The 193,014-nt window shown below is 60.0% G+C and carries 161 protein-coding genes, 1 other RNA gene, 4 pseudogenes and 1 riboswitch (1 of these 167 only partly in view); of the genes and pseudogenes, 103 read left to right on the forward strand and 63 right to left on the reverse strand.

Annotated features, from left to right (window positions below; genetic code table 11):
* The 23 genes and pseudogenes from GJT30_12595 to GJT30_12705 form a co-directional block, all read left to right on the forward strand.
* On the forward strand, nt 1-24 hold the end of the coding sequence (locus tag GJT30_12595) for a Nif3-like dinuclear metal center hexameric protein (protein MSM40448.1). The gene continues 1,095 nt to the left of window position 1, outside the view; 24 of the gene's 1,119 nt are visible here — the last part of the coding sequence; the start codon falls outside the window, past its left edge; its stop codon occupies nt 22-24.
* Between the two features lie 55 nt (nt 25-79).
* A complete protein-coding gene (locus GJT30_12600; GenBank protein MSM40449.1) occupies nt 80-796 on the forward strand; it encodes a hypothetical protein in 717 nt (238 codons plus the stop codon).
* Nucleotides 797-898: 102 nt separating this feature from the next.
* Nucleotides 899-1,264, forward strand: an RNA gene (rnpB, locus tag GJT30_12605) — RNase P RNA component class A.
* Nucleotides 1,265-1,327: 63 nt separating this feature from the next.
* Entirely contained in the window at nt 1,328-1,903 is a 576-nt protein-coding gene (locus GJT30_12610) for a hypothetical protein (protein MSM40450.1), read from the forward strand.
* Nucleotides 1,903-2,127: pseudogene (locus GJT30_12615) on the forward strand (hypothetical protein). The gene GJT30_12610 and the pseudogene GJT30_12615 overlap by 1 nt, the downstream one beginning before the upstream one ends.
* Before the next feature lie 380 nt (nt 2,128-2,507).
* Entirely contained in the window at nt 2,508-2,984 is a 477-nt protein-coding gene (gene mraZ / locus GJT30_12620) for a division/cell wall cluster transcriptional repressor MraZ (GenBank protein MSM40451.1), read from the forward strand.
* Nucleotides 2,984-3,922: a 16S rRNA (cytosine(1402)-N(4))-methyltransferase RsmH gene (gene rsmH / locus GJT30_12625; GenBank protein ID MSM40452.1), complete on the forward strand. Its 939-nt coding sequence runs from the start codon at nt 2,984-2,986 to the stop codon at nt 3,920-3,922. Before mraZ ends, rsmH begins: the two co-directional genes overlap by 1 nt.
* A gap of 19 nt (nt 3,923-3,941) precedes the next feature.
* Entirely contained in the window at nt 3,942-4,280 is a 339-nt protein-coding gene (gene ftsL / locus GJT30_12630; GenBank protein ID MSM40453.1) for a cell division protein FtsL, read from the forward strand.
* Entirely contained in the window at nt 4,277-6,259 is a 1,983-nt protein-coding gene (locus GJT30_12635; GenBank protein MSM40454.1) for a PASTA domain-containing protein, read from the forward strand. The genes ftsL and GJT30_12635 overlap by 4 nt, the downstream gene beginning before the upstream one ends.
* Nucleotides 6,260-6,300: 41 nt before the next feature.
* Entirely contained in the window at nt 6,301-7,818 is a 1,518-nt protein-coding gene (locus tag GJT30_12640) for a UDP-N-acetylmuramoyl-L-alanyl-D-glutamate--2,6-diaminopimelate ligase (GenBank protein MSM40455.1), read from the forward strand.
* Nucleotides 7,819-7,850: 32 nt separating this feature from the next.
* Complete coding sequence (murF, locus tag GJT30_12645) at nt 7,851-9,254, forward strand: UDP-N-acetylmuramoyl-tripeptide--D-alanyl-D-alanine ligase (GenBank protein ID MSM40456.1); 1,404 nt, start codon at nt 7,851-7,853, stop codon at nt 9,252-9,254.
* A complete protein-coding gene (locus tag GJT30_12650; GenBank protein MSM40457.1) occupies nt 9,254-10,330 on the forward strand; it encodes a phospho-N-acetylmuramoyl-pentapeptide-transferase in 1,077 nt (358 codons plus the stop codon). The genes murF and GJT30_12650 overlap by 1 nt, the downstream gene beginning before the upstream one ends.
* 3 nt (nt 10,331-10,333) lie before the next feature.
* A complete protein-coding gene (murD, locus tag GJT30_12655) occupies nt 10,334-11,692 on the forward strand; it encodes a UDP-N-acetylmuramoyl-L-alanine--D-glutamate ligase (protein MSM40458.1) in 1,359 nt (452 codons plus the stop codon).
* Nucleotides 11,689-12,792: a putative lipid II flippase FtsW gene (gene ftsW / locus GJT30_12660; protein ID MSM40459.1), complete on the forward strand. Its 1,104-nt coding sequence runs from the start codon at nt 11,689-11,691 to the stop codon at nt 12,790-12,792. The genes murD and ftsW overlap by 4 nt, the downstream gene beginning before the upstream one ends.
* Nucleotides 12,789-13,868, forward strand: coding sequence for an undecaprenyldiphospho-muramoylpentapeptide beta-N-acetylglucosaminyltransferase (murG, locus tag GJT30_12665; protein MSM40460.1), 1,080 nt, complete (start codon nt 12,789-12,791; stop codon nt 13,866-13,868). The genes ftsW and murG overlap by 4 nt, the downstream gene beginning before the upstream one ends.
* Before the next feature lie 33 nt (nt 13,869-13,901).
* Complete coding sequence (locus GJT30_12670; protein MSM40461.1) at nt 13,902-15,284, forward strand: UDP-N-acetylmuramate--L-alanine ligase; 1,383 nt, start codon at nt 13,902-13,904, stop codon at nt 15,282-15,284.
* Nucleotides 15,281-16,192, forward strand: a complete 912-nt coding sequence (gene murB / locus GJT30_12675) for a UDP-N-acetylmuramate dehydrogenase (GenBank protein MSM40462.1) — start codon at nt 15,281-15,283, stop codon at nt 16,190-16,192. Before GJT30_12670 ends, murB begins: the two co-directional genes overlap by 4 nt.
* Entirely contained in the window at nt 16,189-17,121 is a 933-nt protein-coding gene (locus GJT30_12680; GenBank protein MSM40463.1) for a D-alanine--D-alanine ligase, read from the forward strand. Before murB ends, GJT30_12680 begins: the two co-directional genes overlap by 4 nt.
* A 13-nt stretch (nt 17,122-17,134) precedes the next feature.
* Nucleotides 17,135-17,980 carry an FtsQ-type POTRA domain-containing protein gene (locus GJT30_12685; protein MSM40464.1) on the forward strand — a complete coding sequence of 282 codons (846 nt, stop codon included), beginning with the start codon at nt 17,135-17,137 and terminating at the stop codon, nt 17,978-17,980.
* A 12-nt stretch (nt 17,981-17,992) separates the two neighbouring features.
* Nucleotides 17,993-18,205 carry a hypothetical protein gene (locus GJT30_12690; GenBank protein ID MSM40465.1) on the forward strand — a complete coding sequence of 71 codons (213 nt, stop codon included), beginning with the start codon at nt 17,993-17,995 and terminating at the stop codon, nt 18,203-18,205.
* Nucleotides 18,195-19,430, forward strand: a complete 1,236-nt coding sequence (ftsA, locus tag GJT30_12695; protein MSM40466.1) for a cell division protein FtsA — start codon at nt 18,195-18,197, stop codon at nt 19,428-19,430. Before GJT30_12690 ends, ftsA begins: the two co-directional genes overlap by 11 nt.
* A 60-nt stretch (nt 19,431-19,490) precedes the next feature.
* Nucleotides 19,491-20,639, forward strand: coding sequence for a cell division protein FtsZ (gene ftsZ / locus GJT30_12700; protein ID MSM40467.1), 1,149 nt, complete (start codon nt 19,491-19,493; stop codon nt 20,637-20,639).
* Between the two features lie 198 nt (nt 20,640-20,837).
* Nucleotides 20,838-22,532, forward strand: coding sequence for a radical SAM protein (locus GJT30_12705; protein ID MSM40468.1), 1,695 nt, complete (start codon nt 20,838-20,840; stop codon nt 22,530-22,532).
* A gap of 29 nt (nt 22,533-22,561) precedes the next feature.
* Here the strand turns inward: GJT30_12705 and GJT30_12710 are convergent, their stop codons facing one another.
* The 6 genes from GJT30_12710 to pcnB all read right to left on the reverse strand — a co-directional run bounded on the left by GJT30_12710 (nt 22,562) and on the right by pcnB (nt 29,822).
* The gene (locus GJT30_12710; protein MSM40469.1) at nt 22,562-22,837 is read right to left on the reverse strand and encodes a hypothetical protein; all 276 of its coding nucleotides are present in this window, start codon (nt 22,835-22,837) and stop codon (nt 22,562-22,564) included.
* 8 nt (nt 22,838-22,845) lie between these two features.
* On the reverse strand, nt 22,846-23,430 hold the full coding sequence (locus GJT30_12715) for a hypothetical protein (GenBank protein ID MSM40470.1): 585 nt from the start codon (nt 23,428-23,430) through the stop codon (nt 22,846-22,848).
* A gap of 266 nt (nt 23,431-23,696) precedes the next feature.
* Nucleotides 23,697-24,965 carry a diguanylate cyclase gene (locus GJT30_12720; GenBank protein MSM40471.1) on the reverse strand — a complete coding sequence of 423 codons (1,269 nt, stop codon included), beginning with the start codon at nt 24,963-24,965 and terminating at the stop codon, nt 23,697-23,699.
* Nucleotides 24,965-26,182 (reverse strand): HD domain-containing protein, encoded by a 1,218-nt coding sequence (locus GJT30_12725; protein ID MSM40472.1) that lies wholly within the window; start codon nt 26,180-26,182, stop codon nt 24,965-24,967. The genes GJT30_12720 and GJT30_12725 overlap by 1 nt, the downstream gene beginning before the upstream one ends.
* Nucleotides 26,172-28,406: a hypothetical protein gene (locus tag GJT30_12730; GenBank protein MSM40473.1), complete on the reverse strand. Its 2,235-nt coding sequence runs from the start codon at nt 28,404-28,406 to the stop codon at nt 26,172-26,174. The genes GJT30_12725 and GJT30_12730 overlap by 11 nt, the downstream gene beginning before the upstream one ends.
* A 63-nt stretch (nt 28,407-28,469) precedes the next feature.
* On the reverse strand, nt 28,470-29,822 hold the full coding sequence (gene pcnB / locus GJT30_12735) for a polynucleotide adenylyltransferase PcnB (GenBank protein ID MSM40474.1): 1,353 nt from the start codon (nt 29,820-29,822) through the stop codon (nt 28,470-28,472).
* Nucleotides 29,823-29,922: 100 nt separating this feature from the next.
* Between pcnB and GJT30_12740 the strand changes: the two genes are divergently transcribed.
* The 6 genes from GJT30_12740 to GJT30_12765 all read left to right on the forward strand — a co-directional run bounded on the left by GJT30_12740 (nt 29,923) and on the right by GJT30_12765 (nt 33,191).
* The gene (locus tag GJT30_12740) at nt 29,923-30,348 is read left to right on the forward strand and encodes a hypothetical protein (protein MSM40475.1); all 426 of its coding nucleotides are present in this window, start codon (nt 29,923-29,925) and stop codon (nt 30,346-30,348) included.
* 69 nt (nt 30,349-30,417) lie between these two features.
* On the forward strand, nt 30,418-30,777 hold the full coding sequence (locus tag GJT30_12745) for a nitrous oxide-stimulated promoter family protein (protein MSM40476.1): 360 nt from the start codon (nt 30,418-30,420) through the stop codon (nt 30,775-30,777).
* Nucleotides 30,778-30,810: 33 nt separating this feature from the next.
* Complete coding sequence (locus GJT30_12750) at nt 30,811-31,563, forward strand: 4Fe-4S ferredoxin (GenBank protein MSM40477.1); 753 nt, start codon at nt 30,811-30,813, stop codon at nt 31,561-31,563.
* Nucleotides 31,564-31,681: 118 nt separating this feature from the next.
* A complete protein-coding gene (locus GJT30_12755) occupies nt 31,682-32,281 on the forward strand; it encodes a redoxin domain-containing protein (GenBank protein MSM40478.1) in 600 nt (199 codons plus the stop codon).
* A 141-nt stretch (nt 32,282-32,422) separates the two neighbouring features.
* Nucleotides 32,423-32,809 carry an exosortase system-associated protein, TIGR04073 family gene (locus GJT30_12760; protein ID MSM40479.1) on the forward strand — a complete coding sequence of 129 codons (387 nt, stop codon included), beginning with the start codon at nt 32,423-32,425 and terminating at the stop codon, nt 32,807-32,809.
* A 4-nt stretch (nt 32,810-32,813) separates the two neighbouring features.
* Entirely contained in the window at nt 32,814-33,191 is a 378-nt protein-coding gene (locus GJT30_12765; protein ID MSM40480.1) for an exosortase system-associated protein, TIGR04073 family, read from the forward strand.
* Nucleotides 33,192-33,274: 83 nt separating this feature from the next.
* Here GJT30_12765 and GJT30_12770 read toward each other — a convergent pair whose 3' ends face one another.
* Complete coding sequence (locus tag GJT30_12770; protein MSM40481.1) at nt 33,275-33,517, reverse strand: hypothetical protein; 243 nt, start codon at nt 33,515-33,517, stop codon at nt 33,275-33,277.
* Nucleotides 33,518-33,859: 342 nt separating this feature from the next.
* Here GJT30_12770 and GJT30_12775 point away from each other — a divergent pair, with 342 nt between their 5' ends.
* From GJT30_12775 to obgE, 6 genes are all read left to right on the forward strand, one after another.
* Nucleotides 33,860-36,331 carry a TIGR03960 family B12-binding radical SAM protein gene (locus tag GJT30_12775; protein MSM40482.1) on the forward strand — a complete coding sequence of 824 codons (2,472 nt, stop codon included), beginning with the start codon at nt 33,860-33,862 and terminating at the stop codon, nt 36,329-36,331.
* 9 nt (nt 36,332-36,340) lie between these two features.
* On the forward strand, nt 36,341-37,867 hold the full coding sequence (locus tag GJT30_12780) for an Rne/Rng family ribonuclease (GenBank protein MSM40483.1): 1,527 nt from the start codon (nt 36,341-36,343) through the stop codon (nt 37,865-37,867).
* Between the two features lie 58 nt (nt 37,868-37,925).
* On the forward strand, nt 37,926-38,228 hold the full coding sequence (locus GJT30_12785) for a Rieske 2Fe-2S domain-containing protein (GenBank protein ID MSM40484.1): 303 nt from the start codon (nt 37,926-37,928) through the stop codon (nt 38,226-38,228).
* Between the two features lie 76 nt (nt 38,229-38,304).
* Entirely contained in the window at nt 38,305-38,613 is a 309-nt protein-coding gene (rplU, locus tag GJT30_12790) for a 50S ribosomal protein L21 (protein MSM40485.1), read from the forward strand.
* Between the two features lie 69 nt (nt 38,614-38,682).
* On the forward strand, nt 38,683-38,940 hold the full coding sequence (gene rpmA, locus GJT30_12795) for a 50S ribosomal protein L27 (protein ID MSM40486.1): 258 nt from the start codon (nt 38,683-38,685) through the stop codon (nt 38,938-38,940).
* Nucleotides 38,941-39,092: 152 nt separating this feature from the next.
* Nucleotides 39,093-40,097 (forward strand): GTPase ObgE, encoded by a 1,005-nt coding sequence (gene obgE / locus GJT30_12800; GenBank protein MSM40487.1) that lies wholly within the window; start codon nt 39,093-39,095, stop codon nt 40,095-40,097.
* Nucleotides 40,098-40,111: 14 nt separating this feature from the next.
* On the opposite strand, the gene GJT30_12805 is transcribed toward obgE, so the two are convergent.
* On the reverse strand, nt 40,112-40,435 hold the full coding sequence (locus tag GJT30_12805) for a hypothetical protein (GenBank protein ID MSM40488.1): 324 nt from the start codon (nt 40,433-40,435) through the stop codon (nt 40,112-40,114).
* Between the two features lie 213 nt (nt 40,436-40,648).
* Here GJT30_12805 and proB point away from each other — a divergent pair, with 213 nt between their 5' ends.
* From proB to GJT30_12845, 8 genes are all read left to right on the forward strand, one after another.
* On the forward strand, nt 40,649-41,779 hold the full coding sequence (gene proB / locus GJT30_12810) for a glutamate 5-kinase (protein MSM40489.1): 1,131 nt from the start codon (nt 40,649-40,651) through the stop codon (nt 41,777-41,779).
* Nucleotides 41,780-41,968: 189 nt separating this feature from the next.
* Nucleotides 41,969-43,225 (forward strand): glutamate-5-semialdehyde dehydrogenase, encoded by a 1,257-nt coding sequence (locus GJT30_12815; GenBank protein ID MSM40490.1) that lies wholly within the window; start codon nt 41,969-41,971, stop codon nt 43,223-43,225.
* A gap of 54 nt (nt 43,226-43,279) precedes the next feature.
* The gene (nadD, locus tag GJT30_12820; GenBank protein ID MSM40491.1) at nt 43,280-43,930 is read left to right on the forward strand and encodes a nicotinate (nicotinamide) nucleotide adenylyltransferase; all 651 of its coding nucleotides are present in this window, start codon (nt 43,280-43,282) and stop codon (nt 43,928-43,930) included.
* Nucleotides 43,920-44,315: a ribosome silencing factor gene (gene rsfS, locus GJT30_12825; protein ID MSM40492.1), complete on the forward strand. Its 396-nt coding sequence runs from the start codon at nt 43,920-43,922 to the stop codon at nt 44,313-44,315. The genes nadD and rsfS overlap by 11 nt, the downstream gene beginning before the upstream one ends.
* On the forward strand, nt 44,305-44,766 hold the full coding sequence (locus tag GJT30_12830; protein ID MSM40493.1) for a ribosomal RNA large subunit methyltransferase H: 462 nt from the start codon (nt 44,305-44,307) through the stop codon (nt 44,764-44,766). The genes rsfS and GJT30_12830 overlap by 11 nt, the downstream gene beginning before the upstream one ends.
* A gap of 164 nt (nt 44,767-44,930) precedes the next feature.
* Nucleotides 44,931-47,483, forward strand: coding sequence for an EAL domain-containing protein (locus GJT30_12835; protein ID MSM40494.1), 2,553 nt, complete (start codon nt 44,931-44,933; stop codon nt 47,481-47,483).
* Nucleotides 47,484-47,541: 58 nt separating this feature from the next.
* On the forward strand, nt 47,542-49,083 hold the full coding sequence (locus GJT30_12840) for a 2,3-bisphosphoglycerate-independent phosphoglycerate mutase (GenBank protein MSM40495.1): 1,542 nt from the start codon (nt 47,542-47,544) through the stop codon (nt 49,081-49,083).
* 173 nt (nt 49,084-49,256) lie between these two features.
* On the forward strand, nt 49,257-49,775 hold the full coding sequence (locus GJT30_12845; GenBank protein ID MSM40496.1) for a peptidoglycan DD-metalloendopeptidase family protein: 519 nt from the start codon (nt 49,257-49,259) through the stop codon (nt 49,773-49,775).
* A 56-nt stretch (nt 49,776-49,831) separates the two neighbouring features.
* Here the strand turns inward: GJT30_12845 and GJT30_12850 are convergent, their stop codons facing one another.
* The 3 genes from GJT30_12850 to GJT30_12860 are packed head-to-tail and all read right to left on the reverse strand — an operon-like array spanning nt 49,832 to nt 51,425.
* A complete protein-coding gene (locus GJT30_12850) occupies nt 49,832-50,431 on the reverse strand; it encodes a nucleoside deaminase (GenBank protein ID MSM40497.1) in 600 nt (199 codons plus the stop codon).
* A gap of 14 nt (nt 50,432-50,445) precedes the next feature.
* On the reverse strand, nt 50,446-51,021 hold the full coding sequence (locus GJT30_12855) for a hypothetical protein (GenBank protein ID MSM40498.1): 576 nt from the start codon (nt 51,019-51,021) through the stop codon (nt 50,446-50,448).
* Between the two features lie 26 nt (nt 51,022-51,047).
* On the reverse strand, nt 51,048-51,425 hold the full coding sequence (locus tag GJT30_12860) for a hypothetical protein (GenBank protein MSM40499.1): 378 nt from the start codon (nt 51,423-51,425) through the stop codon (nt 51,048-51,050).
* A gap of 179 nt (nt 51,426-51,604) precedes the next feature.
* Between GJT30_12860 and GJT30_12865 the strand changes: the two genes are divergently transcribed.
* Genes GJT30_12865 through GJT30_12875 form a run of 3 tightly spaced genes read left to right on the forward strand, consistent with a single transcriptional unit; the run spans nt 51,605 to nt 54,263 of the window.
* Nucleotides 51,605-52,663 (forward strand): hypothetical protein, encoded by a 1,059-nt coding sequence (locus tag GJT30_12865; GenBank protein MSM40500.1) that lies wholly within the window; start codon nt 51,605-51,607, stop codon nt 52,661-52,663.
* A gap of 12 nt (nt 52,664-52,675) precedes the next feature.
* Nucleotides 52,676-53,854: a hypothetical protein gene (locus GJT30_12870; GenBank protein ID MSM40501.1), complete on the forward strand. Its 1,179-nt coding sequence runs from the start codon at nt 52,676-52,678 to the stop codon at nt 53,852-53,854.
* A 22-nt stretch (nt 53,855-53,876) separates the two neighbouring features.
* The gene (locus tag GJT30_12875; GenBank protein MSM40502.1) at nt 53,877-54,263 is read left to right on the forward strand and encodes a hypothetical protein; all 387 of its coding nucleotides are present in this window, start codon (nt 53,877-53,879) and stop codon (nt 54,261-54,263) included.
* 9 nt (nt 54,264-54,272) lie between these two features.
* Here the strand turns inward: GJT30_12875 and GJT30_12880 are convergent, their stop codons facing one another.
* From GJT30_12880 to GJT30_12905, 6 genes are all read right to left on the reverse strand, one after another.
* The gene (locus tag GJT30_12880; protein MSM40503.1) at nt 54,273-55,493 is read right to left on the reverse strand and encodes an NCS2 family permease; all 1,221 of its coding nucleotides are present in this window, start codon (nt 55,491-55,493) and stop codon (nt 54,273-54,275) included.
* A 110-nt stretch (nt 55,494-55,603) separates the two neighbouring features.
* Entirely contained in the window at nt 55,604-56,116 is a 513-nt protein-coding gene (mobB, locus tag GJT30_12885) for a molybdopterin-guanine dinucleotide biosynthesis protein B (protein MSM40504.1), read from the reverse strand.
* 19 nt (nt 56,117-56,135) lie between these two features.
* Entirely contained in the window at nt 56,136-56,720 is a 585-nt protein-coding gene (locus tag GJT30_12890) for a hypothetical protein (GenBank protein MSM40505.1), read from the reverse strand.
* Nucleotides 56,721-57,008, reverse strand: a complete 288-nt coding sequence (locus tag GJT30_12895; GenBank protein ID MSM40506.1) for a cytochrome C — start codon at nt 57,006-57,008, stop codon at nt 56,721-56,723. It lies immediately after the preceding gene.
* A 96-nt stretch (nt 57,009-57,104) separates the two neighbouring features.
* The gene (locus GJT30_12900; protein MSM40507.1) at nt 57,105-57,446 is read right to left on the reverse strand and encodes a hypothetical protein; all 342 of its coding nucleotides are present in this window, start codon (nt 57,444-57,446) and stop codon (nt 57,105-57,107) included.
* Nucleotides 57,425-57,646, reverse strand: a complete 222-nt coding sequence (locus GJT30_12905; protein ID MSM40508.1) for a hypothetical protein — start codon at nt 57,644-57,646, stop codon at nt 57,425-57,427. The genes GJT30_12900 and GJT30_12905 overlap by 22 nt, the downstream gene beginning before the upstream one ends.
* Nucleotides 57,647-57,699: 53 nt before the next feature.
* Between GJT30_12905 and GJT30_12910 the strand changes: the two genes are divergently transcribed.
* From GJT30_12910 to GJT30_13050, 29 genes and pseudogenes are all read left to right on the forward strand, one after another.
* The gene (locus GJT30_12910; GenBank protein ID MSM40509.1) at nt 57,700-58,539 is read left to right on the forward strand and encodes a glutamate racemase; all 840 of its coding nucleotides are present in this window, start codon (nt 57,700-57,702) and stop codon (nt 58,537-58,539) included.
* Entirely contained in the window at nt 58,529-59,149 is a 621-nt protein-coding gene (locus tag GJT30_12915) for a sporulation protein (protein ID MSM40510.1), read from the forward strand. The genes GJT30_12910 and GJT30_12915 overlap by 11 nt, the downstream gene beginning before the upstream one ends.
* Nucleotides 59,146-61,563, forward strand: coding sequence for a 5-methyltetrahydrofolate--homocysteine methyltransferase (locus tag GJT30_12920; protein MSM40511.1), 2,418 nt, complete (start codon nt 59,146-59,148; stop codon nt 61,561-61,563). The genes GJT30_12915 and GJT30_12920 overlap by 4 nt, the downstream gene beginning before the upstream one ends.
* Before the next feature lie 98 nt (nt 61,564-61,661).
* Nucleotides 61,662-61,982 (forward strand): hypothetical protein, encoded by a 321-nt coding sequence (locus GJT30_12925; protein MSM40512.1) that lies wholly within the window; start codon nt 61,662-61,664, stop codon nt 61,980-61,982.
* Nucleotides 61,983-62,056: 74 nt separating this feature from the next.
* A complete protein-coding gene (locus GJT30_12930; protein ID MSM40513.1) occupies nt 62,057-62,902 on the forward strand; it encodes a transketolase in 846 nt (281 codons plus the stop codon).
* A gap of 27 nt (nt 62,903-62,929) precedes the next feature.
* Nucleotides 62,930-63,868, forward strand: a complete 939-nt coding sequence (locus tag GJT30_12935) for a transketolase family protein (protein ID MSM40514.1) — start codon at nt 62,930-62,932, stop codon at nt 63,866-63,868.
* Nucleotides 63,868-64,377, forward strand: a pseudogene (locus GJT30_12940) (type II secretion system protein). The gene GJT30_12935 and the pseudogene GJT30_12940 overlap by 1 nt, the downstream one beginning before the upstream one ends.
* A 142-nt stretch (nt 64,378-64,519) precedes the next feature.
* On the forward strand, nt 64,520-66,037 hold the full coding sequence (locus tag GJT30_12945) for a HAMP domain-containing protein (protein ID MSM40515.1): 1,518 nt from the start codon (nt 64,520-64,522) through the stop codon (nt 66,035-66,037).
* Nucleotides 66,034-67,407, forward strand: a complete 1,374-nt coding sequence (locus GJT30_12950; GenBank protein ID MSM40516.1) for a response regulator — start codon at nt 66,034-66,036, stop codon at nt 67,405-67,407. The genes GJT30_12945 and GJT30_12950 overlap by 4 nt, the downstream gene beginning before the upstream one ends.
* Nucleotides 67,408-67,603: 196 nt before the next feature.
* Complete coding sequence (locus tag GJT30_12955; GenBank protein ID MSM40517.1) at nt 67,604-70,267, forward strand: hypothetical protein; 2,664 nt, start codon at nt 67,604-67,606, stop codon at nt 70,265-70,267.
* A 49-nt stretch (nt 70,268-70,316) separates the two neighbouring features.
* Nucleotides 70,317-73,496 carry a CxxxxCH/CxxCH domain-containing protein gene (locus GJT30_12960; protein ID MSM40518.1) on the forward strand — a complete coding sequence of 1,060 codons (3,180 nt, stop codon included), beginning with the start codon at nt 70,317-70,319 and terminating at the stop codon, nt 73,494-73,496.
* Nucleotides 73,497-73,874: 378 nt separating this feature from the next.
* Complete coding sequence (locus GJT30_12965; protein ID MSM40519.1) at nt 73,875-79,223, forward strand: CxxxxCH/CxxCH domain-containing protein; 5,349 nt, start codon at nt 73,875-73,877, stop codon at nt 79,221-79,223.
* A gap of 182 nt (nt 79,224-79,405) precedes the next feature.
* Complete coding sequence (locus tag GJT30_12970; protein ID MSM40520.1) at nt 79,406-83,674, forward strand: CxxxxCH/CxxCH domain-containing protein; 4,269 nt, start codon at nt 79,406-79,408, stop codon at nt 83,672-83,674.
* An 88-nt stretch (nt 83,675-83,762) separates the two neighbouring features.
* Nucleotides 83,763-89,648 carry a CxxxxCH/CxxCH domain-containing protein gene (locus GJT30_12975; GenBank protein ID MSM40521.1) on the forward strand — a complete coding sequence of 1,962 codons (5,886 nt, stop codon included), beginning with the start codon at nt 83,763-83,765 and terminating at the stop codon, nt 89,646-89,648.
* Between the two features lie 277 nt (nt 89,649-89,925).
* Nucleotides 89,926-91,236: a hypothetical protein gene (locus GJT30_12980; GenBank protein ID MSM40522.1), complete on the forward strand. Its 1,311-nt coding sequence runs from the start codon at nt 89,926-89,928 to the stop codon at nt 91,234-91,236.
* Nucleotides 91,233-92,060 (forward strand): cytochrome C biogenesis protein ResC, encoded by an 828-nt coding sequence (locus GJT30_12985; protein MSM40523.1) that lies wholly within the window; start codon nt 91,233-91,235, stop codon nt 92,058-92,060. The genes GJT30_12980 and GJT30_12985 overlap by 4 nt, the downstream gene beginning before the upstream one ends.
* Nucleotides 92,057-92,644 (forward strand): hypothetical protein, encoded by a 588-nt coding sequence (locus tag GJT30_12990; protein ID MSM40524.1) that lies wholly within the window; start codon nt 92,057-92,059, stop codon nt 92,642-92,644. Before GJT30_12985 ends, GJT30_12990 begins: the two co-directional genes overlap by 4 nt.
* Nucleotides 92,645-92,666: 22 nt before the next feature.
* Complete coding sequence (locus GJT30_12995; protein MSM40525.1) at nt 92,667-93,449, forward strand: hypothetical protein; 783 nt, start codon at nt 92,667-92,669, stop codon at nt 93,447-93,449.
* Nucleotides 93,446-94,744 carry a phospholipid carrier-dependent glycosyltransferase gene (locus tag GJT30_13000; protein MSM40526.1) on the forward strand — a complete coding sequence of 433 codons (1,299 nt, stop codon included), beginning with the start codon at nt 93,446-93,448 and terminating at the stop codon, nt 94,742-94,744. The genes GJT30_12995 and GJT30_13000 overlap by 4 nt, the downstream gene beginning before the upstream one ends.
* Before the next feature lie 10 nt (nt 94,745-94,754).
* Nucleotides 94,755-96,155: a phospholipid carrier-dependent glycosyltransferase gene (locus GJT30_13005; GenBank protein ID MSM40527.1), complete on the forward strand. Its 1,401-nt coding sequence runs from the start codon at nt 94,755-94,757 to the stop codon at nt 96,153-96,155.
* Nucleotides 96,097-97,263 (forward strand): NAD-dependent epimerase/dehydratase family protein, encoded by a 1,167-nt coding sequence (locus tag GJT30_13010; protein MSM40528.1) that lies wholly within the window; start codon nt 96,097-96,099, stop codon nt 97,261-97,263. The genes GJT30_13005 and GJT30_13010 overlap by 59 nt, the downstream gene beginning before the upstream one ends.
* A 142-nt stretch (nt 97,264-97,405) precedes the next feature.
* Nucleotides 97,406-98,473: a radical SAM protein gene (locus GJT30_13015; GenBank protein ID MSM40529.1), complete on the forward strand. Its 1,068-nt coding sequence runs from the start codon at nt 97,406-97,408 to the stop codon at nt 98,471-98,473.
* An 88-nt stretch (nt 98,474-98,561) separates the two neighbouring features.
* The gene (locus tag GJT30_13020) at nt 98,562-99,998 is read left to right on the forward strand and encodes an NAD(P)-binding protein (GenBank protein ID MSM40530.1); all 1,437 of its coding nucleotides are present in this window, start codon (nt 98,562-98,564) and stop codon (nt 99,996-99,998) included.
* A gap of 47 nt (nt 99,999-100,045) precedes the next feature.
* Nucleotides 100,046-101,371, forward strand: coding sequence for a ResB-like family cytochrome C biogenesis protein (locus tag GJT30_13025; protein ID MSM40531.1), 1,326 nt, complete (start codon nt 100,046-100,048; stop codon nt 101,369-101,371).
* Nucleotides 101,364-102,194 carry a cytochrome C biogenesis protein ResC gene (locus GJT30_13030; protein ID MSM40532.1) on the forward strand — a complete coding sequence of 277 codons (831 nt, stop codon included), beginning with the start codon at nt 101,364-101,366 and terminating at the stop codon, nt 102,192-102,194. Before GJT30_13025 ends, GJT30_13030 begins: the two co-directional genes overlap by 8 nt.
* Nucleotides 102,195-102,227: 33 nt before the next feature.
* Nucleotides 102,228-103,226 carry a hypothetical protein gene (locus GJT30_13035; protein ID MSM40533.1) on the forward strand — a complete coding sequence of 333 codons (999 nt, stop codon included), beginning with the start codon at nt 102,228-102,230 and terminating at the stop codon, nt 103,224-103,226.
* Complete coding sequence (locus tag GJT30_13040; protein MSM40534.1) at nt 103,186-103,953, forward strand: sel1 repeat family protein; 768 nt, start codon at nt 103,186-103,188, stop codon at nt 103,951-103,953. The genes GJT30_13035 and GJT30_13040 overlap by 41 nt, the downstream gene beginning before the upstream one ends.
* Before the next feature lie 23 nt (nt 103,954-103,976).
* The gene (locus GJT30_13045) at nt 103,977-104,327 is read left to right on the forward strand and encodes a hypothetical protein (GenBank protein MSM40535.1); all 351 of its coding nucleotides are present in this window, start codon (nt 103,977-103,979) and stop codon (nt 104,325-104,327) included.
* Between the two features lie 159 nt (nt 104,328-104,486).
* Complete coding sequence (locus tag GJT30_13050) at nt 104,487-105,998, forward strand: radical SAM protein (GenBank protein ID MSM40536.1); 1,512 nt, start codon at nt 104,487-104,489, stop codon at nt 105,996-105,998.
* 111 nt (nt 105,999-106,109) lie between these two features.
* On the opposite strand, the gene GJT30_13055 is transcribed toward GJT30_13050, so the two are convergent.
* A complete protein-coding gene (locus GJT30_13055) occupies nt 106,110-107,291 on the reverse strand; it encodes a hypothetical protein (protein MSM40537.1) in 1,182 nt (393 codons plus the stop codon).
* Between the two features lie 561 nt (nt 107,292-107,852).
* On the opposite strand from GJT30_13055, the gene GJT30_13060 reads away from it, so the two are divergent.
* On the forward strand, nt 107,853-108,149 hold the full coding sequence (locus tag GJT30_13060; protein ID MSM40538.1) for a hypothetical protein: 297 nt from the start codon (nt 107,853-107,855) through the stop codon (nt 108,147-108,149).
* 158 nt (nt 108,150-108,307) lie between these two features.
* A complete protein-coding gene (locus GJT30_13065; GenBank protein ID MSM40539.1) occupies nt 108,308-108,640 on the forward strand; it encodes a hypothetical protein in 333 nt (110 codons plus the stop codon).
* Between the two features lie 13 nt (nt 108,641-108,653).
* On the opposite strand, the gene GJT30_13070 is transcribed toward GJT30_13065, so the two are convergent.
* Nucleotides 108,654-109,760: a DUF362 domain-containing protein gene (locus GJT30_13070; protein ID MSM40540.1), complete on the reverse strand. Its 1,107-nt coding sequence runs from the start codon at nt 109,758-109,760 to the stop codon at nt 108,654-108,656.
* A gap of 245 nt (nt 109,761-110,005) precedes the next feature.
* Here GJT30_13070 and GJT30_13075 point away from each other — a divergent pair, with 245 nt between their 5' ends.
* Nucleotides 110,006-110,743 (forward strand): response regulator, encoded by a 738-nt coding sequence (locus GJT30_13075; GenBank protein ID MSM40541.1) that lies wholly within the window; start codon nt 110,006-110,008, stop codon nt 110,741-110,743.
* 215 nt (nt 110,744-110,958) lie between these two features.
* Here the strand turns inward: GJT30_13075 and GJT30_13080 are convergent, their stop codons facing one another.
* From GJT30_13080 to sucC, 7 genes are all read right to left on the reverse strand, one after another.
* Nucleotides 110,959-113,775: a GAF domain-containing protein gene (locus GJT30_13080; protein MSM40542.1), complete on the reverse strand. Its 2,817-nt coding sequence runs from the start codon at nt 113,773-113,775 to the stop codon at nt 110,959-110,961.
* A gap of 246 nt (nt 113,776-114,021) precedes the next feature.
* Entirely contained in the window at nt 114,022-115,866 is a 1,845-nt protein-coding gene (locus tag GJT30_13085) for a TIGR04442 family protein (protein MSM40543.1), read from the reverse strand.
* A 66-nt stretch (nt 115,867-115,932) separates the two neighbouring features.
* Nucleotides 115,933-116,691 carry an MBL fold metallo-hydrolase gene (locus tag GJT30_13090; protein ID MSM40544.1) on the reverse strand — a complete coding sequence of 253 codons (759 nt, stop codon included), beginning with the start codon at nt 116,689-116,691 and terminating at the stop codon, nt 115,933-115,935.
* 128 nt (nt 116,692-116,819) lie between these two features.
* Nucleotides 116,820-119,789, reverse strand: coding sequence for an amino acid dehydrogenase (locus GJT30_13095; GenBank protein MSM40545.1), 2,970 nt, complete (start codon nt 119,787-119,789; stop codon nt 116,820-116,822).
* Between the two features lie 18 nt (nt 119,790-119,807).
* Nucleotides 119,808-120,917: a homoserine O-acetyltransferase gene (locus tag GJT30_13100; protein MSM40546.1), complete on the reverse strand. Its 1,110-nt coding sequence runs from the start codon at nt 120,915-120,917 to the stop codon at nt 119,808-119,810.
* Nucleotides 120,918-120,997: 80 nt separating this feature from the next.
* A riboswitch (SAM riboswitch) is annotated at nt 120,998-121,089 on the reverse strand.
* A gap of 209 nt (nt 121,090-121,298) precedes the next feature.
* A complete protein-coding gene (gene sucD, locus GJT30_13105) occupies nt 121,299-122,183 on the reverse strand; it encodes a succinate--CoA ligase subunit alpha (GenBank protein ID MSM40547.1) in 885 nt (294 codons plus the stop codon).
* 90 nt (nt 122,184-122,273) lie between these two features.
* A complete protein-coding gene (sucC, locus tag GJT30_13110; protein MSM40548.1) occupies nt 122,274-123,431 on the reverse strand; it encodes an ADP-forming succinate--CoA ligase subunit beta in 1,158 nt (385 codons plus the stop codon).
* Nucleotides 123,432-124,001: 570 nt separating this feature from the next.
* Here sucC and GJT30_13115 point away from each other — a divergent pair.
* Together GJT30_13115 and GJT30_13120 are read left to right on the forward strand one after the other, a co-directional pair.
* Nucleotides 124,002-125,609: an ammonia-forming cytochrome c nitrite reductase subunit c552 gene (locus tag GJT30_13115; GenBank protein MSM40549.1), complete on the forward strand. Its 1,608-nt coding sequence runs from the start codon at nt 124,002-124,004 to the stop codon at nt 125,607-125,609.
* A gap of 171 nt (nt 125,610-125,780) precedes the next feature.
* Nucleotides 125,781-127,064: a diguanylate cyclase gene (locus GJT30_13120; protein ID MSM40550.1), complete on the forward strand. Its 1,284-nt coding sequence runs from the start codon at nt 125,781-125,783 to the stop codon at nt 127,062-127,064.
* 288 nt (nt 127,065-127,352) lie between these two features.
* Here the strand turns inward: GJT30_13120 and bamD are convergent, their stop codons facing one another.
* From bamD to GJT30_13135, 3 genes are all read right to left on the reverse strand, one after another.
* Entirely contained in the window at nt 127,353-128,093 is a 741-nt protein-coding gene (gene bamD, locus GJT30_13125; protein MSM40551.1) for an outer membrane protein assembly factor BamD, read from the reverse strand.
* 125 nt (nt 128,094-128,218) lie between these two features.
* On the reverse strand, nt 128,219-130,015 hold the full coding sequence (typA, locus tag GJT30_13130) for a translational GTPase TypA (GenBank protein ID MSM40552.1): 1,797 nt from the start codon (nt 130,013-130,015) through the stop codon (nt 128,219-128,221).
* A gap of 289 nt (nt 130,016-130,304) precedes the next feature.
* Complete coding sequence (locus tag GJT30_13135; GenBank protein MSM40553.1) at nt 130,305-131,165, reverse strand: TIGR02757 family protein; 861 nt, start codon at nt 131,163-131,165, stop codon at nt 130,305-130,307.
* Nucleotides 131,166-131,257: 92 nt separating this feature from the next.
* On the opposite strand from GJT30_13135, the gene GJT30_13140 reads away from it, so the two are divergent.
* Nucleotides 131,258-131,629, forward strand: a complete 372-nt coding sequence (locus tag GJT30_13140; GenBank protein ID MSM40554.1) for a pyridoxamine 5'-phosphate oxidase family protein — start codon at nt 131,258-131,260, stop codon at nt 131,627-131,629.
* Nucleotides 131,630-131,683: 54 nt separating this feature from the next.
* Here the strand turns inward: GJT30_13140 and GJT30_13145 are convergent, their stop codons facing one another.
* From GJT30_13145 to GJT30_13155, 3 genes are all read right to left on the reverse strand, one after another.
* Entirely contained in the window at nt 131,684-132,727 is a 1,044-nt protein-coding gene (locus tag GJT30_13145) for an acyl-CoA thioesterase (GenBank protein ID MSM40555.1), read from the reverse strand.
* A gap of 57 nt (nt 132,728-132,784) precedes the next feature.
* Nucleotides 132,785-134,506, reverse strand: a complete 1,722-nt coding sequence (locus GJT30_13150) for an STAS domain-containing protein (GenBank protein ID MSM40556.1) — start codon at nt 134,504-134,506, stop codon at nt 132,785-132,787.
* An 84-nt stretch (nt 134,507-134,590) separates the two neighbouring features.
* The gene (locus GJT30_13155) at nt 134,591-135,487 is read right to left on the reverse strand and encodes a hypothetical protein (GenBank protein ID MSM40557.1); all 897 of its coding nucleotides are present in this window, start codon (nt 135,485-135,487) and stop codon (nt 134,591-134,593) included.
* Nucleotides 135,488-135,894: 407 nt separating this feature from the next.
* Between GJT30_13155 and GJT30_13160 the strand changes: the two genes are divergently transcribed.
* Both GJT30_13160 and GJT30_13165 read left to right on the forward strand, forming a co-directional pair.
* Entirely contained in the window at nt 135,895-136,233 is a 339-nt protein-coding gene (locus GJT30_13160; protein ID MSM40558.1) for a transcriptional regulator, read from the forward strand.
* A complete protein-coding gene (locus tag GJT30_13165) occupies nt 136,220-136,531 on the forward strand; it encodes a helix-turn-helix domain-containing protein (protein ID MSM40559.1) in 312 nt (103 codons plus the stop codon). The genes GJT30_13160 and GJT30_13165 overlap by 14 nt, the downstream gene beginning before the upstream one ends.
* 744 nt (nt 136,532-137,275) lie before the next feature.
* Here the strand turns inward: GJT30_13165 and GJT30_13170 are convergent.
* The 8 genes from GJT30_13170 to GJT30_13205 form a co-directional block, all read right to left on the reverse strand.
* On the reverse strand, nt 137,276-137,734 hold the full coding sequence (locus tag GJT30_13170) for a hypothetical protein (protein MSM40560.1): 459 nt from the start codon (nt 137,732-137,734) through the stop codon (nt 137,276-137,278).
* An 83-nt stretch (nt 137,735-137,817) separates the two neighbouring features.
* The gene (locus GJT30_13175; protein ID MSM40561.1) at nt 137,818-138,567 is read right to left on the reverse strand and encodes a hypothetical protein; all 750 of its coding nucleotides are present in this window, start codon (nt 138,565-138,567) and stop codon (nt 137,818-137,820) included.
* A 177-nt stretch (nt 138,568-138,744) separates the two neighbouring features.
* Entirely contained in the window at nt 138,745-139,659 is a 915-nt protein-coding gene (locus tag GJT30_13180) for a hypothetical protein (GenBank protein ID MSM40562.1), read from the reverse strand.
* 656 nt (nt 139,660-140,315) lie between these two features.
* Nucleotides 140,316-140,756 (reverse strand): D-tyrosyl-tRNA(Tyr) deacylase, encoded by a 441-nt coding sequence (locus GJT30_13185; protein MSM40563.1) that lies wholly within the window; start codon nt 140,754-140,756, stop codon nt 140,316-140,318.
* Nucleotides 140,753-141,589: a prolyl oligopeptidase family serine peptidase gene (locus GJT30_13190; protein MSM40564.1), complete on the reverse strand. Its 837-nt coding sequence runs from the start codon at nt 141,587-141,589 to the stop codon at nt 140,753-140,755. The genes GJT30_13185 and GJT30_13190 overlap by 4 nt, the downstream gene beginning before the upstream one ends.
* 43 nt (nt 141,590-141,632) lie before the next feature.
* On the reverse strand, nt 141,633-142,151 hold the full coding sequence (locus GJT30_13195) for an O-acetyl-ADP-ribose deacetylase (GenBank protein MSM40565.1): 519 nt from the start codon (nt 142,149-142,151) through the stop codon (nt 141,633-141,635).
* Between the two features lie 45 nt (nt 142,152-142,196).
* Nucleotides 142,197-144,554: a U32 family peptidase gene (locus GJT30_13200; protein MSM40566.1), complete on the reverse strand. Its 2,358-nt coding sequence runs from the start codon at nt 144,552-144,554 to the stop codon at nt 142,197-142,199.
* A gap of 92 nt (nt 144,555-144,646) precedes the next feature.
* Nucleotides 144,647-145,096 (reverse strand): hypothetical protein, encoded by a 450-nt coding sequence (locus tag GJT30_13205; GenBank protein ID MSM40567.1) that lies wholly within the window; start codon nt 145,094-145,096, stop codon nt 144,647-144,649.
* Between the two features lie 126 nt (nt 145,097-145,222).
* On the opposite strand from GJT30_13205, the gene GJT30_13210 reads away from it, so the two are divergent.
* The 4 genes from GJT30_13210 to GJT30_13225 are packed head-to-tail and all read left to right on the forward strand — an operon-like array spanning nt 145,223 to nt 149,200.
* Nucleotides 145,223-145,681, forward strand: a complete 459-nt coding sequence (locus tag GJT30_13210) for a 2Fe-2S iron-sulfur cluster binding domain-containing protein (protein ID MSM40568.1) — start codon at nt 145,223-145,225, stop codon at nt 145,679-145,681.
* The gene (locus GJT30_13215; protein ID MSM40569.1) at nt 145,678-147,816 is read left to right on the forward strand and encodes a molybdopterin-dependent oxidoreductase; all 2,139 of its coding nucleotides are present in this window, start codon (nt 145,678-145,680) and stop codon (nt 147,814-147,816) included. The genes GJT30_13210 and GJT30_13215 overlap by 4 nt, the downstream gene beginning before the upstream one ends.
* A gap of 39 nt (nt 147,817-147,855) precedes the next feature.
* A complete protein-coding gene (locus GJT30_13220) occupies nt 147,856-148,698 on the forward strand; it encodes a dehydrogenase (GenBank protein ID MSM40570.1) in 843 nt (280 codons plus the stop codon).
* On the forward strand, nt 148,496-149,200 hold the full coding sequence (locus tag GJT30_13225; protein MSM40571.1) for an NTP transferase domain-containing protein: 705 nt from the start codon (nt 148,496-148,498) through the stop codon (nt 149,198-149,200). The genes GJT30_13220 and GJT30_13225 overlap by 203 nt, the downstream gene beginning before the upstream one ends.
* On the opposite strand, the gene aroF is transcribed toward GJT30_13225, so the two are convergent.
* The 5 genes and pseudogenes from aroF to def form a co-directional block, all read right to left on the reverse strand.
* Nucleotides 149,201-150,220 (reverse strand): 3-deoxy-7-phosphoheptulonate synthase, encoded by a 1,020-nt coding sequence (gene aroF, locus GJT30_13230; GenBank protein ID MSM40572.1) that lies wholly within the window; start codon nt 150,218-150,220, stop codon nt 149,201-149,203. It lies immediately after the preceding gene.
* Nucleotides 150,221-150,592: 372 nt separating this feature from the next.
* Nucleotides 150,593-151,537, reverse strand: a pseudogene (locus tag GJT30_13235) (polysaccharide deacetylase).
* Between the two features lie 4 nt (nt 151,538-151,541).
* Nucleotides 151,542-152,261 carry a DUF116 domain-containing protein gene (locus tag GJT30_13240; GenBank protein ID MSM40573.1) on the reverse strand — a complete coding sequence of 240 codons (720 nt, stop codon included), beginning with the start codon at nt 152,259-152,261 and terminating at the stop codon, nt 151,542-151,544.
* 53 nt (nt 152,262-152,314) lie between these two features.
* Complete coding sequence (locus GJT30_13245) at nt 152,315-153,265, reverse strand: methionyl-tRNA formyltransferase (GenBank protein MSM40574.1); 951 nt, start codon at nt 153,263-153,265, stop codon at nt 152,315-152,317.
* Nucleotides 153,265-153,780 carry a peptide deformylase gene (gene def, locus GJT30_13250; GenBank protein MSM40575.1) on the reverse strand — a complete coding sequence of 172 codons (516 nt, stop codon included), beginning with the start codon at nt 153,778-153,780 and terminating at the stop codon, nt 153,265-153,267. The genes GJT30_13245 and def overlap by 1 nt, the downstream gene beginning before the upstream one ends.
* A 171-nt stretch (nt 153,781-153,951) precedes the next feature.
* Between def and GJT30_13255 the strand changes: the two genes are divergently transcribed.
* From GJT30_13255 to GJT30_13280, 6 genes are all read left to right on the forward strand, one after another.
* Nucleotides 153,952-154,584 (forward strand): TetR family transcriptional regulator, encoded by a 633-nt coding sequence (locus GJT30_13255; GenBank protein ID MSM40576.1) that lies wholly within the window; start codon nt 153,952-153,954, stop codon nt 154,582-154,584.
* A complete protein-coding gene (locus tag GJT30_13260) occupies nt 154,578-155,747 on the forward strand; it encodes an efflux RND transporter periplasmic adaptor subunit (protein ID MSM40577.1) in 1,170 nt (389 codons plus the stop codon). Before GJT30_13255 ends, GJT30_13260 begins: the two co-directional genes overlap by 7 nt.
* Before the next feature lie 46 nt (nt 155,748-155,793).
* A complete protein-coding gene (locus GJT30_13265) occupies nt 155,794-156,231 on the forward strand; it encodes an EamA-like transporter family protein (GenBank protein ID MSM40578.1) in 438 nt (145 codons plus the stop codon).
* Nucleotides 156,232-156,443: 212 nt separating this feature from the next.
* Entirely contained in the window at nt 156,444-159,542 is a 3,099-nt protein-coding gene (locus GJT30_13270; protein MSM40579.1) for an MMPL family transporter, read from the forward strand.
* On the forward strand, nt 159,535-161,346 hold the full coding sequence (gene pabB / locus GJT30_13275) for an aminodeoxychorismate synthase component I (GenBank protein MSM40580.1): 1,812 nt from the start codon (nt 159,535-159,537) through the stop codon (nt 161,344-161,346). Before GJT30_13270 ends, pabB begins: the two co-directional genes overlap by 8 nt.
* A 5-nt stretch (nt 161,347-161,351) precedes the next feature.
* Complete coding sequence (locus GJT30_13280; GenBank protein ID MSM40581.1) at nt 161,352-162,701, forward strand: TolC family protein; 1,350 nt, start codon at nt 161,352-161,354, stop codon at nt 162,699-162,701.
* A 17-nt stretch (nt 162,702-162,718) separates the two neighbouring features.
* Here GJT30_13280 and GJT30_13285 read toward each other — a convergent pair whose 3' ends face one another.
* The gene (locus tag GJT30_13285; GenBank protein MSM40582.1) at nt 162,719-163,366 is read right to left on the reverse strand and encodes a hypothetical protein; all 648 of its coding nucleotides are present in this window, start codon (nt 163,364-163,366) and stop codon (nt 162,719-162,721) included.
* Between the two features lie 225 nt (nt 163,367-163,591).
* On the opposite strand from GJT30_13285, the gene GJT30_13290 reads away from it, so the two are divergent.
* A complete protein-coding gene (locus tag GJT30_13290; protein ID MSM40583.1) occupies nt 163,592-164,587 on the forward strand; it encodes a WYL domain-containing protein in 996 nt (331 codons plus the stop codon).
* A 93-nt stretch (nt 164,588-164,680) separates the two neighbouring features.
* On the opposite strand, the gene GJT30_13295 is transcribed toward GJT30_13290, so the two are convergent.
* Genes GJT30_13295 through GJT30_13310 form a run of 4 tightly spaced genes read right to left on the reverse strand, consistent with a single transcriptional unit; the run spans nt 164,681 to nt 169,558 of the window.
* On the reverse strand, nt 164,681-167,128 hold the full coding sequence (locus GJT30_13295) for a HAMP domain-containing protein (GenBank protein ID MSM40584.1): 2,448 nt from the start codon (nt 167,126-167,128) through the stop codon (nt 164,681-164,683).
* Between the two features lie 25 nt (nt 167,129-167,153).
* On the reverse strand, nt 167,154-167,954 hold the full coding sequence (locus GJT30_13300; protein ID MSM40585.1) for a hypothetical protein: 801 nt from the start codon (nt 167,952-167,954) through the stop codon (nt 167,154-167,156).
* Nucleotides 167,955-167,989: 35 nt separating this feature from the next.
* Nucleotides 167,990-168,751 carry a phosphate ABC transporter substrate-binding protein gene (locus GJT30_13305; protein ID MSM40586.1) on the reverse strand — a complete coding sequence of 254 codons (762 nt, stop codon included), beginning with the start codon at nt 168,749-168,751 and terminating at the stop codon, nt 167,990-167,992.
* Between the two features lie 45 nt (nt 168,752-168,796).
* A complete protein-coding gene (locus GJT30_13310) occupies nt 168,797-169,558 on the reverse strand; it encodes a phosphate ABC transporter substrate-binding protein (GenBank protein ID MSM40587.1) in 762 nt (253 codons plus the stop codon).
* Between the two features lie 235 nt (nt 169,559-169,793).
* Here GJT30_13310 and GJT30_13315 point away from each other — a divergent pair, with 235 nt between their 5' ends.
* The 6 genes from GJT30_13315 (at nt 169,794) to GJT30_13340 (ending at nt 176,300) form a co-directional block, all read left to right on the forward strand.
* Nucleotides 169,794-170,951, forward strand: a complete 1,158-nt coding sequence (locus GJT30_13315) for an SAM-dependent methyltransferase (GenBank protein MSM40588.1) — start codon at nt 169,794-169,796, stop codon at nt 170,949-170,951.
* Between the two features lie 59 nt (nt 170,952-171,010).
* Nucleotides 171,011-172,102: an HAD hydrolase-like protein gene (locus GJT30_13320; protein MSM40589.1), complete on the forward strand. Its 1,092-nt coding sequence runs from the start codon at nt 171,011-171,013 to the stop codon at nt 172,100-172,102.
* A gap of 48 nt (nt 172,103-172,150) precedes the next feature.
* Nucleotides 172,151-173,551 carry an aspartate ammonia-lyase gene (locus GJT30_13325; protein MSM40590.1) on the forward strand — a complete coding sequence of 467 codons (1,401 nt, stop codon included), beginning with the start codon at nt 172,151-172,153 and terminating at the stop codon, nt 173,549-173,551.
* A 225-nt stretch (nt 173,552-173,776) separates the two neighbouring features.
* On the forward strand, nt 173,777-173,998 hold the full coding sequence (locus GJT30_13330; GenBank protein ID MSM40591.1) for a NifU family protein: 222 nt from the start codon (nt 173,777-173,779) through the stop codon (nt 173,996-173,998).
* A gap of 109 nt (nt 173,999-174,107) precedes the next feature.
* Entirely contained in the window at nt 174,108-175,298 is a 1,191-nt protein-coding gene (gene cls, locus GJT30_13335; GenBank protein MSM40592.1) for a cardiolipin synthase, read from the forward strand.
* A gap of 165 nt (nt 175,299-175,463) precedes the next feature.
* Nucleotides 175,464-176,300, forward strand: coding sequence for a response regulator (locus GJT30_13340; protein ID MSM40593.1), 837 nt, complete (start codon nt 175,464-175,466; stop codon nt 176,298-176,300).
* Between the two features lie 65 nt (nt 176,301-176,365).
* Here GJT30_13340 and GJT30_13345 read toward each other — a convergent pair whose 3' ends face one another.
* The 4 genes from GJT30_13345 to GJT30_13360 form a co-directional block, all read right to left on the reverse strand.
* Complete coding sequence (locus GJT30_13345; GenBank protein MSM40594.1) at nt 176,366-177,592, reverse strand: FtsX-like permease family protein; 1,227 nt, start codon at nt 177,590-177,592, stop codon at nt 176,366-176,368.
* A 3-nt stretch (nt 177,593-177,595) separates the two neighbouring features.
* Entirely contained in the window at nt 177,596-178,279 is a 684-nt protein-coding gene (locus GJT30_13350; protein MSM40595.1) for an ATP-binding cassette domain-containing protein, read from the reverse strand.
* A gap of 19 nt (nt 178,280-178,298) precedes the next feature.
* Nucleotides 178,299-179,525 carry an efflux RND transporter periplasmic adaptor subunit gene (locus GJT30_13355; protein ID MSM40596.1) on the reverse strand — a complete coding sequence of 409 codons (1,227 nt, stop codon included), beginning with the start codon at nt 179,523-179,525 and terminating at the stop codon, nt 178,299-178,301.
* Nucleotides 179,526-179,863: 338 nt separating this feature from the next.
* Nucleotides 179,864-180,991: a DUF362 domain-containing protein gene (locus GJT30_13360; protein ID MSM40597.1), complete on the reverse strand. Its 1,128-nt coding sequence runs from the start codon at nt 180,989-180,991 to the stop codon at nt 179,864-179,866.
* Nucleotides 180,992-181,105: 114 nt separating this feature from the next.
* Between GJT30_13360 and GJT30_13365 the strand changes: the two genes are divergently transcribed.
* The 3 genes from GJT30_13365 to xerC are packed head-to-tail and all read left to right on the forward strand — an operon-like array spanning nt 181,106 to nt 183,049.
* Complete coding sequence (locus GJT30_13365; GenBank protein MSM40598.1) at nt 181,106-181,411, forward strand: MTH1187 family thiamine-binding protein; 306 nt, start codon at nt 181,106-181,108, stop codon at nt 181,409-181,411.
* Nucleotides 181,401-182,159, forward strand: coding sequence for a response regulator (locus GJT30_13370; protein MSM40599.1), 759 nt, complete (start codon nt 181,401-181,403; stop codon nt 182,157-182,159). The genes GJT30_13365 and GJT30_13370 overlap by 11 nt, the downstream gene beginning before the upstream one ends.
* 5 nt (nt 182,160-182,164) lie before the next feature.
* A complete protein-coding gene (gene xerC, locus GJT30_13375; GenBank protein MSM40600.1) occupies nt 182,165-183,049 on the forward strand; it encodes a tyrosine recombinase XerC in 885 nt (294 codons plus the stop codon).
* Between the two features lie 24 nt (nt 183,050-183,073).
* Here the strand turns inward: xerC and GJT30_13380 are convergent, their stop codons facing one another.
* The 9 genes and pseudogenes from GJT30_13380 to GJT30_13420 form a co-directional block, all read right to left on the reverse strand.
* A complete protein-coding gene (locus GJT30_13380) occupies nt 183,074-184,534 on the reverse strand; it encodes a Ni/Fe hydrogenase subunit alpha (GenBank protein MSM40601.1) in 1,461 nt (486 codons plus the stop codon).
* A complete protein-coding gene (locus GJT30_13385) occupies nt 184,535-185,530 on the reverse strand; it encodes an oxidoreductase (GenBank protein MSM40602.1) in 996 nt (331 codons plus the stop codon). It abuts the gene before it with no gap.
* Nucleotides 185,527-185,937, reverse strand: a complete 411-nt coding sequence (locus GJT30_13390) for a hydrogenase iron-sulfur subunit (protein ID MSM40603.1) — start codon at nt 185,935-185,937, stop codon at nt 185,527-185,529. Before GJT30_13390 ends, GJT30_13385 begins: the two co-directional genes overlap by 4 nt.
* Nucleotides 185,934-187,760: an FAD-dependent oxidoreductase gene (locus GJT30_13395; GenBank protein MSM40604.1), complete on the reverse strand. Its 1,827-nt coding sequence runs from the start codon at nt 187,758-187,760 to the stop codon at nt 185,934-185,936. Before GJT30_13395 ends, GJT30_13390 begins: the two co-directional genes overlap by 4 nt.
* Nucleotides 187,757-189,004: an FAD-dependent oxidoreductase gene (locus GJT30_13400; protein MSM40605.1), complete on the reverse strand. Its 1,248-nt coding sequence runs from the start codon at nt 189,002-189,004 to the stop codon at nt 187,757-187,759. The genes GJT30_13395 and GJT30_13400 overlap by 4 nt, the downstream gene beginning before the upstream one ends.
* A gap of 118 nt (nt 189,005-189,122) precedes the next feature.
* Complete coding sequence (locus GJT30_13405; protein ID MSM40606.1) at nt 189,123-190,709, reverse strand: acetyl-CoA hydrolase; 1,587 nt, start codon at nt 190,707-190,709, stop codon at nt 189,123-189,125.
* Between the two features lie 205 nt (nt 190,710-190,914).
* Nucleotides 190,915-191,643, reverse strand: a complete 729-nt coding sequence (locus GJT30_13410; GenBank protein MSM40607.1) for a 4'-phosphopantetheinyl transferase superfamily protein — start codon at nt 191,641-191,643, stop codon at nt 190,915-190,917.
* A 77-nt stretch (nt 191,644-191,720) separates the two neighbouring features.
* A pseudogene (locus tag GJT30_13415) lies at nt 191,721-192,623 on the reverse strand (hypothetical protein).
* A 200-nt stretch (nt 192,624-192,823) separates the two neighbouring features.
* A partial coding sequence (locus GJT30_13420) for a hypothetical protein (protein MSM40608.1) occupies nt 192,824-193,014 on the reverse strand: 191 nt, incomplete at its 5' end.

The following is a 193,014-nucleotide window of genomic DNA, read 5'->3' on the forward strand; positions in this document are numbered from 1 at the left end:
GAGGATCCATTCAGTTATATGTGACTAGGGTATGGTTTGACGGTACGGGAAGATATCAACGGCGGAAAGGGGAGTAGAAGTGCACAAGAATTTACTGACGCTTGACGAGCTGCAGGAGATCGATCTGAAGCTCGATGGGGTTGCAAACGCGAGAGAAGTACTGATGGCAGAGATCACGGAGCTGGACCGGACGGTCACTGCTGCGCGCCAGGAGCTTCTTCTGAAGCAGGAAGAGCAGGCTCAGTTGGAAGATGAGAAGGCGAGCTTGGATGTTACCCTGGCTGCCGAGTCGGAGAATATCGTCCGTTCCGAGTCGCGATTGAAGGAGATCAAGACGCAGAAGGAGTATCAGGCTGTTTCCAAAGAGATCTCCATGGCCCGCAAGATGAAAGCTGAGCTGGAAGAACAGCTTCTGCAGAAGATCGGCCAGATCGAGGAGCTCAAGGGGGAGATTGCCGAGCGTGAAGGGAATCTCGCCCAGCTGGAAGAGAACGTCTCTTCCCAGCAGTCCGAGGTCCAGGGCAAGATCGATGCGCTGGAGAAGGATGTTGCCGGAGACCGCAAAAGCCGCGAGGAAAAGGTACGCAGCCTTCCGGCCAATATCGTGAAACGCTATGGGACGCTCAGGGAACTCAGGCGGGGCATCGCAGTGGTTGAGGCGCGCGATGGCAGCTGTCTCGGCTGCAACATGAATCTCCCTCCTCAACTCTATAACACCCTGTTCCGTGGTAATGAGCTTATTACCTGCCCGCATTGCCAGCGTATCCTGGTGCTGCGTCAGCAAACGCAAGGGTAGCGGGGACTTACCGATCCGTCTGCAGAATGCGGTAGTGCGCCGATGGATTTTCGCCGGCTTCCGAAGCTTTTGCAGCCGGATTATGGGTATATCGGTTTGGTCAAAGCAGGACAGGTGGCCGCCGCCTGCTTGCAGGGGGAGGAAAGTCCGGGCTCCACAGGGCATGGTGCTGGATAACGTCCAGCGGGGGTGACCCCAGGGAAAGTGCCACAGAGAGAAGTCCGCCCGCTTTGGCGGGTAAGGGTGAAAGGGTGAGGTAAGAGCTCACCGGGTTCGACGGTGACGTCGGATGCCAGGTAAACCCCACCAGGAGCAAGGCCGAATAGGGAAGCGCCAAGGACGGCCCGTCCGTGCTTCCGGGTTGGCTGCTTGAGGCCGTTGGCAACGACGGTCCTAGATGAATGGCCATCGCTTTTTTGCAGGTAACTGCAAGGGAGAACAGAACCCGGCTTACGTGCTGCTTTGACCAATTTTTTATTGACGGATGCCCGGCCTGTCTGCGGGTTTCCCGACGACATGGCAGGAAATCACGTGACAGATGACGAGAAGTGGCGGATCGGGCTTGCCGCTGTCGTAGAGGAGTTTGCTGCTCTTGACGAGGCGCGACGCTGTGCAGTGGTTGCGCTGGTACATCAGATAATGGCAGTCAAGGGAGAGATTGCTGCCTGCTTCTCCCTGGTGGACGGTGCCGCAGTCTGCGCGCAGTGTGGTGGCGAATGTTGCCGGGCCGGACGCTATCATTTTACCGTGATCGATCTGCTCGCCTATCTGGTGGCTCAGCGAAAATTGTTCACCCCGTCTTTCGATTCCGGGGCATGCCCCTTTATCGGTGGGGATGGATGCCTGATGGAGCCGCAGTTCAGACCCTACAACTGTGTGACCTTTGTCTGTGACCGCGTGGAACTGGAGATGGCGCCAGGCCCGCGGCAGGACTTCAATTCCCTGTGCGACAGGCTTCTTACATGCTATCTCGAAATGGAAGCGCTGTTGGCAAACCGCTTCCGTTCCGGGCTCCTTATCAACTGTGAACGATATCTGGATGGCAAGGCTGCCATGCTCGGCGCTGTCGACCGGTTCTCGCCGCCCAGGGAACTAGAGGAAAAGTAATGGCTACGATACGTGACCTTGTGCTCGTTCATGTGGACAACCGCCCCGGTTTCTTCGCCCGGATCGAAGAGATTGTCCCCGACGTCAAGCCGGGCTGGTGGCAGGTGCGGCTCCTGGTGCTCACCTTGCCGCTGCAGGTCTATACCTGGATACTCGATGAGAGCCAGATCAATGGCGCCCCCTTTACCATGGGGGGGACGCCAATGGTTCTGGAGAACGTGGTCTGCCCCCCCCAGACAAAAGAGAGGCATCAACCCTTCCCCACCTCTTCGAACGAGGAAGAGCCCACTCCCTCTCCGTCCGCCAGCGATGCCCCTTCACCGGCCAAGGTGGTCTTTCTGGCCGACCGCAAGAAAAAGGACTGAATGCCGTTTCCCCATACCGGTTTCTCCGCGGATCTGTGACTGTTTCCCCCCTGCAGTTCCAATCACCGGCCCACCCGGTTTCCCTCCCCTGGTTTATGCAGATAACCATCTAATAATTAAGTAGAAAAAAGGCAAGATTAGAGGGTTTTTTTGCCTTGACAACCCATGGGGCGGCTAGTATAGTTTGTCCACAAGGTGGGGAAAAGTGGCAATAAGTGGCAAAATTTCCCTGGGGGCGCATGTTTAGAGGGGAGCATTACAACTCGATTGACGGCAAGGGGCGCACCAGCATCCCCTCCCGCCTGAGAAGCGTCTTTGTCGAGACGTTCGGTGACGAGCGTTTCGTTGTCACGAAAAACATCCCGGTCTGTACGGATGCCGGCGAGGTCTGTCACGGCCTGGCCGTTTTTCCGCTTGTGGAGTTCCAGGAGTTTGAAAAGAAGATTGAGCGGGGAGACGGTTTTACGGTCAAGGAGCTCAACAGCATCAGGAGGTTGGTGCTGGCCCCCGCGGTGGAGTGTGTTGCGGACCGGCAGGGGCGGGTCCTGATACCGCCATCGCTGCGAGGGTATGCTGCTTTGGAAAAAGAGATCATCTTTGTCGGGATGCAACGCAAGATCGAGATCTGGGATGTGGCAACTTGGGACAAGGTCTGTGCCCAGGCAGAGAAGGATTTCCCCGGCGATAGCGTCGCGCTGGCCGGCCTTGGACTCTGATGAGCAGTTTCGGCCATCTCTCGGTCATGGCCCGGGAAGTGATCGATCTCTTGGCGCCGCGTCCCGGCGGGGTTTATGTCGATGGGACCGTGGGAGGGGGCGGGCATTCACGCCTCATCCTCGAAGCGTCGGCGCCCGACGGTCGATTGATCGGATTTGACCGGGATGGCGATGCGCTTGCCGCAGCAGAGCTTTTGCTGGCACCCTATGGCGGGCGGGTGACGCTGTTGCGGAGAAATTTTTCGCAGATCGGAGCGGCGCTGGCCGAATCGGGCGTCACATCGATCGACGGGCTTCTTGTTGACCTGGGCGTCTCCTCGTTTCAGCTCGATACGCCGGAGCGGGGCTTCAGCTTTCAGCACGATGCGCCGCTGGACATGAGAATGGACCAGTCTGCCGCTGTCACCGCCGCTGACCTGGTCAACCGGCTCCCGGAGGAAGACCTGGCACGGATCATCCGTGAGTATGGGGAAGAGCGATGGGCGAAGCGGATTGCCGGGCGGATCGTGGCTGCTAGAGAGGAGTCGACGCTGGAGACGACCGGGCAGCTGGTTTCACTGATCAAGGGTGCGATACCGCGGGGCGCATGGGAAGAGCGGCTTCATCCGGCCACCCGGACCTTTCAGGCTCTGCGCATCGCCGTAAATGAGGAGCTGACGAGCATTGAAGAGTGTCTGGCGGATGCTGTCCCGCTGTTGAATCCGGGGGGGCGGATCGCGGTCATCTCTTTTCATTCGCTGGAAGACCGGATCGTAAAGCGGTTCTTTCGCGAGCAGGCATCCGGATGCGATTGCCCACGGGATCTTCCGGTCTGTGTCTGCAACAAGGTGCCGCTTTTGCGGATAGTGACAAGCCGCCCACTTATTCCCCAGGCCGAAGAAGTCGCCAACAACCCGAGAGCCCGGAGCGCCAGGCTCAGGGCTGCGGAACGATGCTGAACGACTAAGGAAGCAGAACATGGCAAACGCAAAGACCGCACATAGTAAAATAGTTGCTCCCCGTCGGCTGGAAGCCGTGCTGACGGGAAAGCGCGATGAATTCCTTCCGTCGCTTCTGATCATCCTTCTCGTCCTGACTGCCGTTTCGATCTTCCATGTCTGGTCACGGGTCAAGATCATCGAGCTCAATCTCCAGCAGGGAGAGGCATTGCGGCACTTCAAGGAGCTCAGCCAGGAGCAGAGCCGGTTGAAGCTTGAAGTGGCTTCCCTGAAGACACCAGCCCGCATCGAGGCAGTTGCCCGCCAGGAATTGGGGCTGGACCTGCCTACCAACCAACAGGTGGTGAACGTGCGGTGAGGGATCGTCGTGAGCATTGGACCAGGGTTAGAATAAGGCTTGTCGGGGGTCTTTTTGTCTTTTTCTTCCTGGTCACCTCGGCGAGAGCCTTTTATCTGCAGGTCATCAAGGCAGAGCAGCTTCAAAAGCTGGCAGAGCGGCAGCATCAGAAAACGGTGCCGCTGACCCCTGGCAGGGGGACCATCTACGATGCCAACAATGCTGCTCTGGCCGTCTCCATCGAAATGGATTCATGTTTTGCCGAGCCCCGCAACATCGAAAATCCGCGGGAGGTTGCCACAAGTCTTGCCCCGCTCCTGGGGGTTCCGGTATCCCAGTTGGAGCGGCGACTGAGTGGCAGCAAGGGCTTTGTCTGGTTGCAGCGGCAGATAACCCCGGATGTGACGGCAAAAATCAAAAAGCTGGAGCTTGAAGGGATCGGTTTCGTCAAGGAGAGCAAGCGCTACTATCCGAATCTGGAAGTGGCCGGGAGCGTCATAGGGTTTACCGGAGTCGATCCCGAGGGGCTCGAAGGCGTTGAACTGAAGTACAATTCGACGATTCTCGGCAGCACCGGTTACATGGTTACCGAGCGGGATGCCCTGGGGCGCGACATTGCCCTGAAAGAGGGGGTTGTCAAAGGCCCGTCCAAAGGGAACAACGTCACCCTTACCCTGGACAAGAATATCCAGTACCTGGCAGAAAAGGAACTGGCCAAGGCTGTCACCGAGAGCGGGGCCAAGGCAGGGATTGCGCTGGTTATGGAACCCCAGACCGGCAGGATACTGGCCATGGCCAATTATCCGGGCTTCAATCCCAATGTCTACTACAAGTACCAGCCAGCACAGTTGCGCAATCGGAGCATTGCCGACAGCTTCGAACCCGGTTCGACCTTCAAGGTCTTTCTCATGGCGGCCGCCCTTGATGAAGGGGTTATCAACCCGCGTGATACCTTTGATTGCGAGATGGGTTCCTACAACATCGGCGGCAGGACCATCCATGATACGCACAAGTATGGCAGGATATCCATAGCCGACATACTCAAATATTCCAGCAATATCGGAGCAGCAAAGATCGGCAGCCGCCTCGGACAGGAGCGGCTCTATCGCTATTTGAAAGGCTTCGGTTTCGGGCAGAAATCAGGTATCGACCTCCCCGGCGAAGTTGCCGGCAACCTGCGCGACCGGAGCCAGTGGTACGGCGTCGATCTGGCGACCATCTCTTTCGGTCAGGGGGTCTCGGCAACCGCTGTACAGCTTGCCTCAGCATTCTCGGCTGTTGCCAACGGCGGGGTGCTGATGAAACCCTACCTGGTCGAAAGGATCTCCGATACCGAAGGGAATGTGCTCAAGGAAGTTGCGCCGCAGGAACGCCAGCGGGTGATCTCCCCGACAACGGCAAAGGCCCTGGCCACCATGATGGAGGGGGTTACCGTAGAGGGAGGCACCGGGACCAACGCTTCGGTCGAGGGCTATCGGGTGGCGGGGAAGACGGGGACGGCGCAGAAGGTCGACCCGGTGACGCATGGATATTCGGTCGACAAGCGGACGGCATCGTTCATCGGCTTCGTTCCCCTCAACAAACCGCGGCTGACCATACTGGTCGTCATTGACGAACCGAAGACCAGCCCCTATGGGGGGGTAGTAGCCGCTCCGGCGTTCAGTGCCATTGCACAACAGGCGCTCTGCTATCTCAAGGTGCCGCCCGACGGGCTGGCAAAGGCAGGCAAAGGGAAGGACGCAGGCGCAATACCGCAGAAGTCGCCGTCAGTCGAAGAAGTCGCCGGGGCTGAGGGTGGCGCCTTCATTGACGTGGGAGAAGGAACGGCAATGCCCGATTTTAGGGGCTTGAGCATGCGGGAAGTTTTGCGCCGCATGGAGAAGAGAAATCTGAATGTGAGAATAATCGGGAGCGGCAGGGCAATCGAGCAACATCCACTGCCGGGACATCGTATAGGGCCAACCGATCAGGTCTGGGTAAAGTTCATGCCATCGGCCTGATCGAAACGACACGGGAGGGGACAGCCTTCCCCAGAGGGTACATGCAGCTCAGTGACCTGTTACAAGCCGTCTCTCCGCTGGAAATCGGCGCATGGAGCGACCAAGAGATCCAGGGGCTCTCCTATGATTCACGTACGGTGCAGCCTGGGGGTCTCTTTTTCGCTTTAAAGGGTGCAGCGGTCGACGGCCACCGCTTTATCGATGCGGCCATCGAACGGGGCGCCTGCGCGATTGTCCTTGAGGACCGCGACCAGATCCGCAGCCAGCTGCCGTGCATAGTGGTCAAAGATGCCCGGCAGGCCATGGCACGAATGGCGTCGCGTTTCTATGGGGAACCGACCGCACAGGTCCCCCTAGTCGGCATTACCGGGACCAATGGCAAGACCACCACGACCTATCTGGTTGAAGGGATTCTCGCCGCTGCCGGTCTTCCTGCTGCGGTACTCGGCACGGTCAGTTACCGATTCGGCGATTTAGAAATCCCTGCCCCGCACACGACCCCCGAATCGGTGGATCTCCAGGAGACCCTGCGAGCCCTTTTGGACAAGGGCGCTGCGAGCATCGTCATGGAGGTGTCGTCCCATGCCCTGGAACAGCGCCGGGTAGATGGCTGCTCCTTCGATGTGGGGGTCTTTACCAACCTGACCAGGGACCATCTCGACTATCATGGCGACATGGAAACCTACCTCGGCGCAAAGAGCCGGTTGTTCAGCGAGCTGCTCGCAGCGGACTCGATCAAGACGAGGCGCTATGCAGTGATCAACACGGACGATCCAGCCGGACCGCGGATCGCGGACGGTTCGTCTGCTCCGGTGCTGACTTACGGACTCGGTCCTGCGGCGCAGGTAACGGCAACGGACGTGCAGTTCACCGTGGATGGGATCAAGGCAATGCTCTGTACCCCGGCAGGGAACGTGGCGTTCCATTCCCGGCTGCTGGGTCGGTTCAACCTCTATAATATCCTTGCTGCCGCCGCGGTGGGAGTCGCCCTGGGGTTTGCCCCGGAGACCATCAGGGCAGGCATCGAGAAACATCGCACCGTACCGGGCAGGCTGGAGCGGGTGGAGAACGCCAGGGGGGTCACCGTGCTGGTGGACTACGCCCATACCGGCGATGCCCTGGAGAATGTGTTGCAGACGCTCACTGAACTGAAAACGGGGCGTATCATAACCGTTTTTGGTTGCGGGGGGGATCGGGACCGCGGCAAGCGGCCGATCATGGGTGCGGTTGCCGGGCGGTTCAGCGACCTGGCCGTGGTGACCTCGGACAATCCGCGTACCGAGGAGCCCCTGGGGATCATTGCCGAGATACGTGAAGGGCTGATCGCGCAGGATGCGCTCGAGTACCGGCCGGCAGACCTGCAGGGTGGGTTTCCTGCTGCAGGGTTCGTGACCATTCCGGACCGTCGCGAGGCGATCAGGCTGGCCATCGGGCTGGCACGACAGGGAGACATTGTCCTTTTGGCCGGCAAGGGGCATGAGGACTATCAGATCATAGGGAAAACCAAGCACCATTTCGACGATCGTGAGGAGGCTGCTGCGGCTCTCGGCGCATGCTGAGAAGGGAATGCCGTGGTGGCCAAAGGACTGTCATGTTCACCAGCAGCGAGATTACAGCGGCAACCGGTGGAAGGCTGATCGGGACGGGCACTGCACACGTTGCCGGTGTCTCCACGGACTCCCGTTCCGTCCGTCCGGGGGAGCTCTTCGTCCCTCTGCGCGGAGCCCGCTTCAATGGACATGAATTCATCGCCGCGGTTGCAGCGCAAGGGGTGACAACAGTTCTTGCCGATGAACGCTGGATTGCCGAACAAGACGCTCCGGTCGGGATCGACTGTATCGTGGTCGCAGATACGGAGCGGGCGCTCGGGGATCTTGCCGCCAGCTACCGGCGTCGTTTCGCCATTCCGGTTGTCGGCGTGACCGGCAGCAACGGCAAGACAACCACCAAGGAGATGCTGGCAACGATCCTGGAGCAAACCGGACCCGGTCTCAAGACAGCGGGAAACCTGAATAACCTGATCGGACTGCCGCAGATGGTCTTCCTGCTACGGCCAGAGCACTGCTGGGTAGTGCTTGAAATGGGGATGAGCGAGCCGGGAGAGATCGACCGGCTGGCGGAAATCGCCGATCCGACGGTAGGGGTGATCACCAATGCGTTCCCGGCGCATCTCCAGAGCATGGGAAGCGTCGAAGCGGTGGCAAGGGCCAAAGGGGAGCTGTTCATGCGCCTGAGCAGAGGAGCCAAAGCGATCTACAACGCCGATGACCAGCTCATCGCGGCGTTGCCGGCTCCCGAAGGGGTAGAGCGCATATCCTTCGGCCTGCATGGCGCAGAGATCGCTGCCGTCAATCTTGAACGGAGCGACCGGGGGGGAGAGCGATTCACCCTCGTCGTGCCGGGAGGTGAGGCAAAGGTTCATCTCAAGGCACATGGCCGGCACAATATCTACAACGCCCTGGCTGCGGCAGCCGCAGCCAGGGCGCTGGACGTGCCGCTTAACCTGATTGTGTCCGGGCTTGAGGCTTTTGTGCCGGTCGACAAGCGCTTCCGCCTGGAGGAACTCGACGGGGTGACCCTGATCGATGACAGCTACAACGCGAATCCGGGTTCAATGGCTGCGGCCCTGGTTACCCTGTCCGAGGTGCGCGGCGAAGGTCGTGCCATCGCGGTGCTGGGAGACATGCTGGAACTGGGGAGTGTGGCCATGGATGCCCATCGGGGGGTCGGCCGGCTGGCCGCTACCTGTGTCAGCCGACTCTATCTGCTGGGGCGATTTGCCGAGACGGTGAAGGCCGGTGCCCTGGAGGGGGGGCTTGCGGAAGAGGCCATCGTGGTGGGGGAGAGTCACGAACAGATTCTCGTCGATCTGCGCGGCAGCCTCCAGAGCGGTGATAGCGTGCTCGTCAAGGGGTCGCGCGGCATGCGGATGGAAACCGTAGCCGAGGGGATTCGCATCTGGTGGGCAGGATCTGCCGGGAAGGGGGCTCACTGATGCTCTACCACCTCTTCTACCCGCTCGCCAGCGACATCAAGCTCTTCAATGTCTTCAAATACCTGACCTTCAGGTCGATCTATGCCATGATCACCGCTCTGGTGGTCTGTTTCATTATCGGGCCGTGGGTGATCCGCAAGCTCGAAGGGCTGCAGGCGCGCCAGGTCATCCGAACCGACGGTCCGGAATCGCATCTGAAGAAACAGGGGACCCCGACCATGGGGGGAGTGCTCATCCTGGCGGCCATCATCGTGCCGACGCTCCTCTGGGCTGATCTTACCAATCAGTATGTCTGGCTGACCATCTTCATTATCGTCGGCTATGGCCTGATCGGTTTTGTGGACGACTATAAAAAGGTCGTGGAAAAGAACCCCAAAGGGCTTTCACCGCGGCAGAAGATGTTCTGGCAGGTCCTCCTGGGAGGCGTTGTCGGGGTGGCCCTCTACTCGCTCCCCGGTTTCTCCACCGATGTCTATTTCCCCTTCTTCAAGAGGATCCATCCGGATCTGGGGATGTTCTACATCCCGTTCGCCATGCTGGTCATCGTCGGCGCGAGCAATGCCGTGAACCTGACCGACGGGCTGGACGGCCTTGCCATCGGGCCGGTGGCGATCAATGCCGCGACGTACCTGCTTTTCTCCTACATAGCCGGCAATGTCAGGCTGTCCGGCTATCTGCAGATACCCTATGTAGCGGGAAGCGGCGAACTCGCCGTGCTCTGCGGGGCCATGGTCGGCGCTGGGCTGGGATTCCTCTGGTACAACTCCTACCCTGCCGAGGTGTTCATGGGGGATGTGGGCTCGCTCTCCCTGGGGGGCGGCCTGGGCACGCTGGCGGTGATCACCAAACAGGAGATCCTGCTGGTCATCGTGGGGGGAATCTTCGTCATCGAGGCGCTGTCGGTGATCTTCCAGGTCGGGTCGTACAAATACCGGGGGAAGCGGATATTCCGCATGGCGCCGATCCACCATCATTTCGAACTCAAGGGCGTTGCCGAGCCGAAGATCATAGTCCGTTTCTGGATCATCACGATCATTCTGGCACTGGTGGCGATCTCTACATTGAAGCTGCGGTGACCTATGGAACTTGCGGATAAGCGGATAGTGGTTGTCGGACTGGCCCGTACTGGGGTTGCAGTGGCGCGATTCGTCGCGTCGCGCGGCGCCCGGACGATCATCACCGACATGAAGGACGAATCCGCCCTGGCTCCCTTCCTGGAGCAGCTGGCAGGCACTGAAGTCGCCCTGGAGCTCGGTGGGCACTCCGACGCGACATTCCTTGGGGCAGACCTGATCGTGGTCAGCCCAGGCGTGCCGATGGACATCAAACCGCTGGTACTGGCGCGGGCACACGGTCGCACCATCATCAGCGAGATCGAACTGGCCAGCCGTTTCATCACCGCACCCCTGATCGCTATCACCGGTACCAACGGCAAGACGACCACCACGACACTGACCGGCGAGATCTGTGCCGGCTGCGGGTTCACGACCTTTGTCGGCGGCAACATCGGCAACCCGCTCATCGAACTGGTGGAGAGCGGACAGAGCGTGGAGCGGGTGGTGGTGGAGCTTTCCTCCTTTCAACTGGAGGGAATCGAACAATTCAGGCCCCGGGTGGCCGTGCTCCTGAACATCAGCGAAGACCATCTGGACCGTTATACCAACTACCAGGAATATATCGATGCCAAGGTAAGGATCTTTGAAAACCAGACCGGTGAAGACTTTGCGGTCATGAACATGGACGACCCGATCGTTGCCGGCATTGCCGAGCGACTGGCTGCACGGGTGATTCCGATGAGCCAGCGCCGGGAGCTTTCCCAGGGGATCTACCATCGCGAAGGCGAGATCGTCTTTCGCTGGGAAGGGCGCGAAGAGATCATTCCCACGACAGCGTTTCGCATCAAGGGGGTCCACAACATCGAGAACATCATGGCCAGCCTGGCCGCTACCCTGATCACCGGCTGTCCCGCCGACCGCGCCCGGTTGGCGGTGGAGAATTTCCGCGGCCTCCCTCACCGGATGGAGTTGGTGCGGGAACTGGACGGTGTTGCCTGGTACGAGGACAGCAAGGCGACCAACGTCGGGAGCGTGGAAAAGGCCCTGGCGAGTTTCAACGATATTACGTTGATCGCAGGAGGCAAGGACAAGGGTGGATCCTATGCCCCCCTGGCCGATCTCGTGCGGGAGCGGGTCCGCTGCATGATCCTGATCGGCGAGGCCAAAGAGCGGATGGCGCATGAACTGGGCGGGCTCACCGATACGAAGCTGGCAGGCAGCCTGGAAGAGGCGGTCGGCATGGCGGCCCGGGTAACCGGGCGCGGTGGGGTAGTACTGTTTTCCCCGGCCTGCTCCAGTTTCGACATGTTCCGCGATTACGAAGAGCGGGCCGAGCGCTACAAGGCTCTGGTCAGAGCCCTGGCTGCCGGAGGAGGCGCATGAAGCGACTTGCCGCCTGCGACATAGTCATTCTCCTGATGGTGGTGGCGCTCACCTGCTTCGGCATCGTGATGGTCTATTCAGCTTCATCGGTTATGGCAACGAAACGGTATCATGACAGCTTTTATTTCCTCAAGCGGCAAGGGGTCTTTGCCCTGATCGGGTTCGGCCTCATGTATGCCGCCATGAGCCTCGACTATCACGTCTGGCGCAAGGCTGCCGTGCCGATACTGCTGTCATGCCTGGCCTTGCTGGTGCTGGTTCTCATTCCGGGTATCGGCGGGAGTGCCGGCGGCGCGGCCCGCTGGATCCGCCTGCCGGGGTTTTCCCTGCAGCCCTCGGAAATGGCGAAGATCGCACTGATCATGTACATGGCCTACTCACTGGACAAGAAGCAGGACAAGGTCAGGTTCTTCTCCAGCGGCTTCCTCCCCTATATGGTGGTGCTGGCGGTCCTGCTCGGACTGCTGCTCAAGCAGCCCGATCTTGGCGCGGCGTTGACGCTGGCAGTGGTTTCCATCGTGATGCTCTTTGCCGCCGGGACCCGGCCGACCTACATAATTTCCATGTTCCTGATGGTATTGCCGTTCCTCTATTTCCTGGTGATGAACGTGGATTACCGCCGCCGGCGAATCCTGGCGTTTCTCAACCCGTGGGAAGACCCGAGTAACAGTGGTTTCCAGATCATCCAGTCGTGGCTCGCCTTCGGCACCGGCGGCGTGCTGGGCCAGGGTCTGGGAGAGGGGAAGCAGAAACTCTTCTACCTGCCCGAAGCCCATACCGATTTCATCCTCTCGGTTGTGGGTGAAGAGCTCGGCTTCATCGGGGTGATCGTGATTGCCGCCATGTTCTTTCTCCTGGTCTGGCGGACCATCAGGGTGGCGATCAATGCCGAGGATCTGTTCGGCAGGTTTCTGGCCTTCGGTATTGCCGTGCTGCTCGGTATCGAGGCGTTTGTCAACATAGGGGTTGTGACCGGTCTGCTGCCGACCAAAGGCCTGGCACTCCCCTTTATCAGTTACGGTGGGAGTTCGCTGCTCATCAGCCTGTTTGCTGTGGGAATCGTGCTCAATATCTCGTCACGTATGCGGGGGCTGGCATGAAACTCATAATCGCGGGAGGCGGAACCGGTGGGCATCTTTTTCCCGGCATCTCGGTGGCAGAGGAGTTTCTCTCCCGCGACCCGAGAAACGAAATCCTGTTTGTCGGCACGGAGCGGGGGATCGAGGCGCGGGTGCTGCCCAGGCTCGGCATGCCTCTTGAGTGCATCCCGGCGTCAGGCGTGCGCGGCAAGAACGGCCTGGCGAAGATCAAAGGCCTTGCCCTGTTTGCCTATGGCTATGCCGAGTCGCGCAAGATCCTGAAACGATTCCAGCCCGACCTGGTGCTCGGAGTGGGTGGGTATGCCTCCGCGCCGCTCTGTATGGCGGCTCGCGGCATGCAGATCGGCTATTTCGTCCACGAGCAGAATGCCATACCAGGGCTCACCAACCGGCTGCTGGCCAGATTCGCCGACCAGATCTTCATCTCGTTCGACGAGGCGGAAAAATTCTTCCCCGAGGGCAGGACCACCATGACCGGCAACCCGGTGCGCAAGGAGATCGTTGCGGGGGATGCAGGCGAGCCGGCCGGGGGGGACAAGGTCCTGAACCTGCTGGTATTCGGCGGCAGCCAGGGGGCTCACAGCATCAACCAGGCGTGCATTGCCGCTGCATCCCACCTTGCCGACCTGCGCGAAAGGGTCGTTGTGCTTCACCAGACCGGCGACAAGGATCTGGCAGAGGTACGGGCGGCGTATGAACAGGCCGGGATCCGGGCAACGGTGCTTCCGTTCATCGACGACATGGCAGCAGCATACCGCCGGGCGGATCTGCTGGTCTGCAGGGCAGGCGCGACCACCCTGGCCGAGGTGACGGCCTGCGGCAAGGCATGCCTGTTCATCCCGTTTCCCCATGCGGTGGACGACCATCAGCGCCGTAATGCAGAGGCAATGCTCAAGAAGGATGCGGGCTTCATGCTGTTGGAGCGAGAACTGTCCGGGGAGCGGCTGGCTGGCACGATACGGGAACTCGCCGCCGACCCGGAGCGTCTTGCCGCGGTGGGAAGCAACGCCCGGAGTCTGGCACTGCCGGATGCGGCAAAGATGATCGTCGACGAGATGCTGAAAATGAAAGGTTGAGAAAACCTCAGCCTGGCGACCAGAGGGAGCCATATGTACGGTAAGATCGAGAAAATCCATTTCGTCGGCATCGGCGGCATCGGCATGAGCGGCATCGCGGAAGTGCTTCTCAACCTGGGGTATCAGGTTTCGGGCTCGGACCTGCGGCAGTCGGAAACGACCGAACGGCTGGCCATGCTGGGTGGAGAGATTTACATCGGCCATGCGAGGGAAAACCTAACCAATGTGGATGTGGTGGTAACCTCTACGGCGGTGCACGACGATAACCCCGAGGTGATCGAAGCGAAGAGCCAGCTGATTCCGGTCATCCCCCGTGCGGAGATGCTCGCCGAGCTGATGCGGATGAAATACGGCATCGCCATCGCCGGGACGCACGGCAAGACCACCACCACCTCCATGGTCGCCACGGTTCTGACCCAGGGGGGGATCGATCCGACCATCGTGATCGGCGGCAAGCTGAATACCCTGGGGAGCAACGCCAAGCTGGGGCAGGGGAAATTCCTGGTGGCCGAGGCCGACGAGTCCGACGGCTCGTTTCTCAAGCTCTCACCCACCATTGCGGTGGTGACCAATATCGATGCGGATCATCTCGATTTTTACAGTGGTGGAATCGAGCAGATCAAGGAAACCTTTGTCGATTTCATCAACAAAATCCCCTTTTACGGCCTGGCTGTCCTCTGCCTGGAGGATCGGAACATTGCCGAGATACTGCCGCTGGTGAAGAAACGGTTCGTGACCTATGGTCTCACCTCCCAGGCCGATATCCGGGCGACCCATATCAGGCTGGTCGGCAACACCACGTCGTTCATAGCCCATTACAAGGGGTACCGCATGGGCGAGGTGACCTTCAAGATGCCCGGCGCCCACAACGTCCTGAACGCCCTGGCCTGCATCGCGGTGGCCATGGAGTTGGACGTGCCGTTCGGCCAGATCCAGGAGGGTTTTGCCAAGTTCGGCGGGGTCGGTCGGCGCTTCCAGGTGAAGGGTGAGGTCGACGGCATCATGATCGTCGACGATTACGGCCATCACCCTGCGGAGATCCGTGCTACCCTGTCGGCGGCAAAGAACGGCTGGCCCGAGCGGCGGCTGGTGGTGGCATTCCAGCCTCACCGCTATACCCGGACCAAGGAGCTGTTCAGCGAATTCGTCACCTGCTTCTACGACGCCGATCTGCTGCTTCTGACCGATATCTACCCTGCAGGGGAGACGCCGATCCCCGGCATCTCCGCGGAGAAGCTCGCCGCGAGCATCAAGCAGCACGGGCAGAAGGACGTGACCTACATCGCCGACCGCGATCTGCTCTGTGAGCAGCTGCAGGAGGTGGTCCGCGACGGTGACATCGTGCTGACGCTGGGGGCGGGGAATCTCTGGCAGACCGGCGAAGAGCTACTGAAACGGTTGATGGCTGCCCAGTGAGAGATCTCTTTGCCGCGGAGTTGCGCGCCAACCTGCGGGGAGAGGTGCTGGAGAATGAACCGCTTGCCGGCCACACCTCGTTGAAGGTCGGCGGACCGGCAGACTGGTTCGCGATCCCGGCAGATCGGGACGATCTGCTGGGGCTTTTGGCCCTGGCCACCAGGACCGAAACGCCGCTGCTGGTCGTCGGCGGGGGGTACAACCTGCTGGTGCGGGACGGAGGGTTTCGCGGTCTGGTCGTCTCGCTGGCCCGGCTCGGAAAGGTTGAGCGCTTGACGGGAAGCAGGATCAGGGTCGAGGCCGGGCTGGACAACCGCGAGCTGGTCCGGTTCTGCCGGCATGAGGCGCTGGCAGGGCTTGAGTTCCTCGGCATGATTCCTGGCACGGTCGGCGGAGCCCTGGCGGTCAATGCCGGGGCGCACGGCTCGTCGGTGATGGAGCTGGTGGAGCGGCTTTTCACCTGGTGCGGCGGTCAGATGCGGGAGTGGGACGGCACGCAACGCAGCTTCGGCTACCGGTACCACCGGCTTGCCGAGGGAGAGGTGATTGTGGCTGCGGAACTCGGGCTCTCCCCCGGCGATACCAGGGCCATCGACCAGCTGCTTGAGGTCTACCGGGAGCATCGCCAGACGAGCCAGCGGGTCGGTTTTCCCAATGCCGGATCGTTTTTCAAGAATCCTGCCGGCACAGAGGCATGGCGCCTGATCGAGGCGGCTGGCCTCAGAGGCGCCAGGATCGGCGGCGCCCAGGTTTCCGAGGTGCACTGCAATTTTCTGGTTAACCGGGGCGGCGCAACGGCAGGGGATTTCCTGGAGCTTGCCGGGATGATCAAGCAGCGGGTCAGCGTGGGGAGCGGCATCATGCTGGAGGAAGAGGTCAAGATCGTCGGCGAGGATACAGTCATATGACTCGTGAAGATATGAAAAGAAAGCGGATCGGCGTGTTGATGGGGGGGCTTTCGGCAGAACGGGAGGTTTCCCTCAACAGCGGCCGGGCAGTCCTCGGTGCCCTCCTGGAAATGGGCTACCAGGCAGTGGCCGTGGATGTGGGAAGGGACATTGCCGAACGCCTGGCATCCGAGCGGATCGAGGTGGCCTTCATCTGCCTGCATGGCCGGCTCGGGGAGGATGGCACCATCCAGGGGCTCCTGGAGGTCATGGGGATTCCCTACACCGGTTCTGGCGTCCTGGCCAGCGCGCTGGCCATGAACAAGGTCGTGGCCAAGGTGGTGTTCGCAGCCAGCGGTTTGACGGTCGCCCCCTACCGGGTCCTCCGCTCCGGCGATTCGTTCGACCCGGAAGAGGCGGGATTCGGTCTGCCGGTGGTGGTGAAGCCGTCGCAGGAAGGATCGTCCGTCGGCGTGAGCATCGTCCGGGCCGACCTGGAGCTGGCTCCGGCCCTGACCCTGGCCTGGACGTACGATGATGAGATCCTGGTGGAGAAATATATCAAGGGGCGGGAGATCCAGGTGGGAATCCTCAACGACCGTGCCCTGGGCGCGATCGAAATCGTTCCGAAGCGGGAATTCTACGATTTCGAGGCAAAGTACACCGCGGGCATGGCCGAGCATATCCTCCCCGCGCCCCTGCCGCAGCCGCTGTACGATTCGGTGCTGCGCCAGGGTGAAAGAGCCCATTGTTGCCTGGGGTGCGCCGGCTACAGCCGGGTCGATTTCCTGGTGACCGAAGAGGCCGAGTGTTACCTCTTGGAGGTCAACACCCTGCCGGGAATGACTGCCCTGTCGCTGTTGCCGGAGATTGCCCAGGGTGCAGGATACGGATTCACCACGCTGGTCGAGGAAATCGTCAGCTCGGCAGCACTGAAGATCAAAGGCTAGGGGCGGGAGAACGATGGCGGTACCGGCAAGTCGCAAGCTGAACGGATCGCAGCACCGGGGGAAACCGACCCGCGTGGCGCAGAACCGTATGAAGCGCGAACGTCGGCCACTCAATATCCGCGGATTTCTCAAAAAGGGTGCCCGTGTTGCCGGAGGTCTGGTGGTGGCGACGCTGGCAGGGGTGATCGGATACGAGGCATACAGCCTCATTGCCAGGACCTCCTTTTTCAAGCTGGAGCGTATCGAGGTCAGCGCGCTCAAACGTCTCTCCCGCGAGGATGTCATAGACCAGGCCGGCATAAAGGTCGGTGACGATCTGCTCAGGCTCCGCCTCGGCAGGATGGGTGAGCAGCTGGCGAAAAACCCCTGGATCGAGAAGGTGCGTATCCGACGGTATCTGCCGCACACTATTGCCATCGAGGTAGTTGAACAGGAGCCGGTGGCAGTGGCAAGCATGGGCTATCTCTACTACCTGAACGCTAAGGGGGAGATCTTCAAGCCGCTGATGGAAGGAGACCGGCTCGATTTCCCGATCTTCACCGGCATCAATGAAGAAGAGCTGGCCAAGGACCAGGCAGGTACCAAAGAGGCCATCAAGGCGATGCTGGAGATCGTTGCACTGCTTAGAAAGGGTGCAGCGTTCAAACTGGAGGATGTGTCGGAGATACATTACGACAAGGGATACGGATTCACACTCTTTACGGTGCAGCGGGGAGTTCCCGTGCGACTCGGCAGAACTGACTTTGTCGCCAAGCTGGAGCGTCTGGCAAGGATATATGGAACTGTGCAGGCCCAGATGCAGACTCTGGAGTATATCGATCTGGATTACAATGACAAGATCGTCGTGAAAACCAGTTAAAGGGGGGAAGTGATGTCCAGCAAACAGGAAGAGGTCATTGATGGCTTCGATATTGGTACTGCCCGGATCTGTGCACTGGTCGGCAGTTTCAGCGACGGAGGGCTCGATATCGTCTATCGGGACCTGCAGGGACACCGGTTTGAACTGGACAACATAGACCTCGACTTTACGGATCGAACTATAGTAAAAAAGCAGAAATCTAAGGGGGGGAGCTATGTCCGGTAAACGGGAAAACCTGCTGGTCGGACTCGACATTGGGACCACAAAAATCTGTGCCATTGTCGGAAATGTGACCGAAGACGGCATCGAGATCGTCGGGATCGGCACAAGTCCGTCACGGGGGCTCCGCAAAGGAGTGGTGATCAATATCGAGAGCACGGTGGCGGCCATTCGCAAGGCGGTGGAAGAGGCCGAACTGATGGCTGGTTGCGAGATCAAGTCGGTCTATGCCGGGATCGCCGGCGGGCATATCCGAGGCTTCAACTCGCAGGGGATCATCGCCATCAAGAACCGCGAAGTGACGCCCGACGATGTGAAGCGGGTGATCGATGCCGCCAAGGCCGTGGCGATTCCCATGGATCGCGAGGTGATCCATATCCTCCCCCAGGAGTTCATCATCGATGATCAGGACGGCATCCGCGAACCTCTGGGGATGAGCGGGGTCCGCCTGGAGGCAAAGGTCCATATTGTTACGGGTGCCGTTGCCAGCGCGCAGAACATCATCAAGTCGTGTAACCGCGCAGGGCTCGATGTGGCGGATATCGTCCTGGAGCAGCTCGCCTCATCCGAGGCGGTCCTTTCCCCGGACGAGAAGGAGCTGGGGGTCGCCCTGATCGACGTGGGGGGCGGGACCACCGATATCGCCATCTTTGTGGACGGTGCCATCAAGCATACCTCGGTGCTTTCCCTGGGGGGCAATCACCTGACCAACGATATCGCTGTGGGTTTGCGTACTCCCATGGCTGAAGCCGAGAAGATCAAGCAGAAATACGGTTGTTGCATGGCCTCGCTGGTGGGGAAGGACGAAACCATCGAAGTGCCGAGCGTGGGGGGCCGCAAGCCGCGCATCCTGTCGCGGCAGCTTCTGGCGGAGATCCTGGAGCCGCGGGTGGAGGAGATCTTCTCCCTGGTCAACCGGGAACTGGTAAAAAGCGGTTTCGAGGACCTGATCGCCTCCGGCGTGGTCATTACCGGAGGCAGCACCATCCTTGAGGGGATGCCGGAACTGGCGGAGCAGGTCTTCAATCTCCCGGTGCGCCGCGGCCTGCCGCAGCAGATCGGCGGCCTGGTTGACGTGGTCAACACGCCGGCCTACGCAACCGGTGTCGGACTGGTCATCTACGGGAGCAAGAACCTGGGAATCCGCGAGTTTCCAACCTCCCAAAGCGATGACAACCTGTTCCGAAGGGTCAGCAGGAGGATGAAGGAGTGGTTCGGGGAGTTTTTCTAGGGGATTGAGGTTTTGTTCAATAAACTGTCTGTGGTGGCAGATCACAAAAGGGGGTAGGGTATGTTCATGTTCGATGAGAGTATTGACCAGAACGCAAAGATCAAGGTGATCGGGGTTGGCGGTGGTGGGGGAAACGCTGTCAATACGATGATTGCCCAAAACATGCACGGTGTTGATTTCATTGTTGCAAACACCGATGCACAGGCACTCCGGACCAATCAGGCACCGACCAAGGTTCAGCTCGGCAGCCAGCTGACCAAGGGGCTCGGAGCAGGCGCCAATCCCAACGTCGGCCGTGATGCCGCCATGGAAGACCGGGACAGGCTCTCCGCAACCCTTGCCGGCGCGGACATGATCTTCATCGCCGCCGGTATGGGTGGCGGTACCGGCACCGGTGCGGCACCGATCATCGCCGAGGCGGCCCGCGAGGCGGGTGCTCTTACCGTTGGCGTGGTGACCAAGCCGTTCAGCCGGGAAGGGAAGCAGCGGCTGGCCAAGGCCGAAGAGGGTATCCGCGATCTCAAGAAGCACGTCGATTCCCTGATCGTGATCCCCAACGACAGGCTGCTGGGGCTTGCCGGCAAGTCGATGTCGATTCTCGATGCCTTCAAGCCGTCCGATGACGTCCTGCGCCAGGCCGTGCAGGGTATCTCCGACCTCATCACCACCCATGGCATGATCAACGTGGACTTTGCCGATGTTCGCGCCATCATGAGCGAGCGCGGCATGGCCATGATGGGTATCGGCATGGCCTCGGGCGAGAACCGGGCAGTGGATGCGGCAACTCGCGCCATCTCCAGCCCGCTTCTGGAAGATATCGACATCTCCGGGGCAAAGGGGGTGCTGGTCAATATCTCCGGGTCCTCTTCCATGACCATGGAGGAGTTCGACGCTGCCAGCCGGGTCATCCACGAAAAGGTCCATGAAGATGCCAACATCATCGTCGGTCTGGTGATCGACGAGGACCTGGGAGATACCATCAAGATAACTGCCATTGCCACCGGCTTCGGTGACCGTTTCGACATCGAGAAGAGCCGGCAGGAAATGCGGAAGGTGTCGCCCATCGCTGCCAGGGGCGAAAGCCGAGAAGTGCCGACCTTCATGCGGGAGCGGCGCGATGTTGCCACCCCCCGGCAGAGCAGTTTTCTCGTAGACGAGTATGACGAGCAGTACGATATCCCGACGTTCCTGCGCAAGTCGGTAGACTGACGCAACACCCATAGATACGCCGTGCGAAGGGTGCCGAGCACCCTGTTAGCCCCCTATTCCCATCTGCCAGATGTTCTGGTCCATGTGCCGGGAGTCCCCACCACCTTCCGGCAGTCAGATGCCCGGTCCCTCTTTCCCCGAGAGGTGACCGGGTTTTTTTCTGTTGGGACTCCATTCCCCGCCATGGTACGATGCGGCATGTCCTGGAAAATAGCTGAAAAATACCGCCGGATCCTGGCCGGGGAAGAGGGCTCGGTGGTCAAGGGGTGGGGGGGGAAGCTGACCGTCTGCCTGGTTTATCCCAACCACTACCGGACCGGGATGAGCAACCTGGGATTCCAGGCTGTCTATGCCCTGCTCAACGATTGCCAGGATGTGGTCTGCGAACGCGCCTTTCTCCCCGAACCCACCGATCTCGCCGAATATGCGGCAAGCAATACCAGACTGCTTTCCCTAGAGACCCAACGGCCGCTGGCCGATTTCGACCTGATCGCCTTTTCCGTCTCCTTTGAAACCGATTACCTGCACATCCCCCAACTGCTGGCATTGGCAAACATCCCCCCCCTGGCATCGGAACGTTCGAGCGCCTTTCCGTTGGTCATTGCCGGCGGAGCGGCGCTGTTTCTCAACCCGGAGCCGGTTGCCGAGTTCATTGATCTGATCTGTCTCGGCGAGGGGGAGGTCCTGATACCCAAACTCCTCGACCTGCTCAGAACCAGCAGTGATGGCGAGCGCTCTGCCTTTCTCCGCACTGCGGCCACCTGTCCGGGGATGTATGTCCCCTCGTTCTACACGGTCAGTTATGACGGAGATGCGGTGACCGCGATCCGGCCTGCGGAGGGGCTGTCACCCTGTGTCCAGCGGCAGTGGGCCGCTGAACTCGATACGGCGCAGACCGGTTCGCAGCTATTTACTCCTGAGACCGAATTCGGCGACATGTACCTGGTAGAGCTTTCCCGGGGGTGCCCGCGCGGCTGCCGGTTCTGCGCGGCAGGCTTCATCTACGAGCCGTACCGGCAGCGTTCGCTGGAATCGGTGCGGGAACAGGTCAGAAAAGCCCTTGAGCGGCATCAGCGCATCGGCCTGGTGGGGGCGGCAGTGGGAGATTTCCGCAAGATCGGCCAGCTTTGCCGCTTCATCCGGGACGAAGGGGGCAAGGTATCGGTCGCATCCCTCCGGATCGATGCCCTGGATGACGAGATGATCCGGGTCCTGGTCGAAAGCGGGCACAAAACTGTGAGCCTCGCACCGGAAGGGGCTTCACAGAGGTTGCGGACGATGATCCGCAAAGGGATAACCCGGGAACAGATCCTCGATGCAGCAGAGCGGCTGATCAGCCACGATATCCTCAACCTGAAGCTCTACTTTATCGTCGGGTTTCCCGGCGAAACCATGGCAGACCTTGAGGAGATGGTGCAGCTCGTGGAGGATATCCGCAGCCAGATGGCCGCCACGGCACGGGGGAACCGCCGCCTCGGTCAGCTCACCCTGTCGGTCAACCCCTTTGTCCCCAAGCCGTTCACCCCGTTCCAGTGGTGCGGCATGGAGCGAGCGGCAATCCTGGAAAAGAAGGCGGCCTTTCTCCGCAAGACCTGCGGCAGGCTGCCGAATGTGCGGGTACAGTTCGAGGGGATCAAGGAGGCGGTGTTTCAGGCACTTCTGTCACGGGGAGACCGACGGCTTGCATCGTTGCTGCTCAAGGCCGGCGAGACGGGAAGCTGGCGCAGGGCCGCACGGGACCTGGGAGTGGATCTGGAGCGCCAGGTCTGTCGAACGATCCCGCTGGATGAGGTCCTGCCGTGGGATATTATCTGCTGCGACAAACGGGAGCGCCTGCTGCACGAATACCGGCTGGCGCTGGACGGGACGCCCCCCGAAGGGGTGGAGAGCTGACCTGCTTCAGTGCTGTTGGCACTGCTGCGTCATGCATCGGGAGAATGGTGGTGAAGACCGCATTGCGACATGTCTGCGGCCAACTGGGTCCGGGTTATGCCGAGAAGGGAACAGACTGTGTCGTGATCGCCGTTACACTGTTTCAGGGTCAGGAGAATCATTGCCTTTTTCAGAGATCTGGAGAGGGTACAGAGCAGGTTGTCGGGTCTGGAAGCCGATATGACTGTAAAGAACGGTTCCAGCCCTTGCTGGAAGAGCATGGCGTGTTCATCGCCGGATGTTTGCATTTTGATGGACTGTTTCATGATGCTCCTCACTTGATATGGCAGCCGAGGCAGAGGTTTTTGCTCGCAAGGTGTTTTTTGTTGGGGTTGAGTGGATTGTGACAGGAGAGGCATCCGACTTTGCCGTCCACAAGCACCATTTCTTCATTGAGCTCGGTTAGCCCGCGTAAATGGTTGCTGGTGTATGCGTAGCTGCCGTAGTGCATGCCTATTGGGTGGCTGCCGCGGACAGTTTCCATGCTGCTGGTCCGATCCATGACATTGTTTTTGTAGCGGATATTATGGATTCGGGCATTGATTCCATCATGGCATCCCAGGCAATCGAGAGAAAAGGTGTCGATCTCCATAGGTTCCCCGGTATTGTCGCTGTAGGTGGCGGCATAGCGCGTACGTTCCCCGTAGGGAGAGGATGCCGCTTCCCTGGCTGCATTGAGCCGGGCTGAGAATTCCATTCTGTTGTTCGGGTCCTGGAGCTGCTTCGTAAAGGCGCAAGTGCTTTCGTCAATGAGGTTCTCCTCCATCGCTTCCAGACGTGCCGAAAACAGTTGAAGTGCGAGAATCATCGCTCCGCCTGCCAGTGTCATCCGCGTAGTTGCTATTCTGATCCGTTTCATACGGTAGCCCCCTTGTTGCCCATATCGAGCTGATTACAAGGTGGATACCAAACTTCATCTAACGAAATAATAATCGTAACACCTTAAAACTGCGCGTCTAATGCGGCGGCATGGCAAGAAAGCACAATGATCTGATCTGGTGATTCCCTGAACACGTTTTTCCTGATTCGGATGAAAGTTTAGGAAGGTCAATATGTTGAGGGATAAACGGGGATGTCCCCGGTGGTGACGCTCTGAACAGCGGGGTATGATGCGCGAGGGTGCGGTCAGGCGACCATGACCTGATCGCGACCATTCTGTTTTGCTGCATACAGGGCGTTGTCTGCCCGCTTTATGAGGGTTGTAACGTGCTTGTCAGAAGCTGTGAGCATGGATACACCGGCGCTGACGGTCAGAGAGAAGGTATTCTGTCCGTCGCTGAAGCTTTCGTTGCGGATGGTGTGCAGCTGGCGTTCGGCAAGGGTCCGGGCATCTTCAAGAAAAGCTCCCGGCATGACAATCATGAACTCTTCACCGCCGATCCTGCCGACACTGTCGTAACGGCGGAGGCTGTCACTGATTCTGAGCGCTACCTGCTTGAGAACCTGATCTCCGCAGGGGTGGCCAAAGGTGTCATTGACCCGTTTGAAATGATCGATATCCAGGATTATGATGCAGAGCGGCTCATCGAGTCTCGTGGAACGCTCAAACTCCTCGCCGAGCCGTTGCATGATCTGGCGTCTATTTTTCAGGCCGGTCAACTCATCGGTTGATGCCAACTTTTTCAGCTGTTTCTGTGCGTCATCGAGCTTGATAACCAGCCGCCAGGTCAGGAAGTAGACGATTCCCACCAGCAGGGTAATGGTTAGAACTGCCGCTGCTATGACCAGTTTCTTGTTTGTACCGATCTCGTCCATCATCTGAGTTGCGGGAGTTGATACGCTGATGGCTCCGATCACGCTTCCCACATGGTAGCCCTGGCTCCGGTGGCATTCCATGCAGCTTGCTTCAACGAACAGGGGCAGGAGATAGCGGAAGCGTGGTTTCCCCGAAGCATCTACCTCAATACGTGAAAATTCTCGCGATCCCTGTTCAAATTGACGCAGGGCGGTTTTTTCGGTTTCGTCAGGGACATTCCCCGGTGACAGCGGTTTTCGACTGACCGCCCGAAATCGTGTTCCGTCATTTCGTTCACTAAGCCGGGAAATTTCATCCATCATAATGGCGTGGTTGCGCAAGGTCAAAACCCTGCCATATTCAGCGTGGACGTCAGGATTGACGCCGAGCCCGAGCAGGTAACGGTTCGATTCTACCCCTGCCCCTTTTTCAACATAGACTCCGCCGTAATCATAGTTCCAGTTTTTCATGTGGAGCAGAAGATCGGCGTATGTGCTCGCCTGTTCTCGCATGCGTTCTGAGAGCAGGTCGGTGGTTTTTGCGTACAGCAGGTAGAAAATGCCGCATAGAAAGAGTGCGATGATCACGCAGAGGCTGATCAGGAACATCTTGACGTTGCGGAAATACTGAAACGATCTGGGCCAGATCTGTTGGGGCATCAGGGTGTTCCTTGCTCGGGCGTCGACGAAGGGGGTGTCGGCGTGTCGGGTTTAGGAGAAGCAGAGGAGACTGCGTCGGACAGCCTGGAAATGATCTGGAGAAAATTGCGGGTCAGGAGGGGGTGCAGGTCGGTTCCCGACAGGTCCAGCATGATAGCGGAAATATTTGCAAATTCCATGGCCTCGCGATAGGACCGCTTTGTCCGCAGAGCATCGAAAAAATCGGAGATGGTGGTCATCTGGCTGCAGAGATTCTGCTGCCATCCTTCCTGGACACGGGGATACCCGGTGAGATTGAATTTCAGATGATGTTCATAGGCTGTTACCACTGCCAGACGGGGAACTCCCGGCGTGTCGAGGAGTCGTTGTGCCCCCCGGAGCGGGTGCTGTTTGATCATGTCCCATTCGCTGTCGTCAAGTTTACCCGGTTTAGTGAGAATCTCCTCAGGGACGTAGAGCTTGCCGATATCGTGGAGCATGGCAGCTATACCGATGTCATGGAGGAGCGCTCCATCGATACCCAGCGACATGGCCTGGGCGAGATTGAGGATGCAGACATTGGTAGAATGGGTAAAGGTATATTCGTCCAGAGCCCGAAGGGGAGCCAGAGCCAGGATCGGGTCTGCAACCTGTTTAAAGGCGTTGATGAAACAGCCGACGATCTCGGAAATTCCGGAGACATTGAGCTTTTTGTTGCCGCGTGCCTCTTCGTAAATCTCCATGAAGGTGGAAAGTTCCTCCAGGGGGACATCCGCCAGAGACCGGATCTTTCGGTGACCTGCGTCTTCTGCAGACGCTTCGGAGCTGTCCTCAGACTGCCTGACTTCTACCCGACCGAAACGAATATGTTCCGAAGAGCGGATTTCATCGTTGGGCAAAGGGGGTTTACTTAGGAGTCGGACCATCTGTCGCAATTCCTGGGGCGTAACCTCCCTGAGCAGGCGGAGATGGCCAATACCGCGAATCTTGAGCGCCTGGCAGAACCGGTTGACGTACATGCTTGTTTCAAGTGGCCGATCCCAGGCAACCAGTTCATCGTCGATAACCAGCAGGGAAAGCCCCGGTTCATCACCCAGGGCCAGGGCCAGGTTTTGCGCTGCCCCGGCACAGAGTCGCTGCACCTGCTCATGGTCAAGCGAGTAGAGAAGCGCGGTGGAAACGGCAGTGGTCAGTTGGCGTATGAATGCATATAGGGATGTTGCCTGCTCAGGATGCATTGTCACCCCCCTGCAGCAGACGGTAGATTTCTTCGGCGTGCCGGCGGACTTCGCTCTGGCCTGATTTGGCCAGGGTCTTCAAGAGAGCAACCACCTCGGTTTTGGGATAAAACTTGAGTGATTGTACCGCTTCCTCCTTGAGACGGCTTAACTGTCCTGAACGGAAGAGTGATCGGGACGAGAGCAGTCGCTCGAGCTCCGGGAGCGTCGCTGGGTTGCCGATTATGCCGAGGGAGTGAATGGCCGCACTCTTCAGCTCGCATTCGTTTCCGGAGAACCCTCCATGCTTGAGGATTTCCACCAGTTTCTTCTGGATATCGGGGTGGCTGCTCCCCTCGGCAAGGCGTACGGCATTGAGGAGCGTTTCCTGGTCGGTACTCGCCAGGGCGCGCATGAGCAACCGGTCTGCTTCGGCATCCCGGAAGTGGAGCAGAGCCCGAATGGCTTCCTGGCGGACCTTGGGGTGTGGGTGGCCGGTCAGCCGGCGCAACGGAGCGACAACGCCGGGATCTTCCAGGTTCCGTAACAACAGGATCAGGTTACGGGTGAAATACCAGCGGTTGTCACGCAGCCTCTCGAGGGCGGCATTCTTGGCAGCGACACCGATGGTCTGGAGTCGTTCCATGTAGTAGCGGCGAAGGGACATGCTCTGCTCTTCGGCCAGCCTTTCCAGGAGAGGCTCGACAAAAGGCTCGCCGACCATGTCGATTAACGAGCCGATCTCAAAATATTTGGTTTTTCCCCAGAATCTCAGCCCGTTGAGGACCTCTTCGACGAATTCTTTTTTGGCGAAAACACCGAGAATTTCCTGCTGCAAGTGGTCCTGGCTGGCGGAAGCCTGCTGTAGCATGCGCGAATAGATGTTTACCAGCGCCGTGAAGTCTCCCAAACCGAGAAAATAGGCGCAGAGATCGACAAGGTTCCTCTCCATGACCACCAGATCGCAGTCGGCCGGCGATGCATGAAGGATGTCGAGAATGATGCTGCTGATCCGTTCCTCGATGATGTGGCTGGAGAGGGTCTGTTTCAGTTCCTCGATTTCCGATTGGTCTGCCGCAGTAACCACCATGCCTTGTGCCACTATCGATTGAAGCTGTTGCTGGTAGTTTTCCGGTAGAAACTTGTCCAGACTGTCTTCCTTGAAAATGGTCCGGAGCCGTTCTTCGACGCTGTCTCCAGCGTCAGTCGCCGTTTCCGGGGGCATGAGAGCGACCTTCTCCGCCAGGTTGCCGGAAAGCCGGCCGATGATCCCCAGCATCATCTGGGGAAGGCTCTCCTGTCGGGAATTCAGCTCTTCGAGGGCACTGATGACCGCCTCTTCGGGGATCCTGGAAAGTACCGATTCTGCGAGCCCCGGACTGTTGGCCAGGGAAGAGAAGACGCTGTTGATAAACTGGCTGCGTAATTCAGGGGAGAGGCGGGAAATGAAGGTGGCAAGGCGGCGGATCATTTCCTGCCGCGTGCCGCTACGCCTCTCCTTTTCCAATTGCTGGATGAAACGGGTAATGGTGTCGGCATAGTCTTGGAAATCACGGCCCGTTTTGGCTCCCTGCCCCTGTTCATGCCCGCGGTTCAGCAGTTCGGCGAGTACCGCCGGATCGATGTCGACCAGTTGGCCTTCCTGGCCAAGGCTTCCCGCCATGAGACCGCGGGCGAAGTTTTCCCACAGGAATGATGGCTGCTCTTGGGCAATTGGCTGTCGCGTTCCGTCGAGGAGTTCCTCTTCGGTGGTCTGAAACGCGCGGTAGTCGATGGTTTGTACCTGGATGCCGGTAATTTCTCTTCGTGCCAGGGCTTCGGTCAGGCCACCTTCTTCCTCAACCTGTTCCCGCTTGAGAATGATGAGACCGTAAAAGGCGAGGAGTTCTTTCGGAGTCAGCTGTTTGTGAAAGGTAACGGCGGCAATGCCATGGCCGAAGAGGAGATTGGCCAGGTCACAGTAGACCGGGTTGCTCCGGTCGAGAAAGGTTTCTCCGACAAGGAGGGCATTCTTTGCTATGCCGAGGGTAAAAGTGTTTCTGTTGGAGAGCAGTGCGGTGAGAAGCTGCAGAACCTTTTCGACGGCTGTGCCGATAATGGGGTGATTGCTGGGGTAGGAGGTGACATGGCGGCGGGCGATGTTCAGCTCATAGATGAAGTTGGAGAGCAGCCTGGTATCCAGATCCGCTATGGTATTGTCAGGAACAGGTGCCTCCACCACCACCTCCAGAGTATCGCTATACATTACAGTTTCATTAATAATTGTTCCAGAAAGATGACGACAATGCAACGGGAATTCAACGATCCTTCAGTCGATTGCGTCGGCGGGACGCCGTTTTCTGTTTCGCCGCCGTTTCCTCTTCCTTTTTGGAGCGGGATTTTGTCCGGTCTCCTCATGTTCGATCAGAAGGAGTTCTTTTCCGGCAAGGAAATCATCCCACCAGGAACGGGCGTTCTGATTTTTCCCCGTAGCATCGGCATTGAGGCGAAGATAGGCGATGCCGTCGCTGAACTCTGATCGAGATGCCAGGGTGTGGGGTTTGCGAGGCGGGACCTTGTGCAGGGTATGCTGAATGGAGTGAATGGCACGGACCTGACTGCCGATACGGACAGGGATGCGGATGGTTCGTGCCAGGTCTTCCAAAAGCCCGGCGCATGCGGCATCCAGGGCCTGCTGACGTGGAAGGCCCTCCAGATGGGTGGACAAAGAGTTCTCTTCGAGGTATTGACCAAAAAAGGCCGACAAGAAAAACGGTGGGGACGGCGATTTCCCCCCGTGCACCATCCTGTCCAGGCCTTCAAGAATGGCAAGCATCTGGGCCTTGCGGACATCGGTTTCTTCAGTTGCAAGCCAGCAGCAATATTGGGGGCAGAGTGCCTGGAGCAGGCCACTTTCATCAAGCAGTTCACAGGTTTTGCGCGATGAGCCGAGCAGGAACAGCTTGAGCATCTCATCGTAGAGCCGTGCCGGAGCGGCACGGGTTATGGTTGTGGAGAGTGATCGAAGTACCTTCCAGGTTGTCGGTTCGATGGCAAACTCAAGGGATGCGGCAAAGCGGATTGCCCGCAGCATCCGTACCGGGTCTTCGGTGAAGCGGGCCAAGGGGTCGCCAATAGGGCGGATGAGTTTCTGCTGCAGGTCGGGCAGGCCACTGGCGTAGTCGATTATCGTGAAATCGGCAATGTTATAGGCCAGGGCATTGATGGTAAAATCCCTGCGCAATGCATCCTCTTCAGGGGTTCCGAAGACATTGTCCCTGAGCACCATGCCGTCATCGTCCTTGAGATGGCGGGGAGGGCGGTTGGGCCGTGCCGGGTCATCCGGATTGGCTCCGTCGTCATCCGGATCTTCGCTGGGGGCGGCGGCCCGGAACGTTGCCACTTCGATAATTTCGTCCTGAAAGTGGAGGTGGGCAAGCCGGAAGCGTCTGCCAACCAGCCGGCAATTGCGGAAGAGCCGTTTGATCTGGCCGGGGGTGGCGTTGGTGGCGATGTCAAAGTCTTTGGGGGTCCTTCCCAGCAGAAGATCCCTGACGCAGCCGCCTACCAGGTAGGCAATGAAGCCGTTGTCCCTGAGCCGGTAGAGAATCCGCAGGGCATTGGGGCTCAACTGTTTGCGGGAGATGCCATGTTCCTGTCTCGGTATGACGCGTGGTTGCATGATGTCTCACCATAACATACCCATCAATAAAAGCAAAACAGAGACAACGGGGTATACTGTCTCGAAACAGCTGTTTCTGGAAAGATCGGGGGATCAGACCATGTTCGAATGGTTCAAACGAAAAATGAGCAATGAGCCGCGGGTCTTTGCCGGCAACCGCGAAGCCTTTGCCTATGCCTGCGAGGAACTGGACAATGCCATTCTGCTTGAGGCGGTGATCCCTGCCCTGGTGGAAGAGGAAGGGGAGATCGGCCCCGAAGGTGAACGCTGGTTTCGCCTGTTGCTTGCGGCAAAAGGGGGAGGCCGCGAACACTGGGGCTGTACCCTGAAGGAAGCCACCACCTTCCCCAGTCCCGGAGACCTGGTTGGCTTCCGCATCGTGCAGATAGCGCCCGACCTCCCGGAGGGGATGAACATCGTCGGCTACATTGCCGTAAGGCTGGAGCCGGTCCTGGTGGGCAAAAAGGGGTGGCGTATCGCGCAGAACCTCACCCCGGACAACATCAGGACAACGGTCAGGTGGTAACGGAGAAATATGCCGCTTTCTTGACCTATGTCATGGGGCACGGCAACGGTTTCAGATAGGCTTGCATCCATGGAGAGATCTTTTACGGCAGATCAGGTTCGGGACCTGAAGGTCTTGGTGGCGTTTGTCCGGCTTTATTGCCATGCCCATCACTGCCAGAGCCCACAGCAGGAGGTTGCCCTGCCGGAAGAACTGCGCAAGCGCTTTTCTGGCACAGTTCTTCTCTGCCCGGAGTGTGCCGCCTTGGTGACGCATGGCATCCAGAAGCGGAGCAGATGTCCGCTCGATCCCAAGCCCTCCTGCAAGAAATGTCATATCCACTGTTACAGCAAGGAATACCGGGCCGAGATCAGAAAGATCATGGCATATTCCGGGAAACGGATGATCCTGAAAGGACGGCTGGATTACCTCTGGCACTACCTCTTCTGAATTGATGACAGTAAAGCCAACGGAGATTGAACGATGAAGCGAAAGATTGTACAGATTGATCAGGAGAAGTGTAACGGCTGCGGCATCTGTGTGCCGGCATGCGCGGAGGGGGCCATCAGGATGGAAAACGGCAAGGCGGTCCTCTCTGCCGACAACCTCTGTGATGGGCTGGGAGCCTGTCTCGGTGAGTGCCCCCAGGATGCCATCCGGATCATCGAACGGGATGCGGATGCGTTCGATGAATCGGCGGTAGAGGAACATCTGCAGGCAAGCGGCCGTGTTCATCATGCCCCGGTCCAGCCCGTTCCTGTTGCAGCACCGCATGCTGCCGGAGGGGGATGCCCCGGCTCCAGGGTCATGCATATGGCCCCGGCGCAGGTGCCCGAGGTCGGCGAGGCCGGCCGCCAGCCGAGTCAGCTGCAGCAGTGGCCTGTTCAACTGCATCTTGTGCCGGTGACCGCTCCGTATCTGCAGGATGCCGACCTTCTCATTGCCGCGGATTGCGTCCCCTTTGCCTACCCGAATTTCCACCAGGATTTTCTCCGCGGCAAGGCGGTTGTCGTGGGTTGCCCGAAACTGGACGACAATCGCGCCTATCTCGACAAGCTGACTGAACTGTTCGGTACGGGCAGCATCAAGAGCATTACCGTGGTGCGGATGGAGGTGCCATGCTGCGGCGGTATCGTCATGGCTGCCCGGCAGGCCCTGGCAGCCAGCGGCAGAACCATCCCGTTCCGCGAGGTAACCATCGGCATACAGGGCGAAATCAAAGGAGATATTGGCTAGCAGACAAAAAAGATAATTTTTATCTTTTTTGTATTGACAAGCAATCGGCCGGCTGTTATGGTTTCTCCGTTACGATCAACTTTATCGCCAAAGGAGAATACCTATGAGTGACAACAGCATGTGTGTCAGCACTCTCGTTACGCAGCAGGCCCCTGATTTCACCGCCGATGCGATCATGCCTGATAACAGCTTCGGCCAGATTACCCTGTCGTCGTTTCGGGGCAAGTATGTCATCCTCTTTTTCTACCCCCTGGACTTTACCTTTGTCTGCCCGTCGGAGATCATTGCCTTTGACAAGCGGATCGAGGCATTCCGCAGCAAGAACTGCGAAGTGGTCGGCGTTTCGGTGGATTCGAAGTTTACCCATTTTGCCTGGAAGAACACGACGGTGGAGAATGGCGGCATCGGCAATATCCAGTATCCGCTGGTTGCCGACCTGAACAAGAACATCTCACGTTCCTACGGCATCCTCTTCAATGAAGCGGTCGCCCTGCGCGGACTTTTCCTCATCGACACCAAGGGGGTCATCCGCCACTCCATCATCAATGACCTCCCCTTGGGACGTAGCGTCGACGAGGCGCTCAGGATGCTCGACGCGCTTCAGTTCGTCGAAACCCATGGGGACCAGGTCTGTCCTGCAAACTGGAGAGAAGGCGACGATGCCATGAAACCGACAGCCGAGGGGGTTGCCAGTTACCTGGCCAAGCACGGCAAGTAAGCCGATACGCTGTTTAGTGAAAAAGGCGCGCCATCCGGACGCGCCTTTTTTTATATCTTGCGGCAGCGACAGTTGCGGGGGGGTATGCTTTGTGGTACATAGATTCAGAATGCACTTCGTTTGCTCGTGAAAGGAGAACCCATGCGCATTTTTGCTGCACTGCTTCCGCTCTTATTCTGCCTTGTCTGCACCGTGCCTGCAGTTGCCCAGGAATCCCAGCCTCCGGAAGCCGTGGTTGAAAAGATGGCATTTAAGCTGGGACGGGGAGTGACCAATGTCTTCACCAGCGTTGCCGAACTCCCCAAGCAGACCTATATCACCGTCCGCGACCGGGGGGCGGTGGGGTATGTCATCGGTCCCCTCAAGGGGCTCGGAATGACTCTGTACCGGGGAGTTGTCGGTAGTGTTGAAGCGATCTTCTTCATGGTTCCGCAACCGGGGTACTATGATCCGATGGTCGAACCGGAATATGTCTGGCAGGGCTGGGAGGATAAGCATAGTGAACAGAAGACTTCGAAGACTGAGTAAGCTGATGCCGGGGAAAGGACTTCGGATTCAGGTTGCGATGCTGCTTGCGGCACTGCTGTTCACCCCTGTGCTGGCACAGGCCGACCGCTACAAGGACGTGGATAGTTCAACACCCCAGGAGATCGCCGACGGGATGGGAACCAAGCTGGCGCGAGGGGTAGCCAACGTCACCACCGGCTGGGGGGAGCTCCCTAAGCAGATTTACTATACGACAAAGCAGGATGGCTGGGCAAAGGGTCTCATCGTCGGGCCGGTCAAGGGGGTCGTGATGACGCTTGTCCGTACCGCATCGGGACTGGGAGAGGTCCTGACCTTTTTCGTCCCGTATCCCGGTTTTTATGACCCCTATTTCGACCCTGCCTATGTCTGGCAGAAGGAGTGATGACCCGAGACGGAAAGGGCGGAAATTAAAAAAAAGAGCCGCATCGTGAGATGCGGCTCTTTTCGTTTCAACCGGTGAAGATATTACTTCGCGGCCGGAGCAGCAGCCGGAGCAGCAGCTTCTTCTTTTTTCATTTCTTTTTTGGCTTTCTTGGCTTTCTTCACTTTCTTGGCTTTCTTTACTTCTTTCTTCTCAGCAGCCGGAGCAGCAGCAGCCGGAGCGGCAGCAGCCGGAGCGGCTTCTTTCTTGGCTTCGGTGGCGAAGCAGGTACCAGCGAAAGCTACTGCTACGAGGGCGGCGAGAACAGTGGAAAGAACTTTTTTCATTGTGTTTCTCCTTTTACAGAATGAATTGATATCATCCCAAATGCAGCCAGCATGCCAATAGTGCTAAAATTCCTAACATGTCGGAAAACTGAATGAAATAAGACGTTAATGGAATGAGTGGCCATTGACTCTACCCTAAATCGGCAATTGCCTGCCTCATTTGCGGTAGATATGCCCGGAGTGGGGCCATGCCGGCCCAACTGTCCCGAACCGGCAATCTTCTTGCCACGGTATGCTCCCATCTGTTAGTATCCATGCCGGTCATGGCCTGGAAGCCGTGACCTTTTTTCTGGAGGATCTGTGCAGGAGCATCTGCTGGGAGTCGAAAAACCCGCCCGTTACATGGGGCATGAGATGGGCGCAGTGATAAAGCCCGATGCCGAGCTGCGCATTGCCCTGGCATTCCCCGACGTGTACGAGGTGGGGATGAGTCATCTGGGGCTCAAGATACTCTACGCCATACTCAATGCATTGCCATGGGTCGCGGCGGAGCGTGTCTATGCGCCCTGGCCGGATATGGAAGAGCTGCTTCGCCGGGAAGGGCTGCCGCTGGTGACCCTGGAGACGGCCAGATCGCTGGCCGATGTTCAGATTGTCGGGTTCACGCTCCAGTACGAGCTTTCCTATACCAATATCCTGAACATGCTGGACCTGGCCGGCATACCTCTTTGTGCTGCCGATCGCACCGAGCGTGACCCGCTGGTTATAGGGGGTGGACCTTGCGCGGCCAATCCCGAACCGTTGGCTGATTTTTTCGATGCATTCGTGCTGGGAGACGGGGAAGAGGTTGTCATCGAGCTGGTCGTTGCCGTCAGGGAGGGGCGCCGCGCCGGTCTGTCGCGGGAGCAGATACTGGATCGCCTGGCCGGAATCCCCGGCGTCTATGTGCCCTCGCTCTTCGAGATTGCCTATGATCCCTCTGGCAGGGTCAGCGGAATCAAGGCGAAAAAGGCCGGCTACGAACGGGTACAGCGCCGCTGTCTGCCCGATCTGGAACATGCTCCCTTTCCCGTAGCCCCGGTCGTCCCTTTTTTGAAGACGGTGCACGACCGGGTGAGTATCGAGATAGCCCGCGGCTGCACCCGCGGGTGCCGGTTCTGCCAGGCAGGATACCTCTATCGCCCGGTGCGCGAGCGCTCGCCGGAACGGGTGCTCTCCTGCGTGGCTGATTCGCTTCGTGCGTCAGGCTACGAGGAGATCTCCCTTCTTTCCCTCTCTGCCGGCGATTACAGCTGTATCGAACCGCTGCTCAAGGCCTTGATGGGCCGCTATGCCGAAGATCGGATCGCGGTGTCGCTGCCGTCGCTTCGGGTGGGGACACTTACCCAGGAGCTGGTGGATGAGATAAAAAAGGTACGTAAAACAGGGTTTACCCTTGCTCCCGAAGCCGGCAGCGAACGTATGCGGCAGGCTATCAACAAAGGGATCAGCGAGCAGGACCTGCTGGACAACGCCTATGCCGCCTATGCCGCCGGGTGGCGGCTCATCAAGCTCTACTTCATGATCGGTCTGCCCGGAGAGACCGATGATGACGTGCTGGCCATAGTCGATCTGGCACGGAAGGTCAAGGTGCAGGGGAAGCGGGCCGGCCGGGGTGGCGAGGTGAATGTTTCCGTCTCCAATTTTGTCCCCAAGTCCCATACCCCGTTTCAATGGTCTGCCCAGATCGACGAGTCCGAGATCCTTGCCCGCCAGAAGTTGCTGCGGGGGGAATTGCGGCGGGGAAAGCTCAACTTCAAATGGCACGATGCTCCCCTCTCTTCCCTGGAAGGGGTGTTTGCCAGGGGGGATCGCCGCCTTGGCAAGGTGCTGCTGCGTGCCCATGCCGCGGGCTGCCGGTTCGATGGCTGGGGCGAGCACTTCAGGAGTGACCTCTGGCAGCAGGTCTTTGCCGAGTGCATGGTTGAGCCGGGGTGGTATCTGCGGCAGCGCGATCCGGACGAACTGCTCCCCTGGGATCATCTGGATTACGGTGTTACCAAGGAGTTTCTCAAGGCCGAGTGGGAGCGGTCGCAGCAGGGTATTTACACCAGGGACTGCCGCAATGGAGACTGCAGCGGTTGTGGTGCCTGTGATTTCAGCCGGGTCAGGCCGCAGCTCGTGGAACATGCTGCAGATGCCACGATATCGGCTGCACTTCCTCCCCAGGCTATTGACATGGCTGACAGCGGGCATGCGCGGGTCAGGCTCCGTTTCGAGAAGCGGGGCTCCATGCGCTTTCTCAGCCATCTCGAAATGCTGAACCTTTTCACCAGGGCGGTCAGCCGGGCCGGCATTCCGATCCGGTTTTCCCAGGGATTCCACCCCCATCCCCGCTTTTCTTTTGCGACAGCGCTCTCTGTCGGCGTCGAATCGTACTGCGAATACATGGATCTCGACATCAACGGCGGCTGTACGGCGCAGCAGGTCATGGATGGTCTCAATAGTGTGCTCCCCTCCGGCGTGCTGGTTGTTGTTGCGGAAGAAATTCCATTGAACAGCCCCTCACTGTCGGTTATCATTAAGGCTGTGCGCTATCGGGTGACCCTGCCGGGAGCATTGGCTCAAGGGCTGGATGCGCAGGTGGCCGCATTCCTTGCACTGGACTCCCTCCCCTACAGACGCGAGAAGCGGGGCAAGGTCACCGAGTTCGACCTGCGTCATGAGGCCCGCTCGATTGTCGTGACCGCTGCCGGGGAGTTGGACCTGGTGATCTCCCGGGGAAAGCCGCTCGAGTTTGTGGCGGCGATTACCGGGCTCCCCCTGGAGCAGCTGGCTGACTGCAAGATAGAAAAACTCGACTGCATATTTACCGATTCTCTCGGATTGGATTAGGAAGAACGTATGGCAAACGAACTGGTAATCAATACCGCCCCCCACGAAACCCGGATTGCCCTCATCGAGAATGGCACCATTGCCGAGCTCTATATCGAGCGGAGCAAGGTGAAGGGCATTGTCGGGAACATCTACAAGGGGAAGGTCGTCAGGGTGCTGCCGGGGATGCAGGCGGCATTCGTGGACATCGGTCTGGAAAAGGCCGCGTTTCTCTATGTGGCTGACGTTTTCGACGCCATTGACGAGTATGAATCGTTCATGGAGGGGAATGGCGGCAAGAAGGAGGACAGCCGGGATACGGGTGATGCCGACGGCTCGACTCCACTCCATCCCATGCACCCCATCGAGGAGTTGCTTCAGGAAGGGCAGGAACTCCTGGTGCAGGTTTCCAAGGAACCGATCGGCACCAAGGGTGCGCGGATCACGTCGCACATCTCCCTGCCCGGCCGTCACCTGGTCTACATTCCAACGGTGGACCATGTCGGCATTTCCCGCAGGATCGAGGACGAGGAAGAACGAGAGCGGCTGAAGGGGATCGTGGAGCGGATCAAGCCCGTTGGCAGCGGCTTTATCGTCCGGACCGTTTCCGAGGGGAAGAGCGAAGACGATCTCATGGCCGACATGAAGTACCTGCTCAAGCTCTGGGAAGAGGTTGCCAAAAAGAAGGACAAGGTGAACGCTCCGGCCCTGATCCACTCCGATCTCGACGTGACACAGAAGGTGGTGCGGGACATCCTGACCGAGCAGGTGGACCGGATCGTGGTCGATTCGAAGCCGGAATACGACCGGATCGTCCAGTTCATCAGCACCTTCATGCCCAAGATGAAATACTCCATCGAGCTCTATGACGAAGAAGAGCCGATCTTCGATCACTTCGGCCTGGAGGTGGAGATCAGCAGGGCCTTGGGCCGCAAGGTCTGGCTGAAGAGCGGCGGCTACATCATCATCGAACAGACCGAGGCGCTCACGGCCATCGACGTGAACACCGGCCGTTTCGTCGGCAAGCATAACCTGGAAGACACCATCCTCAAGACCAACCTGGAAGCGGTGAAAGAGATTGCCTATCAGTTGCGGTTGCGCAACATCGGCGGCATTATCATCATCGATTTCATCGACATGGAGAAAGAGGTCAACCGGGAGAAGGTCTTCACCGCCCTCGAAGAGGCCATGAAGTCGGACAAGTCCAAGACCAACATCCTGAAGATCTCCGATCTTGGCCTGGTGGAGATGACCCGCAAGCGGGTGCGGGAGAGCATGGGGCGGATGATGTGCGAGCCGTGTCCGTACTGCGAGGGGCGCGGCTACGTCAAGTCCAAGACCACCATCTGCCATGAGATATTCCGGGAACTGCGGCGGGAGATGCTCGATATCCGGGGGACCAAGGCGATGCTGACCGTCCACCCCCAGGTGGCGGACCTGCTCTATGACGAGGAGCGCAAAGGCCTTGAAGAGCTGGAGCGCAGGTTCAAGAAGCGGATCACGGTCCGTGCCAAGCCCGGTTTCCATCAGGAACAGTTCGAGATCCTTATCAATTGACGATGCGCGGGACGGGCTGCCCTGGTGGCGAGCGAGTCCGTCCGTGGGAGGTGGTGTCATGCAGTTTGCCTGCAAGGTAGCGGAAATCCCCAACTGGGGAAAGAAAGTGGTGACGGTGGGGGGGCAGCAGGTGCTGCTGGTCAACGTGAAGGGCGCTCTCTACGCCTGTGAAAACGAATGCCCCCATCAGGGCAGCCCCCTGAACGGCGGGATCGTCAAGGATGGTCCGATCCTCTCCTGCCCCCGCCACGGCTACCGCTTCAATCTGCAGTCCGGCGCATGCAGCGACTATCCGGAATATACGCTCAAGACCTACGCGGTGCAGGTCGTCGGCGATGACGTGATGGTGGACGTCGAATAGAAAAAAAGCTTGACATGCTGGTCTTTTGTGAGATATCGTCTGATGCTCATCCAAACAATAAAGGTGGTGAAGGTATATGTACGCAGTTGTGAAAACCGGAGGGAAGCAGTATAAAGTTTCCGAAGGCGACCTGCTGAGGGTCGAAAAGCTTGAGGGCGCGGTGGGTGATACCATCGAGCTCAATGACGTCCTGATGGTTGGCGGCGACACGGTAAAGATCGGAACACCGTTAGTGCCCAGCGCGTCCGTGGTCGGCACCATTGTCGAGCAGGGGAAGGACAAGAAGATCCTGGTCTTCAAATCCAAGCGCCGCAAGAACTCCCGTAAGCTGAATGGTCACCGCCAGATGCGGACCATTCTCAAGATTGACAAGATTAACGCCTAGCGAATAACGACCAGGGCTGCGTGCAGAATACTCTGTCCAAGCAGTATACGGTTGCTGGAGGAAGAACAGATGGCACACAAAAAAGGGGTCGGCAGTTCCAGGAACGGCCGCGATTCAGATGGACAGAGGCTTGGCTGCAAGAAGTTCGGCGGCGAAAATGTCCGGGCTGGCAACATCATCTACCGTCAGCGTGGCACCAAGATCCATCCCGGTAACAACGTGGGGTGCGGCAAGGACTACACCCTGTTCGCCCTTGTCGATGGCATCGTGAAATACGAGCGGATGGGACGGGACAGAAAAAAGGTGTCGGTCTACCCGGCCAACTAGACGCGTAGCGCATATCTACACGAGAAAGCCCGGAACTCGAGAGTTCCGGGCTTTTTGTTCGTGGTGATGCGTCGTGCCGGCCATGCCGGTCCTGGGTGAAACCGGGCGTCTCCCCTCTATACCTTCAGTTTCTGAGAGCAGGTAACAGCACCATGCAATTTGTCGACGAAGTCAAAATATATGCCCGTTCGGGTGATGGTGGCGCCGGTTGTGTGTCGTTTCGCCGAGAAAAGTTCGTTCCCCTTGGTGGACCCGATGGCGGTGACGGCGGGCGGGGCGGCGACGTGATCATCGAGGCCGATGCCGGTCTTTCAACGCTCCTGGATCTGAAGCAGAGGCCGCACCAGAAGGCCGATCGCGGCAGACACGGCATGGGCAAGGACCGTCACGGCGCTTCGGGCAAGGACCTGACGATTCGGGTACCGGTCGGTACGGTGATCAAGGATGTGGAAAGCGGTGAGCCGCTGGCAGACCTGACCGAGGCCGGCCAGCGGGTGGTCATTCTCAAGGGGGGGCGCGGCGGCCAGGGGAATGCCCGTTTCAGCTCTTCGACCCATCGGGCACCGCGTTTCGCCCAGCCTGGCGAGCCGGGTGAAGAGCGCTGGATCAGGCTCGAACTGAAGCTTCTGGCCGATGTGGGGCTCCTCGGGATGCCGAGTGTGGGTAAATCGTCCCTGATCACCAAGGTTTCTGCTGCGCGACCCAAGATCGCCGACTACCCCTTTACGACTCTGGTTCCCAACCTGGGGGTGGTGCAGTACAAGGATTACCGCTCCTTTGTCATTGCCGACATTCCCGGACTGATCGAAGGCGCCCATCAGGGTGCCGGGCTGGGGCATCGTTTCCTGAGGCATCTGGAGCGGACCAGGGTACTGGTCCATCTTCTCGACCTCCAGCGTCTGGCTGATTCCGATCCGGTCGACGACTTTGATACCATAAATCGCGAACTGGGCCTGTTCAACGAGGCACTGGCCGACAAGCCCCAGATCGTGGTGATCAACAAGGTGGATATCCCGGAGGTAAAGGCCCGGGTGCCGGAGATGACGGCCCTTTTTGCCAGCCGCGGGCTCATGGTTCTGCCGATCTCCGCAGTGACGGGTGAGGGTGTCCCGGCCCTGCTCGACGAGATTGCACGTCTGCTCTGGCCGCATCCATAAGCAGGGGAGTGGCGTCAACGCTGCTTTTTCGCAGCAATGCGCGCCTGGATCTCGCTGACCATCTGTTCGGCCAGTTTGTCTTCGTCCGCTCCGGTCATGGCCTTTTTCTCGCCGGAAACGAGTCGTTCCTTGAGCAGATCGACCATGGCCTCCCGTTCCCTGATGCGGTGTTCCTTAACCTCCGAATGGATCTTCATATAGAGGCGGATCTCCTCAAAGACCATGATGAAGATGCTGATCAGGAACAATATGAGCCAGAGCAGCGTCGAGTCGGGCATGGTGTCCCGGAACAGGACTGCCATGACGATACCGGTAAAAGATATGGCAAGTGCGAACATGCTGCGGAATTCCCGTGGTCTGTTAGAAGGGGTGATCAACCGGTCAGTGGTGCCCCGATGGCACTGCTGTCCCCTGCCGGTTTCCCTGCAGGTGTCAGGACTCTATTTTAGTGAAATGCCCGAGATTTGCAAGGTGCAAGGTTTGCCTTGTTCCGGCAATCATGGTACGATGCCTTCTTGTTTGCAGTTTTCCCTCCGGAGTGTCATGTCTACATGAACAGTCGCAGTCAGATCCTCAGCAAGGTCAGGCGCCTGGTCGTCAAGATCGGCAGCCGTGTCCTGACCTGTGAAGATAACGGCCTCGATCTGCAGGTAATTGCCAGGGTTGCCGAGCAGGTTGCCCGGTTCCTCCGGGAGGGCCGCGAGGTGATCATCGTGACCTCCGGAGCCGTAGCCGCGGGTCGGGGTGCCCTCGGCCTTCAGAGCAGCAGGCCTCGCACGATTCCCCAGAAGCAGGCTGCGGCAGCGGTGGGACAGACGCGGTTGATGCGGGCTTACGAAGACGCCTTTGCCGAGCAGGGGTTCACCACGGCCCAGCTCCTCCTTACCCAGGCCGACCTTGCCGACCGGACCCGGTTTCTGAATGCGCGGGCCACCATCGAAACCCTGCTGGAGTGTTCCGCCGTGCCGATCATCAACGAGAACGACACGGTGGTGGTCGATGAGATCAAATTCGGCGACAACGACAACCTTTCCGCCCTGGTCACCAATCTGGTGGATGCCCAGCTCCTGGTCATACTGACCGACATCGACGGTTTCTACGATGCCGATCCCCGCAGTAACCCCGATGCCCGGCTCGTTCCGCTCGTCAGGAGCATCACCAGGGAGATGGAGCGTGCCGCCGGCGGTGCCGGTTCCGCGGTCGGTACCGGCGGCATGGCAACCAAGCTGGCTGCCGCCAAGAAGGCGGGCAAATCCGGCGTTGCAACCCTCATCATCAATGGCAAGGCCGGTTCGACGCTTGCGCGGGCCTTGGCCGGCGAAGAAGTCGGGACACTCTTTCTCCCCGCGCGCGAGAGCCTGACCAGCCGCAAGCACTGGATCGCCTACACCCTGCGCCCCCGTGGCCGGGTCCTGGTCGATGACGGCGCCTGTAGTGTCCTGCGTCAACATGGCCGCAGCCTTCTGCCGTCCGGCGTCATCACCGTGGACGGCGAGTTCGAGCGCGGTGCCTGCGTTCGGGTCTGCAGCCCGGATGGAGCGGAATTCGGCCGGGGCCTGATCGATTATTCCAGCCGGGAGCTCGAACGGATCATGGGGCACAGGAGCGGCGATATCGAAGCGATTCTCGGCTACCGTTACGGAGACGAGGTGATCCACCGGGACAATCTGGTGCTGCTGTGACAAAGGATCGTAAATCGAATTAACACGGAGGCACGGAGTACACAGAGAAATCAACCACGATCTTGATCCCTGTCGCTGTCTGCCCGACCCGGTTTTAGCAATAAGGTGAAGCATCATGTCGAGAGATTGCTCCGTGTCCACTGTGCCTCTCTGGTTAGAATTTCGTTTTCGAGATAAACGGAGGTTCCCATGACCATTGCCGAACAGGTGAAAAAGCTTGCCAGCGATGCCCGCCAGGCCTCTCATGCTATGGCTAGGCTTTCGACCGGGATCAAGAACGAACTGCTCATAGCCATGGCCGATGCCCTCATTGCCGCAACTCCCGTGCTTATAGACGAAAACCGCAAGGACCTGGCAACGGGGGAGCAGAAGGGGCTTTCCAGTGCCATGCTCGACCGTCTGATGCTGGACGAGAAGCGGATCAAGGGGATGGCGGATGGGTTGCGCGAAGTGGCTGCCCTTCCCGACCCGGTGGGTGAGGTGACCAGGATGTGGAAGCGCCCCAACGACCTGATGGTCGGGAAGATGCGTATCCCGCTCGGCGTCATCGGCATCATCTACGAGGCGCGTCCCAACGTCACCGCGGATGCCGCTGCCCTCTGCCTCAAGGCGGGCAACAGCGTGATCCTGCGCGGCGGCTCCGAGGCGATTCACTCCAACCTGGCCATTGCCGGCGTCCTCCAGGCCGAGATGGCTAAGGCCGGCATCCCCATTGCCGCGCTTGCCGTGGTCCCTTTTACGGAACGGGAGGGGGTGCTGGAGCTTCTCAAGCAGGAAGAGTCCATCGACCTGATCATTCCCCGTGGTGGGGAAGGGTTGATCCGCTTCGTGGTGGAACACTCGAAAATACCGGTCATCAAGCATTACAAGGGGGTCTGTCACCTGTTCGTGGATGCCGCGGCCGATTACGACATGGCAGAGCGGATCATCGTCAACGGCAAGACCCAGCGTCCCGGTGTCTGCAATGCACTGGAAACCCTGCTCATCCATCAGGATGCGGCCGAGACTTTCATCCCGCGCATCGCCGCCACATTGGCAGGGCTCGGGGTGGAGCTTCGCGGCGATGAGCGCTTCTGCGAACTGGCCTCGCAGGCTCAGCCTGCCACTGAAGAGGACTGGGCCGCGGAATACCTGGAACTGATTCTTTCCTGCCGGGTGGTCGATGACATGGACCAGGCCATGGACCATATCAACCGCTACGGTTCGCTGCACACTGAGGCCATCGTGACCAGGGACTATGCCAATGCCCAGCGGTTCATCCGCGAGGTGAATTCAAGCTGCGTGCTGGTCAATGCCTCGACCCGTTTCTCGGACGGTAACCAGCTCGGGCTCGGAGCCGAGATCGGCATCTCCACCACCAAGCTGCATTCCTTCGGTCCCATGGGGCTGGAAGACCTCACCACGACGAAATTCATCGTCTATGGCGACGGCCAGGTCCGGCCGTAGGGGCGGTTCTGCAGGCCCTGGCCGGCGCCGTGCCGGACAGGCAATGACGAGCGTATGAAGATAGGCATCCTCGGGGGAACTTTCAATCCGATCCATCTGGCGCACCTCCGCATCGCAGAGGTGGTGCGGGACCGGCTCGCCCTGGAACAGGTGCTGTTCATACCGGCTGCGACACCCCCACACAAGCCGATGACCGGCGAGTTGCCATTTGCCGCACGCCTTGCCATGGTGGGGCTGGCCATTGCCGATAATCCTGCGTTTGCCCTGTCTGCCATGGAAGGGGAGCGCACCGGGGCCTCCTACTCCATCGACACCCTCCGGGCGTTGCGTGCCGCGCAGCCGGACGACGAGTTCTTCTTCATCATCGGCAGCGACTCGTTTCTGGAGTTCGGCCTCTGGCATGACTATGCGGCGCTCTTTGCCTGTTGTAACATCGTGGTGCTGGAGCGGCCCGGTGCAAGGATCGGCGACCTGGGGACTGCGGTTCCCGCAGCCGTGGCCGGAGAATTCAGCTTCTTCCCTGCCGAACATCGGCTGGCCCATTGTTCCGGCTATTCGGTCTACTATCTCAAGGAGTGTCTGCTCGACATCTCCTCTACCCGCATCCGTCAGATGGTGCGCCAGGGGCGGTCCATTCGCTACCTGGTGCCGGCTGCGGTGGAGCGGTACATCATTGAACAGGAGTTATACGTTGATGCGCGTTAAACAAAAACCTGGCGGGCTCGAACGCGCCATGAAGTGTGCTGAACTGGCACTGGACAAGAAGGCATTTGCCGTAAAGATCCTCGAAATTACCAGGCTTTCCAGTATTGCCGATTATCTGGTGATCGCCACGGGTACTTCCGACAAGCAGGTGCAGGCCATTGCCGAATCGGTCCGGACCGGGATGAAAGCGATCGACAGGGCCCTGGATGTCGAGGGGATGGAAGAGGGGAAATGGGTGGTCATCGATTTTGGTGACGTGCTGGTCCATGTCTTCATCGAGGAATTCCGGCGCTACTACGATCTCGATGGGCTCTGGGATGCAGCCCCGCAGATGCCGATCCCCGAAGAGTACCAGTGGGAGGGGAAGGCGACCCGTGAGGCTTAGGGTCCTTTGGGTCGGCAAGACCCAGGAGGAATGGGTCCGCAAGGGGGGGGATGAATATGCCGGCCGGATCAGGCGCTATCTCCCCTTGGAGATCGGCGAGGTGCGCGAGGAAAAGGGTGCACCCCCCGAACTCATGAGAACCAGGGAGGCAGAACGTCTCCTGAAAAACATGCCGAAAGGTGCCAGGCTGGTTCTCCTGGACGAACTGGGGGAGCAGTACACCTCTGCCGGGTTTGCCGCCTTTCTCGGACGGGAACGTGATGCTGGGACCCAGGAACTCGTCTTTGCCATAGGCGGTGCCTACGGCGTTGATGAGACCGTCCGCAGCCGGGCTCACCGCACCATTGCCCTTTCCACGATGACCTTTACCCACCAGATGGTCCGGGTCTTCCTCCTGGAGCAACTCTACCGGGGCCTCACCATCCTCAACAACGAATCGTACCACCATTAGCCTTCTCTCCCTATCCCCTAGAGACCGTTTCTCCCGCTGTTGCCTTCTGGCTGCCGATCTTCCGGCAGCGAACACTCCATAAATCATTTAAGTTTTTCCCCTGTTTGGCCGTTAACATACAAAGTGGGTAGTGCTCTCCGGGTTCGTGTATTCAGGAAGCTGTTATGAGAATTTTGAATAAAATGTTGCTGGGGTACGCGATCATTGCCGTTCTTGCGGGAATCGTCGGCTTTGTTGGCGTCAATGGGCTGAAAAAGGTCAATCGGGAATTCCGCGAAGTAGCCGGCGAGGTCCTTCCGCTGAATCGAGCCCTTGAGGAACTCCGTTTCGGCGGCATGCGCATCATTTCCTCGACCATGGAGCTGGCATTTCTCCTTGATGCCGGCAGTGAAGAGCTGGCGATACAGGGTCGGGCGGGAGAAGAACTGGAAATCCTGGAGTCCGGCTACCTGTACCATGACAAAGCACTGGCGGAATGCCGGAGATTCATGGAACGGGTGCCCGGAGAGGTGGGGTTGTTGCGGCAGATGGAGGGTGCTGGAGCAGAACTCAAGGCGGCAAGCGCGGCATTCATCGCAACGAAGAGGGGCCGGGCTCCCAGGGGCCGACTGTTGCTCGCCAAAGAACGGTTCGAGTCTGCCGAACACGGGTTTCTGCTGGCCGTGCAGAAGTCGCGGGATTGGGAGATGATGGAGCTTGAGCAGAGCAAGGGGAAGGTGAACAGGGAGATCGCCTTCACCATGATGTCGATCCTCGCGATTGCGGTGGTGACCTTTGCCATGGCGCTCACCAGCGGGGGCCTGATATCCGCAACGATCTCCCGGCGGGTCGGGCGGCTCAATCAGGGCTTGCGTTGCATTGCCGACGGGGATCTGGGTACCCGCCTGCAGGTCGAGACCAGCGACGAACTGGGTGACCTGGCGCTGTCGTTCAATGCCATGGCCGGTCAGTTGCGCAGCTCGAAAGAGGAGATCACTTCCACTACTGCCTTTCTTGACAGGGTGATCAATTCGATGGTCGATTCCCTGGTGGTCGTGGCGGAAAACGGGCTCATCCATAGTGTTAACCATGCCACCTGCGGACTGCTGGGATATGACAGGGGTGCACTCGTGGGGATGCCCTTTGCCACCCTGTTCAAGGATGAACGGCAGTGCGGGGTGCTGCTCGATGCGGCAGCCGAAGGTGGCTCGGTCAGGGAGGAGGAACTAGATTACCGTACCTGTGACGATGAAGCCATTCCGGTGCTCTTGTCCGTATCGGTCATGGAAAATCCCGTCGGCAGAACGAACTTCCGGATCTGCATTGCCCACAATATCAGCCTGCGTAAACAGGCAGAACACGAGATCAAATACCTTGCCTACAATGACCAGCTGACCAACCTGCCCAACCGGATACTCTTCACCGACCGTCTGCAGCAGGCCATGGCCCAGGCGGACCGGGAAGCGGGTATTCTTGCTCTGCTCTTTTTCGACCTGGATCGCTTCAAGGACATTAACGATACCAGGGGGCATTCTTCCGGGGATCTGCTCTTGTGGCTCGTTGCCCACCGCTTCGAGAGCATGGTGCGCAAAAGCGATACCCTGGCGCGATTCGGTGGGGATGAGTTCGTGCTGCTCTGTACCGGTCTCACTGGTCCGCAGGACGCCGCGCGGATCGCGGAAAAGCTGCTCGAACTGCTGGAGGTCCCGTTCAATCTGGAGGGGAGCGATATCTTCACTACTGCCAGCATCGGCATCGTCTGTTATCCTGCTGACGGAAAGGATGTCACCTCGCTGCTGAAGAACGCCGATCTTGCCATGTACGCGGCCAAGGAGCGGGGGCGCAATACCTATCAGTTCTTCTCCGTCGAGATGAATAACCAGGTGCAGGAGCGCAATTACCTCGAAGCGGGTTTGCGGACGGCCCTCCACACCGACCAACTGTTCCTGCAGTACCAGCCGCAGGTCGATATCAAGACCGGCCGGATCTATGGTGTGGAGGCGCTGCTTCGCTGGAACCATCCCGAGCATGGCATGATCTCGCCGGACCGCTTCATCCCGGTTGCCGAACATACCGGACTGATTCGTCCCCTTGGCGATTGGGTGCTGGAAACGGCCTGCCGGCAGGTAAAGCACTGGATCGATGCGGGGTATCCGGCGCTGAACATTGCTGTCAACGTATCGGGGAGTCAATTTCAGCATCCGGGGTTCATGGACCAGGTGGAAAGAACCCTGCGCGAAGTGGGGCTTGATGCGTCGCTGCTGGAGTTGGAGATCACCGAGAGCGTTCTGATGGCCGATCCCCAGGGGACAGCCCAGTTTCTTGCACGGCTCAAGGATCTCAAGGTGCAGATCGCCATCGATGATTTCGGGACCGGTTACTCCTCCTTGAGTTACTTGATGGATTTCCCCATTGACCGGTTGAAGATCGACAAATCGTTCATCCGGAACATTTCCAGTGGAACGGACATGGCGATTATCGTAGATGCCGTTGTTGCCCTCGGGCACAGCCTCGGTTTGCGGGTTCTGGCAGAAGGGGTCGAAACGGTCACCGAACTCGAATACCTCATGAGGCTCGGGTGCGACGAAGCACAGGGCTACTATTTCGCTCGACCCATGCCTGCCGGCGACATCGTGCAGCTTCTGGCGCGCCACGCGCAGGCTGAGATCCCGGTTCTCTGGCCCTGCTTCGAGATGATTGGTCTTCCCGGCATTGACGTTCAGCCCCCTTCCTGCTAGATTCATCCTGTTTTGACATTTCATGGCGTGCGGTGCGCGCCGTTTTCCGGAGGCACGCATGGCCAAGCAACCGTTACTCCTGATGATCCTCGATGGCTGGGGGCTCAACCCCGCTGTCGAGAACAACGCCATTGCCCAGGCCAGGACGCCCAACATGACGCGGCTCTGCCGGGAGTACCCCTGTACCGACATCGGGACTTCGGGGATGTCGGTGGGGCTGCCGGAAGGGCAGATGGGCAATTCCGAAGTGGGGCACCTGAACATCGGCGCGGGCAGGATCGTCTACCAGGATCTCACCAGGATCAGCAAGGCGATTGACGACGGAGACTTCTTCACGAACCCGGCCATCCTCGAATGTTTCGCAAAGACCCGGCAGGCCGGCGGCCGGCTCCACCTGGCCGGGCTCCTTTCCGATGGCGGTGTCCATTCCCACAATACCCATCTCTACGGCCTGTTGGAACTGGCCCGGCAGCAGGGCTTCACCGAGGTCTTTGTCCACTGTCTCCTGGATGGCCGCGATACCCCGCCCAAGAGCGGTGCCGATTATCTCTTCCAGCTGGAGGAAGAGATGGCGAAGATTGGTGTCGGCAGGGTGGCAACGGTCATTGGCCGTTACTACGCCATGGACCGGGACAACCGCTGGGATCGGGTGGAGAAGGCCTATGTCGCCATGGTTTGCGGAGAAGGCGAAACAGCGACCTCTGCCAGTGCTGCCATTGCCGCAAGTTATGCGGCCGGCATCAACGACGAGTTTGTTCTGCCAACGGTCATGACTCGCGACGGCGCCCCGGTGGGGACGGTCCGGGATGGCGACGGCTTCATCTTTTTCAACTTCCGCTCCGACCGGGCTCGCGAGATAACCCGCGCCCTGGCCCTGGCCGACTGCCCCGGTTTCAACCGCGGTTCCCGGCCCCAGCTCTCCTCCTATGTCTGCATGACCGAGTACGATGCGACCTTTGGCCTTCCGATCGCTTTTGGACAGGAATCGTTGACCAATATTCTCGGCGACGTACTGGCGGCAGCAGGCAAGGTGCAGCTCAGGATTGCCGAAACCGAGAAATATGCCCATGTCACCTTCTTTTTCAATGGCGGGGTCGAGGAGCCGTTTCCCGGCGAGGTCCGCTGCCTGATCCCCTCTCCGAAGGAGGTGGCCACCTACGACCAGAAACCGGAGATGAGCGCCTATCCGGTGACCGAGGAGCTGTTGAAGCGGCTCGACTCGGATGCCTACGATGTGGTCGTCCTCAACTTCGCCAATGCCGACATGGTGGGGCATACCGGTATCCTTCCCGCTGCGGTGAAGGCGATCGAGACCGTGGACGACTGTGTCGGCCGCCTTGTGGCAAAGGTTCTGGAGAAGAGAGGGAAGGTGATCATCACCGCGGACCATGGCAATGCCGAGGTGATGGTGGATGAGAGCGGCGGTCCGCATACCGCCCATACCACCGACCGGGTGCCGCTGATCCTGGTGGACGATTCCCGCAAGGGAGGAGCGCTCCGTTCCGGCGGGATACTGGCGGATATTGCGCCGACCATGCTGGAACTGCTGGGGTTGCCCCAGCCCAAGGAGATGACCGGCAAGAGCCTTCTCCCGAAGTGAGGAGTGAATCCTTCGTTGCGGAAAATGGCATTAAACGTGTATGATCTTCCTCATATGGAACGATTGACAAAGGTGTGGGAATGCCAGATGCCATCCGCAGCGATCTGCGGGGTGGTGGGCAGGTGACAGCCATGAAATTTTTTCAGAGCCTCTGCATAGTTTTGCTGCTTGCCATGCCGGCAGTGGCATCGGCATCCCGGCAGTCGCCGGTCGACGGCGGCACCGTGACTTCCGGCGTGGGGTGGCGTATCGATCCCTTCGGCAGTGGCCGGACGGTCTGGCACAACGGCTACGACATCGCCGTCCCCGCAGGGACACCGGTACATCCCACCCAGAGCGGCACGGTCTATTTCGCAGGCACCTACAAAGGGTATGGCAATCTGGTGGCAGTGGAGCATGGCAAGGGGTACATAACCCTCTATGGCCACAATTCCGAGATACTGGTGAAACCGGGACAGGAAGTCGACACGAAGACGGTCATCGCCCTATCGGGAAGCACCGGGCGCTCCACCGGCCCCCATGTCCACTACGAGATCCGGCAGATCCCGCAGCTCGCCAAACAGCGGCGGGAGCAGATGGAGCAGGATCTGAAGGTTGCCATTGAACGGTCGGTGGGGGAGATGGTTGAAGGGTATGCCACCGGCAAAGGGGGGCCGGAGCAGGAACTTCTTATCCCTGATCTCAACGAATAGGGCAATTGGCGGGGAAAATCGTTATGACCGGCATGGCAGCGAGCCATGCCGGTTTTTTATTGTTTCCGGCTGACCGGGAGAGACTGCCGGCCATTGTAGATAATGCCCCCCTGGGCGGCGTACTCGGCAAGCACTGCCATCCCCTTGTCCCTGAGGACGTCGCGGATGACCCTGATCTCCCGCCGGAGCAGGCCATCGGCCCAGGAGATCGGCTTGGCCCCTTCGTCGAAGCCGATTTTCTCGGCATCTTCTCCCCGCGCTGAACTGGCGATGCTGCGGACGCCGGACCACGGGACTGCACCCAGGCACATGGCGCACGGTTCGGTGCTCGTGACCAGCTGCAGAGCAGGCATGCCGGACATGCCCAGATCGAAGGTCCCGGCCTGCTTTTGGGCAATACCGATGGCAACCATCTCGGCATGAGCCAGGGAGCAGTTGAGCGGGACGACCAGGTTGACCCCTGGAGCGACCAGCCGGCCGGTCTGCTCCTCAAAGATGGCGGCAGCGAACGGTCCGCCGCCGCGTCGCATGTTCTCCCCGGCCAATGCCAGCACGAGATCCATCCGCTCTTCCACCGTGGGGCAGGTGGTGGGTCGCTGGCTCAGGAAAGGGGCTACCCAGTCGGGGAGCATGATGGTAAGGGTGGGAAAGCTCATGCGGATACTCCTGGTCAGCCCCGGCAGAGGCCGATGATTGCCCGCTCCATTGCCCGCAGGGCCATGAAGAAGAGCTCGTGCAGGGGGCTTGAGGCAAGGTCGACATACGGTGCCGTGATGTAGGTTATCCTGGTTCCGGCAATGCCGGCTGCCAGGACCCCGGTGAGGAGCCGGTCGTCGAGCAGCATCACTTCGTCCGGTTTTGACCCTGCCAGTCCGGCGACCTGCAGCAGCCCGTCGGGATACGGCTTCTTGCGCACTCCGGAAATGAAGCGGACAGCGGGATGGTGGCGGCGAAACCATTCGATGCGCACCGGTGCCGGTTTATTGGAGAGGATGAAGAGCCGCTCTTCGCCAAAGACCCGGCAGCAGCGGTTCAGCCATTCCCGGATGGCCGGCAGCGGTTCGGGCTGGCCGTGGCAGGCCAGGACGCCGTCGAAGTCGAGGGCCAGCGTAGTAACGCCCGATTCCCTCAACTCTTCGGGAACAATGGCCTCTGTAGCGAGGCCTTGTGGGGTTGTAAGGAGAATTTCCGCCAGGAAGCGGCGGTGACGGAATCCGGCGCCGAAGCCGTACAGGACATGGTTCATGGGAATGCCGGCGGAGGCTGGACGCCTCAGCCGAGCAGCTCCTTTTTCATGGCATCGTCCATCAGGCTCTCCTCGATGGCCTCTCGCACCCACGGCTCCTTGCAGCGGGCCAGAACCCTTCCCGCTCCTTCGGCTATGGCCGGTATGTCGCTCCAGAGCGCATTGCGGAGCGAGCGGAGCTCGTTGGCATCGGCAGGTGCGCCGTCGGCAAGGTCGCGGCAGCGGCGGCAGAGGAGCGCCAGGCAGCTTTCGTCCGGCTCCCGCTCGGGCCGGTGGTCCCACGGCCGGAGTTCTTCCTTGCCGCCGCACCATTCGCAGGCAAAGCCGGCCCGTTTCGCCAGCGTCTTGCCAAGGGAGGCGATCTGTTCCTGTCGCTCCCGGTTGGCCTGGTACCCTTTTGCCATGGTCTCCTCCGTGTCGGTCTCTCGTCGTGGCTCCGTATAGTATATCACGGAGGTCGTATTGTGAAGCCGCTTCTGTTCCTGGCCGGCGTAAAATTGGTTGACGCCCGTTGCGGGAAGTGGCTAACCTGTTCTGTGCCGCTCCAGCGAGCGGCAAGTGCCAGGAAAGAGGGATGGAGCGGATGAACGTCGAACAGATGAAGACCGTGCTGCGGGAGATTGTCACCAAAACGGATCTCACCCCCTGTGTCGTGGGACATCGCGGGGTGGGAAAGACTGCCGGGATCATCCAGGTCTGCCGGGAGATCGGATTCCGCTATATGCCGCTTCGCCTGGGGCAGATGGAGGTGGGGGACCTGGTCGGGATCCCCTACCGCGATGGCGTTACCATGCACTGGTCGCGTCCCTGCTGGTGGCCCGGCGACGAAGAGCCCGCCACGATGGTCCATTGCGACGAGCTGAACCGGGCACAGCAGGAGGATACGCTGCAGGCGATTTTCCAGTTCGTGGAACCGCCGTCCGAGGGGCAGAGCCGGGCGCTGCACACCCACAAACTCTCTCCCCGGCACCGGGTGGTGGTGACCATCAACCCGCCCGATGGGACCTATCAGGTCGCTCCGCTCGACCGGGCGCTCATCGACCGGATGGTGATGCTCTATGTCGAGACCGACTATGCCTGCTGGGCTCGCTATGCACGGAGCCGGGACCTGGACGGTTCAGTCCAGCAGTTCGTCGCTGCCAACCCCGGATTCCTGGCCAAGGCGGGCAACCCCCTGGAGATGCAGGCAGAGCCGACGGAACGGGGCTGGGAGATGGTGAGCCGCCTGCGCGAGAGCTGCCGCTTCCCCAAGGAGTTGGAGATGGAGGTCTATGCCGGGGTGGTGGGGCAGGAGGCGGCCATCGCCTTTCTCCGCTGGTGCTCGGATCAGCGCAACCGGCCCGTTGCTGCCATGGATGTGCTCGACCACTGGAGTGAGGTGGCGCAGCGGGTGCGCCAGCAGCGCGACGACCTGCAGGCAGCCACCATGAACGAGCTGGTCAGCCTGCTGGGTGATGGACTCCCCTTGGAGGCCTCCCGCGAGGACCACCTGGTTGCCTATATCGATGTTCTGCCACGCGACCGCCGTTTCGGCCTGGTCAAATCGCTCCTCAAGATCCCGCCGGTGGCGCAGGTTCTCTCCCAGGACCGCTATGACGCCGTGGTGCTCGATGCCATCCAGGCGATCAGCGGCGAGGCATAGCCCCCCATCGCCATGACCGGCCGTGTCCTGGAAAACGCCGTAGTCCGCCTGTTGAAGGATCGCCCCTTCTATGGCCAGTTCATCCTCAACCTGCACCGGGAGGGAGGAGGGGGCGAATACCCGCTCGGCGTCACGATCCGCGACGGCGCCCCCACCCTGACGGTGAACGAGGAGCGCTTTTCCCTGCTGGCATCGGGCGTCCAGGAAGCGCTCCTGGAGCACTGCGTCAAGCACCTGCTGCACCTCCACATGGCTCGCCGCAAGGGACGTAACCTGCACGGGTGGGATATCTGCTGCGACCTGGCCATCAACCCCTCCATCGACGGGATGCCGGCGGATGCCCCCCGACCCGCGGATTACCGCCAGCCGGAAGGGATGGCCGCGGAAGAGTATTATGCCCTGCTGGTTCCGTTGTTCGATACCGGCAATCTCTCCGGCAAGGGGATCGGCACTGCCGACCGGGATACGGGGGGGCACACCGGCCCCGGAGCGGGCAGCCTACCCGTGCGGCACGGTGAAGGGCTGGACGACCACGCCTGCTGGCAGGATGCCGAGAGCACACCCTTGCGTCTGGCCGAGGAAATGGTCCGCGGCGTTACCCGCGAGGCGTACCAGAAGAGCGACGGCGAGGTCCCTGCCGATCTGAAGGACCTGGTGGGGTCGCTGCTGCGGCCGGCAGTGATCCCCTGGCGGCAGATTCTGCGCCAGTTCGTGGCCACGGCGGGCCGGGTGGGGCGGCGTTCCACCTGGCAGCGCGAACACCGCCGCTTTCAGCACGATACGCCGGGCGTGCGCAAGCGGCACCGTCTCAATCTCTTGGTCGGCATCGATGTTAGCGATTCCACCAACAGTGCAGAGCTTCGCGAATCCTTTGCCCTGGAGCTGATGCAGATCGCCCGGGGGCGGGATGCCCAGATCACGGCGGTCTATGCCAACAGCCGGGTCCAGCGGGTCGAAAACCTGCGGGGAAGCGGCGTGCAGGTGGCAAGCTACCACGGCGGGGGATTCACCGATCTCCGTCCCCTGTTCGATTATGCGAAAACCATGCGGCCGCCCCCTGCGGCCGTTATCTACCTGACCGACGGCATCGGCCCGGCACCCGAGAGCATGGAATTCCCCACGCTTTGGGCGCTGACCGCCGAGGGGGAGAAACCGGTGCCGTGGGGAGTGGAATTACGTCTGGAGGTATAGTTCCGTGAGCGAATTCATTGCCATGACCGCTGAAAGCGTCAGCGAGATGCTGACACTGGCCGGTGCGCAGGTGGCGGTACGTGCCGGCCGCACCGACAGCTACGGCGCGCCCCGCGACTTCTCGTTCGAGGTGCGGGCAGTTTTTCCCAACGGCATGGGTCTCAATGTGGTGGCGCGTCAGTTCAACTATCGCGATCCCTGGGAAGGGGGGGGGCGGGTGAACGACCTGGTGGATGTGGCCCTGCTGCGGGATGGCGGTTTTTCGCCGCTGCCCAAGGGGTACCCGTTCTTTCAGGGGGAGGACCAGGAAGAGGGGGTTGATGCCGAAAGGCTCGGCGAGATCATTGCCGTGGTCAGGGAGCTCAATACGAAGGTTTACCTGCTGCAGGAGCTGACCGGCGACCTCTGACCGGGGCCGCTACCGGTAGGGATAGAACAGGTAGAACGACAGGGCCATGGCCGCAAGCAGCCAGAGCGGCGGCGGCACTTCGCCGACCCGGCCGGTAACCAGCTTGAGCAGCGGATAGACGAGCAGCCCGGCGGTCATGCCGACGCCGATATTGTAGGTGAAGCTGATCAGGACGATGGTGAGGACGGCTGGGATCAGCTCGGTATAGTCGGTGAAGTCGAGTTGTGTTACCGGGGTAATCATCAGGATGCCGATCGCTACCAGGGCGATCCCATAGGCATGGGGCGGGACAGCCGTGAAGAGCGGGGCGAGAAAAAGCGAAGCGAGAAAGAGCATGGCCACCACCAGGGCGGTGAAACCGGTTTTGCCCCCCTCCTCGATCCCTGCGGCCGATTCGATGTAGGCGCCGGTCGTGGTGGTTCCCATCAGGGGGGCCACCATGTTTGCCAGGGCATCGGCCAGCATCGGCTTCTCTATCTCAGGCAGATCCCCCCGCTCGTCGAGCAGGCCGGCCCGGGCAGAAAGCCCGATCAGGGTGCCGATGGTGTCGACGAACGCCATGACGAAGACGATCAGAACTACCGGCAGCGCCTTGGGGGAGAGCGCCGCGGCGATGTCGAGCTTCCCCATGATCGGCAGAGGGTTCGGGGGGAGACTGAAGAGCTCCCTGGGGAGCGGCGTCACACCGCTGACCATGGAGAGCAGGGTGGTCGCCAGGATGCCGATGATCAGGGCGCCATGGATGCGTTTCACCAGGAGCCAGGCGATCACCATGAATCCCGCCACGGCCAGGAGTGTTGCCGGGCTGGTCACCTTCCCCAGGCAGACTGGCGCGCCCGGCACCCCGAGCGTGACGACCCCTGTTTCGTTCAGGCCGATGAAGATCAGGAACAGCCCGATGCCCACGGCAAAGCTGTATTTGAGCGACCGGGGGATGGCGTCTGCCAGCCAGCCCCTGACCTTGAAGAGCGTCAGCAGCGTGAAGAGAAAGCCGGCAAGGAAAATGGCGCCCAGCGCGGTCTGCCAGGGATAGCCCATCCCCTTGACCACGGTGAAGGCGATGAAGGCGTTTTCTCCCATGTAGGGGGCGATGGCAAAGGGCCTTTTGGCGTAAATCCCCATGACCGCGGTGCCAAAGGCGGCCGAGACGATGGTGGCGGTGATGGACGGCCCCTTGGGGATGCCGGCAGCTTCCAGGATCGCCGGATTGACGATGATGATGTAGGCCATGGTCAGGAAGGTGGCGACCCCTGCCAGGATCTCCTGCCGGAAGCCTGTCCTGTTGCCGGCAAAGTCGAAATAGTGCGCTACGAACCCCCGATTCCCCTCAGCACTTCCCTTCACGCACCTATCCCCATGATCCCCTGTTCGATGAAATCGGCCACCTGGCCGGGATTGTTGATATCCAGAACCGGCACGTCCAGTTCCAGCGGTGCATCGGAGGCGACCGCCACTAGCGTCGGATCGAACTCTTCGTCCCGGCAGAGGAGCCTGGCGCTACGCTCCTGGCGATGGACCTCGATCTTGGGGAGGGAGCTTCGCTTGAATCCTTCGGTCAGGACGATGTCCAGATCCGCGCAGTAGGTTGCCAGCAACTCCTCGATGGCTGGCTGTTCCTGGTGGCGTTTGATCAGGGCGAGCTTTTCCGGGGAGGTGATCAGCATGGTATCGGCACCGGCAGCAGTGAGGCGGTGGCTGTCTTTGCCCGGATGGTCGATGTCGAACCGGTGGGCATCGTGCTTGATGGCGCCTACCCGGTGCCCCCGGCGTTTCAGCTCGGCGATCACCTTTTCCAGCAGGGTCGTCTTGCCGGTGCCGGATTTGGCTACAAATGAAACAACATGCACGTCCATAACGGGTACTCCTGTCGTGTCAACCGGCGACAATGGCGATACGCGGCGCTTTCATCTTCCGTCCCACCAGTGCCCGGTAGCGGCCGCGCAGGACATTCAGATCATCCCTGAGGAAGGAGACGACGCTGTCGTCGGACAGTCGCGCCAGGTAGCGGTCTGCAAGACCGGCCATGGCGGCATTGTATTTTCTGGTCGAGCCGCCATGGGCGTAGTTTCGCCCCGGAAAACGACGGATGTCGCCATTGAACTCGGGCGCGATGTGATAGAGCTCGTGAAAGACCGTGATCAGCTTTTCGCGGAAGGGGAGATCGAAAAAGCGGGGGAAGAGAAAATAGACCACGTAGAGGATTTCCGTATCCCGCTGCCGGATATCAGGCATGGTGCAGGTGAAGGTCCGCCTGCCACGGCGCACCTGGCAGGTGCGGTTCCCTCCGGAGAAGCGGAGCGGATGGATCTTCGCATAGACGCCATGCACGCCGCTGCCGCGGGTGGTGGAGAGGCAGATCATGATTTTCTGCGGGTCGATATGAGAGAATTCTTCCATCCGCCTGGTTATGTCGGCCGCCAGTTGCTCCAGCGCGGCGGTCAGGTTCAGGGTGGACATCTATTTCGTCTGTTGTAGTTTGTGGCAGAAGAGGCAGCGCATCGGCCCGTCCTTCGGTTTCACCGGGTGCTTGACCGGGAACGGCACCCCACCCTGCTCATTGTGACAGGCAGGACACCCTTTGTCCGCTTCCATCTTGCCCTGCTTCTGCACGATCTCGTAGAACGGTTTATGCTGGTCGTCGAGAGGGACCTTCTTGGTCTTCTCTTTGCCGGAAATGGCAAAAAAGACCAACAGGACGATGGCGACAAGACCGATGAACATCCAGTCCTTTTTTCCTATCTGCATTGATTTCCTCCTGGGTATGCTTCAGCCGGTGCCTGTGCGGAGCAAAGGGGCGGGAAACGGCTGGCGGGCTTGATTGTCAGATACGGGCGGAGACGGTCAGTCTCCCTTGATAAAGGTAAAGTAGATAAGAACGCCGCCGATGAGCAGTCCGCCGAAGGCGAACGGCAGCGTCGATGACAGCGTCAGTTCATTCCCCTCCTGGCCGGACAGTGTGAAACGGATCAGCAGCATGATGGAGATGGCGGCGAAGAGGAAGAGCAGTACCGGCTTGGAGCGCTTGATGACGGCATAGAAAAAAAACAGCAGGAAAATCCCGATGACCCAGGGGTTCTCCATGGCGGATTTGAAGGTCAGATTCTTGATGAACTGGATGATATGTTCGGTTTCAAAGGGGGAAAAGGCCTCCTCGGTCTTTTTCAGGAGTTCCTGTTTTTCCATTGAACCTCCAGCGGCGCCTCGCCTGCTGTTGCCCCGGTATGGCAGACAGCCATGGTGCCGGTCAGGATGCGGATTTGACTGCCAAAGTAGTGCAAGAGTAGCAGAATTACAAGGCTTGTAAATGCCTTGACTTGCAGAAGTGCATACAATATCATTTCTTTTTCATTTTTTCCAGTCGATCGATTGCGGAAAATCTTCATGTTCCGGCCATGCCGCGCAGAAGAGAAGATCGGGGAGCAGAAGGCGGTTTTGGATGTCGTGGAAAGCGATCGGGGTATTTGATTCAGGCGTGGGGGGGTTGACGGTCTTGAAGGAGATCGTCAAGGCGCTTCCCCAGGAGGACACGGTCTATCTCGGCGATACGGCGCGGGTTCCCTATGGGACCAAGTCTCCCGAGACGGTGGTCCGCTATGCCCACCAGATTGCCGAGTTCCTGGTGAGCCGGGATATCAAGCTCCTGGTGGTGGCATGCAATACGGCGTCTGCCGTGGCGCTTGATTCCCTGAAAGAGTCGTTCTCCATCCCTATTGTCGGGGTGATCGAGCCGGGTGCACGCCGGGCGGTCAGCGTGACCGGAACCGGCAAGGTGGCGGTGATCGGCACCGAGGGGACGGTCAAGAGCAGCGCCTATACCAAGGCGATCAAGCGCCTTGCCCCAGAGGTCCAGGTGGTTACCCGGGCCTGCCCGCTCTTTGTCCCGCTGGCAGAGGAGGGGTGGGTGGACAACGAGGTGGCGCGGCTCACGGCCCGCACCTATCTGCAGGGGCTCACCGATGAGGGGATCGACACCCTGGTCCTGGGATGTACCCATTATCCCCTCCTGAAAGCGGTTATCGCCGAGGTGATGGGGCCGTCGGTGACGCTGGTTGATTCGGCCGAGGAGACTGCTCGCACCGTTGCGGAGATCCTCGGCGAAAACTCACTGCTTCGCCCCGCTGCAGAGCAGGGGAACCACCATTATTTCGTGACCGACATCCCGGCCGGATTCATCCGGGTCGGCAACCGCTTCCTCGGCGGCAGGCTGGGGGATGTGTACCAGGTAAGCCTGGATGCGTATCATGTGGAAAAAGGGGGGGCGGAAAATGGAGCGTAACCGGTCCCAGCGGCACACGGCATGGTTGGTTGCCGCGATTGCCGTGTTAGCGGTACTTTTAGTCGGGTTGATCATTAAGAAGTACATCGCCAAGGAGGCGCCTCCGCATGTGACCCCCCCGCCCGTGCACCAGGAAGGGGTCCGTACGGTAATCCTGTTCTTTGCTGCGCCGGATGGCAGCGGGCTGGTGCGCGAGGCCCGCGATATCGATCCTTGCAGCGGTCTGGTCGAGTGCGCGGAAGAGGTGGTGGGCGAATTGATAAACGGGCCCCTGGGCGACCTGACGCCGACTTTGCCGGAAACCGCCACGTTCCGCGGGGTCTCGCAGGAGGGTGACACCCTGACGGTCGACTTCGGCAGCGAGCTGCCGGCAGGACTCCCCGCCGGCAGCAACGCCGAGATGGCGGCGGTCTATTCGGTGGTCGATTCGCTGGCAGTCAACTTCCCCCAGATTAGGCAGGTGCGGATTCTCGTCGAAGGGAAGCCGGTGGATACCCTCAAGGGGCATCTCGACCTGCGCGAACCTCTGGAGCCCGACTTTTCCCTGGAAAAGAAGTCGGAAGCGACAAAAGAAGAGTCGACGCCGGGGCCGCAAAGGAGACAGCAATGAAACAGCCGATACTGCAGGCGCTCAAGGAGCGGGTGCTGATCCTTGACGGGGCCATGGGGACCATGCTCCAGGAGCGGGGTCTGAAGCCCGGCCAGTCGCCGGAAGAGCTGAATCTCCTTTTGCCCGAGGTGGTTGCCGGCGTGCATCGCGAGTATTTGGCCGCTGGAGCGGACATCATCGTTACCAACACCTTTGGCGGCAGCCGGGAGAAGCTCTCCCATTTCGGTCTCAAAGGGCGGGTGGCGGAGATCAATGCCGCAGCGGTGCGGATCGCCCGCGAGGTTGCGGGAGAAACCGCCTATGTGGGGGGCTCCATCGGCCCGACCGGCCGTTTTGTCGAGCCGGTGGGGGATCTCACCTTCGACGAGATGGCGGATATCTTTCGCGAACAGGCGACTGCCCTGGTTGCTGCAGGTGCCGACCTGATCACCCTGGAAACCTTCCTGGACATCAAGGAGATCAGGGCCGCCCTGATCTCCATCAGGGAGATCGCTCCGGAGATCCCGGTCATTGCCATGCTGACCTTCGACGACAATGGGCGAAGCGTGCTGGGGACCCCCCCCGAGGCGGCTGCCATCACCCTGGAGGCGGCAGGAGCGGATATCATCGGCTCCAACTGCGGTCTGGGCGTGGAAGGGATGTATGAGGTCCTGGTCGCGATGCGCCGGGTGACCCGGCTGCCGCTCATCTGCCAGGCCAATGCGGGTCTGCCGCTCCTGCATGACGGGGTGACGGTCTTTCCGGCTTCCCCGGAGGAGATGGCCTCCTACCACGACCGGCTGCTGGAGCTGGGGGTGAGGATCATCGGCGGCTGCTGCGGCACCACACCCCGGCATATTCGCGCCATGAAGGATGCACTTGCCGGCAAAGACCAGACCTGCCGTCCCGTCGGCCCGGACAAGGGGACGCTGTTCCTTTCCAGCCGCACCGGCTTTGTCGCGCTGGGGGGCGGCCAACCGGTGGCGATCATCGGCGAGCGGATCAACCCCACCGGCAAGAAGGCGTTTGCCGCGGAACTGCAGGAGGGAAAAGTCTCCTACATCAGGCGGGAGGCCATGGAACAGGCGGCTGCAGGAGCGCACCTGCTCGACGTCAATGTGGGCGCTCCCGGTATCGACGAGCCCGCTGCCATGGAGCAGGCGGTCTTCTGCGTAACCGGGGCGGTTCAGTTGCCCCTGGTGCTCGACTCCTCCAGTCCGGCTGCCCTGGAGCGGGGCTTGAAGGCTGCCGACGGGAAGGTGCTGGTCAATTCGGTTTCGGGCGAGGAAAAGAGCCTTACCCGGGTCCTGCCTCTGGTGAAAAAGTATGGTGCTGCCGTGATCGGCCTCACCCTCGACGAGCAGGGCATCCCCGAGAGTGCCGACCAGCGCCTTGCCGTGGCGGAGCGGATCGTGGCCGCAGCCGCGAGGCAGGGGATCGCGGCCGGCAATGTGGTGGCGGACTGCCTCACCCTGACGGTCAGCGCGGAACAGAAACGGGCCATGGAATCCCTGCGGGCGGTTCGGCTGGTAAAGGAACGGCTCGGTCTGAATACGGTCTTGGGGGTGAGCAACATCTCCTTCGGCCTGCCGGCCCGGCCGGTGATCTCCTCCAGCTTTTTCGCCATGGCCATTGCTGCCGGGCTCGATGCGGCGATCATCAACCCCAAGGAACAGCCGATGATGGATGCCTATCGTTCCGCCATGGTGCTGCTCAATCGCGACGTCAACGCGGCAGCCTACATCGAGGCGTACAAAGGGGCGGGCGCAGCAGCGCAAGCCCCTGCCCCAAGCGAGGCGCCCAAGGACATCAGGGGACGGCTGGCAGCCGCGATCATCGGCGGCGACCGGGAAGGGATCGAGAGCCTTGTCGGTGCGGCCCTGGCTGAAGGGCTGGACCCTCTTGCCATCAGCAACGAGGGGTTGATCCCCGGCCTGGAAGAGGTTGGCCGCCGTTTCGAGAAGAACCAGGTCTTTCTCCCCCAGGTGATGCGCTCGGCCGAGACCATGCAGGCCGCCTTTGCCCGGCTCAAGCAGGAGCTGGCCGGTGCGGCCATGGAGAGCAAGGGGCGCATCCTCATGGCAACCGTCGAGGGTGACATCCACGACATCGGCAAGAACATCGTCTGCACCCTGTTGGAGAACCACGGCTTCGAGGTGATCGACCTGGGGAAAAACGTCCCGGCAGACCGGATCATTGCAGAGGCACTGGAGCAAAAGGCCGACGCTGTCGGGCTCTCTGCCCTGATGACCACGACCATGGCCGAGATGGAGAATGTCCTGAACCGCCTGCGGGATGCCGGCGTCAAGACCTTCACCATGGTGGGGGGGGCGGTCGTTACCAGGGAATACGCCGACCGGATCGGCGCCGACCTCTATGCCAAGGATGCCATGGAGGCGGTGACCAGGATCAAGGAGCTGCTCTGTAAAGGGTGATGATGGGGCAAACAGCCCGCCCTGCGTACAGTATTGCAATTTATGCCGTTGGTATGATACGTTACTCTGTCTACGTGATTTGACGGACGGTGGTGACAATGGTCGTCGGCTTCAATCATAACGTTGTCTACAAACGAGAAGTTTTCCATGTCCAGACCGAGGACAGCGGCAGAGTAAACCCGCAGATCACAACCCTCCTCTATCGTGGCGGGACCATCATCGCGTCCAAGAAGGTCAGCTACGCGGATATAATCAAGATCGACAACCTGGAAGCGGTTGTCGAAGACCTAATGAAGGAGCAGCATAAGGAGATGCTGCGCCGGCTCAAAAATGGCGAGTTCGACGACCGGCTTGCCGCCATCCCTTCTTCCCCATCACCTGTCGAGACATCTCCTGCCGGAAAAATCGAGGGTCGATGATGTTCTCCCCGATCGCCCCGTTTCCCTCCGGGAGTGGTAGCACCCCAACCTGAACGAGAAAGGATCAGCCTTCAGTGAACGAAACCATTGCGCAGCTTGAGGAAAAAGCCCGTAATCTGCGTGTAGCCGTCGTCAAGGCCCTGCACAAATCACAGTCCGGCCATACCGGTGGATCGCTCTCTGCCATCGACATGGTAACGGTTCTCTATTTCCATACCATGCGGCACGATTCTGCCAACCCCCGCTGGGAAGGGCGCGATCGTTTCGTGCTCTGCAAGGGGCATGCGGCCCCTGCCCAGTATGTGGCGCTGGCCGAGGCCGGCTACTTTCCCCGTGAGGATCTGATGATGCTCCGTCGCCTCGGGAGCCATCTCCAGGGACATCCCGACAGCAAGGGTACTCCCGGTGTGGAGGTCTGTACCGGGTCTCTGGGGCAGGGGCTCTCCATGGCCAACGGCATGGCGCTCGGGCTCAGGCTCGACGGGAAGGATAACCGGGTCTACGCACTCCTGGGTGACGGCGAACTCCAGGAAGGGCAGGTCTGGGAGGCAGCCATGGCGGCCAGTCACTACCGGCTCGACAACCTCTGCGCGCTGATAGACTGCAACGGTCTGCAGATCGACGGCGAGGTTGCCCGGGTAATGGGGGTTGAGTCGGTACCCGACAAGTTCCGCGCCTTTGGCTGGCATGTCCTGGAGATCGACGGTCATGATATCGGGGCAATTATCGCCGCCCTCAGCCAGGCCAAGGTGACCAAGGGGCAGCCGACGGCCATTGTTGCCAGGACCGTCAAGGGGAAGGGGGTCTCCTTCTTCGAGAACAAGGCGTCCTACCATGGTGTCCCCCCCAGCGACGAGGAGCTTCCCCGTGCTCTGGAATGCCTCGGTTGTTTCGAGGATTGCGAGAAAATCTCCCATTAACGCGGTTACTGAAAGGATATACGAGCTATGAGCGGCATGATAGCCACCAGGGATGCCTATGGCGAGGTTCTGGCGGAACTGGGGACGGAAAACGAACAGATTGTGGTCTTGGACGCCGATCTTTCCGGTTCGACAAAGACAGGGGTATTCGGCAAGAAGTTTCCGCAGCGATTCTTCAACATGGGGATCGCCGAGGCCAACATGGTCGGCACGGCGGCCGGTCTAGCGGCAGTGGGGAAGATCCCGTTCCTCTCCACCTTTGCCATTTTCGCGGCTGGCAGGGCCTGGGAGCAGGTCCGCCAGTCGGTTGCCTATCCCAAGGCCAACGTGAAGATCGTGGCGACCCACGGCGGGGTGACGGTCGGTGAGGATGGGGGCTCCCACCAGTCGGTGGAGGATATCGCCATCATGAGGGCAATCCCCAACATGACGGTGATGGTGCCTGCCGACGGCGTCGAGACCCGTGCCGCGATCAGGGCTGCTGCGGAGTATCACGGACCGGTCTATATCCGGCTCGGGCGCAACAAGGTGCCGACCGTGATCCCTGCTGACCATCCGTTTGCGATCGGCAAGGGGGTCGAACTGGTTGCCGGCACGGACCTGACCTTCGTCACTACCGGACTGATGACCGCCCAGGCGGTCAAGGCTGCCGAACTTCTGCTGGGCCAAGGCATCAGTGCCAGGGTTGTGCATCTCGGGACCATCAAGCCACTCGATCAGGATATCCTCCTCAAGGCAGCCCGTGAGACCAGGGCGATCGTGACCGCGGAGGAGCATTCCATCGTCGGTGGGCTGGGCGGCGCGGTGACGGAGTACCTTGCCGGTGTCTGCCCGGTTCCGGTCTACCGCGTCGGCGTGCGGGACCGTTTCGGCACTTCAGGCAAGGCCGAGGAACTTCTCAAGTACTTCGGCCTGATGCCCGACGACTTGGTGGACGCGGCACGCGGAGCCCTGGCGAAGAGCTGATGGCCGACCTGTCCCGTCATCGCTGCGGGGGATTCACCTACCTGGCAGCCCTCATCATCATTGTCATCATGGGGATCATGCTGGGGATGATGGGGCAGACCTGGACTACGATCATGAAGCGTGAGCGGGAAGAGGAGCTCCTCTTCCGCGGCTTGCAGATCCGCAATGCCATCGAGCGATGGCAATCGCCTCGGGCAGGGCAAACCGTTGTTACCCCGTTGAAGGACCTGAAGGATCTGATTAAAGATCCGCGCTCTTTATCAACGGTGCGCTACCTGCGCCAGGATCCGAACAAGGATTTCCTCGATCCGATCACCGGCAAGGAGTGGGTCGTCATCAAAGACCCAGTCAAGGGGATCATCGGTGTTGCCAGTTCCAGCGAAGAGACCCCCTTGCGGCAGAAGAATTTTGCCGACAAGTTTGCTGTTCCGGATAGTGACACGAAATTAAAGGCCATGTTCGACTCCTTCGAGGGGAAGACCAAGTACAGCGACTGGCTTTTTGTCTATGGGCCGGCCCCGCAGCAGCTCAGCGTCAGCGGGGCCTCCGGTGGCGGGAGCGTGACCACCCTCGGCGGTACGTCAGCCCGCTAGTGAACGACACCGGGTTCGGTCTCTTGAGCTGAACATCCCTTATGGTGCTGGAGGTTGGTTGATATTCCGGAGTCTTACAACCAGGGTTATCTTTATTTCGATCAGCCTGCTGGCGTTCGGCATCAGTTTCTTTGCCTTTCTGAACCTCCGCAAGGAACAGACCCAGCTTATCAACTCTGCCCGCGAAACCACTGACCTGCTGCTCAGGACCGTTGAGGCAAGCATCTACAACTCCATGCGTATCGGGAATACCGACGATGTCCAGGTCATCCTGGAGATGGTCGGCCAGAATCCGAAACTCACTGGAGTTCGCATTTTCCATCCCCATGGGATGGTGCTCCGTTCGTCTCATCCGATCGAGGTCGGCCGGCCGGTGGATAACGTTGATTACCAGATGTTTCTGCAGAACCGGAAAGAGGGCGTTTTTACCGTGCAGGGGCTCGGCGATGTCCTGCGGATGATCAAGCCGATCTATAACGACGAGCCCTGTCACATCTGCCATGGACATAAGGCACGGATCATCGGCGTCCTCAACGTCAATTATTCACTGTCCGAAACCCAGAAACGGATGATCGAGGCTACCAAGCTCTTTTTTGTTTCCACGACGGCGATCATTGCCTTTCTGTCGGTGACCATCTCTCTGGTCCTTCTCAAGTTTGTCCGCAAACCCTTGCGGCTCCTGGTGGAAAACATGGCCAGAGTCGAAGAGGGTGATCTTACGGTACGGATGAACTACAAGGGGCAGGACGAAGTCGGGCAGCTGGTTGCGAGCTTTGACTCCATGGTCGACCGCTTGGACAAGGCGAAACAGGAGCTGGAACAGCTACATTTCCAGCAAATGGAGCGTGCCGATCGGCTTGCATCGGTCGGCGAAATGGCTGCCGGGATCGCCCATGAAATCAAGAATCCGTTGACCGGGATAGCCGCTGCCATAAGCATTATCAAGGAAGATTTCCAGGCGGATGACCCTCGCTCAGACATACTTGTCGAGGTGCTCGACCAGGTGAAGCGGATGGACAAGACGGTAAACGACCTGCTGTTTTTCGGCAAGCCGTCACCTCCCGAGTTTGTCTATGCCGATCTCAATGCAATCCTCCAGAAGACGGTTGTCTTTGCGTCGCAATACAAAGGCGGCAAACACATCGAGAAAAAGCTGGAGCTGTGTGAGGATCTCCCCCCTGTCTATGTGGATCCAAAGCAGATCCAGCAGGTCTTGCTTAATATAATCCTTAATGCGTTCCAGGCCATGCCGGGTGGTGGAGAACTCTCGATCGTCACGAAGACAACGGCCAGGGACGGAGTGACCTTTGTGCGGGCAATTATCGGTGACACCGGCTACGGCATCCCCCCGCAGGTCCTGGGTAAACTGTTCACACCCTTCTTTACCACCAAGGCCCAAGGGACCGGGCTGGGACTGGCAATCTGCCACAACATCATCAGCCAACACAACGGCGATATTTCCGTAGTCAGTGAAAACGGAAAAGGGACCGAATTCACCATTGACCTTCCTGCAGTGACGGGCCGACTCGATGAAGGCCCCTCTGAAACGACCCACGATGTAAAGGAGCAGCAATGAGAAAAACACGTATCCTCGTGGTTGACGACGAGCACCTGATTCGCTGGTCTCTGGAGCAGAATCTCAAGAAGCAGGGGTATGAGGTTCTGACTGCGGGAACCGGTGAGGATGCACTGAAAATGGTTCGTGAGGACCAGCCCGATCTGATGCTCCTCGACGTGCAACTTCCGGGCATCAATGGTCTGCAGGTCCTGGAGAAGGTCAAGGAAGGCGACGAGGATATCGTCGTGATCATGGTGACCGCGCAAGGTGCTCTGGAAACTGCCGTTACGGCCATGCGTCTTGGTGCCTACGATTATATCAACAAGCCATTCAACCTTGAGGAAATGGCCATTGTCATAAAGAAAGCACTGGAAACCTCCGACCTGCGCCGGGAGGTCGCAAGTCTGCGAAGCGAGCACAAGAAGTTCGGGCCGCCTAACATTATCGGCAAGAGTAAGCACATGGGCAATGTTCTGGAGATGATGAACAAGGTTGCCAAGAGTGAGGCATCCACAGTTCTGATCCAGGGTGAGTCCGGCACCGGGAAAGAGCTTGTGGCAAAGTGGATTCACTATGCATCGAGCCGGGCCGAAAAGCCGTTCGTTGCAATCAACTGCGCTGCCGTCCCTTCGACGTTGCTGGAAAGCGAACTTTTTGGCCATGAAAAAGGTTCATTCACCGACGCAAAAGTCACCAAGAAAGGGCTTTTTGAACTCGCCGATGGCGGCACTGTCTTTCTGGACGAGATTGGCGACATGGAAGTAGGGATGCAGGCCAAACTGCTCAGGTTCCTGGAGGACCGCAACTTCCGCCGGATTGGTGGCACCAAGGCGATCTCCGTTGATGTCAGGATTATCTCCGCAACCAACAAGGACCTGTTGAAGGCGATTGAAGACAAGCACTTCCGCAATGATCTGTATTATCGCCTCCAGGTCATACCGATCTACCTACCCCCGTTACGTGAACGCAAGGATGATATTCTCCTGCTGGTGCAGCATTTTATTGAGGTCTTTAACAGAGAATTCAACAAATGTGTCAAGGGTGTTTCCAGCATGGCGGAAAAGATGCTTGTTGACTATGGCTGGCCGGGTAACATCAGGGAATTGAAGAACGTGGTTGAACGGGCCATAATCCTTGGTAATGAAGATACGCTGCTCCTTGAACACCTTCCCCTTGAGATCGTTGCAAAATCGTCTTCTTCCGTTACTCCACCGACTACCACGTTCAAACTTCCCCCTGAAGGTGTTGATATTGAGGAGGTTGAGAAAGAACTGATTCGTCAAGCATTGGAGAATTGCGACTGGAATCAGTCAAAGGCGGCAAAAAAGCTCAGCCTGGGTATTGATGCATTTCGTTACCGGATGAAAAAATTTGGCTTTCTTAAATGAAAGACATTAAATAATATTGTGTGTGAATTGAACATCCAGCGGATGGATTTGCTGCGGTAAAGGCGTAAATTATCAATGAATACTGACTGGTTACGCTGTGTCGTAGAGTGGGCACTTAAGTTGCATATAGTATTCTTAACTGATCGAAACATTACATCACAAGTGACAAATCTCCAATAAATCCGGAGGAAATAATATGGCGGCACATGTTCAGAGGAAAATGGCACTGCTGGTCATCTCGCTGTTTGTAGCGGTCATTTCGCTACCCATGGCTGCCGCAGATGTGCTTGCCTTACAAGCTACTCCGTTGCAGCCGATTACCCAAGCGGTCAGGACACCGATTCGCATCGCCATGAATAGCGATGGGAGCGGGGGCTTTTTTGTTACTGACCCGCGTAGTGGCGGTGTGTTGAAATTCAATGCTGCCGGCGAGTTTTTGCAGAAAATTGGTACGGCCGGGGTGCCGCAAGGTATCGCAGTCAAGAGCAATGGCGATTTGGTAGTGAGCCAGGGAAGCTTTGCTGCGATTATCGATGCGGTTTCGGGTGTGGAAAAGAAGCGGCTTGGGCTTTCCGGGGTGGCAACGCAGTTTCAATTTGCCGATGGGGTAGCTGTAGATAACGAAGGTAATATTTATGTTGTTGATTCTAAAGGGTGTAATGTCAAGAAATATGATGCGTCCGGAGAGTATCTTCTGCAATTCGGTTCGGCAGGGACAGGCAGTACGCAGTTTTCCTATCCGTCGGGCATAGCGTACGAGCAGAACTCGCAGCTTTTGGCAGTTGTTGATACGCTGAACAAGAAAATCAAATTTTACAGCAAAGCGGGTGTCTATCAGAGCGTCATAGGAATTTCCCAGATTGGCTCTCTTGGCGCTTTGGAGTTTCAGTCGCCGCAAGGCGTGGCATTTGAGTACTCTACCGGCACTCCGCGCATGTATGTGGCTGATGCCTATAACAGCACTGTCCAGGCCATAGATGTGGTGGGCACGGGGTCGTTCGTTGCCTTTATCGGTGACTACGGGACCTCAAACGGCCAGTTGATGATACCGTCTGATGTTGCTTTTGACCAGGTCAACAAGCGGTTGATCGTGGCCAATGGGTACGGCAATGTAACGCTGTACGGGATCGATGGGGGCTCGACACCGATTTCCTCAGTAATCGCCGCTCCGGTGCTGTCAGTGAATCCGCCGCTTTCGATTGTGAACACTGCGACTGCCGCGCTGGATGGGACTGTGACTTCCGGATCGTATGTGTCATGTGTCCTGAATGGTGCTCAGGCGTTTTCAGCCAGTGTTGTCGGGACTTCGTGGAGTTGCACGGTAACCGGGCTGCAGTCCGGGGCTAATGCCATCGAAGTGGTGGCCAGGAATGCCTCTCCCGTTGCAGTAAGCAAGCAGTACAGTATCTCATATCTCGCCGGCGGGCCTTCGCTTCGCGTAAATCCCCTTTCTGAGTATGTCAGTGCCAGTCCCCTGACTATAGACGGTACGGTCGATCCTGGCGCTACCGTTCAGGTGTGCAATGCCACGACATCCGTGTGCGGTTCAGCCGTAGTTACCAGCGGGAACTGGAGTTACAACCAGCTTGCCCTGGTCCCTGGTGTGAACAGTATTCAGGTGTCTGCGGTACTTGGTGGTACTTCCATGAAGGCAGTCAGCACCAAATTTGATAACGTAGCGCCGGTCGTTGTGCTGTCGACGGTGACCAATGCGGCAACGGTCAATAATCAGGTTGTCAACGTGACCGGCACGGTTCAGGATTCGTACCTGAAGGATGTGCAGGTGAACGGACAGACCGTATCGGTCAATAATGGTGTATTCAGCGCTGCTGTTGCTGGAGTGACTGAACTGCATGTTGTCGCAACTGACTTGGCGAACAATGTGACCACAATCGATCGCACTGGAATAATTTATGACAGTAGCAAGACGAAACTGAGCGTGACTTCACATGCAGATGGGGCCATAGTCACGGCATCTTCGCAAATGGTTTCTGGCACTGCGGACAAAGGGGCAACCGTAACGGTTGGTTCCACCAGTGTACCGGTCTCCAGTGGTGTCTGGTCTTCGAACGTTACTCTTAGTTCTGGGATGAACGATATCCAGATAGTTGCAGCAGATGGATGCAGAACCAAGCTCACTTTGTTCCTTGATGCTGCAAAGCCTGCCCTTGCAGTGTCGGCGCCAAGGGTTGACGTTGCAACAAACCAGGCTGTTTATCAGGTTGCCGGGAAGGTTGATGCCGCAGCGAGTCTTTCCTACAATGGCACCACTCAGACCAGCGAAGTTCCCTTTGCGCTTTCCTTTAGCCAGGAAGGGCCTTACTCTGTACTGTTGGCTGCAGATGACGGTAATGGCAACGTGAGTTACTCGGTAAGAAATATTCTGTACGACGTGACTCCTCCATCACTGACCGTCAGCAGCGCGACAGCTCAGACAACAACTTTGAGCGGGACTGCTGAACCGGGGGCTTCTGTTGTTGTCAGGGCGCTTGATACCGGTGCCATTGTCGGAACGGTTACTGCGGTGAACAACAACTGGACTGCTAACCTCGGTTCTGCCAGGGATCCGTTGAATCTCATCGTTTCTGCGACGGATGCCGCTGGGAATATAATGAAGAAAACCTCCTTTGCTCCCGATGGAAATATTAACTACCCGGTTGACCTTGTTGTGACCTTTGAAGATGCACGTTATTGTAATGATAAGGTTGTAGGAGTTGGTGCTGCACCTACCGATCTCGAAATTGCCCATGGTGATATTGGGCCGCTGCTGAACGGCCTGCCGAGCCCCAATGGGAAAATTGACATGAGCGATTGCGTCCTGATCCTCAGAAAAGCTGCTGGACTAACCGTGCCATTCTAAATTGTGTAGGATGTAGAGGCGTTAGGCAAGAATCGCGTAAGGAATATTCATGCTTTTTCAGGAGCGTGCTATGAACAATACGGCAGCCAGGAATCTTATCATTGCAGTAGCTATCTTGGTGTTATTACCATGTATAGCCTATGCAGATCACGTGGGGCAGTACACAGGCGGAGTATGCGGTGATTGCCATACTGCTCACAAGACTCTTGGCGGCATGTGGCAGAACAACATCTGCTTGAGCTGTCACAGGCTCGGGCGAACAGACCGATATGCCGATCAGCCCCAGATTACACCGTTCAGCCCATTGGATATGGCCGTAGCAGAAGGCCCCAGCAAGGGGACAGTGGAGGCGCGGAAAACCAAGTCTTCTCACAATTGGGAAGCATCTGATGATAACCCGCGTGCCGGCGCCCAACCTCCAACGAATACCGTCCTGAATTCGGGCAAGCATACAAGTACGCAGTATATTTATATCGGTAACTTGTACTGCTCGCGCTGCCATTCAGTACACGAAATTACGCAGCGACCTTTCCTTGCGGTCTCGAATGCCAATGATGCCCTCTGCGTTGACTGCCACAAGCCGAGAAACGTTACGAGCCACACCTACGGCTCGCACCCTGTTAATGTAGACTATGCAACGATCGCGACCCAGTATCCGAGTGAATATAACAACCCGCCAATAAATTCCAATCCCTTGAATGCTTCTTCCGCGATGAAACTGTCTCAGAACAAGGTTCAGTGTACGACATGTCACGGTGTTCACTTTGCCGATTCGAACAGTAGGACGTTCGATAACTGGACAAGTGCAATATTTAACGGGCTTTCCAGTTCTAAAGGTTTCCTCCTCAGAACTGATCTCAATGGCCAGACATCTGCCGACAGGAATATCTGTACCAACTGCCACCGGACCACGGACGAAAACGGGATTACGAATTCCAACCCCAATGCAAAGGTAAAAAATCATAACGGGAAAAAACAACAAAACATCCAGTGTGCCGACTGTCACGGTGGTCACGTCGATGAGGCAGATGGCTCTACGCCCAACCTGTTCCTTGTGCGCCGATACATGAATGTTTCGTCTGCGAGTGGCAGAACTCCGATGGTTGCCTACACCTCAGCTACCAACAAAAACTGGAACAAGAACCGTTTCGGGGTGTGCGTTGCCTGTCACCCGACACTTCCTCCCACTGTCTCACAGCACACGAGTACGGATGCGAATGTTTGTGTAACCTGCCATACGCACAAGCAGGGCTTCTCTGCTGATTGCACGACCTGCCACGGCTTCCCTCCCAAGGAGAATGTGGTTGGCGGTCCTTATGGCTATGGTGATGGTTATCAAAATCTGGCAGGCTATGTCGATGAGTCTCTGTCACCACACATGAGTCATGCCGGGGGGACCGTAGCTTCCCAGTATTCGGCATTTGTCTGCGACCAGTGCCATAAAGGGAACAACCACAATTCGATTCCCAATCTCACCTTCCAGGACGTATTCGTCGATAAAACCGGGATCATTGCCGGTGGATCGGCAACGTACAATGCAACTACACGCGAATGCTCCAACGTTTACTGTCACAGTAATGGGGCGCCAACTGGCGGAGCTCTTGTCTATCAGCCCGTAACATGGGCTAACAACAAAGGTTCTATCATTGATCAGCCCGGACGTTGCGGATCATGCCATAGCGCTACTCCTGCAACGAACGCTCACACCAAGCACCTGAGCTACAGTTATGGTTGTCAGAACTGCCATGCCACCACTGCTGCTACGAATACCACACTTGTCCCGGCAGCCCGTCTTACTGGTGGAGCTCATGTGAACTCTGTGAAGGACGTCCAGTTCTCCGGTACCATCGGCAGCAGCATCCTGTCCGGCTCCAACTGCTCAGCTGTCTACTGTCACAGTAACGGCAAAGGGGTATACTCCGCCTCTCCGGTCTGGACCGATCCGACAACAGGTCAGTGCGGTACGTGTCACACGACCGATACCATTGCAACCGGTGCACACCAGGCTCACCTCGCCACAGTTTACGGTCCAGTGCTGAACAACTCGGGAGCCCCGACATCCTGTAACAGCTGTCACACCTATCCGACTCAGCACGTTGATGGTACGGTGCAGGCCCCGCCGGTTGTCAACTGTACCGCATCATGCCATAAGAATGGCCTCGGAGTAGCTACCTGGCTCACCGGCAGAACTGGGGTGACGTGCGAAAGCTGCCACTCCGGTAATCTTTCGGTTATTTACAACATAACTGCTCCTGACAAGGGAATGGCAGCGACGACCGGCCATGGTAAACCGACAGGTGCAAACAAAGCATGTACCGAATGCCACGATAATACTTCTGCTCATATTGGTAGTGATCCTGCCTCACATACCAACAGGCTCGTAGCCAACCTGACAGGTCCCCTCAATACTGAGTGCAACTACTGCCACAATAACTTGGCGCGGGTGAACAACAAGACACAGTTCCTGAACATGAGTACCCATTTCAAGGTTAAGGGTGGTACGCAGGAGATGGAATGCTGGCAGTGTCATGAACTGCATGGCACATCGAATCTTTCCATGATAAAGTCGTCGATTGCATATCTCAATACGACAACGTGGACCATTACCTATACGAACCGGGATAATGGCTGGGTGAACCTTGACACAAATCGCGGTCTTTGCCAGGTTTGCCACACACATACCAAGTACTATCGTGCCGGTGTTGCTGAAACAGGGCACCCAATCAGTAACTGCTATAATTGCCACCCCCACAATGCCAAAGGTGGGGCATTTGCTCCGAGCGGCGCTTGCGACGCGTGTCACGGATATCCGCCCGTTCCGAAATCAGCTGTGCGCGGTCCGTACGATCCGGCTCTCTACAAGGCCACCTTTGGTACGTTCAACAATTACACGAATGCTCGCTTTGAAGATTACTCCGGTGGCGGTGGCGCTCACCTCAACCATGTACCGACCTATGCCAAAGCTACGGAAGGCTGGTCTAATTGTGCGATCTGCCATACTGGAGGCGATGCGAACAACTCGTCCTACCATGTCACCAGGATGCCGATTCGTAACTATATCAGTAATGTCACCATCAAGATTGACCAGCGTGTGAATTTCAACAATTCGCTACAAATTATCTACTCTGGTGCCAGACTGGTTAATCCGCCGCTTGTAAACAGCACGGGGAGTTGTATCAACGTCGGTTGTCACTTCCAGCCGACTCCTCGTTGGAGTAAAGATCGGTAATTATCCGCATATAATGGTCAACAGGGGGGGAGCGGGCAACCGCTCCCCCTATCTTTTTTCCCCTCCAACTACCCGATATCACCTGAGTTAATTCTAAAGTTTCTTTCATCCCCGGCGATATAAAGAATACTCATGCCCCTGATTTGGTTTCCTGTTTGCATAGATAACAGAAACGTAATCTTCCTATAATGAATTGTGTAGCAATAACCCAAAGGGTGTATGAAACCAGGTAATGATATCAATTTGTTGGGTCATGCGAATGCTTGCTGATTAAAAACTATTTAACTGTGATATCACTAGGTTATCGCTATATCACCGTTAGAAAGCCTGAATATTCAAGTAGTGGACTTGAGCCAGCTACCGCTGTGAAAGAAGGAGATGTGCATGAAAAATTTGAGAAGTGTTGGATGGCTGTTCATATTGACGTTTGTATGTTCATTCGTTATGCAGCATGCTGTCGGTTCGGATGCGCTTGCTGCGCCCCAGTATAATTTTACTTGCAGTTCGTGTCACAGTATGCCGCCAATCGATGCAACGAGTCGTGATCCGAACACGGGAGGCTTCGTCGGGAGTCACCAGACGCACCAGCCGGCAGGTGCGGTGATAGAAAACTGCGCCGTCTGCCATAATGCCTCGGGCTACACCACGAGTCACATGAATGGGCAGATCTCTTTCAAGAAGACCATCAATGGTTCGCCGAAGGCGGGAGCCACCTACACCTCAGCCGGACTGACCGACGCCGGCACCTACACGTTCAAGAACCAGACCTCGGTACCGACACTGGGGAGCTGCACCAACGTCAACTGTCACTTTGAAGCCACCACCCCGACTTGGGGCGGTACCCTCTACAGCTACACCAGCAGCACGGTCAACGACTGCGACCAGTGCCACGGCATGCCACCGGCCGGGACCTCACCCAGCTTCAGCGGTGGTGCCGCCGGCAGCCACGGCAAGCACGACAGCTACTACAGCGGCGCCGCCAACTGCGTCAAGTGCCACATCGACCACCTCGCCGAAGGGAGCAAATTCGCCCACGCCACCAGCGCCGGCAACCGCGGCCTCATCGTCACCGTCAAAGACCCGGCCAACATCGCCGGCGGCAGCTACAGCGGCGCCGTCAACGACTACCTGCCGAGTCAGACCAATGCCTTCGGCAGCTGCAGCAACCTCTACTGCCACAGCGATGGCACCAAAGCCAGCGGCACCTTCACCGCCAAAACCACCGCCACCTGGGGTGGCAGCGTCACCTGCCAGAGCTGCCACGGCTACGATATCAGTGCCGGCGCCAACGCCATGAGCAGCGGAGTCCATACTCAGCACATCAACAACACCGGCAACGTCGGCCGCGCCATCGCCTGCCAGGAATGCCACGCCGCCACCACCACCAACGGCACCAGCATCAGCACCGTCGCCAACCACGTCGACAAAAACGTCAACGTCAAATTCGATAACCTCTACAACCTCAACACCGACAACCCCACCTACAACGGCAGCAGCACCACCGGCACCGCCGGCGCCGTAAAAGCCCCCGGCAGCGCCGTCGGCAGCTGCTCTAACGTCTACTGCCACAGTAACGGCAACATCAGCGGGACCACCCCCAGCTACAAAACCATTGCCTGGAACGCAGCCGCCATCGGCTGCGACGGCTGCCATGGCGGCAGCGGTGCCTCCTATCCCACCTACGTATCCGGCGCCGCCGGCAGCACCACCGCCAACAGCCACCTCATCCACGTCCAGGGCAAAGGGCTCGCCTGCGACAGCTGCCACACCACCACTGTCAGCGGCTCCACCACCCTCATCAACAACGGCAGCCACCTGAACCGCATCGAAAACGTCGACTTCGCCACCTTCGGCGGCGCCACCGGCACCTACAACGCCAGCAAGCAATGCTCCAACACCTACTGTCACTCAAACGGCGCCAGCGGTGCAGCCCTCGTCACCGCCCAGTGGGGCGGTCAGCTCGACTGCCGCGGCTGCCACGGAGGCGACGCCGCCCATAGCAACGTCATCAACACCAACAAACACCGCATCCACGTCGACCCGAGCGCAGCCGGCTCCATCCTCGGCACCGGCACCGGCTTCCAGTGCGCCGCCTGTCACGTCAAAACCATCAACACCTTCGCCAACAACACCACCATCACCGGTCCGGCACTGCACGTCAACACCCTCAAAGACTACTCCGGCGCGCGCGCCGGCAAAATCATCGCCACTGCCCAATGCGCCAACGTCTACTGCCACAGCTCCGGTGCCAAAGCACCCACCTTCCGGAACATGACCGGCAGCAAACTCTGGACCGGCAGCGGCACCGTCACCTGCAAGAGCTGCCATGGCTACGGCCCCGGTGCCTTCACCTCCAGCCTCGGCGAGCCCAACTACGTAAACGGCGGCATCGGCAGCACCACCGCCAACAACCACGACAAACACGTCTCCGGGGCCGGCCTCACCAACACCACCCAGTGCGCCGCCTGCCACGATCACACCGTCGACGCCGCCGTCGCCAACAAACTCAAGAACTACACCACCCAGCACCTCGACGGCACCCGCGACGTCATCTTCTCCGCCAAGGTCAGTGGCAGCTACACGGCTGCCAGCCAGACCTGCAACAACACCAAATGCCACGGCTCCGGCAACCCGCAGTGGGGCGGCAGCGCCCTGGCCTGCAACGCTTGCCACGGCGCCTCCTTTACCAGCTTCTCCTCCGCCACCAAGAAAGGCGCCCACAAGCAGCACTACGAAACCAACACCTACAGCACCTACGCCCAGGCCCCCGGCAACTACGGCAGCAGCAGCGCCTACCAGTTCGCCTGTGCCAGCTGCCACGCCACGCCGGCCGCCCATGCCGATCTCACCTACCCGACTAGCTATGGTGTCGCCCAGGTCTACTTCGGCTACACCAGCGCCGGCAAAAAGCCGAGCTACAACTACGGCGCCGCCACCGCCGGCACCGACAGCGGCACCTTCACCTGGACCGCCGGCGGCAGCACCAGCTGCAACAACACCTACTGCCACTCTAACGGCCGCGGCGGAGCGGGTGCGACTGCTGTCACCTGGGCAAGCGGGGAAGGCTCGCTCGGGACCCAGTGCGCCGGCTGTCACGGCAACGCCAGCAGCGACACCCTGTCCGGGCGTCACAACAGCCACGTCAACAATGCCGGCTACCTCGGCACCAACTTCGGCTGCGTCGACTGCCACGCCAAGACCGTCAGCGGCAACCTGACGCTCGCCGACAAGCGCCAGCACGTCAACAAATTCCGCGACTACTCCGGCCTGCGCGCCGGCCGCCAGGCGAACTTCAACAGCGCGACCGGCAGCTGCTCCGGCATCTACTGCCACAGCGACGGCAAAGGGACCACGGTCGTCACACCGTCGTGGACCGCCGCGGCAGCGCCGCTGGCCTGCAATGCCTGCCATGCCAATACCAGCCTTAGCCATCCGAAACACCTGGCCCTTGCGACCATAACCTGCGCAAGCTGCCACAGTAATACGGCAGCAAGCAGCAGCGCACTTGCGCCTGGTACCAGGACGCACATCAATGGCACCTACAGTGTCAACAAGATAGATGTGCGCTTTGCCGCATTCGGCGGGTACACCGGATCATTTAGGGCAGACAAAACCTGCAGTAATACCTACTGCCACGGCGCAAGTCCGTCGCCGGCATGGGGGACCACAAATCTTGCCTGTAACGCCTGCCATGCCAACCAGGGGGCAGGGACGCAGACTGCTGCCTATACCGTACCCCACCTGAAGCATACGAATGTTGCCGGTTACAAATTTGCCTGCGATAACTGCCACACGGTGAAGTCTGCTACCAATACGACACATGCCGGTGGGCAGGTTTCGGCAAACCAGTTTGCCCAGGTTGTCTTCAATACCGGCGCCTTCTCCACCTGGTCGACCACTACCTATGGTGGCGATACGGCAAACAGGGTGAGGTTCCGTGCCATGAACCAGAACCCCTATGGTGCCTCCGCAACTCCTGTCTATGTTGCCGGTGGGACCTCTGTCGGTGCGGACAATGGTTTTAGTTGGACTGCCGGCACATGTTCCAATGTCTGGTGTCACTCCAACGCGGCTCCTGTGGGTGGAACCAACACCTATCAGGCTTCCCTCACCTGGTCGGGGACACTCGGCTGTACTGCCTGCCATGGTGGTTCGTCAGGGACCGGCGGCACCGGCCTTTCGGCGGTCCACGGCAAGCACATCTCCGGCGGAGCCGGCCAGTTCAGCTATACCTGCGACAAGTGTCACGTAAATACCGTTGCAGCAGGCACGAGTTCGTCACTCAACGCTTCAAGTGGTCTTCAGTACCACTTGAACGCTGCCAAAGACGTCAATTTCGACACCTTTAACCCCGGAAGTACCTATACTGCAGCAAGCTATACCTGTTCGACCAACTACTGTCACAGTAACGGCAAAGGCGTGTATGCATCACCGCAATGGAACACCGCATCGACTGGCGCCTGCGGCACCTGTCATGCCACTACCCCTGCGATTGGCGGCAGCCTGATCAGTTCCAATGCCCACTTCGAACATTTCAGTACTTCCTACGGTCCGAAACTTACCGCCGCAACGGTGGCAGGCTGCCAGCAATGCCATACCTACACGGGTGAGAATGCGGTAACTCACGTAGACAAGGCCATCGAGGCGCCGCTTGCAACCTGTACGACCAACTGTCACAAGCAGATGGCATCCATTCAGTGGAACAACAGCCGGGTCGCCTGTGAAAGCTGCCACACCGGCGCACTTTCGGTGATAAATGGTGTTACGGCTCCGGACAAATCTCCCTTTGCCACCTGGGGACATGGAAAGATCAGCTTCGGCCTGCCGGGCAAGGCTTGTTCCGACTGCCATAATCCGGATTCCCGGCATATCAGTGGTGTACTCGGTGACACGAACCGAACGATCGCCGGCCTCGGAGATGGTACGACCAATGTCGCCTGTACCTATTGCCACAATGACCCGACCAAGGTCACCAATGCCCGCTTCCGCAACATGAGCACCCATTCGAGCAGCTATCCCGATGGGCCACAGGACATGGCGTGCCGTGAATGCCATGATCCGCACGGTGCAACCAATAACCTTTCCATGATCCGTGGCAGCATTAACTTCATCAACACCACGACCTGGGTCATTACCTATACCAACCGCGACACCGGTTGGATCAATACAACCAGTAATCGTGGCCTCTGCCAGGTATGCCACACCAAAACCAAGTACTATCGTGCAGGCCGGGCCGAGTCTTCGCACCCGACCACCAACTGTTACAGCTGCCATACCCACAATGCACAAGGTGGTGCATTCAGGGCCAGTGGTGCCTGCGATTCCTGCCATGGCTACCCGCCGGTTCCACGCAATATTGCCGGTCTGACCTTCGGAACGATGGGTAACTACTCCAGTGCCCGTTTCGAGGATTACTCAGGTGGTGGCGGTGCACATACCGTTGCCGCGCACGTGCCGCCCACAGTCAAGGCAACCGATGGCTGGTCGTCCACGTGTACCAGCTGTCACTTCGGCGGGGAGTCTACCCATAAGCGGATCATACCTGTCCGCAGCAATGTGGCGAATATCTCCGTACAGCCGAAGCCGAGCTACAAGCGGTTTAATCCTGCAATCCTGAATGTTTACACTGGTGCCAAACGGCTGAATCCGCCGGCAAACGAAACTGGTACCTGCTACAACATTAGCTGTCACTTCCAGAAATCTCCAAAATGGAGCAATATTAAATAAAATCACATCTGTATGGGGGGCGGCACCTGTCGCCTCCCATGACCTAAATCCCGTGATCTCATGCGTATTTGCCGAGCAAACTGCATTGACATTGTTCAGTCAAGAGCTGTACAATAACTCAATTTTGAGGCACGCTGGCTATTGCATTACCCCTGTGTTCAGTGATTGATAAGGAGCAGACAATGGAAAGAGATTTCAAGGTGGGATACGGCAAACAACCAGGATTGACCTGGTTTATCTCACTGTTATCTGCACTATTGTGGACCGGTGTGGCGTTTGCGGCACCGCAGTTTCCCCTGACTTGCAGTTCGTGTCACAGTATGCCGCCAATCGATGCAACGAGTCGTGATCCGAACACGGGAGGCTTCGTCGGGAGTCACCAGACGCACCAGCCGGCAGGTGCGGTGATAGAAAACTGCGCCGTCTGCCATAATGCCTCGGGCTACACCACGAGTCACATGAATGGGCAGATCTCTTTCAAGAAGACCATCAATGGTTCGCCGAAGGCGGGAGCCACCTACACCTCAGCCGGACTGACCGACGCCGGCACCTACACGTTCAAGAACCAGACCTCGGTACCGACACTGGGGAGCTGCACCAACGTCAACTGTCACTTTGAAGCCACCACCCCGACTTGGGGCGGTACCCTCTACAGCTACACCAGCAGCACGGTCAACGACTGCGACCAGTGCCACGGCATGCCACCGGCCGGGACCTCACCCAGCTTCAGCGGTGGTGCCGCCGGCAGCCACGGCAAGCACGACAGCTACTACAGCGGCGCCGCCAACTGCGTCAAGTGCCACATCGACCACCTCGCCGAAGGGAGCAAATTCGCCCACGCCACCAGCGCCGGCAACCGCGGCCTCATCGTCACCGTCAAAGACCCGGCCAACATCGCCGGCGGCAGCTACAGCGGCGCCGTCAACGACTACCTGCCGAGTCAGACCAATGCCTTCGGCAGCTGCAGCAACCTCTACTGCCACAGCGATGGCACCAAAGCCAGCGGCACCTTCACCGCCAAAACCACCGCCACCTGGGGTGGCAGCGTCACCTGCCAGAGCTGCCACGGCTACGATATCAGTGCCGGCGCCAACGCCATGAGCAGCGGAGTCCATACTCAGCACATCAACAACACCGGCAACGTCGGCCGCGCCATCGCCTGCCAGGAATGCCACGCCGCCACCACCACCAACGGCACCAGCATCAGCACCGTCGCCAACCACGTCGACAAAAACGTCAACGTCAAATTCGATAACCTCTACAACCTCAACACCGACAACCCCACCTACAACGGCAGCAGCACCACCGGCACCGCCGGCGCCGTAAAAGCCCCCGGCAGCGCCGTCGGCAGCTGCTCTAACGTCTACTGCCACAGTAACGGCAACATCAGCGGGACCACCCCCAGCTACAAAACCATTGCCTGGAACGCAGCCGCCATCGGCTGCGACGGCTGCCATGGCGGCAGCGGTGCCTCCTATCCCACCTACGTATCCGGCGCCGCCGGCAGCACCACCGCCAACAGCCACCTCATCCACGTCCAGGGCAAAGGGCTCGCCTGCGACAGCTGCCACACCACCACTGTCAGCGGCTCCACCACCCTCATCAACAACGGCAGCCACCTGAACCGCATCGAAAACGTCGACTTCGCCACCTTCGGCGGCGCCACCGGCACCTACAACGCCAGCAAGCAATGCTCCAACACCTACTGTCACTCAAACGGCGCCAGCGGTGCAGCCCTCGTCACCGCCCAGTGGGGCGGTCAGCTCGACTGCCGCGGCTGCCACGGAGGCGACGCCGCCCATAGCAACGTCATCAACACCAACAAACACCGCATCCACGTCGACCCGAGCGCAGCCGGCTCCATCCTCGGCACCGGCACCGGCTTCCAGTGCGCCGCCTGTCACGTCAAAACCATCAACACCTTCGCCAACAACACCACCATCACCGGTCCGGCACTGCACGTCAACACCCTCAAAGACTACTCCGGCGCGCGCGCCGGCAAAATCATCGCCACTGCCCAATGCGCCAACGTCTACTGCCACAGCTCCGGTGCCAAAGCACCCACCTTCCGGAACATGACCGGCAGCAAACTCTGGACCGGCAGCGGCACCGTCACCTGCAAGAGCTGCCATGGCTACGGCCCCGGTGCCTTCACCTCCAGCCTCGGCGAGCCCAACTACGTAAACGGCGGCATCGGCAGCACCACCGCCAACAACCACGACAAACACGTCTCCGGGGCCGGCCTCACCAACACCACCCAGTGCGCCGCCTGCCACGATCACACCGTCGACGCCGCCGTCGCCAACAAACTCAAGAACTACACCACCCAGCACCTCGACGGCACCCGCGACGTCATCTTCTCCGCCAAGGTCAGTGGCAGCTACACGGCTGCCAGCCAGACCTGCAACAACACCAAATGCCACGGCTCCGGCAACCCGCAGTGGGGCGGCAGCGCCCTGGCCTGCAACGCTTGCCACGGCGCCTCCTTTACCAGCTTCTCCTCCGCCACCAAGAAAGGCGCCCACAAGCAGCACTACGAAACCAACACCTACAGCACCTACGCCCAGGCCCCCGGCAACTACGGCAGCAGCAGCGCCTACCAGTTCGCCTGTGCCAGCTGCCACGCCACGCCGGCCGCCCATGCCGATCTCACCTACCCGACTAGCTATGGTGTCGCCCAGGTCTACTTCGGCTACACCAGCGCCGGCAAAAAGCCGAGCTACAACTACGGCGCCGCCACCGCCGGCACCGACAGCGGCACCTTCACCTGGACCGCCGGCGGCAGCACCAGCTGCAACAACACCTACTGCCACTCTAACGGCCGCGGCGGAGCGGGTGCGACTGCTGTCACCTGGGCAAGCGGGGAAGGCTCGCTCGGGACCCAGTGCGCCGGCTGTCACGGCAACGCCAGCAGCGACACCCTGTCCGGGCGTCACAACAGCCACGTCAACAATGCCGGCTACCTCGGCACCAACTTCGGCTGCGTCGACTGCCACGCCAAGACCGTCAGCGGCAACCTGACGCTCGCCGACAAGCGCCAGCACGTCAACAAATTCCGCGACTACTCCGGCCTGCGCGCCGGCCGCCAGGCGAACTTCAACAGCGCGACCGGCAGCTGCTCCGGCATCTACTGCCACAGCGACGGCAAAGGGACCACGGTCGTCACACCGTCGTGGACCGCCGCGGCAGCGCCGCTGGCCTGCAATGCCTGCCATGCCAATACCAGCCTTAGCCATCCGAAACATATCGTGACGGAAGGTGTCAGCTGCGCAACGTGCCATAGCAATACGGCTGCGAGCCCGACTGCACTCAAGGCCGCTACCACCACGCACATCAACGGCAGCTACAACGTCAACGGCACCGACGTGCGGTTTGCCGGTATCAGCTCTGCATGGAAGGCAACTTATACCTCTGCTTCAAAGGTTTGCTCCAACATCTTCTGTCACTCCAACGGTAAAGGCTCATACCAGAACGCCACCTGGGGCGGGGCCATGAACTGTACTTCTTGCCACCCGACTCTCGGTGGCGCCCATGCGCGCCACATGGGGAGCATTGCCCTTGCGACGATTCCGTTCTACCAGTACACGGCCAACAAATCGACCGGTTCCGATCCGACCACGACAACGACCTGGACCAATTATGGGCTTGGCTGCGCCAACTGCCATCCGGTCGATCCGAACCTCCACGGAAACGGTATCATTGAGGTGCAGTTGAACAGCGTTACCGGCGCCGGCACGCTTAGGACAAAGAACTCCACAGCATCGATCTCGGCCGTCGGCGGCAACACCGGTACCTGTGCCAATGTCTACTGCCACAGCGACGGCAAGGGGAACTACATCACCACCCTGGCTTGGAACGCCACCTACGGCGCCGACCGCTGTGCGCGCTGCCACGGCAACGCCCCGGCATCGGGAGCCCATGCTGCGCACGCCGTTGGCATCCATTCCGATGACATCTTCAATGGCACCAGCGGCAAGCTCACCTTCACCGGCACCGCTGGCCAGCCGTCCGCGCACGGCATTGCAACGCAGGCGACGACCATCAGCTGTAACATCTGCCATTACGACACCACCAGCTTCTCGCGCAACAAGCTGAACAGTCAGTGCAGCAGCTGCCACACCGAGGCCGATGCCACGGGAGTCGCCAGAATCACCAACCTTGGCCGCCACGTCAACGGCACCGTCGAGATATCCTTTGCCCCGGTCAATGTCGTCTCCAAGGCCCAACTCCGGCCCGGATCGTTCGCCGATTACACCGCTGCCGGCGGGTACTGGAACCGAAACGCCGGCAACTACAAGAACGGCGCGGCTGCGTACGACACTGCCAAGGTGCAGTTGAGCAACACCATGTGGAATGCCGGCACCTGTTCCAACATTGCCTGCCACATGGGCAAGCCGGTGAATTGGAATGCCGGAAGCCTCAGCTGCGAGGCTTGCCACAGCAAGCTCTGATAGGATGAAATGTTGCCCCTCCCGTGCTTCGGGAGGGGCAAACCTGCCGGGGTTACGATTACATACAATTCAATAAGGTGAGGTCACCATGGGAAAGGTTATAGCAAGGAAAGTTTGTGGCATGAATCTATGGACGAAAGTGGCATTGACCCTGCTCTTCACGTTTGCCCTTTCAGTGTTCATGTATGAAGGGTGGTACAAGCCTCTGGAACTCAAGGCTGCCACCACTGCCACGAAATACGGGGGAACCGCGACCCAAAGTGGCTCCGGATGGAGCAACCTCACCTCTGCCCAGGGGAGCACCAGTGGCACTTACGCGACATACAGCGGGACGGCTCAGTCATACCTGAGACTGACCAACTACGGCTTTACGACGACCGACATCCCCACGGGATCGACCATCAACGGGATAACGGTCAATGTCCGGGGCAGAAACTCCCAGGGAAGCCAGTCGATGAACGTCGCGCTTACCAAGAACGGCACAACCGCCCTTGGTTCCAAGACGTTCACGATTTCATCATCCTATGCGAACAACACCCAAGGGAGTACCTCCGATCTCTGGGGGCAGACCTGGGCCGTTTCCGACATCACTGCATCCACGTTTGGCGTCATGTTGCGGGACAGCAACACGACCGCATCCGGTACCTTTGAAATCGACTACATCACCGTAACGGTCACTTACACCCCACCAGCTGCAGCGCCAACAGTAACGTCGGCCAGCCCGAGCAGCAGAGGGCAGGGGGCGACCAGCCAGACCATCACCATCAACGGCACAAACTTCCAGAGCGGCGCTACGGTGGCCTTCAGTGGGACGGGGATTACCCTGAACGGCACTGCCACGTTTGTAAACGCCACACAATTGACCCAGAACATCTCGGTCGCCTCCAATGCAACAATCGGCGCACGCGACGTCACTGTCACCAATCCTGATGCGCAGAGCGGAACAGGTACCGGAGATTTCACCGTCAATGCTGCTCCGACGGTCACCACTGCCAGCCCGAACAGCGGCACCCAGGGAGCTACCAACCTGACGGTTACCGTCAACGGGACCGGTTTCCAGAGCGGTGCAACGGTAGCCTTCAGCGGAACGGGGATCACCCTGAACGGTGCCGCTACCTTTGTGAGTGCTACCCAGTTGACCCAAAGCATTTCCATTGCATCAAATGCAACAAGCGGTGCCCGTGACATCACGGTGACCAACCCTGACGGTGGCACACCGGGCATCGGCACCGGGGATTTCACGGTCAATGCGGCGATCGTGAATCCTACGGTTACTTCTGCTTCTCCTAACGCCATGACGCAGGGAACCGGGCCGACTACGGTAACCCTTACCGGCACCGGATTCCAGAGCGGAGCAGCAGTCACGTTCAGTGGGACCGGCATTACAACGGGAAGTGCCACGGTGGTGAATGCCACGACCATTACCGTCCCGGTGACTGTTGCCGCTGATGCAACGACCGGCGCCCGCAATGTGACGGTCACCAATTCTGATACCGGGACAGGGACAGGCATCGGCATCTTCACGGTCAATGCGGCAGCGGTCTGTACTGCCGCCACCCCGACCCTGAGTGTGACCCCGACCTCGTCGACAGTTTCTCCCGGTAGCGGCACCCTCTACACGGTAACGCTCACCAACAATGATTCGGCTGCCTGCACGGCAACGACCTTCACCCTCTCCAAGTCCGACAGCAATCCGACCGGCAACTTCACCATCACTGGTCTCAGCCAGGGTTCCCTGAACCTCTCTCCTGGCGCCAGCGGTACTTCGACTTTCACTGCTACCGCTTCTGCAGCAGCAGCTTCCGGTAACAGCACCAGCTCCACGGTCAATGCCTCGGCCAGCGGACATGCGGCGCCTCCTGCGGTTGTCGCCACTACCACCGTGGGGAGCGGGCTGATCTCTCCGCTCATGCACAACAGCGATAACACCAGCACCACCTACGGCACCTGGGGCCTGAACCGCAACTGCTCCTGGTGCCACTCCGCCACGACCAGCAACGTCAAGCGGATCGCCAACCAGATCAACACTCCGACCGGCATCCGCACTGTTATCTTCACCCGCATGACCGCTTCGAACAACAATATTCAGGGGGTCTTCGGCAACGACGAGCGGACCTATGCCCTGGAAGGCTCAACCAATGTCTGTGAAGTCTGCCATCACCAGACAAAGTATCACCAGTACAGCGCCAGCAAAATCGCCCTGAAGAACAACCCGGCCCATGCCAACAACCGGAAGGACTGTACTGCCTGTCACGTTCACGAAAAAGGATTCAAGGCGGGGTGCAATACCTGTCATGGCTATCCGCCCATCGCCACCACCCTGGGTGGCCCGTCCGGTCTTGCTTCCCCTGCGACTCTGGCGCTTGGTGCCAGCCCGACCAATGCCGGTGCCCATGCCGCCCATGATGCCCTTGGCATGCTCTGCGCCACCTGCCATAACAATTACAGTAACGGCGTGGCCCACCCGAGCACGAGCATCCAGATCGACTTTGCCATGAATACTGGCAACTGGCCAGGATTCTCCGGCAGTGCAGCCTTCGGCACCTTCAGCGGCAACGCCCCCACTGGCGGTTCATCCGCAGTTGCCAGCATTGGCGGCACCACCATCGTCCGGACCACTGCCAACAACACCAATAACTCCTGCAATGTCTACTGCCACGGCAATTGGCAGGGTAGCAACGGCAGCACCAACCCGCGTTGGGCAGGCGGCGCAAGCCAGGCAAACTGCGGCACCTGCCACGGTGCCAGCAACACGCAGGCTCCGGGAACCGGGAGCCACACTGTTCATGCCAGCAACAGTGCGGGCAATTACGGCTTCTCCTGCACCAAGTGCCACCCGCGGGTCACAGCCGGGAGTGATGGTCACGTCAATGGCAGCGTCCAGTGGCGTCTCTCCACCAGCTCCAACCTGATCGGGGCCAGCGCCACCTACCGTAGCGCCGCCAGTGGCGCAACCGGTACAGTGGCTCCCAGCACCAGTTTTGGCGACTGCTCCAACATCTACTGCCACTCAAACGGCCTTGCCAGTGGGGCAACATACGTCAGCAACCTCACCTGGGGCACTGCCAGCGACGGGAACTGCGGCACCTGCCACGGCGTCACCGCAGCCAGTCTCCCTGCCTCTGCCGCCCATGCCCGTCACGTCGGTCAGGCAGCCGGCCAGTACACCTATGCCTGCGTCAAGTGCCACAGCAGCGTTGTCAGTGCGACGGCAAATTCCACCACGGCACCGGGCGTTACCAGTACTGCCCTGCACGTCAACAAGGCATTCGATATTGCCTATGACAGTTTCAACACCGGCGCTACCTCTTGCCAGACCACCTACTGCCACAGCGAAGGGACCGGCGGCACCACCCAGACCGGCGACACCAGACCGATCGACCAGCCCGTCACGGCTCCCACTTGGAGCAGCACAGCCAGTTGCACCATGTGCCACACTGGTGGCACCAGCACCGGCCCGACTTACACCAGCGGCACTCCCAAGGCCAACAGCCATGCCGGGCACACCGCATCCGGCTTCACCTGCGATGTCTGCCACTTTGCCACCACCAGTACCGGCACCACCATCACCGACGTCACCAAGCACGTGAACAAGGTCTATGACATCTCTGCCAATACAACCAAGACCGGCAGTTTCACCTACACCTACAACGCTAGTGGCGGCAGTTGCGCCAGCAGCTACTGCCACGGCACCACCTCACCTGCCTGGGGTGCCAACACTGCAGCCCCTGAGTGTGAAAAATGCCACGGGTCTGCGTCGACAGCAACAGCCGGCTCCTTCAAGATCACCAATGGCACCTCCAACACCGCAGCATCTACGATCCATGTCAGCCACCTGGCATCGACGCACAACTACTCCAGCGACATCACTTGCGAACAGTGCCACGCGGTTCCTGCTCTTTCCAGCTCGGCTGGACACGTCGATACTGCCCTTCCGGCCGAAGTGCCGATGAGCGGTGCTCTGGCAACAGCCAAAGGAGTTACCCCTGCGTATAACAGCAGCACCGACACCTGCACCGCCTCCTACTGCCATGGCACATCCCTGGCTGACGGCAGCACGGCGACCAAGGTGATCCCGACCTGGACCGCAACCATCCTGACCGGCACGGCTGCCGACTGCGGCAAGTGCCACGGCAATCCGCCCAACACCGGCGGCCATAACGGGGTTGCTGCAAACCAGTGCAATAGCTGCCACAGTCATGTCAACAACACCGCCCCGTATTTCAATGACATAACCAAGCATATCAACGGTGTGCTCGACGGCGGCATCTCCAGTGGCGGTCAGGCCTGCTACGGTTGCCACGGCACCTACAGCGCCATGAACAGCACCACCACCTCCTACCACCACGTGCTCGACGACGCCGCTCCCGATCAGGCTCCAAACACCGGAACCTATCCGACCAGCACCACGGTTCTGGCCTGCGTCAGCTGCCACACCGATCATAACTACTTCAACAGCAACCAGGCGAGCAACCTCCGCTCCGGCATTGCAGTGGCCGGTTCGACAACGGCCGCAACCGATTTCTCGGCAACGGCCCCCAACGGCATCTGCATCTCCTGCCACAGCACCAGCATGACCAAGAGCACGGCGCAGAAAACCGGCGGGACCACGACGACACCGGCCATCACCGGGGCTGTCTTCAGCGCGTCAGCCCATAACTATGGCGTGGCATCCAGCTTCGGTACCAGCACCTTTACCGCTAACTGCTCCAAGTGCCACACCGACGAGCAGGTCAAGGACAAGCAGACCTCCACCACCAAGTTCGGCACCCACTACAGCGCCCAGCGGAGCATCCTCAGTGCCCTGGGGATCACGACCCCGACCGAGACGCTCGGCGCCGACTTCTGTTTCCGCTGCCACAGCAAGACCAGCGATACCACCCCCGGCGGCGGTCCGGCCAAGACCACGGCAAGCAGGGACTATTTTGGTACCCAGACCATGACCGCTGCGGCCGAGGACACCTTCACCACCTTCCAGAAGACCTACGAGCATAACGTGACCGGCTACAAGGGTCTGCACAAGGATACCGAGACCCGCGCCGACATTGCCGCCACCAAGCACGTGGAGTGCAGCGACTGCCACGATGCGCACCAGGCAAAGACTGGCAACCATACCCAGGGGAACGCCGCCCTGGCCGGCGTCCTCACCGGAGCCAAGGGGGTGACCGTCACCACTTGGGCTGCCAACTGGACCGGCGTCACCACCTGGGGCCAGACGACCACGACCGCGCTGCCGGCAGCGACCGCCGAATGGCAGATCTGCCTCAAGTGCCACTCCTCGGCCAACGCCAACTATGCTGCGTGGGGCGGGACCACCGCTGCCGCCTGGACCGACCTGGCACTGGAGATCAACCCGAACAACGTCTCGCGTCACCCGATCGGGACGGCATTGTCGGCCGGCACACAGTTGACCGCTGCAAAGCTTACCGGCGGCTGGACCCCCGGCAGCGTCATGACCTGTTCCGATTGCCATGCCACCGATTCCACCGCCTCCAAGGGGCCGCACGGCTCCAGCGTCAAGTGGATGCTGACTGGCCCCAACCGCGCCTGGCCGTATACTCAGGCATCCTTAAACGGCACCAGCAACACGACCACGACAAACTACTTTACTCTCGATGCTACGGTAGGGGGGACTCAGGCATACAACCGAAATGTAGGCACGACAAATGGCCTCTTCTGTCTGAATTGCCATCCGATCCTGAACACCAACACCTTCCACTCCAGCAGTGCGACGAAGCGTACTTCGCACCGCAGCTTCAACATGGCGTGCGTCAACTGTCACATCCGGGTGCCGCACGGCGGCAAGATCGGGCGACTCCTCATCACCACCAACGCACCGGCTCGCTACAAGGCCAACGGTAACGGTGGTTACTCGGGCACCAACACCATTACCAAGATGCCGGCCCAGGGTGGTTCCATAAGCTCCTTCAGCTGCAGTGGCGGCGAGCATACCGGCGGTACCCAGAGCTGGTAGCGCATGCTGGTGAGATAACTTTGCCGGGGGCTCTGCCCCCGGTTTTTTTTTGGATATCGGCAAGGGTCTATGGTACATTCTGAACACGCGAATTTGTGCGATAATGCAGTCGTTTTTACCAATCCGGGTACATGAACGGCGTTGGATCAGAGGAGCGGGAGTGGCTGCAATTCTTTACCTGCACCGGGAATGCTGCACTGTTGATCCTGTGTGGAAATCTGCGAGCGTGTGCACCACAGCTCTTTGCATCAACCGCTCACTGCGAGACTGATCTGTCATGTGGTTGAAACGGTTCGTCACCAACAGAAAATTCATTACCGTCGTTTTTGTTCTCCTCATTGCGTCACTGCTACTGTCCAATTTTCTACCGCGGCCGGGGAGTATGCCGAGCGAACAGCCGCTCTGGTATACCCAATTCCCGGCCATTGCGCGACTGATTCATCTTCTCGGATTGAATGCTCTGCAAACCTCGATCTGGTTTTCCCTGCTCGGGGGATTGTTTCTCGTTTCACTGGCCTGTTCCACCTTTGATCAGGGACGACGCAGCTATCGACTTACCCGACAATTGCCGCCGGAGTTGGGTGACGGCGGTCAGACGCTGCTGGTTGCTCCTGATGAGTTTCGTGCCTGTCTTCAGAGTGAGGGATATCTGCTGCTGGCGGATAATGGCAGTGTCAGTCGGCATGTGAAGGCCCCGTGGGGGTATTGGGGGAATTTCCTGCTCCATCTGGGCATTACCCTGGTGGTCCTGTTCTCGTTCGTGCGCGTTCTTACTGAACAGAGGACGCTCCTCAGGATTGTCGAAGGGATTGATGTCTCGCGTTCAGACAGTGTTGCCGGCGAGATGGCCGGTCTCCTCGCCGGCAGGATGTCCTACCCGGCATCCGTCCGTCTTGAGCGTCTTGCACCGGCATTCTGGGACAATGACCAGTTACGGTCGCTTTCTGCCGACATGGTGCTGCGTGACGAACAGGGCCGGTCCGACAGGCTTGACCTCAAGGCGTTCGAGGGGAAGAATTTCCGCGGTCAGATGTTCTACCTGAGCCCGAAGTTCGGCACGGTCTTTTTCCTCCAGCTATACAGTGGTGTCGCCCCGCCGTTTGACGCTGTCCTCGCCATTGACAGGCCTCAGCGCAGAGACAAGGCCGGCTATGGCCAACTGTCACTGCCGGACGGGCACATGCACCTGAAGGCCAAGTACTACGCCGATGCCGAAAAAAAGGGGATGCTCTCGACGAACCCGCTGTTGGTGCTACGCCTGTATGAGGGCGAACGGCTTTTGAACGAGATTGAACTGCTTCGCGGGGAAAGCAGGTCGCTCGGCCCTTACCTGGTGCGTCTGGACGATGTGCGCAGTAAGGCCGAGCTGCTTACTGTTGCAGGGTTCGGCGTATCCGGGATCTATTGCGGGTTTGCTGTCATCTTCATCGGCGCGGTGCTGGTCTATTGCTCGACCCCGCGCGAGGTAGTACTGCGAGAGACAAATGGCGCGGTCAGGGTGAACTGGAGCTCGGTCCGGTTCCGCGATCTCTACCGTGGTGAGGAGGAACGAATCATGTCGTGCTGCAGGGGAGAGACGAAACCATGAACAGCCAGTTTGCCTTGGTCACCGGTCTGCACTGGGGAGCGGTGGCCTTTTATGTCATTGCGACGATCTGCGCCGCATCGGGAGTGATCTTCGCCAACAGCCGCCTGGAGCGCTACGGGATGTACAGCGCCATTCCGGGCCTTGTGCTGCATGGTATCGCCCTGCTCGTCTGGTGGCGCGTGGTCGGTCATGGTCCGTACATGGACCGGTTCGAGATCCTCTCTTCCAACGCCTGGGTGATGCTCTCCCTCTTTCTCCTGGCGACCCGCTTCTACCCCCGTCTCCGCTCGGCAGCCATAGCGGTCTTTCCCGCGACCTTTTTTCTTGTGGCCCTCGGTCTCTTCTTCCGGCCCGAGATCAAGAATCTCCCGGCAAGTTACCGGGGATTCTGGTTGATCCTGCACATTATCTTCTACAAGATCTCCTTTGCCGCCACCCTGATCGCTGTGACCTTTTCCCTGTTCTACCTGATCTCCACCGGCAGCCGCCCCCGCAGGTATTCGTATCTTCCCGAACCTGACATCATGGACCTGTATGCCTACCGGTTTGCCGGGTTCAGCTTCACCTTCTGGGTCATCGGCATGCTGGCCGGCTCCATCTGGGCCTATCAGTCGCTGAACATGTTCTGGAGCTGGGAGCCGGTGCAGATCTGGTCTCTGGTGACCTGGGTGGTCTTCGGCTTTTACCTGCATATGCGGCGTTTTTACGGCTGGGCAGGTCGCAAGGCAGCCTGGCTCTATGTTTTCTGCTTTCTCCTGGCGGTTTTTTCCCTGTTCGTCACCCCGTTCATCAACTCAACCATCCATTCGGAGTATTTCAAATGATCCGCACCGTTCACTGGACCGTTCTCATTGCACTGCTGCTTTCTCTTCCGCTTGCCGGCTGCACGGAAAAATCTCCTGCACCGAAGCAGGGTGCTGCGGAGCGCACCGGAGGGGGAGCGGCAGGCACCATCCCCGATACCATGGTCAAGCAGATCATCGAGCGCTACAACCAGCTCCTGATCGGCGGGTACATGAGCATGAACATGACTCCCCTCCAAGAGGTTGCTTCACAGGAAGTGGCAATGAAGGCCTACTACCACATGGCTGCCCTGGGAGAGGGGAACAACCGGCTCGTATCGCAGCTGAAGAAGATCGATTTCAAGGAGATCGTTTCCCCTGCAGCCGGAACCTATCAGGCGATCACCAGGGAGGTCTGGGACTTTGCCCATGTGAACATCAAGACCGGGGCCACGAGCAACGAGCAGAAAAACTACGTCTATGACGTCGTCTACACGCTGGAGAACAAGAAGGGGCGCTGGCTTTTGACCTCCATCTCGGCTGTCGGCGAGGAGCGCGACAAGGGGAAGTCGCCGAAGCGCACCCTGCCGGGCGGACCGGCCGCTCACCAGGGGATGAGCCGGTGAGCAGGTATTGGAACCGACGGCAATGAAAACCATGCAACGGCACCTCATAACGACAGTTGCCATTGTCCTGGCACTGGTGCTGACCGTGACGCTTCTTGACCGTTACGGCCGGAATGCGCGGGTTTTCGCACGGGTCGGCGGCATCGACGACCGCTCAATTGCCCGCTACCTGGTGGCCACGCCCCGCGAAGCCTATGCCATCTGGAAGGGGATGGGGGTGAAGGGGCGAACCATCCTCTTCATCTCCGACGCCTGGGAGCGGCTGGATGTCTCCAATGTCGGCGACATCCCCCTGTCGCGGGCATATCCGCTCAAGCTCTACCACATCCCCACGGAAATGGAGACGAAAGGGCTCAACGACTCCAATTTCCTCTATGTCGCCGCGCTCAACGGCATTGCCCGGGGGATCGTCGCCATCCTCTCGCCGACCGGGTTCCAGCAGATGACGGAAATGGCCCGACAGGCGAACAACAAGCGGATCACCCCGACCGAGGTCTATCTCACCCACCAGGGGTTTCCTCGCTGGTTCACCACCGCTGAGCATTTCAAAGGGCCAGGGGAGCCTCTGCTCGTCTATGTCAGCGCCACCTACTTCAGGAATGCCGAGCCGGAGCTGCTGCTGCAGCAGTTGCGCGCCTCAGGGATCGTCACCGATTGCATCGTCCTCTGCGAGGTAGTGGAGAATGACCGGGTCACGGCGCTTGAACGGGAAAAGCTGCTCCGGTTCGCCCGGCTCATCGGGGTGGACGTCGCCCGGACAGAGGCGCTGCCCGGCACCATGCCGGGAAACGGGGTGCGGCCATGAGCGCCGGACTCCTGACGACGCCCGACCTGCCGGATCGACGCTTCCTTGCCGGGATGCTCGTTGTAACCCTTGTCGCCCTCGGCCTGCGGGTCTTCCTGCTTCCTTCCCAGCCGGTATCCTACGACGACTATTCCATGGGGGTGACCGCGATCAACTACATGGAATCGGGCCAACTCGGGCCGATCATGTGGAACCACCCGGAGTTGGGCAACATCCTGGTCTACGGTTGCATGAAGCTGTTCGGCACCGGGGTACTGGGGCTCAAGGGGCCGAGCGTCGCCATCGGTACCCTCTCGGTCCTGATGGTCGGCCTCGTTGCCAGAAGGGTTGCAGGAGACAGCCGCGTGGCGCTCCTGGCGGCGCTCTTCTGGGCGCTCGATCCGCTTGCCATCGATCTCTCCCGCCAGGCCGTGCATGAGATCTACATGTCGTTCTTCCCCCTGGCAGGGATCTGGTGCATCTGCCGTTACCGTGCAACCGAGCGTTCCCGGTGGCTCTTCGGCGCGGGTATCCTCTTCGGGCTCGGCCTGGCTGCCAAATGGAGCATGCTCTTCCCGCTCGTTGTTTCGCTTGCCTTTGTCGCGTATGCCATTTGGAGGCGCCAGGAAAGCCTGTCGACACGGATTGCCGCCATGGCCGGAGCAAGCGCGCAACTGCTCCTTCTGCCGCTGCTCGTCTACCTGCTCACCTTCATCCCCTGGTTCGGCAGGGGCTACTCGATGCCGGAATGGCTGGCGCTGCAGCGGAGCATGTACCAGGAGACAAAGCTGCACAGCGGGCTCGGGCAGGTGGAGCAGCGGGATCACCGAGCTCTGGCCTGGTTCGTCCGACCGGTCAGCTGGACCGATACCATGATCAACCGGGTCGACGAGGAAGACCCCGCACCAATAGAGAATGCCATGGCGGACAAGCGGGTAACCCTCCTGGTCGCCCTCTCCAACCCGTTTGTCTGGCTACTGGTGCTGCCGGCGGTATTCTTCACGGCCCGACGGGGGATCGGGGAGAGGAACGAGGGGCTGCTCTTCGCGGTGACGCTCTTTCTCGCCGCCTATCTCCCCCTGGCGTTCACCCACAGCCGGCCCATATTCGTCAATGCCGCGCTGTCGGTGCTGCCGTTCGCCCTGGTGCCGGTGGCGTACCTCCTTGTCTCCATCCTCAGCACCACCCCGGCCCGGAGGAGGATTTTCACCCTCTACCTGGCCCTTGTGGTGCTTGCATCCATCCCCCTCTATCTGCTCGCCATCGGCAAGGTGGCAGAAGTCCCATTTCTGAGAGACTATTTCCTGCAGATCTGAGCGACGTGCCATGAGATCTCCCGCCAACAGAATGAACAGCGAGAAATCGAGCCCCAGCGGGCCGGCAGAGGCCACGGTCCTGCCCGCAGCAGAGCGGCACTTCGTGGCAGGGCTTTTCCTTCTCACGGTCGCGGGGTTCATCCTCCGGGTTTTCCTCCTCCAGGCCCAGCCGGTGTCGGTGGATGATTTCGGCGTGGCGCTCACCGCCATCAATTACACGGAATCGGGGCAGTTGGGGCCGACCATGTGGAATCACCCGAACCTGTGCGGGATACTGGTCTATGGCGCGCTGAAGCTGTTCGGCACCGGAGTTGTCGGTCTGAAGGGGGTGAGTATCCTGTTCGGCACCCTCACCATCCCCCTCGTGGGGCTCGTGGCGCGGCGGATCATGGATGAGCGCGCGGCGCTGCTCGCCACCCTGCTCTGGGTGGTCGAGCCGCTGGCCATCGATTTTTCCCGCCAGGCGATCGGCGATATCTATCTGGCCTTCTTTCCCCTTCTGGGGATTTACGCTGCCCTGCGGCACAGGGAGACCGGCCGGGCCGCGTGGCTTTTTGCCGCCGGTGCGAGTTTCGGCTGCGGCCTCTCCACCAAGTGGAGTGTCCTCTTCCCCCTGTTGGTCACGTTCGTTCTGATCGTCCAGGCCATCCGGCAGGAGCGGGGGGAAGGGCAATGGGACCGGCCCGTTGCCATTGCCCATGCCTGTGCGCTCCTGATCCTTCTCCCCCTGACTATCTATCTCCTCACCTTCATCCCCTGGTTCGGCCGCGGCTACGACGCCGGCGAATGGCCGGCCCTGCAGCGGGCCATGTACGGCGAGACCGCCCACCATACCGGCTACCGTCCCCTGGCAGAGGACAAGCGGGATCACTGGGCATACGAGTGGTTCGCCCGTCCTGCCGTGACCTATGAGGACATCTACATCAATCTGCCGGCAGAGGGCCCGGCAGGAGTGAACGACAACCTGGAAGGGCATCTCACCATCCTCTTAGCGATAGCCAATCCGTTGGTTTGGCTGCTGGTGCTGCCGGCCGCCTTCTTTACCGCCTGGCAGGGGATTAGGAAGCGCCAGGGGATGCTCTGCTACCTGGCCGGACTCTTTTTCTGCGCCTATCTGCCGCTCGCGCTGACGCGCAGGCCGATCTGGGCGAATACGGCCCTTTCCGTGCTCCCCTTCGCCTTCATGGCTGTGGCCTATTTCGTCTCGTCCCTTGCCCGGAAACCGGCAGTACGGCGCCGGATCATGGCCGTCTATGCAGCAGCTGTGGTGGCGGCCACTGCGCCGCTTTATCCACTGGTCATCGGCAAGGGGGGAGAGGTCCCGTTTCTGAAGGAGTACCTGCAGCAGAACTATGTCGGCAAGGCCTTCCAGTTGCGCAACAGCGGGGCGACCCCGCAGCCGGGGAAATAGGGTGCCGGACAGCTTCACCGGGATAGCCACAAGGAGCCGGGCTCCGGGAGAAGGGGGTGTGCCGCCGGAGCAGCGCACGGTCCTCATCACCGGAGGAGCCGGTTTCTATGGTGAATCGCTCAAGGCGTTCCTGCTGGAGCGTGGCATCGGCTGCGTATCCCTCGACCTGGAGGAAGACAACTCCGACCATCCGCTGCTGACCAGGGTGCGGGGCGACATCCGGGACCGGGAGCTGCTGGCCCGTCTGGCCGAAACGTACCGGTTCGATGCGGTCATCCATCTGGCAGCAGTCCTTGCCCATGCCGTGAAGGACGAGGACCTGCTCTGGTCGGTCAATGTGGAAGGGACGCGGAACATCGCCGGGATGGCGAAGGAATTCCGGATACCCAAGGTCGTCTTTACCTCGTCCAACTGCCTCTGGGGGGAGGATCTGGGCCGGCCGGTCAGCGAAGAGGAGCTGCCGCGACCGGTGGAGATCTACGGCCGCTCCAAATGGGAGGCGGAAAAGATCCTGCTCGCCTGCGCCGATTCCTTCGATGCGGTGATCTTCCGCTGTCCGACCATTGTCGGTGCCGGCCGCCTGGGGCTGTTGGCGATCCTCTTCGAATTTATCGACGAAGGGCGCCGGGTCTGGGTGGTGGATGGGGGGCGTAACCGCTACCAGTTCATCGCGGCTGCCGATCTGCACGACGCCTGTCTGCGTGCGCTCGCCTACCGGGGGGGCGGCATCTTCAATGTCGGCTCTGCCGCGGTCCCCACCTTGGCGGAAACATACCGGCATGTCATCGAAAAGGCCGGAACCGGGGCGCGAGTCGCCAGCCTGCCGGGGTGGGCAGTCCTGCCGCTCATGAAGCTGGCGTACCGGCTCGGTCTTTCTCCGCTCGGGCCGTACCAGTACCGGATGATTGCCGCCAGTTTCATGTTCGACACGACCAAGGCAGAGAACCTGCTCGGTTGGAAACCTGTCTTTACCAACGGGGAGATGCTCTGGGACGCCTATCGCTATTACCATGAGCATGCAGCGGAGATCCGGCAACGCACAGGGGTTTCGGCGCACAGGAAGTCTGCCGGCCAGGGGATCATCAGGTTGCTGAAATGGCTCTCCTGAAGGGCGTTTTCGACCCGCCACAGCACCGGCCGTCCGGTGGTGCGGGGAAAGAGCCGGCCATGGCCGTTTCGCAACATAGAACGGGCAGGTACTGTCCGCATGCCGCGCACCATACCGGGGACGCGAGCAGGAGGTTGTCATCTTGACCGGTCCCACCGTCATCTTGAAACTGATCAGGGTCTTCTGGCGCATGCGGCGGCTGAAGCCGACATTCGTCAGTTTCAATTCCCTGAACGCCTGCAACCAGGCCTGCCCGATGTGTGCGGTCTGGCGCCGCGGCGGCGAGATGCTGACCGTGCAGGAGATGGCACCGATCTTTGCCGACCTGAAGTGTTTCGGGTTTTTGGTGACGGAAATATCGGGCGGCGAGCCGTTTCTCCGTGAGGATATCTATGACATCTTTGCCATGCTGGACCGGCTCGGTTTCCTCTATACCACGGCGACCAACGGCACCCTCTTCACGCCGGAGGGGATAGAGCGGTTGAGCAGGGCGCACGGGCTCCTGCAACTGGCCGTCAGCATCGATTCCCTCGACCGGGAAACCTATGCGCGCCTGCGCGGACGCGACCTGCTGCCGACCGCGATGCAGAACCTGGATCTGCTCATCGCCGCCGGCCTGCATGTTCCCCTGAAGGTCAACCTGGTCATGAATCGCATCAATTACCGGGAGACCTTCGATTTCCTTGCGTTTGCCAGGGAGCGGGGGATCTATTTGTCGGTCTTTCCGGTCAACCAGGGGGAAGGGTTCTTCCACCGCCACAGCGATGCCCAGTACAAGGCATCGCCGGAGGAGCAGCAGGAGATGGCCGCCATCTTCAGGGAGCTGGCCAGGCTGCGTCGCGCCGGGGAGCCGTTGTGGGAGTATAGCGGCTTCTACGAGCAGGCCGCGGATTATCTGCTCGGGCTGCCGGTCGGCTCCTGCGATGCCGCCGGGCTCTATATCGATCTGAACGCCGACGGGCAGGTCGCGGTTTGCCTCGACCGCGAAGGAGTGGGGGATGTCCGCAGCACGAGCATCGCGGAACTCTGGCAGACCCTGCAGGGCGAACGGGGGCAGATCAGGGCCTGCCAGGAAGAGACCCCCTGTTTCTACACCTGTACCTATAATATCTCCATTACCGCCCGCAACGAGGCGGCGTTCCTCTGGGAAACGGCCCGAGTCAGGCTGCGTCGGGCCATGGCGAAGCGTTTCCGGCGCCGGCAGCCATGAGGCCGGGAAACCATTTGCTGCTACTGGACGGCTGCTCCGGCCGGGGTGCCACAAGGAAGCCATGAACAAGGTGCAACTGCGCAAAGGAATGGAGGTGGTGGTCATCGGCGCCGGGCCGGCCGGTTTGACTGCCGCCCATGCGCTGACCGCCAGGGAGGTCCCGGCCGTCGTTTACGAACAGGACGGCCAGGTGGGGGGGATCGCCAGGACGGTGGAGTACAAGGGGTTCCGCTTCGATCTCGGCGGACACCGGTTCTTTACCAAGCAGCCCCTGATCCGCAACCTCTGGCAGTCGCTCCTGGGGGACGAGCTCCTCACCCGGCCGCGGTTGTCGCGGATCTACTTTGAAGGCCGTTTCTACGACTATCCGCTCAAGCCCCTCAATGTGCTGCGCAACCTCGGGGTAAGCACCAGCCTGCGGGCCATTGGCAGCTATCTCCGGCGCAAGGTTCGGCCGATCACCCCGGAGACGAGCTTTGCCGACTGGGTCACCAATCGCTTCGGCGACTGCCTGTTCGAGCTGTTTTTCCGGGCCTATACCGAGAAGGTCTGGGGGGTTCCGTGCACGGCCATCGGTGCCCAGTGGGCTGCCCAGCGTATCCGGGGACTGTCGCTTCGGACCGCGGTGCAAAACATGTTTGCGCCGCGGCGCGCGGGTACCATACGCTCGCTGGTGGAAGAATTCCTCTATCCGCGCCTGGGGCCGGGGCAGATGTGGGAGGCCCTGGAGGAAAGGATCAGAGCACAGGGCGGGACGGTTTGTCTCGATAGCAGGGTGACGGGGATACACCATGATGGCAGTAAAATCACTGCCCTGGAGGTTGGACGGGCAGGGGGAAGAGACCTGCGACGGGTCGATGCGGTGATTTCCACCATGCCGCTACGGCACCTGATCACCGCCTTTCAGCCCGAACCGCCGGTAGCGGTGGTTGCTGCTGCGCTGCGGCTCAAGTATCGGGACTTCCTCACCGTGGCGCTCATCGTCGATGCGGCCGAGCTGTTTCCTGACAACTGGCTCTACATCCACGACCCGTCCCTGCGGGTCGGGCGGGTCCAGAACTATAAGAACTGGAGTCCGGCGATGGTTCCCGATCCGTCCCTGACCTGCGTGGGGATGGAGTACTTCTGTCGTGCCGGCGATGACCTCTGGCGCATGGACGACGACGGACTGGTCGATCTGGCGACGCGGGAGCTGGAGCGGATCGGTATTGCAGAGGGCGGCCTGGTCCGGGAAGGTGTGGTGGTGCGGATGCCGAAGGCCTATCCCATCTACGACGAAGGGTTCGATGCCGCGCTCGCGACAATAAGGGAGTACCTGGAGCGGTTCGGGAACCTGCAGGTGGTCGGCAGGAACGGCATGCACCGCTACAACAACATGGATCATTCCATGTTGACAGCCGAGCTGGCTGTGCGTAATCTGTTCGGAGAGCGGCACGACCTGTGGGGTGTCAATGCGGATGATGATTACCACGAGCTACAGAGCGACTTCACGGCAGGTGCTGCGGGTGGGGTCGATGACCCATAACTCCCTTTTCTCTACCGGCAGGGCTTGCCGGGTTTCTGCCGCATGACATGAATTCCATCAAGCGATTTTTCCTCTCCAGGATTACGGTCCTTTGCCTCATCTGTCTGGCGCTCGCAGCCATCACCCTTGCGGCACTCGTCCCCCAGTCCTTCATGACCTCCCCGGCGGATATGGAAACGTGGCAGGCTGCCCACCCGCTGCTCGGCCGCTGGAGCGACAGCCTGGGGTTGCACCGGATCTACACCCACCCCGGCTTTGCGTTCATCCTGGCCGGTGTCGTGATGTCTCTGGCCTTTTCTACCTGGGAACAGTTCATGAAGGCGTGGCGGCTGAGCTTTGCCCGGCGGGAGATGGCCGACGGCGCCATTTTGCGGACAGCCCTTGCCGGGGATCTGGCAACGAAGAGGCTCCGTAGTCAGGGGTATCTCCCCGTGGGGGAAAACGCAGGCGTCAGCTACCTGGTTCGGCATCCCTGGGGGTATTGGGGGAACTCCCTCTTTCATCTGGGCATGGTGCTGGTCATTGCCGCCTCCCTGCTGGTCGCTCTCACCCAGCAGCGGGGCGTTCTGCAACTCGGCGAGGCAGAGACGCACGAACCGACGGCTCCCTGGACCGATGAAGAAAAGGGGCTTTTGGCCCGCAACTTCACGCTGCCCTGTCCGATCCGTCTCGATCGGGTCACCTACAGCTTCTGGCCGAACCATGGGGTGAAAGAGGTGGCCTCCACGCTCACCTTCCTGCCGGGCAACAATGTCGAAGACGTGCGATCCGTGCACATCAACTCCATCCTCACCTATCAGGGGATACGGATCTACCAGGGGATGGAATTCGGGCATGCCTTCTACGTGGAAGTGGAAGGGCCGGGCATCCGAAAGGAGGTTTTCCAGCTTATGCTGGAGCGGCAGAAGGCCCCAGAATTCCCCAGTTACAACAGGTTCAGGAATGTGCTCGGCAATGATGCCCTGCTGCGGGCCAAATACTACGTCGATGCTGAGAAAAAATCCTTTGCGCGGGTCGATCCGCTGCTGGTGCTCAGGGTTGATCAGGGGGGCCGTGAAGTGGGCCAGTTGCCGCTGCAGATCGGCGGCGAGGGGAGCATCGGTCCCTACCGGTTCCGCCTCATCAGGTTCAGTCCCTGGTCGCGATTGATCTTCGTCAACCTCTCCGGCATGCCGGGCGTCTTCCTGGGGTTCCTGGTGATCTGTCTCGGCGGGATCTTCCATTATTTCACCCCTCCCCGCGAGGTAATGGTCTGCCCATGCCCTGACGGAGGGTCTGAGATCAGGTGGCGGGCCACCAGGTTCGCGACGTTTTACACCGACGAGTTTGCGGCGATACGAGCCTCTCTGGAGGCGGAGGAGCGGAATGGATAGGCAGACGGCAGCATATGTTCTCCTTACCTGGCTGGCTGTTTTCTGCTACGTGGTGGGAACCATCACCAATACGGTCGGGGTGATCTTCGAAAAGAAACGGGCCGAGCGGGGCAGTTACGGCGCGGCGCTCGTCGGGTTGGCACTCCACGGAGCAGCGCTCCTCTACTGGTGGCAGGTCGTCGGACATGGACCCTATATGGCACCGAGCGAGGTTCTCTCCTCGGATGCCTGGATAACCATGGCTCTGTTCCTGTTCTTTCTCCGGGTCTATCCACGGGTGAAGCCTGCCAGCATCATTGTCTTCCCGGCGGTTTTCCTCATGATTGCCCTCTCCACCATGTACAATCCCGGCATCAGGTCGCTGCCGCCGACCTTCGGCAGCATCTGGCTGGTGTTCCATATCGCCTTCTACAAGATTTCCCTGGCAACACTGGTCGTGGCCCTTGCGTTTTCCCTGTTTTATCTCAAAAAGGGCGCCCGGTCATCGGCCCCCTGGCTTGAGCGCCTTCCCGAACCGGCGAGCCTGGACCTGTACGCCTACCGTTTTGCCGGATTCGGGTTCATCTTCTGGGGAATCGCCATGTTGGCAGGCTCCATCTGGGCTTACAAATCCTGGGGGCGGTACTGGGGGTGGGACCCGGTGGAGACCTGGTCGCTCATCACCTGGCTCATCTTCGGCGTCTATCTCCACATGCGCCGCTTCTTCCGCCTGAGCGGCACGCGCGCAGCATGGTTTTTCGTTTTCTGTTTCGTGATGGCGCTGGTATCCCTGTTCGTTACCTCACACATGGGGAGTTCGATCCATGCGGAGTATTTCAAGTAGCGGCGCGACAGCCCTCAGGGCGTGGTGGTCGCCATGAAGCGCAGCTTCTGGATTATCGGGTTTCTGCTGTTTGTTGCCGGCGGTGCAGCGGGATTTTTCCTTGCCAGGAGCCTGGGAAGCGAAGCGGCATCCCACCGGCACCACACGTTGCGTCAGGCCGGGTACCGATACACAAACCCCCTCCTGGAGTGCGAAATCGCCCAGGAGTATATCCAGTCGGGACCGCTGGGCTCCATGAAGCAGAAAGTCGCGGCCCTGATCAGGGAAAAGGTCGCTGCGGGGGATGTCCAGGACGTTGCGGTCTATTTCCGCGACCTGCATGACGGCCCCTGGTTTGGCATCAACGAGCAGGCGGAATTTTCCCCGGCAAGCCTGATGAAGATACCGGTCATGATCGGCTATCTGAAGATGGCCGAAACAGACCCCGGTCTGTTGCACCGCCGGTTCACCTTTGACGGCGGCGAGGACTGGACCGCCATGCAGAACATCAAACCGTCTGTGACCATAGAACGGGGAAAAAGTTACACGGTCGATGACCTGTTGTTCCGGATGATGGCTTACTCGGACAATAATGCCTGGCATCTGCTCTTCGAAAACATCGATTACCACTACCTGGACAGGATCCTGTCGGAAGTTGGCGTCAGTTACGACCCTGACAAGGAAGAGGACCTGATGACGGTGAAGTCGTACTCTTCTCTGCTGCGTGTGCTCTATAATGCCTCGTATCTCAGCAAGCCGCTGTCGGAAAAGGCCCTGGAACTCCTTGCCCACGTGGAATTCAAGGATGGGATCGTTGCCGGAATTCCCGCCGGGGTGCCGGTGGTCAGCAAATATGGCGAGCGGACGCTGGGGAGCGGCAATGAGGTCAAGCAGCTTCATGAGTTCGGGATCGTCTATTACCCGAACAACCATTATCTCCTCGGCATCATGACCAGGGGGAACGATTTCGCCCGACTTGCCGGTGTTCTGAGCGACATTTCCAGATTGATCTATGCAGAGGTGGACCACAATGCCCATACGACCCGCAACTAGCCTGCCCGGACTGCTCGCCTGCCTGCTGGCGGCGATTCCGGCGGTATCTCCCGGCGTTGCCGATGCAGGCGTCTACGAAGGGGTGCGGTATTACCAGCAGGGGCGCTACAGCAGCGCCCAGCGGGAGTTCTCCAAGGTGAAGTCCCCTGCTGAACTCCACGGGCTCGCAACGGTCTATTACATGGGACAGGGGATACCCAAGGATCGTGCCGAGGCCTTCCGCCTCTATCTGAAGGCTGCCGAGAAAGGGCACGCCCCTGCCATGGTGAGCGTTGCCAGCATGTGCTACTATGGCGAGGGGGTGGCAAAGGATGTCAGGGCTGCCTTTATCTGGTACCTGAAGGCTGCCGGCCAGGGGGTGGCCAAGGCCCAGTACAATGTGGGCTATCTCTACCAGAATGGCGAAGGGACGGCGCGCAACCTGGCAGAGGCCGCCCGTTGGTACCGGAAGGCGGCGGACCAGGGGTATGCGGCGGCACAGAACAATCTTGGCCTTATGTATTTCAATGGCGAGGGTGTCAAACAGGACAGGAAGCTGGCAGCAGAGTGGTACAGCCGTTCTGCGGAAAAGGGGTATGCCCGGGCCCAGTACAACCTGGGGCTCATGTACGCAAGCGGCGACGGGGTAAAGAAAGACAGGGCAAAGGCAAAAACCTTGCTGCGCAAGGCAGGGGAGCAGGGAGTTTCAGAGGCGTCAAGTGCCCTGAAGAGCCTTGGCGGCCAGTGACCGACAGATACAAGGAGAACGGCGTGAAGTTTTCAAAGGCAGCGATCGTCCTGAACGGGTTCATTCACGATTTTACCACCGGCTACTGGCTTTCGTGCATCATCGCCATCTATCTGCTGGACGGTTTCCAGGCACAGTACCCGGCCGTTGCGCCAATCCTCAACCATCTCGAACGTTTTTTCTTCTGGAACTCCATCGGAGCGGTGGTGGTTATCCTTGCCACCGGAGCTGGCCGGACCTTTACCTATGTTGACAATGTCTATGGTGAAACCACCGAGAAGGTGCGGCGGAACATGCTCATCCTCAAGCATGTGATCTTGCTCTCGCTCTTTGGCGCCGGTGGCTACTGGGCGTACCTGATGACCTTCCGGTAATGCCGCGGCCCCTGTTTTACCGCGATCTGTCATTGTTTCTGAAAAATGCAGACAAAACAGGATAAATACTTTAAACTGATACGCATTATGCCGATACGGGCATGAAGCTGGCGTAAAAATTGCTTTATGGCGGTGGAACCGCAAACCATAAAGGAGAAGTTGATGAGTATCAAGCGTATTGCCCTGATAACCCCTCCGTACCATTCCGGTGTGGTTGAATCTGCCGGCACCTGGCTGAATGTGGGATTTGTCTACATTGCCGGTGCTCTCAGGGCAGCAGGTTTCGAGGTCGATTATTACGATGCCATGTCGCTCTGGCACAAGTGGCCGGAAATCAGGAAGCGGATCGAGGATTTCCGACCGCATGCCATTGCCACCACTGCCTATACCGCCTCCATCGTTGATGCGATCAAACTCTGCCATTTTGCCAAAGAGATTGACCCTGCCATTGTCACGGTTGTGGGGAATGTGCATGCGACCTTTGCCTATGACGAGATGCTCTTGGCCGATCATGCCGGCATCGATTTCATTGTGCGGGGTGAGGGTGAGGTAACGCTCCCTGAGCTCCTTACCTGCCTCAATGCCGGAGACGACCCGGCCAAGGTCGAGGGATTGGCCTTCTGGCGCGATGGTGGTGTTGTCGTGACTCCGAAGCGCGCCTACATCCATGACCTGGATGCTCTCCCCACTGCGTGGGATCTGGTGGAGTGGCCCATCTATACGTACCGGGCCAAGAAAAACGCACGTCTTGCCATCGTCTCCTCATCCCGCGGCTGTCAGCAGCAATGTTCATTCTGTTCCCAGCAACTCTTCTGGTCCCAGTCCTGGCGGGCGCGCTCTGCTGAGAATTTCGTTGCCGAACTGGAGATGCTCAGCCAGCGGTTTGGCGTCGAGGTGGCCATGCTCTCCGATGAGATCCCGACCTTTGACCGGCAGCGCTGGGACAGGATCCTCGATCTCATGATACAGCGGCAGGTTCCGGTGAAGCTCTTGATGGAGACACGGGTGGATGACATCCTTCGTGATGCCGATATCATGGACAAATACCGCCTGGGTGGGGTCGAGCATATCTATGTCGGCGTCGAGGCGGGCAACCAGGAGACCCTGGACCTGTTCAAGAAGGACACCAAGGTCGAGCAGTCAAAGCAGGCCATCGATCTAATCAACAATGCGGATATCGTGTCTGAGACCTCTTTTGTCCTCGGCATGCCCAACGATACGCCGGAAACCATAGCCGAAACCGTAGAACTGGCCAAGCACTACAACCCGGACATGGGGTTCTTCCTGGCCATTGCGCCGTGGCCGTACTCCGAGCTCTACCCTGACCTGGAGCCCTATGTGGCGACCAGGGACTATCGGAAGTACAATCTGGTGGAGCCGGTCATCAAGCCGAAGAACATGACCCTGCAGGAGCTTGAGCGGGAGCTGGGGCGGGCATCGCAACAGTTTTACATGCACAAGTTCAAGCATCTGCACGAACTCTCCCCGTGGAAGCAGGAGTTCATGCTGGCAGTGCTCGACCTGCTGATCAACCATTCCTATCTTGCCGGTCAGATGAAGGCAGCGATGAAGGATGGGCAGGAGATGCCCGAAGAGGTGAAGCAGCTCCTCAGGGCTGTCAAGGGGTACCGTGCTACCCAGGCTCCCCAGACCATTGCGCCGATCCCCTGAAGCTGCCTGTCTGCGGCAATCCCGAACGAAAACCCCCATCACTATACGAGTGATGGGGGTTTTTTGTCGGCTATGCCTGGAGATGACCTGTTCGAGTTGAGGCAGTAAGATTCATGGGGTTGTCATGATGGTGTGTATGTCTGCCCAGTCGACGCTGACCTTCGGTTTCCGGGGCATGCCATCGCGCTGACCCTTGTCTGCCATGCCGATGGCAAGCACAATGGTCTCTGTCTGCGCCGGCATGAGCTGGCGCGGTCCCCATTGAAGGAACATGACCCGGTTGTCGCGGCTGGAGAGGGGAATCCTGGCAGATTCGTCGCTGATCTCCCCTTCCTTGTTGGAAAAGTAGACCAGGTCCGGTCGCAGATCGCCGAGCCATTCGATAAAATTGGCCATTTCGGAAAAGGGGCCGTGTTCTCCCAGAACGACCGGATTGCCATGATCGTACATGCCGGCGAAGTTGTGGCGTGTGGGGTCCACCGTTGCCTCGTAGTGATACAGCCGATCCTGTACCCAGCCGACATTTCCCATCGATGATCCGTAATCCCCTACCCATGGCTCGTCTCCGTAAACAAAGAAGTAACCGGTCGGTTGCGTGCCGATATTCCGTATCCTGGTGACCAGGATGAAATAACGGTCGCCGGCGCGATAGAGCATGAAACGTTCGATTTGCACCGGCACATGGTCGATCACGGTCCGGTGGCTACTTTGCAGCATGATCTTTTTGCTGGTTGCATAGCGTATTTTCGAGTCGAGGTACTCCCAGTTGGAGGGGAACTGAAGCCTGTCGGGCGAGTTGCTGCCGGCAATGGCCTCATTGGCATTGCACCAGATATGGTACCAGTGCGAGTTGTTGTAATAGGCGACCCCGGTTTCGTTGAGCTGTACCTTGCTGCTTTCATAGCGGGAATAGGGGAGCCCGCCCCCGACGAATAGTCCGCGCGGGACCGTGTCGTTGCTGTCGCGAAACCTGCTGAAGCAGACAATGAACCGCGATCCGTCCGCGGCAAAGCTCTGGACAAAGCCATGCCCCCATTTCCGGTTCCACTGGTATGTAAGATATGCCTCGTGCGAGGATGATTCCGGCAGATGGCGGGAGAGGAGGTGGAACGTGCGCAGGTCGGCCTTGAACAGTACCCGCTCAAACTCTCCCAAAAGCACATCGTCTTTCAGCTCCAGAAGCTTGCCGTGGGTGCCCTTGAGGATATAGATCCCTTCCAGGTCTCCATGAATAGTGATGCGAACCGTTGCCGCAAGGGCTGCCAACAGCAGCGACAGGCCAACCAGGCTCATCAGCAATGGTTTTTTGGAAAATGATTGCAAGCGGCGCATTAATTTCTATCAGGTTCTGTGGCGGTGGGGTGTTTTGATCCATATACAATAATGTGGGTGTTTTGATCTGTAAAGCAGATTCTCCTGTCGTCCCGCTTCCTCTCCCCCAAATTAATTCAATTGGTTGGGAGCTCATTATCGCTTTTAAATTAGTAATATATAATTGAATGTGGTCAAAGGGGCTACGCGATTTAACGAAGGTCTCCGTCACCCTTTGAGGGATATCGCGACCATTGCTGGCGACCGGTCGGGGATTCTCTTCTGGCATGGCAGAGACACGAGGCGGAATCGCATGTAATTCCGAGTCCCGATAAATAATGGTTTGCTGTGCAAAGAAATAATGATTTCAGGTGATTGTTGGGAGTACCACCCCGGGGGGGTGCCCCGTGCAGTCCGGTTGCCGGTTGCATCTCGCGTGCAGTCTGTTGTCGGCGTGGCACTTTAACTGCTTAGTTATTTCTGCGGCAAAGTATTTTGCGCGAAATGGCGGGCTATGGTTTGCGATCTAATGTGTGCTTGATAATGAAAGGGCGGTTTTTCAGACCACTGGTCTCCCTGGCCGTGGTGTTCTCCATCTCCTTCGGCATGTTGGGGCAGGTAGCCACAGATGCCGACGGCATCAGGCATATCGAGCGTACGTGCGCTGCAATTGAAGAAGGGATCAATCAGCTTTCTCCTGCGCCGGCGATTCTCGTCGGTAATCTCGTCAAGGTTGTCTACTCTCCCCGTTTTGACAGACTGCTGCAGCACCGCGCTCAGGAGGACGGTTCGAGTGTTGCCGTAGCCTGCCGTTTGGCTCGCGCCTCTCCGCTTGGTTGACAATCAAGGCGTGAGGCGTCGGGACTGATACGGTGGGCCATTCTGGGAGCGCCCGCCGTTTTCAGTGTCTGCTGAATGGGAAATCCGGGATACGGAGCCGAAGGGAACATACGCAGCTTCGGTGGATTTGGCTGACAGAGCCAAAAAGGAGCAGCGCGATGAGCAACAAACATAGTGCAATCATCATAAAGAGTCAGACACTGTCGATTATCGAGGATACCTATCTGCTGGCGGCACTGCTCACCTTTGATCCAAGTATTTCCTATTATCCGAAAAAGGACAGTACCGGGAACGTTTCATTCGAAGTAAAAGGGAAGATATCCGACAAGATGGAACTCCTCTATGCCGGGGAGACGGCACCGCTGAAGACCTATATAGCCAATCTGAAGAGTCTCCGTTCGGCGATCTTCGCCCTGAAAAACAGCCGTGACAAGAAATCGGAGAGGAATGATCGGTCCCAATTCAGGGAAAAGGCCATTGCCTCTGAATGAGCGGGACTGGGGATCAGATCCTGACCAGTTCGTAGGTCCGGCTCCCCAGCCCCATCTTCTCGGCATGGTTCAGCTGCGTCTTCCAGTCGATATCGGGATAGACGCCGTTGAACTTGTCGCCGCCCGGTTCGTGACCGCTCTTCAGCGCGGTGCCGGCGTTCCCCTGGGCGTTGTTCACCAGGTCGGCGCAGGCCTGGTCGATCGCCACCGGGTCGGTGGAGGCGCAGATGCCGATGTCGTTGACGATGGGGGCATCGGCAAAGCCATAGCAATCGCAGGCCGGTGAAACCTGGGTGATGAAGTTGAGGAAGACGGTTTTGTCCTGTTTTCCCGTGACGGCGCCCAGGGCATGCTCGGCCATCTTCTGCATGACTAGGTCGGACGCCTCATTCCACTGGATGTTGATCGCCTTCTGCAGGCAGGCGGTGATACAGCGGCTGCAGCCGACGCATTTCTCCGCATCGATCCGCGCCTTTCCCTCGATAATGGCAATGGCGTCGTGGGCACAGGATTTGAGACAGACGCCGCAGGCATTGCAAAACCGCTCCGCCACCTTCGGTGCAACCGTCGAGTGTTGCACCATCTTTCCCATTCTGCTGGAACATCCCATCCCCAGGTTCTTGAGTGCGCCGCCGAAGCCGGTCAGTTCGTGGCACTTGAAGTGGGAAACCGCCACCAGGGCATTTGCCTCGACGATCTCGGCCCCGATGCTGACCTTTTTGAGGATCTCCCCGGGGATGGGTACATCGACGGCCGTCTGGCCGCGCAGACCGTCGCACATGATCAGGGGAGCATTGACCACGGCATAGGCAAAGCCGTTTTCAATGGCGCAGGTAAGTGCTGAAACCGCTTCCTTCCGTTCGCCGGGATAAAGGGTAGAAGAATCGGTGAGGAAGGGGAGCGCGCCGCATTTTCTGATCTCGTCCACCACCCGGCGCAGAAAGATCGGACGGACAAAGGCGTGGTTTCCCCGTTCGCCGAAATGGACCTTCACCGCAACCAGGTCGCCCGTAGCGACCCGCTCCTGCAGCCCTGCCTGGGCCAAAAGCCTGGCGATCTTGCCGAGAAGATTCTCCTTGTGGCTGGTTCGCATATCCGCAAAAAATACCGTGCTCGCCATGATGCCTCCTTCGAGTGACGTAGCGAATCCGCAGATGCCCCGATTTGCTGGAAGAAACGTGTAATCTGCCTGCTATCCCATGAAGGGAACGCTACCACAAGGCGTGGCAATTTACAACGGTTCCCCTGCGGCCTCTAAAGTATGGTGGCGTCACGGCGATAAATATGGTAAGAGAGAGTCTATAGTCATGGGCCAGTCTTGAGTTTTCAGGGCTGCCCACATCTTGAGGGCAACAGGAGCGGTTCATGGAGCAGGTCACCGACCAGCGGGAACTCTGGATCATGGGGCTTGGAGAACGGCACGAGCGCGGTTCGATCGTCAGCGGCTATCTGCGTGCTGCCGGTTACGCTTCCCGGATCGCCGGCCCCGACGAACTGAAGGTGGAGCGACCGCTCGGCATTCTGCTCGATCTTTCCCCGTCATCTGCCGATGGCTGGGGGATACTGCTCGACCTGAAGAGCGACCCGTCAACACGCGACATCCCCATACTCCCCATGTTTCTCAGCGAGCTCGGCAAGGTGGGGGGGGTATTCCCCGTGGCCGGCTTCTTTACGCTCCCCCTCGATGAGGAGTACCTGCTCAACAAGCTCGCCGTGCTGGGGCTGACCGAAGACGTGCTGGACTACGACCTGCATGCGCTCATTGTCACCCGCAAGGGGGAAGAGAAACTGGCCAAGGCCTTTGAAGGGCTCGGGTTCGGAGTGGTGAATGCCTACACCGGCAAGGAGGCCCTGGCCCTGGTCACCACCTCCCATCCCTATCTGGTCTTTTCCATGCTGATGCTGCCGGACATCGGTTCCTTCGAACTCCTGGACCGGCTCCGGCTCTATCCCCAGACCCGCAATATCCCCTTCTTCGTCCTGATGAAGGACAGCATGAAGGAAGGGGAGCGCAACGCCATGAGCCGCGAGATCGAGCACCTGGTCCGCAAGAAGAGCCTCACCCAGGAGGAATTCCTCTCCTTCCTGCGCCGCCGCTCCTAGTAAGCTCCGGCATCCTGAAACCGGCAACGGCTATTGCTTCGCAATGGCCGTTTTTTCGTGATGATTGAACCGAAACAGCGACATGGCCATGGCGCCGTGAACCTCCCGGCCAGGGATTTTACGGCGCCATCTTTTGGGCTGACAAAGCCGGGGGGGATAGACGTTGCCGACCGGGTTCAGGTCGTAGCGAAATAGCAGACCGATAGGCTTTCGGGTCAGATCTTCACCGTCTTGTACAAAAAATTCTTGAATTTGAAGAACCTGCGCCGCTCTTCTTCGCTGTCGCCGATGTCGCCGGTGATGGCCTTGAGGTGGCGGGCGACCTGGGGCATCTGCTTGCCTGCCAGGTTTCTGCTCCGATCGACCACCAGCCGCACGGCATCGCGGGAGATGAGGTTCTGCGAGTACGGCTCGTAGACCGCCTCCCAGAAGTCCTTCCCCTTGTCGAGCTGCGCCAGGATCTCGTCGGCCACCTGTTCGGTCAGCGCCTGGCTCGCTCCCGGCGGGGCTTCGTACATGCCGTCGCGGATGGCACGCCGGATATCGTCCCCGGTGATCACGTTCCCCAGCCGGAAGAAGAGGGCCCGGAGCAGGATGCTCCGCAGTTCGCGGATGTTCCCCTTGTAGGAGTGGCCCATCAGCACCTGTTTCGCCTCCACGGAGAGGGCCGGCGGTGCCGATGCCTCCTGCTGCTCGCTCCGGTCGCGGTACGTCCGGTAGAGCTTGCCCAGGAAGTGGATGGAAAGATCGGGAATATCCTCGCGCCGGTCGTTGAGGGACGGTACCCGCACTGAGAGTTCCGACAGGCGATGGTAGAGGTCTTCGCGGAAATTCCCCCTGGCGATCTCCTCCATCAGGTTCTTGTTGGTGGCGGCCACCAGGAGGACCCTGCTGAAACGTTCCTGGTTCTCCCCCAGCCGGACGAAGCCGCCGTTGTCGAGAAAGCGGAGCAGTTGCACCTGGGTCTTCGGGTCGGCATCGCCGATCTCGTCCAAAAAGACGATCCCCCCCTGCGCCTCTTCCAGGATGCCGCGCCGGTCGCTGTAGGCACCGGTGAAGGCGCCTTTTTTGTGGCCGAACAGCTCAGAGAAGGTCAGCTCGCCGCTGTAGGCGGCGATATTGGTCTTTTTTACCGTCAATTCCCCGGTGGGGTTGATCTCCCGGCGGTACATCTCGTTCAGCTTGTTGTAGAGGTTGTTGAAGAAAAATTCCTTGCCGGCGCCGGTCTGGCCGGTGACCAGGATCGATGGCAGGCCGATGGTCGCCTCCTGCAGCACATTCTTGCTCCAGAGGACGATCCGGTTGAAGAGCGGTTCCGACACGGTATTGATGAAGTCGACGATCTCCTGGGCCTTGCGGCTGATGCCGATGATGTTCCCCAGGCGGTACGAGGATATCTGCGGGTCTTTGTAGGCGACGTCGGTCTGCAGCCGCTGGACCTCGCTCTGCAGCGTTTCGATCCGCTGGATGTCGGAGATGTGGCGGGCGGTGAGGCGGTCGATCAGCTGCAGGATCCGCTTGTGCTCCTCGGTGAAGAAATTCGCCTTCAGGGAGTTGAGGCAGATGACGGCGATGACCTGATCGTCGCTGATGATCGGGACGGCGATCTCGCTCTTGATGAGGTCGCTCATGGAGCGGTGGAAGCCGTCTCCGCTCCGCTCTTCCTCCACGTTGACGATGACCTTCGGCTCCTTGGCCCAGGCCACGTAGCCGGTCAGGCTCCGCTCTTCCGGCAACAGTTCGTACCCGCCGATCCGGAAGGGGGGGATATACTTCTTGAGCCATTCCTTGCTCTTGGCCCCGAGGATGTTCCCTTCCCGGTCTTCCACCACCAGCCACTTCTCCCCTTCGATCTCCTTGACCAGGGCGATGCTGCCGGTATCGGCGCCGATCAGTTCGGTAGCCTTGGAGAGGACCTTGCCGAGGAAGGGCTGCAGCTCTTCGTTCCGCTCCTGGAGCAGCTCGGAGATCTCGGCCAGGACCCTGATTTCCAGGTGCTCTCCGCCGATCTCGTGAATGACCCGTTCGACCATCTCGGCATGGGTCTGCAACAGCCCCATCTCGAAGTCGGAAAAACGGTAGACCTCCCGGGAGAAGTAGTTCACCAGGCAGATCACCCGCCTGGACTCCGGTGCATACCTCGGCACCACATACAGGGAGCGGAGCGCCATCTGGGCGGTCAGCGCCTGCTTCTGCAGGGTATGCTGGGTGAGATCCGGGATGAAGAGCGGGTGCAGCAGCCGCTCGTCAGTGATTACCGCCCGGTCGTCGATGTACCGCGAGATCAGCGATTTGCCCCGCTCCAGGTTGATGGCCCCGAGCTGATCGTACTGCAGCTTGAGGTCGCTCTGTTCGGCATGGCTGGCAAGGATCTCCAGCGACTGCCTGCCGTCGGGACCGGTCGTGGGAACCAGCACCGATGCCAGGGTGAGTCGGTCCAGGAGCCTCACCGCCGACTTGACCATGAAGCTTGCGGCCTCTCGCCGCTTGTACTCTTCCACCCGGCGGGCCAGCAAGAGGTGCTGGTGGTAGATGCGGGCATGGTCGATGTTGTCTGCCACATCGCCGATGAATTCGCTGAGCAGGGCCTTGGCCGGGCTTCCCAGATGGCTGGCCGTGATGTCGTGGTCGATGGCGACAACGCCGATGGATTTGCCGAGGCTGGTTATAGGGAGGAGCGTCGAGGAGCTGATGGCGCAGCGCTCGACCAGTTCGCGGTCCAGTCGCAGCACGTTCCTGCCGTCGTGGCGGAACTCGGCGGCATGCTGGGAAGCAAAGACCATGGACACCACTGCCTCGCCGGAGATGATCGGGAAGGTCGCCTCCTGCAGCTCGTCGGCATGGGGTCCCGAGACGTGAAAGCAGGTCAGAGTGCCGCGGGTCAGGTCCTCAAGGTAGACCCTGATCCGTTCCCTGCCCGAGACCAGGCTCACCCCTTCTGCCAGGGCGTGGAGCATCTCTTCGAGGTTTTCCTTGCCGAAATCGAGGATCTTGTTGCGGATAGTTGTCAGACGGGCTTTTGTGGAAGGCATTGCTGCTCCTGAGTAGTTATTCTACACAGTGAGCAGTGTAAGCGGGAAGCGCGAAGGTGTCAAGGGGAGATGGTCCGGACGGAAACACCGCACGAAGACATCGGAAATGGAGGATTTTTTTCCCTGGCAAGGAAATCAAGGGATTGCGCGGAGGCGTAGTACCCACAGGGCATAAACAGCGCTACGCCGCACAAGGAATCCGCGGATTGACACCGCCAGGGCGAAAAAGGGACGTTTCCGTAGAAACTAGTTGAGCCCCTTCCTGATCTGGTACAGGTCGTCCATGTTCAGGTCGTTGATCTCGAAGTACTCCCGTTCCAGCTCTTCGACATAGAACCGGTCGAGCCCCGAGTTCTCCAGGAAGTCTTCGCGCAGGGCCAGGTCCTTGGTGGCGATGATCTGCGGCAGCAGGCTGTGCAGGTAGATCGCCTCCTTCTTGATGGTCAGGATGGTCTCGTGGAACAGGTGGTCGGGGATCTCTCCGGTGATCAGCTTCTTGTGGCGGAGCTCCTCGGTAATCTCCTGCTTGAGGGTCTCCTGGTCGGCTTTGGAGGCGTATTTGGAGTAAAAGTTCCTGATCCGGTCCCGAACATGGGTGAGAACCGTGATGAAGGTCCGTTCTTCCCTGTCCAGGCCGATCAACTGGGCCAGGAGTTCGTCGGTGGTCATCCGCTTCTCATCCACCAGCTTGAGCCCCTTGAGCAGGGTGGTGAGCTTGTTGCGCCCGTATTTTCCGAGATACTTGTTTTCGACGATGCCGCTGACAAAGAGTTCCTCGAACAGCCCGCGGCGCAGCCTGTCGAATTCGTGCCTGTTCCCCAGAAGGCTCCGGATCATCTCCTCGGTGATCCGGACGTTTTCCATGAAGGCGAGCTGGTTGAAGATCGACGAGGTGGAGTCGTAGCGGTCGAAGAAGGTGATGATGTAAGAAAAACCCTCCAGGATCGAGGTATCCGCACCGTCGCGGATCTTCTCGTCGCAGAGCTTGCTGGCATCCAGCAGGATCTCCTCGAAGGCGTGTTCGCGGTTTTCCGTGGCCTTCTGCTTGGCGAACAGCAGCTTGATCATGTCGTCCCGGTCAATGGTGCTGTCGATCTGCTGTTCGGTCAGGAACAGCCCTTCCAGAATTTGGCGGGTCTCGGAGATGTACTCGTTTTCTTCCAGGACAACGACCTTCTTGTCCTTCTTGAGCATCTCGTCCAGGGTGTAGAAGAGGGCGCCTGGGATCTTGTTCCGCACCGACAGGGTCTTCAGCCGGGTCAGACGGGCATTTTCCAGCTTGTTGATCTCCCCCTTGTTGTTGCAGGAGGTGAGGATGTTCTTGTATTCGTCCACGATGCGGCGGTTGTCGGGATGTTTGTACATGACATCGATACGGATCCGCTCCTGCTGGTAACGATCGATGCCGTGCCTGACGGCGAGCTCAGACAGGCTGGCGAAATCGTCGTCGGCAATCTTCTTGTTGCTGAAGTAGAGGCGTTGGAAGCGTTGGTGGTATTCCTGGTGTCTGAGATTGACCAGTTTGAAGAGGAAGAGCTGGGCCGAGCTGTCGGCGAGGAGGGAAAGGATCTCGTCAATGATCCGGTTGTCGTCCCCATCCCCCACGGCCGGCGACCGCTTGATAGCCTTGCCCAGCAGCCTGAGGAGCTGTTCCTGCTGCTGCCGAATCGGGCCGCCGAGGCTTGCGGAGTTGATGAAGAAGAAGTAGTTGCAGACGGCGTTGCCGTCGAAAAAGATCTTTTCGAAGCTCAAGGTCCCTTCGGTGCGGTCGCTAAATGCCAGCGTCCCGGTCCCTTTGTCGTAGCTGGCTCCGTACAGCACCAGCCGGTTGATGACCTCGCTCTTGGCCAGATCGGCCAGCGGCTGGTCCACCCCGAACATGTACTCGCAGAACGAACCGCCATTGCCGCGGTGGGTGATGCCGTCCCCTTTGACGATGAACTCGCTCCCCGGAGCAAAGACCCGCACCCCGCCATTGCCCGCCTCGTCGATGCTGAAGAAGAAGCGGCGGTGGATATCGGCGCCGGCGGCAATCAGGTAATACTCGATCAGGTTGTCGGTCACGCCGTGCAGGCGGATGTCCTTGGGCATTGCGTTCATCCTCGGGTTGCTGGTGAAAATAATACTGAACCGTTTCGGTTATGCAAGGCTCTTTCGTCAGTCGAGGTCAACAATCATGCCGTCAAAGGCGAAAGAAACGCCGGAGGGGAGACGTGAACCGTCGCGGTGAGCCACTTCATGGGTCAGATGGGTGAAGAAGGCCTGCCTGGGGCGGAGCTCTGCCACGACTTCGAGTGCGCTGGCGACATTGAAGTGGTTCTCATGGGGTGAGTACCGGAGGGCGTCGATGATCAAAACCTCCAGACCGGCCAGGAGCGGATAGGAGGAGGCGGGGATTGCGCTGCAGTCGGTGAGATAGGCGGCATCGTTGAAGCGGTAGCCGGTGGTGGGGTAGGGGCCGTGCAGGAGCGGGACGGGAGTGACCTGGCAGCCGAACAGCTCGAACGGCTGGGTGATGACGTGAGGGTCCATCAAGGGTGAGTAGCCTTCAACCTCCATCCCCTTGAAAATGTAGGGGAAACGGCTGGAGATGGCCGTGATGGTGTAGGCGTCGCCATAGCAGGGGATTATCTGGCGGTGGATGAAATGGAATCCGCGCAGGTCGTCGATGCCGTTGACATGGTCCGAGTGGGAGTGGGTGAACAGGACCGCATCGATCCGGGGGATGTCTTCGCGAATTGCCTGCTGCCGGAGGTCGGTGGCGGTGTCGACGACGATATACCTGCCGTTCTGCTCTATGAGGAGAGACGGACGGGTACGTTTGTCGCGGGGATCGTCTGAGGTGCAGACCGGGCAGTGACAGCCGACCATCGGGATGCCGGTGGAGGTGCCGCTTCCCAGGATGACCAGTTTCATCGCAGGCTCCTGGCTGGCTTTGACGAAAGATACCACGAACCTGGGGGGCAGGCAAGGGGAATGCCCCTGCCCGGCATGTCTGAAAGCTGCTGCTGTGGCCCCGGAAGCGACGCGTTGCCGGCAATGCCTCAGACGGCCGGGAAGTTCTTTGCCAGATGCAGGCGGATGGTCTCCTCGAAGTTCGCCTCCCGGTCACCCTGGTAGACCATGGATGAGCCGATTTCGGCAGCCAGGATGGCAAAGAGGTATTTGGGAGGGAGCTTCCCGATCCGTCTGCGATAGCGCGGCTCTTCCCGCAGGATGCGCGGCAGGTGGCTCAGGATGGCGCGGCGGAAGAGGGGCTGCAGGCAAAGGTGCGGACGGTTCTGGAAGAAGCGGAACAGCTGGGCATAGGCGCCGTTGATCTCGGTGCTGAGCGCGTCGGAGATCTCGGTGCAGAGGAGTTCCGGCTGGGTGCGCCGGCGCGCCAGGATGAGTCGTGCCTCGTCCTCGGCCCGCTTTTCCAGGATTTCCAGGACATCCCGGACGTACCGTTCCTTGTTTGACATGAACTCCTCGGGAGAGAGGAGCAGGTTGGCGATGATCTCGTACGATGAGGAGATGACGCCGCACTTGTTGGCTGAGGCATCACGCATGATGATGACCCCGTTTTTCTGCAGCTGGATCCGGGCCTCCGGCGTGATGAAGGAGTTTGCCCCCTCCACGATGGCCCGTGCCGAAGGCTCCCCGGATGCCAGGAGGAAACGTTCCCAGTTTTCCCGGTCGATGGTCTCGGGTCGGCCGCCGGCAGGGATGAACAGGTCAGCCTGCACCGTAAAGACCAGGTCGTCGAATTCCCGGTGGAACTCGTCCACGGAGATCCACTCCTCCCGGATTCCGTCGGAGGTCATCACTACCTTGCGGAAGAGCTCCCGCAGGCCTTCCGTGCGGCTGCCGGTGCGGAAGAGCATGACCCCGCCGGGGTGCAGTTTGCCGGGATCGAAGGCGTCCAGGTCCTGGCGGAGGAGGATGCGCTGCAGTTCGGCCCGATCGGCACCGAGTGGGTCGTGTACTGCCGCCATGCCGTCCAGAATCAGGCTGATCCGGACCTGCGGGCAGCGTTCGAGCATGATGCGCATGGCATTGCCCGCCACGTCGCCGTTGGTCCCCCCGGTGAACTTGACGCTGAAGGAATCGGTGCGGATGTCGATGCCGAGTTCCGCCATGGTTATCTCGGCGAACTTCACCACGCCGGTGGAGGTGACGCCGTACTCCTTGTGATTGATCCCCACCTTCTTGCTGGACATGATGCCGATGCCGAGGAGGTAGCCCCGGCGCCGGGAGAGATGGGCGATCGCCTCGATCATGGCATCGTGCATGTTCTCGTCCGGACCCAGCTCGATTGGCTCGTCTTCGCGGTAGTAGTCCACGATCCCCGGATGTTTCGCCACCCCCTGTTCGGTAACGAAGATGTCGAGGAAGGCGTTGATGATACCGTACTGCAGCTTGAACAGCCGCAGCGTTTCCAGCTCCCGTTCGCGTTCCCGTTCTCGCATCAGGTCGGAAACGTCCAGGATCGTCACCAGCTTGGAGCCCCCTTCGTAGATGTCCTTGTTTTTCAGGTGCTGGGTGTGGGCCAGAACGAAATTTTCGCGGAACAATGTGTTGGTGTTGATGAGGAAGTCATCGGGGGTGCGGGCGATGACGGTACGCCAGCCGCCGCGGGCGATGTCGGAAAAGCCGATATGGTAGCCGAAGCCGAAGCGGCTGAAGAAATAGGTGATCCTGAACGGCGTGGACGGTGGCAGGTCGTCGGTGAAATCATGGCCCAGTTCCGCCAGGTAGGCCGGGTCGAGGCGGAAGGCCAGCGCCTGTTTGTCCAGGATGAAGGCGTTGGTTTTCAGGGTGTACTGGATGAAGATCAGGCAGCAGCGGAAGATGGTGCGACGTACCTCGTCCAGGTGGCGATGGCCGGTGTTGTATTCCTCCACCTCAAGCCGGGTGGCGGCGAGCACTTCCCGGTAGACTGTCTCGCGGTCGGCGATCTCCGGGTCGAAGCGGGCCTTGAGCAGCTTGATCAGCTGCAGGGCGATCTCCGGATGGGCGTAAAAGGCGCTCCTGACATCGTCGAGGCCGAAGCGTTCAGGCTGGTTGTGGGCGAGGTTGGTGTGGCAGAAGGCAATGAAGGCGTTTATCAGCGACGCTTCCTGCCCGCTCATGGTGCCGCTGGTGACGTATTCGCGGTAGGTATGCGACCGTGTCGCCAGTATCTGCGTGTTGTACAGCTCCTCCTGGAGTTGGCAGTAGACGTCGGTCCCTTTTTCCAGGGTGCCGCCGTCCAGGTGCCGCACATAGAAGGTGCCGAGGAAGTAGGGGTGGATGCCGTTGGAGATGGTGAGACAGTAGGCCCGGGTAACTCCCAGGCCGAGGCGTTTGAAGACCTCCATTACCTGGATCAGGAAATCCTTCTGGGGAGGGTTGCCCACGGCAAAGTGGATGCGCGACAGGTCCTCCTCTTCCATCCGCTCCATATCGAAAAAGAGACCGCCGCTCTGGTTCCCTTTCTGGAAGAGATTGAGAACCTGGGCCATGCGTATGGCAGGCGCGGTCAGGACGTAGCGCTCGTTGTTCAGCCAGAGGAGCCGCAGGAGCCGATCGAAATCCTTCCGGTCGAAGTCGGGGTAGCTTTTGTGCAGCTCGGCGCGGGTTGCGCGGCGAATGGGTGCAGGAACGATAACATCTCTGCCGGCAAGGATCTCCTCGTTGCTTTTCCGGTCGAACTCGAAGCGCTGGATCTCCAAAGATTCGCCGACGCCGGGCATGGGGCCTTCGGAGTGGGCGAACATGGCGAAGGAGATCTCGCGCTCCTGCACCTCGCGCAGCGTCACGGTGTCGTACAGCGACCCGGGCCGGTTGCGCACCGCCAGGATCAGACTCTTTTCACGATCTGCCAGTATCAGCCGCTGGTTGATGCGCAGGCTTGCCAGTTCCCGTTCCAGGATGGACAAGGCGCTCTGCTCGTCCTTCATGGAGACGAAAAAGTAGGGATTCATCTGTTCCCGCAGCCAGCGGCGGTTGGCTGCCTGTTCCTGTTTCGCGGTTTTCGCTGCCGGATTCATGGATAGCGGTTCCTTTCGCTACGGTTCTGGGGCTACCTTCCGGAGGAACTCCCGCACCAGCGGGGCAAAGGTCTGGTGCTCCAGCAGGAAGGCATCGTGACCATAGGACGAGGTGATCAGGTGGTACTCAGCCGGTTTGCCCAGGCTCTGCAGGGCGGCAACCATCTCTTCGGTCTGGGCCGGCGGGTAGAGCCAGTCCGAGGTGAAGGCAAAGAACTGGATCGGCACCCGGACCGGCTGGAACGCCTCTTCCAACGATTCGCAACCCCAGGCCACATCATAGAGGTCCAGCGCCTTGGCCAGGTAGAGGAACGAATTGGCATCGAAGCGGTCGACAAAGTTGTAGCCGTTGTAGGTGAGGTAGCGCTCCACCTCGAACTGGCCGAAGAAGTCGAACAGGCCGTCCCTGGCCGAGAAGCGGCGGCCGAATTTGGCGGTCATGGATTCGTCGGACAAAAAGGTGATATGGCCGACACCGCGGGCGAGTGCCAGGCCATCCTTGGGGTTCTTGCGATACTCCCCCTTCTTCCAGGTCGGGTCGTTGAAGATGGCCCAGCGGGCCACGGCGTTGAGGGCGATGGCCTGGGCGGAAGGGCGGGGGGAGGTGGCGAGCACCACTGCCGAGGCAAGCCGGTCCGGGAACTGGGTGGCCCATTCCAGGGCCTGCATTCCCCCCATGCTGCCGCCGAGCACCGTTACCAGCCGCTCAATGCCGAGATGGTCGATGAGGAGCAGCTGGGCCCGAACCATGTCGCGCACGGTAATGACCGGGAAGCTGAGGTTATAGCGCTTGCCGGTCCGGGGATTGGTCGACGTCGGGCCGGTCGAGCCGTAACAGGAGCCGATGACGTTGATGCAGATGACGCAGTAGCGGTCGGTGTCCAAAAGGCGGCCCGGACCGACGATCTCGTCCCACCAGCCGGGCCTGGTCTCTTCCTCGCTGTGGCGGCCGGCAAGATGGGCGCTGCCGGTCCAGGCGTGCGTCACCAGGATGGCGTTGGAGCGGTCGGCGTTGAGTTGGCCATAGGTTTCAAAGACGAGCGTGATCGGTCCGAGGATACGTCCGCTTTCAAGACGGAGCTCGGTGTCGAAGGTTACGGATTGTGGCTGGACGATGCCGACCGACATAATGGCTCTCTGGTTCGGAAAATGGAAAAGCCCCTGCTCGGGGTGAGCAGGGGCTTATAGGTTGCGCGTGGTAAGCTCCCGACTCATCTCTAGGAATTAGCACCTGACATCCGTTGCCGGACCGGTTGCTGTGGCTTCAAAGGGCCTGTCCCTCCACCACTCTCGATAAGCAGGTTGCCGATGCCACATTCGCGCCCTGGCGGCGTTGGCTCATCAATCGCTCCTCAACTACCTTTCGGTACGCCTCGGTCGCTCATTCTTCGCCGCCTTGCCATGATCGCGAATCTGTCATCGGCTGACTATTCGGTTGTGGGTGCAGAATAGGTGATGCCTCCTGCTTTGTCAATGTAAAAGAGACTATAGCTCAGTATCTTAGCCCGGTTAGCCGTTTTTCTCGGCCTTGAGGGCGGCCAGCATGGCCTCGCCCATCCTGGTAGGGCTGGTGGCTACGGCGACGCCGCATTCTTCAAGGGTGCGGATCTTGTCCTCGGCCTTTCCCTTCCCGCCGGTGATGATGGCCCCGGCATGCCCCATCCGCTTGCCCGGCGGTGCGGTTACCCCGGCAATGAAGGCGGCCACCGGCTTCTTCATGTTCTCCTTGATCCACCAGGCCGCCTCTTCCTCGGCACCGCCGCCGATCTCGCCGATCATGAAGACCCCTTCGGTCTTGGGATCGTCGTTGAACAGCTTGAGCACATCCACGAAATTCATGCCGATGATCGGGTCGCCGCCGATGCCGACGCAGCTCGACTGGCCGAGCCCCGCCTCGGTCACCTGCTTGACCGCCTCGTAGGTGAGGGTGCCGCTGCGGGAGACGATGCCGATCTTCCCTTTCTTGTGGATGTAGCCCGGCATGATCCCGACCTTGCATTCTCCCGGAGTGATGACGCCGGGACAGTTGGGGCCGACCAGCCTGGTCTTGCTCCCCTGCAGGATCCTTTTTACCGGCACCATGTCGCGGACCGGAATCCCCTCGGTGATGCAGACCGCCAGTTCGAGCCCGGCGTCGGCGGCCTCGAGGATGGCATCGGCAGCCGCAGGCGGCGGGACGAAGATCATGGAGACATTGGCGCCAGTATAGCGGACCGCCTCTTCGACGGTGTTGAAGACCGGAATCCCCTCGATATGGATGCCCCCCTTGCCGGGGGTGACGCCGGCAACGATGTGGCTGCCGTAGTCGCGGCATTGCTGAGTATGGAACAGGCCGCTCCGGCCGGTGATCCCCTGGACGACGATCTTGGAATCCTTGTTGATCAGAATGGACATGTGGTTTCTCCCGATATTGGACATGCAGGAGCAGGCCGCTGTGCCCGCCCTGACCACGGGCAACCACAGAGGGTTGCCCCTACGATGAATTCAGCCGATCATCTTGACGATCCGGTCCGCGCCATCCCCCAGGTTGTCGGCGGTCTGCACGTTGAGCCCGGATTCGGCAAGGAGCTGCCTCCCCTCCTCCACCTTGCTGCCGTCCATCCGGACGACGATCGGGAGGGTACATTTCACCTCGGATGCCGCCTCGATGATCCCCTGGGCGATGACGTCACAGCGCATGATCCCGCCGAAGATGTTGACGAAGACCCCCTTCACGTCGTCGTCCTCCAGGATGATCTTGAACGCCTCCGCCACCTTCTCCCTTGTTGCCCCGCCCCCCACGTCCAGGAAGTTGGCAGGCTCGCCGCCGAACTCCTTGAGCACGTCCAGGGTGGCCATGGCGAGGCCGGCGCCGTTCACCATGCAGCCGATGTTGCCCGACAGCTTGATATAGGAGAGGTCGTACTTGCCGGCATTGATCTCGAGGGGGTCGAGCTGGGAATAGTCCATCATGTCCGGGTATTCGCGGTGGCGGAAGATGGCATTGTCGTCGAAGGTGATCTTGGCGTCCATGGCCATCAGCCAGCCGGCCTTGCTGACCACCAGCGGGTTGATCTCCACCAGGGCGCAGTCCTTGTCCAGGCAGACCCGGTAAAGGTTCTGCATCAACTCCACGCAGTCCTCGCAGAGGCTTCCGGTCAGGCCGAGCGCCAGGGCGATCCTCCGCGCCTGGTAGGGCCTCAGCCCGGTATAGGGGTCGATGGGGAGCTTGTGGATCTTTTCCGGGGTTTTCTGGGCCACCTCTTCGATCTCGACTCCCCCCTCGGCCGAAGCGATGAGGCAGTAGCGGGCATTGCCCCGGTCAAGGGTTATGGAGAGATAGAACTCCCTGGCGATCTCCACGGCCTCTTCCACCAGGATACGGCGGACCTTCAATCCCTCGGGGCCGGTCTGGGGGGTTACCAGCCGCTTGCCGAACAGCTCCTTGCCGTAATCCTGTGCCTGCTCGGGATGGTGCACCAGCCGCACCCCCCCGGCTTTTCCCCGCCCGCCCGCATAGATCTGGGCCTTGACGACGCAGCGCCCGCCGAACTCCTTGGCTGCCCGTTCCACCTGGTCAGACGTCAGAGCCACCCGGCCGCGAGGGACCGGAATACCGAATGCGTTGAGGATCTCTTTCGCTTGGTACTCGTGGATGTTCATACTGGTCTCCGTTTAGTGATAATAAAATCGTTTTATTAATAGCAAAAATTTTAGCGATTGCCAGAAAAAAATGCTGTTTGTGCATTGATTCTGAAAATGACTCCGGACGGGCCCGGTCGGTTATGGCGGGCAGGTGGCCTCGCGTTCCCCTAGCAGGCCTGCCATCACCGCTGTTCCGGCGACGAGCCGAGAAAAAGTCTATCGGACTTGAGGTGGCTGTCAATGCAAGCTCTTGAAATGATGTTCCCTCCTTTGGGTTCCCCTTTCGGGGGAGATGGGGCATCGGCTGGCGATGCCGGTGCCGGGCAGATGGGCTGATTTTTCGAATCAACAACTGTTTGACTTGCGTCAAAGACAGTGCTTGGTGAAAAGCGTTTAATGCCGCACAGCCATGTGGTCATCTATCGGCAGAGCGATTGATTGCTTAAGGGGTAATTGCTGCTACATTTATGGGAAATGCTTCTTCTGTACAGATGAATGCAGCGTCTGCACCACCTCTGTTGAGCGACGTCCCCAGGCAGGCAATCAGCGCAATCCGGCCAACCATACCCAGCGAAAGGAGAAAGACGCATGATGAAACGGAAGATTGCGGCTGCTGTGGCAGTCATCGGAATGGGGGCACTCTTGGCGCTCCCCTCTGTTGCGGCAAAGGCTAAGCCTGCTGCCAAGCCGATCAAGGATGGCCGGGAGAAATGCTACGAGTGCCACGAGGAGATCAAGGCGATCAAGGAGGGCTCCAAGCATGCCTCGCTGTCGTGCAAGACCTGCCACGACAAGATGGATGCCCATATGCAGGACCCCGAGAAGAACAAGCCGGTCACGGTCATTGATCAGGCCCTGTGCGGCAAGTGCCACAAGAACCAGTACGCCAGCTTCTTCACGGTCAATTACGAAGGTGCTGCCCGCAAGGAGAAAGGGGTCCCCACCGGGCGTTCGCCCATGCAGGACAAACTCCTGGCCGGGCACGGCTTTACCTTCGAGCACAACGAGCCCCGCGGCCATGCATTCATGGTGATTGACCAGTTCGTGGTGGACCGGTTCCAGGGGGGGCGTTTCCAGTACAAGGATGGTTGGAAGGGGGTAGACGAGGTCGGCAAGGCATGGGACGTGCTGATCGATACCAACAAGAAGCTGGCCGAGACCGCCATGGCCGGCAATCCGACCTGTATCCAGTGCAAGACCTCGGATCATATTCTGAAATGGAAGTTCATGGGGGACAAGGACCCCAGGGCACAGTGGGACCGCAGTTCGGACCTGGTGGCGATTGCCAAGGATACCCAGAACGCCGTGGGGTGCATCCACTGCCACGATCCCCACGGCACCCAGCCGCGGGTCGTGCGTGACGCTCTGATCCAGGCCGTTGAAAAGGACCGGGGCGCCAACATCTTTGCCAAAAACGGGAAAACCGACCTGAACGTGGTCGATTTTCGCGGCTTCCGCAAGATCGGGCTGATGGAGAAGACCGACTCCCGCCTGATGTGCGCCCAGTGCCATGTGGAGTACAACTGCAACGCGGGGAGCCAGTGGAGCGACGGCAAGAAGGTCGGCTACGACGACCAGCGGACCAACCACTTCCCCCTGACCAATGTCAAGGGGCTTCTGGAGCATTACAGGAAGCTTGATTTCTACGACTTCAAGCATGCCGTGACCGGCGCGCGGCTGATCAAGCTGCAGCACCCTGAGGCCGAGACCTATGCCGGCAGCGTCCATGACCGGGCAGGCGTGCAGTGCCACCAGTGTCACATGCCGAAGCAGAAGGGGAAGGACGGCAAGGTCTTTTCCACCCATGGCGTGATCCGTCCCAAGAACCACATCAAAGAGGCCTGTCTCGGCTGCCATCCCAAGTACACGGTCGAGCAGAAGCTCTATCAGATTGAAGCCGTCCAGAACTACACCAAAGGGAAGATGCGCAAGGCCGAGTACTGGCTCGGCCAGTTGATCGACACCTATACAGCGGCAAAGCGGGCGGGCGTCGCCGAGACTGTGCTGGCCAAAGCCCGCGAGAAGCACGAGGAGGCCCATGTGCTGTGGGAATACTGGACTGCCGAGAACTCTGACGGCTTCCACAATCCCGACCTGGCCAGGGACAGCCTGACCGCATCCATTGCCGCCTCCAAGGAAGGGGTAAAGGTGCTCAAGGAAGCCATGGAGGCACAGCCGGCACCGGCAGCCAAGTAGTGTCCATCCGGAAACACCGGATGAGGCACTACCGATGAGAGGTCGCGACCAGGCAGCCCGTTCCGGAATCCGGGGCGGGCTGCCTGCTTTCAAATCGATTCGTCTGCACGCGACTTCCGCGGTATACTGTAATCAGTGACAGATTGCATCTTGCTGCATCAGGAGGATCTGATGGAGGAGAGGGCGTTGAGGATATTGCTGGTCGAGGACTCACCCGACGATGCCGACCTTCTGCTCTGGCATCTGAGGAAGTCTGGGATCGAATCGGAATGGGAGCGGGTCGATAGCGCCGTCGCCATGAACGAAGCTCTGGACCGCACGACCTGGGATATTGTCATTGCCGATTATATCATGCCCGGTTTCAGCGGCCTTGCCGCACTGAAGGTCCTGCGCGACAAGGGGGTCGATGTCCCGTTCATCATCGTTTCCGGCAAAATGGGAGAGGATACGGCCGTGGAGGCGATGAAGGCGGGGGCTCACGACTACCTCATCAAGGACAACCTGGCCCGCCTCGCACCGGCCATCCGCAGGGAGCTGCGGGAGGCCGAGGCCCGTTGCGAGCGGCTGCGGGCTGAACAGGAACTGAAGACGCTCAAGCACGCCATCGAAACCATCCCGATCGGGGTCACCATTGCCGACCGCCATGGCCGGATCATCTTCACCAACAAGGCCGAGGCCGACATGCACGGCTACGATGTCTGCGAGCTGATCGGCAAGGACGTCCGGATCTTCGCCCCCCCGGAACGGTGGCACCCGTGGGGCAAAGAGGTGATCGGCGAATTCGTCAGCGCCCGCCGGGAGACGGAGAACATCCGCAAGGACGGCAGCCGGTTTCCGGCCTACCTGGTCTCCAGCGTGGTGTTTGGCGACGATGGCGACCCGGTTGCCGTCATAACCGCCTGCGAGGATATCACCGAGAGGAAGGAAGCCGAGGAAAAGCTCCGCTACATGAGCTGCCACGATACGCTGACCGGTTTCTACAACCGTGCCTTTTTCGAGGATGAGATGGAGCGGCTCTCCTGTGAAAGCGAACTCCCCATCAGCGTAATCATGGTGGATGTGGACGGCCTGAAGGAGGTCAACGACACCTTGGGCCATGCCGCCGGCGACAAGGTCCTCAAGCAGACAGCCAGCGTCCTGATGTCGGTGTTCCGTTCAGAGGATATCGTGGCGAGGATCGGGGGCGACGAGTTCGTAGTGCTGCTTCCCGGTGCCGACCAGTCGGTAGTGGAAAAGGCGATGCAGCGGGTCAGGGATGTGGTGTCGCAGGCGTCGCATTCCATGGGGGGGCTCGGTCTGAGCCTTTCGCTCGGAGCTGCCACGGCCCACTCTGCCGAGGAGCTGGGGGAGACGCTCAAGCTGGCCGATGAACGGATGTATGAAGAGAAGCTGACGAAATCGGGAAGTCGGGTAGCCCGTGAAAAACAGACGCTCAATGACCGGCGTATCCCGTAGCTGGTGCCGGAACCTGCCCCGTACCCCATGCAGCATCCTGTAGAACCAGATTGCCCGGTCGTGCCGCCGGGACACGCCCCTGGAAACCATTACCCGATCATCACAGTAAGCCAATCGTGGACTAACGGATTGTTGAAAAACTCAGGTTGTTCAAAAATGGTCAGATCGTCGCACCCGCAGAAAGCCCCGCGGAGGCGTAGCAGCGCTACGCCGCACAAGGCGGCTTTTCGAGGACGGCGGCGAGATGGCTGTTTTTAGCTGCGCTGAAACTTCGTTTTCAACAGCCTGCTAATAGTGTTTTTCCATGAACGAGCTGGCGTCTTTGAGAAACGGGCTGGCAGGATACTCGGTGGAGAGGCGGTTGAAGATCTCTTTCCCCTTGGCTTTGTCGCCTGAAAGCAGATAGGCCTCGCCCAGGTAGAGCAGGGTCTCGTCGTTATGGGGGGAGCTGGAGAAGGTCTTCAGAGCGCCTTCGAGGCGATTGATGGCGGCCTGGTATTTTTCATTCTTCAGGTAGAACCTGCCCACGTAGATCTCGTACTTGAGCTGCATGGCCACTGCCTCATCCAGCTTCTCCCTTGCCTCCTTGGCATACTCCGAGTCGGGGTAGATGGAGATGAAGGACTTGAGGATCAGGACCGTGTTGCGGATGGGGGTCTGGTCGGTGTCGATGCCGGTGATCTGGTGATACTGGCACATCCCCTGGCGGAACAGGGCGTATGCGGCCTTCTCGTGGGTGGGGTGGAGCTTGCGGAATTCCTCGTAGGAGGCGGCTGCCTCGATGTAGCTGCCGCTCTGGTACTGGGCATCGGCGATCTTCAGCTCCGCCTGGGTGGTCAGTTCGGGAGAGAAATAGCTCTCCTTGACCTTTTTCCACATGGCGATCGCCTCGTCGTAATTCCGGGCCGAGTAGGCGTCTTCACCTTCCTTGAAATAGTCGGCAGCGTTTTTCGCCGTAGACATGGCGGCACAACCCGCCAGCGCGGTGACCAGGACCAGGCTGGTGCAGATCTTGAGCACGGTTTTCATGTTCCCTCGGTGCTTGCAAAGACAGAGTATGCCAGAAAAGTAGTGGAAAGAACGGCCAAAGTCAATAACCTTGATGGCCCGAGCCTGGCCGTCCTGTCGTCTCAAGATCCCGGCAGGCAGCCGGGCTACTTCTTTTTCCGCCTGTTCGGGTCGAGTTCCTTCTTGCGCAGCCGGATGGAGACCGGGGTCACCTCGACCAGCTCGTCGTCGTCGATGAACTCCAGGGCCTGCTCCAGGGTCAGGATGCGCGGCGGAGAGAGCTTGACCGCGTCGTCGGAGCCGGACGCCCGGACGTTGGTCAGCTTCTTCCCCTTGCAGGGATTCACGTCCAGATCGTTGTCCTTGGCGTGCTGGCCGATGATCATGCCGCCGTAGACCTCCACGCCGGGGCCAAGGAAGAGCACCCCGCGCGGCTGCAGGGCATCCAGGGCATAGGCGGTGGTCTCGCCGTGCTCCATGGCCATCAGGACCCCGTTCTTCCTGCCGGGGATATCCCCCTTGTAGGGTGCGTAATCGTGGAAGGTATGGGTAATCACGGCGGTGCCGCGGGTCTCGGTGAGGAGTTCGCCGCGCAGGCCTATCAGGCCCCGGGCCGGGATGATGAATTCGAGGCGGATGGTCTCGCCCATCGGCTGCATGGCGGACATTTCACCCTTGCGCGGCCCCATCTTCTCGATGATCGCCCCCTGGTATTCGCCCGGTACGTCCACCACCAGGTATTCCATCGGTTCCAGTTTCTTGCCGTCCTGCTCACGGAAGATAACCTCGGGCTTGGAAACCGCCATCTCGAACCCTTCCCGGCGCATGTTTTCGATCAGGATGGAGAGATGCAGCTCGCCGCGGCCAGAGACCTTGAAGGTGTCAGCGCTGGCAGTATCCTCGACCCTGAGCGAGACATTGGTGCGCAACTCCTTGTCCAGCCGCTCCCTGATGTTACGGGAGGTTACCAGCTTCCCTTCCCGGCCGGCAAAGGGGGAGTTGTTGACGATGAAATTCATGGCAATGGTCGGCTCGTCGATGGCCACATAGGGGAGCGGTGTCGGGTTGTCCACGGCGGTCAGTGTCTCGCCGATCCCCACCTCGTCGAACCCGGCCACGGTGATGATGTCGCCGGTAATCGCCTCGGGGATCTCGATCTGCTTCAGCCCCTCATAACCGAGGAGCTTGGAGATCCTGCCCCGCACCACGGTGCCGTCCCGCTTGACCAGGGCCACGGTTTCGCCGGTCTTGACCCGGCCGTTGTAGATCTTGCCGGTGGCGATCCTGCCGATGTAGTCGTTGTAGTCGATATTGGTCACCAGCAGCTGGAACGGTGCCGAGGCATCACCCCTGGGCGGATGGACATTGCTCTCCACCACCGCAAAGAGCGGCTCCATGCTGGTCGACTCCGAGTTCATGTCGAGCTTGGCATAGCCCAGCTTGGCGCTGGTATAGACAATGGGGAAATCGAGCTGTGCGTCAGAGGCGTTGAGCTCGCAGAAGAGATCGAAGACCATGTCCACCACCTCGTCGGGGCGGGCGCCCGGCCGGTCGATCTTGTTGATCACCACGATCGGCTTCAGTCCCAGGTCGAGGGATTTCTTGAGGACGAAGCGGGTCTGGGGCATGGGGCCGTCCAGGGCATCCACCAGCAGCAGCACCGAATCGACCATCTTCAGCACCCGCTCCACCTCGCCGCCGAAGTCGGCATGGCCGGGGGTGTCGACGATATTGACCTTGTAGCGGCCATGGTGCACCGACAGGTTCTTGGCCAGGATGGTGATCCCGCGCTCCTTTTCCAGGTCGTTGGAATCCATGACCCGCTCGGTGATCTGCTCGTTTTCCCTGAATACGCCCGCATGTTTCAGCATGGCATCCACCAGCGTGGTCTTGCCATGGTCGACGTGGGCGATGATCGCGATGTTTCTGATAAGCTCTTGCATTACTCTGTGGCTCCTTTGGGACAAAAGAAAAGACGGGCGATAAGCCCGTCTTTTGCAGTGAATATATGTGAAAGCGGCGGTTATTGCAAGCGGTTTCTCGCACAACTCCCCCGATGCGGCGGTCAGAGCTGGCGGCGGTACTTTATCAGCAGGTAGAAGCAGCCGCATCCCCCGGCCGCCATGGCCGCAACCAGCCACCAGGAGACAGGCCGCCCGATGCCGACATAGAAAAGCGGATAGAGGAATGCCCCGTTCAGCAGAGTAGCGGCGGCGAATTGCAAGAGCGGCTTCACGGCACTCCCTTTCCGTCGCAGATGCCGGCAATGTCACAGGTGAGGCAGGCCTGGCGGTTCTGTCTGCCGCACCCCTCGGAAATCCCCAGGTGGCAGAGGGAGAAGTCGTACTTCACCGGGTCGGCCGGGTCGAGGAGACGGAGGCGGGCGGTGATCTCCCTGGCGGTCTTCCAGTCTCCCTGGCGGCGGTTCGTAAAGCGGAGAAACCGGCCGATCCGCAGGATATGGGCATCCACCGGGATGATCAGCCTGGCGGGCGGGATCGAGCGCCAGAGCCCCAGGTCGATCCCGTCGTCGGGCCTCACCATCCAGCGCAGGAACATGCAGGCCCGCTTGCAGGCGCTCCCGCCTGCCGGGGCCGGGAAGAAGAAGGGGAAATAGGAATCAGCCGGGATGGCGGGGCCGCCGAATACCGGCGAGTGATCCAGGGCCAGCATTGCCGTGCTGAACCGGTCGAGTGCCGGGCCGATGTCGTCGTCGGCCGGGTCGAACCCGCGGAGAAAGAAGGCCTCGATGGAGCCGGCCTCTGCCAGCATGGTTTTGACGGCATGCAGCAGGGCGCAGAGGTCGCGGCCGTCGTTGAAGCGGTGCTTGAAGCTGCTGAAGCGCTGCAGACCGGCACGGGGCTCGAACCGCTCGATGGCCCGGCGCGGCCTTTCTCCTAGCTCCGCGAAAATGGTTTCCAGGTTGCGCAGGATGATCTTCACGTTGCCGTAGGCAAAGGCTGCGGCGATGAAGCCCACCACTTCGCGATCTGCCGGGTCGGGGTAGCGGCGGCAGAAGGAGAGCGGGTCGTTGGCCAGGTGTGCCGGCGAACGCCGGTCATAGAGATTGTCGAGGATGCGTTTCAGCTGCATTGTCAGTCCTGCGGCGGTGGTCTGGACAGCGGTGAGATTGGTGCTAGAGTAACACAAAACGCTACGGATTACAGGGCAAAGGAGGGGGTACGATGAAACTCGCCGAACTGTTTCCCGAAGGGGGGAAGGGGATAATCGCCACCGCCGGCAGGGATGGCAGCGTCAACACCGCTATCTACGCCCGGCCGCATCTCATCGACGAAGAGACCCTGGCCTGGGGGATGACCGAAGGGCGCAGCTACGCCAACCTGAAGCAGAACCCCCATGCCTCCTACCTCTACATCGCCCCGGGGGGCGGCTATGCCGGTTGGCGTCTCTCCCTTAAGCTGCAGGAGCTGCGCGACGACGGCGAACTACTGCAGCAGATCAGGGAGTCCACCACTCGCATCGTCGATCCGATGGCTGGTGCCGCGGTGAAGCATGTCGGCTATTTCCGGGTGCTGGAGGTCAGGCCTCTGGTCTGAGAGAAAATAGGGGGACGGACACCAATAAGTCCCCTTGCCCGCCTCCCGGTAGTTTCACAGCATCCGATAATGCCCCGACATGGTACGGTAGCTGCGCAGGGCGTCCAGGTAGCGGGTGTCCTCCCTGTAGCTGGCGGGATAGATCGGCGGCACCGGGCAGTGGTTGAGTTCTTTGTCCACATTGACAAAGGTGAACAGGCAGGAGTTGGACAGGGCCTTGTTGGTTCGATCTCGGCTGATCCGTTCAATCCCTGTTTCCACACAGACGAAACTTTCGCTGGTAAAGACCACCCTGCTGGTAAAGTGGAGCTTGTCGCCGATCTGTACCGGATGAAAAAAGTTGATCCGGTTGACTGCCGAGATGATCGAACGGTTCGGCGCCACCAGTTCGGAGCAGATGGCGGAGAGCTCGAAGGCCCTGCGCATCAGGTAGCCGCCGAAGATGCGGTGCGGCACGTACTCCTGCTCCGGGTACATGCGCTCCCAGGCTTCGGTCACCGGGTCGGCGGCTCGAAGGCCAGTGAATCCCGGCTCTTCCTGGGCGCGGTGCAGGGCGTCCAGCAGGGCATATTCCTCCACACTCGGTGGTTGTCGCGCCGATTCCTGTTGTCGCAGGTATTCTTCTCGATTGGTAACCATTTTGGCGGCCCGTCGCTGCTCCTGCTCGGTGGTGTAGGTCAGTTGGGGGAGCTGAAGGCTCACGTTCGCTTCCGCTCCGCCGCGGGCCACCATGGTAAAGTAACAGGAGGCGATATGGGTAACCGTCTCTCCCGGTTGCTCGACGCGGATACCGACCTCCAGCGACGAGCGCCCCACATGGTTGATGCACGCATGGCAGATGATGTCGCGGTACACATCGGCAACATTGCGCACCACGATTTTATCGATGGCTGCCGTCACTACCCGCCCCTCCGGGTGGCTTTGCCGCACAAAGGCCAGGGCGGTCTGTTCGGCCAACAGGTCGAGCTTCTCCAGCAGCAGTCCGAAGCGGAAATTGCCGGGGATCGGTTCGTCAACAACCATGAAGTGATGTTGCAGCGCCGGATTGCTTCCTAGCGGGAGGGTCAGCGAAGAGGATGTTTCCGCCGGACTCGTCATAAGGGGCTCCTTCACAAAGGTGCGTGGGATGGAACAGCTGGGGGGCATCCTCCCCCGTTACGGTGTCACACCATTTCGATGAGTGCGCAGCCTGGTCTCAAAGGCGTCGACCACGGCAACGGGGGTCTGGAAAAAGGCATCCTGGCCGAAGAGTTCGGTAAGCCGGGACCGCCCGAATTCGTTCATGACGTTGTCGTCAACCTCGCAGAACACCAGCCTGACGCCCTGGGCCTCGATAATGTCCCGGACGGTGCGGAGAGCTTCGGCTGCGGTGAAATCCACGTCGTTGACTGCGGCCATGTCGATGCAGAACCAGCAAAGAGGTGGGTCCGACTTTGCCACGAGATTGGTAATATCCGAAATTAATGCCTGTGTGTTGGCATAGTACATGTTGTGCATGAATCGGTAGATCATCAGTCCTGGCATGGTCTGCTGTGCAGTGGTAACCTTCATAGTCCGCCAGCCACGGCCCTCATCGAGAACGAGCAGCCTGTTGTCGACCCAGTAGCCATGCCGGGTATGGACTGCCAGCGACAGGACTATGGCCAGCAGGATGCTCTGCTCGACGCCGACAACGACAACCATGGCTGCCGTAACGAGTGCCACCCAGAATTCGTAGGGGCGCTCGCGGTAGATTCTCTTCATCCCCTCCATGTCGATCAATTCCACCCCTATCAGAAAAACCACCGTTGCCAGAACGGCCATTGGCAGATAAGCCAGAGGTCCGGTGAGGAAGAGGAGCACGAGCAGGACAACCAGGCTTGTCGTGAGCTGAGCCAGCTGGCTGTGACCTCCTGCGCTGTCGACCATCTGGGTCTTTGTCGGGCTGCCATTAACCATGAAGGTCCCGGAAAGGGCGGCGCCGATGTTCGCCAGACCCAGCCCGATGAGATCCATGTCCTCATTGAAGCTTTCATTGTAGCGGGCTGCATAGGCCCGGGCAGTAGCAGCACTCTGGGCAAGGATGACCACGAACATGGCAAAGGCGGTGGGCAGGAGGGTTTTGACGGTCTCCCACTGCCAGACTCCCGCGGGAAGCGCGATCTCCGGGAGACCGCGTGGGACAGGGCCCAGCATCTGGATTCCGTAGCGCTGCAGATCGAGCGCCCAGCTTGCAGCGATGGCGCCCATCACTGCAAGCAGTGCCCCCGGAACTTTGGGAGATACCTTTCGCAAGCCGATGATGACGAGGAACGCCGCTGCCGAGACCATGACGGTGAAACCATTCGCCTGGCCCAGCTGTTGCCAGGTGGTCGAGCATTTCTCGATGGTGCCGTGGCCTCCCCCTGCCAAGCCGAGCATGCCCGAGATTTCTCCGATGGACACCTGGATGCCCACACCGGAGAGAAAGCCGATCAAAACGGTCCGCGACAGAAAGTCGGCAAGGAATCCGAGCCGGGCGATCCGGGCCAGAAAGAGAAAGATGGCTGACAAGATTGCGAGAAGTCCGGCCAGGGCGAGCCACTCCTGTGAACGCGGTGTTGCCATGGTGGCGACGCTCGATGCAAGGATTGCGGCGGTGGCCGAATCGGCGCCGACTACCAGATGACGGGACGACCCGATGATCGCATACAGCGCCATGGGGATCAGGAGGGTGTAGAGACCGGTGATCACGGGCGTTTCAGAAATCTTGGTGTAGCCCATGACCTCCGGGATGGCGAGTGCTGCCAGGGTTATGCCGGCAAAAATGTCGGCCGGTACCCTGGAGCCGGCCAGCGGGAGTATCCCCTGGAAAAGGGAGAGCCGCGAACGCATGTTGTTGGCAGACTGTGCGGTCATATCTTTTCGCCTGCGTGGCCGGCACCGCGGGATTACGGTCTGGACAGCGGTTTGATTGGTGCTAGAGTTGTGCCTCTACTCCACTCAGCGCGACCATAGTGTTATGGACGGATACCGGAGAATCTGCCTCCTCAGGTCATCCATCTTTTGATCGTTATTAATCGGCAGTAAGCTGCGGATCACGTCGGCAATACTTTTCATGCGTTCCTTCTGGTCTTTTCCCTGGACTGCCCTGCCAACGTTACTGTCTGCAGCAACCTGTGCCACCGCATCAAGCATCAGGCGAATCCTTCGCAATGAGCCTGGTTGTTCGGCGAGCACCAGTCCTATCTCATTTCGCATCAACTCAAAATAGGCATCGATCTCTTCCGCTCTGAAGCCTTCTCTGAAGAGCACGGCGATCGTTTGCAACTGTCGTGTGGTGGGATCGAGTAGGATCTTGTTGCGCAAAGAGAACTCTCGAACCGCTGCTTCGGCATCAGCATTTGCTTTATTGAGTCGCGCAACCTCTTCGAGTTGGCGGTTGTGCTCTTCGCTCTGTTTCAGTTTTTCTATTTGCGCCTGTAGTTTCTTATCACCATGTGCTTTTATGGGTTTGCCTTTGGCAGGAGGTGAAGATTTCGGTTTTTTCGGAAGTAATTTGTCGTTTAAATCTCTCCAGATCTCAAGACGACAGTTGGAGCTATCCTTCAGTGCATTCACGAGATCCTTTTGCAGCAAGCCTTGGTAGTGCTCCGACTGGTATTTTGCAGCGCCTTCTATGCCAAGGTTTGCCACCTTCTTCAGGATCTTGTTCAGTTCGGTTTTGGCGCCGATGGAAAGCGTCACGTCTTTCGTTCCACCCTCAAGTGGTGGGGTTTTGCAGAAGTTGTCCGCAAAATCGCTTATGAGATTGAGAGCTTGTTTTGTCGTCGCCAGGTCTTCAGCGTGTGCGAAGGAGGGAGCCGAGAAGAGAAGAATCAGTGGCAGGAGTCGTTTCATTGCAAGGTCCCTCCGGTGTCATAATGAGACATTATACACGCAGAAAGGGGGGGAGGCTGCTTTTTGCCTTATTTTATCGTTCCGGTTCCAGGCCGATCCCAAAGACAGTGCAGTTGGCCTGTATCGGTTGGGATGCTCAAAAAAAGGCGGCATGAGAAAAGGAAAAGGCTTCCCTTCCTGTCATTGCCAGTCAGACTTTCTTCCCACACTGGACCAGCCGTTCATTATGCTGGTTTGGTCGCTAATCCAGATGCGGTTGAACGCCTTCATCTTTCGTCCTGACGGAATATCTAGTGATATCAAAAGATTATGTATCTTTTTGCATGTTTGCAGGCCTGACCCAGCCGCCGCCTACGCCCGCATAGGTTCCGAGAACTCCGCACATTTTAGGTTGATTTTATACGTCAATGCCGTATATTAGCTCCATGGTTACGTTCGTCGAATCTCCGCTGTTTACTAAGCAAGTTCATGACTACCTGACTGACGACGAGTACCGAATTTTTCAGGCGTTTCTTGCGGTCTCGCCAGATGCAGGCAAGGTGGTTCGCGGTTCCGGCGGAGTCCGCAAGGTTCGCTGGAGCCGTCGCGGTACCGGCAAGAGCGGCGGTGTCAGGATTCTATATTTCGCCCGGACAGAAGCTGGCGAAATCTGGTTACTTCTGATTTACGCCAAAAGTGCCATTGACAGCATCCCAGGTCACATTCTCAAGACACTCAAAGAGGAGATGGAACATGTCACTCGATGAAAAAGAACTGCTTGCACGCGATGCAAAGAGAGATATCGGCGAAGAACTGCTCCAAGCCGTGCGAGACATCAAGGCCGGCAAAGTCGGGCGCGTTTCTTCTCTGGAAGTTTCACCCATAGCTACGGCACGTCAAAAGATCGGTCTTTCCCAGAGCGAGTTTGCAAAAATGCTGGGTGTATCGCTGCGCACTCTTCAGGAGTGGGAGCAAGGGCGTCGTACGCCATCAGGTGCGGCAAAATCTCTCATCACTATTGCCATTAAGAAACCGGAGATCATTAAAGAACTTCTCGCCGCCTGAGATTCCGGAAGTCGGCCAATTATGGCAACAAAGAATATAGGGACACCCATTAATTCTTGGCGGCAACACCCGAAGGTTGGCGGAATACAATTACGTCAAGAAACATGCCCTTTAAGGAGTAATAGAGCAGTCTTTATCATTTCCTTCGAATCTCGCGCCGACTATTTTGTGAGTTTCTGGATTGATTTCATAAAAATATCTGCAAGTGCCCCGATATTTATATTCATTCTCAATGTTGCCGTTTGAAAGGTTTTTAGAATTAGTCAGGTCCTCTCTGTGGGGGATCTGGTAATATGGTACCTCGTTAATATTCTTTCCGATTTGGTAATTCAGATGCGCTATGAAATTATCGTGAGGTGAACCTGCATAAAAGGCACATCCAGAGATGAATAGAGATCCAAATACTAAAAAGGTATTTCTTACCATAATACCCTCTGCAACTTAGTCGTATTTTCAGTCGTTAACTCGAAAAATTACCCGATAGGTGGTGATATCTATATGTATGTAAGCTTATTCAAGCGCGTGTGTTAGAATTCGGGGAATTCGGGGGGCGTAATACTCATTTTGGGAGCGAGCGGCCATTAATTGCATTATGTCCCCCGAATTCCTTCCCAACAACTTCGGGGAATTGCTTATTTTACCCTTCAGGTTGTCTCACCAACCCCGGCCACCTAACGGGGCTGCGGCGCACCGGCGGAGCGTAGCGAAGACCGCGTGCCGCCGCATGTTGAGCGTTTGCAGTCCTTACGGGCACTTGCCAACAGCCGAGTTAGATATCCCTGGCTTGGCTAGCGGATTTGGCTCCCACCCCATGACCTCATTTTCATATTTCCGAACCGTGCGATCAGAGATAAGGGTTTTGTGGGGGATTTCAAAAGATTTTTCACTGAACCGATTTATGACGTTGTAACTAAGCTCGATGCCGTCTTCGCCACGATAACTTTCAAAAATGGCAAATCTCTTTGGACTTATTCCAGCTTCCTTTTTCAGTCGTTTACTTTGCTCTGGGGTGAGTTTGAAAATGTAAGGCGTGTATCTGTTGTCTCTGCATCGAGTATACAACTCGATTAGTTGTTTCTGTTCGGCCGTAAGAGTTAGGACAGTCACTTTTCCTTCTGGGAACCTTCCTGCTTTAAACATGTATCCGTCAGCGTAAGCGTTGGCACAGGCAAGTAAGAAAAATATGGCTATAAATCTTCGCATTGTTCTTATCCTCGCTCAACGCCATATGGCTGACCGGCCATCAGGCCGGTCTTACCGCTGGTTGATTCTGCAGTTTGACATCGTTAGGCTGATTCAAGGCCATCTTTCTTAATTAAAGCCCTAAGAACAGACTGCTTGATGCTGTCTACTTCGAAAAACTCTTTTACATCTTCCAAGTGTAAATATTCAATTTGATAGATCATAAATGCTGCTTGACGGTACTTGGTCTTATAAATGTCGATTATTTCTTGACTGCCTCCAAAGGAGGCATAGAGCCGAAGACACGATGTCATGAGCTCAAGCTGTTCTTGTACGAAAGTGAGGTCATAGCTAATTTTGCCTAAAACCGTAGCCAACTCATCTCTGTAGACCATAGCATCTGGCCCATCTGGCTCAATTTCCGCTCGTAGCGACACGTCAGAAATAGCCCTTAAGTACAAGAAAACGCTATGCGCTTCTCTATCCGAGGTAGTTTCAAGTTTGACTTTGGCATCAAACAAGGCAGCGTGCAGTGCGTCTGACACATTCTGAATCATTCCTTGGACTTCATCTTGTTTTTTATGTTGTCTCAGCATTTCGTTTTGATCTCTTTGAAGGAGAAGTGTGAACGATACGCCAACAAATGCAAAGAAGGCATAAATGGGATTAGTAATACCACCTACAAAATCTCCGAAAGTTCCCCAATCAGATTGACTTCCTGAGTAACCAAGTCCTAGCTGCTTGTGAAAATGGTCATAGTAAACATAAATAGCGGCTGAAATTGGCAGGGCGCCACCGATTATCGCAATGACAAGAAAATATTTGCTGATAAAACCTTTAATCTTTTCCCACATTCAATATTTTCCCTTGAAGTAATTGAAAGCCGGCACGAAGGGTAATTCTCAGATTTCCATTTACTGAATCAACGTGAGAGAGCACAGCGGCGGGATTTATCGCCCGCTGCTGCGCTTTGTTGGGCTTCCCTTTATCCGCAGAGCCGTATGATGCTATGTGCGTCCCTCTCGATCTTCCTAACGATTATCGATTTTTTTCCCGATATCGCTTAAATCAATCGTAACGAGGTTTTCCTTTCCACTTGCAGCACGCTTTAAAGATATGAGCGCACAGATGTCCCATTTAATTTTAGTAAGATCAACTAACTCCAACATGTCTATGCTACCGCCACTCACGAACTCAGTTGTTTTATTTTCTGGTAGTGATTTAAACTTAACTTGTGACGTCTCTCCTGTGGCGGCAGTGAGTATGGCTTCATATTCAATGATTTTAAAATTTTGATATCTAAGATCTTCGTCTACTTCAAATAATAGCCATCCACTTAAACTTTCGCCTGGGTTTAACTGTTTTGTTTTAAGGGCAATGTTATCAAAGCCATATTTGTTTAATCCGTATCTTTGAGCCTTTTTCCAGTCAGTTACAAAATATATTTGATCGGTTAGTGGGCCAATGCTGTACAGGTTGCGCCACTTGCGTACGTTTTTCCCGCTCGGTTTGTAAATGGGCCTAACGCCTGATCCTACTTTTATTAGATCTACGGTGCCTCCTTCATCATATTCGAACAGAGCCCTTATTTGGTAACTACGCAATTTAACAGGTATATTGTTGATATTGGTTAGGTCTAAGTGGATTGCATTGCTAATTTCGGCTATGCTTTGTCCGTGAGTTTTTTCGTCATAAGAGTGCTTGTCGTAAAGTAAAACTAGTGGGCTAGGTATCGAATTTATATTAATAGATCCCGATATGCCTGCTTTGAATTGTGGTTTGCTGATGGATTTTTGTTGCCAAAATAACGTCAACGCGAGGAGAAATATCACACCAGATGCAAAGAAAATCCAGATGGCGACTTGCTTGTGAGAGGTGTAGAAAACACCGAACAGGGCTAATCCGATTCCTCCAATAATTTCCAACCCATGAATGATGCTATCCATTTGAACCTCGGATTCTTTCAGTTCTTGATTTCTTACTTTTCTTGACCAACTACTTATTGACCAGTTAGCGCCAGTTCCCAATATTGGTAACCGGCTCCTGGTATAAGGAACATATTCCGTATATAGGGAACACGATTTGTTCCTTATACCGGGAACTTTGACACCTTTTTGTACTTATCCAAAAGCTACCGATATAGGGCATTTGTTCCCTATATCAGTAATTAGTAAATCCGAACCTCTCCGTTACCGGGGAGCTTTGGAGAATCGGCTCCTCCAACTCCGCATTCCCGCCAGGCTTCCAAGTAGTTAAGTTGCACATGAAATTCTAACACTACGTTCCCTCTGATTTTGCCCCGTTCAAGTAGCAACAACCTCTTCATATCCGGTCCCAGCAATGCGGCAATTGACCCAACTTGCTGAATCTGTGGATTACTACACCACATTTCAGGAAGAGGCAACCCGAAAATGTATGTCAGCAGTTTTAACTGTGTAACATGCAGATACCGTGCAGATTGAAGACTGTCATTTCAATGGCTTGTGTCAGTGAGGTATGCGTGATGAAAAGATATGATTCGCTTGTATAACAGTATGTGGTGGTATTTAATGAGGGGGTGTGGGTTGATGTTGCAGCGGCGGTGAATCGGGTGAATGCTTGTTTAAGGGCTCTCCAGGATGAACGTCACCGGGCCGTCGTTGACGAGATGGACCTGCATGTCGGCCTGGAAGATGCCGGTGGCGACCGGGGTACCGGTCTGGCGGACCTGCTCGACGAAATATTCGTAGAGCCGCTTCCCCTCGTCGGGGGAGGCGGCGCCGGTGAACGACGGCCGCCTCCCTTTGCTGCACTCCCCCAGCAGGGTGAATTGGGAGACCGCCAGGAGGCTGCCCCCCACATCGGCCAGGGCGCGGTTCATCTTGCCGGCGTCGTCTTCGAAGATCCGCAGTTCGACGATCTTTTTGGCGAGCCACGCGGCATCCCGCTCCGTGTCCCCCTGGGCCACGCCGACGAGCACCAGCATGCCGCGGCCGACGGCACCGACGACGGCACCGTCGACCTCGACCCTGGCCTCGCTCACCCGCTGGACCACTGCCTTCATTTGATCACTGCCCCTGTGGGAGCGGCAGGCACCTTGAAGATCTCTTTGAAGAACTTCTTCAGCTCATCCCAGGACGCTGTGTCCGCCTTCTTGTTGTAGGCGATGGGGAGGTTGAACTCCTTGGCGTATTTGTCGGCATCCGGGTTGGTGAAGCTGTGCTTGGCGCCGGGATAGCTGATGACCCGGAAATCGGCACCTGCCTCCTGCATCTCTTCCTTGAATGCCGCCACCTGCCCCGGCGGCACCATCTTGTCGTCCGCACCGGTCAATACCAGGATCTTCGCCTTGACGGCACCCTTTTCCGCCGGCTGCACCGCGGCCAGACTGCCGTGGAAGCTGGCGACCCCCTTGAGATCGGCGCCCTGGCGGGCCATGTTCAGCACCACGCCGCCGCCGAAGCAGTAGCCGATGGCGGCGATCCGCGTCGGATCGACATCCGGCTGCTGTTTGAGCAGCTCCAGGGCCGCATTGAACCGCGCCTTGCCAGTGTCGAAGTTTTTCATCACTGCGCCGGCAAAGGCGCCCGCCTCATCCGGATGCCTGGCCTGCTTGCCGTCGCCGAACATGTCGACGGCCAGGGCCACATAGCCGAGCTCCGCCAGCATCCTGGCCCGCTTGCGGGCGTAATCGTTCAGCCCCCACCATTCGTGCACCACCAGCACGCCGGGCCGTTTCCCCTTCAATGCGGTGTCGGTGGCCAGGTACCCCTTGAGGAGGGTATCGCCGGCCCGGTATTCGACGGTTTTCCCTTCGATCTGCGGCTTGGCGGGAGCCGCTCCGGCAATGCCGGCGGTGAGCAGCAGTGCTGCCAGGATGATCAGCATCTTTTTCATGGCATCCTCCTTGGTTTGTGCTGTGGGCACGAACATGAACGGTTCAGGGGAAGAGGCGGTCGAAGGTGTCGCGGTAGAGTTGCGCGGCTGCGTCGCCAAAGGGGGTGAAGATGATGCGCTGCAGCCTGGGGTCGCGTTCGAGGGCTGCCCGTGCCTCTTCCATGGCGATGGTGCAGGCCTGGTCCATGGGGTAGCCGTAGACCCCGCAGCTGATGGCCGGGAAGGCGATGGAGACGAGCCCGTTCTCTTGGGCGATCTCGAAGCAGCGGCGGTAGCAGCTCCTGAGCAGCTCCGGTTCCCCCTTGACGCCGCCGTGCCAGACCGGCCCGACGGTGTGGATGACGTGCCGCGCCGGCAGTCGGTAGCCCTTGGTGATCTTGGCGTCGCCGGTGACGCAACCGCCCAGGGTCGAGCACTCGGCAACCAGCTCGGGCCCTGCTGCCCGGTGGATGGCGCCGTCGACCCCGCCCCCTCCCAGCAGGGTATTGTTGGCCGCATTGACAATGGCATCGACACTGAGGGTGGTGATGTCTGCCTGGATGATCTGGATTATTTCTTTCATGACGGACCTCCTGCTGTGAAGATGGCGCTACGGCCGCAAACCGGCCTAGACCAGCCCGGTGAGGAAATTGAATGCCGAGGTGCCCGGCAGTTCGCGGCCGGCGGCAAAGGCGTCCAACACCCGCTGCCGGTCAGCCGGGGGGGTCTGGGTCAGGTCGATGACGAAGGAGGCGCAGCCGAGCGCCTCCAGCCGCTCGCGGAACGCGGTGAAGGAGTAAGGGGTGGTGGGGGTGACCACGGTGAGGCCGTCCTTGACGGTCACCCGGTAGCCGTCGCCCCGGTCGGACTGGAGCGGGGTGTCTCCTTTGACCCCCTTGATGGCGATCTTGGAGGTGATGGCCGCCACATGGCCGTAGATCATGATCCGCCGCTCCGGGGAGAGGTCGGCGGCCAGCAGCTCGGCCAGGTTCTCCGCATCGTCCTCGATGTAGAGGGTGCAGGCGGTTGCTCCCAGCTCTTCCCAGGCGAGCATGGCCTGGGTGTTGAGGGAGAAGAGCCGGTAGTCGGTGCTGATCTCGGCGTCGATCTCCTCCAGGAGCGGGAAGTGGGAGAGGTTGGTGGCCTCGAAGCGGCGGAAGCCTGCGCGCGCCAGGGTTGCCAGGGCCTCGCGGTACCAGGGGAGGTCGCGGTCGAAGATGATGAAGGGGAGTCGCCAGGAGACCCGCTCCTCTTTCCCCTTGAGGCGACGGCTCGCCAAGGGCAGCTCGTGCAGGTTGGCCCGGGAGACCGGCAGGCTGACACCGGCCACGCCGTCGGCATGAATCAGGGAGATGTCGCGCAGGTGCTCCAGGCGGAGCGTCAGGCGCGTCGGCAGCCGGACCGTCGCGGGCCGCCTCCCCACCAGGGCGGCCTTTGCCTTGCGCACCCGCTCGGCGCGGCTCTGTTTCAGCGCCGGAAGCACTGTGTCGGCAAGCTGGGTGTAGCAGTCGCGCCGGATCTCCTTCAGCCGGGCAGGCGGGATCATGACCGCCGGGAATGCCGGGGCGCTGAGCGTCCGGAGCGCGAACGGCGTGTCGCCGGTCTTGGCGAACTGGGCGGTCAGCACGGCGGCCATGTCGGCGGTGCGGGAGGGCTCCAGCCCTTCCAGGGGGAATTCGATCTGCCTGCCGACTCCGCCGCAGTCCGCCTCGATCCGCAGCCGGTCGTCCGCCAGGGAGAGGTGCAGGTCGCAGGGGATCTTGGCCGGCCCCGCGCCGTCCAGCCGCTTCTGGCAGGCGTTCTCGCTCATGGTGAAGGCGGTTTCCGAGGAGACCTTGAAGATTGCGTCACCCACCGCGCAGGGGAAGGGGGTGGGGATGGTCACCGTGCTCCCTTCGCCGGCCAGCTTTACCGGCCGGTTTGCCACGAACAACTCCTTGACCGTGAAGGCCTTGCCGGCCATGTCGGTTTTCGGCTGGATCCTGATCCGGTCGCCGATATGGAGCCGGTCGCGGCTGGTCAGGGTGAGGCGGCCGCCCCTGATGGCGCTGACCTCGCCGAGGAAGCGGCCGGTCGCCCCCCGCAGCGATGGGGTGGCGATGTCGGTCGGCTGGTGCGAGGCAAGGAACCCCTTGGTGGGGACCCTGCCGAAGGAGCGCTTCAGAAGCTCCTTGGCCCGGGCAAGGGTGGCCGGCAACTGGGGTTTCGCGGCGTCGAGCACCGACCGGTACGCCTCGACCACGCAGGCCACGTACTCGGCCGACTTCATCCGCCCCTCGATCTTGAAGGAGGCGACGCCCGCCTCCACCAGGTCCGGGATCAGCTCGATGCTGGAGAAGTCGTTGGTGGAGAGATAGTAGCCATCCTTCCCCCGGTAGCGGTACTGGCGGCGGCAGGGCTGGGCGCAGCGGCCGCGGTTGCCGCTGTGCCCCCCCAGAAACGACGAGAAATAGCACTGGCCGGAGAAGGAGAAGCAGAGGGCGCCGTGGATGAAGCACTCGATGCCGATGGGACTGGCAGCGACGATGCTGCGGATCTCGTCCAGGTGGAGTTCCCTGGCCAGCACGGCCCGCTGGAAGCCGAGGTCGGCCAGCTCCCGGACGCCGGGGGTGTTGTGGATGGTCATCTGGGTGGAGGCGTGGATCTCCAGGCCGGGAAAGAACTGGCGGGCCAGCCTGGCCACGGCCAGGTCCTGGACGATGACGGCATCGGCTCCCATCGCCTCCAGGGCGGCAAGGGTCTCGATCAGCTGGGGAAGTTCCCGCTCCTTGACCAGGGTGTTGATGGTGACGTAGATCCGCCGGCCGTTGGCGTGGGCATAGGCGAGCATCCGCTCCAGTTGCGAAAGGGTGAAGTTCTTGGCCTTGGCCCTGGCGGAAAAGTCCTTCAGGCCGGCATAGACCGCATCGGCACCCTTTTCCATGGCGGCGAAAAAGGCCTCCAGCGATCCGGCCGGCGCGAGCAGTTCGGGTTTTGTCGTTTTCATGAAAGCAGCCTAGCGGAATCGGTGCACAACGTCAACCTGAAGGAGCGCTTGCCACTCCTGGCGTGAATCCGGGAAACAGGGAGGGGAACCGCTTATCGGCGCGACTTTTTCTTGGAGGCCCCGGCCAGGGAGAGGATGTCGGTCTGGCCGATGCGCCAGCGTCCCCTCTCGCGGTAGAGCTTGAAGGTGCGGGTCTTGAACTCGATCTCCGGTCCCCCTTCCAGGCCGACCGTGGCCCGGACTGCAGCCAGGTCGTCGTTTTCCACGTGCACCGACAGGTTCTGCACCTTCTGCCAGCAGCAGGCAGGCTTCAGTGTCGCCCTTTCCAGTCGCCGGGCAAAATCCTCTTTTGCCAGCTTGCCGTTTCCCCTGGTCCGCTCGAACAGCTCATCATACTTGCCGGCTCGCCAGAGATCGAGGATCTCCTCGAAGGCGCTCTGGGCGCCGGTGACGATTTCCGTATCGCTCTGGTAGGGGGAATGGGCCCGGACCGGGATGGCGAACAGCAGCAGGGCGAAGAGAGCCAGCAGATGTCGGAGCATGGTCATGGAAAACCTCCTTTCCCCATTCTAGCCAAAGAGTGCCGAAGTGCAAGTGGCCGGTTATTGTCAGAAATGTGCTGCATGGTATAGTTATGCATTACAGATTCGGCTTGGCAAGGAGGGATTATGATTACACTTTCGGTCAACGGGAAACGGCATCGGCTCGATGTCCCCCCGGATACGCCGCTCCTCTGGGTGCTCAGGGAAAAACTCGGCCTCACCGGCACCAAATACAGCTGTGGCGAGGGGCTCTGCGGTGCGTGCACCGTCCATGTGGACGGCAAGGCCCGCCGCTCGTGCATCACCACGGTCGGGTCGGTGCAGGGAAAGAAGATCGTCACCATCGAGGGGCTTGCCGAGATGCATCCGGTGAAGCAGGCCTGGATTGCCGAAGAGGTTTCCCAGTGCGGCTACTGCCAACCGGGCCAGATCATGCAGGCAGCGGCGCTTCTGGTCGAACACCCCCATCCCTCGGAACAGGAGATCGACAACGCCATGCAGGGGAATCTCTGCCGTTGCGGCACCTACCCGCGCATCAAAAAGGCGATCCAGCGCGCTGCCGGCGGAAAGGGGGGAAAACCATGAAGCGAACCATGAGCAGGCGCGAGTTCCTCCAGCAGACCGCTCTCGGTACCGGGCTGGCCGTGGCGGTCACCATGACTCCCTTCGGCTGCCGCATCCTTTCGGCAGAGGAGGCAACTGCCGGCGAGTTTTCCCCCAGCATCTGGTTCACCATCATGCCGGACGAGTCGATGACCGTCTACGTTGCCAAGTCGGAGATGGGGCAGGGGGTCGCCACCTCGCTGCCGATGCTGATCGCCGACGAACTGGATGCCCGGTGGGAGAACATCGCCGTGGTCTTTGCCCCGGCAGCCGATGCCTTCCGCGACCCGGTCTGGGGCACCCAGGCCACGGGGGGGAGCACCAGCATCCGCCATCTCTTCGAACCGCTCCGGAAGGCGGGTGCGGCGGCGCGGCAGATGCTCGTTGCCGCTGCTGCCGAGAAATGGGGCGTCCCGGCCGACGACTGCACGGTGAGCGAGGGGATTGTCCGCCACAAGCGGACCCTCAAGGCCTGCTCCTTCGGCCAGCTGGTGCCGCTGGCGGCCAAAAGGAAGCCGCCCGAGAACCCGCGGCTGAAGTCGCCTGCCGAGTTTCGGCTGATCGGCACCGGGGTTCCCCGTGTCGACGCCAGGGCCAAGGCCGGCGGTTCCTGCATCTTCGGCATGGACGTGGTGGTCCCCGGCATGCTGGTGGCCGCGGTGGCGCACCCGCCGCAGTTCGGTGCCACGGTCGCCTCCTATGGCAAGACAGCGCCCCTGAAGGTGAAGGGGGTGAAGAAGGTGGTGGAGATACCGAGCGGGATTGCCGTCTGCGCCGACGGTTTTGTCGCGGCCCAGGCCGGGGTAGCCGCCCTCAAGGCAAAGTGGAAGGGGGGGGACGGGGCGCTTTCCACCGATTCGCTACGGCGCCGCTTTACCGCTGCTCTGACCGACAAGGGGCTGGTGGCAAAGGACGAGGGGGACACCGCTGCCGTGCTCGCCCAGGGGGGGAAGCGGGTGAGCGCCGACTTCACGCTCCCCTTCCTGGCCCACGCCACCATGGAGCCGATGAACTGCACCGCCCATGTTGCTGCTGACCGGTGCGAGGTCTGGGCGCCGACCCAGAACCAGACCGGCGTGCACCAGTTGGCGGCAAAGATCAGCGGCCTCCCGCCGGAGCGGGTGAAGGTGAATACCACCTACCTGGGTGGCGGCTTTGGCCGGCGGTTCGAGCTCGACGTAGTGGAGGAGGCGCTCCGGATTTCCAAAGCGGTCGGCACACCGGTCAAGGTGATCTGGACCAGGGAGGACGACCTGCGCCACGATTTCTACCGGCCCATGAACGTTTCCCGGGTGGAGGCGGCCCTGGACGGGGCAGGGAAGCTTGCTGCCTGGCAGCATACCATCGTCTGCCCCTCCATCTTTGCCAGAGTCTTTCCCGATACCATGAAGGGAGGGATCGACCAGGCAGCGGTGGAAGGTCTGGCCAACCTGGACTACCGGGTGCCGAACCTGCGGGTTACCTATGTGCGGCTGGATACGCCGGTGCCGGTCGGGTTCTGGCGCTCGGTGGGAAGCTCCCACAATGCCTTTGTGGTCGAATCGATGATGGACGAGCTGGCGCTGGCTGCCGGCGCCGATCCGGTGGAGTTCCGCCTGGCCGCTCTGGAGCACGAGCCCCACGCCTACGCGGTGGTCAAGACCGCCGCCATGAAGGCCGGCTGGGGAAAGAAGCTCCCTGACGGCCATGGCCGGGGCTTTGCGTTCCATCGCTCCTTCGACACCAGCGTGGCCCAGGTCGCCGAGGTCTCGGTCGACCGGAAGAGCGGCGCCATTACCGTGCATCGCGTGGTCTGCGCCGTCGACTGCGGCCCCGTGGTCAATCCGGATACGGTCAGGGCGCAGATGGAGGGGGCGATCTGCTTCGGCCTCTCCGCGGCCCTCAATGAACGGGTTGCCATTGCCGCCGGCGGGGCGACCATCGAGAATTTCCACAACTACCCCATCCTGCGTATGACAGAGGCCCCGAGCGTCGAGGTGATCCTGGTGAAGGGGCAGGAGAAGCCGGGGGGGATCGGCGAACCGGGCGTCCCGCCGATTGCGCCGGCCGTGGCCAATGCGGTCTTTGCCGCCGTTGGCGTCCGGCTCCGGGAGCTGCCGCTGGCGCTGAAACGATGAGTGCATGACAGGAGAGGGATGATGGCGGGCAATGAGACAATGGAGGTGCTGGAAGAGGTGCTGCGGCTGCAGCGGGGAGGCGAGGCGTGCGTGCTGGCCACGGTGATCGCCAGCCGGGGGTCGTCGCCGCGCAAGGCAGGGGCGCGGATGGTTATCCGGAGCGACGGCACCGGCATCGGTTCGGTGGGGGGCGGGATGCTGGAGCAGGCCGTGATCGCGGCCGGGCTGCAGGCCCTGGCAAGCGGCGCAGCTCCCCACAGCGTAAGCTTCACCCTGGACGAATCATTCGGCCATGCCTGCGGCGGCGAACAGACGGTCTACCTGGAACCGCTGGGGGCGACCCCGCGGCTTCTGGTCTGCGGCGCCGGCCATGTCGGCCAGGCGCTCACCACCCTTGCCGCCTTTGCCGGCTACCGGGTCTGTGTCGTCGACGACCGGCCCGGCTTCGTAACGGCCGAGCGGCTCCCCGAGGCTGCCGAGCGTCTGGGCGGCGACTACGGGGCGACCATCGGCCGAATCCCCCTTGCCGAGGCCGACTGCGTGGTCATTGCCACCCCTTCCTATGCCGGCGACCTGGCGGCCGTCCGTGCGGCCCTGGCAACACCGGCCCGGTTCATCGGCATCATCGGCAGCCGCCGCAAGCGGGAGACCATGATGGGGGACCTGGCCGGTGCCGGCTATGGTGCGGAAGAGCTCGGCCGGCTCGTCATGCCGGTCGGACTCGCCATCGGCGGCGATTCCCCGCGGGAGATCGCCGTCAGCATCGTGGCACAGCTCATCGAGAGGAGGTACCGCCCCCATGCCGCAGATCGCCGCGCTTCTGCCAGCAGCAGGTCGCTCGGAGCGGATGGGGCAGTGCAAGCTGCTCCTGCCCCTTCCTGACCGGCCGGTCATTGTCCGCTGCCTGGAAACGGTGCTGGCAGCCGGCATCGCCGAGGTCGTGGTGGTCCTGGCTCCGCCGCACGGAACGGCCATCCACGAGGTGGTCGCCCGTTTCCCGATCACTGTCGCCTGGAACTGCCAGCCCGACAGCGACATGGCAGCCTCGCTGCGGGTCGGCCTGGAGCATCTCACCGGTGACGTAACCGGCGTCCTGGTCTTTCTCCCCGACACCCCGCTGGTTCATCCCGCAACCTGCCGCATGCTCATGGATGCCCACTCGGCGGAACCCGGCCGTATCCTCGTGCCGGTGCACGCCGGACGGCGGGGCCATCCGGTGCTGGTTCCGCGGGGTATCATCGATCAACTCCGCAACTATCCGACCCTGCGCGACCTGATGCAGATGCATCAGGACCGGATCACCCTCTGCCCCACCGGGGACGCCGGCATCCTCCATGACCTGGATACGCCGGCAGACTATCTCCAGGCCAAAACCCTCTGCTGATCAGAGGGTCCGGTCGCACGCCTCTGCCACCCGCTTCAACTGCTCCATCAGAAGCGCGAACTTCTTCGGCTTGAGCGATTGCGGGCCGTCGCTGGAGGCCCGTTCCGGATCGGGATGGACCTCGACGATGATGCCGTCCGCGCCTGCTGCCACGGCTGCCATGGACATGGGGGCGACATAGTGGTAATTGCCGGTGCCGTGCGACGGATCGGCGATCACCGGCAGGTGGGTCTTGCTCCGGAGCACCGGAATGGCCGACAGGTCGAGGGTGTTGCGGGTGGCGGTCTCGAAGGTGCGGATGCCGCGCTCGCAGAGGATCACGGCCTGGTTCCCTTCGGCCAGCACATACTCGGCACTCATGAGGAATTCCTGGATGGTCATGGACATGCCGCGCTTCAGGAGGATCGGCCGCCTGGTCTGTCCCACTTTCTTGAGCAGGGCGAAGTTCTGGGAGTTACGGGCGCCAATCTGCAGGATGTCGGCGTACTCGGCCACCAGGTCCACGGTCTCCGGGTTGATCACCTCGGTGACGATGGGGAGCCCGGTCAGATCGCGGGCCTTGGCCAAAAGTTTCAGCCCCTCTTCCTCCAGCCCCTGGAAGGAGTAGGGGGAGGTGCGGGGCTTGAAGGCGCCGCCCCGGAGCACATGGGCGCCGGCTGCCTTTACCGCCTTGGCCGATTCGATGATCTGCTCTTCGCTTTCCACCGAGCAGGGGCCGGCCATGACGATGATCTCCGGGCCGCCGATGGCGACGTTATCGGAGATGCGGATGATGCTCCGTTCCTTCTTTACTTCGGCGGATGCGAGCTTGTAGGGCTGGAGGATCGGCACCACGCTCTCCACGCCGTGCATCGATTCGAGGGTCTGAAGCACCAGCTTGCCCCGTTCGTCGCCAACGGCGCCGATGACGTCCCTGGTGGTGCCGTGGATGACATGGGGCTTGTACCCCAACTCCTTGATCCGCTTCAGCACCTCGTCCCTGTCCTTTTTGACCGCACCTGCCTTCATGACGATAATCATTTTCTTCTTCTCCCTTCCATGGAATGCCAAAGGCCGGAGGAGTCCCTCCGGCCTTGGCATTTCCGCAACGGAAACGAAAAAAGCCGGGGGAGACTCGTGTCTGCCCTCGGCTTTGGTTGCGTGGTTCTATTTACAGTTCCTCGCTACACCCATCCCCGGGCAGACGGCCTAAACCAGAAGCCGTACCAAAAGGAAAACCCGGAAAAAAAGGAATAGCTGGCAGTGAACATGGCGCTATCTTGTCCCAGTGAAAAACGGATGTCAAGGGTTTTTCTGCACCAGGGGTGGTGCCGGGGTCGGTTCCGCCGGAAGGGAAGCCGGTCGGCCAGGGGGCTCGACAGGGCTCTTGCGAGGCTCTATGAGCGCCTCTGCGAGCGGGATGAGGCGTACGGGGTGCGTGCCGGTGATGAGCGGCATGAGCCTGGTGATCCCCGACGGCTCGTTGCCGTTGCCATGCACCAGGATGATGCTGCCGGGACGGGGGATTTCCCCCTTGGCGAGCCAGGCGTCGGCTCCCAGCGGGATGAGCGACAGCCGGCGCAAAAGGGCGACCAGTCTCTCGTTGCCGACCAGGCCGGGAAAACGGAAGAACGGCGAGGGGGCCAGACCCTGCTCCAGCATCTTCACCTCATTGGCCAGCACCTCGTGCTGCTGGTCGGTGCCGGGGGTGAGGAGGAAGTTTTGGGCCAGGGGGAGGGCAGGGTCGTAGCGGTGGGTGAGGGAGTGGTTGACCCAGGTGATGGCGAGAAGCCCCTGGCGCTCCTGCTCCTTCAGCCAGTTGATCTCTTCGGGATGGCTGGCGAGCCAGGCCCCGGTGATAGCGATGGCCACCGGTATCGGCCTGCCGCTGGCGCGGGCCAGGTCGGCCAATGCCCGGAACATCCCGGTTTCCATGGGGCGACGGGAGGGGCAGAGATCCACGGTCAGGATCTTTCCTTCGACCTGCCGGAGGGCATGGGTGATGCCGTGGTTCTGCAGGCTGACCGGGGGGGTGGCGGTGCGCTGCAAGAGTGCGGTGAACAGAGAGGCGGCAAGCTTTTGCGCCGCATCGGCCGGGGCTGGACCGGTAGCTGCCACTGGCTCCAGGGTGGTGGCAAGGGTGGCCGGATTCACCAGCAGGTAGTGGGGGATGCCGTCGCAAAGGCAGGCGCGGATGGCGAGCCGCAGCGCGCCGCGAGCGTCGCTGCAGGGGACGGAGACCGGTCGGTAGTCGGAGATGGTGGCGGCATGCAACAGGTTTGGGAAAAAAAGGAGGAGGGCCGCAAGGAGGATGAGGGGGGTGTTCCGCAGGCGGAAAGGACCCGTAGGGAATGCCATCGGTCTAATGGCCGACCAGCACCGAGGCGATGGCGGCATCGATCTTTTCCACGTCGACCCTGGTATTGAAGCAGGGGCCGTAGGGGCGGTCGTTGAGGATGCCGATGACCGGCAGCGGGTAGCAGTCCTTGATCCCGGAGGTGAGGTCACGCTCGCAGGCCACGGCCACCACCAGCTTTGGCCGCTTTTCGATGATCACCTTGCGGGCCAGGGTGCCGCCGGTTGCCACGGAGATGTCGACCCGGTATTTCTGGGCGATATCCGCCAGCCCCTTGATGTCGCAGCGGCCGCAGCGGACGCACTTGTTGATGTCGCCGGTGACCTTGATCTCGCAGTCGAAGAGCTGCAGGCAGTGGGGCAGGAGGATCAGTATCCGGTCGGCCGGCACCAGCAGCCGCTGGGAGGAGACCAGGCTGTTGTTCATGGCGACGAACGACTGCCTGATGGTGTCCTTGGGGATGCCGAACAGCTTCCCTATGGTCTCGATCACTGGCAGGAGGAACTTGATCACCACCAGCCGCATGAAGCGGGTGAAGAGGATATCCTTGCCCAGGGCCGTGGTCAGGACCAGGAGGGCGGTCCCCAGCACGGCCAGGAGCGAGAGGGTACCGAAGATCAGGCCGACGATGCGGGGGAGATCGGGGTGGAAATTCGCCAGACCCTTGGTGGGAACCCACCAGAGCAGGTAGATGATCCCGATCAGGAGGATGCAGGTAAATCCCATCAGGGCCACGAAGAGGCGCTTGCGGGGCGGCTGCGGAGTCGATCCGTTACTGCTCAACGGTTTTCGTCCCTTTCGCCGAGGATCGTGCCGGGGGCCAGCCGGACACCGGAGAGGAAGTCTGCCGCACCGAGGCGCTTCTTCCCTTCGAGCTGGAGCTCTTCGATCAGCAGGCTGCCCGCTTCGCAGGCGACTTCAAGACCGGTGCGGTCCGCGCGGATGATGGTGCCGGGCGTTCCGCTCCCTTTACCGGTCCGGGCGCGCCAGATCTTCAGGACCTTCCCTTCGAGATGGGTGTAGGCGCCGGGCCAGGGGGCCATGCCGCGCACCTGGTTGCGGATCGCGGCCGCATCGCGGTCCCAGGCGATGAGCCCGTCCTCCTTCTTCAGCATGGAGGCGTAGCAGGTCTGGCTGTCGTCCTGTTTCTCCGGCACCAGGCGGCCTGCCACCAGCAGGTCAAGGGTCTCGGCCAGGGCCTCGGCCCCGAGGAGGGAGAGCCGGTCGTGGAGCGACTGGGCGTCTTCGTCCGGGTCGATGGGGGTTACCTTTTTCAGCAGCATGTCGCCGGTATCGAGCCCCACATCCATCTGCATGGTGGTGATGCCGGTCTCGCTCTCACCGTTGACGATGCACCAGTTGATGGGAGCGGCGCCACGATAGCGGGGGAGCAGCGAGGCGTGCACGTTGATGCAGCCCAGGCGCGGCACCTCCAGCAGGCTCTTGGGGAGGATCTGGCCGAAGGCGATCACCACGATCAGGTCGGGGGCAAAGGCGCGGACCTGTTCCACCGCCTCGGGGAGCCGCACCTTGACCGGCTGGAAGACCGGGATACCGTGCTTCTCCGCCAGGACCTTCACCGGCGGGGGGAGGGTCTGCTGGCCCCGTCCCTTGGGGCGGTCGGGCTGGGTCACCACGCCGACGACCCGCTCGCCCCGGTCGATGAGGGTCTGCAGGGTCGGGCAGGCGAATTCGGGGGTTCCCATGAAGACGATGCGCAGGCCGGTCATCAGGGGCGCTCCTGCGGGTCTTCCATCTGGCGGCGGTAGCGTTTCTTGAAGATTTCCCGCTTGAGGGGGGAGATGTGATCGATGAAGAGGATGCCGTCCAGGTGGTCGATCTCGTGCTGGAAAGCGATGGCCAGGAGCTCGTCCGCCTTCCAGGTAACCTCTTCTCCCTCCAGGTTGAGCCCCTTGACGATCACCCGGGCGTGGCGGCGGACATTGGCGGCATAGCGGGGGACCGAGAGGCACCCCTCTTCCTCGTAGGCCTCTCCGTCGGCATAGACAATGACCGGGTTGATGGCGACGATCAGTTCGGGCGGCTCGTCCTTGCCGGCCACGTCGATGACGATCACCCGCTGGTGCACGCCGATCTGGGGTGCGGCCAGGCCGACGCCCGGCGCGGCGTACATGGTCTCTGCCATGTCCCGGACGAGTTCGCGTACTTTATCGTTGATAACGGTCACCGGCTGCGATTTCTTCTTCAGCTCCGGATCGGGATAGGTGAGTATTGTTCGTACCATCGGTTGCTCGGCTCCCTTTCTAATTTTCCCACTATAACCAATTTGTCGAGAAAAATGCAAATCCTTCCTGACCGTATGGATACTCACCGATCCGGAAACAGGACTTGACAACAGACGGTCAGTGGTTGTACTTACCGGTAGGTAGGTATCGTCGGCGGATGGGGTAGGGACATGACAGAAGAGCAGTCAGCAGGAACCCAGGGGAATACCCTGGCCCGTCAGCGTTTGCTGGAGTCGGCTCTCCGGCTCTTTACCGCAAAGGGGTATGCCACCACCACGGTCAGGGAGATCGTTGCCGCGGCCGGGGTGAGCAAGCCGGTCCTCTATTACTACTTCGGCAGCAAGGAGGGGATCTACCTGGAGCTGATGCAGGAGCCCCTTTCGCGGTTCGAGGCCATGCTGATGGAGATGTTCCAGGAAACGGGGAAGGCCCGCGACCGGGTCATCACCCTGCTGGACCGGATCTTTCAACTGGTGCTGACGGAGGTCGGCGTTACCCGGCTCATGTACGCCATGTATTTCGGCCCTCCCCAGGGGGCGCCCTATTTCGACTTTGAGGCGTACCACGAAAAGATTGTGGAGAACGTGCGGTTCCTGGTGGTGCAAGGGATTGCCGACGGGGAGTTCCGGCCCGGCAATCCGGACGACATGGCGTGGGCGCTGATCGGCGCCTTTACCGTGGCCATGGAAGAGCAGTTGTGCGACCGGCCGCCGCGGCTCGACCGGCAGGGGCTGCTCAGGATACTCGACCTGATCATGGCGGGATTCGAGCCGCAGCGGAACAAGGAGACGGGAAGATGCTGAGGAAATGGGGAGTTTTCTCGCTGGCGATGGTGCTTTTGGCCGGGATCTGGGGGTGTGGCAAAAGCGGCGAGGCAAAGGTGAAGACGGACGCGGCCGCCGTCAAGCCGCCGGTCGCGGTGGAGGTCGCCCGGGCTGCCCCGCAACGGCTCGTCGAGGGGATCGAGGTGACCGGCAACCTGGAACCGAAGTTCAAGGCCGATGTGAAGACGCAGATTCCGGGGCTGATCAGTCAGGTCTACGTTACCGAGTGGGTCCGGGTCAGGCGGGGGCAGCCGTTGGTGCGGATCGACGTTGCCGAGAGTGAAGCCTTGGTGAAACGCTCCGAAGCGGCAATCGAGTCGGCCAGGGCCGGGCTTGCCCAGGCCCAGGTTGTGGCGAGCCGCGCTGAACGGGAGCTGGCAAGGGCGCTCAAGCTGAAGGAGTCGGGGCTTGCCACCCAGCAGGCAGTGGACGATGCCCGCACCGAGTCGGATGCCGCCAGGGCAAAGATCGAAGCGGCCCGTGCCCAGATCAGGGTTGCCGAAGAGGAGATGCGCCAGGCCCGTGCCCGTCGGGCCAAGGGGCTGGTGACCGCTCCCATGGATGGCGTCGTGGCGCAGCGTAGCGTCAACGTCGGCGACCTGGCCAGCGATGCGGCGGCAGCCAGCCCGATCTTCAGGATCGTCGACAACCGCCTGCTCAACCTGACCGTGACCGTTTCGTCGGCTGACTCGGCCAGGGTCAAGGTCGGGCAGCCGCTGGAGTTCACGGTCGACGCCCTGCCCGGCACCACGTTCAGCGGCAGGGTCATGTACGTGAACCCGTCGCTCAACCAGGCGGATCGCTCGCTCCAGGTGATCGCCGAGGTGAAGAACGTTCCCGAGACGCTGAAAGGGGGGCTGTTCGCCCAGGGGCGGATCATCACCGGCGAGCGCCGGGAGGTGGTGCAGGTTCCGCGGCAGGCGCTTGCCGGCTGGGACACCATGGCGAAGAAGGCCTCGCTCTTTGTCGTTGAAAACGGGGTGGGGAAAAGCAGGTCCGTTGCCACCGGTCTGGTGAACGGCGACCTGGTGGAGATCGCCGGCGGACTCAAGGCAGGCGAGACCTATGTGCTGCGGGGGGGCTTCAACCTGAAGGACGGCGACCGGGTGGCCGTGGCCGGGCCTGCAGCGGGCGGGAAGTGAGACCTTTGGCGCAGCGAGTCTGCGCGATTTCGGGGAGGGAACCGGTATGAGCAACCTGATGCTCATGGTGCTGATGTTCTGCGGTGGCCTGGCCGTTGCGGTGCAGCCTTCGATCAATGGCAGGCTGGCGCAGAAGGTCGGGACCTTCGAGAGTTCGTTCATCTCTTTTGCCGTTGGTACCCTGGCGCTTCTGGCAGTGGTGCTGATCGCCGGCAAGGGGTCGCTGCGAGGGATCGGCGCGGCTTCCTGGTGGGAGCTGACCGGCGGGTTCATGGGGGCGTTTTTCGTGACCATGACCATTGTTGCGGTCCCCCGGATCGGCACTGCCGCGGCCATGGCCTCGGTGATCGCCGCCCAGCTCACTACCGGGCTCCTGCTGGACCACTACGGCCTGTTCGGCTTCCGGCAGATCCCGATGGACGGCAAGCGGGCCTTCGGCGTGGTCCTGCTCATGGCCGGCGCCGCACTGGTCTATCGCCGCTAGCCAGGTCGTCCAAAAACAGCCATCTCGCCGCCGTCCTCGAAAGCCGCCTTGTGCGGCGTGGCGCTGCCACGCCTCCGCAGGGCTTTCTGCGGGTGCGACGATCTGACTATTTTTGAACAACCTGGGTTATTAGCTACGCTGAAACTTCGTTTTCAACAAACTGTTCGGCTGTTGGGAACGCCTGACACTCTCTGAAACGAGGCACTCACTCCATGATCCTCTCGGATGTATCCATAAAACGGCCGATCTTTGCCACGGTGCTGATGCTGGCGCTCGTGACCCTCGGGATCTTTTCCTACAAGCGGCTTGCCGTGGAGATGTTCCCCAACGTGGAATTCCCGCTGATCTCGGTGGTGACCACCTTTTCCGGCGCCAGCCCGGAGACGGTGGAGCGGGAGGTGTCGAAGCGGATCGAGGACTCGGTGAACCAGATCGCCGGGGTGAAGCATGTCTTTTCCACCTCCCGCGAGGGGGTCTCCACGGTCATGATCCAGTTCCAGCTGGAACAGAGGGTCAATGACTGCGCCCAGGAGGTGCGGGCAAAGATCGGGTCGATCCGCGGCAACCTCCCCGAGGGGATCGACGAGCCGATCATCCAGAAACTCGATTTCAATGCCGCGCCGGTCGCCGCGCTGGCGGTGCAGTCCAGCTCCCTCTCGCCGCGCGAGCTGACGACCCTGGTGGAGAAGCGGATCAAGAAGCGCTTCGAGAGCGTTGCCGGGGTCGGCAAGGTGGACATGGTCGGCGGCCAGAAGCGGGAGATCAATGTGGACCTCGACCCGGTGCGGCTGGACAGCCTGGGGCTCGGCGCCAACGACGTGGTGGGGGGTATCAGGTCGGAAAACACCAATACCCCGCTGGGGCGATTGACCAGGGGGACGGCCGAATATCCGCTCCGGATCGACGGCAAGCCGGACCACGCCGAAGGGTATCGCCGGATGGTCATTGCCCAGCGCGAAGGGCGCCCCCTGACCCTCGGCGAGGTGGCCCTGGTGACCGATGGGGTGGAGGAGAAGCGGAAACTGGCCCTGGTGAACGGCAAGCCCGCCATCGGCCTCGACGTCTACAAGCAATCGGGCGGTAACGAGGTCGAGCTGGTGGATGCGGTGAAAAAGACCATGGCAAAGGTGCAGCAGGAGCTGCCGCCAGGCGTTTCCCTCTCCATGGTCCGCGACGGCACCATCATGACCCGGGAGTCGCTGGCCGACGTGGAGGAGACGCTGATCATCGGCGGCATCCTGACAGTGCTGATCGTCTTTTGCTTCATCAACTCCTGGCGCTCCACGGTCATCACCGGGGTGACGCTTCCCATCTCGGTCATCTCCGCCTTTATCGTCATGAACGCCATGGGGATGACCCTCAACGTCATGACCCTGATGGCGCTGTCGCTCTCCATCGGCATGCTGATCGACGATGCCATCGTGGTCCGGGAGAACATCGTCCGCCACCTGGAGATGGGGAAGGACCACCTGGAGGCGTCCCGCTTCGGCACCTCGGAGATCGGCCTGGCGGTCTTTGCCACTTCCCTGTCGATCATCGCCGTGTTCGTCCCGGTTGCCTACATGAAGGGGATCGTCGGCCGCTTCTTCTACCAGTTCGGCATCAGCGTCGCCTTTGCGGTGCTGGTCTCACTCTTTGTCTCCTTCACCCTCGACCCGATGCTGTCGTCGCGCTGGCACGACCCGTCCATCCACCTGCAGGGGAAACGGAAGGGGATCGCCCGTTGGCTGGAGCGGTTCAACGAACGGTTCGAGGCGATCGCGGACAGGTACCGCGGCGCCATCGGCTGGGCGCTCGACCACCGCAAGACGGTCATGCTCTCTGCCCTGGCGGCGTTTATCGGCGGGATCGTCATCTTCGGCACCCTGGAATCCTCCTTCATGTCCAAGGAGGACAAGGGGGAGTTCCAGGTCTCGTTCAAGACCGCGCCCGACGCCTCCATGGCCGAGACCGAGGACCGGTTGCAGACCATCCTGGCTTCCCTGAAGGATATCCCCGAGATCGACCATACCTATGCCACCATCGGCGCCGGCGACAGCGGCACCGTGCGCGACGGGCTCGTCTACCTGAAGCTGACGGAGCGCGCAGAGCGGCAGCGCAACCAGTTTGTGCTGCAGCGGGAGGTGCGGCAACGGCTGCAGAAGATTGCCGGCATCACCTTTTCCATCGAGGAGGTGGGGCAGATCGGCGGGGCGCAGAAGCCGCTCAACGTCAACCTGAAGGGTGACGATCTCGCCACGCTCAAACAGCTCGGCCTCCGGCTGAAGGAGGAGCTCTACAAGGTGCCGGGGATCGTCGATCTGGCGGTGACCCTGGAGCACGATATCCCGGAATACCGGCTCAAGGTCGACCGGGAAAAGGCGCTCTCCGCCGGGGTTTCGACCAACGACATCGTGGGCGCCCTCGGCCGACTGGTGGGGGGGGAGGCGATCAGCACCTACGAGGACGAGGACGGCGATGCCGTGGATGTGCGGGTGCGGCTTCCCGAGGCGCTGCGACGCAATCCCGCCCAGGTGAGCGACCTGAAGGTCTCGGTCTCCGACGGCAACGGCGGGGTGAAGCTGGTTTCCCTGGCCAGCCTGGTTACGACGAGCGTTGCGACCTCACCCACCGAGATCAACCGGCGCGACCTGGCCCGCCAGGTCACGGTGACCGCCAACCTGGACGACCTGCCGATCGGCACCGCAGTCAAGCATGTGGAGGCCGCCTCCAAGCGAATCGCCATGCCCCCAGGCTATTCTGTCAATCTCTCCGGCGAGGCCGAGGACATGGCCGAGTCGTTCGGCTACATGGCAGAATCGCTCCTCTTGGCGGTGATCTTCGTCTACCTGATCCTGGCGGCCCAGTTCGAGTCCTTCTTCGAGCCGCTGGCGATCATGCTGTCGCTCCCCCTCTCCATCGTCGGCATGGCAGGGATGCTCAAACTGACCGGCGACACGGTCAACATCATGTCGCTCATCGGCCTGATCATGCTGATGGGGCTGGTCACCAAGAACGCCATCCTGCTGGTGGATTATGCCAAGGTCCTGCAGCGGCGCGACGGCATGCAGCGGCGCGAGGCGGTGATCCTGGCCGGCAGGACGCGGCTCCGGCCGATCGTCATGACGACCCTGGCGATGATCTTCGGCATGATGCCGCTCTTTCTCGGCATCGGCGCCGGCGGGGAGGGGCGGGCGCCCATGGCGCGGGCCGTGGTCGGCGGACTGCTCACCTCGACCTTTCTCACCCTGCTGGTGGTACCGGTGATGTACACCTCTATGGACGATTTCGGCGCCTGGCTGAAGAGGAAATGGCGGAGGGAGCATGCCTGACCGTTCTCCCGTCGTCCTGCTGGACTCCTCGGTTGGCGGCTCGTTCGGCGCTTCCTGGCGGTTTGAAGGCTACCTGGGCACCCTGCAGGCCTGGGTGCCCGATGAAGTCCCGGGCGTCATCGCCGCCGCGGAGCGGGCTTCCCGCCGGGGGATGTATGCCGTGGGGTTCGTGGCCTACGAGGCAGCGTCAGCCTTCAATCCGGACCTGCCTGCGGTCCCACCGGCAGAAGGGTTGCCGCTTGCCTGGTTCGTACTCTACCGTGAGCGGAGAGCCGTATCGCCGGGGGAGGGGCTGCCAGGCGTGGCGCCGGACGTATCGGCTCTGGTGCCGCTGCTCGCCAGGCGCGACTATGGCGCTTCCGTCGGGAGGATCAGGGACTACATCGCTGCCGGCGACTGCTACCAGGTCAATTACACCTTTCCGCTGGCCAGCTCGTTCCGGGGGGAGCCGCTGGCGCTCTACGGCCGGATTCTCCGGGCACAGCAGGCCTCCTTTTGTGCCTATCTGGACCTGGGTTCCCAGGTGATCGTTTCGGCCTCGCCGGAACTCTTCTGTGCCGTCAAAGATGGGCAGATTACCGCCTGCCCCATGAAGGGGACTGCTCCACGCGGCCGCTGGCCGGCCGAAGACCGGGAGATTGCCGCCCGGCTCAGGGAAGATCCCAAGGAGCGGGCGGAAAACCTGATGATCGTCGACCTGCTCCGCAACGACCTGGGGGTGGTTGCTAAAACCGGGACGGTGCAGGTCGAATCGCTGTTCGACGTGGAGGCCTATCCCACGCTTCATCAGCTTACCTCGCGCATCACGGCCCGGCTTCGGCCCGGCATCGGGCTGGTGGAGATCTTCGAGGCGCTCTTCCCCTGCGGCTCGATCACCGGCGCCCCGAAGCGGCGGAGCATGCAGATCATCGCCGAGCTGGAGCGGGAGCCGCGCGGGGTCTACTGTGGCGCCATCGGCGTCGTCTCCCCCGGTGGCGAAGCCGTTTTCAGCGTGGCGATCCGCACCCTGGTGCTGGACAGGAAGAGCGGCCGGGTCAGGCTGGGGGTGGGGAGCGGCATCACCTGGGATGCCTCGCCGGATGCCGAATACGCCGAGTGCCTGCTCAAGGCCGGCTTTCTCCGTCGGGATACGGACGATTTCCGGCTCATCGAAACGCTCCGGCTGGAGGACGGCAGGTATGCACTGCTCGACCGGCATCTGCAGCGTCTTGCCGAGTCGGCCGCCTATTTCCGCTTCCCGTGCACCATCGAACAGGTCCGTATGCTTCTTGAGACCCATGCCGAAAGACACCGGGAGACCTGCAAGGTGCGTCTCCTTCTCGACCGGGACGGCACGGTCACGCTTTCGTCCGAGCCCCTGGCGGACGAGCCGGAGCGGATGCTGACGGTGGCGCTGGCCAGGGAGCGGTCGGATTCGGGCGACCCGTTCCGCTATCACAAGACCACCCGCCGCGACCTGTTCGAACGGGCCATGAGCGACCACCCCGGCTGCGACGAGGTGCTGTTTTGCAACGAGCGGGGGGAGCTGACCGAAGGGACCTACCACACAATCGTGCTCCGGATCGACGGCGAGCTGCTGACCCCCCCTCTTGCCTGTGGCCTGCTGGCGGGGACCCAGCGCCAGGAGCTCCTGGCGCTGGGAGAGGTCAGGGAGCGGCTGCTCCATGAAGACGACCTCTGGCGGGCCGATGAGATCTGGCTGGTCAACTCGGTGCGGGGCTGGCGCCGCGGCAGGGTGCAGCCGCAGCCACCCTGGTGCGCCGGGGCGGGAAACACCACAAATCCGGAAGGAGTGAGTGCATGATCCCCATGACGGGATACGGGATAGTGACGAATCGAGGCCATGGCCGCTGTTTCACCCGCCTTGCAAGGGGCGGGGCCTTTGTCGTCGTGCTCTTTCTGGTGTGGATGGTTCCTGCAACGTCACAGGCAAGAGAGATGCGGGTGCTGACCCTTGACGATGCCCTTGCCATTGCCAGGGAAAAGAACCGGGACATCCAGAAGGCTCATGAATATGGCAACAGCGTCCGGGGAAAGTACGTGGAAGAGCGGTCGGCAGCGCTTCCCCAGCTTTCGCTGAACGGTTCCGCCACGCTCGGCAAGGATGAGAGCCAGCAAGCGTTTTACGGCAAGGCGCCGGAGCAGTACAGCCGGGTCGTGGATCTCACCCTGGAGCAGCCGCTCTATACCTGGGGCAAGGTGAGCGCCGCCATCCGGGCTGCGGAGGTGGGGCTGAAGACCGCCGACGAACAACTCCGCCTGGCACGGCAGGCAGCCCAGCGGGATGTTTCGGTTGCCTTCTACGATATTCTCTTGGCCAAGGAGCTGCACCGCCTGGCCGTGCAGAATCACGAACAGAAGAGCCGCCACCGGGACGAGGCTCATCGCAAGCTGGCAGCAGGGGTTGCCACCGACTACGACGTGCTGGCAGCCGATGTGGCAGTGGAGAATGCCCGTCCCGAGGTGATCAGGAGCGAGAACCAGGTCCGGGTTGCGCGGGAACGGCTCCGGTTCCTGCTGGCCATCGACGATGGCGAGGTCGATGCGGCCGGCACCCTGGAGTCCCGGATCTCGCCGCCGCCTGCCTATACGGATGCCTTGAACAGTGCCCGTGACAGAAGGCCCGAACTGGCCGATCTCCGCCACCGGATCGGCATCTATGAGGAGCTGGTGACCATTGCGGATGCCGACAACAAGCCGCGGCTCGACCTGAAGGGGGGAGCGGGCTGGCATCATCTCGACGTCGACGGCACACGGGATGACGGCGCTGCCTGGGATATCGGCGTCTACCTTACCTTCCCCTTTTTCGACGGCCTCAAGACCTCGGGCCGGGTTCAGCAGGCCCGCAGCGACCTGGCCACCCGGCAGATCGAGGAGAAAAAGCTCCTGGACGAGATTTCCCTGGAGGTCCGCAATGCGGTGAACAGCGTCAGGGAGGCGACGGAGATCGTTGCGGCACTGGGGGGTACGGTGCGCCAGGCCGAGCGGTTGCTGCAGATGGCGGAAAAGGGGTACGAATACGGGGTCAAGATCCGCCTGGAGGTGGAGGATGCCCAGCTGAACCTGCTCCAGGCGCAGAGCAACCTGGCGCGCGCCCGGCGCGACTACCTGTCGGCGCAGGTCAACATGGACTGGACCATGGGGCGTCTGGGCGAATAGACCGGCTGTTTACGGATCTATTCGAGCACGACGTTGCAAAGCGAAGGGGCGGGGGACGCCGCTGATGTGGAGATCCTCCGGCCGATCTGAGGGGGAGGAACTATCTGCACCCGTTCCCGCTCGGAAATCAGGGCTAGCCCTTGGGTCTGCCGATGGGAAAAGACGATGTCCGCTACCTGGCGAACCGGATTGCGGTTGTGGATGGTATGGGCATGAACGGTGCTGTTGTAGCGGGCAAGGGCACTGTTGAGCATGGTTTCGTTCTCGTCGATCCGGTTGTGGAGTCTCTTGAACCGGCTGTCGCGCATCAGCTGCGGATAGAGTTCCGGGGTGGCGACCAGACGCGCCAGCGCATCGGTCAGTTCCGAATGCTGTTCCATGAAGGTGGCAACTGTGACCTGGTTATCGGGCAGGGTGACGGGAAGTTTGCCAAGGGCGTTGCGGTATGCCGATTGCAGCCGGGAGATCTCCGGGGCATCGCCTGCCCTGTTCCGGGCAGCGGCAAGGTAGGGCCCGATCAGGGCGACCCGTTGCTGCGAGAGGGCGGCAACCTGTTGCCAGGCTTCGGTAGTGGCGTTGTCTCCCTGCGGGTCGCGGTCGCCGGCACATGTTGCTGCAGCAATGGCGATGATGGCAATGACCGGGAGCAGTATCCACCGGCGCATCGGGTCCTCCTCTGGATTGCATAGTTGATTACTGTAGAATAATTAAAATATTGTAAGCAATAATTGTTCCAGGTACATGGCTAACTGGAGTACTATGCGGAAACCAGTTTTGCACAAAGCTGCCGATGGTTCTCCCGTGGCTGCTCATGAGAAAACTGATGACATAATCTTCAGTTTTCAGCGGGAGTATGGCGGTGTTCGGTTGCGATTGCGCGGAGGATGAGGATGCAGCGGGGAAAACCGGCAAAGAGATATTCACAGGCGTCGCGGGTCCATGACATCATCCGTCTCATCGAGGCGCGGCATGGCATGACCATCGACGAGCTCGCCGAAGAGACCGGCGTGACCCGGCGGACCATCCACCGGGACCTGAACGTGGTCCACGAGGCAGGCTACCCGCTGGTCTCCGAATGGGAAAACAGCAACAAGGTCTACCGCTTCCTGACCCGTTTCAAGGACGTGCCACCCATCAGCTTTACCCTGCAGGAACTGGCGACGCTCTACTTTCTCCGCGGCCAGGCAGAGGTGTTCCAAGGGACGCCGTTCGACGGGGAGATCGGCTCGATCTTCCGCAAGATCAGGTCGGTTCTGCCGCCGCGCTATGCGGCACACCTGGAGCGGATCTCCGGCTGTGCGCTCCCCCTGCTCCAGGGGCGCCACGACTATTCGTCCCATGCGGAACTGCTCGGCCAGCTGAGGGATGCCCTGATCCACCAGCAGAGACTCTCCATCCGCTATACCCCGCCGGGAAGGCAACGGCCGACGGCATACCTGGTCGATCCGTACACGCTGATCTTTTACAAGGGAGGGCTCTACCTGCTGGCATATGCCCATAACCGGAAGGCGCTCAGGACCTTTGCCGTGGAGCGGATCGGCAGCGTCAGGGTGGAGCAGGAGCGCTTCGAGCTGCCGCCCGATTATAGCCCGGAAGAGCGGCTGAAGGGGGCGTTCGGGATCGTGGCCGAGCCTGCCATGGAGGTCTCGGCCCGGTTTTCGCCCCTGGTTGCCCATGCGGTGCGCGGCCGGCTCTGGCACCCGAGCCAGCGTATAACGGACGGTGACGATGGCAGTGTTGTTCTGACCTTTTCTGCGGGAGGGAAGATGGAGATCCTTGCCTGGCTGCTCTCCTATGGCGAACATGTGGAGGTGCTGGCCCCGACAGGGCTCCGGCAGGAGGTTGAAGAGATCGTGGCGCGCATGGAGAAGATCTACGGGGGGTAGTTGCAGGAAGGCAGATAAACGAAGGGGGCACTGACCTTTACGGCCCGTACCCCCTTGCCCGGCAACAGGTTACAGCAGCTGAACCATGGCGGGTCAGACCTTGAACCAGCCGACCATGCCGTTGAGTTCGAGGGCCAGCTGGGAGAGGTCGCCGGAGGAGCGCTGGATGTCGGCAAAGGAGTTTTTCAGCTCCCTGGTGACGGCGGAGATCTGCTCCATGTTGCGGGAGATGTCCTCGCTGGTGGAGGACTGCTCCTCGGCGGCAACGGCGATCCGCTGTACCATGTCGGTCACCTGGCTGACGCAGTTGACGATCTCGTCGATGGACGACAGGGTCCGGTTGACATGGTCAAGGACAGAGCTCACCGAATCCCGCTCGTCCTTCATGAAGGTTACCGATTCGGCAACGCTCCCCTGCATCTGCCGAACGGTCTTTGCGATATCTTCGGTGGCAGATGTGGTCTTCTCCGCCAGCGCCCTTACTTCGTCGGCAACCACGGCAAAGCCCCTCCCCATGTCGCCGGCACGGGCCGCCTCGATGGCTGCATTCAGGGCCAGGAGATTGGTCTGATCGGCAATATCCTTGATCAGCGTGACAACGTTATTGATCTCGTCGGACTGTTGCCCCAGGGATTCCACCTTGGCAGCAGACTCTTTGACGGTCTCGGCGAACTTGTTCAGCTCCTGCACGGTGGTATGCATGGCCTCCTTGCCATCGTCGGCGATCTTTTTCATCCTGTCGGCTGCCGTGGCGGTGTCCGAGGCGTTCCTGGCCACATCCATGGTGGTCTGGGTCATCTCCGTCATGGCAGCGGCCGATTGCTCGACCCGGCTGTTCTGGTCCTCTGCGCCCCGCTCCAGGGCATTGGAGGTGGCTGACAGCTCCTCCGAGCTGCTGGCGAGGCTCTGGGTCGCATCCTTGATCTTGCCGACAATCCCCTGCAGGTTGTCGACCATGGTCCCCATGGACGACTGTACCTTACCCACCTCGTCATTGCTGCTTTTGTCCAGGTGGAGGGAAAGGTCCCCCTTGGCCACCTGCTCGGCCGCACCGATCAGCTGGTTGAGAGGGTGGGCAATGGACCGGTAGATCCAGGCGCCGAAGAGGATGCCGAACAGGATGGCGCCGATGCCGATGGCGGCGATCAGGGTGATGCTGAAGCGGACCATGCGGTTGACGGTTGCAACCGCCTTCTCCTGGTCACCCTGGGCGATGCTGACGGTCTTCTTCCCTTTTTCCGCCTGTTGTGCCACGACCTCGCGGAGCTTCTTCGCCGCTTCGCCCGCCTTGGCGACCATGTCCAGCCGATTGTGCAGCTTGGCGATGACTCCGTCCTTGACGAACAGGAGGTTGGCTATGGCTCCGAGTGCCGTGTCGGCGCCCCGGAGCAGGGCTGCCTCCTGGCGGGCGTTCAGTTTGGTCAGGGTCTTTCCCAATTCTCCTTTGACTGTGCCAATGCGGCCATAAACCCCTTTCAGCTCGGCTTCCACGGCATCGATCTCTTTCGGCGTTTCGCTGGTGAACAGTCGCGAGGCCAGACCTTCCACATTGAAACCGAGGGAGACGAGTTCCGAATTGCCGGCCAGCACGCTGGTCGCCAGGGTGGAATTACCGAAGATCGTCCCCTGGCGTTTGGTTTCGTCGTTGAAACGGGAGGTGGCCATGGCTGCCTCCTGCTCGACAGCCAGGACGATGGCATTGAGCCGTTCGGTTATGTCGGACTGCAGGGTATCGCGGGAGGCGGTATCGGCACCGGCCTGGCCCACCAGGGCGGTCTGGAGCTTGATATATTCGGGGATCTTCTGGCTGAGAGCCTTGATGTCGCCGGCAAGGGAGGGCTGGGTTTTCAGGTAGTCATTCTGCAGTGCCTTGCTCATTGAGGAGTTGCATTTTCCCTGGGCGATCAGCACCCCCTTCTTGCTTTGCGCCTTCTGGACCTCCATGAAACCGAGCTGGAAGTCCTTGAGGGTGAGTTTCAGCTGCTCGATGTTTCTCACTCCTGCAGAGATGCTGTTCATGCTGCCGAGCGACTTGGTGTAGGAGGTGGCCGAACTGGTCTGCAGTCCCTTGATCTTGGCGTCGAGCTGTTTGAGCCGTCCGGTTGCCTCGCGTAGTTTTTCCGCAATGATCTTTCCGGCAGAATCGGCGGCTTCATCCGCCTTCAACCGGCCGTCGCTGACGGAATACAGCTCCGTGGCTATGGCAGAGAGATCATTGTAGGCCTCCATCTTGTCGCCGGAGAGTTCTTCCAGGGCTGCCTGGCTCGATTTCACCTCGGCTAGGGATTTTTCCGCCTCGCTCCGGTTTGCCCGGTATTCATCGGCATTCCGCGAGGTGCCGACCTTCAGGAGGTCGGTGGCCGTGCTCTGCAGCGACCGTTGGAACTCAACCGTCCGCATCTGGTAGGGAGTGCTCCGTTGGGTCAGGTAGGTCAGCTTGCTTTTCACTGACGACATGCCGATGATACTGGCAATGGCAACAGCCGCAATGATCAGGATGACGATCACCACGTTCATGGTCAGTTTTGTTTTTATGGTCATGATTCTTTTCCTTGGCTCTTGCTGATCAGTAGCCGATCAGGTGCTGGCCTTCGCTTTTCATGAATTTTATGAGCCGGAGCAGGTTGGGAGACGGAAAGCCGACGGTGACCAGGATGAATGGTCCCTTGATGGCGAGTTCCGGTGTCTGGAGTATCTTGACCGATCGCAGATCCGCTGTAGCCGGCACGATACCGATGGCGTTGGCTGATGCTGCGACCTCCCGAACGACGCCCACCGGTCCCTCGGCAGGGACAACCGCCTTCGTGAGCTCTTCGCCGGCCATGATCCTGTCGGCGAGTACCCATGCCGTTCCGGTGCTCCATGCCCCCCAGACGACCGAGAGCGGCGCGTCTGCCCCGTCGACGTCATCCCAGTTGCGGTATCTGCCGGAGAAGATCTTGCGGAGCTGTTTCTCCGTCAGGCTGCTCACGGGATTCAGTGCATTGACGATAACCCGGTACTCCACGTCTTCATACAACTGCTGATGCTGTATGAGTGCGCGATTGCGCAAAAGCAGCTTTCTTTCGAGGATCTGCCGCATGATCTCCTCGAAAGGAGCGGCGGCCAGTACCCCATCGCAGGCTCCCTGGTCAATTTCAGACATGGCCCAGGCTGGCGAAAGCTGGGCGGTTACGACCAGGCGGATGCCGGTGGCCTTTTCAAAGGCATCCTTGAGGGGAAGGATGAGGGCTGCAAGCGATTGCGGATCGCCATGCAGCCTGATCATCTCTATCCTGCGCTGGGCGGCATGAGCCGGTTGCGCCAGCAGCACAAGCGCCAGAACGGCGCCGAGCAGGGTCTGTATATGTCGGGTCCCAAGCGGCATGCTTTCTTCCCTGTGTTGCTCGTTTGTCCGAGGAGCTATTTGATGTATTTCTGCCCTTCACCCGTAATAAAGTCTATCAGCTTTCGGACGTTGGGCGATGGTGCTCCCTTGGTGAACAGCGTGGTCGGCCTGGTTACTTCCGGCGTTTCGATGATCTTGACTCCGGTGACAGCCGCGGTTGACGGATAGATGGCAATGGCCTGCGGGGTCGAGGCCAGTGTCACTTTGATGTCTTCCAGTGAATTTACCTCCAGCGCTTCCTTGGCAGGCGGCGCGCCATCGAGGATCTTCTGCTGGAAGGCGCCGTTGGGGCCCGGGATCAGCTTGGCCCAGATCACGATCACCGGGGAATCCTGCCCGCCGACCTCTTTCCAGTTGGCGATCTTCTCGGTGAAGAGCCCTTTGAGCTGGTCCTTGGAGAGCTTGGTCACGGGGTTGGTGCTGTTCACGGCCACAAAGACCTTGTCCTGCCTGATTGTTACGGCTTGGAAGGCATTGGGGTCTGCGACGGCAACCGCTTCCTTGGTGATCAGGTTTTTCAGCCCTTCGGCGGAAAAGCCCGCGACCAGGGCATCAGCCTCCCCTTTTTCCAGCTGTTGCACGCCGAACTTGCCACCGGTCTCCACCAGGATCAGGGTGTGGCCGCTCGTCTTTTCAAAGGCAGGTTTGATCGGCTTGAGAATCCCCTCGATGGCCGGGCCCCCGGCAGAGACCCTGATCTGGTCGGCAGAAGCGGTGGAAATGGTGGCAAAAAGGCAGATGACTGCCATCAGAGCGGGATGGATCATTTTTTTCATGCAGATTTTTCTCCTCGTTTCGGATATGCAGTGGGCTAGCCGCGGTTATTTCCTGATATATTTCTGCCCCTCACCCTTGATGAAATCCAGCAGTTTCTGGACGTTGGCAGAGGGGCTCCCCTTGGTCAGCAGGGTGATGTCGCGCGACAGTTCAGGGGTCTCCGGGACATTGACGGTGTTGTCCACCAGTGCCAGCGGGCCGAAAGCGATTGCCGAAGGATTGGAGACGACGTTCTGTTTGACATCCTCTGCCGTGGTCGCGTCCAGGACATCCTTGGCAAACGCTTTGGTGCCGAGGAACTTCTTGGCGAACATGGAGTTGGTTCCCGGAGTGAGTTTGCCCATGACCACCAGGATCGGCTGGTCATCCCCTCCTACCTCCTTCCAGCTGGCGATCTCGCCGCTGAAGATCCCCTGCAGCTGTTCAGCGGTCAGTTTCGCGATCTTGTTCTCTTTGTTCACGATGACCTTTACCAGGTCTTTGCCTATGACGACCTGTCCATAGGCTGCCGGGTCCTTGACTTCCACGCCTTCTTTCTTCATGAGCGCCAGCCAGTCGTTAAAAGAGAGGCCTGCGGCCGCAGCTTCCACAACCCCTTTGTCCAGGTCGAGCAGGGCGTTTTTCGGCCCGTTGGAAAGGATCGAGAGCTTGATTCCCGATGACTTTTCAAAGGCGTCCTTGATCGGTTTCAGGATGTTTTCCGTGGGGGCTCCGCCAGCGCCGATCTTGAGTTCGGCTCCCCAGGCAGCGCCTGTGAGCATGCAGAGTGCGGCGGCGGTGACAACTGCTTTCATCATGTTGTACATAGAGTTCCTCCTGTGAGGCTGATTTCCAGATCATCGGTATATTTGGGATTATCGGTTGCCAGGGGGGGAGCTTGAGCTCTTTGCTCGGTGAACCATAAATTTATTTTGCATATCAGGATATTGAAGCATTGTTTCGAGTGCCGCACTGGGGATTTCCCGATGAAGGTGCCGAAACCGCTCTGCAATTGACAAACATACGGGTATGGACTATACAATAAAACCTTTCGAGGAGCGTATGGAACAGCACGTAGGGACAGTTTTGGAGGGGATTCTCAGGGAGCGCATCGCCGCACAAGGGCGGATGACTTTTGCGGCTTTCATGGCCGCCTGCCTCTATGAGCCGGGGCTGGGATATTACACCTCGGCCGGGCGCAAGGTCGGCGCTGAGGGGGATTTCTATACCAGCAGCAATGTGCATCAGGCCTTTGGCCGTGTCATTGCCCACGAGCTGGTCCGGATGTGGGAATGCCTGGGGAGCCCGGCTGCCTTCGACATCGTCGAGGTGGGGGCCGGAGGGGGGCAACTGGCCCTCGACATCATGGATACCCTGGCCGAGACCGCGCCGCGGCTCTATGGGGCCTCGACCTACCGCTGCATCGAAAAGGAGCCATCCCTGAAGGCGGCCCAGGCGGGCAAACTGGCTTCCCACGCCGCACACCTTGCCTGGAGCGACCCCGACGACCTGTTGAGCGGAAAGATCTCCTTCAGCGGCTGTCTCCTCTCCAACGAATTGATCGACTCCTTTCCGGTCCATCTGGTGGAAATGACCAAGGAGGGGCTGCGTGAAGTCTTTGTGGCCGTTACAGAAGAGGGGTTCGGCGAGGAGCTTGCCGAACCGTCGACCCCTGAGATTGCCGCCTACCTTGAGCGGGTCGGGGCTGTCTTGGTCGTCGGCCAGCGGGCGGAGATAAACCTGGCGGCGCCTCGCTGGATTGCTGCCGTTGCACAGGCCCTCAGCCGGGGTTTCGTGCTGACCATCGACTACGGCTACCCTGCCCAGGTCCTCTATGCGCCGGGCAGGATGAACGGCACGCTATTGTGCTACTACCGGCACACCGTGGAAGAGAACCCCTATGTGCGCGCCGGCGATCAGGACATTACCAGCCATGTGGATTTCACTACCCTGATGCAGGTCGGCGAGGCAGCCGGTCTCGCCACGGTCTGGTTCGGCGAGCAGTACCGCTTTCTCATGGCAGCAGGGATCATCGAGGAGCTGATGGCCCTCGAAGCGCGGTCATCCAGCGAGGAGGAGCGCATAAAGCACCGTCTGACGCTGAAGAAGCTGATGCTGCCCGACGGAGGGATGGGGGACACCTTCCGCGTGCTGGTCCAGAGCAAGGGAGTGACCGATCCAAAGCTCCTCTGCATGCGGGACTGGCGGAAGCTTTTTTGACCGAATCCGGGGAGAATGATAGACTTTCATCATGATTTTGCAGAGAGATGCCGCCGCAGATGACTGATACGCTTAAGGCCCTGGTCTTTGACCTGGATGGGACCCTCTATTTCAGCGAGGAACTCGGTCGGGAGATCGGTAGGATCGCAGCGGTCTACATTGCCCGACTGAAGGGGATCGACACCGCAGCCGCCGTCAAGCTGCTCAGGGAGACGCGGCAACGGCTGACGCGGTCGCAGGGTTTCGAGGCGTCATTGAGCATCGCCTGCCTGGACCTTGGCGGCAACCTGGAAGACCTGCATGCGTTGTTTGCCAGCGAGGTGAACCCCGACGGTATCCTGCAGAGGGACGAGCGGGTAGTGGCATCTCTGGCGGCCCTGGGGCGCAGATTCGCCCTCCATCTCTACACCAACAACAACCGGGCGCTTTCGTCGCGGATTATGGAGATTATCGGTGTGACCGGCATGTTCGACCGGGTCTTTACCATCGAGGACTCCTGGCGCCCCAAGCCTGACCGCCAGGTGCTGACGGAACTCTTTGCCGGGATCGGACTGGAGCCGGGCGAGACCCTGTTCGTCGGTGACCGGTACGATATCGACCTGCTCCTCCCCAGACAGATGGGGGCGCAGGTTCATCTTGTCGGCAGGATCGAGGACCTGCTGGCCCTGAACGAGATTACAGAGAGAGGACAGACCATGAGTGGAGCAACCAAAGAGATGCTGGACGCCATCCTGCGGGCGATGGAGATAGAGAAGGAAACCTTTGATTTCTACACCAAGGCAGAGCAGAAGACGTTCAATGCCGGGGGAAAACGGATATTCCACTGGCTCGCCAAGACCGAGGAAGAGCACTACCTGAAGCTTTCGGAACTCTACGCCTCCCTGGAGAGCAGCGAACGCTGGGTCTTCTATGGCGGCTCCACCATCGAGCTGGAGCCGGATGCCGGCGGGCATGTCGGTTTCGATACCGGGGACCGGGAAGCGCTGGAAGTCGCCATGGAGATCGAAAAAAAGGGGATCGCCTATTTCGGGCAGCTCATCGAGAAGACCGATGATCCCGAGGGGCGGAGCATGCTCACCACGCTCCTCAACGAGGAACGTGAACATCTGCGGATCATCGCGGAGAAGTACGGGGCGCTTTCCAAGGGGTAGGCAGCGGTTGCGAGACGGATTCGCGGCGTGAAAGACCGGAGGTTGCAGGTGGCGATGCGTCAGGAAAAGGATACCCTCGGGTTCGTCAAGGTGCCGGCATCGGCATATTTCGGTGCCCAGACTGCGCGTGCCGTGGCCAACTTCCCCATTTCGGGGTTGAAACCCCATCCGGCGCTGGTCTGGGCCACTGTCCTCATCAAGAAGTGTGCGGCCAGGGCCAACATGGCCACTGGTCGGCTCCCGCGGGAGATCGGCGACGCGGTGCTCTCCGCTGCCGACGAGATCCTGGCGGGCAGGCTTGCTGACCAGTTCGTGGTCGATCCGTTTCAGGCCGGTGCCGGCACGTCCCACAACATGAATGTCAACGAGGTTCTGGCCAATCGGGCAGCCGAGCTCCTGGGGGGGAGCCGCGGGGTGTACGACCGGGTTCATCCCAACGACCACGTGAACATGGCCCAGTCCACCAATGACGTCTTCCCGACAGCCCTGCGGCTTGCCTGCCTGCGACTGACCGAGGAATTCCTGCCGGCCCTGGCGCTCTTGCGGGATGCCCTGGGGCGGAAGGGAGAGGAGTTCGACACGATCCTCAAGTCCGGGCGGACCCATCTGCAGGATGCGGTGCCGATCCGGCTCGGCCAGGAGTTTGCCGCCTATGCCCTGGCCATCGACAAGAACCTGCAAGGGGTCGAGCGAGCCCTGCCCGAGCTCCGGGAACTGGGGCTCGGCGGGACAGCGGTCGGAACCGGGCTGAACGCTGAGGACCGCTATATCGATCTGGTGATTGCCGAGCTGGCGCGGGAAAGCGGTTTCCCGCTGGTCCGGGGCCGCGACCTGGTGGAGAGAATGGAGAACATGGACCCCTTTGTGGCCCTCTCTTCGGCGCTCAAGGGGACAGCGGTCAACCTGATCCGCATTGCCAACGACTTGAGGCTTCTTGCCTCCGGTCCCCGAACCGGTTTTGACGAGATCTCCCTGCCTGCCCTGCAGCCCGGCTCCTCCATCATGCCGGGCAAGGTCAATCCCTCCATGGCGGAACTGACCGATATGGTGGCGTTTCAGGTGATCGGCTGCGATACCGTGGTGACCATGGCGGCTCAAGCGGGACAGCTGGAGCTGAACGTGATGATGCCGGTGATCGCCTTCAACCTCCTTTCTTCCCTGACGATTCTCTCCAATGCGGTGCGCAAACTGGCAACGTCCTGCATTGACGGAATCGTTGCCCATCCGGACCAATGCCGGCGGTATCTCGACGATTCCCTCGGCCTGGCTACGGTTCTGGCACCGTACATCGGTTATGCTGCCGCTGCGGAGATCGCCAAGGAAGCGGTTCGCAACGGAAAGAGCATTCGCGAGACCGTCCTGGAGAAGGGAATCCTTTCGGATGAGCGTCTGACGGCCCTTTTGGAGCCGATGTCGCTCACCACTCCCGGCGTACCGGGCAAGCACTAGCAGGTTGTAGAAACCTCAGGTTGTTCAATAACGGTCAGATCGTCGCACCCGCAGAAAGCCCCGCGGAGGCGTGGTACCCTCAGGGCATAAACAACGCTACGCCGCACAAGGCGGCTTTTGAGGACGGCGGCGAGATGGCTGTTTTTAGCTACGCTGAAACTTCGTTTTCAACAACCTGCTAGCAGACAGGTCGATGCGACCGTACACGACAAAGGAGAAGCAGTCATGATCGAAGAGGTAAAAAAGGTATTGGAACAGGTCCGGCCCGCCCTGCAGGCCGACGGCGGCGATGTGGAACTGGTGGAAGTTACCGAGGATGGCGTGGTCAAGGTGCGGCTCAAGGGGGCCTGCGGATCGTGCCCCATGTCCACCATGACCCTCAAGATGGGGATCGAGCGAACCCTCATGGAGAAGGTACCCGGCGTCAAGGAAGTGGTCGGCGTCTGATCGTTTCACACGGGAAGAACATGGATGAGAGGCACGGGGCGCGGAAGCAATTTCGCGCCCTTTGTGCAGATCGGTTACGCAGAATCAGTTTTGTCGGAGGGGAAAGAGGATGAGTCTGATCCGGCGCAGAACGCGGCGCGGCTTTCCACGCACCCGGCATTTCCTCGGCAGATTCAGGAAAAGCACGGAGGCGTCCGTCACCCAGGGGAATCTGGTGGAGCTTTTTCCCGACGGCGGCGCGTTTTTCCCATCGTTTTTCGCCTCTCTGCAGACTGCGCAACGGACAATCTCCCTTGAATTTTACATCATTCGCGACGACGCCATCGGGCAACAGATGGCCGAACTGTTGGTCGATGCGGTGCGGCGCGGCGTCACGGTTTCTCTCCTGTACGACTACATCGGCAGTTTCGAGACGATGAGCGCCTTTTTCCGGCGACTCGAAGAGGCAGGGGTCACCTGCCGCGCCTTCAACCCACCCCCTTTCCGTCGCGGGCTTGGCTGGTTCGACAAGCGCGACCATCGCAAGATTGCCGTCATCGACGGGACCATGGCCTTTGCCGGAGGGATGAACATCGGCGACGAGTATGCGGGATTCGGCGAGGACCGCCAAAGGTGGCGGGATGTCGGCATCAGGATCACCGGCCCTGCGGTTCTCGAATTGCAACGGCTGTTCTGCGAGAACTGGGCGGATGAAACCGGTGCAAATCCTGCCGGATGCGATCGAATCCCTTCAAGGCTGCCGCAGGGGGGCGATGCGACGGTGCATATCGTCAGCGGCGGACCGCACCATACCCGTTCCTTTATCCGCAATGCGTTCCGACTGGCCATTGCCGGTGCCTCTCGCAGCATCACCATTGCCAACCCCTACTTCGTCCCCGGCCCCCGTCTGATCCGCTCCCTGTTACGCGCTTCTCGGCGTGGGGTGCGCATTCGCCTGATTCTCCCGGCGGTGAACGATGTCCCGCTGGTCAGGCTGGTGAGCCGGAGTACCTACTCCTCTCTCTTGCGCGCCGGGATCGAGATCTACGAGCGGGAAGGGACTGTGCTCCATGCCAAGGTGATGAGTATTGACGGCTGCTGGTCTATCATCGGCTCCGCCAACCTGGATCAGCGGAGTTTCCACAGGAATTTCGAGGTCAACCTGATTGTAGACAGCCGTGCCTTCGGCTGCCAGGTGGACGTGATGCTCGGCATGGATCTGGCCAAGTCGAAACGGGTGATACTTGAAGAGCATGAGCGGCGAGGCTGGCTCATCCGCATGCTGGAGCGTCTCTGTTCCCCCATCAGCTGGTTCCTGTGAAGCCCCTGTACGACATGTGATACGGATCTGCCGCCGTGGTTACGGCACGCTGGACACTGCCGGGCGGCGTTCCGCGCGTGTATGTTTTTACTACACCGTGGATATTTTCTGCCGATACGGTAAACTGGGGCTGTTAGCGCCGATCTGCGCGATGAGGAGAGCACCTTGGGAACTCATAAGCATGTGGGAGAACTGCTGGTGGAGGCCGGTATCATTACCGCAAAGACCCTGGAACGTGCCTTGGAGCGCCAGCAGGGAACCGGTCGACGGATCGGGGCCATCCTGGAGGATATGGGGGTCGTCACCGAGGACGAACTCGTTGACGTGATGGCAGCGCAGCTTTCCATGCGCACCGCGAAAAAGATCCGGGGGCATGCCTTTCCGCCCGCAATTCTCGCCCTGGTGACTGCCGAATTTGCCGTGGAGCATACCATTTTCCCCCTGCAATTGAAGGACGGCATGCTGGCAGTGGCCGTGGCAGACCCTACCGCACTGGACGTGCTCGACGACATTGCCCGGAGCACCGGCCACCGGGTCATGGCGGTCCTCTCCTCAGCCGAGGAGATCACGGCGGCGATACGGGAATACTATTTCAAGGGGGAAGAGGTTGCCAAGACCTCACCCTGTCGCATCCTCGTGGTCGAAGATTCGCCGGTGGTGGCCAATGTGATCAAAGCGGCATTGGAGCGGGAGGGGTTCGAGGTGCTGCAGGCTGCCGACGGGGTCGAAGGGTTGAAGGCTGCCCTAAGCAGCATGCCTTGTCTGATCCTCTGCGATGCGGTGATGCCGCGCATGGACGGTTTCGGGCTGAGACGGGCGTTGGCAGCCCAGGCGGAAACCGCGGATACGCCGGTGATCCTGCTTACGTCCAAGGCGTCACCCGAGGAGGAGCAGAAAGCGCTCTCCTCGGGGTTCTTCGACTTCATTGCCAAGCCGGTCAACGCAGTAAGAATCATCTCCCGCATCAGGCGCGCCTTGGCGATGACGGCGAAGAATCGCTGACATCCTTTGGCCGAGCTCTGTCTTCTGTGCTGTGCAGGCAATGGCCTGCACGGTCGATTCCCCGGTCACTCGTAGCGAAGGGCGTCAATCGGATTGAGTCTGGCTGCCTTGCGAGCGGGATAGAATCCAAAGAAAATTCCGACTGCAGCAGAGAACAGGAAGGCGATGGTAACCGACTGGACCGAGATCAAGGTCGGCCATTCGAGCATTTTTGACACAACCATGGCCCCGCCTGCCCCCAATCCGATCCCGATTATACCGCCGATCATCGTCAACAGCACCGCTTCGGTCATGAACTGCATGAGGATGTCGTTGCGCCGCGCTCCGATTGCCATTCGGATGCCGATCTCCCTGGTCCTCTCGGTGACCGAGACCAGCATGATGTTCATGATGCCGATCCCCCCCACAATGAGCGAGATGGATGCGACCGACCCGAGCAACAGGGACATTGCTCTGGATGACTGCTCTGCGACGGCCAGGATTTCCGACAGGTTGCGGATCGTGTAGTCCGGTTCTTTGCCGTTCGTTATCCGATGGCGCTGGTTGAGCAGGGATTGAACCTCCTGCTCGGCCTTGTCGAGGAGCTCCTCACTTTTTGCCTTCACCAGAACCGCACCAACGGTGTTGGTGAACTGGGAGCGGACAAGGTTGCGTTGCGCCGTCTTAAGCGGTACAAAGATCGAATCGTCCTGGTCCTGCCCCTGAGGTGACTGCCCCTTCCGTTCGAGAACCCCGATAACGGTAAAGGGGACCTTCTTGATGCGGACGATCTTACCTACCGGGTCTTCCTCGCCGAAAAGGTTCTCCGCGACGGTCTGTCCAAGGAGGCATACCTTGGCAGCGCTATCCACATCCTGCTGCCCAATGCTCCTGCCGTTTACGACTCCCCATTCCCTGATGTCGAACAATTCGGGGGTTGTCCCCAAGACCACGGTCGACCAGTTCATATTGCCATAGATCACCTGGGAGGTGGTCCTGACCGAGGGGGCAGCAAATTCCACCGACGGGCACTCGGACATGATCGCCTTCACGTCGTCGCTGGTGAGTGTCTGGGTCGAGCCGCTTCCTACTCGGATACCGCCACTGGTGGTGGAGCCGGGAATGACGAGGATGATGTTGCTGCCGATACTTGCTATCTGCTGGGCAATGACGTGGCTTGCACCGGCACCGACAGCCATCATGGCAATGACAGCGGCGATGCCGATTATGATCCCCAGCATGGTCAGGAATGAGCGCATCTTGTTCGTGCGGAGGGCACGCAGGGCAATTTTCAGGGTTTGTAGCATATCCATAGGCTAGGCTCGGGTGTCTGCGATGATGCTGCCGTCGCGGAAGGTGATCCGCCGGGCAGCATGGGCAGCTACATCAGGTTCATGCGTGACCATGATGATGGTGATGCCGTTCCGGTTGAGTTCATTGAACAGATTCATGATCTCCTCGCTGGTGGCACTGTCGAGATTCCCCGTCGGCTCATCGGCGAGTATGACCGCTGGCGAGTTCACCAGTGCCCGTGCAATGGCGACGCGCTGTTGCTGCCCCCCGGAGAGCTGGCTCGGATGGTTGTTTTCCTTGCCGTTGAGGCCGACGTGTTCCATGGCGGCCAGTGCTCTCTGTCGGCGTTCCTTTGCCGGAACCTTTGCGTAGACGAGCGGGAGCTCGACATTCTCCACAGCCGGTGTGCGAGACAGCAGATTGAATCCCTGGAAGACAAAGCCGAGTTTGCTGTTGCGGATGTCGGCCAACTGGTCGTGGTTCATGGAGCCCACATCCACTCCGTCCAGCCGGTATTCCCCGGTAGTCGGGCGGTCGAGGCAGCCGAGGATATTCATGCAGGTTGATTTGCCGCTGCCCGATGCCCCCATGATGGCGACAAATTCCCCTGCGGAAACGCTGAAGGATACCCCTTTCAGCGCTTCGAACTGCTGGTCCCCCATCGTGAAAACGCGACGGATATCTGTTAATGAAATGACTGAATCCACGTGCTGCCTTCCTCTGCTGTCAATGAGGCCGTGGCCCCATCGGTGAGCCTCCCATTGCGGCGCCCGATTTCTTTTTCGTGTCTCCGCCCAGTTGTTCGATGATGACTTCGTCACCCTCTTTCAGGGCGCCTTCCACGAGTTCGATGCTGCTGTTGTTGCCGATGCCGGTTTTTATCGATACGGCTATCGGCTTGTTCTCTTTCAGGACATATACCTGCAGCCCCTTGTCTTTGCGTCCCGGTTTTCCACCCTGCTGTTGTAATGAGGCAGACTTTTTCTCTTTCTGTTCTTCACCTTTTATCTTGGGCTTGAAACGCAGGGCCGCTGGCGGGAGTTTCAGCGCGTCCACCTTTTTCCCGACCTCAATGGAGACATTGGCGGTCATGCCGGGTTTGAGTTTCAATTCTTTGTTGTCGACGTTGATCACGACAACGTAGGTGACGACGTTTTGGGTAACCACGGGCGCACTGCGAACCTGGACGACCTTTCCGACAAAGGACTGCTCGGGATAGGCATCCACGGTGAACGTCGTATCCTGGCCGACCCTGACGCGGCTGATATCGGCCTCGTCGACGCTGGTCTCGATCTGCATCTTGGTGAGATCCTGGGCGATGGTGAACAGGGTAGGGGTCTGGAAGGAAGCGGCCACTGTCTGGCCGACATCGACGGCTCGGGAGATGACGATTCCGTCGACGGGAGAGCGGATGACGGAGTAGCGGAGATTGGTCCTGGCCTGGAGCAGGGCTCCTTTTGTCTGGGCAACGCTTCCCTCGGTTGCCTTGATCGATGCCTTGGCTGAAAGGTAGGCGGTTTCCGCCACGTCGTAATCCCCCTGGGAAATGATCCCGTCAGCCAGCAGTTTCTTGTTGCGTGTCAGGGTCCGCTCGGCATCTGCAAGGGTCACCTTTGCCTTCAGAAGGTTTGCCTCGGCATTCAATGCATTGCCTCTGGCCTGTTCGACCGCGGCATTGAACAGGGACGGATCTATCTCTGCAATGGCCTGACCCTTGCGCACTCTGGAGTTGTAATCCGCGTAGAGCTTCTGGATGGTTCCCGACACCTGGGTTCCCACCTGCACCGTGGTAACAGCGCTCAGGTTCCCGGTTGCCGCTACCGTGGCTACGATGGTCCCCCGTTCCAGCTTGGCCGTGCGGTACGATATCTCCGGATTCCTGTTTTTGACAAAATAGAAGCCGATTCCGGCTATGAGTGCAAGAACGACGGCGATTACAGCGATTTTCTTCATGGTACCCTCTATGGGAAAGGACGATATATCTGAATTCCGTCAGGAAGTTTAGTACAAAGAAAGGAGCGATGCGAGGAATATTTATGCTGACCGTGCGCACAGAAAAAGCCCCCTGTATAAGAAACCAGGGGGCCTCTGGTGCATGCCCACCACACTGAAGCGGTGGGCTAACTAGGGCAACCCTCCTTGCAGCGGGTTACCGGGCGAAGCATATAGATTTGTGTCCACATCAGAGCCGGTTCTCCTTTCCGGGAATTCCCCCTGGTCTAAATTCCTCGAGGATGATTCTATGATAATCATTCCTTTTTGATTGTCAACCTGCTGGGTGCCAAATTTGTTTATAGGCATTTCTTGATGCACTTCAGGAGAGCGCCTTCCCGGACGGTCAGGGCTGCGTCAGGGCAGAGTTCGCGGCAGCAGAAGCAGCGAATGCAGCTGTGGTAGTCGATGACGAGCTTCCCATCCTTCAGGGTGATGGCCCCGGGAGGGCAGGCGTCGCGGCAGATTCCGCACAGGCGGCACTTGCCGGGGATGGCGACGGGACGGGAGGTCAAGTGCTGCCTGAGGCGGTTCTTGAGGAACGAGGGGAGACCGAACTGGACGTCGGAGATATGGGGGAGCCGGAACCCCTGCACCCTGACCTCGTCGAGGGGCGCCCCTGCCAGTGTGATGGTGGCACGGTCGGTGCCTGGAATGCCGAGCCGCTCGGCGGCCCGCTCCACATAGCGGAGTTTGTGCGGGATGCCGATGATGTCCGCGGCCACGACATCGACCGCCAGCGCATTGACCCCTGCCAGCAGGCATCCCACCTGGCGCGGGTCGCCGCTGCCCGGCCCGTCTCCTTCCATGGCGGTTATGGCGTCGACAATGGTGAGGTCGGGGGGGCGCAACTGGTGGATCTCCACCAGCATCCGGGCGAACAGCTCCCGGTCGGCGCCGGCCTTCAGGTGCCAGGCCGCCTTGGCGGTCCCGACTACGGCCCCGAACAGGTTCTTGACGCCGCAGGTGATGGTCATCATCTCGTGGGTTTTCAGCTTGGGCAGATTGATGACCCGGTCGGCCTCCAGGTAGGGGGCTGCCAGGGCAATCCGCTTGAAGGTCCCGCTGCCGGCGACTTCCCTCGGCTCGGTGAACTCGACCAGTTCGGTACCGGTCTCTTCGAGCACGGCAAGTATGCCGGATTTTTCCGCCACGCGCCTGAGGCCGCCCACTCCTGGCGAATCGCCGACAATGGGGATGCCCCCGGCTTCCCGGACCAGGCGGATCACCTCGCGAACAATCGCCGGGTGGGTGGTCACGGCCCGTTCGGGCAGTTTGGCGGACAACAGGTTCGGTTTCAGCAGCACCCGTTCGCCCGGTCGGACAGATGCGGCCATCCCCCCCAGGGGGGCCAGCAGTGCGCCAAGGGCCGCACGGATCGAGTCTGTGTCATAACTGTCTGCTTTTACAATGGTTACGGTCTGCATGGCAAAACTATAGAATCCACACTTTCATTAGTCAAAGTTTTTCAGGTTTCGAGTGGCAAAGCAGGTGGTTTTCTGATAAAGGATTCTTATAATATAATCATGAGGAGGTCGTGCATGGCTGTGGTCGAAGTGAGCATCACCCCTCTCGGGACCGGCGAGGCAGGGGTCTCCCGTTTCGTGGCCGGCTGCGTCTCCATTGTCAGGGATTCAGGCCTTGCGTACCAGCTCACTCCCATGGGAACCATCATCGAAGGGGAGTTGGACAGCATCCTGGCCGTGATCCGCCGCATGCACGAGTCCCCCTTTGCCGCCGGTGCGCAGCGGGTGTCGACGCTGATCAAGATCGACGACCGGCGCGACCGGGCAGAGCACACCATGCAGGGTAAGGTCAGTTCCGTGGAGGCGCGCCTTGCGCACTGACGGCGACGGACTCGCCGCTGTCCCTGCAATCCCCAAGATCCTCCTGGTGGATGATGTCCAACTCTTCCTGGAGATCGAAAAGGGGTTTCTGGAGAGCTCGCCCGTCCAGATACTGACGGCGCGCAACGGTGAAGAGGCCCTGGAGGTCATCCGTCGCGAACTCCCATCCCTGGTGGTCATGGATATCAACATGCCCCGGTTGGACGGCATAACCTGCTGCTCGATCATCAAGGCCGATCCAGCGCTCGCCGCGATCCCGGTCATCATGGTCACCAATGCCGGCCGTGCCGACGATGTCCGGCAGAGCTGGCGGGCCGGGTGCGACGATTTCCTGGAAAAGCCGGTAAATGGAAGGGTCTTCCTGGAAAAGACCCACCGTTTCCTGCAGGTCATCGAGCGGCGCAAGAGAAGGGTCGCCTTTGACCGGGAGGTAATGCTGCAGATGGCGGGCCAGGAGATTGGTGCCCTGGCCGTGGATCTCAGCTACAACGGCGTCTATGTGGCAACCGTCCTCGATCTGCCTGTGGATGCGGAGCTTCTGCTCTCGTTCAGCCTGCTGGATGCCGCCTCCCCGCGCATCATCGCCCGCAGCCGGGTGGCCTGGCTGAACGTGGGAGGTGGGCGGAGGAAACAGAACTACCCCCCCGGAGTCGGGATCGAATTCCGCGAGATCATCGGCGAGGGGCTTGCCATGGTGCGCATGAACGAGTTGCGGGATTTCGTCGACCTGCACCGGGAAACGGGGTAGCCGCCATGCAGTCCGCCATCGAGCGCTTTCTTGTCTACCTCTCCTCCGAACGCAACGTTTCCCCCCATACCCTGACCGCCTACCGTACCGACCTGCACCAGTTTCTCGACTTCGTCCGCCAGGAACGGGGCGCTGCCGCGACTGCTGCAGCGGTGGATCACCTGCTGATCCGGCGCTATCTCGCCCGGCTCATGAAAGGGCAGATGCGTAGCACCATTGGCCGCAAGCTGGCAGCCATCCGCGCCTGCTACCGCTACCTTGTCCGCCAGGGGCTGGTGGAAAGGAACCCGGCAGAACTCGTCAGCACCCCCAAGCGGGAGAAGCGGATTCCGTACCATCTCACCATCGACGAGGTGACCGCCCTGGTGGAGGCGCCGGATGGGCCGGAGACACTTTCCCTGCGCGACCGCGCGATCCTGGAGCTGCTCTATTCGTCGGGACTGCGCGTTTCGGAGCTGACCGGCCTGAATATCGCCAGTCTCGACCTGGACGGCGGGCTGGTGCGGGTGCTGGGCAAGGGGGGGAAGGAGCGGATCGTGCCGCTGGGGAGCCATGCCCTGCGCGCCCTCAATACCTACCTGGGTGCGCTGCCGGCCGCCACCCCGGACCGGGCGGTCTTCCTCAACTCCCGCGGTGGCAGGCTCACCCGCCGTAGCGTCGGCAGGATCGTGGATCGCCACATCCTGCGGCTCGCCACCATGAAGAAGATCTCCCCCCATACCCTGCGCCACACCTTCGCCACCCATCTCCTGGAAGGGGGCGTCGATCTCCGTGCCATCCAGGAACTGTTGGGGCACTCCTCCCTCTCCACTACCCAGAAATACACCCACGTCAACATCGACCGCCTGATGGAGGTCTACGACAAGGCCCATCCCAAGGCCAGGAAATAGGGGCGTCTCCGTACCATCGGTCCCTCAGCGCTTGAGCTGCATGATAATGTTGCCGTGGTGGTCGCGGATCTGCACGTTCAGCGGCATCGAGCCGGGGATGACGTGCGTGGCGCAGGAAAGGCAGGGGTCAAAGGCACGGAAGGCCATCTCAACCCGGTTGAGGAGACCTTCCCGGACCTCCCCTCCCCGGATGAACCGGCGGGCAGCCTTCTTGATGGCCAGGGAGATGGGACCGGCGTTGTTCTGGGTGGCGATGATCATGTTGATCGCGGTCAGGATACCCTTTTCGTCGGTCTGGTAGTCATGGAAGAGGATGCCGCGCGGCGCTTCGACGCAGCCGACCCCGTGGCCGATGAGATTGAAGTCCAGGTTTCGGAGATGGTGGCCGGTGAGGAGCGGGTCCGCGGCGATCTCCCGGTTCCGCTCGGCTGCCTGCAGGGCACAGATCAGGCGCGCCCAGTGGGTTGCCAGGGTCTGATGGACCGGCATGCCGCCGAAACAGTCTCTGAACTCCTCATAGGCCGCTTGGGCAAGGGGAGTGGCCATGGCGTTCGCAACATTCAGACGCGCCAGGGGGCCTACCTTGTAGAGCGGCGTATCATCGTGTTCCACAAGCCCCTGCCACCCGCGCGGCCGCAGATAGGTGGTCCGGATGAAACTCCATGGCTCCACCCGCTCGGCAATCCATTCACCATAGCTGTCCGGAGCGAAGCAACAGACCTCGTCCCCCCTCGGGCCGACGACCCTGACCTCCCCATCGTAAAAGGCGACGCGCTGTTCGTTGTCCGCCAATGCCATGGAGCAGGTCCGCACCCGGTAGGCCTCGTCTTCCAGGAGCGCCCGGTTTGTTGGATCGTCGAGCACCTTTTCACGGAAGATGGCGAGCGCCCTGCCGGCGAACTGCACGGTTTCCTCGGCCGTGGCAGAGATCCAGCGTCGCTCTTCCTCGGTGATCCCCCTGGGAACACCGCCGGGGAGCCCCCCTTCGGGGTGGGGAGCCTTGCCGAAGACGAGGCGGATGATGTCGCGATTTTTCCGCCGGATCTCGATCACCCTTCTGCCGAATGCACTGCCGAGCCGCTGGATGACCCCCATCAGATTCCGTTCGGCAGGGTCGGCGTCCGGTCCGCAGATGAAGTCCGGTGCGGCCAGGAAAAAGAAATGGAGGAAATGGTCGTCCACCAGTGAGGCGTTATACTCCAGTTCGCGGATCAAAAGGGCCGTGGCAGGGGGCTCGACCCCGTACAGGCGGTCCAGGGCCTTGGTGGCGGCCATGTGGTGGGCCGAGGGGCAGATGCCGCAGATGTTCGGCGCGATGCGGGTCATCTCCTCCGCCGGCCTCCCCAGGCAGAAGCGCTCGAATCCCCGCAGTTCCAGCACCTGCCAGAAGGCATCCGCCACATTTCCCTCTGCATCGAGGATAATTTCGATCCGGCCATGCCCTTCCAGCCGGGTTATGGGATCGATGGTGATCCGCTCTCCCATCTACTCCTCCTCATTGTCGTCGGCGCAGCTCTGTTCCCCCAGGATCGAGACCGGCTGGGTGAAGCGGCACCCGTAGCCGGCCGGGTCGGCGATGGCTTCCAGGAGCTCCCGGAGCTTCTCATCGTCTTCCGGGGCGATCAGGGCGGCCAGGGAGGAGAGGAACCGCGCACCGGCGTCGCGCACCCCCTCCACCGGGCCGAAGCAGCCCCGACAGGGAGTATTGGCGGCAAGGCAGGTCCCGCCGCACCCCCCCCGCGTGGCCGGTCCGAGGCAGATCACCCCTTTGGCGAGGAAACAGTCGGTCGGGTCGACCTCAACCTCGTGGCAGCGGTGGATGGTGCGGATTTCGAGCCGGGCCGGTTTCGATGCCGCGCGGGGGCAGCTGTCGCAAAGCGGTTTCTGTGGCGCCAGCGTGCTGCCGCGGTGGGGAAGCTTGCCGTTCAACAGGGCGCTGATAGCCCCCAGGAGCAGATCGACGGGGGGCGGGCAGCCGGGCAGGTAATAATCCACCTCGATCGACTGATGCAGGGCATGGACATGATCGTAGAAGCGGGGCAGGTGCAGTTCGGTGCCGTTCACCCGGCAGGTGGGTTGCGGGCGTTCCCCTTCGGGGTTGACCACGGTGGGGGCATCGCCATAGACCCAGGAGATGATCTCCCCTTTCTGTCGGAGATTGGCCAGCCCCGGTGTGCCGCCGAAGCAGGCGCAGGCACCGCAGGCCAGCACCAGGCGGGACTTTGCCCTGAGCAGCTCGGCCATCTCCCGGTGTTCGCTGTTCCTGACACATCCCGACATGATGGTCAATGCCAGTTCATTGTCGGCCAGGCTGCGGATACGGTCGTACTTGAAGTCCAGCACCGCGGGCCAGAGGACGATCTCGACCTTTTCTGCCAGCTCCAGCAGCGATCCACCGAGGTCGACGATGGCGCTGTCGCAGCCGCCACAGGCACCGAGCCAGTAGATGGCGATCTTTGCCTTTTTCCGGGCCGGGCTCATGCATCACCCCCCGGTGCCAAGGGTGCGTCGAGCTGCCCGAGCCTCCGGGCAAAGCCGGCCACGCGGGCAGAGATCGCTTCCCCGGAAGGGTCTCTGCCGAACTCGATCGCCAGCCGCTCCGGATCGATCCGGTGGGCAGCGAGAAGCTGTTTGAGCAACTGGACCCGCTTGTAAATCTGGAAATCGCCTTCGTGGTAATGGCACTCGCCACGGGGGCATGCCAGGATCAGTATGCCGTCTGCGCCGCTGCGAAACGCTTCGAGGATCTGTTCGGCCTCGATGGCCCCGCAGCAGGTTACTGGCAGCCAGTTGGCGACGGCCAGGGCGAGGCTCTCCCGGTCGCCCTGGTAGCCCCAGCCGAAATTGCAGGTGAAGACGATGATTGCGGGGTGACGTTCAGCCATCATGTGCCCTGTGGATTACTGCTCTCGGAGGTCTTTAGCCTCTTGAGCAGGGTGGCGAGCCGTTGCGACAGCCGCTCCCCGACCAGGCGGCGGGCAGCCGAAGGGCAGGCTGTGACGCAGAAACCGCACCCCCGGCAGAGGACCGGGTCGGTGACGCTCACGGTCCGCTCTCCTTTTACCGCCAGGGAGGCGGCGTTGAAGGGGCAGGCCGGGACACAGATGCCGCACCCGCTGCAGCGCCCTTCGTCGATCTCCACGCTAGGGATATCGTCCTGGATGCCGGCAACGATGCACGCCTTGCAGGAGATGCAGGGGCCGCAGGCAAGGCAGCGCCGCGCCTCGGCAATGGCCTCTGCCAGGGTGAATCCCTCCTCGAACAACCCGAAGTCCTGGCGCTGTTCCGGCGGAATCCAGGCAACGGCGGGCTCCGGCCGAAAGGAGTGCCGGTGGGGAGGGAGCGGCGAGACTGTGTCGCACGTCCGGCCCGACCGGAGATCTATCGCACGGATGAAGCGGTCGATGGACTCGGCGGCTTCCTTGCCGTCGCGAATCGCCTCGACCATGAAACCGATCTTCAGCATGTCTCCGCCCACAAAGACGTCGCTCTGCCGGGAGCTCTGCAGGGTGAGCGGATCGGCAACGAGCCTGCCGTTGTCGTCCAGCAGCCCCTCTTCCGCAAGGAACCGGCGTTCGGGACCCTGACCGACAGCGATGATCAGGATGTCGCCAGCCATCTCCAGTCTGTCTTCGGGATCGAACCGGGGATCGAACACGCAGTTGTCGTCATAGACCCTGGTACAGCGAGGTGCGACGATGCCGCGAAAGACGCCGTTTTCGCTCCGGATGGAACTGATGCCGCGGTCGTAGATGATTTCCACACCCTCTTCCCATGCCCCCCTGATCTCGGTCGGGTCGGCGGGTACGGCATCCCTGCAGTTGCGCGTTGCGCATTCCAGGCAGATCAGGGTGGTTGCCGCGCCCAGGCGCCGTGCGCTCCTGGCTGCATCGAACGCCACGTTGCCGCCGCCGACGACGATGACACGCCGGTCTCGGAAATAGCCGGCAGGGATGGCGTCGTGGGCCAGCTCATAGAGGAAGGAGTGCCCGTACATGACGCCGGCGAGCTGCTGGCCGGGGACGGTCGCGCCGGCATAGGTGAGGATGCGGGGGACAGGGCTTCCCGTGGCGACGAAGATCGCGGCAAAGCCTTGCCGCCGGAGGCGGTCCAGGGTGAGCTCCCCGGTGCCGGTCGGCGAGTCGCAGCTGACCTCGATCTGCGCGATCCGCACCAGGGCGGCAAGGGTTTCCTCCAGGGTCTCGTGGGGGAGGCGATAGCGGGGGATGAGCCAGAGAGCGCCCCCCAGGCGATCGCCCGCTTCGAAGACGGTGGGGCGATAACCGCGGCGGGAGAGTTCAAAGGCGGCCATGAGCCCTGCCGGCCCGCCGCCGATCACTGCCACGCGCTCCTTTTCGGGCCGGTTTGCGAAGGGAGGTCTCTCCATGAGCCGCTGCCGGTAGCTTTCGGCAACGAACCGCTTCAGGAGACGCCTGCGGATCGCCCCGCCGCTGTCGGCATACCAGCAGGCCAGTTCGCAGAGACCACAGACATAGGCACAGACGGTAAAGAGGGGATTCTGATCAAAGAGGTAGTCGCCTATCTCTACGAGGGCAGCCTGTGCCGCTGCCGGATCTTCGGGGAGCAGCGAGATGAGCACGTTGGTCCGCTGGATATCCTCGCGGATCGGGCACCTGGCCTGGCAAGGAGGGAGGAACTGGCGCAGGGCGGGTTCTACGCTGCTGGCATCCCTGTCAGGCTGCTTCTTCATTGCCGCATTGACTCCTGTTCGGTGATCAGCCTGACCTGGCGTTCGTGGAACCAGTAGTACCAGATCCAGTTCAACATGACGACCACCCGGTTGCGGAAACCGATGAGGTAATAGAGGTGCAGGAGCAGCCAGGCGATCCAGGCAGAATACCCCTTCAGCTTCATTCCCTGGGTTACGGCAACGGCTGCGCTCTTGCCGATGGTGGCCATGCTCCCCTTGTCGAAATAACGGAACGGTGGGGCGGGCTGCCCCTGCTCGCGGCACTTGATCGCCTTGCCGGCATGGATGCCCATCTGCATGGCCACCGGTGCGATCATCGGCAGTGGGGCACCGTCCTGTTCCAGGTAGGCCATGTCGCCGACGATGAAGACCTCCGGATGCCCCGGCAGGGAGAGATCCGCTTCCACCGGCACACGTCCGCCGGGTTTGAGCGGGATATCGAGGGCCTCTGCCAGCGGTGCCCCCTTCACCCCGGCCGACCAGAAGAGGGTGTGCGCCGGAATGATCGCGCCGTCGTGGAGGATCACCCGTTCGGGACCCGCGTCCACCACCCGTGCGTTGAACAGCACCTCAACCCCCATGCTGCGGAGTTTCTCCAGGGTGTAGGTCTGCAACTGGGCCGGCATGGCCGCCAGCAACCGGTCGAACGCCTCGACGACCACCACCCGTGCCGCTTGGACGCTCAATTCGGGATAATCCTTGACCAGGACGTAGCGGACCAGTTCGATGAGGGCACCGGCAAACTCGACCCCGGTGGGGCCGCCGCCTACAATGACGAAGGTCATGAGCGCCCGCCGTTTCGACGGGTCCGGCTCCACTACTGCCCGCTCGAAGGCGGTGAGGATATGGTTGCGCAGCCGCTCCGCATCGAGCAGCTTCTTCAGGTCGAAGGCATAGCGCTCCACGGTTTCCAGCCCGAAAAAGTTGGTGACGCTCCCTGCGCCGATCACCAGGTAGTCGTAGTCGATGGCGCCGCTATTGGTGAGTACCTGGCGGTTGGCAAAATCGATGGCGCTTACCTCGGCCAGATGGAATCTAGTGCCGCGCCAGTGCCGCGACATGGCCCGGATCGGGTAGGCGATGGATTCCTGCTCCAGCCCCGCCGTTGCCACCTGGTAGAGCAGCGGCTGAAAGAGATGATAGTTGTTCCGGTCGACAAGGGTAACTTCCAGCCCTTGATTTGCAAGCTCCCGGGCTGTCCTGATACCGCCGAATCCCATGCCGACGATGACTACGCGCTTCATGCAATCCTCCTGAGTTGAGGATACTCTCCTTTCCATCCCTCTGCAACCTCAGGGGGTGTTTACATAAAAAAACCCCGCCGGTTGCCCGGCGGGGTGGGAGTGCATGACCATGCGGGGATTATTCGCAGAGGTCGACTTTGATATCCCAGTTCTTGATTTTCATGGTGCCGTTCTGTGCCAGGTTGAGCTGCATCTTGAAGGCGCGGTCGAACAGCTGCGGCTCGTGGCCGATACCCTTGGCGATGGTCTCTTTCTTGGCCATTTCGAAGTAGTCGGTAAGGATCGGCTTGTATTCCGGGTGTGCGCACTTCTCGATGATCTTCTTGGCGCGGTCGCGCGGGCAGAGACCGCGGAGGTCGGCAAGGCCCTGCTCGGTAACCAGAACGTCGAGGTCATGCTCGGTGTGGTCGATGTGCGGTGCCTTCGGCACGACGCAGGTGATCCCGTTAGGGTCGGTCTTTGACGGACGGGTCGACGGGGAGTGCATGATCTTGATGTAACCGTTACGCAGGTAGTCGCCAGAGCCGCCGAGGCCGTTGATCATCCTGGTGCCGCCGACCAGCGTGGAGTTGGCGTGGGCATAGATGTCGAACTCGACCGGGGTGTTCATGGCGATACACCCGAGTCGACGGATCGGCTCAGGGGCGTTGGCGATGGAGAGCGGACGCAGAGTGATCTTGCTGAAATATTTTTCCCAGTTGTCGAAGAAGCGGGGGAAACCTGGGGTCTCGGAGAGGGACAGCGAGCAGGAGGAGGCGCAGAGCAGGTTGCCGCCGTCGAAGAAGTCGAGCATGGTGTCCTGGAGAACCTCGGTGTAGACCGACAGGTTGCGGAACGGACCCTTGGCCAGGCCGCCGATAACGGCGTTGGCGATGGAGCCGACGCCCGACTGCAGCGGCAGCAGGTTTTCAGGGAGACGCCCCATTTTGATTTCGTGCTGGAAGAACTCCATAATGTGGCCGGCAATGGCGTCGGAGGTGTCGTCCATCTCGGAGAAGGCACGCCCTTTGTCGCGGAGTTTTGACTCGACGATGGCAACGATTTTGTCCGGATCACACGGCACATAGGGGGTGCCGATGCGGCTGTCGGCTGCGGTGATCAGGAACGGAGCGCGGTGGGGCGGCTTCTGCTGCATATGGATGTCGTGCATCCCTTCGAAGGAGGGCTGTCCGGTGTTCACTTCGATGATGATCTTGTCGCACAGGGCGATTGCTTCGGCAACGATGCCGCAGGAGGTGGTCAGCGCCAGGCCGCAGTCTTCGGTGATGGCGGAGACTTCGATGATGCCGATGTCGTAACGGCCGTTCTCAGTATAGAAACCGTAGCTGATGTCCTGGGCGAAGTGACCGAGATGCTTGTCGCCCATCCGGATGCGTCCGGCGTTGATTCCCGCGGCGATGTTCTTGCCGGTCTGGTACGGCCAGCGGCGGTCGATCATGTCCAGTGTTGCCCAGCGGTCTTCGGTCTCAGCACCGACGGAGGCGCCGATGAAGAGGTTGAACTTCATCTTGCCCTGCAGGTTGTTTGCCTCGACATGATTAGCCAGGGCGATGGGAACCATTTTGGGATAGCCGGCCGGGGTGAAACCCGACCAGAGCAGGTTCTGCCCGGCCGAGAAGAACTTGATGGTGTCTTCAGCCTTACATACCTTGCTCAACAGGGACTTGCGACGGACGCGGCTTTCCAGTGTTCCGAATTCAGACATCTTCTACCTCCTGTTTTGTTGTGGTGTTTACAGCCAAGATCTTATGATCTTTGCTTTCACTGTCTCAACGACCTGTAGGCGGGCGTTCAGGTCGGAGTAAATTGTATTTTGTATACAGGAAAAGTAGAACCGGATTTTACGCAAGCACAGGAGGCAAGTCAAGATAAAAAAAGACTAAGAGTTGATACCCGGATGTGTCGAGTTTTCAGGCAAGGGGCCATCTGCGGACGAGGAGGGTTTTCATCTCGCGACAGGCGGCGAGCGCCCCGCGATAGCCGCCCGGCACGGCTATGTCGACGAGTTGCCAGCGGCCTGTTTCTTCAGGTGCGAGACGTTGGGCTGCCAGGGAGGGTGGCACACCGGGAAGGAGGGTTACGTCGAAGGCGTTGAGCGGGGTGGCAAGACCGGTCCCGATCGCTTTCAGGTAGGCTTCCTTGCGGGTCCAGCAGGCGTAAAAGGCATCCTCCTGCAGCTGCTCCGGCAGGTTGCGCAACTCTGCCGTTTCCCGGGCCGAAAAGAAGCGTTCGGCGAGTTTGAGCAGGGGGCGGCCGCGCCGGAGCTGTTCGATGTCGATACCGATCGCCTTATGCATGGTTACGGCAACAAGGGCGTACTCCCCGCTGTGGGAGAGGTTGAACTGGAGGAGGGTCTGCGGTGGATGACTCAGTAGCGGTTTGCCGTGCTGGCCATAACGGAATGCTATTTCTGTCGGTGCGCAGGAAAGGTATGAGGCGAGGATCTCACGTAACTGGCCGCGTGCGGCGATGAAGCGATCGCTGACCTTTTGGATGACGAAGCGGGAACAGCGGGACTGCTCGTCAGGGGAAAGGTTCTCTCGCAGAGCGGTGATGCGGTCGGCAGCAAGGTCGAGCGAAACGAGCCAGACATGCGCCGAATCATTCCCCGTCAGCTGGCATTGCGGTCCGTTGCTCATGGAGCTGCTGGCTGTGCTGCTGCCTGGCGAGGAGATGCCGATTGCGTGGTTTCGGGGAGTGCAGGAGCAGGAGCGAGGGCAGTCTGAACAGCTCTGGTCTCCAGGTCCTTGAGGAGATCGTCGTAAGCTGAAAGCGCCTTGATGCGGGGTGCGTCTTTTCTGACCGTATCGTCGAACGATTTCAGGCGATTGTTGAAGTTTCCCGCCTTGGACCTGAGATTGGCAATACTTTCGGCAAGATATCCCTTCTCCTTCTTCTCCGCATCGCCCCTCTTTATCATGGATTTCGCCTTGGCCCAGTATTCGTCGCTACTGCCGACGTAGTGCTGGAGGCTTTCCAGAAACGAGAGCGAGGAGCTGGAGAGTTCGGCCGTGGTGGTCAGCTTTGTCTGGACATCGTTCATTTCTTTCAATAACTGATTATCCGCAAACCGGGCCAGTTCCACCAGTTCCTTCTCCGCTGCGGGGGATTTCTCCAAGGCATCTGCCCTGACAATGAACTGCTGGGAGGTGATCAGGTAGCGGTTGACAGCCACGGATGCGGTGTTCAACGACAGGGTTGCCTGGGAGATGAATTTGGTAAACATGCCTGCCTGCCCCGCGTAGGGGATGGGAAGGACCCGTGCGAAATTGGCCGCCACCGATCCCGCCTCCAGATATTTGGCATACCCTGAAACATTGCCGGTCATCCACCTGACGTATCCTTCAAAGTCGGTCATGGCCTGGCGCTGAACCCGGATATCCGCCGAGATCTCCTTGATCCGCGTTGTCATGCGTTGCAGTAACTCATCCCTGGAGATGGCCGGCGGCAGGATGAGCCGTTCCTTGAGGATGGCGTTTTCCCTGGCCAGAGCAGTAAGTGTGTCGTCCTTTTGCCGGAGCTGGTCCTGGCAGGATGGTTGTCCGGGTTCGTCGGCCCGCACGGTGGAGGCGGCAAGGGTTATGGCGATTGCGAGGGAGGTAGCGAGGCAGCGGTACATGGTCTGCTCCTGACATAGGGGATCAGCCGGAGTATAGAGGATTCTTTCCTTGATCTCAAGGGTGCTTCGTCATGTGCAGGGAATCGGGGCGGTCAGTCGGGGGGAGTGCGTTTCCGGCGCTGCTCTGTCTGGCAAAGAAAACGGCCTGCGAAATCTCGCAGGCCGTATGGTTACCATTGCATAACAGCCACTCAGTGCTGTCAGTGGTCGATGGCCTTGGCCATGCCGATGCCGGTGTTCTGGCGGACGTAGATCTCGTCGAACATCTCTTCGGACTTGCGGCTCGGGAAGGCCAGGCAGGCGATGATGGCTGCCAGGAAGCCGATCGGGATCGAGAGGATGCCCGGGTTCTTCAGCGGGAAGAGCGGTGCATCCAGACCCAGCATGGACT

It is taken from the genome of Geobacter sp., from assembly GCA_009684525.1.
Taxonomy (GTDB): Bacteria; Desulfobacterota; Desulfuromonadia; order Geobacterales; family DSM-12255; genus Geoanaerobacter.

Coding starts and splice junctions, on each gene's coding strand:
- GJT30_13380 (MSM40601.1), bottom strand. CDS start 184,534: ATGGGAGAGCGGATCACCATCGATCCCATAACCCGGCTGGAAGGGCAT.
- GJT30_12740 (MSM40475.1), top strand. CDS start 29,923: ATGTTCGAATGGTTCAAACGAAAAATGAGCAATGAGCCGCGGGTCTTT.
- ftsW (MSM40459.1), top strand. CDS start 11,689: ATGAAGCGACTTGCCGCCTGCGACATAGTCATTCTCCTGATGGTGGTG.
- GJT30_13395 (MSM40604.1), bottom strand. CDS start 187,760: ATGAAGAAGCAGCCTGACAGGGATGCCAGCAGCGTAGAACCCGCCCTG.
- sucC (MSM40548.1), bottom strand. CDS start 123,431: ATGAACATCCACGAGTACCAAGCGAAAGAGATCCTCAACGCATTCGGT.
- GJT30_12760 (MSM40479.1), top strand. CDS start 32,423: ATGCGCATTTTTGCTGCACTGCTTCCGCTCTTATTCTGCCTTGTCTGC.
- GJT30_12900 (MSM40507.1), bottom strand. CDS start 57,446: ATGGAAAAACAGGAACTCCTGAAAAAGACCGAGGAGGCCTTTTCCCCC.
- pcnB (MSM40474.1), bottom strand. CDS start 29,822: ATGCAACCACGCGTCATACCGAGACAGGAACATGGCATCTCCCGCAAA.
- GJT30_12770 (MSM40481.1), bottom strand. CDS start 33,517: ATGAAAAAAGTTCTTTCCACTGTTCTCGCCGCCCTCGTAGCAGTAGCT.
- GJT30_12910 (MSM40509.1), top strand. CDS start 57,700: ATGTCGTGGAAAGCGATCGGGGTATTTGATTCAGGCGTGGGGGGGTTG.
- GJT30_13150 (MSM40556.1), bottom strand. CDS start 134,506: ATGACCGCACAGTCTGCCAACAACATGCGTTCGCGGCTCTCCCTTTTC.
- GJT30_13405 (MSM40606.1), bottom strand. CDS start 190,709: ATGTCTGAATTCGGAACACTGGAAAGCCGCGTCCGTCGCAAGTCCCTG.
- GJT30_12780 (MSM40483.1), top strand. CDS start 36,341: ATGGCAAACGAACTGGTAATCAATACCGCCCCCCACGAAACCCGGATT.
- GJT30_12840 (MSM40495.1), top strand. CDS start 47,542: ATGGCCAAGCAACCGTTACTCCTGATGATCCTCGATGGCTGGGGGCTC.
- murG (MSM40460.1), top strand. CDS start 12,789: ATGAAACTCATAATCGCGGGAGGCGGAACCGGTGGGCATCTTTTTCCC.
- GJT30_12905 (MSM40508.1), bottom strand. CDS start 57,646: ATGAAGATTTTCCGCAATCGATCGACTGGAAAAAATGAAAAAGAAATG.
- GJT30_12685 (MSM40464.1), top strand. CDS start 17,135: ATGGCGGTACCGGCAAGTCGCAAGCTGAACGGATCGCAGCACCGGGGG.
- GJT30_12730 (MSM40473.1), bottom strand. CDS start 28,406: ATGTATAGCGATACTCTGGAGGTGGTGGTGGAGGCACCTGTTCCTGAC.
- GJT30_12965 (MSM40519.1), top strand. CDS start 73,875: ATGTGCATGAAAAATTTGAGAAGTGTTGGATGGCTGTTCATATTGACG.
- ftsZ (MSM40467.1), top strand. CDS start 19,491: ATGTTCATGTTCGATGAGAGTATTGACCAGAACGCAAAGATCAAGGTG.
- murF (MSM40456.1), top strand. CDS start 7,851: ATGTTCACCAGCAGCGAGATTACAGCGGCAACCGGTGGAAGGCTGATC.
- GJT30_13400 (MSM40605.1), bottom strand. CDS start 189,004: ATGAAGCGCGTAGTCATCGTCGGCATGGGATTCGGCGGTATCAGGACA.
- proB (MSM40489.1), top strand. CDS start 40,649: ATGAACAGTCGCAGTCAGATCCTCAGCAAGGTCAGGCGCCTGGTCGTC.
- bamD (MSM40551.1), bottom strand. CDS start 128,093: ATGAAAACCGTGCTCAAGATCTGCACCAGCCTGGTCCTGGTCACCGCG.
- GJT30_13020 (MSM40530.1), top strand. CDS start 98,562: ATGGAGGTGGTGGTCATCGGCGCCGGGCCGGCCGGTTTGACTGCCGCC.
- cls (MSM40592.1), top strand. CDS start 174,108: ATGAGTCTGATCCGGCGCAGAACGCGGCGCGGCTTTCCACGCACCCGG.
- GJT30_13155 (MSM40557.1), bottom strand. CDS start 135,487: ATGAAACGACTCCTGCCACTGATTCTTCTCTTCTCGGCTCCCTCCTTC.
- GJT30_12870 (MSM40501.1), top strand. CDS start 52,676: ATGACCGGCCGTGTCCTGGAAAACGCCGTAGTCCGCCTGTTGAAGGAT.
- GJT30_13285 (MSM40582.1), bottom strand. CDS start 163,366: ATGCGCCGGTGGATACTGCTCCCGGTCATTGCCATCATCGCCATTGCT.
- GJT30_12835 (MSM40494.1), top strand. CDS start 44,931: ATGAGAATTTTGAATAAAATGTTGCTGGGGTACGCGATCATTGCCGTT.
- GJT30_12710 (MSM40469.1), bottom strand. CDS start 22,837: ATGAAACAGTCCATCAAAATGCAAACATCCGGCGATGAACACGCCATG.
- GJT30_13035 (MSM40533.1), top strand. CDS start 102,228: ATGAAGCGCAGCTTCTGGATTATCGGGTTTCTGCTGTTTGTTGCCGGC.
- GJT30_12680 (MSM40463.1), top strand. CDS start 16,189: ATGACTCGTGAAGATATGAAAAGAAAGCGGATCGGCGTGTTGATGGGG.
- GJT30_13085 (MSM40543.1), bottom strand. CDS start 115,866: ATGCCCAAGGACATCCGCCTGCACGGCGTGACCGACAACCTGATCGAG.
- rsmH (MSM40452.1), top strand. CDS start 2,984: ATGAGCAGTTTCGGCCATCTCTCGGTCATGGCCCGGGAAGTGATCGAT.
- GJT30_13260 (MSM40577.1), top strand. CDS start 154,578: ATGCTGAGGAAATGGGGAGTTTTCTCGCTGGCGATGGTGCTTTTGGCC.
- typA (MSM40552.1), bottom strand. CDS start 130,015: ATGCAAGAGCTTATCAGAAACATCGCGATCATCGCCCACGTCGACCAT.
- GJT30_12895 (MSM40506.1), bottom strand. CDS start 57,008: ATGCAGATAGGAAAAAAGGACTGGATGTTCATCGGTCTTGTCGCCATC.
- GJT30_12850 (MSM40497.1), bottom strand. CDS start 50,431: ATGAGCTTTCCCACCCTTACCATCATGCTCCCCGACTGGGTAGCCCCT.
- GJT30_13160 (MSM40558.1), top strand. CDS start 135,895: ATGCCGTATATTAGCTCCATGGTTACGTTCGTCGAATCTCCGCTGTTT.
- GJT30_13000 (MSM40526.1), top strand. CDS start 93,446: ATGAGCGCCGGACTCCTGACGACGCCCGACCTGCCGGATCGACGCTTC.
- GJT30_13355 (MSM40596.1), bottom strand. CDS start 179,525: ATGAAGAAAATCGCTGTAATCGCCGTCGTTCTTGCACTCATAGCCGGA.
- GJT30_13195 (MSM40565.1), bottom strand. CDS start 142,151: ATGAAAGAAATAATCCAGATCATCCAGGCAGACATCACCACCCTCAGT.
- GJT30_12960 (MSM40518.1), top strand. CDS start 70,317: ATGCTTTTTCAGGAGCGTGCTATGAACAATACGGCAGCCAGGAATCTT.
- GJT30_12670 (MSM40461.1), top strand. CDS start 13,902: ATGTACGGTAAGATCGAGAAAATCCATTTCGTCGGCATCGGCGGCATC.
- GJT30_13305 (MSM40586.1), bottom strand. CDS start 168,751: ATGAAAAAAATGATCCATCCCGCTCTGATGGCAGTCATCTGCCTTTTT.
- GJT30_13005 (MSM40527.1), top strand. CDS start 94,755: ATGAGATCTCCCGCCAACAGAATGAACAGCGAGAAATCGAGCCCCAGC.
- GJT30_13330 (MSM40591.1), top strand. CDS start 173,777: ATGATCGAAGAGGTAAAAAAGGTATTGGAACAGGTCCGGCCCGCCCTG.
- GJT30_13290 (MSM40583.1), top strand. CDS start 163,592: ATGCAGCGGGGAAAACCGGCAAAGAGATATTCACAGGCGTCGCGGGTC.
- GJT30_13025 (MSM40531.1), top strand. CDS start 100,046: ATGAATTCCATCAAGCGATTTTTCCTCTCCAGGATTACGGTCCTTTGC.
- GJT30_13310 (MSM40587.1), bottom strand. CDS start 169,558: ATGTACAACATGATGAAAGCAGTTGTCACCGCCGCCGCACTCTGCATG.
- sucD (MSM40547.1), bottom strand. CDS start 122,183: ATGTCCATTCTGATCAACAAGGATTCCAAGATCGTCGTCCAGGGGATC.
- GJT30_13255 (MSM40576.1), top strand. CDS start 153,952: ATGACAGAAGAGCAGTCAGCAGGAACCCAGGGGAATACCCTGGCCCGT.
- nadD (MSM40491.1), top strand. CDS start 43,280: ATGAAGATAGGCATCCTCGGGGGAACTTTCAATCCGATCCATCTGGCG.
- GJT30_13205 (MSM40567.1), bottom strand. CDS start 145,096: ATGCTCCGACATCTGCTGGCTCTCTTCGCCCTGCTGCTGTTCGCCATC.
- GJT30_13120 (MSM40550.1), top strand. CDS start 125,781: ATGGAGGAGAGGGCGTTGAGGATATTGCTGGTCGAGGACTCACCCGAC.
- rpmA (MSM40486.1), top strand. CDS start 38,683: ATGGCACACAAAAAAGGGGTCGGCAGTTCCAGGAACGGCCGCGATTCA.
- GJT30_13095 (MSM40545.1), bottom strand. CDS start 119,789: ATGAATCCGGCAGCGAAAACCGCGAAACAGGAACAGGCAGCCAACCGC.
- GJT30_13175 (MSM40561.1), bottom strand. CDS start 138,567: ATGTGGGAAAAGATTAAAGGTTTTATCAGCAAATATTTTCTTGTCATT.
- GJT30_13345 (MSM40594.1), bottom strand. CDS start 177,592: ATGGATATGCTACAAACCCTGAAAATTGCCCTGCGTGCCCTCCGCACG.
- rplU (MSM40485.1), top strand. CDS start 38,305: ATGTACGCAGTTGTGAAAACCGGAGGGAAGCAGTATAAAGTTTCCGAA.
- GJT30_13010 (MSM40528.1), top strand. CDS start 96,097: ATGTCGGCAAGGCCTTCCAGTTGCGCAACAGCGGGGCGACCCCGCAGC.
- GJT30_13280 (MSM40581.1), top strand. CDS start 161,352: ATGACGGGATACGGGATAGTGACGAATCGAGGCCATGGCCGCTGTTTC.
- GJT30_13115 (MSM40549.1), top strand. CDS start 124,002: ATGATGAAACGGAAGATTGCGGCTGCTGTGGCAGTCATCGGAATGGGG.
- GJT30_13060 (MSM40538.1), top strand. CDS start 107,853: ATGAAAGGGCGGTTTTTCAGACCACTGGTCTCCCTGGCCGTGGTGTTC.
- GJT30_13295 (MSM40584.1), bottom strand. CDS start 167,128: ATGACCATAAAAACAAAACTGACCATGAACGTGGTGATCGTCATCCTG.
- GJT30_13030 (MSM40532.1), top strand. CDS start 101,364: ATGGATAGGCAGACGGCAGCATATGTTCTCCTTACCTGGCTGGCTGTT.
- GJT30_12875 (MSM40502.1), top strand. CDS start 53,877: ATGACCGCTGAAAGCGTCAGCGAGATGCTGACACTGGCCGGTGCGCAG.
- GJT30_12925 (MSM40512.1), top strand. CDS start 61,662: ATGGTCGTCGGCTTCAATCATAACGTTGTCTACAAACGAGAAGTTTTC.
- GJT30_13040 (MSM40534.1), top strand. CDS start 103,186: ATGCAGAGGTGGACCACAATGCCCATACGACCCGCAACTAGCCTGCCC.
- GJT30_13410 (MSM40607.1), bottom strand. CDS start 191,643: ATGAGCAACGGACCGCAATGCCAGCTGACGGGGAATGATTCGGCGCAT.
- GJT30_12725 (MSM40472.1), bottom strand. CDS start 26,182: ATGCATCCTGAGCAGGCAACATCCCTATATGCATTCATACGCCAACTG.
- GJT30_13140 (MSM40554.1), top strand. CDS start 131,258: ATGAAACTCGCCGAACTGTTTCCCGAAGGGGGGAAGGGGATAATCGCC.
- GJT30_12845 (MSM40496.1), top strand. CDS start 49,257: ATGCCGGCAGTGGCATCGGCATCCCGGCAGTCGCCGGTCGACGGCGGC.
- mobB (MSM40504.1), bottom strand. CDS start 56,116: ATGGACGTGCATGTTGTTTCATTTGTAGCCAAATCCGGCACCGGCAAG.
- GJT30_13170 (MSM40560.1), bottom strand. CDS start 137,734: ATGCGAAGATTTATAGCCATATTTTTCTTACTTGCCTGTGCCAACGCT.
- GJT30_12805 (MSM40488.1), bottom strand. CDS start 40,435: ATGTTCGCACTTGCCATATCTTTTACCGGTATCGTCATGGCAGTCCTG.
- GJT30_12985 (MSM40523.1), top strand. CDS start 91,233: ATGAACAGCCAGTTTGCCTTGGTCACCGGTCTGCACTGGGGAGCGGTG.
- GJT30_12705 (MSM40468.1), top strand. CDS start 20,838: ATGTCCTGGAAAATAGCTGAAAAATACCGCCGGATCCTGGCCGGGGAA.
- GJT30_13090 (MSM40544.1), bottom strand. CDS start 116,691: ATGAAACTGGTCATCCTGGGAAGCGGCACCTCCACCGGCATCCCGATG.
- GJT30_13100 (MSM40546.1), bottom strand. CDS start 120,917: ATGTCGGTCGGCATCGTCCAGCCACAATCCGTAACCTTCGACACCGAG.
- mraZ (MSM40451.1), top strand. CDS start 2,508: ATGTTTAGAGGGGAGCATTACAACTCGATTGACGGCAAGGGGCGCACC.
- GJT30_12640 (MSM40455.1), top strand. CDS start 6,301: ATGCAGCTCAGTGACCTGTTACAAGCCGTCTCTCCGCTGGAAATCGGC.
- GJT30_13365 (MSM40598.1), top strand. CDS start 181,106: ATGGCTGTGGTCGAAGTGAGCATCACCCCTCTCGGGACCGGCGAGGCA.
- GJT30_12815 (MSM40490.1), top strand. CDS start 41,969: ATGACCATTGCCGAACAGGTGAAAAAGCTTGCCAGCGATGCCCGCCAG.
- GJT30_13075 (MSM40541.1), top strand. CDS start 110,006: ATGGAGCAGGTCACCGACCAGCGGGAACTCTGGATCATGGGGCTTGGA.
- GJT30_12775 (MSM40482.1), top strand. CDS start 33,860: ATGGGGCATGAGATGGGCGCAGTGATAAAGCCCGATGCCGAGCTGCGC.
- GJT30_12860 (MSM40499.1), bottom strand. CDS start 51,425: ATGGCAAAAGGGTACCAGGCCAACCGGGAGCGACAGGAACAGATCGCC.
- GJT30_12990 (MSM40524.1), top strand. CDS start 92,057: ATGATCCGCACCGTTCACTGGACCGTTCTCATTGCACTGCTGCTTTCT.
- GJT30_13070 (MSM40540.1), bottom strand. CDS start 109,760: ATGGCGAGCACGGTATTTTTTGCGGATATGCGAACCAGCCACAAGGAG.
- pabB (MSM40580.1), top strand. CDS start 159,535: ATGCCTGACCGTTCTCCCGTCGTCCTGCTGGACTCCTCGGTTGGCGGC.
- GJT30_13390 (MSM40603.1), bottom strand. CDS start 185,937: ATGATGGCTGAACGTCACCCCGCAATCATCGTCTTCACCTGCAATTTC.
- GJT30_13220 (MSM40570.1), top strand. CDS start 147,856: ATGGAGGTGCTGGAAGAGGTGCTGCGGCTGCAGCGGGGAGGCGAGGCG.
- GJT30_12935 (MSM40514.1), top strand. CDS start 62,930: ATGAGCGGCATGATAGCCACCAGGGATGCCTATGGCGAGGTTCTGGCG.
- GJT30_13265 (MSM40578.1), top strand. CDS start 155,794: ATGAGCAACCTGATGCTCATGGTGCTGATGTTCTGCGGTGGCCTGGCC.
- GJT30_13245 (MSM40574.1), bottom strand. CDS start 153,265: ATGACCGGCCTGCGCATCGTCTTCATGGGAACCCCCGAATTCGCCTGC.
- GJT30_12765 (MSM40480.1), top strand. CDS start 32,814: ATGCCGGGGAAAGGACTTCGGATTCAGGTTGCGATGCTGCTTGCGGCA.
- GJT30_13165 (MSM40559.1), top strand. CDS start 136,220: ATGTCACTCGATGAAAAAGAACTGCTTGCACGCGATGCAAAGAGAGAT.
- GJT30_13190 (MSM40564.1), bottom strand. CDS start 141,589: ATGAAAAAGATGCTGATCATCCTGGCAGCACTGCTGCTCACCGCCGGC.
- GJT30_13320 (MSM40589.1), top strand. CDS start 171,011: ATGACTGATACGCTTAAGGCCCTGGTCTTTGACCTGGATGGGACCCTC.
- GJT30_13135 (MSM40553.1), bottom strand. CDS start 131,165: ATGCAGCTGAAACGCATCCTCGACAATCTCTATGACCGGCGTTCGCCG.
- GJT30_12950 (MSM40516.1), top strand. CDS start 66,034: ATGAGAAAAACACGTATCCTCGTGGTTGACGACGAGCACCTGATTCGC.
- GJT30_13270 (MSM40579.1), top strand. CDS start 156,444: ATGATCCTCTCGGATGTATCCATAAAACGGCCGATCTTTGCCACGGTG.
- ftsA (MSM40466.1), top strand. CDS start 18,195: ATGTCCGGTAAACGGGAAAACCTGCTGGTCGGACTCGACATTGGGACC.
- xerC (MSM40600.1), top strand. CDS start 182,165: ATGCAGTCCGCCATCGAGCGCTTTCTTGTCTACCTCTCCTCCGAACGC.
- GJT30_12995 (MSM40525.1), top strand. CDS start 92,667: ATGAAAACCATGCAACGGCACCTCATAACGACAGTTGCCATTGTCCTG.
- GJT30_12745 (MSM40476.1), top strand. CDS start 30,418: ATGGAGAGATCTTTTACGGCAGATCAGGTTCGGGACCTGAAGGTCTTG.
- GJT30_13385 (MSM40602.1), bottom strand. CDS start 185,530: ATGAGCCCGGCCCGGAAAAAGGCAAAGATCGCCATCTACTGGCTCGGT.
- GJT30_13215 (MSM40569.1), top strand. CDS start 145,678: ATGAAGCGAACCATGAGCAGGCGCGAGTTCCTCCAGCAGACCGCTCTC.
- GJT30_12880 (MSM40503.1), bottom strand. CDS start 55,493: ATGGCCTACATCATCATCGTCAATCCGGCGATCCTGGAAGCTGCCGGC.
- GJT30_12755 (MSM40478.1), top strand. CDS start 31,682: ATGTGTGTCAGCACTCTCGTTACGCAGCAGGCCCCTGATTTCACCGCC.
- GJT30_12715 (MSM40470.1), bottom strand. CDS start 23,430: ATGAAACGGATCAGAATAGCAACTACGCGGATGACACTGGCAGGCGGA.
- GJT30_13225 (MSM40571.1), top strand. CDS start 148,496: ATGGTGCGGAAGAGCTCGGCCGGCTCGTCATGCCGGTCGGACTCGCCA.
- GJT30_13360 (MSM40597.1), bottom strand. CDS start 180,991: ATGCAGACCGTAACCATTGTAAAAGCAGACAGTTATGACACAGACTCG.
- GJT30_12890 (MSM40505.1), bottom strand. CDS start 56,720: ATGTCCACCCTGAACCTGACCGCCGCGCTGGAGCAACTGGCGGCCGAC.
- GJT30_13200 (MSM40566.1), bottom strand. CDS start 144,554: ATGAAAACGACAAAACCCGAACTGCTCGCGCCGGCCGGATCGCTGGAG.
- obgE (MSM40487.1), top strand. CDS start 39,093: ATGCAATTTGTCGACGAAGTCAAAATATATGCCCGTTCGGGTGATGGT.
- GJT30_13180 (MSM40562.1), bottom strand. CDS start 139,659: ATGGATAGCATCATTCATGGGTTGGAAATTATTGGAGGAATCGGATTA.
- GJT30_13065 (MSM40539.1), top strand. CDS start 108,308: ATGAGCAACAAACATAGTGCAATCATCATAAAGAGTCAGACACTGTCG.
- GJT30_13300 (MSM40585.1), bottom strand. CDS start 167,954: ATGCCGCTTGGGACCCGACATATACAGACCCTGCTCGGCGCCGTTCTG.
- GJT30_12650 (MSM40457.1), top strand. CDS start 9,254: ATGCTCTACCACCTCTTCTACCCGCTCGCCAGCGACATCAAGCTCTTC.
- GJT30_12920 (MSM40511.1), top strand. CDS start 59,146: ATGAAACAGCCGATACTGCAGGCGCTCAAGGAGCGGGTGCTGATCCTT.
- GJT30_13210 (MSM40568.1), top strand. CDS start 145,223: ATGATTACACTTTCGGTCAACGGGAAACGGCATCGGCTCGATGTCCCC.
- GJT30_12785 (MSM40484.1), top strand. CDS start 37,926: ATGCAGTTTGCCTGCAAGGTAGCGGAAATCCCCAACTGGGGAAAGAAA.
- murD (MSM40458.1), top strand. CDS start 10,334: ATGGAACTTGCGGATAAGCGGATAGTGGTTGTCGGACTGGCCCGTACT.
- GJT30_12750 (MSM40477.1), top strand. CDS start 30,811: ATGAAGCGAAAGATTGTACAGATTGATCAGGAGAAGTGTAACGGCTGC.
- GJT30_13055 (MSM40537.1), bottom strand. CDS start 107,291: ATGAGCCTGGTTGGCCTGTCGCTGCTGTTGGCAGCCCTTGCGGCAACG.
- def (MSM40575.1), bottom strand. CDS start 153,780: ATGGTACGAACAATACTCACCTATCCCGATCCGGAGCTGAAGAAGAAA.
- GJT30_12915 (MSM40510.1), top strand. CDS start 58,529: ATGGAGCGTAACCGGTCCCAGCGGCACACGGCATGGTTGGTTGCCGCG.
- rsfS (MSM40492.1), top strand. CDS start 43,920: ATGCGCGTTAAACAAAAACCTGGCGGGCTCGAACGCGCCATGAAGTGT.
- GJT30_12720 (MSM40471.1), bottom strand. CDS start 24,965: ATGCCCCAACAGATCTGGCCCAGATCGTTTCAGTATTTCCGCAACGTC.
- GJT30_13080 (MSM40542.1), bottom strand. CDS start 113,775: ATGCCTTCCACAAAAGCCCGTCTGACAACTATCCGCAACAAGATCCTC.
- GJT30_13185 (MSM40563.1), bottom strand. CDS start 140,756: ATGAAGGCAGTGGTCCAGCGGGTGAGCGAGGCCAGGGTCGAGGTCGAC.
- GJT30_12855 (MSM40498.1), bottom strand. CDS start 51,021: ATGAACCATGTCCTGTACGGCTTCGGCGCCGGATTCCGTCACCGCCGC.
- GJT30_12865 (MSM40500.1), top strand. CDS start 51,605: ATGAACGTCGAACAGATGAAGACCGTGCTGCGGGAGATTGTCACCAAA.
- GJT30_12690 (MSM40465.1), top strand. CDS start 17,993: ATGTCCAGCAAACAGGAAGAGGTCATTGATGGCTTCGATATTGGTACT.
- GJT30_12980 (MSM40522.1), top strand. CDS start 89,926: ATGTGGTTGAAACGGTTCGTCACCAACAGAAAATTCATTACCGTCGTT.
- GJT30_13240 (MSM40573.1), bottom strand. CDS start 152,261: ATGGGATTTACCTGCATCCTCCTGATCGGGATCATCTACCTGCTCTGG.
- GJT30_13315 (MSM40588.1), top strand. CDS start 169,794: ATGGAACAGCACGTAGGGACAGTTTTGGAGGGGATTCTCAGGGAGCGC.
- GJT30_13145 (MSM40555.1), bottom strand. CDS start 132,727: ATGACGAGTCCGGCGGAAACATCCTCTTCGCTGACCCTCCCGCTAGGA.
- GJT30_12975 (MSM40521.1), top strand. CDS start 83,763: ATGGGAAAGGTTATAGCAAGGAAAGTTTGTGGCATGAATCTATGGACG.
- GJT30_12970 (MSM40520.1), top strand. CDS start 79,406: ATGGAAAGAGATTTCAAGGTGGGATACGGCAAACAACCAGGATTGACC.
- aroF (MSM40572.1), bottom strand. CDS start 150,220: ATGATTATCGTCATGAAGGCAGGTGCGGTCAAAAAGGACAGGGACGAG.
- GJT30_12955 (MSM40517.1), top strand. CDS start 67,604: ATGGCGGCACATGTTCAGAGGAAAATGGCACTGCTGGTCATCTCGCTG.
- ftsL (MSM40453.1), top strand. CDS start 3,942: ATGGCAAACGCAAAGACCGCACATAGTAAAATAGTTGCTCCCCGTCGG.